At 49.8% G+C, this 230686-nt stretch carries 203 protein-coding genes, 1 tRNA gene, 1 pseudogene and 1 riboswitch (2 of these 206 cut by a window edge); of the genes and pseudogenes, 96 read left to right on the top strand and 109 right to left on the bottom strand.

What is annotated here, in order from left to right; all coding sequences use genetic code 11:
• The 14 genes from coaD to R2083_RS13890 form a co-directional block, all read left to right on the top strand.
• Window positions 1-267, top strand: partial view of a pantetheine-phosphate adenylyltransferase gene (coaD, locus tag R2083_RS13955; protein ID WP_317531836.1) — the 3' portion only. Its footprint begins 216 nt before the window's first position; the window shows 267 of its 483 coding nt (coding positions 217-483); the start codon falls outside the window, past its left edge; it ends in the stop codon at window positions 265-267.
• Window positions 268-282: 15 nt separating this feature from the next.
• Window positions 283-537, top strand: a complete 255-nt coding sequence (locus R2083_RS13950; protein WP_317531835.1) for a YfhL family 4Fe-4S dicluster ferredoxin — start codon at window positions 283-285, stop codon at window positions 535-537.
• Window positions 538-692: 155 nt separating this feature from the next.
• The gene (locus tag R2083_RS13945; RefSeq protein ID WP_317531834.1) at window positions 693-1538 is read left to right on the top strand and encodes an HDOD domain-containing protein; all 846 of its coding nucleotides are present in this window, start codon (window positions 693-695) and stop codon (window positions 1536-1538) included.
• Between the two features lie 139 nt (window positions 1539-1677).
• Window positions 1678-2919, top strand: a complete 1242-nt coding sequence (locus tag R2083_RS13940) for an EAL and HDOD domain-containing protein (protein ID WP_317538801.1) — start codon at window positions 1678-1680, stop codon at window positions 2917-2919.
• A 183-nt stretch (window positions 2920-3102) separates the two neighbouring features.
• Window positions 3103-4146: a type IV pilus twitching motility protein PilT gene (locus tag R2083_RS13935; protein WP_317538800.1), complete on the top strand. Its 1044-nt coding sequence runs from the start codon at window positions 3103-3105 to the stop codon at window positions 4144-4146.
• A gap of 38 nt (window positions 4147-4184) precedes the next feature.
• Window positions 4185-5321, top strand: coding sequence for a PilT/PilU family type 4a pilus ATPase (locus R2083_RS13930; RefSeq protein ID WP_317538799.1), 1137 nt, complete (start codon window positions 4185-4187; stop codon window positions 5319-5321).
• A 408-nt stretch (window positions 5322-5729) separates the two neighbouring features.
• On the top strand, window positions 5730-7097 hold the full coding sequence (locus R2083_RS13925) for an integrase family protein (RefSeq protein ID WP_317538798.1): 1368 nt from the start codon (window positions 5730-5732) through the stop codon (window positions 7095-7097).
• A gap of 37 nt (window positions 7098-7134) precedes the next feature.
• Window positions 7135-8112, top strand: a complete 978-nt coding sequence (locus R2083_RS13920; RefSeq protein ID WP_317538797.1) for a hypothetical protein — start codon at window positions 7135-7137, stop codon at window positions 8110-8112.
• Between the two features lie 142 nt (window positions 8113-8254).
• Window positions 8255-8500: a hypothetical protein gene (locus R2083_RS13915; protein ID WP_074722512.1), complete on the top strand. Its 246-nt coding sequence runs from the start codon at window positions 8255-8257 to the stop codon at window positions 8498-8500.
• Window positions 8500-10680 (top strand): DNA-primase RepB domain-containing protein, encoded by a 2181-nt coding sequence (locus tag R2083_RS13910; protein WP_317538796.1) that lies wholly within the window; start codon window positions 8500-8502, stop codon window positions 10678-10680. Before R2083_RS13915 ends, R2083_RS13910 begins: the two co-directional genes overlap by 1 nt.
• 276 nt (window positions 10681-10956) lie before the next feature.
• On the top strand, window positions 10957-11385 hold the full coding sequence (locus R2083_RS13905) for a DUF5681 domain-containing protein (protein WP_317538795.1): 429 nt from the start codon (window positions 10957-10959) through the stop codon (window positions 11383-11385).
• The gene (locus R2083_RS13900) at window positions 11369-11533 is read left to right on the top strand and encodes a hypothetical protein (protein ID WP_317538794.1); all 165 of its coding nucleotides are present in this window, start codon (window positions 11369-11371) and stop codon (window positions 11531-11533) included. Before R2083_RS13905 ends, R2083_RS13900 begins: the two co-directional genes overlap by 17 nt.
• A 203-nt stretch (window positions 11534-11736) precedes the next feature.
• Window positions 11737-12333: a hypothetical protein gene (locus R2083_RS13895; protein WP_317538793.1), complete on the top strand. Its 597-nt coding sequence runs from the start codon at window positions 11737-11739 to the stop codon at window positions 12331-12333.
• Window positions 12287-13162 (top strand): hypothetical protein, encoded by an 876-nt coding sequence (locus R2083_RS13890; protein WP_317538792.1) that lies wholly within the window; start codon window positions 12287-12289, stop codon window positions 13160-13162. Before R2083_RS13895 ends, R2083_RS13890 begins: the two co-directional genes overlap by 47 nt.
• 138 nt (window positions 13163-13300) lie before the next feature.
• Here R2083_RS13890 and R2083_RS13885 read toward each other — a convergent pair whose 3' ends face one another.
• From R2083_RS13885 to R2083_RS13875, 3 genes are all read right to left on the bottom strand, one after another.
• On the bottom strand, window positions 13301-13894 hold the full coding sequence (locus R2083_RS13885; RefSeq protein WP_317538791.1) for a hypothetical protein: 594 nt from the start codon (window positions 13892-13894) through the stop codon (window positions 13301-13303).
• A 179-nt stretch (window positions 13895-14073) separates the two neighbouring features.
• Window positions 14074-14688, bottom strand: coding sequence for a hypothetical protein (locus R2083_RS13880; RefSeq protein WP_317538790.1), 615 nt, complete (start codon window positions 14686-14688; stop codon window positions 14074-14076).
• A gap of 217 nt (window positions 14689-14905) precedes the next feature.
• Window positions 14906-14981 (bottom strand) — tRNA-Arg (locus tag R2083_RS13875).
• 30 nt (window positions 14982-15011) lie between these two features.
• On the opposite strand from R2083_RS13875, the gene R2083_RS13870 reads away from it, so the two are divergent.
• From R2083_RS13870 to R2083_RS13860, 3 genes are all read left to right on the top strand, one after another.
• Entirely contained in the window at window positions 15012-16247 is a 1236-nt protein-coding gene (locus R2083_RS13870; RefSeq protein ID WP_317538789.1) for an MFS transporter, read from the top strand.
• Between the two features lie 13 nt (window positions 16248-16260).
• Window positions 16261-16794, top strand: coding sequence for a peroxiredoxin (locus tag R2083_RS13865; RefSeq protein WP_317538788.1), 534 nt, complete (start codon window positions 16261-16263; stop codon window positions 16792-16794).
• A gap of 101 nt (window positions 16795-16895) precedes the next feature.
• Window positions 16896-17267 carry a TraR/DksA family transcriptional regulator gene (locus R2083_RS13860; RefSeq protein WP_317538787.1) on the top strand — a complete coding sequence of 124 codons (372 nt, stop codon included), beginning with the start codon at window positions 16896-16898 and terminating at the stop codon, window positions 17265-17267.
• Between the two features lie 18 nt (window positions 17268-17285).
• On the opposite strand, the gene R2083_RS13855 is transcribed toward R2083_RS13860, so the two are convergent.
• From R2083_RS13855 to R2083_RS13840, 4 genes are all read right to left on the bottom strand, one after another.
• Window positions 17286-17834, bottom strand: a complete 549-nt coding sequence (locus tag R2083_RS13855; RefSeq protein ID WP_317538786.1) for a Smr/MutS family protein — start codon at window positions 17832-17834, stop codon at window positions 17286-17288.
• Window positions 17835-17878: 44 nt separating this feature from the next.
• Complete coding sequence (gene trxB / locus R2083_RS13850; protein ID WP_317538785.1) at window positions 17879-18829, bottom strand: thioredoxin-disulfide reductase; 951 nt, start codon at window positions 18827-18829, stop codon at window positions 17879-17881.
• Window positions 18830-18832: 3 nt separating this feature from the next.
• Window positions 18833-19495: a protocatechuate 3,4-dioxygenase gene (locus R2083_RS13845; RefSeq protein ID WP_317538784.1), complete on the bottom strand. Its 663-nt coding sequence runs from the start codon at window positions 19493-19495 to the stop codon at window positions 18833-18835.
• A 119-nt stretch (window positions 19496-19614) separates the two neighbouring features.
• Window positions 19615-20094, bottom strand: coding sequence for a hypothetical protein (locus tag R2083_RS13840; protein WP_317538783.1), 480 nt, complete (start codon window positions 20092-20094; stop codon window positions 19615-19617).
• A gap of 109 nt (window positions 20095-20203) precedes the next feature.
• On the opposite strand from R2083_RS13840, the gene R2083_RS13835 reads away from it, so the two are divergent.
• From R2083_RS13835 to gdhA, 4 genes are all read left to right on the top strand, one after another.
• Entirely contained in the window at window positions 20204-21763 is a 1560-nt protein-coding gene (locus R2083_RS13835; RefSeq protein WP_317538782.1) for a DNA methyltransferase, read from the top strand.
• A 73-nt stretch (window positions 21764-21836) separates the two neighbouring features.
• Window positions 21837-23174, top strand: a complete 1338-nt coding sequence (locus tag R2083_RS13830; RefSeq protein WP_317538781.1) for a DNA methyltransferase — start codon at window positions 21837-21839, stop codon at window positions 23172-23174.
• A gap of 25 nt (window positions 23175-23199) precedes the next feature.
• Entirely contained in the window at window positions 23200-23367 is a 168-nt protein-coding gene (locus R2083_RS13825) for a hypothetical protein (RefSeq protein WP_317538780.1), read from the top strand.
• 211 nt (window positions 23368-23578) lie between these two features.
• Window positions 23579-24922, top strand: coding sequence for an NADP-specific glutamate dehydrogenase (gene gdhA, locus R2083_RS13820; protein ID WP_317538779.1), 1344 nt, complete (start codon window positions 23579-23581; stop codon window positions 24920-24922).
• A 205-nt stretch (window positions 24923-25127) separates the two neighbouring features.
• Here the strand turns inward: gdhA and R2083_RS13815 are convergent, their stop codons facing one another.
• The gene (locus R2083_RS13815) at window positions 25128-25499 is read right to left on the bottom strand and encodes a hypothetical protein (RefSeq protein WP_317531815.1); all 372 of its coding nucleotides are present in this window, start codon (window positions 25497-25499) and stop codon (window positions 25128-25130) included.
• 549 nt (window positions 25500-26048) lie between these two features.
• Here R2083_RS13815 and R2083_RS13810 point away from each other — a divergent pair.
• Window positions 26049-26909: a hypothetical protein gene (locus R2083_RS13810; protein WP_317538778.1), complete on the top strand. Its 861-nt coding sequence runs from the start codon at window positions 26049-26051 to the stop codon at window positions 26907-26909.
• A 119-nt stretch (window positions 26910-27028) separates the two neighbouring features.
• Here the strand turns inward: R2083_RS13810 and R2083_RS13805 are convergent, their stop codons facing one another.
• The 3 genes from R2083_RS13805 to R2083_RS13795 form a co-directional block, all read right to left on the bottom strand.
• Window positions 27029-27379 (bottom strand): YdbL family protein, encoded by a 351-nt coding sequence (locus R2083_RS13805; protein ID WP_317531813.1) that lies wholly within the window; start codon window positions 27377-27379, stop codon window positions 27029-27031.
• 24 nt (window positions 27380-27403) lie between these two features.
• Window positions 27404-27619 (bottom strand): YnbE family lipoprotein, encoded by a 216-nt coding sequence (locus tag R2083_RS13800; protein WP_317531812.1) that lies wholly within the window; start codon window positions 27617-27619, stop codon window positions 27404-27406.
• 100 nt (window positions 27620-27719) lie between these two features.
• Window positions 27720-30185, bottom strand: a complete 2466-nt coding sequence (locus R2083_RS13795; protein WP_317538777.1) for a YdbH domain-containing protein — start codon at window positions 30183-30185, stop codon at window positions 27720-27722.
• Between the two features lie 226 nt (window positions 30186-30411).
• On the opposite strand from R2083_RS13795, the gene R2083_RS13790 reads away from it, so the two are divergent.
• Window positions 30412-31422 carry a metal-dependent hydrolase gene (locus R2083_RS13790; protein WP_317538776.1) on the top strand — a complete coding sequence of 337 codons (1011 nt, stop codon included), beginning with the start codon at window positions 30412-30414 and terminating at the stop codon, window positions 31420-31422.
• A gap of 17 nt (window positions 31423-31439) precedes the next feature.
• On the opposite strand, the gene R2083_RS13785 is transcribed toward R2083_RS13790, so the two are convergent.
• Window positions 31440-32141, bottom strand: coding sequence for a type 1 glutamine amidotransferase (locus R2083_RS13785; protein ID WP_317538775.1), 702 nt, complete (start codon window positions 32139-32141; stop codon window positions 31440-31442).
• A gap of 167 nt (window positions 32142-32308) precedes the next feature.
• Here R2083_RS13785 and R2083_RS13780 point away from each other — a divergent pair, with 167 nt between their 5' ends.
• Window positions 32309-33691, top strand: coding sequence for a DUF2868 domain-containing protein (locus tag R2083_RS13780; RefSeq protein WP_317538774.1), 1383 nt, complete (start codon window positions 32309-32311; stop codon window positions 33689-33691).
• 3 nt (window positions 33692-33694) lie between these two features.
• Window positions 33695-35101, top strand: a complete 1407-nt coding sequence (locus tag R2083_RS13775; RefSeq protein WP_317538773.1) for a GTPase/DUF3482 domain-containing protein — start codon at window positions 33695-33697, stop codon at window positions 35099-35101.
• A gap of 12 nt (window positions 35102-35113) precedes the next feature.
• Here the strand turns inward: R2083_RS13775 and R2083_RS13770 are convergent, their stop codons facing one another.
• A complete protein-coding gene (locus R2083_RS13770; protein ID WP_317538772.1) occupies window positions 35114-39145 on the bottom strand; it encodes a PAS domain S-box protein in 4032 nt (1343 codons plus the stop codon).
• Window positions 39146-39297: 152 nt separating this feature from the next.
• Here R2083_RS13770 and R2083_RS13765 point away from each other — a divergent pair, with 152 nt between their 5' ends.
• Window positions 39298-39975 carry an IS1595 family transposase gene (locus tag R2083_RS13765; protein ID WP_317537134.1) on the top strand — a complete coding sequence of 226 codons (678 nt, stop codon included), beginning with the start codon at window positions 39298-39300 and terminating at the stop codon, window positions 39973-39975.
• A gap of 101 nt (window positions 39976-40076) precedes the next feature.
• Here the strand turns inward: R2083_RS13765 and mgtA are convergent, their stop codons facing one another.
• A complete protein-coding gene (gene mgtA, locus R2083_RS13760; RefSeq protein ID WP_317538771.1) occupies window positions 40077-42581 on the bottom strand; it encodes a magnesium-translocating P-type ATPase in 2505 nt (834 codons plus the stop codon).
• A 410-nt stretch (window positions 42582-42991) separates the two neighbouring features.
• On the opposite strand from mgtA, the gene R2083_RS13755 reads away from it, so the two are divergent.
• Window positions 42992-43825: a PEP-CTERM sorting domain-containing protein gene (locus tag R2083_RS13755; RefSeq protein WP_317531803.1), complete on the top strand. Its 834-nt coding sequence runs from the start codon at window positions 42992-42994 to the stop codon at window positions 43823-43825.
• Window positions 43826-43952: 127 nt separating this feature from the next.
• Window positions 43953-45326 (top strand): substrate-binding domain-containing protein, encoded by a 1374-nt coding sequence (locus R2083_RS13750; RefSeq protein WP_317531802.1) that lies wholly within the window; start codon window positions 43953-43955, stop codon window positions 45324-45326.
• A 243-nt stretch (window positions 45327-45569) separates the two neighbouring features.
• Here R2083_RS13750 and R2083_RS13745 read toward each other — a convergent pair whose 3' ends face one another.
• Window positions 45570-45860, bottom strand: coding sequence for a hypothetical protein (locus R2083_RS13745; RefSeq protein ID WP_317531801.1), 291 nt, complete (start codon window positions 45858-45860; stop codon window positions 45570-45572).
• A 163-nt stretch (window positions 45861-46023) separates the two neighbouring features.
• Here R2083_RS13745 and R2083_RS13740 point away from each other — a divergent pair, with 163 nt between their 5' ends.
• From R2083_RS13740 to R2083_RS13680, 13 genes are all read left to right on the top strand, one after another.
• Window positions 46024-46959, top strand: a complete 936-nt coding sequence (locus R2083_RS13740) for a CysB family HTH-type transcriptional regulator (RefSeq protein WP_317531800.1) — start codon at window positions 46024-46026, stop codon at window positions 46957-46959.
• Window positions 46960-47223: 264 nt separating this feature from the next.
• Complete coding sequence (locus tag R2083_RS13735) at window positions 47224-47907, top strand: zinc metallopeptidase (RefSeq protein ID WP_317531799.1); 684 nt, start codon at window positions 47224-47226, stop codon at window positions 47905-47907.
• A gap of 143 nt (window positions 47908-48050) precedes the next feature.
• Window positions 48051-48485 carry a type II secretion system major pseudopilin GspG gene (gene gspG / locus R2083_RS13730; protein WP_317531798.1) on the top strand — a complete coding sequence of 145 codons (435 nt, stop codon included), beginning with the start codon at window positions 48051-48053 and terminating at the stop codon, window positions 48483-48485.
• 9 nt (window positions 48486-48494) lie between these two features.
• Complete coding sequence (locus tag R2083_RS13725; protein ID WP_317538770.1) at window positions 48495-49679, top strand: type II secretion system F family protein; 1185 nt, start codon at window positions 48495-48497, stop codon at window positions 49677-49679.
• A 35-nt stretch (window positions 49680-49714) separates the two neighbouring features.
• Window positions 49715-51367, top strand: a complete 1653-nt coding sequence (locus R2083_RS13720; protein WP_132424334.1) for a GspE/PulE family protein — start codon at window positions 49715-49717, stop codon at window positions 51365-51367.
• Entirely contained in the window at window positions 51348-52181 is an 834-nt protein-coding gene (locus R2083_RS13715) for a hypothetical protein (protein WP_317538769.1), read from the top strand. The genes R2083_RS13720 and R2083_RS13715 overlap by 20 nt, the downstream gene beginning before the upstream one ends.
• A complete protein-coding gene (locus tag R2083_RS13710) occupies window positions 52169-52717 on the top strand; it encodes a PilN domain-containing protein (protein WP_317538768.1) in 549 nt (182 codons plus the stop codon). Before R2083_RS13715 ends, R2083_RS13710 begins: the two co-directional genes overlap by 13 nt.
• Window positions 52714-53295: a hypothetical protein gene (locus R2083_RS13705; protein WP_317538767.1), complete on the top strand. Its 582-nt coding sequence runs from the start codon at window positions 52714-52716 to the stop codon at window positions 53293-53295. The genes R2083_RS13710 and R2083_RS13705 overlap by 4 nt, the downstream gene beginning before the upstream one ends.
• A gap of 5 nt (window positions 53296-53300) precedes the next feature.
• Window positions 53301-53870 carry a hypothetical protein gene (locus R2083_RS13700; protein ID WP_317538766.1) on the top strand — a complete coding sequence of 190 codons (570 nt, stop codon included), beginning with the start codon at window positions 53301-53303 and terminating at the stop codon, window positions 53868-53870.
• Window positions 53867-56146, top strand: a complete 2280-nt coding sequence (locus R2083_RS13695) for a secretin and TonB N-terminal domain-containing protein (protein ID WP_317538765.1) — start codon at window positions 53867-53869, stop codon at window positions 56144-56146. The genes R2083_RS13700 and R2083_RS13695 overlap by 4 nt, the downstream gene beginning before the upstream one ends.
• 7 nt (window positions 56147-56153) lie before the next feature.
• Window positions 56154-56663 carry a type II secretion system protein gene (locus R2083_RS13690; RefSeq protein WP_317538764.1) on the top strand — a complete coding sequence of 170 codons (510 nt, stop codon included), beginning with the start codon at window positions 56154-56156 and terminating at the stop codon, window positions 56661-56663.
• A 2-nt stretch (window positions 56664-56665) separates the two neighbouring features.
• Window positions 56666-57055, top strand: coding sequence for a type II secretion system protein (locus R2083_RS13685; protein WP_317532099.1), 390 nt, complete (start codon window positions 56666-56668; stop codon window positions 57053-57055).
• A gap of 39 nt (window positions 57056-57094) precedes the next feature.
• Complete coding sequence (locus R2083_RS13680) at window positions 57095-57970, top strand: hypothetical protein (RefSeq protein WP_317538763.1); 876 nt, start codon at window positions 57095-57097, stop codon at window positions 57968-57970.
• A 99-nt stretch (window positions 57971-58069) separates the two neighbouring features.
• Here R2083_RS13680 and R2083_RS13675 read toward each other — a convergent pair whose 3' ends face one another.
• Window positions 58070-58459: a RidA family protein gene (locus R2083_RS13675; protein WP_317531791.1), complete on the bottom strand. Its 390-nt coding sequence runs from the start codon at window positions 58457-58459 to the stop codon at window positions 58070-58072.
• Window positions 58460-58568: 109 nt separating this feature from the next.
• Between R2083_RS13675 and sbcB the strand changes: the two genes are divergently transcribed.
• The 5 genes from sbcB to R2083_RS13650 all read left to right on the top strand — a co-directional run bounded on the left by sbcB (window position 58569) and on the right by R2083_RS13650 (window position 69471).
• Window positions 58569-59999, top strand: a complete 1431-nt coding sequence (sbcB, locus tag R2083_RS13670) for an exodeoxyribonuclease I (protein WP_317538762.1) — start codon at window positions 58569-58571, stop codon at window positions 59997-59999.
• Window positions 60000-60180: 181 nt separating this feature from the next.
• The gene (gene ilvA / locus R2083_RS13665) at window positions 60181-61692 is read left to right on the top strand and encodes a threonine ammonia-lyase, biosynthetic (RefSeq protein ID WP_317538761.1); all 1512 of its coding nucleotides are present in this window, start codon (window positions 60181-60183) and stop codon (window positions 61690-61692) included.
• Window positions 61693-62052: 360 nt separating this feature from the next.
• Complete coding sequence (locus R2083_RS13660; RefSeq protein WP_317538760.1) at window positions 62053-64158, top strand: methyl-accepting chemotaxis protein; 2106 nt, start codon at window positions 62053-62055, stop codon at window positions 64156-64158.
• Between the two features lie 40 nt (window positions 64159-64198).
• Window positions 64199-68701 carry an Hpt domain-containing protein gene (locus tag R2083_RS13655; protein ID WP_317538759.1) on the top strand — a complete coding sequence of 1501 codons (4503 nt, stop codon included), beginning with the start codon at window positions 64199-64201 and terminating at the stop codon, window positions 68699-68701.
• 65 nt (window positions 68702-68766) lie between these two features.
• Window positions 68767-69471: a TIGR02594 family protein gene (locus R2083_RS13650; protein ID WP_317538758.1), complete on the top strand. Its 705-nt coding sequence runs from the start codon at window positions 68767-68769 to the stop codon at window positions 69469-69471.
• Window positions 69472-69561: 90 nt separating this feature from the next.
• Here R2083_RS13650 and R2083_RS13645 read toward each other — a convergent pair whose 3' ends face one another.
• The 5 genes from R2083_RS13645 to R2083_RS13625 form a co-directional block, all read right to left on the bottom strand.
• Window positions 69562-70779 carry a class II fructose-bisphosphate aldolase gene (locus R2083_RS13645; protein WP_317538757.1) on the bottom strand — a complete coding sequence of 406 codons (1218 nt, stop codon included), beginning with the start codon at window positions 70777-70779 and terminating at the stop codon, window positions 69562-69564.
• A 33-nt stretch (window positions 70780-70812) separates the two neighbouring features.
• Window positions 70813-71160, bottom strand: a complete 348-nt coding sequence (locus R2083_RS13640; protein WP_132423988.1) for a hypothetical protein — start codon at window positions 71158-71160, stop codon at window positions 70813-70815.
• A 33-nt stretch (window positions 71161-71193) separates the two neighbouring features.
• Window positions 71194-72135 carry a CbbX protein gene (cbbX, locus tag R2083_RS13635; RefSeq protein ID WP_317531781.1) on the bottom strand — a complete coding sequence of 314 codons (942 nt, stop codon included), beginning with the start codon at window positions 72133-72135 and terminating at the stop codon, window positions 71194-71196.
• A gap of 138 nt (window positions 72136-72273) precedes the next feature.
• Complete coding sequence (locus R2083_RS13630; RefSeq protein WP_090316586.1) at window positions 72274-72708, bottom strand: ribulose bisphosphate carboxylase small subunit; 435 nt, start codon at window positions 72706-72708, stop codon at window positions 72274-72276.
• Window positions 72709-72728: 20 nt separating this feature from the next.
• Window positions 72729-74204 carry a ribulose-bisphosphate carboxylase large subunit gene (locus R2083_RS13625; RefSeq protein WP_090316584.1) on the bottom strand — a complete coding sequence of 492 codons (1476 nt, stop codon included), beginning with the start codon at window positions 74202-74204 and terminating at the stop codon, window positions 72729-72731.
• Window positions 74205-74366: 162 nt separating this feature from the next.
• Between R2083_RS13625 and R2083_RS13620 the strand changes: the two genes are divergently transcribed.
• The 4 genes from R2083_RS13620 to R2083_RS13605 all read left to right on the top strand — a co-directional run bounded on the left by R2083_RS13620 (window position 74367) and on the right by R2083_RS13605 (window position 80053).
• Window positions 74367-75326, top strand: coding sequence for a LysR family transcriptional regulator (locus R2083_RS13620; RefSeq protein WP_090316580.1), 960 nt, complete (start codon window positions 74367-74369; stop codon window positions 75324-75326).
• Between the two features lie 63 nt (window positions 75327-75389).
• A complete protein-coding gene (gene ppsA / locus R2083_RS13615; RefSeq protein ID WP_317538756.1) occupies window positions 75390-77765 on the top strand; it encodes a phosphoenolpyruvate synthase in 2376 nt (791 codons plus the stop codon).
• On the top strand, window positions 77762-78592 hold the full coding sequence (locus R2083_RS13610; RefSeq protein ID WP_317538755.1) for a pyruvate, water dikinase regulatory protein: 831 nt from the start codon (window positions 77762-77764) through the stop codon (window positions 78590-78592). The genes ppsA and R2083_RS13610 overlap by 4 nt, the downstream gene beginning before the upstream one ends.
• Before the next feature lie 192 nt (window positions 78593-78784).
• Complete coding sequence (locus tag R2083_RS13605; RefSeq protein ID WP_317531778.1) at window positions 78785-80053, top strand: lipase family alpha/beta hydrolase; 1269 nt, start codon at window positions 78785-78787, stop codon at window positions 80051-80053.
• Window positions 80054-80399: 346 nt separating this feature from the next.
• Here the strand turns inward: R2083_RS13605 and R2083_RS13600 are convergent, their stop codons facing one another.
• The 3 genes from R2083_RS13600 to mutL all read right to left on the bottom strand — a co-directional run bounded on the left by R2083_RS13600 (window position 80400) and on the right by mutL (window position 84089).
• Complete coding sequence (locus tag R2083_RS13600; protein ID WP_317531777.1) at window positions 80400-80792, bottom strand: surface-adhesin E family protein; 393 nt, start codon at window positions 80790-80792, stop codon at window positions 80400-80402.
• A gap of 72 nt (window positions 80793-80864) precedes the next feature.
• A complete protein-coding gene (locus R2083_RS13595; RefSeq protein WP_317538754.1) occupies window positions 80865-82184 on the bottom strand; it encodes a carboxypeptidase-like regulatory domain-containing protein in 1320 nt (439 codons plus the stop codon).
• Between the two features lie 114 nt (window positions 82185-82298).
• A complete protein-coding gene (mutL, locus tag R2083_RS13590) occupies window positions 82299-84089 on the bottom strand; it encodes a DNA mismatch repair endonuclease MutL (protein WP_317538753.1) in 1791 nt (596 codons plus the stop codon).
• A gap of 100 nt (window positions 84090-84189) precedes the next feature.
• Between mutL and R2083_RS13585 the strand changes: the two genes are divergently transcribed.
• Complete coding sequence (locus tag R2083_RS13585; protein ID WP_317538752.1) at window positions 84190-84789, top strand: glycoside hydrolase family 19 protein; 600 nt, start codon at window positions 84190-84192, stop codon at window positions 84787-84789.
• On the top strand, window positions 84786-85295 hold the full coding sequence (locus tag R2083_RS13580; RefSeq protein ID WP_317538751.1) for a hypothetical protein: 510 nt from the start codon (window positions 84786-84788) through the stop codon (window positions 85293-85295). The genes R2083_RS13585 and R2083_RS13580 overlap by 4 nt, the downstream gene beginning before the upstream one ends.
• Before the next feature lie 16 nt (window positions 85296-85311).
• On the opposite strand, the gene R2083_RS13575 is transcribed toward R2083_RS13580, so the two are convergent.
• The 5 genes from R2083_RS13575 to R2083_RS13555 all read right to left on the bottom strand — a co-directional run bounded on the left by R2083_RS13575 (window position 85312) and on the right by R2083_RS13555 (window position 90036).
• Entirely contained in the window at window positions 85312-86613 is a 1302-nt protein-coding gene (locus R2083_RS13575; RefSeq protein WP_317538750.1) for a GGDEF domain-containing phosphodiesterase, read from the bottom strand.
• 29 nt (window positions 86614-86642) lie between these two features.
• Window positions 86643-87980: an HD-GYP domain-containing protein gene (locus tag R2083_RS13570; RefSeq protein WP_317531771.1), complete on the bottom strand. Its 1338-nt coding sequence runs from the start codon at window positions 87978-87980 to the stop codon at window positions 86643-86645.
• Window positions 87981-88126: 146 nt separating this feature from the next.
• Window positions 88127-88990, bottom strand: coding sequence for a hypothetical protein (locus tag R2083_RS13565; RefSeq protein WP_317531770.1), 864 nt, complete (start codon window positions 88988-88990; stop codon window positions 88127-88129).
• Window positions 88991-89000: 10 nt separating this feature from the next.
• Complete coding sequence (locus R2083_RS13560; RefSeq protein ID WP_317531769.1) at window positions 89001-89402, bottom strand: biopolymer transporter ExbD; 402 nt, start codon at window positions 89400-89402, stop codon at window positions 89001-89003.
• Window positions 89389-90036, bottom strand: a complete 648-nt coding sequence (locus R2083_RS13555; protein WP_317531768.1) for a MotA/TolQ/ExbB proton channel family protein — start codon at window positions 90034-90036, stop codon at window positions 89389-89391. The genes R2083_RS13560 and R2083_RS13555 overlap by 14 nt, the downstream gene beginning before the upstream one ends.
• A gap of 321 nt (window positions 90037-90357) precedes the next feature.
• Here R2083_RS13555 and R2083_RS13550 point away from each other — a divergent pair, with 321 nt between their 5' ends.
• Together R2083_RS13550 and R2083_RS13545 are read left to right on the top strand one after the other, a co-directional pair.
• On the top strand, window positions 90358-90741 hold the full coding sequence (locus R2083_RS13550) for a surface-adhesin E family protein (RefSeq protein ID WP_317531767.1): 384 nt from the start codon (window positions 90358-90360) through the stop codon (window positions 90739-90741).
• Window positions 90742-90820: 79 nt separating this feature from the next.
• Entirely contained in the window at window positions 90821-91171 is a 351-nt protein-coding gene (locus R2083_RS13545) for a DUF488 domain-containing protein (RefSeq protein WP_317538749.1), read from the top strand.
• Between the two features lie 37 nt (window positions 91172-91208).
• Here the strand turns inward: R2083_RS13545 and R2083_RS13540 are convergent, their stop codons facing one another.
• The 10 genes from R2083_RS13540 to R2083_RS13495 form a co-directional block, all read right to left on the bottom strand.
• Window positions 91209-91748: a YaeQ family protein gene (locus R2083_RS13540; protein ID WP_317538748.1), complete on the bottom strand. Its 540-nt coding sequence runs from the start codon at window positions 91746-91748 to the stop codon at window positions 91209-91211.
• Window positions 91749-91785: 37 nt separating this feature from the next.
• A complete protein-coding gene (locus R2083_RS13535) occupies window positions 91786-92433 on the bottom strand; it encodes a DUF2959 domain-containing protein (RefSeq protein ID WP_132424047.1) in 648 nt (215 codons plus the stop codon).
• Window positions 92434-92475: 42 nt separating this feature from the next.
• Complete coding sequence (locus R2083_RS13530) at window positions 92476-93450, bottom strand: hypothetical protein (protein ID WP_317538747.1); 975 nt, start codon at window positions 93448-93450, stop codon at window positions 92476-92478.
• 15 nt (window positions 93451-93465) lie between these two features.
• Window positions 93466-94470: a diacylglycerol kinase family protein gene (locus R2083_RS13525; RefSeq protein WP_317538746.1), complete on the bottom strand. Its 1005-nt coding sequence runs from the start codon at window positions 94468-94470 to the stop codon at window positions 93466-93468.
• A 25-nt stretch (window positions 94471-94495) separates the two neighbouring features.
• On the bottom strand, window positions 94496-95728 hold the full coding sequence (locus tag R2083_RS13520; protein ID WP_317538745.1) for a CDP-alcohol phosphatidyltransferase family protein: 1233 nt from the start codon (window positions 95726-95728) through the stop codon (window positions 94496-94498).
• Window positions 95729-95829: 101 nt separating this feature from the next.
• Entirely contained in the window at window positions 95830-96894 is a 1065-nt protein-coding gene (gene lptG / locus R2083_RS13515; RefSeq protein ID WP_317538744.1) for an LPS export ABC transporter permease LptG, read from the bottom strand.
• Window positions 96891-97973 (bottom strand): LPS export ABC transporter permease LptF, encoded by a 1083-nt coding sequence (lptF, locus tag R2083_RS13510; protein WP_317538743.1) that lies wholly within the window; start codon window positions 97971-97973, stop codon window positions 96891-96893. The genes lptG and lptF overlap by 4 nt, the downstream gene beginning before the upstream one ends.
• Before the next feature lie 67 nt (window positions 97974-98040).
• The gene (locus R2083_RS13505) at window positions 98041-98880 is read right to left on the bottom strand and encodes a nucleotidyltransferase family protein (protein ID WP_317538742.1); all 840 of its coding nucleotides are present in this window, start codon (window positions 98878-98880) and stop codon (window positions 98041-98043) included.
• Window positions 98877-100028, bottom strand: coding sequence for an N-acetyltransferase (locus tag R2083_RS13500; protein ID WP_317538741.1), 1152 nt, complete (start codon window positions 100026-100028; stop codon window positions 98877-98879). Before R2083_RS13500 ends, R2083_RS13505 begins: the two co-directional genes overlap by 4 nt.
• A 94-nt stretch (window positions 100029-100122) precedes the next feature.
• The gene (locus R2083_RS13495) at window positions 100123-100587 is read right to left on the bottom strand and encodes a hypothetical protein (protein WP_317538740.1); all 465 of its coding nucleotides are present in this window, start codon (window positions 100585-100587) and stop codon (window positions 100123-100125) included.
• Window positions 100588-101041: 454 nt separating this feature from the next.
• Here R2083_RS13495 and R2083_RS13490 point away from each other — a divergent pair, with 454 nt between their 5' ends.
• The 5 genes from R2083_RS13490 to R2083_RS13470 all read left to right on the top strand — a co-directional run bounded on the left by R2083_RS13490 (window position 101042) and on the right by R2083_RS13470 (window position 106182).
• Window positions 101042-101296, top strand: coding sequence for an exodeoxyribonuclease VII small subunit (locus R2083_RS13490; protein WP_317538739.1), 255 nt, complete (start codon window positions 101042-101044; stop codon window positions 101294-101296).
• Complete coding sequence (locus R2083_RS13485) at window positions 101286-102179, top strand: farnesyl diphosphate synthase (protein ID WP_317538738.1); 894 nt, start codon at window positions 101286-101288, stop codon at window positions 102177-102179. The genes R2083_RS13490 and R2083_RS13485 overlap by 11 nt, the downstream gene beginning before the upstream one ends.
• 35 nt (window positions 102180-102214) lie before the next feature.
• The gene (gene dxs / locus R2083_RS13480; protein ID WP_317538737.1) at window positions 102215-104059 is read left to right on the top strand and encodes a 1-deoxy-D-xylulose-5-phosphate synthase; all 1845 of its coding nucleotides are present in this window, start codon (window positions 102215-102217) and stop codon (window positions 104057-104059) included.
• Window positions 104060-104131: 72 nt separating this feature from the next.
• On the top strand, window positions 104132-104953 hold the full coding sequence (gene folE2, locus R2083_RS13475) for a GTP cyclohydrolase FolE2 (protein ID WP_317531750.1): 822 nt from the start codon (window positions 104132-104134) through the stop codon (window positions 104951-104953).
• Window positions 104954-105087: 134 nt separating this feature from the next.
• On the top strand, window positions 105088-106182 hold the full coding sequence (locus tag R2083_RS13470; protein WP_317538736.1) for an ADP-ribosylglycohydrolase family protein: 1095 nt from the start codon (window positions 105088-105090) through the stop codon (window positions 106180-106182).
• On the opposite strand, the gene R2083_RS13465 is transcribed toward R2083_RS13470, so the two are convergent.
• Together R2083_RS13465 and R2083_RS13460 are read right to left on the bottom strand one after the other, a co-directional pair.
• On the bottom strand, window positions 106179-107213 hold the full coding sequence (locus tag R2083_RS13465) for a methyltransferase (protein WP_317538735.1): 1035 nt from the start codon (window positions 107211-107213) through the stop codon (window positions 106179-106181). The genes R2083_RS13470 and R2083_RS13465 overlap by 4 nt on opposite strands.
• Window positions 107214-107285: 72 nt before the next feature.
• Entirely contained in the window at window positions 107286-107777 is a 492-nt protein-coding gene (locus R2083_RS13460) for an SRPBCC family protein (protein ID WP_132424108.1), read from the bottom strand.
• A gap of 254 nt (window positions 107778-108031) precedes the next feature.
• Between R2083_RS13460 and R2083_RS13455 the strand changes: the two genes are divergently transcribed.
• From R2083_RS13455 to R2083_RS13440, 4 genes are all read left to right on the top strand, one after another.
• Window positions 108032-110953, top strand: a complete 2922-nt coding sequence (locus R2083_RS13455) for a chemotaxis protein CheB (RefSeq protein ID WP_317538734.1) — start codon at window positions 108032-108034, stop codon at window positions 110951-110953.
• Window positions 110950-111513, top strand: a complete 564-nt coding sequence (locus tag R2083_RS13450; protein WP_317538733.1) for a PAS domain-containing protein — start codon at window positions 110950-110952, stop codon at window positions 111511-111513. The genes R2083_RS13455 and R2083_RS13450 overlap by 4 nt, the downstream gene beginning before the upstream one ends.
• Window positions 111514-111918: 405 nt before the next feature.
• Entirely contained in the window at window positions 111919-112941 is a 1023-nt protein-coding gene (locus tag R2083_RS13445; RefSeq protein ID WP_317538732.1) for a ketopantoate reductase family protein, read from the top strand.
• Window positions 112942-112946: 5 nt separating this feature from the next.
• Window positions 112947-113924, top strand: a complete 978-nt coding sequence (locus tag R2083_RS13440) for an NAD-dependent epimerase/dehydratase family protein (RefSeq protein ID WP_317532097.1) — start codon at window positions 112947-112949, stop codon at window positions 113922-113924.
• Window positions 113925-114262: 338 nt separating this feature from the next.
• Here R2083_RS13440 and R2083_RS13435 read toward each other — a convergent pair whose 3' ends face one another.
• From R2083_RS13435 to R2083_RS13410, 6 genes are all read right to left on the bottom strand, one after another.
• The gene (locus R2083_RS13435) at window positions 114263-114430 is read right to left on the bottom strand and encodes a DUF1328 domain-containing protein (RefSeq protein ID WP_132424123.1); all 168 of its coding nucleotides are present in this window, start codon (window positions 114428-114430) and stop codon (window positions 114263-114265) included.
• A 42-nt stretch (window positions 114431-114472) separates the two neighbouring features.
• Entirely contained in the window at window positions 114473-115288 is an 816-nt protein-coding gene (locus tag R2083_RS13430; protein WP_317537428.1) for an integrase core domain-containing protein, read from the bottom strand.
• 141 nt (window positions 115289-115429) lie between these two features.
• Window positions 115430-115714: a hypothetical protein gene (locus R2083_RS13425; protein ID WP_317531744.1), complete on the bottom strand. Its 285-nt coding sequence runs from the start codon at window positions 115712-115714 to the stop codon at window positions 115430-115432.
• A 404-nt stretch (window positions 115715-116118) separates the two neighbouring features.
• Window positions 116119-116913: a Crp/Fnr family transcriptional regulator gene (locus tag R2083_RS13420; RefSeq protein WP_317531743.1), complete on the bottom strand. Its 795-nt coding sequence runs from the start codon at window positions 116911-116913 to the stop codon at window positions 116119-116121.
• 382 nt (window positions 116914-117295) lie between these two features.
• Window positions 117296-118834 (bottom strand): murein biosynthesis integral membrane protein MurJ, encoded by a 1539-nt coding sequence (murJ, locus tag R2083_RS13415; RefSeq protein WP_317538731.1) that lies wholly within the window; start codon window positions 118832-118834, stop codon window positions 117296-117298.
• 151 nt (window positions 118835-118985) lie between these two features.
• On the bottom strand, window positions 118986-119705 hold the full coding sequence (locus R2083_RS13410; protein WP_317531741.1) for a hypothetical protein: 720 nt from the start codon (window positions 119703-119705) through the stop codon (window positions 118986-118988).
• A 186-nt stretch (window positions 119706-119891) separates the two neighbouring features.
• On the opposite strand from R2083_RS13410, the gene R2083_RS13405 reads away from it, so the two are divergent.
• The 5 genes from R2083_RS13405 (at window position 119892) to R2083_RS13385 (ending at window position 124359) form a co-directional block, all read left to right on the top strand.
• Window positions 119892-120230, top strand: a complete 339-nt coding sequence (locus R2083_RS13405; RefSeq protein WP_132424138.1) for a hypothetical protein — start codon at window positions 119892-119894, stop codon at window positions 120228-120230.
• A gap of 12 nt (window positions 120231-120242) precedes the next feature.
• Complete coding sequence (locus tag R2083_RS13400) at window positions 120243-121100, top strand: DUF692 domain-containing protein (RefSeq protein WP_317538730.1); 858 nt, start codon at window positions 120243-120245, stop codon at window positions 121098-121100.
• Window positions 121078-121857, top strand: a complete 780-nt coding sequence (locus R2083_RS13395) for a DUF2063 domain-containing protein (RefSeq protein WP_317538729.1) — start codon at window positions 121078-121080, stop codon at window positions 121855-121857. Before R2083_RS13400 ends, R2083_RS13395 begins: the two co-directional genes overlap by 23 nt.
• Before the next feature lie 157 nt (window positions 121858-122014).
• The gene (locus R2083_RS13390) at window positions 122015-122680 is read left to right on the top strand and encodes a HAMP domain-containing sensor histidine kinase (RefSeq protein ID WP_317538728.1); all 666 of its coding nucleotides are present in this window, start codon (window positions 122015-122017) and stop codon (window positions 122678-122680) included.
• Window positions 122681-122706: 26 nt separating this feature from the next.
• Window positions 122707-124359, top strand: coding sequence for a tetratricopeptide repeat protein (locus R2083_RS13385; RefSeq protein WP_317538727.1), 1653 nt, complete (start codon window positions 122707-122709; stop codon window positions 124357-124359).
• Window positions 124360-124399: 40 nt separating this feature from the next.
• Here the strand turns inward: R2083_RS13385 and R2083_RS13380 are convergent, their stop codons facing one another.
• From R2083_RS13380 to R2083_RS13300, 16 genes are all read right to left on the bottom strand, one after another.
• A complete protein-coding gene (locus R2083_RS13380) occupies window positions 124400-125266 on the bottom strand; it encodes a hypothetical protein (protein ID WP_317538726.1) in 867 nt (288 codons plus the stop codon).
• A 169-nt stretch (window positions 125267-125435) separates the two neighbouring features.
• Complete coding sequence (locus tag R2083_RS13375; protein ID WP_317538725.1) at window positions 125436-125969, bottom strand: YfiR family protein; 534 nt, start codon at window positions 125967-125969, stop codon at window positions 125436-125438.
• A 383-nt stretch (window positions 125970-126352) separates the two neighbouring features.
• Window positions 126353-128116 (bottom strand): TonB-dependent receptor plug domain-containing protein, encoded by a 1764-nt coding sequence (locus tag R2083_RS13365; protein ID WP_317538723.1) that lies wholly within the window; start codon window positions 128114-128116, stop codon window positions 126353-126355.
• Between the two features lie 316 nt (window positions 128117-128432).
• Complete coding sequence (locus R2083_RS13360) at window positions 128433-128966, bottom strand: YfiR family protein (RefSeq protein ID WP_317538722.1); 534 nt, start codon at window positions 128964-128966, stop codon at window positions 128433-128435.
• A gap of 54 nt (window positions 128967-129020) precedes the next feature.
• Window positions 129021-131138, bottom strand: a complete 2118-nt coding sequence (locus tag R2083_RS13355; protein WP_317538721.1) for a TonB-dependent receptor — start codon at window positions 131136-131138, stop codon at window positions 129021-129023.
• On the bottom strand, window positions 131126-133189 hold the full coding sequence (locus tag R2083_RS13350; RefSeq protein ID WP_317539007.1) for a TonB-dependent receptor: 2064 nt from the start codon (window positions 133187-133189) through the stop codon (window positions 131126-131128). Before R2083_RS13350 ends, R2083_RS13355 begins: the two co-directional genes overlap by 13 nt.
• A 162-nt stretch (window positions 133190-133351) precedes the next feature.
• Entirely contained in the window at window positions 133352-135295 is a 1944-nt protein-coding gene (locus R2083_RS13345; protein WP_317538720.1) for a diguanylate cyclase, read from the bottom strand.
• Entirely contained in the window at window positions 135282-137402 is a 2121-nt protein-coding gene (locus R2083_RS13340) for an EAL domain-containing protein (RefSeq protein ID WP_317538719.1), read from the bottom strand. The genes R2083_RS13345 and R2083_RS13340 overlap by 14 nt, the downstream gene beginning before the upstream one ends.
• Window positions 137399-140161, bottom strand: a complete 2763-nt coding sequence (locus R2083_RS13335) for a response regulator (RefSeq protein ID WP_317538718.1) — start codon at window positions 140159-140161, stop codon at window positions 137399-137401. The genes R2083_RS13340 and R2083_RS13335 overlap by 4 nt, the downstream gene beginning before the upstream one ends.
• Complete coding sequence (locus R2083_RS13330; protein WP_317538717.1) at window positions 140161-140802, bottom strand: YfiR family protein; 642 nt, start codon at window positions 140800-140802, stop codon at window positions 140161-140163. The genes R2083_RS13335 and R2083_RS13330 overlap by 1 nt, the downstream gene beginning before the upstream one ends.
• A 12-nt stretch (window positions 140803-140814) precedes the next feature.
• Entirely contained in the window at window positions 140815-142821 is a 2007-nt protein-coding gene (locus tag R2083_RS13325; RefSeq protein ID WP_317538716.1) for a TonB-dependent receptor plug domain-containing protein, read from the bottom strand.
• Between the two features lie 12 nt (window positions 142822-142833).
• Window positions 142834-144699 carry a TonB-dependent receptor plug domain-containing protein gene (locus R2083_RS13320; RefSeq protein ID WP_317538715.1) on the bottom strand — a complete coding sequence of 622 codons (1866 nt, stop codon included), beginning with the start codon at window positions 144697-144699 and terminating at the stop codon, window positions 142834-142836.
• A 305-nt stretch (window positions 144700-145004) separates the two neighbouring features.
• Window positions 145005-145529 carry a YfiR family protein gene (locus tag R2083_RS13315; RefSeq protein WP_132424180.1) on the bottom strand — a complete coding sequence of 175 codons (525 nt, stop codon included), beginning with the start codon at window positions 145527-145529 and terminating at the stop codon, window positions 145005-145007.
• A 69-nt stretch (window positions 145530-145598) separates the two neighbouring features.
• Window positions 145599-147479, bottom strand: coding sequence for a TonB-dependent receptor plug domain-containing protein (locus R2083_RS13310; RefSeq protein WP_317538714.1), 1881 nt, complete (start codon window positions 147477-147479; stop codon window positions 145599-145601).
• 251 nt (window positions 147480-147730) lie between these two features.
• A complete protein-coding gene (locus tag R2083_RS13305; protein ID WP_317538713.1) occupies window positions 147731-149587 on the bottom strand; it encodes an ABC transporter ATP-binding protein in 1857 nt (618 codons plus the stop codon).
• 18 nt (window positions 149588-149605) lie between these two features.
• Complete coding sequence (locus R2083_RS13300; RefSeq protein WP_317538712.1) at window positions 149606-150847, bottom strand: TraB/GumN family protein; 1242 nt, start codon at window positions 150845-150847, stop codon at window positions 149606-149608.
• 357 nt (window positions 150848-151204) lie between these two features.
• Between R2083_RS13300 and R2083_RS13295 the strand changes: the two genes are divergently transcribed.
• Together R2083_RS13295 and R2083_RS13290 are read left to right on the top strand one after the other, a co-directional pair.
• Entirely contained in the window at window positions 151205-152083 is an 879-nt protein-coding gene (locus R2083_RS13295) for a PEP-CTERM sorting domain-containing protein (RefSeq protein ID WP_317538711.1), read from the top strand.
• 340 nt (window positions 152084-152423) lie between these two features.
• Complete coding sequence (locus R2083_RS13290; protein ID WP_317538710.1) at window positions 152424-152867, top strand: hypothetical protein; 444 nt, start codon at window positions 152424-152426, stop codon at window positions 152865-152867.
• Between the two features lie 8 nt (window positions 152868-152875).
• Here R2083_RS13290 and R2083_RS13285 read toward each other — a convergent pair whose 3' ends face one another.
• From R2083_RS13285 to R2083_RS13270, 4 genes are read right to left on the bottom strand one after another with little or no spacing between them, the layout of a single operon-like run.
• A complete protein-coding gene (locus tag R2083_RS13285; RefSeq protein WP_317538709.1) occupies window positions 152876-154606 on the bottom strand; it encodes a hydrogenase maturation protein in 1731 nt (576 codons plus the stop codon).
• A 10-nt stretch (window positions 154607-154616) separates the two neighbouring features.
• A complete protein-coding gene (hypE, locus tag R2083_RS13280; RefSeq protein ID WP_317538708.1) occupies window positions 154617-155672 on the bottom strand; it encodes a hydrogenase expression/formation protein HypE in 1056 nt (351 codons plus the stop codon).
• Window positions 155672-156820 carry a hydrogenase formation protein HypD gene (gene hypD / locus R2083_RS13275; protein WP_317539006.1) on the bottom strand — a complete coding sequence of 383 codons (1149 nt, stop codon included), beginning with the start codon at window positions 156818-156820 and terminating at the stop codon, window positions 155672-155674. Before hypD ends, hypE begins: the two co-directional genes overlap by 1 nt.
• Window positions 156820-157053, bottom strand: a complete 234-nt coding sequence (locus R2083_RS13270; RefSeq protein WP_317531717.1) for a HypC/HybG/HupF family hydrogenase formation chaperone — start codon at window positions 157051-157053, stop codon at window positions 156820-156822. Before R2083_RS13270 ends, hypD begins: the two co-directional genes overlap by 1 nt.
• 142 nt (window positions 157054-157195) lie before the next feature.
• Between R2083_RS13270 and R2083_RS13265 the strand changes: the two genes are divergently transcribed.
• Together R2083_RS13265 and R2083_RS13260 are read left to right on the top strand one after the other, a co-directional pair.
• The gene (locus tag R2083_RS13265) at window positions 157196-157702 is read left to right on the top strand and encodes a L,D-transpeptidase (protein ID WP_317531716.1); all 507 of its coding nucleotides are present in this window, start codon (window positions 157196-157198) and stop codon (window positions 157700-157702) included.
• Between the two features lie 272 nt (window positions 157703-157974).
• Window positions 157975-158265 carry an Lpp/OprI family alanine-zipper lipoprotein gene (locus tag R2083_RS13260; RefSeq protein ID WP_317531715.1) on the top strand — a complete coding sequence of 97 codons (291 nt, stop codon included), beginning with the start codon at window positions 157975-157977 and terminating at the stop codon, window positions 158263-158265.
• A 101-nt stretch (window positions 158266-158366) separates the two neighbouring features.
• On the opposite strand, the gene R2083_RS13255 is transcribed toward R2083_RS13260, so the two are convergent.
• Window positions 158367-159356: a L,D-transpeptidase family protein gene (locus R2083_RS13255; protein WP_317531714.1), complete on the bottom strand. Its 990-nt coding sequence runs from the start codon at window positions 159354-159356 to the stop codon at window positions 158367-158369.
• Between the two features lie 425 nt (window positions 159357-159781).
• Between R2083_RS13255 and R2083_RS13250 the strand changes: the two genes are divergently transcribed.
• The 3 genes from R2083_RS13250 (at window position 159782) to R2083_RS13240 (ending at window position 162144) form a co-directional block, all read left to right on the top strand.
• Window positions 159782-160993 carry a porin gene (locus tag R2083_RS13250; RefSeq protein WP_317531713.1) on the top strand — a complete coding sequence of 404 codons (1212 nt, stop codon included), beginning with the start codon at window positions 159782-159784 and terminating at the stop codon, window positions 160991-160993.
• A gap of 146 nt (window positions 160994-161139) precedes the next feature.
• Window positions 161140-161547 (top strand): hypothetical protein, encoded by a 408-nt coding sequence (locus R2083_RS13245; RefSeq protein ID WP_317531712.1) that lies wholly within the window; start codon window positions 161140-161142, stop codon window positions 161545-161547.
• A gap of 30 nt (window positions 161548-161577) precedes the next feature.
• Complete coding sequence (locus R2083_RS13240; protein ID WP_317531711.1) at window positions 161578-162144, top strand: hypothetical protein; 567 nt, start codon at window positions 161578-161580, stop codon at window positions 162142-162144.
• Here the strand turns inward: R2083_RS13240 and R2083_RS13235 are convergent.
• Window positions 162134-163405 carry a glycerate kinase gene (locus R2083_RS13235; protein ID WP_317538707.1) on the bottom strand — a complete coding sequence of 424 codons (1272 nt, stop codon included), beginning with the start codon at window positions 163403-163405 and terminating at the stop codon, window positions 162134-162136. The two genes, R2083_RS13240 and R2083_RS13235, sit on opposite strands and share 11 nt — an antisense overlap.
• Entirely contained in the window at window positions 163402-166221 is a 2820-nt protein-coding gene (uvrA, locus tag R2083_RS13230; RefSeq protein WP_317538706.1) for an excinuclease ABC subunit UvrA, read from the bottom strand. The genes R2083_RS13235 and uvrA overlap by 4 nt, the downstream gene beginning before the upstream one ends.
• A 66-nt stretch (window positions 166222-166287) precedes the next feature.
• Between uvrA and R2083_RS13225 the strand changes: the two genes are divergently transcribed.
• Window positions 166288-167673, top strand: coding sequence for an MFS transporter (locus R2083_RS13225; protein ID WP_317538705.1), 1386 nt, complete (start codon window positions 166288-166290; stop codon window positions 167671-167673).
• Window positions 167674-168129 (top strand): single-stranded DNA-binding protein, encoded by a 456-nt coding sequence (ssb, locus tag R2083_RS13220; protein ID WP_317538704.1) that lies wholly within the window; start codon window positions 167674-167676, stop codon window positions 168127-168129. It abuts the gene before it with no gap.
• 20 nt (window positions 168130-168149) lie between these two features.
• Here ssb and R2083_RS13215 read toward each other — a convergent pair whose 3' ends face one another.
• The 4 genes from R2083_RS13215 to hemP all read right to left on the bottom strand — a co-directional run bounded on the left by R2083_RS13215 (window position 168150) and on the right by hemP (window position 170184).
• Entirely contained in the window at window positions 168150-168356 is a 207-nt protein-coding gene (locus R2083_RS13215; RefSeq protein ID WP_108699027.1) for a hypothetical protein, read from the bottom strand.
• A gap of 217 nt (window positions 168357-168573) precedes the next feature.
• Window positions 168574-169191 (bottom strand): DUF2325 domain-containing protein, encoded by a 618-nt coding sequence (locus R2083_RS13210; protein WP_317538703.1) that lies wholly within the window; start codon window positions 169189-169191, stop codon window positions 168574-168576.
• Window positions 169192-169310: 119 nt separating this feature from the next.
• A complete protein-coding gene (bfr, locus tag R2083_RS13205; protein WP_317531704.1) occupies window positions 169311-169775 on the bottom strand; it encodes a bacterioferritin in 465 nt (154 codons plus the stop codon).
• A 223-nt stretch (window positions 169776-169998) separates the two neighbouring features.
• Window positions 169999-170184, bottom strand: a complete 186-nt coding sequence (gene hemP, locus R2083_RS13200) for a hemin uptake protein HemP (RefSeq protein ID WP_317538702.1) — start codon at window positions 170182-170184, stop codon at window positions 169999-170001.
• A 351-nt stretch (window positions 170185-170535) separates the two neighbouring features.
• Between hemP and R2083_RS13195 the strand changes: the two genes are divergently transcribed.
• A complete protein-coding gene (locus R2083_RS13195; RefSeq protein WP_317538701.1) occupies window positions 170536-171495 on the top strand; it encodes a molecular chaperone DnaJ in 960 nt (319 codons plus the stop codon).
• 45 nt (window positions 171496-171540) lie between these two features.
• Here R2083_RS13195 and R2083_RS13190 read toward each other — a convergent pair whose 3' ends face one another.
• On the bottom strand, window positions 171541-172401 hold the full coding sequence (locus R2083_RS13190) for an MBL fold metallo-hydrolase (protein WP_317538700.1): 861 nt from the start codon (window positions 172399-172401) through the stop codon (window positions 171541-171543).
• 131 nt (window positions 172402-172532) lie between these two features.
• Here R2083_RS13190 and R2083_RS13185 point away from each other — a divergent pair, with 131 nt between their 5' ends.
• The 3 genes from R2083_RS13185 to R2083_RS13175 all read left to right on the top strand — a co-directional run bounded on the left by R2083_RS13185 (window position 172533) and on the right by R2083_RS13175 (window position 173828).
• Complete coding sequence (locus R2083_RS13185; protein WP_317538699.1) at window positions 172533-172961, top strand: YeeE/YedE family protein; 429 nt, start codon at window positions 172533-172535, stop codon at window positions 172959-172961.
• 30 nt (window positions 172962-172991) lie between these two features.
• Window positions 172992-173405: a DUF6691 family protein gene (locus R2083_RS13180; RefSeq protein ID WP_317531699.1), complete on the top strand. Its 414-nt coding sequence runs from the start codon at window positions 172992-172994 to the stop codon at window positions 173403-173405.
• 96 nt (window positions 173406-173501) lie between these two features.
• Window positions 173502-173828 carry a metalloregulator ArsR/SmtB family transcription factor gene (locus tag R2083_RS13175; RefSeq protein ID WP_317531698.1) on the top strand — a complete coding sequence of 109 codons (327 nt, stop codon included), beginning with the start codon at window positions 173502-173504 and terminating at the stop codon, window positions 173826-173828.
• 250 nt (window positions 173829-174078) lie between these two features.
• On the opposite strand, the gene R2083_RS13170 is transcribed toward R2083_RS13175, so the two are convergent.
• The gene (locus tag R2083_RS13170; RefSeq protein WP_317531697.1) at window positions 174079-174594 is read right to left on the bottom strand and encodes a protein tyrosine phosphatase family protein; all 516 of its coding nucleotides are present in this window, start codon (window positions 174592-174594) and stop codon (window positions 174079-174081) included.
• A gap of 147 nt (window positions 174595-174741) precedes the next feature.
• Between R2083_RS13170 and R2083_RS13165 the strand changes: the two genes are divergently transcribed.
• Entirely contained in the window at window positions 174742-177459 is a 2718-nt protein-coding gene (locus R2083_RS13165; protein ID WP_317538698.1) for a cation-transporting P-type ATPase, read from the top strand.
• A 75-nt stretch (window positions 177460-177534) separates the two neighbouring features.
• On the opposite strand, the gene R2083_RS13160 is transcribed toward R2083_RS13165, so the two are convergent.
• Together R2083_RS13160 and R2083_RS13155 are read right to left on the bottom strand one after the other, a co-directional pair.
• On the bottom strand, window positions 177535-178980 hold the full coding sequence (locus R2083_RS13160) for a cytochrome c peroxidase (protein ID WP_317538697.1): 1446 nt from the start codon (window positions 178978-178980) through the stop codon (window positions 177535-177537).
• Between the two features lie 355 nt (window positions 178981-179335).
• Window positions 179336-180781 carry a vanadium-dependent haloperoxidase gene (locus R2083_RS13155; protein WP_317538696.1) on the bottom strand — a complete coding sequence of 482 codons (1446 nt, stop codon included), beginning with the start codon at window positions 180779-180781 and terminating at the stop codon, window positions 179336-179338.
• 470 nt (window positions 180782-181251) lie between these two features.
• Between R2083_RS13155 and R2083_RS13150 the strand changes: the two genes are divergently transcribed.
• Window positions 181252-181836 carry a hypothetical protein gene (locus R2083_RS13150; protein ID WP_317538695.1) on the top strand — a complete coding sequence of 195 codons (585 nt, stop codon included), beginning with the start codon at window positions 181252-181254 and terminating at the stop codon, window positions 181834-181836.
• A 97-nt stretch (window positions 181837-181933) separates the two neighbouring features.
• Here the strand turns inward: R2083_RS13150 and R2083_RS13145 are convergent.
• From R2083_RS13145 to R2083_RS13095, 11 genes and pseudogenes are all read right to left on the bottom strand, one after another.
• Window positions 181934-182449, bottom strand: a pseudogene (locus R2083_RS13145) (integrase core domain-containing protein); the annotation flags it as partial.
• An 82-nt stretch (window positions 182450-182531) separates the two neighbouring features.
• Window positions 182532-183761: an IS256 family transposase gene (locus R2083_RS13140; RefSeq protein ID WP_317537414.1), complete on the bottom strand. Its 1230-nt coding sequence runs from the start codon at window positions 183759-183761 to the stop codon at window positions 182532-182534.
• Window positions 183762-183819: 58 nt separating this feature from the next.
• Window positions 183820-183996 carry a hypothetical protein gene (locus R2083_RS13135; protein ID WP_411172514.1) on the bottom strand — a complete coding sequence of 59 codons (177 nt, stop codon included), beginning with the start codon at window positions 183994-183996 and terminating at the stop codon, window positions 183820-183822.
• Window positions 183956-185266 carry a D-alanine--D-alanine ligase gene (locus tag R2083_RS13130; protein WP_317538693.1) on the bottom strand — a complete coding sequence of 437 codons (1311 nt, stop codon included), beginning with the start codon at window positions 185264-185266 and terminating at the stop codon, window positions 183956-183958. Before R2083_RS13130 ends, R2083_RS13135 begins: the two co-directional genes overlap by 41 nt.
• Window positions 185263-186471 (bottom strand): hypothetical protein, encoded by a 1209-nt coding sequence (locus R2083_RS13125; protein ID WP_317538692.1) that lies wholly within the window; start codon window positions 186469-186471, stop codon window positions 185263-185265. The genes R2083_RS13130 and R2083_RS13125 overlap by 4 nt, the downstream gene beginning before the upstream one ends.
• A 70-nt stretch (window positions 186472-186541) precedes the next feature.
• Window positions 186542-187267, bottom strand: coding sequence for a glycosyltransferase (locus R2083_RS13120; protein ID WP_317531691.1), 726 nt, complete (start codon window positions 187265-187267; stop codon window positions 186542-186544).
• A gap of 71 nt (window positions 187268-187338) precedes the next feature.
• Window positions 187339-187929, bottom strand: coding sequence for a protoglobin domain-containing protein (locus R2083_RS13115; protein WP_317531690.1), 591 nt, complete (start codon window positions 187927-187929; stop codon window positions 187339-187341).
• 188 nt (window positions 187930-188117) lie between these two features.
• Window positions 188118-189527, bottom strand: coding sequence for an FGGY family carbohydrate kinase (locus tag R2083_RS13110; protein WP_317538691.1), 1410 nt, complete (start codon window positions 189525-189527; stop codon window positions 188118-188120).
• Window positions 189512-191098: a glycerol-3-phosphate dehydrogenase/oxidase gene (locus R2083_RS13105; RefSeq protein ID WP_317538690.1), complete on the bottom strand. Its 1587-nt coding sequence runs from the start codon at window positions 191096-191098 to the stop codon at window positions 189512-189514. The genes R2083_RS13110 and R2083_RS13105 overlap by 16 nt, the downstream gene beginning before the upstream one ends.
• Window positions 191095-191847, bottom strand: coding sequence for a glycerophosphodiester phosphodiesterase (locus R2083_RS13100; RefSeq protein ID WP_317531687.1), 753 nt, complete (start codon window positions 191845-191847; stop codon window positions 191095-191097). The genes R2083_RS13105 and R2083_RS13100 overlap by 4 nt, the downstream gene beginning before the upstream one ends.
• A gap of 20 nt (window positions 191848-191867) precedes the next feature.
• The gene (locus R2083_RS13095; protein WP_317538689.1) at window positions 191868-193028 is read right to left on the bottom strand and encodes an ankyrin repeat domain-containing protein; all 1161 of its coding nucleotides are present in this window, start codon (window positions 193026-193028) and stop codon (window positions 191868-191870) included.
• Between the two features lie 230 nt (window positions 193029-193258).
• Here R2083_RS13095 and pgeF point away from each other — a divergent pair, with 230 nt between their 5' ends.
• From pgeF to R2083_RS13080, 3 genes are all read left to right on the top strand, one after another.
• Window positions 193259-194005, top strand: coding sequence for a peptidoglycan editing factor PgeF (pgeF, locus tag R2083_RS13090; RefSeq protein ID WP_317538688.1), 747 nt, complete (start codon window positions 193259-193261; stop codon window positions 194003-194005).
• Between the two features lie 71 nt (window positions 194006-194076).
• A complete protein-coding gene (locus tag R2083_RS13085) occupies window positions 194077-194892 on the top strand; it encodes a ZIP family metal transporter (protein WP_317531684.1) in 816 nt (271 codons plus the stop codon).
• A gap of 40 nt (window positions 194893-194932) precedes the next feature.
• A complete protein-coding gene (locus R2083_RS13080) occupies window positions 194933-195349 on the top strand; it encodes a DUF4019 domain-containing protein (protein WP_317531683.1) in 417 nt (138 codons plus the stop codon).
• Between the two features lie 21 nt (window positions 195350-195370).
• Here the strand turns inward: R2083_RS13080 and R2083_RS13075 are convergent, their stop codons facing one another.
• From R2083_RS13075 to R2083_RS13030, 10 genes are all read right to left on the bottom strand, one after another.
• On the bottom strand, window positions 195371-197953 hold the full coding sequence (locus R2083_RS13075) for a glycosyltransferase family 39 protein (RefSeq protein ID WP_317538687.1): 2583 nt from the start codon (window positions 197951-197953) through the stop codon (window positions 195371-195373).
• 47 nt (window positions 197954-198000) lie between these two features.
• Window positions 198001-198996: an endolytic transglycosylase MltG gene (mltG, locus tag R2083_RS13070; protein WP_317538686.1), complete on the bottom strand. Its 996-nt coding sequence runs from the start codon at window positions 198994-198996 to the stop codon at window positions 198001-198003.
• Between the two features lie 17 nt (window positions 198997-199013).
• The gene (fabF, locus tag R2083_RS13065) at window positions 199014-200255 is read right to left on the bottom strand and encodes a beta-ketoacyl-ACP synthase II (protein WP_317531680.1); all 1242 of its coding nucleotides are present in this window, start codon (window positions 200253-200255) and stop codon (window positions 199014-199016) included.
• Window positions 200256-200291: 36 nt separating this feature from the next.
• Entirely contained in the window at window positions 200292-200534 is a 243-nt protein-coding gene (gene acpP, locus R2083_RS13060) for an acyl carrier protein (protein WP_090316324.1), read from the bottom strand.
• Between the two features lie 202 nt (window positions 200535-200736).
• A complete protein-coding gene (fabG, locus tag R2083_RS13055; RefSeq protein WP_132424288.1) occupies window positions 200737-201480 on the bottom strand; it encodes a 3-oxoacyl-ACP reductase FabG in 744 nt (247 codons plus the stop codon).
• A gap of 50 nt (window positions 201481-201530) precedes the next feature.
• A complete protein-coding gene (fabD, locus tag R2083_RS13050; protein WP_317538685.1) occupies window positions 201531-202472 on the bottom strand; it encodes an ACP S-malonyltransferase in 942 nt (313 codons plus the stop codon).
• Between the two features lie 3 nt (window positions 202473-202475).
• A complete protein-coding gene (locus tag R2083_RS13045; protein ID WP_317531678.1) occupies window positions 202476-203432 on the bottom strand; it encodes a beta-ketoacyl-ACP synthase III in 957 nt (318 codons plus the stop codon).
• The gene (gene plsX / locus R2083_RS13040; RefSeq protein ID WP_317538684.1) at window positions 203432-204472 is read right to left on the bottom strand and encodes a phosphate acyltransferase PlsX; all 1041 of its coding nucleotides are present in this window, start codon (window positions 204470-204472) and stop codon (window positions 203432-203434) included. Before plsX ends, R2083_RS13045 begins: the two co-directional genes overlap by 1 nt.
• Window positions 204473-204538: 66 nt before the next feature.
• Window positions 204539-204718: a 50S ribosomal protein L32 gene (rpmF, locus tag R2083_RS13035; protein ID WP_132424301.1), complete on the bottom strand. Its 180-nt coding sequence runs from the start codon at window positions 204716-204718 to the stop codon at window positions 204539-204541.
• A gap of 18 nt (window positions 204719-204736) precedes the next feature.
• Complete coding sequence (locus R2083_RS13030; RefSeq protein WP_317538683.1) at window positions 204737-205216, bottom strand: YceD family protein; 480 nt, start codon at window positions 205214-205216, stop codon at window positions 204737-204739.
• Between the two features lie 92 nt (window positions 205217-205308).
• Between R2083_RS13030 and R2083_RS13025 the strand changes: the two genes are divergently transcribed.
• From R2083_RS13025 to R2083_RS13000, 6 genes are all read left to right on the top strand, one after another.
• Complete coding sequence (locus tag R2083_RS13025; protein ID WP_317538682.1) at window positions 205309-205905, top strand: Maf family protein; 597 nt, start codon at window positions 205309-205311, stop codon at window positions 205903-205905.
• A gap of 133 nt (window positions 205906-206038) precedes the next feature.
• Window positions 206039-206380, top strand: coding sequence for a hypothetical protein (locus tag R2083_RS13020; RefSeq protein ID WP_317538681.1), 342 nt, complete (start codon window positions 206039-206041; stop codon window positions 206378-206380).
• A gap of 128 nt (window positions 206381-206508) precedes the next feature.
• Window positions 206509-207933, top strand: coding sequence for a TolC family protein (locus tag R2083_RS13015; protein WP_317538680.1), 1425 nt, complete (start codon window positions 206509-206511; stop codon window positions 207931-207933).
• Window positions 207934-207960: 27 nt separating this feature from the next.
• Window positions 207961-209460, top strand: a complete 1500-nt coding sequence (locus R2083_RS13010; protein ID WP_317538679.1) for an efflux RND transporter periplasmic adaptor subunit — start codon at window positions 207961-207963, stop codon at window positions 209458-209460.
• Between the two features lie 33 nt (window positions 209461-209493).
• A complete protein-coding gene (locus tag R2083_RS13005) occupies window positions 209494-212691 on the top strand; it encodes a CusA/CzcA family heavy metal efflux RND transporter (RefSeq protein ID WP_317538678.1) in 3198 nt (1065 codons plus the stop codon).
• 195 nt (window positions 212692-212886) lie between these two features.
• On the top strand, window positions 212887-213555 hold the full coding sequence (locus tag R2083_RS13000) for a PEP-CTERM sorting domain-containing protein (RefSeq protein ID WP_317538677.1): 669 nt from the start codon (window positions 212887-212889) through the stop codon (window positions 213553-213555).
• Window positions 213556-213683: 128 nt separating this feature from the next.
• Here R2083_RS13000 and rlmKL read toward each other — a convergent pair whose 3' ends face one another.
• From rlmKL to mgtE, 6 genes are all read right to left on the bottom strand, one after another.
• Complete coding sequence (rlmKL, locus tag R2083_RS12995) at window positions 213684-215882, bottom strand: bifunctional 23S rRNA (guanine(2069)-N(7))-methyltransferase RlmK/23S rRNA (guanine(2445)-N(2))-methyltransferase RlmL (protein WP_317538676.1); 2199 nt, start codon at window positions 215880-215882, stop codon at window positions 213684-213686.
• Window positions 215883-215961: 79 nt separating this feature from the next.
• Window positions 215962-216174: an RNA-binding S4 domain-containing protein gene (locus R2083_RS12990; protein WP_317531663.1), complete on the bottom strand. Its 213-nt coding sequence runs from the start codon at window positions 216172-216174 to the stop codon at window positions 215962-215964.
• The gene (locus tag R2083_RS12985; RefSeq protein ID WP_317538675.1) at window positions 216167-216415 is read right to left on the bottom strand and encodes a VF530 family protein; all 249 of its coding nucleotides are present in this window, start codon (window positions 216413-216415) and stop codon (window positions 216167-216169) included. Before R2083_RS12985 ends, R2083_RS12990 begins: the two co-directional genes overlap by 8 nt.
• A 137-nt stretch (window positions 216416-216552) precedes the next feature.
• Window positions 216553-217206 (bottom strand): NAD(P)H-dependent oxidoreductase, encoded by a 654-nt coding sequence (locus R2083_RS12980; RefSeq protein ID WP_317538674.1) that lies wholly within the window; start codon window positions 217204-217206, stop codon window positions 216553-216555.
• Window positions 217207-217289: 83 nt separating this feature from the next.
• Window positions 217290-218336, bottom strand: a complete 1047-nt coding sequence (locus tag R2083_RS12975; RefSeq protein WP_317538673.1) for a hypothetical protein — start codon at window positions 218334-218336, stop codon at window positions 217290-217292.
• 137 nt (window positions 218337-218473) lie between these two features.
• Window positions 218474-219916: a magnesium transporter gene (gene mgtE, locus R2083_RS12970; protein WP_317538672.1), complete on the bottom strand. Its 1443-nt coding sequence runs from the start codon at window positions 219914-219916 to the stop codon at window positions 218474-218476.
• A gap of 344 nt (window positions 219917-220260) precedes the next feature.
• Window positions 220261-220347, top strand: a riboswitch (cyclic di-GMP riboswitch).
• Window positions 220348-220457: 110 nt separating this feature from the next.
• On the opposite strand from mgtE, the gene R2083_RS12965 reads away from it, so the two are divergent.
• The gene (locus tag R2083_RS12965; RefSeq protein ID WP_317538671.1) at window positions 220458-221816 is read left to right on the top strand and encodes a hypothetical protein; all 1359 of its coding nucleotides are present in this window, start codon (window positions 220458-220460) and stop codon (window positions 221814-221816) included.
• A gap of 88 nt (window positions 221817-221904) precedes the next feature.
• On the opposite strand, the gene aroE is transcribed toward R2083_RS12965, so the two are convergent.
• From aroE to R2083_RS12945, 4 genes are all read right to left on the bottom strand, one after another.
• Window positions 221905-222723 (bottom strand): shikimate dehydrogenase, encoded by an 819-nt coding sequence (aroE, locus tag R2083_RS12960; protein WP_317538670.1) that lies wholly within the window; start codon window positions 222721-222723, stop codon window positions 221905-221907.
• Between the two features lie 38 nt (window positions 222724-222761).
• Window positions 222762-223592 carry a TonB family protein gene (locus R2083_RS12955; RefSeq protein WP_317539005.1) on the bottom strand — a complete coding sequence of 277 codons (831 nt, stop codon included), beginning with the start codon at window positions 223590-223592 and terminating at the stop codon, window positions 222762-222764.
• A gap of 194 nt (window positions 223593-223786) precedes the next feature.
• The gene (locus R2083_RS12950) at window positions 223787-225643 is read right to left on the bottom strand and encodes a ribonuclease catalytic domain-containing protein (protein ID WP_317538669.1); all 1857 of its coding nucleotides are present in this window, start codon (window positions 225641-225643) and stop codon (window positions 223787-223789) included.
• A 368-nt stretch (window positions 225644-226011) separates the two neighbouring features.
• Window positions 226012-226476, bottom strand: a complete 465-nt coding sequence (locus R2083_RS12945; protein ID WP_317531653.1) for a DUF721 domain-containing protein — start codon at window positions 226474-226476, stop codon at window positions 226012-226014.
• Window positions 226477-226509: 33 nt separating this feature from the next.
• Here R2083_RS12945 and R2083_RS12940 point away from each other — a divergent pair, with 33 nt between their 5' ends.
• From R2083_RS12940 to petA, 3 genes are all read left to right on the top strand, one after another.
• Window positions 226510-227427: a M23 family metallopeptidase gene (locus tag R2083_RS12940; RefSeq protein WP_317531652.1), complete on the top strand. Its 918-nt coding sequence runs from the start codon at window positions 226510-226512 to the stop codon at window positions 227425-227427.
• A gap of 98 nt (window positions 227428-227525) precedes the next feature.
• The gene (gene secA / locus R2083_RS12935) at window positions 227526-230258 is read left to right on the top strand and encodes a preprotein translocase subunit SecA (protein WP_317538668.1); all 2733 of its coding nucleotides are present in this window, start codon (window positions 227526-227528) and stop codon (window positions 230256-230258) included.
• Window positions 230259-230477: 219 nt separating this feature from the next.
• A protein-coding gene (gene petA / locus R2083_RS12930) for a ubiquinol-cytochrome c reductase iron-sulfur subunit (RefSeq protein WP_132429185.1) crosses the window boundary here: on the top strand, window positions 230478-230686 show its 5' end (the start). It continues 400 nt past the right edge of the window; 209 of the gene's 609 nt are visible here — the first part of the coding sequence; its start codon is at window positions 230478-230480; its stop codon lies beyond the right edge, outside the window.

Here is a 230686-nt window from a genome sequence, read left to right as displayed (position 1 = left end):
TTGATGAATTTTCTACAACAGCAGAATGCGCGTGTCATTTTGCGCGGTTTGCGCGCGGCGTCAGACTTTGAATACGAATTCCAGATGGCGGGAATGAATCGCGGCTTGTATCCCGATGTCGAGACTTTATTCATGACCCCATCCGAACAATATATGTTTATTTCCGCCACCATGGTGCGTGAAATCGCTTCGTTGGGCGGGAATGCGGATGCATTTGTACATCCCTTGGTGGCACAAAAGCTGCGCGAGAAGATTGTTAATCAATAGTTTTGTGAGAATTAAATGGCATTAATCATTACCGATGAGTGTATCAACTGCGATGTTTGTGAGCCCGAGTGCCCGAATGGCGCCATTTCCCAAGGTGAGGAAATTTACCGGATCAATCCGGCCTTGTGCACCGAGTGTGTCGGACATTATAACGAGCCGCAATGCGTGGAAGTATGTCCGGTTGATTGTATTTCACCCAATCCCGCTGTGATTGAAAGTAAGGAACAATTGCAAGCAAAATATCAGGCGCTTATTGCCGCCAAGAAATAAAGTATTTTGCAATACACTTCCCGTCCCACTAATCCTTCCCGACGAAATCCGATAGTTTTCCCCGTTTAATCGTCAGCGTAACCCTTCCGGTTTTAGTTTAATCTTAGTAAGTGTTTAACTTCCTAAGACCCTAATTTTTCTTAACAGAGACCTGAATGGATGATCCACGCACGATAGTGACTAACGTTCGCTCAATTTTTTCCTTGCCGGATGTTGTGGTTCGAGTGAATGATCTGATCGACTCCGGAGAAGCAACCAATACTGAGCTGGAGCGTGTTATTGCAAGCGACCCCGCATTGACGGCCAAGATACTGAAATTTGCCAATAGCAGCTATTTTGGTTTTTCTGGAAAAGTGGAAACCGTTTTAAAAGCGATTGCCATTATCGGGCATAAAGAACTGCGCAATCTGGTTCTTGCCACATCTGTGACCTCCACATTCAAGGACATTCCCCCCGATCTGGTGGACATGGATACCTTCTGGAATCACAGTATCACCTGCGGAGTTACTGCGCGCTTATTGGCTTCCAGTGTCGACAGCCGGGAGCGTTTTTTTATCGCCGGATTGTTGCATGGCGTGGGGCGATTAATTCTTTTCAGCCAATATCCGAAGGAATCGGCCAAAGTATTGAGCTGCATGAATCAAGGCGAAGACGCGGCAATTCAGGCGGAACGCAAGATCTTCGGTTTTACCCATGCGCAACTGGGCGCCGAACTTCTAAAGCAATGGAAACTGCCGGTCAATATCTGCAAGATGGTTGAATATCAATTCAATCCGATGCAAGAAAAGGAATTCCAGTATGACGCCAGCACATTGTGTGCGGCAGTCAATATTGCCAGTTATATTCAACCTTGTACCAACCAACCGGTAGAGCACGAAGAAACTATCTCCGATCGTGCACTTCAGGCTTGGAGTTTTCTGGGCTTATCGGCTGAAATTGTCGAGTCGGTAATGACGGTGGCGAAATTGCAAGTCATCGAAGTATTCAACGCCATACGCTAGTGATCATGGCATTATAAAGTTTCATATTAATTGAATTATTTCATCATGTTATTTCCATAAAACAAAAGCTCAAGTTGATCCTATCCGGGACGATAAACAAAAATCAGCAGGACAGCGTAAAGTTACAGGAGCAGATGGGATGGAAGTTTATCTCGGCAGATTGCCGATCCTTGATAACAAACAAAATTTGGTGGCATATGAGCTTTTATTCCGCTCCGATCAACACAATGTCGTTTCGATAACCGATAACTCCGCAGCTTCCGCAAATGTCATTATCGATACCTATGGGCAGTTAGGCATAGAGAATGTCATTGGTAAGCGGCGCGGTTTTATTAAGGTGGATGACAAGTTGCTGCTTAACGATACCATTTGCATGCTGCCCAAGAAACATGTCGTGCTGGAAATTTTAAGAAGCGTGGAAATTAACGATGAGATCATTCAACGCTGTTCCTTTCTGAAGCAAAAAGGCTATCAGCTAGCGCTTTCCAATGTGACCCACCTGGATGCGCGATTTGATCGCATCATGCCGCTCATTAATGTGGTGAAGATCAATATTACGGCACTGAGCCAGCAGGATTTGCTGAGTCTGGTGAAGCGATTAAGGTGCTGGCCGGTGCTGCTGTTAGCCGAGAAAGTTGAAAGCCAGGAAATTGCCAGAAACTGCATTGCGCTGAATTTTCAGATGTTGCAAGGATTCTATTTTGCAAAACCGGAGATTATTTCGGGAAAACGGATCGATCCATCCAAACTATCCCTGCTGAAGCTTTTATTGCTGGTGGTCAGAGACAGTGAGGTGGGTGATATTGAAAACGAACTCAAATACCAGCCCGGTTTGAGCTATAACCTGCTGCGCATGGTGAATTCAGCGGCCAACGGCTTGCCGAGCACGATTAACTCGATCAAACGGGCCATTATGATTCTGGGCCGCAAGCAGTTGCAACGCTGGGTGCAGATTCTGCTTTACGCCGCCAAGCAAAGGGATGGCGGTACTTCCGATGCCTTGATGCAAACCGCAACCGTGCGGGGCAAACTATTGGAGTCAATTGCCATCGCGGATCGCCCACATGATAAAAACCACCAGGATCGTGCGTTTATGGTCGGTGTTTTGTCATTGCTGGATACATTGCTGGGAATCGAGATGTCCGAGCTTGTGGGCACCCTGAGTATACAAAAAGACATGAGCGAAGCCTTGCTGACGCGCCGCGGATCGCTTGGATATCAACTCGCATTGATCGAAGCGTATGAGAAAGGTGAATCCGAAATAGTTTCAACGATGCTGTTGGAACTGGGATTTCTCAGCATGGAAGAATTCACCCGATTGGAACTGGAAGCTACAGCCTGGGCTCACCGGATCAGCGATGCCGTCAACCAGACGGCATAGAAATCGATGTAATGCTTATCTGCTGATCTGAAGAAGCCTGAATTTCTAAATCAGACGCATTCAATTTTTTATTGACCTCGTCCGTTAACAAGCGGGTTGATTCGGGTTCTGATCCTCACAGCCTATTAATTGTTATTCAAATGTTTCACGTTGCATTTTGTATTGTCACAAGAGGGTGTCACTATGAATATCGTAGAGTTGCTTGCATTTGTCGTTAAAAATAGCGCTTCGGACTTGCACTTATCGGCCGGAATGCCACCCATGATCCGGGTGCATGGCGAGATCCGCCGCATCAATCTACCGGAGATGGGGCATAAGGAAGTACATGCGATGGTGTACGACATTATGAACGACGGTCAGAGAAAATTTTATGAAGAACATTTGGAGTGTGATTTTTCTTTTGCGGTGCCGAATCTCGCCCGTTTTCGTGTCAATGCATTCAATACGCAACGCGGCGCCGCCGCAGTGATGCGGACGATCCCGTCAAAAGTATTGAGCCTGGAGGATCTCAAAGCGCCCAAAATATTTGCTGAAATTGCCAAACAACCGCGCGGTGTGGTTTTGGTGACAGGCCCCACCGGTTCTGGCAAGTCAACTACATTGGCGGCGATGATTAACGACATCAACGAAAATGATTATGGGCATATCCTGACTCTTGAAGATCCCATCGAGTTTGTGCATGAGAGCAAGAAGTGTCTGATTAATCAGCGTGAAGTGGGAAGAGATACCCTGAGTTTCTCGAATGCCTTGCGCTCAGCCTTGCGGGAAGATCCGGATATTATTCTGGTCGGTGAGTTACGTGACCTGGAGACCATCCGCTTGGCGATGACGGCGGCCGAGACTGGTCACTTGGTTTTCGGCACATTGCATACCAGTTCCGCCGCTAAAACGATTGATCGTATCATCGATGTTTTCCCTGCCGAAGAAAAGGAAATGATTCGTGCAATGCTGTCCGAGTCGTTACGTGCGGTAATTTCTCAAGCATTGTTGCGAACCAAGGACGGCAAAAGCCGCGTGGCGGCGCATGAGATCATGATTGGCACACCGGCAATCCGTAATCTGATACGGGAAGGAAAAGTTGCACAAATGTATTCGGCGATTCAAACTGGTCAAAATGTCGGCATGCAAACGTTGGATCAAAATCTCACCGATCTGGTGAAACGCAATGTGATTTCGATGCCCGAAGCTCGAGCAAAAGCGGCGAATAAAGATAATTTCAAGAGTTGATCGGCCAATTCGGTTGAGTTGTATTCCGGGAGTACATTATGGATAAGGAACAAGCATCAAAATTTATGTCGGATTTACTGCGCTTAATGCTCAGCAAGAAAGCCTCCGATTTGTTTATTACCGCCGGTTTTCCACCGGCAATGAAGATTGACGGAAAAATGACACCGGTATCGCAACAATCCTTGAGCATGCAACATACCGAAATGCTCGCGCGCGCGATCATGAACGACAAACAGGCGGCCGAGTTCGATGCTACCAAGGAATGCAACTTCGCGATCAGTCCCGCAGGGATCGGGCGGTTCCGGGTTAATGCTTTTGTGCAGCAACAAAGGGTTGGTTTGGTGCTGCGTACCATTACCACAAAAATCCCCGAATTTGACGATTTGGGGTTGCCGCAAGTGCTGAAAGAAGTGGTGATGAGCAAACGCGGCCTGGTCATTTTTGTCGGCGGCACCGGCTCGGGAAAATCCACATCCATGGCCGCATTGATCGGGCATCGCAATAAAAATAGCTACGGCCATATCATCACCATCGAAGACCCGGTCGAATATGTGCACGAACATATCAACTGCGTCATTACGCAGCGCGAAGTCGGCGTCGATACCGAATCGTGGGAAGCGGCACTGAAAAACACCTTGCGGCAAGCGCCGGATGCCATTCTCATCGGCGAGATCCGCGACCGTGAAACCATGGAGCATGCGATTGCCTTCGCCGAAACCGGTCATCTGTGCATGGGCACGCTGCACGCCAACAGCGCCAACCAGGCGTTGGACCGGATCATCAATTTCTTTCCGGAAGAACGCCGGGCACAGTTGCTGATGGATTTATCGCTGAATTTGCGATCCCTCGTTGCACAACGGTTGATACCGGCCAAAGACAGCAAAGGGCGAGTTGCCGCGATCGAGGTGCTGCTTAATTCGCCCCTGATCGCGGATTTGATTTTCAAGGGAAATGTTCACCAGATCAAAGACATCATGAAAAAATCCCGCGAACTCGGCATGCAAACCTTCGATATGGCGCTATTCGAACTGTATGAAGCGGGAAAAATCAGTTATGAAGACGCATTGCGTAACGCGGATTCAATGAATGAACTGCGCCTGCAAATTAAGCTGGAAGGCGCTGAAGCCAAATCGCAGGATCTCAATTCGGGCATTGCGCATCTGGCAATTACATAAGAACAGAGCGCGAAATTCGTGATTTTGAATCTGTTAGTCTACTTCTTCTTTTACCACCTGAATCCGGTATAACTGTGCGGATGCGCTAGCTGGATGGTGATTAGCACAGTTTAATCAAACATCAACCAACCGGATATAATTGATCTCATCGTTTTTAGGGCGCATGTTGATTATGTGCTGCTCATGGCGCCCTGAACACGAATCGAACGTGCGACCTACCCCTTAGGAGGGGGTGATTTACCGCATTTATAACTGTTGATTACCATTTCATAATAGCAACAAATTATTAAACTATCAATTAGTTAGTAATTTCTCTATCATTTGTTGTGTTGATAAATATTCCGCTATATACTGCAATTGTAGCTACAAATCAGCTACAAGATATCGATCAAAGATGGAGTGGTAATTGTGGCGAAAGTTAAATTGACAGCCGGGCGTATCGAAGATTTTCAATGTGCCGCAGGCAAGGCGCAGGCTTTTTTATGGTGCGCAGAAGTGCATGGTTTGGCCGTTCGTGCAACAGCTGGTTCAACTCGCAAGCGCTATATTTTTGAATCGAAAGTTAAAGGTAAAACCATGCGTTTAACTATCGGGGAAGTGAGCGTATGGAGCATTGACGCCGCGCAAATTGAAGCTCGCCGCTTACAAATCTTGATAGATCAAGGTAAAGACCCGCGTGAAGTAAGAGCTCAGGATGAAGCTGCCAAGGAAACCGAAAAACTAGCCAAGGAAAAGGAAGCTGCTGCGCTGCTGATACAGAATGTGCGTGAATCTGTGACTGTTGCTGAAGCATGGGGCGCATATATTAAAGAACGCAGTGCATCTATTAAAGACGGAAAGCTAGAATGGGGAGACAGGCATAGGGCACATCATGCCTATTTTGTACAGGCTGGTGGAGTCAAGCGTAAACGCGGACGCCGCCCAAATGAATCGGAAACGACACGTCCTGGCATGCTAGTGCCTTTTATGTCGATGCGCCTTATTGACCTTGATGTCAATGCCGTTTCAGCATGGCTAAAGAAGGAAGTTGCCCAGGCTCCTACCTCTGCTGCCAAAGCATTTCGTTTTTTGCGCGCCTTTATTACATGGTGCACAAAAAATGATGAATATAGCGCTATTGTGCATCCTGATGCGTGTCATACCGAAAGTATAAAGAGATTGGTGCCTGCCCCAAAAACAAAAAAGAACGATAGCCTGAGACGCGCGCAAATCCGCCCTTGGTTTGAAGCCGTAAAAAAAATTAATAATCCTGTTATATCAGCATACCTACAATCTTTATTATTGACCGGAGCGCGTCGTAATGAATTGGCGAGTTTGCAATGGCAAGATGTGGATTTTAAGTGGAAGAGCATGACCATTAGGGATAAGGTAGAAGGGCTGCGAGTAATTCCACTAACGCCTTATGTAGAACATTTAATAGCTGTATTGCCTCGACGCAATGAATTTGTTTTTAGTAGTCCTTCTGCTGCATCTGGCAGGTTGGAAGAGCCGCGCAACCCTCATAATAAGGCATTGACCGTCGCAGCACTTCCTGCATTATCCTTGCATGGTTTGCGCCGTTCTTTTGGCACCCTATCTGAGTGGGTAGAAGTGCCTGCGGGAATCGTTGCGCAGATTATGGGACACAAACCAAGTGCAATTGCTGAGAAGCATTACATACAACGCGAACTGGATTTGCTGCACTTGTGGCATGTCAAAATTGAGCAATGGATTTTACAAGAGGCCGGAATTGAGATTGTGCCGAAGCAAACAGGGTTGCATGTAGTGCAGCTATAAACGTAACTACATTTATGCATGACTGACATGGAATGTTATGATGTATATACCGCTACTTGATCAAATCGCCCCCCTCTTAGAATCTCAATTCTCCGCTTTACCTATTGATTTACAAAATAAGCTTAATCAAAAATGGATAGAAAAACCCAATATTGATATTTCTGCTAATGTAAGTATATGGGATAAGCTTTCTAAGCTACAGCGCGAGTATTTAGCAGCGCTATACGATTTTCATTATTCTCCGAAGCATCGAGAAAAAGCAGCGTCAGAGAAATTAATAGAAACTATAACGCCATGTCTGGAAACAAAGTTCTCAGATTTGCCGCAAGAAATAAGAATGAATATTGCTTATGTTGATATTTTCCAGAAATGGGATGAAATTTCGACAGAACAACGTAAGCAAATGGCACGTGATTTTGATGCCATGATGCAGCCAGACTATAAAGAAACAGTAAATCAATACCACGACTGGGAGTTAGAGCGACAATCTACTCCTGATCAAATTTTTAATTGGGAAAGACGTAATCCAAATGGAATTGCTAGTGAACAAATAATAATTGATGCCAAAATAAAAGAACTTGAGGCGCGAGAAGTTGAACTTGCAGGGCTTCTGGTTTACCAAAATTCAAATAAAAAACAAGAATTCAAGCAATTGAAATCTGCGATAAATAAAAGTGCAGGGAGACCGAAAAGTGTCGAAAAGAATGCGGCAATTTTAAAGGAAATTATCAAAATTCTTACTGAAGGAAAAAATATTAATCCTGATAGTTTGCCGGGTAATGCTGGAGATTTACATGATGCTTGCAAGCGAATTGCAAAAGAAAAATCGAGAAGGAATATGTTCAATACATCTTTGAGTACATTCAAAGAATGGCTTAAGGCTGCTGGGTATGGGTTTAGAAATGGCCGAACACCATCCATTGAAGCTAAATATTGGACAGATTTATGCGTGGAAAATATAGGAAAAATTGATTCTGTAATTTTCACTAAGGATTCTGGTGAAAATTTCCGATAACCAGTACAAACAGAGGATGTTCAGAAAAACGGAACCTAATTATTATCTAGGTTTCTATTTATTCCCATATTTTTATTCTTACAAAACATATATATAAACATGAACCATCTCAACAGCGCCGAAAGGCAAAGGATGGTTCAAAATGGAAACAAATTTTACCCCATCAGAAGCACTCGCTTCGCATAATCAACAAATATTCCCGCCACTTGAATCGGTAACCCGGCCAACAGTTCCAACAGACGCCGCAGCGTTTTATTTGAATCGAAGACCCCAAACCTTACGTGCCTGGGCTTGCCTTGAAAATGGAGCGCTGCGACCGGTGCGTATAAATGGCCGTCTGGCGTGGAATGTTAGCGAAATCAGAAATTTGCTATCTGGCGGTGAATAATGATCACAAATGAAAACGCCCCAAATGCTGGCAGGCACGAGGCGAGTAGTTTTGAAGCTTATTGCATAGCAAATAATATTCAAGATCAAGTAATTAGTCAAGCTGATTCTATTCCGGATGCTTTGGGTAAGATACATACCTTTCAAACCTTCGGGGATGCGGACAAAAGCGGCAGTCTGGTTAAGGTCATGCATGGCACTTTAGAGGATTGTCGAGCGGAGCTAGAAGAACTTAATCGCCAGGGCGCTGGCGTATTCTTTACCGTCAATGAAACCGACGGTAAAGGAAGAGCTGCGGGCAATGTAGTTCGGGTACGCGCAGTATTTGCAGATTTTGATACGGAAGACTTTAACCGCACTTTTTATAATCTCCCTTTAGCCCCGTCTATAGTAATTGAGTCGTCTCTCGGGAAACACCATGCCTATTGGATAATAGAAGACACGCTCCCCCTGGGTGAATTTAAACCGCACCAGAAGGCTTTGGCTACCCTACTCGGTACTGACCCAAAAATATGTGACCTGCCTCGCGTTATGCGCGTTCCTGGGTTCCTGCATCAGAAGGGACACCCATTCATGGTGCGAGAGGTGTTTAACTCAGATAAACGGTATTCCGCTAAAGAGCTGCAAGACTGGATCAATACTGTAAGAACCCCGAACAAGTCCGCGCCAATTGGATCGATGCCATGCGTACAGGATGATTTTTATGCAGTAATAGAGTTTGATAGACTTCTAATCCAACTTCAGTCAGCCTTTAAAGGAAATCGTAACGATACACTGAACAAAGTGGCATATCGTGCTTATGGATTCGTTAAGACGGGCAGATTGGATGAGTATCATGTGACAAGTAAACTGGAAGATGCAGCCAGCAGAATTGGTCTTGAGCCTTCGGAGGTTACGGCAACATTGCGCAGCGCCTGGAAGGCTGCCCCAGTAGCTAATGATCTGCCTTCGTCACCTGAATTCAATGAACAGCCGGTAGCGGAAGGGGGGTTAGTCTCTAGTCCGGAATACCCGCCCGGACTCGTTGGAGAAATTGCGGAATATATTTTCCAAAGCAGTCGCATGCCCATTAAAGCTTTCGCCATTGCTGGTGCTTTGATTGTCATATCGTATTTGAATAGTAATAAAGCTTATGCAGGAGGAAGCGATACAGCTTTGAATCTGTATATATGCTTAATTGGCGATACAGGACGCGGAAAAGAAGACCCTAGAAAAGCAATTAAACGTTTAATTGATTCAATGAGATTTGAGCTTTGGGGAGAAAGTATTCACGAGAGCATAGCAAGCGGCGCGGCACTGTTACGTTCTCTTGAAGGAAATCCGTCAACGTTAATTCTCATTGATGAGTTTGGCATTTATTTGCAAACCGCGCTATCAGAGCGTGGATCAGTCCATCAAAAAGATTTGATCAAAGACTTAATGTCTTTGTACGGACTGGGCCGCTCATTTTTTGCAGGTAAGGCCTATGCTGACAAAAAGCAAAACATCGGCCAGATTGATAAGCCTTATATCAATTTGATCGGCACCACGACACCTCTTGAGCTGCTGGATGGCATTACACCCAGGATGATTGATAACGGTTTGCTGAATAGGATTCTATTTGTTCAAGCCGATAAAGAAAATCCAATAAATCGAAAGCCAGATACTCAGATAAGTGAAGAACTCAATCAAAAAATGGCAGCAATTCGCGTTATTGACACTTCAGTCATTGATTATGAAGATGGTGCACACGACTTGCTCATTCAATTCGCCGAACAATTAAATGAAACAGGTCAATTTGCTAATTTGTGGAGCCGTGCAGAAGAACAGACGATTCGAGTAGCTGGATTACTTGCGATTGGTGACGGAGGGGTTATTAAACGAGAGCATGTTACCTGGGCATGGAGTTATGTTAACGGATCAATCAAAGCTTTCGCACAAAAGCTTGATAAGGATTTAGCAGAAAACCCGTTCCAGAAGCAGGCCGCGAGGGCATTGGATTTTATTAAGAATGCCATAAATTACTCACATGATAGACAATTTGGGGGGTATTGCCGACAGGGTTTAATGCCGCGCGGCAAATTAACAAAGTTGTTGAAAGCAAAATCCAAAGAAGTTGACGAGGTCATTATTTATTTAATAGACACTCGTCAAATTAGGTATTGTGAAGATGGGGGGACTAAATGTTTCTCTGTTCTCTAGTTCTCCTCCAGTTCTCTCACAGTAGAGAACTGGGAAAGCGTTACTGGGTAAGGGTTTTAAGTAATAATTCTCTATTCTCTCTGTTTTTCTCTACTAAGTATAAAAATACTTTTCTATGGGGGTGTAATAGAGGGCTAGAGAACTGGAGAGGTGGAAGCTTAAATCATTGTCCAGCAATGGAAATCCAGTTCTCTCAAGGGAGAGAACTATGAAGAGAATTGAGAATTCACCCACTATGACTAATGAGCTCTCGCTTGTTAAAGCAGGAGAAAAGCAATGACGGCAGCAAAAGAAGAGCGTGGACGTTGGAAGAAAGGAGAAAGCGGTAATCCACGTGGCCGAAGCCCCGGTACTGGAAAGGTTGCACGGTTAAGGGAGAACATTGCCCAGCATCTACCGGAAATTATCGGGCAGCTAGTCATTAAAGCTAAGGAAGGCGATCCGCAAGCAGCCAAGTTATTACTGGAGCGGGTTATACCACCAGTTAAATCAATGGAGCAATCCGTAAAGATCAGTTTTCCGGTAGATGCCGATTTGTCCACGCAAGGACAATCAATTATTCTGGCCGTTGCTAACGGAACACTTGCGCCAAGCCAAGGAAGCGCACTACTAACTAGCCTAGGTACATTGGCAAGGATCAAAGAAATGGATGAACTGGAGAAACGTTTAACTGCATTGGAACAAGCCAATGAACATAAAAAATAGGTTGATGAAACTAGAACAAATGATTAAACCTGAGCAAATGCCCTTGGTGATGATTAAATTTGAGGATGAATGGACTCCGGAGCAGCAGCAACAACTCAATGAAGCTGAAGTAAACGAACAAAAAATTATAGTGGTCGAATTTTCTTGATAGATTAATGGGTTAATATAAGATGGCAATGTTGAAAAACCGACTTCTGAAACTGGAATCCAAATTAGGTGTGAATGTGACAATTGAAGATATTTTGAAAGTTTTGCATGATCGAAAGAGAGGAATTGATTGTGAGATTGAATGGCGGCGCATTCAATCATCCAGAACTTGGAAGAAGCTCAGTGAGCTCTTAAGATAAAAATATGAAATTTGTTGTAAGAATAATATTTAATGTAATTTTGCTTGGAATAGTTTCTGGTTGTGTAAGCATGCAGCAAATGCAAAGTGGAATGGATGAAATTAATTCATTTTGGGGAGAGGCAAATCAGAAAATTATCTCCTCAAAAGGAACCAGAATCTATCCTAATAAGGCTATTGATTGCTGGATTGCTGCAAAAGAAAGTGCAATCCAACTTGGTTTTACAGTTATAGAGGAAAGTAATAACTCAATACTTACTGCTCAAGCGCTGACGCCAATTCCGTTCACTGTTGACGAATATAAAGCTATCAAAGCAATAGAGGAACCTATGATGCAAGCGATAGCAGCTAATCACGTTGGGAAATTTTACTCAAATTTTTATTATCTTGATGAAGGGGGGAAATTTTATGTGACCATTAAAGTGCAGATAACTCCTGAAGCAGATGACAAATCTTCAGTTCGAGTTACATTCCGAATAGACCCTACAGAGGAAATAAAAGGTTACAGTTTCATATATGGGCACAATCCTCCACCCGAATCTGTAAGAAAAGGACTTGAGAAATGGTGGCATACTTTCGAGCGCAACCTTATTCAGAAATAAAATAACGCAGATAGAACTTAAATTTATTCAATTCTTGGTAGAAGAGGTTGATATGAAAGTATGTAAGAGTATGCTATTGATAACTCTTGTTATTGTTATTCTGCAAGGGTGTGGATCAAACCATATAAGAAGCGGAATTCCTCCATCTTTTATTGAAGGGCTTGCTGCGATTGATCGGAAGGATTTTGCTGCTGCATCGTATCACTTTGCTGAACTTGCGAAGGGTGGCGATCCAGGCTCAATGAATAATCTGGGCATATCGCTTCTTATGGTTGATAGAAAGGATGAAGCAATATACTGGTTTAAAAAAGCAAGCCGTTACGGGGATTCAAATGCAAAATTAACACTAAAAGCTATGGGTGAAGCTATTCCCCCATCCGACCTTATTGGTCAACATCCAACTCAACTTCAGCAAGAAGCAGCTAATGAGTTCGTTGTTGCCACTCTCTTGGGAGTCGCCGCTGGAGTAACAACCTATTATGCTGGCCAAGGTGCTTTGAATCGCTATAATTATCCATTGAATAATGGATTCAGATCGCAAATAAATCCTTCTGGAATAACACCCGAAAGTTCGTATGTTGGCGGCAACCCACGAATGGCTCCTGATGGTTCATATGTTGGTGGTACCCCGAGAATGGCTCCTGATGGTTCATACGTTGGTGGAGTGCCACAGATGGCGCCGGATGGCTCATATGTCGGTGGAACGCCACGGATGGCACCGGATGGTTCGTATGTTGGTGGAGTGCCACAGATGGCACCGGATGGTTCATATGTTGGTGGAACCCCACGTATGGCACCCGATGGTTCATACGTTGGGGGAAAACCATAATTGTACTGCAATAGTTCAAATCAGATTTTGACTACTACAGATAGAATGCAACTGGTACAGTTCGGCTACTTTAGTCAATTTGGTAGCTGTACAGTATAATTTGGTCTAGTGCAGACCAGCCGCGCCCATAAAAAATTTTTACTCCATGTAGTATTCAACAGCTGTTCCTGGAACAGCAGTGTATGGTGTATTTACAGTAAGTGTACCCATTACTTTTCCTGATTCCACACTACCTATGGATGATACTGTGTCCATAATAGCTATATTTCTTATCAGCTTGAATGATGTGGTCTCTGGAACAAATTCAAATATCCACGTGTAGGTTTGCGGATATACAATGCTGGACATAAATAGCCCTCCCCCAAATACTTGACCGTCGCCATAGGAATTCAAAGTAGTCAGAGTGATGATTAGATGTGATCCGGTAAAATAGGCGATTGCCTGGGCATCGGTTTTCTTTACTTGCTTGCCATCACTTGCTTCTGTTGTTTCTACTCCAAACGCAGTTCCAACACATGGCCCAGCGCCACTCGAGAATAGTGGCAATCCTCCCGTAAATAAAATGCGGTACGCACCACTTCCCATTTCTTCTATAACTTCAAAACGACTTTGTTTTTTTGTTGTGCCCGGGGATGCATCCCCAATACATTCAAATCCATCATAAACAAAAGATAGTCCGTGTGATAAACCAGGGATAAGAGCTAACGCTACTAGCAGAATCAATCTTCTCATTTTGTATCTTCACCTTATTTTGATTTTACTTACAGTGCTGATGCATATCTATTTTCATTCTGTGCGATTTGTTCCATTATTAGTTAAAACAATTGCAGTTTATAGAAGGCTAATAATCTGATGGGTTTATAGGAAAAACTAGTGAGCGCAAGCTTTGTTCTGAACAAATTCACAAATAATCACGTCGTGGATTCGTTTTTGTGATGCGCCATGATCCCCAATAAGCATAAACCTGCTAATAATATCGCGTAGATTTTTGGTTCTGGAATAGGGCTGGTTGTGATGCTATTGATTATGAGCCCAATCGTATCTGGCTGACCATAATGAAACCAGCCATATGATGGAACAGGATTACTGTGATAGTTTGTAATCATAGTCAATCCCCAGACAGACCATTCTTCGTGATGGAGCGTGTCGATCGGTCGATACCATGATTGTTTTGTGCCTATCTGAGTATCGTTTGAGCTTAATGACGCAATGTAGGTCGGCAAGGAGCCTGACCAGCCTGTAATACCTGTGGAAAAAGTATCAGTCACGACGGTGTATAAATCGCCCCCGATATAAACTGGGGTAGCAACACCTAGCGAATCATCAAAAGTAAAAAATAGCTCAAATGGATCGTTGACCGCTACGACGCTGGTTGGGATAGTTGCGGGTACGCTCGCTATGTGCCCAGCAATTGTGGTTTTTACCATTGTGGCTGATACGGAACCGGAGAATAAATTAATGGTTACAAACGCAACAAAGATTTTTATCGTCCATGAGTCATTCAATAGTGACTTGATCGTCTTCATGATTTCCTCCTGTTTTTATGTATTTAGGAAAAAACGTTTCTATAAAGAAAGCTGCTATGAACGAGCATACACTATAATCGATTTATATCTGAGTCCCTCCGAAAAATAGTACCGAAGGGCAACTAGAGTATTGAGTAAATTCTGCTACAAATCAGCTACAAATAACAAGAAAGTAGTGATGAAAATAATCGTTATATAATTAACTAATTGATTTTGATGGCGCCCTGAACACGAATCGAACGTGCGACCTACCCCTTAGGAGGGGGTTGCTCTATCCACTGAGCTACCAGGGCGGACTTGATATTTTACGCTAATATCACACCATGAATAAACCTGATCAGCCGGATCCTTCCAGTCCGCAAACCTCAGAAAAACTCCCGAGGACGGTTGTTGTTCTCGGATTGGTTAGTTTTTTCAATGACTTTGCATCCGATATCGTGGTGCCATTGATCCCGATTCTGCTGGCAACTGTACTGGCTGCGGGGCCGATTGCGCTGGGATTGATCGAAGGGGTTGCGGATGCACTGGCCTGTTTTCTGAAGTTATGGGCGGGACGGCATTCCGATGTGATGAGCGGGCGGCGTAAAAAGCTGGCGTTGGCGGGCTACACGCTTTCCAATCTGGCGCGTCCGCTCCTTGGCTTGGCGGGTTCCTGGCTGACTGTATTATTGCTGCGGAGCGTGGATCGGGTTGGCAAGGGATTGCGCAGCGCGCCGCGTGATGCGATGGTCGCCGATGCGACACCGCCGCAGATACGCGGCTATGCATTCGGTTTTCATCGCGCATTGGATAATGCCGGTGCGGTTGCCGGTGCTTTGGCGGCTGCGGCTATTCTGGCGTGGTCGGATTTAAGTTTAAGTGAAGTGATTCTATGGTCGGCAGTACCCGGCTTTGCCGCGGTAGCGCTTTTGGGCGCGGGAGTGAAAGAAACCACAGCCAGCCAAATTCCATCCGCAGCAGCGCAACGTGTGCTTACGCCATTGCGCTGGTCTGGCTTGTCTGCACCGATGCAGCATTACTTGTGGGTACTGATGCTGTTCACCTTCGCACGCGCTTCTGAAACTTTTATTTTGCTATTTGGTCATGAATTAGGTATCGGTGTGGTTGAATTACTGCTGCTATGGGCGGCGCTCAATCTCGCCAAGGCGATTACTTCCACGCAGGGAGGGCAATTAGCCGATCATTTCGGCCGTGGCGCATTGATTCTGATCGGCTGGTCCGCGCTCGCAGTATCGTTTCTGGCGCTGAGTCAGACTACAACGAGCAGCGGGCTATGGATCATCAGTGTTTTTTACGGTTTGCTGATGGGTTTGAGCGAGGGCGCCGAGCGCGCGTTGATTAGCGATTATGCTTCGCCTGACGAACGCGGCACCGCTTTTGGCTGGTATCATCTGGTCAGTGGTATCGCGGCCATCCCGGCGGGGCTATTGTTCGGGGTGATATGGCATGTATACAGCGCGGCGGCGGCATTTATGTTCGCCAGTCTGCTGACGTTACTGGCTATTGTATTATTACGGCTATGGGCTTGGCCGCCGCGGCATCCGGATAACAACGAATAAGGACGACAATATCATGGAATGGTTGACTATTACCCTATCAATCCTCACGCTGGGATTCATGTTCTGGTTTTTCTCCAGGAATAGAAAGTCACTCGAGTTGGGTCAGCTTGCGCCCGATTTCAAATTGACTGATCAGCATGGAAAAACCCACACTTTGGCTGACTTTCGCGGCAAATGGCTGGCCTTATATTTTTATCCTAAGGACGATACGCCCGGTTGCACCAAACAAGCGTGCGCTTTTCGTGACGGCTTGCAGGAATTGGTGAATTTGGGCGCTGATGTGGTCGGCGTGAGTGTCGATGACACAAACAGTCATGCTGATTTCGCTAACAAGTTTCACCTGCAGTTTCCGTTGCTGGCCGATACCACAACCGAAACGGCGGCACGTTATCATTCCCTGATTAATTTGGGCATTATCAAATTTGCCCAGCGCAATACCTTCTTGATCGATCCGCAGGGAAAAATCGTACGGATGTATCTGTCAGCGAGTGCAGCCCGTAACTCTGCCGAAGTGATCGCTGATTTGAAGCATTTACAAGCGGTTTGATCCGGTAGAGCCGTGATGGGGACATGTTCATTTGACTTCGATCAAGGATTGAAAATTACATCTCAGACAATATATGGAAGCTAAAATCGAAAGGAGACTGAATGGCAAATTTCACAGAAGATCAGTTAGCACAGTTAAAAACCGCACTCCATGAGCGATATCTTGCGTTGCAGGAAGAGGTTCAAAATGAGTTGGCGCACACCAACGATATTCGTGACTCTGAGCGGACGGAATATTTGGACGATACCCCGGATGACATCGATACTGCACTGATCGACCGGCAGATCAACGAGATGCGCGAGCTGGAAATGTCGATGGAGTATCTCAACGAGCTGGAATTCGGCGATTGTATCGATTGCGGCAATGAAATCGGGTTTGAGCGTTTGCTGGTATACCCATCCGCACAACGCTGTATTCAGTGCCAGAGCAAGTACGAAAAGGCTTTTCCGCAGGAATCCAGTCCGTCGCTGTAAAGGTGAGCCACGATCAATCTATGCTTTGCTTTTAAGCAAAACCAGGATCGCACCGCCACCGCCGTCTTCCGCCCTAGCCTGGCAAAAAGCCAGTACATCCGCGTGCTGCAGCAACCAGTTTCCAATCCGGGTTTTCAGGACCGGTTCGCGATTCTTGGAGCTCAATCCTTTACCGTGAATGATGCGGACACAACGAAACTTACTTTGCAAACAAGCATCCAGGAAAATACTTAATTCCTGTCTGGCTTCGTCACGAGTAAACCCATGCAGATCGAGATTGTCCTGGATCCGCCAGTGACCGCGCCGCAATTTCCGCAATGTCAGACGCGGCATACCGGGGCGCACATAGGACCAATCATCACCTGCTTCCATTTCGATGGCGATATGATCAGAGAGTGCATCTGCTGTGACGAGCTGTTCCTGCAGATTGCTTTTCCGGGGAACCGGAGGGACGGAAGGCTTATGCTGGACGACCGTACCGGTGGCGGGTAACGGCGCTACGTCGCGCATCGCGGCGTGAAATAGCGCCATTTCATCGTCATCTTGCGTGGAATTCTTGTCCTTCATTCAATATCACTGATTACTTGCCGCAGGGTTCCCGGTGCATGCGGTTATTTCAAATGATCGAGGTATTTTTCCGCATCCAATGCCGCCATGCAGCCGCTCGCGGCGCTGGTAACTGCTTGGCGATAAATATGATCCTGCACATCGCCCGCAGCAAAAACACCGGGGATGCTGGTAGCTGTCGCATTGCCTTGACCGCCGCCGCGCGTGACGATGTAGCCGTTTTCCATGCCCAATTGTCCGGTGAAAATATCGGTATTGGGTTTATGGCCAATGGCGATGAATACGCCCTGCAAGTTGATCGTCTGTGTGGCATTGTCCTGCGTGCTTTTGATGCGCATGCCGGTCACACCGGATTGATCGCCGAGCACTTCTTCCAGCACATGATTCAATGCCAGCTTGATATTGCCGCTGCGGACTTTTTCCATCAGCTTATCGATCAGAATCTTTTCCGAGCGGAACTGATCGCGCCGGTGCACTACCGTCACGCTGCGCGCGATGTTGGCCAGATAAAGAGCCTCTTCCACTGCGGTATTACCGCCGCCGATCACGGCAACGTCCTGTCCTTTATAGAAAAAACCGTCACAGGTCGCGCAACCGGATACGCCGCGCCCCATGAATGCTTCTTCCGACGGCAGACCGAGATATTGCGCGGAAGCGCCGGTGGCGATAATGAGCGCATCGCAGGTATAAGTGCCTTGATCGCCAATCAGCGTAACCGGTTTTTCCGTCAGTTTTGCGGTATGGATATGGTCAAAAATGATTTCGGTTTGAAAGCGCTCGGCATGCTTCTGAAACCGTTCCATCAATTCCGGGCCTTGCACGCCCATCGCATCGGCTGGCCAATTGTCGACATCGGTAGTCGTCATCAATTGCCCGCCTTGCGCCAATCCGGTGATCAAGACCGGTTTCAGATTTGCACGCGCGGCATAGACTGCGGCGGTATAACCGGCAGGTCCGGAGCCCAGAATGAGCAATGTGTTGTGTTTGGTTGTCATATTTTATCGGCGAAGTAAATCAAGAACGATATTGTACTCGTAAACGGGTAAATTGCCTTGCTTGGCGACCAACCGCGCCGTCATCGCAGCTCGCTCCCGCTCGGACTTTGCATTCAACAATAAATCGCTGCGGTTAAGCTTCTCAGCAGGAAAATACATTTGCGTCGTCAGAACACGGAAGCCTGGTTTTGAGACCTTAAAATGAATGTGCGGCGGACGGATCCACGATCTGCTGGCAGGATAAGCGCCGGGCATCACCGTCTTGAAGCGGAATAAGCCATTCTCGTCGCTACGGATGACCGCCCAGCCTTGGAAATTTTCGTCTGGACGCACTGGATTAGGATCGCGCGGATGATGGTACCGCCCGTGGGCATCAGCCTGCCAAATATCCAATGTGGCCTGTACAACGGGATACCCTGCAACATCCTGAATTTGACCGCTCACCACAATGTGCTGGCCTTGCGCAACGGCGGTATGCCCCTTAATTTGCGTTAAATCGGCATCTTTGTCTTGTTGATCTTTCACCGGATAAAACGGCCCTTCAGTTTCATCGGGAGTCGGTATCAGCGCCCATGCTTTGGCAAAACTACCATTGATGCCAAGCGCACTGGCTAGACCGCTCAATACACCGAACTGGATCATTTTTCTGCGGGAAATTTTTTTCATGATTGGTGATTCGACCGCTATTTGTATAGTAAGTGCGATTGCTTTGAGTAACACAAAGACTACTCGGATCTGATTTCAACGCAGCAAAACCGGATATTCCTTGGAGTCTGTTTTAAGCCCTAAGGATGATGATGGTGCCCATGCTCCTTAGCTTGCACCGGTTGTCCGGATGCCGGTGCCTTACTGATCTGATAGACGTCATGACAGGCAACGCATTTGGCCATGGCGTCGCTCAACTGCCGCAGCGTGAGTTTGGAGTCCTTCTTGGATTCCGCATCCGCGGCAATTTGGTCGAAATCCTGATGCAAGGACATGCCGAGCTGCATGAATTCCCTGGGTAGCACACTCTTGAGGTGATCCTCGGCTTTGTGCGCCATGCCCAACCCCAAAGGACGGGCGTATCTGGAGACTGCTGCCATGTCATTCGTCGAAAGCGCCGCCAGAATGTCTCGTGTGCCCGACAACAATGCCCGCATTTCCTCCAGCACGTGACTACGCTGACCTTCCGTGAGTGTAAGGGTTTGCCGGTTATCCATATCCGCCGCGATCGCTGATGTGGAAATCAGTAAACAGGCAATGATTATTCGCGTTTCTCGCATTTGATGGTCCTTGATAGCAATAAATTTGTCGTCTGAATTTATCAGATTGGTATTTTTTCTGCGGGAATTTTTTTCATGATCAGCCGTTTGATTGCTTAACGAAGATTCCGTGAAAGCTTTTAGAGCCGCATCAAGAATAAAAATTCAGACCGGCATTTCTCTGTTCCGCAGAACCTACCCAAGCTTGACCGGCAAGCAGGAAACATTGTTTCTATTGCCGGTTGAATTGGTATATTCTCAAACATTTAAAGCAAGTCTGACAACACCTCAGCGCCCCCTCATGACACCCGAAGAATTCATCAAAATCTGGACTAAAAACGATTTAACCGAGAAAGCCGGTGCGCAGTCGTACATTGAAGATTTATGCGACGTATTGCGAATAGAAAAGCCGCGTAGCTCGGGTGATTTCTGCTACGAAAAAGGTGCAATCAAGGATGGTGGCGGGCAAGGTTGGGCGGATGTCTGGAAACTCGACTGTTTTGCCTGGGAAAACAAGAAACCCGGGCGCGATCTCAAAGCGGCACTGGCGCAATTACGCGAATATGCAGGCAATCTCGGCAATCCACCGCTGTTGATCGTGTGCGACCGCGAGCGCATCGAAATCCACACCGCGTTTCGCGGTTACCCGGATGAGCCGCGCTGCATTCTGTTGCATGAGATTGGTACTCCGGAAAATCTGCAAATTTTGCGTTGGGTGTTTACCGATCCGGATAAACTCAAACCGCTGAAAACCAATGCGGCAATTACCGCCGAAGCCGCCGGTCAGTTTGCTGAACTGGCGGAAACCATGCGCGAACGCGGTATCGAGCCGCAACAGGTGGCGCATTTCCTGACCCAGTGCATATTCTGTATGTTCGCCGAGGATGAAGGCTTGCTGCATGCCAGCCCAACGGGCGATCATGAAATTTTTACCGGCATACTCAAAGCCGCCCATGCGGATCCCAATAAAGCTGCAAGCCGGATTAAAAATCTGTTTACCGCAATGCAGAAAAAAGACGGTATCTACGGTAATGACGATATCGCCTGGTTCAACGGCGGCTTGTTCAAAACCATAGCCGTCCCGCCGCTGACTGAAACCGATCTGAACATTTTGTATCAAGCGGCTGAAGGACGGGATTGGCGGGCAATCGATTCGACCATTTTGGGTACTCTGTTCGAACGCGGCCTCGATCCCAATAGCCGGGTGCAACTGGGCGCGCACTATACCGATGTCGCCACCATCAACAAACTGATCGAACCGCTGATCACCCGGCCATTAAGCGCCGAATGGCAAGCCGTTAAAGCTGAAATTACGGCGATACAGGCAACGGCCAGCAAAGTGAAAACAGCTACAGCCAAAAAACAGCACCGCAAAACCGCAGCGGACTTGTACCACGGTTATCTGGAGCGTCTGCGCAATTTTCGCGTATTGGATGCGGCTTGCGGTTCGGGCAATTTCCTCTATTTGGCGATGCACGCGTTGAAGGACTTGGAACATATCGCTCAATTGGACGCGGAGGCGCTCGGCTTGGGCAAGCAACTCACCATCGAAACTGGCACCGGCAACGTCCTTGGATTGGAATTCAACGAATATGCCGCCGAACTGGCACGAGTGACCGTGTGGATCGGCGACATTCAGTGGAGTCAGCGCAACGGACGGGAAAATCAACAAAAACCCGATCCTCAGTAGTCTGGACGGTATTCAGCACCGCGACGCGCTGCTCAACGCCGATGGCACGGAAGCGCAATGGCCGCAAGCGGACGTGATTATCGGCAATCCGCCGTTTCTGGGCGATAAAATCATGCGCGGCGAACTTGGCGACGATTACGTGACTACTTTGCGTGATTGTTACAAAGGTCGTGTGCCCGGTGGTGCAGATTTAGTCTGCTATTGGTTCGACAAGGCGCAGCGGCAAATTGTGAACGGTCAAGCCAAAGCGGCCGGGCTGGTATCCACTAACTCGATACGTGGTGGTGCTAACCGTGTAGTGCTGGATAATATTTGCCAGAGCGCACATATTTTTGAAGCATGGTCGGATGAAAATTGGTTCGATGCCGGTACTGCGGTGCGCGTATCGCTGGTATGTTTTGGTAATTTCGATGGAGCGAAACTTGACGGCAAAGCTGTAGAAGCCATACATGCTGATTTGACCGCAGAAGCAGGACTTAACCTTACACTTGCTAAGCTCCTTAGAGAGAATGTTGATATCGGATTTCAGGGATCAATAAAAACCGGACCAATGGAAATAGATGGTGGCACAGCCAGGCTCTGGTTAAAACAACCCAATCCAAGCGGTAAGCCAAATTGTGATGTTGTACGCCCGTGGGCAAACGGCATGGATATTACGCGTCGTCCTTCAGATACTTGGATAATTGACTTTGGTGTTAGCATGCTGGAACAAGATGCTGCTATGTTTGAACAACCGTTTCAGTATGCTACCGAAAACATTAAGCCATTGCGCGTAGATAAACGAGAGGAACGAGCAAACGAAAAGTGGTGGTTACATCAGCGACCACGTCCAGAAATGCGTGCCGCACTTGCCACCTTCAAACGGTATATTCTTACCCCTCGAGTTTCCAAATATCGATTGTTTATATTCGCACACCATGCAGTTTTGCCGGACAGCGCTACGGTTGCTATCGCACGTTCCGACGACACCACCTTCGGTATCCTTCATTCTCGTTTTCATGAATTATGGTCGTTGAGCTTGGGCACTTCATTGGAAGATCGGCCACGCTACACACCCACCACTTGCTTCGAAACCTTCCCGTTTCCCGAAGGATTGACTCCAGCCGACACCAACCCCAGAAGTGACGAAGAAAAGCAAGCGCTGGGCTACAAGGACTCTGACAATCAAGCAAGAGCTGGAGAGTGCGACGCTCCCATTCCAGCAATCATTGCAAAAGAATCCCAGCGCCCCGCAGCCTTGGCGATTGCCGAGGCTGCTTTCAAATTAAACCAATTACGCAGCAACTGGCTTAACCCGCCGGAATGGGTCGATTGGGTGATCACCCCGAAAGAACTAAAAGCAGGTTTCCCAAAACGTCCGGTTGCCAAACCTGGACATGAAGACGAGTTAAAAAAAAAGAACCCTCACTAACTTATACAACGCTAAACCGGCTTGGTTGACCAACGCGCATCAAGCGCTCGATAAAGCCGTCGCCCAAGCCTACGGCTGGAAAGACTACACGCCGGACATGCCCGATGCGGAAATTTTGCAGCGCTTGTTGCAGTTGAATTTGCAGCGGACTGGCCGCCAAAGCTCAATTCAACCACATCATGAAAAACGATAGCGGTGTAGCTCCTGACTATGGGTACACTTTCGGGAGTTCGCGCGCTTCTAAAAATGAGAAGAAATGATACTCAAGGGAGGAGCAAAAATGACTCAGATTAAGCAGCATCGGTAAAAATCCATCTTTTTAATAAAAATACAGTGCAGCTTGTACATTAATTTGGCAAAATTGGGCCATTTGCTGATAACCTTTTACTTACCGGGGAAATAAAATGAAATATAAAAGTCTTCAAGAGTTCAGCGCCGATGTGGCAGGGCGCAATCCGAACCAACCAGAGTATATGCAGGCGGTCACGGAAGTGATTGAAAGTTTGTGGCCGTTCATATTGGAGCATCCTCGTTATGCCGAGCATGGTTTGCTGGATCGCTTGGTCGAGCCGGAGCGGGTGATTATATTTCGGGTGTCCTGGGTGGATGATCACGGCGAAGTCCGGGTCAATCGCGGTTATCGCATACAGCACAGTTCTTCCATCGGACCTTACAAAGGCGGCATCCGGTTTCATCCCTCGGTTAATTTGTCGATTCTTAAATTCCTGGCGTTTGAACAGACCTTCAAGAATGCCTTGACGACGCTGCCGATGGGCGGCGGTAAGGGCGGTTCCGATTTCGATCCTAAAGGTAAAAGCCCCGGTGAAGTCATGCGCTTCTGCCAGGCGTTTATCAGCGAATTATTCCGCCATATTGGTTCGGATACCGATGTTCCTGCCGGAGATATCGGTGTAGGCGGGCGGGAAGTCGGTTTCATGGCCGGTATGATGAAGAAATTATCGAATCGTGCGGATTGCGTATTCACCGGTAAGGGGTTGAGTTTTGGCGGGTCATTGATACGTCCGGAAGCAACCGGTTACGGCACGGTTTACTTTGCCCAGGAAATATTGCAACACGCAGGGCGTTCCCTCGAAGGCATGCGCGTTTCGGTTTCCGGCTCGGGAAATGTGGCGCAATTTGCCGTGGAAAAAGCTATGTCGCAGGGCGCCAAAGTGGTGACCGTATCCGATTCGAGCGGCACGATCGTCGACGAAGCGGGTTTCACTCCCGAAAAGCTGGCGATTCTGGCCGAGGTTAAAAATCACCTGTATGCCCGTCTCGATGAATATGCCAAACGGGTCAATGTCACCTATCTACCCGGTGCGAAACCCTGGCATGTGCCCGTCCAAGTGGCATTGCCTTGTGCAACACAGAATGAATTGAACGGTGACGATGCGCGGGCGCTAGTGAAGAATGGCGTGATTTGCGTGGCTGAAGGCGCCAACATGCCATCGACCGCGGAAGCTGTCGAATGTTTCCTGCACAACAAAGTGCTCTATGCGCCGGGCAAAGCCAGTAATGCAGGCGGTGTTGCAACGTCAGGCTTGGAAATGAGCCAGAATGCCATGCGGATATCGTGGACGCGCGAGGAAGTTGATGCGCGCCTGAAAGAAATCATGCAAGCGATCCATAAATCCTGTCTGAAATACGGAACCAAAGCCGATGGCAGCGTCAACTATGTCGATGGTGCCAATATCGCCGGTTTTGTCAAAGTGGCTGAAGCCATGCTGGGACAAGGCGTTATTTAGCTTTAGCAAGCCGATGGAATATGTGACTCTGGGCGAGCGGTGCTAAAAATTCCTGAATGAGCTGCCATTGTTTTCCGGCAAGCTCATCAGGTTGTTTTTTAGCGTCAGGGTTCATTGGTTCGAGCGTTACCTTTCTTTGTTGTGAAGAATGGTAACGCTCTTTGCTTTGCGGGTTTGTGAAGTTAAGCCGAACGGCTATGGTTTATTATTTTAAAAACTGCTCGTCCTTTTTTTCCGCGCTTTCTTCCGCTGCTTTTGCATCCTCGCCATCACTGGCCAATTTGCTGCCGATATAGCTTCCCACTGCGCCACCGACTAATGCGGGCATTGCGGATTGCAAAAGGGATGGGTTTTGAGCTTGTGCATTCGGTGCTGCAGCTGGTGCATTGGCGTTAGCTGCTTGCGCTGGCTGTTGAGCTGGCGCAGGTTGGTTCGTATTCGCTTGTTTTTGTTGTGCGGCCGGTTTAGAGCTCACTGGCGCTTTTGATACGCTGCCTTTACTGCCTTTGCTACCTTTCGCGTACAGGTTGTTTGTAAACACCAAGGAAATCAGAACAACAAAAAGTAATTTCTTCATATGTATTAAGCCTATAAAAATTAATCTTAAATTAAAGTAACAAATCCGTTGCGATCAACATCAATGCTTCCTGTTTTGTGGCAGATACGCACTTATTATTATAAGCGTAGCTTCACGGCATTTTATCATCCAATCCTAATGCCATGGCACACGCTTCATGCCACAGAGGTGCTTTTTGCATGCCATTAGATGTTTCGCCATCAACGTGCGCCGCGATTTTGAGAATAATTTCAGCTGGTGTCAATCAGCGGTAAGAATTTCCCAATTTAGGAATCTTGTACGGAGAATATTTTTCCATTGGATGCATGTATCTCATATAAAATGCTTGCGTTTGCATTGATTGAGATGGGATACCTTGCCAAATGACTGATTTAATAGAAATTACTATTTATTCTGTAATTGCATTGATCGCTGGATTGATTGTTGCACAGATTATCAAGGATAAGTTTCTGAAATAAAGAGCAGAGCTGATTCATCACGCTCCGGTCTGATACAGTTAAGAGTCAACATGGTGTTTATGGTACTACTGGATAGTTCGCCGACGAGGCTATGAATAACACTCAGCTTGTACTATTCGCCCTCGCCAGCGGCCGTTCGGGTACCAGCTATCTCGCCGATTTTTTCTCGAAGAATATTACGCACTGTTACAGCACGCACGAGCCTTACTTCACACCGGGTAATCCCACGTTGTTCGGCAAACCCATTGAATGGAATACGCAGAATAACGACAACGCATTAATCCCTGTGCTGGAACGCAAATGCCGTTTTATCACGGATCGCCAGCAACCGTTTTATTTTGAATCGAATCATGCTTTTGTGAAAGCGTTTAACCGCCATGCCGGAAACCTGCTGCGCAATCCCGGTTTTATTCATCTGGTACGAAATCCATTACTCGTGGCAAAAAGCGAATATGTGCGCGAACAGGCTATACGCCGGTTGCATCTGCCGTTTGCGGAATATACCAGCGATACCGGTGAACGTTTGTTCCGCTGGGCTTTAACCGGGCATGAAGCATTGTTCCGGCACTACCCGGGCACACTCAGCCGTTTTCAGTTTTATTTGTTGCAATGGCTGGAAATCGAACACCGGGCGATGCAGTTGCTCCGCGATAATCATTGGCGAGACCGCGTGTTTTTTATCGATGTCGACGCCGATCTCAAACGGGAAACAGTGTTAAAAGACATGGTTCTATTTTTTGACTTGCCGCACCAGCCATCATTCAACTTGAATTTACGCCGCAACAAAACCCCGTTTATCGGCCCGACCATCACTACGGAACAGGATAAGCAGGAATTCCGGGCGATTGCGCATAATTTACCGGATAACTACAAAGAGTTGTTGCGTGCCGAGCCTTATCGTCATTGCAGCTGGTATGCCGAAGTCAGCCGGTTGATGGGGGATAACGGATGAATCTCTTTAGTCTGGACTGCGAGCACCTGACGCCGGTAAAAATAGAACAATGATTTTTAGCGTCAGTACTCGCGAATGATGTTGGCCGGTTTTAACGGTAATGCAATTTGTACGGCCTGCTATTTCTGTTTCCACTGCCCATTTAGCTGAATCCAAGTTCCGGATGGGACTTTGCGAATGATTTCTTCAGCATAAACTTTACCGACTTGTTCGATATCGATTCCCTGAGCGGTGGCTTTTTCCTGGTAAATCGATCGGCGTTTTGCATTAATCTCATCCGCTTCTCCACGGGCGCTGGGTTGGCGCGCGACGACATAGCCATCGTAACTTTCGCCGACTGCGCCCGATGCACGCAGATTCTCGATGGAATCGGCCCAGGCGGGTAGCGCGTTAAGCAGGAATGCCAGCAGCATGGCTTGGCCGATTTTTGCGAAAGGTTTTTTAACTGTCATGTGTGCAGTACGCTGCATAGTGTTCTCCTCGTCTCGTTGATATCAGAAGATGCCAGGATTGGCCGCGATATCTTTTTTGGCTTGCTCTTCAAGCTTTACCCGGATGTCGGCATCCAGCTTGATATTGAGATTAATTGTGATCGGTTCTTGCGGTGGCTCCACTTTAACGGTCGGCGCGCATGCAGTGATCGTCAGGCAGTATAGGATCAGGATGACTTTGATTAATGTCGCGTTGGTTATTCGATCAATTTTGCGCATGATTGCACTCCTTTTCTGATGGATTCCCGCGCTCCACTCTGACTGGGAATCCGATAATTAGCATACTGTGTTCCATGGGTTCAATTTAACGCGGGCGGACTTAATGGAACCTTAATGAGCCGCGCAGAATTTCATGCGATAAGTTGTAGCCCTGATTAATCGTTTGCAGAATTTTATCGATATCCGTTTCGAGCTTGATATTCAAACGGAATGCCTGTCCGTCTTTCACCTTGGGATTATTCCCCAACAACGACAGTTTGGCTACCAGATCGTGCGTAACCGATTTGTCCAGATCCAGCGACAGTTCGGTGTAGTGAAAATCCTGCGCCGCTTGCAGTAATAAATTCATTTCCTTACCGGCGGAAGCCATCATTTTTGAGGCTTTTGCCGATTTGAAGCGCAAAATCCCCGGAGCTTGCGCTGCAAGGTGGCCATTGGTGATGGTCACTTGATTTTCTGCCAATGTCAGCGGAATCTGACCGTCCAAATGACCGCTTCCCGTCAATCCGTCAACCTTAATGACATTAAAGAGGGTTTCCAGGTCGATGTTGCTGATGCGGATCAAAGTATCGGAACGTGTCGCGGCCGGGTCGATGACGGTAGGTACCACGGCAATTGTACCCTCCAGCACGGAGAATTGTGCTTGTTCGATGGCGATGCGGGGCGGGCTGGTGCCTACGATATGATAGGAGACCAGCAAATTTTCCAGCGGAACACCGGCGTCAATCCGCCGGATTGTGACCGTCTGGTGCGGCGGGGTGCGGGGAGATAACAGATCCACCAAATTAAGACTGACATTCAGATCGCTGAGTTTTGTATTTTCACGGGTAAACGATAAGTTACGTAATTCAAATGCAGCCTGACTGTTCTGCACACCTTCCTTGGACCATTTGAATTGAACGTTGGCGCCGAGATGTCCGCTGGCATCCTCAAGCTGTGCAAGAACGGGAGAGAGTACGCTGGGTTGCAAACCCTCCGGTGAGAAACGGACAGGAATAAATTCCGCTACTAGCGTGCCATCGCCACTCGCGAGCGCATGACGGCCGCTGATTTTTAAATAGCGTAAATCCGGCACGCCGCCCGTTATGTTTAGCGCATACACGGCTGGTTCTCCAGCTGACGCTTCATTGCGGATACTGCCTGAGATGGACAACGCAGCAAATAACGGTTCGGGTGCCAGGTGTTGCAGCCGGGCAATGGCAAAATCCGCGGCAGTGCCGATCTCGGCATCATTTAGATGCACGGTGGCGGAAAAATCCTTCAATTGCAGATCGGATTGCGGCAATGTGAAGCCTGCATCGTTGATGGTAAATCGCCCTTGGTAGCCGGTGCCGGCACCGAGTTTTCCGGTCAGGGTTATTTTTCCGGGATGAATCTGCGCTTCAATAGCGGAGGATTCCGTGCGATCGACACGCACGTTCAGGTTGCCAGGAATTATTGCGATATCGTGTGCAAGTGACCAACCCTGCGAGTTTTTTGCCAATTCCAAATTCACTTGGGGAATGGAAAACTTGAGTGCATTCAGCAAATGCACAGGCGTGCCGGAATCGATCTTACCAAAAGTGATCTGCCCCGGATTGCGCAATGCAACTTGCCAATTATCCCGGTTGGACGTGATCTGCACGGGCAAAGAAACAGAGAATTGCTGAACTTTGAGCGGTTCCGCGGCATATTGACCGCCGTCGGCGTCGAGATCCAGCGATCCTGTCAATGATTGTGCTGACGCGCGGATATCGCCCTTCAGGGTCATGCGATCGATGGTTGTATCCCCTAACGCTGGCGTCACCGGATTTTTATCAGCGGAATCGGATGCGGGTTTTACGATTGCTTTTCCCGGCAGTTTGATGCCGGTTAATGTGAATTCGGTTTGGATATGCTGTAACTGCAATGCCGCGAACGAAAATGCCGCTTCGCCCGAGAAACTGGAGATGCTCGCTTCGGGCAGTCCCAGCATACCTTCAGAGATCGCGAACTTGCCTTGAATATTTCCCTTTCTATCCAGCATCGCTGTCAGCAAGCTTTTGCTGTGCGCAAGCGAACCCGAGACGATTACACTCAAGCGAATCGTTTGTGCATCCGGCTGGTTTTGCGCAATGCCGCCGGATAGCGCGATGGTCGTTTCACCTGCTGTTGAACGCAGATGAATCGCGGAGTCCTTGAGTGAAAAATTTGGCAACCAGGGAAGACTGATACTTTTCTCAGGTGCGGCAGTCATGGGGGTAGTGGAACTCAACAACGGGTGCGCCGCGTTCAGGTCGAATGCTACGTTCAAACCGCTGATCTCAACTGAGATTGGCTTACCGGCAAGCAGATCCGGCACATTCCACGCCACGAGCATGTTTTCCAAGCGCAACTCTTTATTTTTACCTGCCGACAACCCCTTCAAACGGAAAGTATTGAATGAGAGATCCAAATCGGCAATGGATTGCAGCGGTAAGCCCTGCTTATTCAACTGCTGGCCGATCAAGGTTTCCAGTAACTGATTGCGGAAAACATAAAGACCTGCCCCGGCAAAAATGGCGAGACTGATCAGGATCAGGAATCCGGTCTTTAAGAGTTTTTCCATGGTATCAATTGCATAGGATCGCAAGCATTGAATTGACTTTTAGTTCGATTAATACAGGTCTGATTAGCTTCGTTTCAACGCTTTAACACGATATCACAACTGTATTGCCTTGCAGTATTTTATGTTTTACTGTGTTTGCGCGAAAAATCGTAAAGGATCACGCGCCTCTTTTATACTACGCATCTTCTGCAGAAGAGATTTTTTTATTCACTATCGTTACGACACTATGGATTTATTGACCCAAGGACTCCTCGGCGCCACGATGGCGCAGTCGGGCGCGAAACAACAGGAAGCACGCATCGCAACCGGCATAGGCTTTGTTGCCGGTATTGCGGCGGATGTCGATATTCTGATTCAATCGGAGAACGATCCGCTGTTGAATATCGAATTTCACCGGCATTTCACGCATTCGCTTTTTTTCGTGCCGCTCGGCGCTTTGATTGTCGCGCTGCTGTTCTGGCCGTTTTTGCGCAAACGCCTGCCTTTTGCGCGGCTGTATCTGTTTACCTTTCTCGGTTATTGCTTGAGTGGCGTGCTGGATGCGTTTACCAGTTATGGCACCAATCTGCTCTGGCCGGTCAGCGATGCACGGGTGGCGTTGAATATCATTTCGGTGCTGGATCCGGCTTTCACGTTAATCTTGTTGATCGCCGGGGTGATTGCTTTCAGGAAATACAGTCATGCCGCAGCGCGGATCGGATTGTTGCTTGCAGCGATCTATTTGTCGTTCGGATGGATGCAATTGCACCGCGCTGAAACCATTGCGGAAACATTAATTGCGGAAAGAGGGCATCGTGCGGAACAATTGCTGGTCAAGCCAACGCTTGGCAATCTGGTACTGTGGCGATCCATCTACGAATTTGAGGGCAAACTGTATGTGAATGCCATCCGCGCCGGTTTGTTTTCCGAGCCGCGCATCTATCCAGGAGAATCGATTGAAAAATTTGTGCTGGAGCGCGATTTGAGCGATCTGCCGGTTTCATCAGTGCTGGCTCAGGATATCGCGCGCTTCAGTCATTTCTCCGCCGGATTCCTTGCTATCCGCCCGGAACAACCGAATGTATTGGTCGATGTGCGCTATTCCAATTTGCCGACAACAACCGCCCCGCTCTGGGGCATCGAAATCAACCCGGAGCAACCGGATCAGCATGCGAAATACAAACTTTACCGCGATTCATCCAGTGTAACGCGAGAGAAGTTTTTGAAATTGCTGCTGGGTGAGCATATGTTGGATTGATTGAAATCATCAGATAGCTATTTCAAATTCACAATCCATTTCCGGTACAGCCGCTCAGCTACTACATTTAACGCCGCTACACGTTCCGGTAAATTCTTCTCAATTTCTTCCAGCGATTGCACCGACGGTTCGTTCAGGCTGGCGAGTTCTTCCGCGCCGACACTGCACCAGTCGATGACCAGCCGTTCGGTCATTTCGACGTGGCATTGCATACCGAGGTGCATGCCGAGTGCAAATGCTTGATTTTCACAGTAGGGACTGAACAGAATGCACGTGGCGCCTTGCGGGATGGTGAACGCCTCGCCGTGCCAGTGGAATGAATTGAAAGTTGTCAGATCGCCGAACCATGCGCGGGCAACCGGATTATCCGGCACGGTAACTTCGCCCCAGCCCATTTCCTTGACCGGGTTGGCGCTGACCACGCCATCCAAGGCTTTGGCCATGAGTTGACCGCCCAGACAATGGCCCAGTACCGGAACGTCTTGAGCAATCGCTTGGCGGATTAATGTTAATTCCTGCTCGATCCACGGTAAGTCGTCATTGACGCTCATCGTTCCGCCCATGAACACCAGACCGCTGAATCCATCGATGCTGGCGGGCGGTTGTTCTCCGGCGTCGATTTTGATCAGACGCCACGGAATATGATTGTTGTCGAGAAATGTGGCAAAATAGCCAGGCCCTTCGATGGGTATATGTCTGAATATTGCAACCGGCTTCATGGAATTTCCCTGCATAATTTTTGAACGATCTGATAACGGATTTTAGCTTGTTTTGCAGCAAATTTTTTGCTGAAAATCCGGATAAATCTTTTTTTGTTACCTGTGAAACATAACGCTATCGCCCATTGTGAAATCCGAGTGGACATTCTGCCGGAATGGACTCTTTCATGTCTGTAAACAAACATACCTTCGCTGATTTGGTGCGCATTGAACAATTGCGCAAAATCGAGTCTGCCAAAGCCGGTGAGCTGTCGTACGAAGGCATTAAAAATATGCCGGGTTCTACGGCCGGTGACTTCAACTATACGGAATTTATTCATCGCCTGGCGCAGCGCGCCAAGCACCTGATCCGCGATAACGCGCTGGATGATGTATTGCAGCAACCACGTAAGCAATTTACCCGGGCGCGCTGGATCTGTCTGATTGCTGCGCTGACTTTGGGTGGATTGGCAGCCAGCCAGGCGGTCAGCGAATCTTCCACATTGAATATCTACTGGTTGCTGGCGGTGCTGCTGGGATTCAACATGATTTCGCTATTGCTGTGGTTGGCGGGCATTGTCTTGAATTTGCAAAGCTTGAGCAGCGGCATCGTGGCGCAGTTGGCCAGTTGGCTGCCTTACCGGCACAAAAAAGAGCCGGCGGTTGCATCGCTGGCATCGCATGCGTGGTGGGAAAGTTGTTTAACCGGCACGGTGGGCAAATGGCGTATCAGTGTTTTGACGCATCAATTCTGGCTGACTTATTTAACCGCCGGTCTGGTGTTGCTGATTTTGCTCATGCTGGCCAGGCAATATAACTTCATTTGGGGCACCACATTGCTGCCGGATAGCACGTTGCCGAGACTCACGGAAATCCTTGGCGCGCCATTGGAAGCGATGGGATTAAAAATTCCGGATAACCCTCAGACGATTGCCAGCCGTATCGGGACAGGCAAACAAGACGCGGAAACGCGCACCGCGTGGGCGGTTTTCTTGATTGGCGCTTTGCTGGTGTACGGTATTTTCCCGCGTCTGTTACTGCTTGGGTTTTCCTGGCTCATGCAGCAGTGGAGTGAGAGCCGCTTCAGGCTCGATCTGTACTTACCCTATTACATTGAATTGCGTCAACGTCTGATGGCGCGCGACGTGAAAGCGCAAGTCATCGATGCCGATCCGCAGGCCGGTATGAGACCGGCGGAAGTTGTCCGGCCGCCGGAGAATGTCGCTATTCCGGCCAATGCGCAAGCCTTCGGCATTGAGCTGGACGATGCCACGCACTGGCCGGAATCTGTTGTCTGCCGCTTGAATATCGTCGATCAGGAATCGCATGATGAGGCCATGACATTGATAAAGAATCTCAACGGTCCGTTGCTGCTGGGCGTGGCGGCGCACCGTTTACCCGATCGCGGCGTGCAGCGGTTGATCAAGGAGCTGGTCGACGGCAGCAATGCTAAGCCGTGGCTGATCCTGTTGAGTAAACCATCGGCGCCGGTGACCAGCGCGCGCGAATTCGCCTGGTTCCGTCTGGCGGAAGTCTGCGGTATTCCGGCAGAACATGTCATCACCCGGTAAATCATGAACATCCCTAACCCTCAGCATCCGCAAGCGGATTCATTGCTGAACATCGCCGTCGTCGGGCATACCAATACCGGCAAGACATCGCTGATCCGCACCATGCTGCGCAGCACTGAATTCGGTGTCATCGAAGATGGCGCGGGTACCACCCGGCATGTCGAGCAAGCAACGATATCCGCCGACAATGAAGCGATTCTGAAGTTGTATGACACGCCCGGTCTGGAGGATTCCCGGGCTTTGTTTGCGCATATCAAGAAGCTGCAAGCCAAAGCGAAATCGTTGTCTCCTACCCAGATTCTGGAACAGTTTATTGCGCAAGTAACGGTCAACGACCCGCTGGAACAAGAAGCGAAAGTGATCCGCCAGGTATTGCGCAGCGATATCCTGCTCTACATCATCGATGTGCGCGAGCCTTTCCTGGAAAAATACCGGCTGGAATTGGAAATCCTGACGCAGGTCAGTAAACCGATTATTCCGGTTTTTAACTTTATCGCCGAGCATGACCGGGAACTGGCGAAATGGCGTGAGCATCTGGCGGCTTTCCGCATGCACGCCACGCTGGAATTCGATACCGTCGCGTTTACGTTTGAAGCGGAGAAGCGTTTGTATCAGAAGATGCAAACGCTGGTGGAATCTCACTACGACCGGCTGCAGAAGCTGATCGATTACCGCGCCCAATTATGGAATCAGCTGTGTTTGTCGGGTGCCAAGCGGATTGCCGGATTGATTGTCACGGTCGCTTGCTACCGTGAAAGTAAGTCCGCGCAGAATAATTTGATTGCGCATTCGCTGGTTGAAGACCGGCTGCACGATTTTGTCCGTAAGGCCGAGCAGCATTGCCTGCACGATCTGTTAGCCATTTTCAATTTTTCGGAAAAAGACGTTGCCATCCAAAAAATACCGGTCAGTAACGGACAATGGCAACTGGATATTTTTGCGCCCGGCATCCTCAAAGCGTACGGATTGGATCTCGGCAGCGCCGCGGCTAAAGGCGCTGCGGCGGGCGCCGGAATTGACTTGATGGTCGGCGGCATGAGTCTGGGCGCAGCCAGCGCGTTAGGCGCAATCGCCGGTGCCGGCTGGTCGACCTTCAAACGCTATGGCGACGAGATCAAAGCGACGGTCAAAGGCACGCAATGGCAGTGTGCCGACGAAACCACGCTGCAAGTCTTGTATTTGCGTCAGAAGCATCTGCTGAAAAAACTGATGCACCGTGGTCATGCCGCGCAGGACAGGCTGCATGTGGACAAAGCCGATAGCGAGAAATTGCCCGCAAACTGGACCAAACTGACCAGCGCATTACGCCAAAACCCGGCTTGGCAGGAACCATCCGCTGCGCGTAACAGCAATACACAATATTTGGAGATAGAAGCGAAACTGGTGGAAGCGTTGCTGGATGAAAATTAAGGGACGCTGCAATCAGGTTGGCGTTTTTTGCCCGCCGGGTTGCAAAAACTGACCCAAAACTTGAATGAGCTGATTGGGATCGAAAGGTTTGGGCAGGTAAGCATTCATGCCAATTGCCAGGAACTCCTGTTGATTGTGTTCCATGATATTGGCGGTCAAAGCGACAATCGGGATGTTGGTCAGATGCAATTCCTGGCGGATACGCCGGGTTGCTTCCAACCCGTCCATTTCCGGCATTTGGATATCCATGAAAATCAGATCGAACGGAGATTCGGTTGTTTTCAGTAAATCCAGGCATTCCACGCCATTTTGTGCCAGACTCACCTTGATACCCCAGCTTGTTAACAACTCAGTGATCAGCAGTTGATTGAATTCATTATCCTCCACGATCAGGATATGGGCGCCGCTGAATTGCTGCTGGCCGGGTATGGCTTGCTGGTGCGCTTGCTGGTGTGCGGTTTCGCTAAACAAAGCGGCAACGGTATCCAGCAGATTCAGCGGTGTGAAAGGTTTAATCAGCACGTTGATGGTGCTATTGGCTTCAAACTGATTCGAGAACGCGGGATCGATATTATTGCTCATCACTATGATCTTGGGACGGCGTGACGCAGGTAATGCAGCTTCTATCGCATGGATGGTGTCGCGATAATTCGTATCGGTTAAGCGTGTCATCAACAACAGCAAATCAAACGGCACCTGACTGGGATCGGCGAACATTCTGAGCGATGCCGTGCTGTTATCCACAGCAACCGCGCTCCAGCCCATGGAGTGAACAATTTCCGCGATGACGCCGCGTGTGACCGCACGGTCGTCAATGATCATTACCTTAAGTGATTGCAAGTGAGCGGGAATGGTCACCCAAGGTTCCCGGTGCTGATTTTTGTAGTGTAACTGAACCGTGCAATGAAACCGGCTGCCCTCGCCATGTTCGCTTTCGGCCACGATATTGCCTCCCATCAACTGCGCCAGCCGGTATGAAATCGACAAACCCAGGCCGGTACCGCCGAACCGCCGCGAGATGGATGAGTCGGCTTGGGTAAATGCTTGGAACAGATGCGCCATTTGCCCGGGCGTCATGCCGATACCGCTATCGGTGATGCTGAAAACCAGTGTGGCGATATCGGCATCGTCAGCCGGAGCGATGGCGATGCGGATGATGACTTCGCCGCGATCGGTAAACTTGATCGCATTGTTGATAAGGTTCACGAAAATCTGGCTGAGCCTCAGCGGATCGCCGATAAACTGCCGGGGTACATTGGGTTCGACATAAAAAAGCACGTCGATGGTTTTGTCTTTTGCAGCGATTGAAGCAATGGCGGACAGGTTTTCCAGAATCGTGTTCAAATCGAAAGCGATATGATCCAATTCAATTTTGTTGGCTTCGATTTTGGAATAATCCAGAATGTCATTGATAACGCCCAATAAAATATTGGAGGAGCCTTCAATATTGCGCAGATACCCGCTTTGGCGCGGATCCAAGGTGGTTTTGCTTAATAAATACGCCATGCCCAGCACGGCATTCATCGGCGTGCGGATTTCATGCGACATCATCGCCAAGAAGCGGGTTTTGGCGTTACTGGCGGCCTCCGCTTGCTGGCGCGCTTCGATCAGCATGGTTTCACGCTCTTTCCGTTCGGTGATGTCCTGATGGGTGCCGAACATCATGAGCGGTTTGCCATCGGCGGTCCAGCTGGATACTTTGCCGCGATCCAGCACCCAAATCCAATGTCCTGCTTTGTGACGCATACGGGCTTCACATTCGTAAAAAGGAATTTTTCCGGCGAAGTGATCTTTGAGAAGCGTTTCGGATTGCTGCAAATCATCCGGGTGCGCATACTTCTGCCAGGTTTCAATCGATGTCGGGGCAAGTTCCTCGAGGGTATAGCCGAGTATTTCGGCCCAGCGCTGATTGAAAATGACTTCCCCGGTTTGCACGTTCCATTCCCAGGTGCCGATGTGCGTTCCTTCAATGATATTGGATAAGCGCAAGCGTTGATATTCCTGTTCTTTTTCGTGCTGCTTGCGGCCGGTAATGTCGCGTGACGAAGCGTAAATCAGTATTTTTCCCGTGACCTCCAGTCTGCTGGCGTTGATTTCAACATTCATGATCGTGCCGTCTTTACGCCGGTGCAGCGTTTCAAAAACACGCGGTGTCTTCGAGACTTCACGGACTGCCGCAATCAGTTTATCTTTGGGAATCATTGCATCCCAATCCATCACATTGAGGCGGGCGGTTTCTTCGTTGGAATAGCCCAGCATCTTGGCAAAGGCGTGGCTGAATTCCACGATATTGCCATCTTCATCGAGAATGTGAACGCCATCGCTGGCGAGTTCCAGTAAGGCTTCAAATTTCAGCGATATATTTTTTAATTCGGTGATATCGCTGGCGTAGCCATTCCAGATAATACTGCCGTCAGCTTGTTTCTCGGGTTTTGAGTGCGCGTGTATCCACCGGATCTCATTTTGTGCGGTCATGACGCGGAAATCAGCGTGCCAATCGGTCAATGTAGCGGCGGATTCCTGAATCGACCGGTTAAATGTTTCGATGTCCTCGGAATGAATGATGGAAAAAATGGCCGATGCATCCGTGGTAATGCTTTCCGGCGATACACCGAGGATCCCGGTTATTCCTTTGCTGGCATACGGCACACAATTCCGCCCGTCCGGAAAAAGCTGGAACTGGTAAATAAAGCCAGGAATACTATTGGATAAATCCTCGAGAAATTTATGGCTTTTGATGAGCTGAGTCTCAAGATTCTTGCGCAATGTGATGTCCACCAAGGTGATCAAATAACTCTTAGCGGATGTTCCGGATTCAAGCGGTGAGGCGGTTGCGATAACACTGCGCAGAGAACCGTCTTTGCAGCGGATAATGACGTCGAGCGGAGCAAAACTGGTATTGTCTCGCGATGCTTGTTCCAGATGCTGATTCCATGTGGTTTCTACCCGCTGGCGGTATGCTGGGTCCGGATAGGCCCTGGGCCACCAGTCCGCTAACGTTGGAATATCGTCCAAGGTATAGCCAAATGTCTGCACAAATGCTTTGTTCAGGAAGGTGATATTCTGCTGATCGTCGTTGATTGCCTTGGGTATGGGGGAGGTATCGATAATCGCATAAAGTCTGGCTTCGCTTTTGCGCAACTCTGCTTCCACCTGGTTACGCTCGGTGAATAGCACGCTGACAAATTGCGCCGTGAGCGAAATACCCAAAATGAAGATATTCATGTCGAAGATCTGCGGATAATCATCCACGACAAAAGGGCCGAATTTGCGCGCTGTTTCAAATAGCGCCAGTACGGTGATGACACTGCATATCAGCGATACGACGGCTAATTCACTTTTAATCGCAATCCATAACAACAAGGGAACATAAATCACCAATGCGAGGGAAATGCCGCTGAAAGTGGAATTACCGAAAACCAGCCATGTGGCGGGCAGCATCAAGATAACCGGCACGATCGCTTTGCGCATGGATTGCCAGATGCTGATGCTGCGGCCGCGCGAAGAAAACAAAATCAGCAAAAACGGCGTTACCAGCAATTGTCCCAAGCAGTTGCCAAACCACCAATATGCCCATGCCTGGAAGTAGTTCTGTGATTCCTGGATGACATTGAAGAATGACAGCGCGATCGTTCCGAAGGTGGCGCTAATTGGTTGCAGCACTAAAAAGATCATGGCAACCAGCCGGCTGAGGTCATGCACCCTAGTGAGCGTTGGATCCAGTTTCCAGCGCTTGAATAAAGCCGCCGCAATTACGGCTTCAAAGCTGTTGACTGCGGATATCGCCAGCGCGGGTGGAAACTCCAGTCCGCTGCTCAAAGCGAGTGCCAGTTGCCCAACGAAAACGCCCGGCCAGACCTTGCGTCCAAGCAAGATGGCGGCAGCCAGTGCAATACCTTCCGCGACAAAGAAAACCGGTGTGACAATGAAATGCGAAACAGAGATCAAAAAGCTGATATGGCCAAATACAAAGTACAAAACAGCGAGCGCAAGCAGCTGAAAAATATAATGACGATAGGAAACCGGCTGATTGTTACTGAACATGAAAAGGCAAGAAATCGATTGAGTGGGCAGTCAGTGCGGATTGGGCTATAAACATCGCTTGAGGTGGCATAAGGTGAAGATTATCACGTTGGAAATTAAAACAAAGGGTCTTAGGAAGTTAAGCACTTACGGAAGTGTGTTAACTTACTGAGATGAATGTTAAAAATAGATACTATTTCCGTTCTCGGATTGGAGAAGCTAAATTCAGACAACTTATTCGCTATTTTGTTTTGGATTTTACCGCTACAAGTACCGCGCAATTGACCGGTATTTCTATCCGATCCGTCAATACGATTTACCTCAAAGTGCGGCAAAAAATTGCCTACTGCTGCGAACTTGAATCGCCGCTTCAAGGTGCTGTGGAAGTTGATGAATCTTATTTTGGCGCGCAGCGTGTCAGAGGCAAAAAAGGTCGAGGCGCTTATGGTAAAACCATTGTCTTTGGCGTTCTGAAACGCCAAGGGAAGGTATATACGGAGATTGTTCCTGATTGCTCCAAAGCCACGTTACAAGCTATTATCCGTGGGCATGTAGCACCCGATACCATCATCCATTCTGATGGCTGGCGCGGATATGACGGGCTGGTCGATATTGGTTTTGATAAGCACTTCAGGGTTTGTCATGGCAACAATGAATTCGCCAGTGGCGAGCGGCATATCAACGGCATTGAATCTTTCTGGAGCTTTGCAAAAAGGCGTTTGGCAAAGTTCAATGGTGTTCCTGAACATACCTTTTATTTGCATTTGAAAGAAACCGAATTTCGTTTTAATCATCGCCGTGATAATCTCTATCATCAGATTCTCAAATTATTACGTTTAAACCCGCTTTAACTTCCTAAGACCCAAACAAAATGTGCTTTTTTAATGGCTATAAAGAATCACCGTCTTTCCAGAGAAAACGGACAACGGTTGCGGGTGTTCTATCAGCTATCCTATGGCACGGCCGGGTTGTTCCGGGATTTGTTCAGGCGCTTATAGAACCATTGTTTACAGTATTCCACTGTCAACAGATAAGTAACGATCAAAACAGCCAGCAGTCCGAAGAACATCAATGGCAGTGCTGTGAAGCCCAGGTAATGCGCCATCGGGCTGATGGGGAGCAGCATGGCGATGGCGACGATACTGAGCGAAGTGATCGTTAACCAGCGGTTGGGGTGGCTGTGCAAGGGGTTGCGCCGGGTTCTGATGATGAAAATGACCAGTACTTGCGTGGCGATCGACTCTACAAACCAGCCGGTGCGGAACAGGGTTTCGTCCGCCTCAAATACGGTGATCAGCAGATAGAACGTAACGAAATCGAATATCGAGCTGATAGGGCCGATGGTCATCATGAAATTGCGGATAAAATTCATGTCCCATTGGCTTGGTTGCGCCAGATCTTCCTCATCGACATTGTCCATCGGTAAGGTGATTTCGGAAAGATCGTACAGCAAATTGTTCAGCAGGATTTGCAACGGCAGCAGCGGCAGGAACGGCAAGAAGAGCGTCGATGCGGCCATGCTGAACATGTTACCGAAGTTCGAGCTGGTCGCCATCATGATGTATTTCATCACATTACCGAAGGTGCGACGTCCTTCCATCACACCTGCATGCAAGACTTTCAGATCGTGTTCCAGCATGATCATGGACGCAGCCTGCTTGGCCACATCGACCGCGCCGTCCACTGAAATGCCGATGTCGGCGGTATGTAGTGAAGGCGCGTCGTTGATGCCGTCGCCCAGATAACCGACAACATGTTTGCGTGCCTTGAGCGCCAGCAACACGCGATTCTTTTGCGCCGGATTGACGCGGCAAAACAGATTGACTTCTTCCACCCGGGCGAGCAACGCATCGTCTTGCATGGCGGCGATGTCATTGCCGGTCAGCACGCCGGTAACCGGCAGATTCAGCTGGTTGCAAATGTAGCGCGTTACCCGTTCATTATCCCCGGTTAAAATCTTGACTTGCACACCGCTCGCCTGTAGTGCGGTTAAAACCGGTCCGGCGCTGATTTTGGGCGGATCGAGAAAAGCCGCAAGACCGGCAAATACCAGTTCGCTTTCGTCGGTTACGACAGCATGGGGATGATCCGGCGCGACCTCGCGCCAAGCAATAGCCAAGACGCGAAAACCATCATTGCCGAATTGGTCGAGCAGTTGAGTAATCGATTGCCGTACGGTTTCATCCAGCGAAACAATGGCGCCGGTTTCATCTTCATACTGAGTGCAAAGGTTCAGGATGTCTTCGGGAGCCCCTTTGACGGCCAGTATCCGGGTTTCTTCACGCTCTACCAGTACGGATACGCGGCGGCGCTCGAAATCAAACGGTACTTCATCAATTTTGCTCCAGCCCTCAATCGCTACGTCGTGGTGCAGCAAGATGGCGTCATCGAGCGGGCTTTTCAGGCCGCTTTCAAAATAACTGTTCAAATAGGCAAGTTCCAATACCCGCTGGGAGCCTTGACCCAGTGCATTGACGTGATGTTCCAGATGGATTTTCGCTTCGGTCAGCGTGCCGGTCTTATCGGTGCAGAGGATATCCATCGCGCCCATGTCCTGAATCGCCGATGGCCGCTTGACGATCACGTTCAATGCGGCCATGCGCAATGCGCCGCGTGTGAGCGTGACCGATACCACCATGGGCAATAATTCCGGTGTGAGTCCTACTGCCAAGGCCACGGCAAACAGGAAAGACTCGAGTAAGGGGCGGTGCATCACGATATTGACCAGCAAGGTGAACAGCACCAGCAGGAAGGTAAAGCGCATGATCAACATGCCGAACTGGCGTATGCCGAGCTCGAATGAGGTGGGTGGCGGTTTCTTCTCGAGGCTGTCGGCGATTTGCCCCAGCGCTGTCGTTTGTCCCGTGCGGGTGATTCTGGCCCGGGCTGTGCCACTGATCACCGTACTGCCCATGAATACCGCAGCTTTTGCTTCCAAGTCCCAGGGATCGGCGCTGGCCGGTGCATCGGCATGTTTCTCAACCGGATAGGCCTCACCGGTGAGTTGCGATTGATTGATAAACAAATCCTTGGCGTCGAGCAATTGCCCGTCGGCCGGAACCAGATCGCCCGCCGATAAGGCAATGATATCGCCCGGCACTAACTGCGCAACCGGAATCTCGGATAATTTCCCGTCCCGCAGTACCGTGGCGGTTACAGCGACTTGTGCCGCCAGTTTTGCCGCCGCCTGACCGGCACGGTACTCCTGAATGAAATCCAACGTGACACTCATGAGAATAATGATGCCAATAATGAATGCGCTCACTTCATCGCCGTTCAGCGCTGAAATGCTCACTGCGGCGAGCAGTATCAATACCAGTGGATTGTAGAAATGGGCGAGAAACTGCACGAGGATGTTGCGCTGCTTGACAGGTTTAATCTCGTTTGCGCCGTGCTGCTTTAACAGAATGACTGCTTCTGCATTGCTTAAGCCGGTATCCATCTGATCTTTAATCATTTTCTCGCCATTCGGGCTTGTGTTCCATGATTATAGCGGCTTTATACACGTAGGGTGATGCAGTCTCCGGATACGCTTCATCTTGCTGCATTGATGACCGACGCGGATTGTTGAATGGATACCGGTTGCTGAGTTCCATGTACTTCTCATTTCATCTCGTTTGCCGCCGCTTTGGCCGTGCAGGTCTTTTATATGAATAAACTTCATAACTTAACAATTTTTTCTTCTTTGTGGAATTTTTTAATAGTTACTACACTGCAAGCACAGGAAACTGTATGAGGTAGCTGCAAGGGTTCAGGGATGGAGTCCACTCATTTTTCTAATGCGAATATCTTGTTCACATTGATGAGCTATCCCGGAGGTCATTGCAGTCTGGTTTTTTCTGTTAATCGAAATCAAGGAGAGTCTAAATGAGATATCGTAAAACTAAGTATCTAGGGGCAGTGTTAGCCCTGGCTGTATCAGGTCCTGCATTCGCGGCTTTTAATGGTGATCAAAGTGCCGGTGGAAGCAGTTCATTATTGTTCAGCGCCTATGAGTCCGTAAGCGGTTATTCTTTTACCCTGGATACAGGCAGCCGCAGAGATGACTACTCTGCATCCATTCCATTGTTTACTCCCCTCAATTTTAATCTCGCACTGGATACCAACTGGAATACTTTTCTGGCTGGCGTAGGTTCAGCTCACTTTGCTGATATCAGATGGGCTGTCACTGCCGGTGATACCAGTGTTATCGATGGCGATCTTAGAAGTTTTCTGACTACGGCAGCCAACGGTTTGGATATTGGCACCAACGGCAATGGCACAACCAATGCTCAGTTGAACCAATGGAATGTCAATTACAATTCGTTTATTAATGCAAGCAATGGCGGGGATGGAACAGTCTTCGGCTTTGGCGGCCAACCTTCCACGGTGCATTTAAAAGAAGGCCCAACCGACTTTGCGTCGTATGAAATTTCCATTGGCAGTAACTGGAGTGGTAAAGCGAAATTCGATACCACCGGAGCGCTGGGCGAAACCCTCAATTTCTATGAAGCAAACATAACGAAATCGCCGAGTGGGGGAGTGGTCAGCCTTACCAGAATAACAACGGATTTACTGGGAACCGTAACACTGACCAACGATGGATTACTCTCAATCTCACCTATTTCTCCTGTGCCGGAAGCGGATACTTGGGCCATGCTCTTGGTTGGCCTTGGTTTGATGGGCGTAACAGTCCGCCGCCGCGCAGGAATCGTGTCTTAGTTTCTCCGCAGCGCATTACTCCGTTTTATTGAAGAAACTGGTATCCGTGGATGCCGGTGTGAGGGTGATTTTGTCTGAAAAACTGCAAAATCACCCGGTGCATAACTCATTTTTAAGGAATATTAAAATGAAACTGAAATTCGGACATATTATCGCGTCTCTCAGCATGATGTTATCCACTCAGGCCTACGCCCTCAGTGTGGATGAAATCAACGCAATACCGCCTGCACACGTTCTCTATGTCGGTGGTGGCGCGGAGCAAAACGGTGTATTTGAAACCATAGCCTCCAAACTGTTCACCGCAGGTTCAGTGTCATACATTACTGATGATACCGGCGCTCCTCCCGCCAAGGGCAGATCGTTCCGCGCAGTAGCCGGTACCGTATCGGTAGGCAGTCTGGCGGGTCAGAACTGGATCGTTGCTTATCGTTCCCTGGGTGGCGTGTTCGCTAACGGAATCGCTCCGCTGGTTACACCGAATCCACCGTTGACCAATTACTATCAGATTCAAAACAATATAACCTCCACCGGTCTCGCAAACCCAACTTTCAAGATTACCAATTTATCAACTTTTGTACCGGGTCAAAGACCGGCCGTTGGTTTGGCAAATCTGGAGCTGGCGATTTTTACCGGTTCGAATCTGCCTGCTGGCGCCAGCGCGCTGACTGCTGGCCAATTAGCTCAATTAGTTCAAACGCCGCTTTATAACGTGGTGAACGGGATTGCCGCAACAAACAATCTCGCCGACGCTCTCGTGGCAGCAACGCTGGCCGGTCACCGCCCAGCCAGCTTGGATAATGGACTGAGTAAAGCCGAAATTGCCGGTATTCTCTCGGGTACCATCACGAATTGGACTCAAGTGCAGGGTCTGGAAGCGCTGGACAAGCCGGTCATACTGATTGACCGCAATGCCGGTTCTGGTGCTAAGGCAGCCGCAAATCAGTATTTCCTGAATAATCCGGGTGGATCGGCGTTTAGCGGCGCCATTTCTCCGGCAAACCAAGGGGCCGAAGCCGGTATTGGCGATATTGTTAATTTTGCCGCATATGCCGTGCGTACCGAACCCAGCGCAGGCAACGTGCCCGGTGCGCTTGACAATGTATTCAACAAAGGCGCTTATGGAATCGGTATTCTAGGCTTGGAAAACGCGCCATCCGTAACAAGCAAATGGCGATTCGTGGCCATTAACGGCGCAAGAGCTACAAATCCGGCCGGTACTGCTTTCGACAAGCAACAAGCGATTTCAGGCCAGTACGATTATTTCTTCCAGGCTTCGGTCAACTTACGTAAAAGCGTGACCGGCGACCAACTCGCGCTGGCTAACGCATTCATCAATAAAGCGAAAGACCCTGCGGTGATTACAACCGTAGCAGGCACAGTGCTTGATCCGGCCGAGTTTCCCGAAACCGGCAATGCAACACTGGATGCATTCCGTGCTCATGGAACACGTTTCGGTAATTCCACCGCGCCATTGCAACTGGTTGAACCACCTGCACCGTAATCAAGCTGAAGTTATTTCGGCAGGCGCTCTGGTAACACAGGCGCCTGCTGTTATTCAAGCGATCTTACTTTCATTTCGTAATGCCAAAATAGTTTTTATGCCACATATCCCTGATTTTTCCGATAACCCGCTCGATCTTGCCATGGGTTTAAGACCACCGTACCCGAATAAATCTCATTGGTTGTGCAAAAATAAACAAGTGCATGCTGAAGCATGCTTTTGTATTTGTATTCCGTACCCTTGTCAGAATAAATACGATGCCGTCGCATAAAGATATTCTGTGATAACTTGGTTTAAGAAGGCGGCTGCGGAATCCGGTGTTTTGTCTGGCCGGATAGCGTCGTACAATGCCCGGGATAAATCATCGATGGCCATAGCAGGCGGTATCGCCGCAGAATGCCTTATTCCGCTTTTGAGCCGTGGTAAGCGTTTGGTATCGAAGTGAGCCAATCCCTCCGGGTAGTTTTTTGTGATAGCAGCAAACGGCACGTCCTGGTTTTCCGGAGACGCTGCAATGTTTGCTAAATACCGCATGCCATACTGTGTTTGTGGAAACACTTACTGGTTGATTTTTCCGGTGCGAATTCCTGCTTTCCGGCTTGTTCGATGACTCGATGGATGATTTGCCGGAATACACGAAGCCGCTTACTGCGGAAATCGCATGCATGTTGATGATTAAATAGCTGAGAGATAGGAAATGAATTTCCAACAACTTCGAATTATTAATGAAACGGTCCGGCAGAATTATAATCTGACCGAGGTAGCCAATGCTTTGTTTACATCACAATCCGGTGTGAGTAAGCATATCAAGGATCTCGAAGACGAATTGAATATTGAACTCTTCATTCGTAAGGGGAAGCGGCTGATTGGTCTGACAGAACCCGGCAAGGAATTGGTGAAAATTGTCGAGCGCATTTTATTCGACACCAAAAATATCAAGCGTTTGGCCGAGCAATTCAGCAGCTATGATCAAGGGCAATTAATTATCGCGACTACGCATACGCAAGCACAATATGCGTTACCGCCCGTGGTGACAGAGTTCAAGAAAATATTTCCCAAAGTTCAGCTGATACTTCATGAATCCAGGCCAGGGGAGATATTATCAATGCTGATCAACGGCGAGGCCGATATCGGCATAGCGACGGAAGCGTTGGAGAATGCGGCTGATTTAGTGTCTTTTCCCTATTATACGTGGCAGCATACAGTCATCGTTCCTGCGGGGCACCCTTTGCAATCGCTACAGCCGCTTACGCTGGAAGCCATTGCTGAGTTTCCGATAATTACCTACCACCAAGGTTTAACCGGGCGGTCCCGTATCGATCAAGTATTTGCCAAGGCAGGATTAATACCGGATATCGCTATGTCCGCTTTGGATGCTGACGTGATTAAAACTTACGTAAAGTTGGGATTGGGTATCGGCATTATTGCTTCTGTGGCATTTTCTCCCAGGAGAGATGAAACATTAGTCAAGCTTGAAAGTGAATACCTGTTTGAAATGAATACCACGTTTGTTTCGGTGCGGCGTAATCATTATCTGCGTAGCTATGCGTACCGGTTTATTGAGCTTTGTATTCCAACATTGACTGAATCGATCATTCGTTCCGGCGTTAAACCATTGATTGATGCTGAATAAAATAGGGCTGGCGATAGGTTTGATCCGATTGATCAAATAAATGACGCCATTTGATTGTGCTGATCGGTAAATCGAAATAATCGATTTACCGGTAGTCTCAGTAACTCAATGCGATACTTTATTTCTGAGTTTATCTTTGAAGCAAGCGGTATAATTCAGTAGTATTCTCCTGATACTTGATTAACAAGAGATATTTCCGGGCGTATATGAAATGGCGGGCAGGTCTTGTGTGGAACCAATTATTCGTGCTGATATCTCAAGTCTATGCTTTATTTAATACTTGTTATCGTTATCGCTGCGCTCATTGTGGGCCCGTCTTACTGGGTTAAGCACACCCTGGCAAAATACAGCCATCCTGAAGATCGTTATCCGGGTACCGGCGCTGAGCTGGCGCGTATTTTGCTCGATTGGGCCAATTTGCAGACGGTGAAGGTCGAAGTGACGGAACAGGGTGATCACTATGATCCGATCGCAAAAGCAGTGCGTCTGACCGCGGATAAATTTAATGGCAAATCGCTCACGGCAATTACGGTTGCGGCGCATGAAGTTGGGCACGCCATCCAGGACCGCGATGGTTACTTGCCGCTAAAATGGCGGACCCGCCTGGTGCAAATAGCCGCTCCGGCGGAAAAGTTAGGCGCGGTGATTTTGATGATCGCACCAATTGTCGCAGTGGGCCTGCGTGCACCGGTAGCGGGTGCTCTGTTTCTTGCTGGTGGCTTGTTGACGTTGGGGAGCGCAGTAGTCGTGCATATGGTGACGCTGCCGATGGAATTGCATGCCAGTTTCGCCCGGGCGTTACCCATGCTGGAGCAAGGCAAGTATCTCATTCAAGGTGACGAGCCGCATGCACGCAGGATTCTGCGCGCCGCAGCGTGGACTTATGTATCCGCTTCGCTCATGGCGCTACTCAATATCGGCCGGTGGTGGGCGATTCTCCGGCGCTAAGGCTGCTGAATTGCCGGAATTCCGCAGTACAGGTGTGATATTCCGTCTTGACCCTGTCATACGGGCAACTTACCATACAAGATTTGAAGCTGAATTGATAGGCTAATCCATTAGAGATCAGTATTTTTTGTTAGAGGACAAATATGGTGCAATTGGTTGAGCAACAAAAGGCAAAAGCAGTACGCGGCTTCACACTGCTCGAATTACTCGTGGTCATGGTTATCATCGGTTTGCTGGCTGCCTATGTCGGGCCTAAGTACTTTTCGCAAGTCGGCAAATCGGAAATAAAAATGGCGCAAGCGCAAATCGATGCACTGGAAAAGGCGTTGCATCAATACCGTTTGGATGTGGGGAGCTATCCGGGCACGGAGCAAGGCTTGACCGCGCTGGTTACGCGCCCCAATAATGAGGCGCGCTGGCAAGGGCCTTACCTGTCCAAGCTGCCGCCAGCCGATCCCTGGGGCCGCCCGTATGTGTACAAGTATCCGGGTGAACGTTCCGAGTTTGATTTGCTCTCTTACGGCAAGGATGGACAGCCTGGCGGTGAGGGTGAGGCGGCTGATATTACCAACTGGTAAATTCCGCGCATGCGTTATGAAGTGAAAGCCGTCATGTCCGGGCAAGGCACCGTGCATCTTGAACTGGAAGCGAACAGCGAGGAAGAAGCTCGCCGCCAGGTGGTTGAACAAGGCGGTATGGTTCTAAGCATACGGCGCAGCTTCTCGGGTTTTTCGCTAAAAGCGAAGAGCCATTTTCCGCTGGTTCACTTCAGCCAGGAATTGCTGTCATTGCAGATTGCCGGTTTAAGTTTGGTCGAGAGCATCGAAACGCTGCTCGAGAAAGAGCAGGATAGTAGTAACCGTAAAATTATCCAGAATATCTTGGATCGATTGTATGAGGGTGTGACATTCTCACAAGCGCTGCAAGAATTTCCGCAAGCATTTCCGCCGCTCTATATCGCCACGGTCCGCGCCAGCGAACGGACCGGCGATCTTGCGGAAGCGCTGACCCGTTTTATCACCTATCAGACACAGATGGAGTTTGTGCGCAAAAAACTCGTTGGCGCGTCGATTTATCCGGTGCTGTTATTGGTGATCGGTTTTCTGGTGTCGATTTTTCTGATGGTTTTTGTGGTACCTAAATTTAGTGCAATTTATGATGATATGGGCAGCGATTTGCCTTGGCTTTCGTTGTTGCTGATTAAATGGGGCCAATTCGTTCATGAACGCGGCTGGGAATTGGCCATTGCTGCGCTGGCGCTGTTGATTGCGACAGGGTATACAGTTAGCCGGTCAACCTTTCGTGCCAGTGTCATGCAGCTCCTGTGGCGCATTCCGGCGATCGGCGAACGCATGCGAGTGTATCAGCTGGCGCGCTTCTACAAGACGTTGGGTATGCTGCTGCGCGGCGGTATTCCCATCACGCAAGCGCTGGACATGGTCAGCGGTTTATTGCAAGCGCATTTCCGCCCCAAAGTTGCAGCCGCGGCTAAGCATATCCGCGAAGGCAGAACGATTTCCAGCGCGATGGAATTGGAAGGACTGACGACAGCAGTGGGCAATCGTATGCTCCGCGTGGGTGAGAGAACGGGTTTAATGGGCGATATGATGGAACGGATCGGTAATTTTCACGATGAGGAAATTGCGCGTTGGGTCGAATGGACAACCAAATTGATAGAGCCATTGCTGATGGCGGTCATCGGTATTGTGATCGGCGGGATTATTATTCTCATGTATATGCCCATATTTGAATTGGCGGGAAGTATCAATTGATCGAAGCGCAGGTACAAACCGTAAACAAACCGTCGATGGAGATCAACCATCTAGCCGATGCGCAGCAAAAAGCGCTCGAACAGAATGTTTCCGTCATTCAGGTTCTGGAAGAAAAAGGCGGTTATACGCCCGATGAGCTTATGCAGCAGCTCGGCCAGTTGTTGCATATGCCGGTATTGGACATGAAAGCGATTCACGCGCTCAGTCCCGCTTTTGATGTGCTTTCGTTTTCCGAAGCCATGATGCATGAATGTGTTTTATTCCGCCGCGAACAAGACTATCTGCTGGCAGTCAGTAATCCATTCTCGACAAAATTACGGGCATGGGCGGAAGAACGTTTTGCTGTCGCTGCGGAGTGGTATTTGGTACATCCCGCTGATTTGAGCGCTTTTTTTGCTCAGCAGGAAAAGACCATGCGCGCCATGGATCAAGTGCTGCCTTCCACAGAGCTGGATAAAATACAAAGCGGTATTGAGGATTTATCGTTAAAAAGCATCAATGAAGGTACCAGCCAGGTGGTGCGCTTGGTGCATTCCACCTTGTATGACGCGCATAAGTCTCAAGCCAGCGATATTCATTTGGAAATGACGGCAGGCGCACTGTCGATCAAATACCGTATCGATGGCGTGCTAAGCTCGATCGGCGTGATACAAGGCGCGGACTTGGCCGAGCAAGTCATTTCCCGGATTAAAGTGATGTCCGAGCTGGATATTGCCGAACGCCGCGTGCCGCAGGACGGCCGTTTTAAAATTTCCATCCAGGGGCGGGAGATCGATTTCCGGGTTTCCATCATGCCGAGTATTTTCGGTGAGGATGCGGTTTTGCGGATTCTTGACCGGCAAGCATTATCCGATCAGATTGAGGGGTTGACGTTAAACCAATTGGGTTTTAATCAGACGGCGATTGCCAGTATTCGCCGTCTGAGTTCGGAACCGTATGGCATGCTGCTGGTTACCGGGCCGACCGGAAGCGGTAAAACGACATCGCTCTACGCCGCGATTTCCGAAGTGAATAAAGGCAGCGATAAAATTATTACCATCGAAGATCCGATCGAGTATCAGCTTCCGGGTGTGCTGCAAATCCCGGTGAATGAGAAAAAAGGACTGACGTTTGCGCGCGGCTTGCGTTCAATTCTGCGGCACGATCCGGATAAGATCATGGTGGGCGAAATTCGCGACTCGGAAACGGCGCAGATCGCCATCCAGGCGGCGCTGACCGGCCACTTGGTTTTTACCACTGTGCACGCCAATAACGTATTTGATGTCATCGGCCGGTTTTCGCATATGGGCGTGGATCCTTACAGTTTCGTGTCCGCGCTGAACGGAATCGCCGCGCAACGGCTGGTGCGTTTGTTATGTCCGCACTGCTCGGTCGATGAGCGCCCGGATGATAAGCTAATCGAAGAATCCGGAATTCCCATCGACGAAGCGGATCAATTCAAGTTTCGTAGCGGACGAGGTTGCGGCCAGTGCCGTGGCAGCGGTTACCGGGGAAGAAATGCAATTGCCGAGATTCTGATTCTGAACGATGAGATTCGTGAGTTGATCGTAGCGCAGGAGCCGATACGCCGCATCAAGGAAGCAGCCAGGAACAATGGCACCCGATTCCTGCGGGAGGCTGCTTTGGATATGGTCAGGCAAGGATTAACTAGTTTAGAGGAGGCCAATCGTGTCACCATTGTGGCGTGATCAAATACAGGTCTTCCTGGCGCCTGGACGAATCGACCTGGTGCGTTCAACGCGCGGTTTCAAACCGGTACAGTCAGCCAAGGTTACCGTGTGGTGCGAGCCTGCGCAAGATGCGCTGGTTTGGCAGGCCGCTGTGCAGCAGTTGGAAAAACATTTGATGGATGCGGCTGGAGCGCAATTGAGTGTTACGCTATCCAATCATTTTGTACGGTATGTTGCCCTGCTGCCGCAAGCGGAAATCGCAACACCGGAAGAAGTGAGCTCCTATGCCGCTTTCCGCATGCGTGAAGTGTATGCGGAACGGGTGAATTCGTGGGCGCTGAGCGTGAGCGAATGGACTCCGCTGAGCGGTGCGGTGTGCGCCGCAATTCCGCGCGATTTGATGGTGCAACTGGAAGAGATGGCGGCGCGGTGCCGTTGCACACTTAAAGAGATCGAGCCTTATTTTGCGTCTGTTTATGATCGCTGGCAAAAACTGCTGGATGGCAATAAAACCTATTTTGCAGTCATTGAAGCCGGACGTATTTGCTTGGCTGTGCTGATTAATGGAAGCTGGCACAGCATCCGCAATCAGCGCATTTTGCACAATGTCGCGGCTGAGTTGCTTGCGGCCTTGGATCAGGAAGCTATTTTGACCGGAAGTAAGGAAGCGATTGAGCTGGTTCATGTGTTTGCGCCGGAACAGGCGGATTTGACGCTGCCGGAACAGTGCGGATGGTGCGTTGTTCCGATGCCGGTCGGGAAAATACCGGTATTGCCGCATTATCCATCCGGGCCGGTTGATGATGACGGGGTAAATCGATGCCACGCTTGAGACTTAAGTTCCCGGATCGCGGACAATCCGTTCCGCATATCGATTTTTCCATCCTGCTGATCGGACTGCTCGTGCTTGCCGGTGTGCTGCTGCAATTCCGCCAGGTGACTGAAGAAGTGAATCACTGGACAAACCGGGTCGAGCGGCTGGAGAAACAACAGCAGCAGAAAGCTGCGCCGCGCGCACGGTCAACCCCGCGGATAAAAGAATTCAGCCAGGAAATCCGCAAGGAAATTACGCAGGCCAATGCAATACTGGATCAGATCAATTTGCCTTGGGAAACTTTATTCGATGCTATCGAACATGCGGCAACGGAAGAGATCGCCTTGTTATCCTTGCAGCCGAATGTGGCCAGCCGGACACTGCGTCTCAGCGGTGAAGCGAAGAGCATGTCCGAACTGCTCGATTTTGTCGAAGCGCTTGAACGTGAGCTGGTTTTTGAGAATGTGCATTTGCTAAACTACAAAGTTAAACAAGATAATCCGCACCGGCCCATTATTTTTCTTCTGACTGCTGCATGGATGCAAGTTTCTTGAAGACCGCGACAATCCAAACACAACTCGACCGTTTGATGCTGCAACTGCGCTGGCAGGCAGGCCGCCTCGGTACGATTGGAAAAATCGGCCTGGGTCTGATTGTTGTTGCCGGTATTTATTTCTTTTCGGCGGTTTTGCCGCAAGACTCCGATCTGCAAAAGCTGAAGGAACGCGCTGAAACGCTGCAACTGCAAGAGTTAGCGAAGCAGTCGCCGGGAGAAATGGAAGGCGGGAAAAAATTAAGTAGTGATCAGGCATTGCAAGTATTTTATGATTTCTTCCCGCGTATCGACTCATCGCCTTTCTGGATTCGTGAATTGGTGCAATTGGCTAAAAAGCATGGCGTTGATCTGAGCAGCAGCGAATATCGCTTGATGAATGAGAATGACGCGCGTTTGGCTCGTTACGAGATGATATTGCCGGTAAAAGGGCGTTATCCGCAAATTCGCGCTTTTATGGCGGAAGCGCTGGAAAAGGTTCCTGTCATGGCTATTTCCGCGGTTGCGCTTAAACGGGAAAATATAACTTCCGACAAGCTTGAAGTCCGCCTTGAAATTAACCTGTACTTGAACAAATAAGCGCAATGGATCAAGCTGAGAAAAAGCGGAAATTGATGTTAGGTGGCGCATTGCTAGCCACATTAATCGCTGTGATACTGGTTGAAGAGGAAGAGACATCGACGGATATCGTAGAAACCGTGCAACCGGTAAAGACAGCGAGCATGAGCAGAGACCGGGCAAAAAATCAAGAAAGCAGCACGGAGCTGCTGGATATCGGTAAACTTGGACAGCGGAAATTCAATCCTTTGGCGGGAGAATTGTTTGCATCCACGACATGGACGCCAAAACAACCGCCAGTCAGCTTCGAGCAGCAAGCTGCGCTGGCTGAGCAAATAAAAAAAGCCGCGCCTCCTCCCGCGCCCACAGCACCGCCGCTACAGTTCAAGTATAGCGGCAAGGCTATTACGGACGACGAAACTTGGGTTTTTCTGTCGCAGTCGGGAGAAAATTTCATTACCAAGATCGGCGGAAAAATTAACGACAAATACCGGCTGGATTCGATCAATGACAGTACAATTGCCGTCACTTATCTACCGCTCAACATAAAGCAGACGCTCACTATTAACAATAAAATCGCAGGAACGTTCCGATGAAAAGCTGGAGAATTTATATCCTCATTATTTTGCTCGCGACTACTGCAGGGTGCGCAATCAATAACCAAACATTCTTTACCCGGAACAAAGCATTTGACGAGGGGAAAAAGCTGGTAGCGCAGGGCCAATTTGAAAACGGCATGGCAAAATTGGAACAAGCGCAACGTGAGGAACCTGCGAATCAAGAAATACAGACAGTATCAATACGCCTGCGCGAAGAAGTGATAGGTAAACTTCAGTTTGAAGCCGAGAGCCTGCGCTTATCCGGTGATCTGGAGAGTGCAGAACAAGCATTTCAACGCATTTTAAATCTGTATCCATTCAATGAGCGCGCTAAGGAAGGCCTCGAATTGATTGCATTGGAACGCCGCCACATTGCCAGAGTTGATTCCGCTAAAGCTCTATTGGCACGCGGCGAGCTTGCGCAAGCTGAAACGCTCGTGCGAGCTATCTTACAAGAGAATCCGCAGCAATTACATGCGCGTCAATTGATTTCAGAAATCAATTTGCGGCTGACACGGCCTGAGGTCACTGATTTGGCATTGGAATCCGCTTTCAAGAAAGCGGTGACGATGGAATTCAAAGACACTGATTTGAAAACTGTATTTGAACTGATGTCGCGGACCGCGGGCATCAATTTTGTTTTTGATAAAGACATCAGGCAAGATACCAAAATATCCATATTTGTCCGGCAAAATACGATTGAAGATATATTGAAGTTGATCCTTGCGACCAATCAATTAGCATACAAGGTGCTCAATAGTAATTCGTTATTGATTTATCCCAATACACCGGCGAAGCTGAAAGATTATCAAGAACTAGTCGTGCGCAGCTTTCAAGTGGCGCATACCGATGTCAAACAGATGGTTGCGATGGTCAGAGGTATCGTTAAAGCCAAAGATATCTATGTCAATGAACAACTTAATCTGTTTATTATGCGCGATACACTGGAGGCCATTCGTTTAACCGAACGATTGGTGAGCCTGAATGATTATGCCGAGCCCGAAGTTATGCTCGAAGTCATGATTTTGGATGTTTCGCGCACTAATAAATTTGTATTGGGACCCAATTTTCCCCAGTCGATGCAATTTAATTATGCTGGACAAGCAGTTCTTGGTGCTCCGGCGGCTCTACTCAGTAACTTTGGCTTTTCTGGACTTAAGAGTTTCGGTATGACTAGTCAAGCAAAAATTGATTTTTTGCAGAACCTTTCGACGGGAGATATATTGGCAAATCCCAGGGTACGAGTAAATAACCGGGAGAAAGCAAAAATTCATGTGGGTACCAAGCAACCTTTTTTCTCCGCTAACGTACAGCCTGGGGTGACCGCGATCGTTACTGCAACACCAACATTTATCGATGTCGGGGTTAAGTTGGATGTTGAGCCGCGTATTGGATTAAACGACGATGTAACACTCAAGGTTACTTTGGAGGTGAGTTCAGTTCTAGAAACGATACCAGGGCCTAATGGTGCAACCGCTCCTCGGGTCGGAACGCGCAATGCTGAAACTATCCTAACAATCAAAGATGGAGAAACGCAAGTTATAGCGGGACTGATTGATAATCGGGAAACAAGAAAGATTGGTGGTCTGATGGGATTATTAAATATTCCTGGATTGGATCGCTTAACATCTAATCAAGATATTGAGAGAACAAAAAATGAAGTGGTATTACTGATTACGCCTCGTATTGTTCGCAATATCCCAAGACCGATCAATCTGGAAAACGAATATCATTTTGGCACGGCCAGCGAAGCGGGTAAATTGCCCGTTACCATCAAGAAAACAGCAGCGCAATCTCTTTCCATCGCACCGGCTGGATCGGGACGTGGCGTTGCAGCTGCGCTTCAGGATGCTTTTTCTCCGCCAGCCGAAGGCCAGGAACCACCACCGAATCCATTTGCCAGTGTTGCAGCTTCCGCGTCCGGAACGCCTACGCTTACCCTGCAATCACCGACCAATGTGGGACTGGGTAAAGAATTTTCTGTCAGTGTGCGGCTGGTTGGCGCAAAAGCGACAGTTAATTCAGACTTAGTGTTGAATTATGAAGCCAGTTCGCTGGAAGCGCTGGACGGTGGGGATAAGTCAGGCACACGCGTGATCAAATTAGGTAAGGATCAGGCTTCCGGTCTGGCGGCGCAGCTTCGCTTCAAGGTGATTGCGGCAAACCCGGGTACCACAGAAATCAATATCCAGAATGTCAACGCGGAAGATATGGAAAATGGTCAGGCGGTCGAAGTGACACCGCCGCCGCCGGTCAGTGTCAATATTAAATAATCCGCTTATGGCTGCATCCAGAATTTCCGTGAAGCACAGAGGATTCACGCTGATTGAATTAATGATCGTGGTGGCAATCATGGCTATTTTAGCGACAGCCGCATTGCCATTACGAGAGCTGATGGTGAAACGCGAGAAGGAGCAGGAGTTACGCGTTGCATTGCGCCAGATACGAACGGCCATTGATGCCTACAAGCAGGCTTCGGATGAAGGGCGTATCACCAAGAAGGCCGATGAATCGGGTTACCCACCCCGGCTGGAGGAATTATTCATGGGGGTGCCGGATGTCAAGAGTCCGGATAAGAAGATTATTTATTTCCTGCGCCGCTTGCCCGCTGACCCACTGTTTGTCGAACTGGATGTCGCCGGTGTTTCGGCGACTCCGGCTGCGGATACCTGGGGGAAGCGCAGTTATGAAAGCCCCTGGGACAGTCCCAAGGAAGGCGACGATGTTTTTGATGTGCATTCACGTTCGGAAGCCATAGGCCTGAACGGCATTCCTTACCGGGAGTGGTGATGATGAACCTGTCCGGAACCCGCAAATTCAGAGGGTTTACCTTAATCGAACTGCTGGTGGTTATGGCGATTATCGCGACGTTGTTAAGTATTGTCGCGCCGAAGTATTTTAATTCTATCGATAAAGCCAAAGAAGCCGTGTTACGGCAGGACTTGGGAATTATGCGCAATGCCATCGATCAATTCTATTCTGACTTTGGTAAATATCCCATTGACTTGGCGGAGCTGGTCGACAAACGCTATATGCGCAGCGTGCCGAAAGATCCCTTCACCGAAAGCGATAAAACCTGGATCGAGGTTCCTCCCAAGAACGAAACGGAATCAGGTGTCTATGATGTTTATAGCGGCTACTCGGGGAGAGCGCTGGATGGCTCGTACTATCAAGAATGGTAAATGACCGGGGTTTGCTCGGATTCTTGCGGTGCACATGATATGCCACGGCGGGAAAGCGGTTTTGTTTATCTTTGGGCCTTGTTCTCGGTCGTTCTAGCGGGTGTTGTCATGGCCGGAGTGGGGCAGGTATGGCAGGCAAAAGCGCAGCGCGAGAAAGAAGCCGAATTGCTTTATGTGGGCGAGCAATTCCGCAAAGCGATTATGTCCTACTACAACACCGGCACTAAGCAATTTCCCGAAACTTTGGAGGAGTTGCTGGAGGATAAGCGCACACCGGCCATCAAACGGCATTTGCGTAAAATCTATATGGACCCGATCACCAATACAGCGGAGTGGGGCATCATTGACGAGCCTCCGCCCGGCGGTAATACAGTGTCCGGTAACAGCCCGGCAGCCAGCCAGAATACAACGCCGGGGAATAATGCAGTAGCGGGTGGTAATCAAGCATCGAGCAGTAACCAGCCCTCGGGTAATAGCTTGATGCCCAATACTGGCCAGACATCCGGCAGCACAACACCCAATCAAGCATCGAACAATGCGGCGCCGAGCAGCAGTCCGGGTATAGGTTCCAATCTCACTAAGAGAATCACCGGCGTATACAGCCTATCGGAAAAGAAACCCATCAAGAAAGATAAATTTCCCGAGCAATACGCTAAATTCTCAGAAGCGTTAACTTACCGGGATTGGAAATTTATTTATAAACCCGGCGAGGGCAGTAGCGCGTCGAAGCCGGCATCCACTCAATCCAGACCGAATACGGCACCGGGAGCTTCACCGTCCAATTCCCCTTTTGCGCCGCAATCTTCCTCGGGTGCAGCTTCACCTTCCTCGCGGTCGTCGTCAGCGGGTAATGCTTCACCGTTTGCACCGCAATCCGGCGCGCCAGCAAGCTCATCTGGATTTGGAATGGATTGATAGTCAAAGTACGGTGGTACTAATATAAGTCGCAAAAAAGAGCGCTCGTCCATTCGAGCGCTCCTTTTTATTTTCCCCGATCAGGAAATACAAATGTCATTAAGCTCCGGTACTGCGATACGCCGTCACCTGAATCTCGATTTTCATGCGCGGATCGGATAGCCCAGCAGTCAGCATCATGGCAGATGGTCTCACATCGCCCAGGTACTTGCGCATCACCGGCCAGCATTTCTCAAAATCCTCTGCCTTGGGGAATACATACGTAACGCGCACCACCTCTTTCATGCTTGACCCTGCTTGCCGCAACGCTGCTTCGATATTTTTGAAGCATTGCTCCGCTTGCTCCAGCAAATCATCGGAAATGGTCATTTTGCTGTAATCGAAACCGGTTGTGCCGGATACCAGTACCCAGTTATCTGCGACCACAGCGCGCGAATAACCGATTTCCTTCTCAAATGTAGAGCCTGAACTGATGAGTTTTGTTGCCATGTTGTGTCATCCTTGTGATTGGGTTTGAAAATTTTTGCGTAAGATACCACTATAATTGCGCAACAAACCAGTTTTTTACCGGCACCTTCATCTAAATCCACCCACACCCATGGCTATCACATTTTACTGGCATGACTATGAAACTTTCGGCGCCGATCCCAGGCGCGACCGGCCCGCGCAGTTTGCCGGCGTGCGCACCGATGAAGCGCTGAACGAGATCGGTGAGCCATTGGTAATTTATTGCAAACCGGCGCGCGATTACCTGCCGCATCCGGAAGCTTGCCTGCTCACCGGAATTACACCGCAGCTTGCCGATGAACGTGGATTGCTGGAACCCGAGTTCATTGCGCGCATTCATGCCGAGTTTGCGCAACCGAATACCTGCGGTGTTGGGTACAACTCGCTGCGGTTCGACGATGAAGTCACGCGCTTCACGCTGTATCGCAATTTTTACGATCCTTACGCGCGTGAATGGCAGCAAGGCAATTCGCGCTGGGACATCATTGATCTGGTGCGCATGACGTACGCGCTGCGCCCGAATGGAATCGCCTGGCCGCAGCATGAAGACGGGCAACCGAGTTTCAAGCTGGAGCATTTGGTGGCCGCCAACGGCATCGCGCACGAATCCGCGCACGATGCTTTGTCCGACGTGCGCGCCACCATTGCCTTGGCACGTCTGCTGCGCACGCAGCAACCGCGCCTGTACGACTGGCTGCTGCAACTGCGCGATAAACGCAAGGCGGCAGCGCAACTTGATCTGATCACACACAACCCGGTGTTGCATACCACGCGCATGTATCCGGCTAAGACCGGCTGCACGTCGCTGGTTATGCCGCTCATCACCGAACCGGGAAACAACAACAGCATACTGGTGTATGACTTGCGTCACGATCCAGAAATGTTTTTATCGCTTGATGCAGACGAACTGAGTCAATTGCTGTTTACCCGCAACGATGATTTGCCGGAAGGCATGCAGCGGCTGCCGGTCAAGTCGGTGAAAATCAACAAATGCCCGGCGCTGGCGCCACGTAATACGCTGGATCATGAAGCCGCCGAACGCATCGCGCTCGATCTGGACGCCTGCTACCGGTACTGGCAAACCCTGAGTGCAGCTCCTGATTTCTTCCAGCGTGTCGCAACCGCGTACACCAGCCATACATTTGAGCCGTCCGGCGATGTCGATGTGGCCTTGTATGACGGCTTTCTGGACAGTGCCGATGCCGCATCATTAGCCCAGATCCGGCGTGCTTCACCAAAACAATTGGCCAAAATGCGCTTTGATTTTCATGACAAACGTTTACCCGAGCTGCTGTTCCGCTACCGCGCCCGCAACTGGCCGGAAACCTTGACGCCGAATGAAATGGAACGATGGGAGCAAATGCGTGTGCAGCGTCTGACGCAAGGTAGTGGCGGGAGTCTTACTTTTGCTGAATTTTCCGCGCAGATTGCGCTATTGCGAGAGGCACACAAGGCAGATATAAGTACAAGACAGATATTGGATGAGCTGGAGGTGTGGGGAAGAATTTTAATGAATTCATAAAGCTTTTCTAACCAGATAATCATTCTATTGATTGCCATTGTTTTCGTTGAGTGCGTTCTTTGTTTTCTAAAAATTAGACTACATTTTGTAGCCGTAACAAAACTTATCCTATCCCTGATCATGTTAAAATCCGGTCGCGTTTCCTAACTTAAAATCCGCCTGGATTTACTTACTTCCCATCATGAAAAACAATTACCTTGAAAGAATACTGACCGCGCAGGTTTACGATGTGGCGATCGAGAGTCCGTTGGAGCTTGCTGCCAATTTATCCGGGCGTATTCACAATCAGGTGTTGTTGAAGCGGGAGGATTTGCAGCAGGTTTTTTCGTTCAAGTTGCGAGGTGCGTATAACAAAATGATCAAGTTAACACCTGCGGTGCGCAATCGCGGGGTGATTGCCGCTTCCGCCGGTAATCATGCGCAAGGCGTAGCACTGGCTGCGAAAAGGCTCAATTGTTCCGCCACCATCGTGATGCCGGTGACGACGCCGCAAATCAAGGTGAATGCCGTCATGGGGCATGGTGCCACGGTGGCTTTGCATGGCGATTCATATAACGATGCATATGAGCACGCGATACAATTGGCTAAGGAAGAACAAGCTACATTTGTGCATCCGTACGACGATCCGGATGTGATCGCCGGGCAGGGGACGGTCGGCATGGAAATTCTGCGCCAGCATACCGGTCCGATTCACGCCATTTTTGTGCCAATCGGCGGCGGTGGTCTGATCTCCGGCATTGCGGCGTATGCGAAACGGCTGTATCCGAAAATCAAAATCATCGGAGTCGAGCCGGTCGACGCCGATGCGATGTACCGCTCGCTGCAAAGCGGCCGCCGGGTCAAGTTGGCGCAAGTGGGGCTGTTTGCCGATGGCGTGGCGGTGCGGCATGTCGGCAAGGAAACCTTCCGCTTATGCCGTGAACTGGTCGACGAAGTGATTCTGGTCGATACCGACGCCATTTGCGCGGCAGTCAAGGATGTGTTCGAAGATACGCGTACGATTCTGGAACCTTCTGGCGCGTTGTCGATTGCCGGTATCAAAGCGTATGTCGCGCGCGAGAAAATCCTGCATAAAACGCTGGTCGCGATCGCGTCCGGTGCCAATATGAATTTCGATCGCTTGCGTCACATTTCCGAACGCGCGGAAATCGGCGAGCAGCGCGAGGCGGTGATGTCGGTGGCGATTCCCGAGCACCCCGGCAGTTTCAAGAAATTCTGCAATTTACTCGGCACTAAGAGCATTACCGAATTCAATTACCGCTATGCCGATCCTAAGGTGGCGCATGTGTTTGTCGGTGTATCGGTGCGCAATCAGGAAGAAACGCAGCAATTGATCAAGGAGTTAAAACAAAGCGGACTGGCCACGGAAGACATGAGTAACAACGAAATGGCCAAGTTGCATGTGCGCCATCTGGTCGGTGGACGGGCGCAGGCGGTTAAGGATGAAATCATCTACCGCTTTGAATTTCCCGATCGTCCCGGCGCGTTGATGAACTTCCTCAACAACCTCAGCCACAATTGGAATATCAGCTTGTTTCACTACCGCAATCACGGCGCCGATTATGGCCGCGTGCTGATCGGCATCCAGGTGCCGCCGGAAGAGAAATCCAGCTTCAGGGCTTTTCTTGACCAGCTGGGTTACCACTATTGGGATGAAACTAAGAATCCCGCGTATAAATTGTTTCTTGGGTGACGAAGACTGGACGCGCTGATTACGCAGCGCTTTAGAAGGTGATTGTTGTGTCTGGAATTCTACGATTGGGCTATATTCTTTATACCTGAATCACCGCAAGTTCGTCCGTTCTTATTTCAAACGCCGCGAGCAGGTTGTTCTCGCACTGCCCGGCAATCACTTGAATGATGTGGTTTGTTCTTGAATTTGTTGATATTAAGTTCGATAGATTCATAAAAAACATTGTTTTCCAGGTCTTATCCTGTCTTTGATTACGCGCTCCAGCAGTTAAGCTGTCGTCCGGTATTTCCCCTGTCTGATGCCGTTTGTTTTTAAAAAGAACGGACATTCAGAAAGTCTGACTTCAAGCTGGAGAGCACAATGGAAGACAATTTTTCTAAATTCGGATTGCCAACCGGTTTGGTTGCGTTAGGTAAGAAGTTGCCGTTGCTTGCGGCGCCCGCAAAGAAAAATATTCCTAAAAATACATCTCTTGTGAACAACAGCTGGGTGCTGGGTGGCGTCGTGATGTTTTTCACCGTGCTGTTGTTGATGACGCTAACCATCAGTGTGCGTCAAGCCAGACAGAATGCAATTCAGCCGGAGCTGGCCGCGCAGTTGCAAATTCAGCATGCGCATATCGCCAATGCCTTACAACAGGCACTGCTCGGCGAAGCAGAAGCTTTTGCCCGGTTGCGCGATAGTCGGCAGCAATTCAATCGTGACATTACACTGTTATTGCAAGGCGGCTCGTATCGCGGCACAACCGTGGCGGTTGCGGATGATTCACTAGCGCCGGGCTTGCATACTTATTTCAGAGACTGGCAACTGGAAGACCAAAGGATCGATTTGATTCTGAATCAGCAGGAACCTCTCATACGGCTCAACAACAGCATCAAAGCGATCAATAATGCACACAGCCAGTTGGCGAGACGAATGGATGAACTGATCAATCGCATGACGGAAGCCGGAAATCTATCCCAAGAAATACGTACCGTGGAAACGATCAAAATACACGCCCGCACCGTGGCCAAAAATGTGAAGACCCTGCTGCCGCTCGAAGCGCCGCTGGTGGAAATCACTGCGCAACTGGCGCAGGATCATGCGCAAGTCGCCGCGATGATCCAAACCCTGAGTCAAGGCAATCATGGTCTTGGCGCGATTTCCAGCAAGCACGAAGTGATCCAGGATCTGTTATCGCATGCGTATGCGCAGTTGAGAAAATTTGACGAGCATTTACATATCATCCGTAAGGAAATTCCTGTCGCGCTGACGATTGAATCCGCAATCGACGAGATTGTGAACAGCCATGCTGGGATGCAGGAACAAGCCGCAACGCTCGACGATGAAATACAACAGCAAAACAATCATGCCGCGCTGCTGCTGAATACGCTGGCGATGATCCTGGCTACGTGCGCCGTGTTGGTATTGATCTTGCTAATCCGGTCGGTACGGCGCAATGCCTATCACCAGAATCTGGCCAACCGCAACGAAGTCGAGAAAGCGCAAAAAGCGATTGTGACACTGCTGGACGACATGAAAAAAATCGCCGACGGCGATCTGACGGTGCGCACCGACATCACCAACCATATGACCGGTGCGATTGCCGACGCCATCAACAGTACCATCGAGGAATTGCACACACTGGTGGAGCAGGTCAATCAGGCGGGCGCATTGGTGGTGAAAGCATCCCATCAAGCGCAGCAAGTTTCGTCCGGTTTGTTAACCGCAGCACAGCAACAAACGGATAGAATCGAACAAACCACTTTGGCGGTGGTCGGCATGACGGAATCGATCAGTGAGATATCGGATATGGCGACGGAATCGGCCAAAGTCGCGAAACAATCATTGGCCGCGGCGGAGAAAGGCACGCTGGCGGTGCGTGAGTCGATCGCCGGAATGAACGAAATCCGCACGCACATTCAAGATACCTCGAAACGGATTAAGCGCCTTGGCGAAAGCTCGCAGGAGATCGGCGAGATTGTCGCCTTGATCACCGGCATCACCGACCAAACCAATGTGCTGGCTTTGAACGCGGCGCTGCAAGCGACCGCTGCCGGTGAAGCGGGGCACGGATTTACCGTGATCGCACAAGAAGTGCAGCGGCTGGCGGAACGGTCGGCGGAAGCCAGCAAGCAAATCAGCGAATTGATCGTCACCATTCAGGGCGATACGCAGGACGCCATCGCGGCGATGGAGCGCAGCACGCTCGGCGTGGCAAAAGGCGCGAAACGCTCCGATGCGGCGGGCCGGGCGCTGGAAGAAATCGAACAAGTATCCAAGCAACTGGCGCAGCTGGTGACGCATATTTTTGACGTGACCAATACGCAGACACGCGCGGCGCATAAGGTAGTTGCCAATATGGAAGAAATTCTTCATATTACCCGGCAGACGACACAAGGAACGCTGAAAACCACAGGATCGATCAAACAGATCGCAGGATTCGCGTCCGAGCTGAAAGCATCGGTATCGAACTTCAAGGTGTGATGCCCGTGCCGGTTTCTCTATCGATTGATGGTACAAAAATATGAGCGCGCAAGCCAAACTGAATATTGCTTCGATTATCGGGATCAAGGACGGGATTGACCAAGTCTTCGCACTGATCGATCAAAACCTGGAGGTATACAGTCGGCATCCCGATAAAGCCGATCTGATCAAAGATTGCCGCAAGTATATTCATCAATTGGACGGTTTACTGGAGATGCTGGGATTAACCAGCATCTCCATCGTGACTGGGAAAATGCAGCAATTGGTCGAAGCGCTGATCAGTAAGAAAATTGAACCCAGTGCGCCGGTATTCGATGCGCTGAAGCAATCCACCAAGGCGTTGCTGTTCTACTTGAACGAATTGATCGATGGTGCGGAAGAAAATCCGCTGCGGCTGTTCCCGGCGTATCGCGGTTTGATGCAGGTGTACGGTTTTGAGAACGCGCCCGAAAGTGACTTGTTTTTCCCCCGTTTGGCGGCTGCACCGGCATTAAAAGCCGAAGCCGCGCATATCGATGCGGCTGCCACCAAGATCCTGGCCAAACAATTGGGCGCCGAGTATCAAGCTGGTTTGCTGAAGTGGTTGCGCGATCCATCGAATCAGGACGGCTTGCGGCAAATGGCCGCCGTGACGGATAAAATCGAGGCGTTTCCCGGAACTACCGATGCGCGTGCATTCTGGTGGGTGACGGCCGGTTTTCTGGAAGATTTGCTGCAACTGGACAGCAGCCAAATCGATTTACCGGTTCGCCGCCTGTGCGGAAAGATTGAGCAAACCATCCGCCATTTGGCGGCGGGTACGACCGGCAACACGTCCATGTTAATGCGCGAATTGCTCTGCCACATCGCGCACAGCGAATCGGACAGCGCGCGCATTAACGCGATCAAACACAGTTACACTTGGCCCGGCCAAACCAAGAACCAAGATACGCCGACGTTTGAAGAAGCGGAAACGCTGCGTCCGATACTGGATAGGTTGCGCGATACGCTGATGCAGGCGAACGATATCTGGCGCGAGTTCTGTGCCGGGCATCAGGAAAGCCTGGTTTCGCTATTGGAATACGTGGACTGGCTCAGCCACCAAGCACGGCAAACGGAATGTGCGCCGCTGGTGAAATTGATCGATGCCATTGGCGATACGGTAACGTACTTGCACGATCATCCGCAGGAAACGAGTGAAGAGCTGGCGATGGAAATGGCCACGGCACTACTGCTGGTTGAAAGCATTATTGACGATTTTTATAAGCTGCCGGACGATCTGCCCTCCCAGATCGATGTGATTGATTCCCGTCTGCACGGCATCACGACGGGCGATATCCAGATCGGCGAATTGCCGCCCGCGCCGACATTCAAAGTGCTGGATGGCAAAACACAGGAAAAAGAATTATTGGCGCAGGTGGCGCAGGAGATTCTGACCAACCTGGCGCACATCGAAAGCATTCTGGATAAATTCTTTTTTGAACCCGCCCAACGTTCGGAATTGCCGCTGTTGCCGGATTTATTCAAGCAAGTCTCCGGTACGCTAGTCATGCTGGATCTGGAGCGTGCACACACGCTGCTGCATCTTTGCTACGGTTTGGTTGAGAAACTGTCAAAGTCAGGCTACGAGATTGTCCAAACCGAGCAAGTTCTGCTCGTCGACGGATTGAGCAGCCTGGGTTTCTACATCGAAGCATTGCGCAGCGGGCAACCCGATAGCCAGCAGATTGTCGAGGAAGCCATCAAGCTGTTCCAGATCGCAGCCAATCCGGCCAATGCAACCTCGCCGGTGCCAATGGCTACGCCACCTGCTGCCGCGCTAAGCGCAGACACCGCATCCGCTGCGGCGGTGAGTGCCGCTATCGATCCCGAGTTGCTCGGTATCTTCCTGGAAGAAGCGGGTGAAGTGCTGGCCGGTATCGCCAGCGATGTACGCAAATGCCGCATCAATCCGACCGATCAAGCAGCGCTGGCGAGTGCGCGGCGCGGATTTCACACCTTGAAAGGCAGCGGCCGCATGGTCAAGCTTGATGATTTGAGTGAAGTGGCTTGGAATCTGGAGCAAGTGCTGAATCTTTGGTTAAGTGAAAACAGATCCGCTTCCGATCCGCTGCTCGACTTGGTTGACCGGGCTTGCCAGGCGTATGGCGGATGGTGTGACGATTTGCGCGAACATGGCGTTGCCGAGGTTGATGCGGACGCATTACTGCGAGTGGCGCAAGAACTGCTGACGCGCGTCAAAACCGTCGAAGCACCTGCGGTTCCGGCCGAACCGGCTCAGCCGGAACAGCTACCGCCCGCTGTCGCACCGGCTGACCGGATCAACCCGGAATTGCTTGCGGTATTTCTGGAAGAAACACACGACATCATTCCGCGCATGGGCGCAAAACTGCGTGCGTGGCGCATGTTGCCGCAAGACGAGGATATCCATCATGCATTGCTGCGTTTACTGCATACCCTGAAAGGCAGTGCGCGCATGGCGGGCGCCATGCAATTGGGTGAATTGATTCATGCGATGGAAAGCCATGTGGAAACGGCTTTCCGCGAGCGCAATATCTCCGATGCCGCGCTGGATCAGCTGGAAAGTGAATTTGATGCGATCAGTGGCGAGATCGAACAGCTTCAGCGCGATGAAGGTGCTGCGGTTCCGTCAAACGATGCGCTGACTGCCGCGGCCGTGGCGATCGCCGAACTGGCGCAACCGCCCGCCGAAACAACCGGGCTGCTGCAATCCAAAACGTTGCTGCGCATCAATTCCGAGCTGATTGACCGCCTCGTCAACGATGCTGGAGAAGCCAGCATTCTGCGCTCAAAAATCGAGGCACAGCTGAATAATTTCAAACAATCCTTGCAGGATTTGACGGAAAGCACACATCGCTTGCACGATCAGATGCGTGAAGTGGAAATCCAAGCGGAAACGCAAATGCAATCGCATCTTGCCCATCAACAGGAAAGCGAACCGGCGTTTGATCCGCTCGAGTTTGACCGCTTTTCACGTTTCCAGGAATTGACCCGGCTGATGGCGGAAAGCGTCGATGACATCATCAGCGTGCAAAAAAGCTTGCGGACTACGCAGATTGCCGCTGAAGAAGCGGTTGCGCAGCAAGCGGTGATGAACCGGCAGTTGCAGCAATCGTTGCTGCAAATCCGTACCATCCCGTTCAGCAACTATGCCGAACGCTATTACCGTATCGCCCGGCAAGTGGCCGAGGATTTGGGCAAAAAAGCCAGTCTCGAGATTCATGGCGCTGACGTTGAGATTGACCGCAATGTGCTGGAGAAAATCAATCCGCCGCTGGAACACCTGCTGCGCAACGCCATCGCCCACGGTATCGAAGAACCGGAGGAAAGACAGCGGCTGGCCAAATCCGAGGCCGGACAAGTCGAAATCCGGTTGCGTCAGGAAGGTAACGAAGTGACCATCACGTTGAGCGACGATGGCCGCGGTCTGAATTTGCCGCGCATCCGCGAGGAAGCGCAGCGGCTAGGTTTGGTTCGCAACGATGCAGTGCTCGACGATGACAAGACGATGCCGCTGATTTTCATGCCCGGCTTGTCGACCACCGATTCGGTGACGGGAATAGCGGGGCGCGGCATTGGTCTGGATATCGTCAAGAATGAGATTACGATGCTGGGCGGGCGCATCAGCGTGGAATCCACTCCCAATCAGGGAACGGTTTTCACGATTAACCTGCCGCTGACTTTATCGGTCGCGCAAACGTTGATGGTTCGCACCGGCAAGCAAACCTACGCGATTCCCGCTTTTATTGTCGAGCAGCAATGTGAATTCGATGCGGAAAAGTTGCAGAAAATTTACCAGGATCACTGTGTTACCCACAATGGAAAAACCTATCCATTTGCACATCTGTCGCATTTGCTGGGCGAATCCGGCGTTGTGCCGGAAACCGCCAAACACAGTCAGGTCTTGTTCCTGCATAGCGGTACCCAGCATCTGGCGGTCCATGTCGACGAATTGCTCGGCAGCAACGAAGTGGTGGCGAAGAATATCGGCGCGCAACTGGCGCAAGCGCCGGGCGTGGAAGGCGCCACCATTACCGGTGACGGTGAAGTGATTCTGATCCTGAATCCGGTAAAACTGATGCAGCGCAGTGATGTGCAGAAAGTGCTCAGTACGCCGGTTACCGCGCTGACTCCAGCGAAGAAAAAGAAAACAGCCACGCCGCCCGCTGTCATGGTGGTGGACGATTCGCTGACCGTGCGCAAAGTCACCTGCCGCCTGCTGGAGCGCGAAGGTTGCGACGTGCTGATCGCAAAGAATGGCGCGGAAGCGGTCGACATTCTTCAGGAAACCATTCCGGATGTCATGCTGATCGATTTGGAAATGCCGAAAATGAACGGTTTTGAATTGATCAGGAAAGTGCGTGACAATCCCGCAACGGCGCATATGCCGGTGATCATCATCTCGTCCCGCACCGCGGAAAAACACCGGAAAATCGCCAAGGATCTGGGCGTTGACGTATTTCTTGGCAAACCTTACAAAGAAGATGAACTGCTCGATCATCTGTCCGATCTGATCGGGAAACGTAAGAAGTGGAAGCTATAGAAAGAAATACTGCATAATTCCACCCTGGGCTATGTATTCAATTCATAGAAATTCCGGGAGGGATGATGGCAAGCAGTGCAGTCAAACAAATTCAACAAGCGCTGAAGAATAAAGGTTTTGATCCGGGCGAGATCGACGGCATCTGGGGACGCAATACCATCGCCGCAGTGATGCAATTTCAGCAGCACCAGGGGCTTGAAGTGGATGGTATCGTGGGCCCGAAAACTTCCGCAGCACTTTTTTCCGGTACGCCGTCGGCTATTCCGGTGAACGCCCCATTACTCCCTTGGTTTGAAGAAGCGCGGCACTTAATGGGCACGAAGGAAGTGCTCGGCAACAAGAACAATCCTGACATCATGGATTGGGCCAAGAATCTCGATATCAGTTATGCCGGTGACGATGTGCCGTGGTGCGGGTTATTCGTGGCGCACTGTGTCGGAACCACCCTGCAGCAGGAAGTATTGCCGGGAAATCCACTGGGTGCGCGGCAATGGGAAAAATTCGGCGTCCCTACCAATCCTCGTCTGGGCGCTATCATGGTGTTCTGGCGCGAATCGCTGGCGAGCGGAAAAGGTCATGTAGGTTTCTATGCCGGTGAGGATGACGATGCCTATCAAATTCTTGGCGGCAATCAATCCGACGCCGTGTGTCTGATGTGGTTGAGCAAGGACAGATTGCGCGGCGCGCGCTGGCCTAAAACCGCTAGTTCTCTGAATACCAGCGTTGTTCTGAAAGACAGGAATGAAGGGTTGTCGGTGAATGAAGCTTGATTTTTATGCTTCACAAGTCAGCACTTGGCGTATGGGATGTAACCCGGTTTTGACCAGGATAGGATTTTAACAGCCAGGTGCAAGCATAGGTTATGCATCTACTAATTCCTTAAACCTAAATTCCGTATTAGATAAAGTCGGAGCAAAAGTAATACTGATTTTTTCAGGATCAATCGATCGGGATAATTGATTGAAAAAATAGATATACTCCGGATGGGATTGTAGGTTGTTAATGGCATCGGAATGGGATAGCTGAATACGCCAGCATAAGCGATACTGGTTCAATTCAGAAGGCGCCCAGCCGGAGAAAACTTGACGTACACCCGGAATAGCCGTCAAAGTTTTGCGGCTTTGTTCGATCAGGGCATCCAATTGCCGTAAGCGATGGCTTTCAACGTAGCAAAGGATAATCTGTTCTGCGGGCTGCCAAGGACGGCACTGAATCAATACTTCCGCTGCACGGCCTGCAGAACCCCAAAGATGCATCCACTGCTTGATTTGTTCAAATAGGTTCTCTGTTACTCCGTGGAGAACCTCGATATAGCCTTTTCTGGCGCGCGTTTTAATATTGGAATGAATGGTTGCTGCCGCAATATCGGAAAGCTCTGTATAGCAATTGATTTTGGCGACGCCATTTAAGATTAGCTTATGATACTGATCTTCAATCAAGCCGCTGCCGCCATGCAACACCAGTGGAATTCCAATTGCATCATTAATTCGTTTCAGACGTTTGAAATCGAGTTTTATCCGGTTGTGCTGGCGGATATGCAGAGTGTCAATGGATACGGCGAGAAAGTCTATGCCGGTACGGTTGACATATGCTTTTGCTTCTTCGGCTGAAGTATAAATAGCTTCGCCCAGGTGATTGATCGTGTTTTCCCCTTCCGTGCCACCTGCAAAACCAAGCATACCCTCAATTGCAGCGCCACATGCGTGCGCTAATTCTGCGGCACGGCTGGTTTGAGCGATATTGCCGGTAAACGATTCTGAGGAAACATCCAGCATGACACTATTGCATCCCAAGTTAATAGCCTCGGCAATGGATTCACGCTTTTTTGCATAGTCAAAGTGAATAGCTACCGGTACTTTAGCCTGATGTGCGGCGCGTTCAACTGCTGGAATGATTAATCTGAAATCGTTCGTTGTGAAGAGCGGCTCGGAAATATTAAGAATGGCGGGTGAACGGCAGGATTCGGCTGCTTTGATAATAGCTTCCAGGAAATCCAGGCTTACTAATCCAAAACCACCGATTGCGTAGTTGTTTTGATAAGCATGATTCAACATATCGCGCATATCTACAAGTGGCATTTTTATCCTCAGAAATTTAGGGGGGTGAGAAAATTATTTCAATGCATAATTTTCAAGTACCTGATCCAAATCATCCAGCGCTGAGCCCATGATGAGACCTGCACAGCTATGGTATAGCCACAATTCACAAGAAATCGGCAGATGTAAGTTACGTCGTCCGTGAATCTGAAACTCGCGCCATGCCAGAATAGGCTGGTCATCTTTATTGCTATCAACACATAGCCACATAGTCTTGTCTAAGATGACTTCTAATCCACGATGTTTCAGTAATGTAACTCGCAGTGGATAGCCTAATCGCAGCAGCGCAAGCCGCCCGCGGTTATAACATGCTGCTTCGATCGTTTTTGGGAAGATGCGCCAGGGTAGTGTCAGCGTTTCCATCGCTATCGAAAATATGTCTTGAGTCTTTATTTTTTATTTTTTATTTTTTGTATTCGGTTCACTATCCAACGTACTTTCAAGAAAAACACGACTCGCTAGAATATCTTCCGCTTCTAATGTGATGAGATCAGTTTTGGATAATGATTTCTTTGTTCCGGAAAATAATCGATTTGCTTGGCGGAGGCGAGCACGATCAAGCGCGTTACGAACCGAGCGCGCATTGGCGAAATGCTCCGACTTCATGCGCAGACGTATATATTTTCCAAATGCTTCTTCCCCGGCTGAACTGAAACAGTAATTTTGGCTTTCTAACATCAATTTAGCGATCGCAACTAACTCATCCGGACCGTAATCCGGAAAGTCGATATGGTGCGCTATGCGCGAGCGCATGCCGGGATTGCTATGGAAGAATTTATCCATACGATCTTTGTAACCCGCCAAAATAACGACTAAGTCTTCGCGATTATTTTCCATCGTTTGCAACAGAATTTCTATTGATTCTGCGCCATAATCACGTTCGTTTTCTGGTTTGTAAAGGTAATAAGCTTCATCGATGAAAAGAACGCCCCCCATCGCTTTTTTTATCACTTCTTTTGTTTTGGGGGCGGTATGTCCAATATATTGACCGACCAAGTCGTCCCGGGTCACTGAAACCAGGTGTCCTTCACGCACATAGCCGAGGCGGTGTAAGATTTCTGCCATGCGCAGAGCTACAGTCGTTTTCCCGGTACCAGGATTGCCAGTAAAGCACATGTGTAGACTGGGCGCACCTGCAGATAGTCCCAGTTTTTTGCGAACACGATCGACCAGTAACAACGCGGCGGTTTCGCGAATGCGAGTCTTCACAGGGATTAAACCTATCAGTTCACGATCCAGTTTATCCAGTACTTCCTGGATATTCGATTCGCGGAATTCTGCATCTAAATCAATTAATGTACCTTCGGATGAAGTTAAGTTTTTAGATTGCTTAGGCATGTTTAATCACTCTTTGAGGCCTCATGAGATGGAGATTGTGAAATGCATTAATTATATTAATGCCTTTATTCTGGTAACTGTTTGTATTATTAGTATCTCTCTCCCCATGAGGGAGAGAGATACCTTGTTTTTATTATGCTAGTAGCGCTCAGTTTCCGGCTTGTCAGTTGCATAGGAATGAATGGTGTAACTAACGCTTCGTCCAGCACCTTCCTGGCGTACTAAACTAAACCCTGGTTCTTTCTTGGGCCGGTTAACAATGTACGACATGGTTGGACTTTCCACCCCGCGTGTCGAATTAAATGCAGTCACGCGGATATAGTGGTTTGGAAAAGTTTTGCGGCAACTATTGATTTCCAGCAAGATTCCTGCCGGATCTTTCAAATCAAACATTGGGTTGCCAAACATTTCCCAATAGGTATTGCGTGGATGAGGGTCGTCAGTGTATTCAATGCCGATTGCCCAACCATTTTTCAACGCATATTTGAGCTGTGCTGAAATTTGCTTGTCGGTCAACGGAGGCAGAAAAGAGAATTGGCCCTGTGTGAGTAAATTCCCGTGATTGGTCATCATGATTGTTTCTCCTGAAAAGATTAAGCGTTTGCAGTTGTGGATGGCACAAAGTCAGCGGTATCCGTGGAATCGTAGTTAAAGGTGATGTCTTTCCACGTATCCAATGCTTGTTTAAGCGGCGTGCACCATTTCGCAGCATCTGCAAGAATTTGCGGGCCTTCTTTTACGTAATCCCGGCCTTCATTGCGCGCCATAATCATAGCTTCAAGTGCTACACGGTTTGCTACTGCGCCAGCCTGAATGCCTTGAGGGTGGCCAATGGTACCGCCACCGAATTGCAGTATCACATCTTCGCCGAGGTAATCGATCAACTGATGCATCTGACCGGCATGAATACCGCCGGAAGCAACCGGCATACATTTATTCAATGATGCCCAGTCTTGATCAAAGAACAATCCATGTTCCAGGCTTTTTTCAGTACGTGTTTCGCGTAAAGTATCGTAAAAACCTTTGATCATCAGTGGATCACCTTCCAGCTTACCGACAACCGTGCCTGCGTGGATATGATCGACACCTGCCATACGCATCCATTTACAGATTACGCGGAAATTCATGCCGTGATTTTTTTGGCGAGAATAAGTTGAATTACCCGCGCGGTGCAAATGCAATATCATGTCGTTCCTGCGCGCCCATTTTGCCATTGACTGAATCGCGGTATAGCCGATCACCAAATCAATCATAACGATGACTGACCCCAGAGATTTTGCAAACTCGGCTCTTTCGTACATGTCTTCCATGGTGCCGGCCGTAACATTCAAATAATGCCCTTTGACTTCACCCGTAGCGGCAGATGCCTTGTTGACTGCTTCCATGCAATACAGGAAACGATCGCGCCAATGCATAAAGGGTTGTGAGTTGATATTCTCATCATCTTTCATGAAATCCAGGCCACCTTTAAGTCCCTCATAAACCACGCGGCCATAGTTCCGGCCCGAGAGACCTAATTTAGGTTTGGTGGTAGCGCCAAGTAATGGGCGGCCAAATTTATCCAAGCGCTCACGTTCAACCACGATACCGGTTGCAGGGCCTTGGAAGGTTTTGAGGTAAGCTACGGGAATGCGCATATCTTCGAGACGCAACGCCTTGACAGCTTTGAAGCCAAACACATTACCAATAATGGAAGCGGTTAAGTTTGCGATCGAACCTTCTTCGAACAAATCTATATCATAGGCGATATAGGCGAAGTATTGCGCCTCGTTGTTAGTACCCGGACCAGTGTTTGGTACCAGCTCAGACTTATATGCTTTAGCACGATAGAGCTCACAAGCAGTTAGTCGATCAGTCCATACCACGGTCCATGTCGCTGTAGATGATTCGCCCGCGACTGCCGCCGCTGCTTCTTCATGATCTACTCCTGGCTGAGGGGTAATGCGAAACAGCGCAATGACGTCCGTATCTTTGGGGACATAGCTGGGCTCCCAATAGCCCATTTTTTTGTAAGGGATAACACCGGATTTGTAACGCTCTTTACCTTCTTTCATAGTTTCAGAAGCCATAATTTTCTCCAAGTTATTGAAAGCACACGCTATAAACTTTGGTCATGAAGTAGCTATCAGCGAGTGAAAATTATAGTAGAATCATTCAATCATAAATAACAATCAATTGTTACAATGGTATTGATAGATTTTGTCTATGATTAAAATGGAAAGGAGAGTCTCGTGCGCCATAGCACCATACGACAATTGGAGGTATTCGAAGCGATCGCGCGATTGAAGAGCTTCACGCGTGCGGCCGAAGAATTGTTTCTGACACAACCGACAGTATCGATGCAAATCAAAAAACTGACGGATGAAATTGGCTTGCCATTGTTTGAACAAATTGGTAAAAAAATCTATCTGACGGATGCAGGAAAAGAGCTATATAAAACTTGTCTGGGTATTTTTGAACATTTCTCCCGTTTTGAAATGATCGCATCGGATATGAAAGGTCTGAAATCCGGCAAGCTCCGGCTCGCAGTGGTGACTACTGCGAAATATTTTACGCCGCGTTTGCTGGGTATGTTTTGTCAGAAATATCCAAATATAGATGTTGCGCTAAAAGTGACAAACCGTGAGCGTGTTTTGGAGCGATTAACCAACAATCAAGACGATCTCTACATTCTGGGCCAAGTTCCGGATGCGGTTGATGCCGTAGCGGAAGTGTTTTTAGACAATCCGCTGGTTGTTATGGCATCGGCCGATCATCCCTTGTCTTGCGAAAAAAATATCAGCATTGAGCGTATTTGCGATGAACTCTTCATTATGCGCGAACCGGGTTCTGGAACGAGAATGGCGACAGAACGTTTTTTTTCAGAGCAAAATAAAAAATTGAAAGTCCGCATGGAGTTGGGAAGCAATGAAGCGATTAAGCAAGCTATTGTCGGTAGACTGGGTATCGCTGTCTTATCCAGACATACTTTGACACTCGATGCGCCGATGGGGCAGCTGGCGATACTCGATGTTGATGGATTTCCAATTGAACGTGACTGGTACTTTGCTTATCCATCCGGTAAACAGTTATCGATTGTAGCGCAGACGTTCTTGGAGTATTTGCGTCAGGCATCGGATTACCTAGATGATTTATCATGCCGTCATGCAATTTCCGGGCATTGCCCATTATTAAAAGACAGCCAGCATTAAGTTTGCTGCGTAACCGTCTACTGGAAAGTTACTTGTTAATTATTCGCCGATAGGAGTTTCCCAATGACACACTATATCGCCTGGTTTGATCAATTGACGATGCACGATGTCGCCCTGGTGGGTGGAAAAAATGCTTCGCTGGGGGAGATGATCAGTCATCTGGCGCAAGCCGGTGTTAATGTACCGGCGGGTTTTGCTACCACCACCGAGGCATACCGGGAATTTTTGAATGTCAATGGACTGACGGATCGCATCAATCAGTTGTTGAACGGCTTGGATGTCGACGACACGCAAGCGCTATCCGCTGCCGGTAAGGCGATACGCGGCTGGGTGCTGAATGCCGCGCTGCCGGATGCATTGCTGCAAGCGGTATCGCAAGCTTATGAAAAATTGGCCGCCAATAGCGGCGAAAATGTGTCGTTTGCGGTGCGCTCGTCGGCGACTGCCGAGGATCTGGCCGACGCATCGTTTGCCGGGCAGCAGGAAACGTTGCTGAATGTGCATGGCTTGGATCAAATCATCGCAGCCATCAAGGTGGTGTTTGCTTCGTTGTATAACGACCGGGCAATTGCATACCGCGTGCACCAGCGATTCCCGCACGACAAAGTGTATCTGTCCGCCGGAATTCAGAAAATGGTGCGTAGCGACCTCGGCGCCAGCGGTGTGATGTTTACGCTGGATACCGAATCCGGTTTTCGCGAGGCGGTTTTCATCACGGTGGCGTATGGATTGGGTGAAACCATTGTGCAGGGCATCGTCAATCCGGATGAATTCTATGTCTACAAGCCCGGACTGGCCGCCGGGAAGCCTGCCATTTTGTCGCGGCGGCTGGGCACTAAAGCCATTGAGATGGTGTACGCGGATAAAAACAGTGACGGCGCTGCATTGACGTTGACGCGCGATGTTGAAACCGCGCGGCGCATGCGTTTTTCGCTTTCGAATGAGCAAGTCGAAGCGCTGGCGCGGCAAGCGGTGATCATCGAACAGCATTATGGCCGTCCGATGGATATCGAATGGGCTTTGGACGGGCAGGATGGGCAACTGTACATTGTGCAGGCGCGGCCGGAAACGGTGGAAAGCCGTTCTTCATTGGTGCTGGAGCGCTTTAAGCTGACGGGCAAAGGGGCCGTGCTGGCCGAAGGACGTGCGATTGGCAGCAAGATCGGTCAGGGAACGGCGCGACTGATCACGAAGATTGATCAGATGCATCAAATCCAGCCCGGCGATGTCTTGGTGACGGACATGACCGACCCGGATTGGGAACCGATTATGAAACGCGCCTCGGCGATCGTCACCAATCGTGGCGGACGGACTTGCCACGCGGCGATTATCGCGCGCGAAATGGGCATTCCCGCCGTGGTCGGCTGCGGCGATGCCACGGCGCAGATCAAGGAAGGCGCGGCAGTCACGGTTTCCTGTGCGGAAGGCGATAGCGGTTATGTGTATGACGGTTTACTGGCATTTGAACATACCACTGCGGATGCCGGAAAATTGCCGGACTTGCCGCTGAAAATCATGATGAATGTCGGCAATCCGTCGCACGCTTTCTCTTTCTCGCGCATGCCGAATCAAGGTGTGGGGCTGGCCCGGCTGGAATTCATCATCAACAACATGATCGGCATCCATCCCAAGGCGTTGCTGGAATTCGATCAACTGTCCGATGATTTGAAACGGGAAATCGCTAGCCGCATCGCTGGTTATCAGAACCCCATCAGTTTTTATGTGGACAAATTGACCGAGGGCATCGCCACCCTGGCGGCGGCGTTTTATCCGCACCCGGTGATAGTACGCACCTCCGATTTCAAATCCAACGAGTACGCCAATTTGCTCGCGGGCGACCGCTACGAGCCGCACGAAGAAAATCCGATGATCGGCTTTCGCGGCGCATCGCGCTATCTCGCGCCCGCGTTCCGCGATTGTTTTGCGCTGGAATGCCGTGCGCTGCGCCAAGTGCGCGACGATATGGGGTTGACCAACGTCGAGATCATGATTCCGTTTTGCCGCACCTTGGAAGAAGCGGAACAGGTGGTTGCGTTGCTCGCTTCGCATGGGCTGGAGCGTGGTAAAAACGGCTTACGCGTGATCATGATGTGCGAGATTCCGTCGAATGCCCTGCTGGCGGAAGCATTTTTGCAGCATTTCGATGGTTTCTCGATCGGTTCCAACGACATGACGCAGCTCACGCTCGGCGTTGATCGTGACTCCAGTCTGGTCGCGCATGTGTTCGACGAGCGTAATCCGGCTGTGAAGAAATTGCTGGCAATGGCCATCGACGCATGCCGCAAGCAAGACAAATACATCGGTATTTGCGGGCAAGGACCGTCGGATTATCCGGATTTCGCCGCTTGGTTATATGAGCAAGGCATTGGCAGCCTATCGTTGAATCCCGATTCGGTGATGCAGACCTGGCTGGATTTGGCTAAGTTGAGCAAGCGATGACGAAGCAAAAACGCACGGTTTTCTACTTATCAGACCGTACCGGCATCACTGCGGAAACGCTCGGACATAGTTTGCTGACGCAATTTGACGGTATCGAGTGGGAGACCATCAACGTGCCGTTTCTGGACGATCTTGAGAAAGCCAAAGCGGTGTTGATGCAGATTAACCAAGCCGCCGGGCGCGATGGCTACCGTCCGTTGGTATTCAGCACTTTGTTGAAGCCGGAAATTCTCTCAGTCATAAAACAGGCAAACTGCCGCGTCTACGATTTTTTTGAAACCTTCACCCATCCGGTCGAGGAAGAATTGCATCAATCGTCGGTGCGAAAAGCCGGACGTTCGCATGGCGTCGAGCATCATCCGTCGTATTTCAAGCGCATCGCCGCGATCAATTACGTGCTGGCGCACGACGACGGCGTCAATCCGAAACATCTCGCCGAAGCCGACATCGTCCTGACCGGTGTTTCGCGCTCCGGCAAAACACCAACCTGCCTGTATCTGGGCTTGCAATACGGTATCGCCGCAGCGAATTATCCGCTGACGCCGGATGACATGCCCGTCATGCGGTTACCGGACGTGCTGGAAAACGTAAAAAGTAAATTGTTTGGCTTGACGCTGATTCCCGAACAACTGCACTTCATCCGCCAGGAACGCCGCCCGGACAGTCAATACGCCTCACTGGCGCAATGCCAGCGGGAAATTCAATGGCAGGAATCGTTGTTTCGCCAGTGCAATATTCCGTATCTGGATACCACGCGCATTTCCATCGAGGAAATCAGCGCGATCATACTGAATCGTTGCGGGTTGAAGCGGCGGTTGTATGGGTAACCGCTAAGCCTTTGCTAACCGGCTGGTAACGCGGTATGATCCAAAAAAGTTGCGAGAAATCGGTGAATAAAATCTGCGGTACTTCAAACAAAGCCGATTATCCAGTCAACTGATACGGTGTTTGTCTGGAGCAATGCAATCCGGTCTCGGTGAATCTTTACGCTACAGCCCACCAACCATGAGGAGCAAGTTGTGTCACAAAATCCCGTGATCGTGATTCCCGGTATTACCGGCACTTCGCTGGCTGATTATTATCCGATTTCAGTGGAGGAGGTATGGACGGCGGTGTTGCGCAAGGAGTACGAACGCATCACCTTGCATCCCGATGACCTACGCTATGAAGCCAGAGAGCCCGCCAGAGTATTGGCGACAAATCCATTCCCGCTGGCTTACGGCGATTTGGTAGAGGCTTTGCGTTATGATCTTACCAAAACACCTGAAAAACCAACTCCTGTTTTTGCTTTTGGTTACGATTGGCGCAAGGATAATTTTCAGACCGCTGAACAGTTAGGTTTGTTTATCGACGAAGTCCTGGCTAGAACCAATTTGCTGCCGCACTACAAAAAAGATTCAGCAAATCAGGTCGATTTGGTGGCGCATTCGATGGGTGGTTTGGTACTAACGATCTATTTGCATCAATGCCAAACGCAAAAAATACCCACTAAGGTTGGCAAGGTGGTGACTGTCGCCACGCCATTCAGAGGCTCAATCGATGCCATTCGCAAGGTTACCACCGGCATGGGTGAACTCACCGGTCCGTTACCCCGCGACCGCGAACGAGAAACCGCCAGGATGATGCCATCCCTTTATCAGTTGTTGCCTAACTTTGAAAATGCAGTCACCGGCAAAAATGACGAAAGCATTGACTTGTTCGAAGCCGATAATTGGCAACAATCGATTCTTGATACGATGGGTTCATTCATTCGACGCATTGGTGCTGATATTGAAGCCAAAGACCTGTTAAAGAATTTTCTAACCAATGCGAAAGAACTGGCGCAAACGGCTAATGGGTTGGACTTGAATAATAGTGAACTTATCAGTGGCGGGCGGAGTGGCTGGCTGGCGATTGTCGGTTTGGGTGCCAAAACCTCGCTCAATGCCAAAATTGAATTCAAAAAAAATCAACCGGTTTTTGTCTTACCTGATCCTAATGATCAGGGCGCGAACAGTGAGGATACCGGCGATGGCATAGTACCTTTTCTGGGCGCCTGCCCCGGCTTTTTGCCTCGTGAACAATTGGTGGGTGTGACGCCGGATGATTTAAGCATATGGGAAATTCAAGACAAAACTATGCTGGCGACTGCCGGTTTTCATGCCACTTTGCCGAACGTTAATCTGGTGCAACGATTGATCATCCGGCATCTATCCAATACCTTCCGCGGCGAGACCTGGGGACGACCAGTACCGGGTGTCACTGAGACTGATTGGCCTAACTGGCTGCAGAAAAAAAACACTCCTTGACGAAAGTGCATCACTGGAAACACTATGTGCTTTGCCAATCTTGTTCGGGCGGTTGATGATCTTGACCACCAACTTGCTGTCGGCTGGGTACGCGATGTTTTCTTCATTCACTGTTGTATTCACATGGATGGCATCTTTCAGCGTCAAAGCCTCCATGTAAACCAGCGCTCATTTGAAAATTCAATCTGCGCATTCCGTATTCGCTTGTGAAAAGGTACCAGTTCCGGGCAATTTCTGCTGGAAAGAATCTTGATCTTTCCATTAATTCCGTTTTTCTCTGTTGCATAGAAAACGATCCGACCCGGTGCCAGCGGCTGATTGACGGGAATTTTCCGGTGTCGCGAGTTTACTCACTACACGCCACCTTCCACTCCATTTCCTCTGTGCTGCCCTGCTTTACCATTTCCCATTTCTGCGGCTGGTTGTACGAGCGCACTAGGTCGCCGTGTTCCATGTTCAAGCTGAAAAGTGAGTAGGCGAGGGTGCGGATTTGTTTTTCCTGGCAGTTGTATTCGCGCCGGATTTTTTCCGATAGAAACTCCGCCCCAGCGGCTTTTTGCAGCGTTGGGTAATCGAATAGAACCGCCATTTTAGCCCGGCCCGCTGCTTTGCGGAGCGAGGCCGGGTCGTTATACAGAACTGAACCGCCTTTGCGGTCGCTTTCGCTGATGCGGTTCCATTCGGCCATTGTGCCGGTACTGACGAACATCAGGGTTAAACCAAAGAATATTTTTCTCATAAAGCCTTATTGTTGTTTTTTGTTATCCGGGCGGAATTGCTCCGGGTGAAAATAACGGAACGTAATATTCCGTTATTTTTGTCCTCCATCATCGACGGCAATTGTCAGATTCTTTTTCACGATGGCTTGCGCGCGTTCGATTTTTACCGTGTCTTTTTTCAGAATCGCTTCATTGTCGGTCGATTTGACGCTGATGCTATGCTCGCCGACAGGTACGTTACTCAACACATAAAATCCTTGCTCGTCGGTAATCGAGTGAATTTGCGGTAATTCGGTCAGAAATACTTCCGCTTTCTTCGCGGCAGCGTCTTGAATCGTGACGACACCGGCAATCGCGCCATATTGTAGTGCTTCGCCGCTTCCCGGGGTGATTTTGTTGGCGATCGACCGCACCATGAGCAGGATCGTTTCCGATGCGAATCCGGCGGTGAAGGCCAGCACGACCGAATTGGTAATATTGCCCGGTTCGATCAGATAATACGCCAGGATTGCCAGAAACGGCGCCGAGATATACTGCACCATCTGAAAGATCAGGTGCTCGCGGAATTCGTATTGCGTTAGTTTGGGTTGCTGTTCTGTGGCGATGTGCTCCGAGCCCGCTTGCTTTTGCAGTTCCGGCAGCCGCCGGGTGAGACTGATACTGCCGCCCATCAACGCCATAATGATGAAATAGAGCGGGATGAGCAGGCCGTCTTTTACTTGGCAGGTGACCGACTTGCCGAAATTTGGGTCGTCGTCTTTAGTGCACTGGTCGATATGTCCGCCGATGTTGATGACCCATGCTTTGCCAGCAGTTCCGCCTCCCGGATTTTGCGCTTTTTGAGCATCGCCTTCCGGTTCGGCATCAGATTTGGAGCAAAGCAAGGTTTTTGCTTTTGGATCCAAGGAGCAGCCGACAAATACAGCGATCGGCCGTTCACGCAATGTTTTGAGGTATCGTCCTGCATCGGGTTTTGTCTTTTCTTGTTCAGTGGATTCCTGCTGAACGGTTCCGCCGGATTGACCGGATGTTTTTTCCACAAAACTGAACAGCGGGTTGATGAAAGGATAAAAAGTCAGCAACAGTGATATCAACATGAAACTATACGCAAAGATCATCCATTTATTGCGCTGCCGGGATCTGATGTCTTCGATTCTTTTTCTTTCGTCTTGCGTCGATCCTTCCGCCGGTAACGCTTCAATCGGATAAGTGAAGATATGCACAAAGACGATGCACATGGAAATGACGATTGGGAGAATGGGAATGCCGCTTTCGCCATCCAGTATTTTAAAGATATAGATGGCTATGCCAAATAATAAGTTGATCACATGAGCGGCGATCCATAGCACGTTAACTTTTGCCCATTCTTTCATCTCCGCAAAGAAATCTCCGCGACTTGCGCTCACACTCATGTTATTTCCCCTTTTTCAATGTCCGGTATCAAGAAAAAGAACTTCTCCCAGCACACTGATGTTAGCGTAATGTGAGTGATTTGTATCGTAAAGATATGAATCGGCGGCATCGCTTCATTTCCCCCGCATAAACAACTTATCCAAATCAGCCAGACTGGTTTCAAACCACGTCGGCCTGCCGTGATTGCATTGACCGGCACGTTCGGTTTGTTCCATATCGCGCAGCAAGGCGTTCATTTCCTCGAGGGTCAATCTGCGGTTGGCGCGGATGGCGCCGTGGCAAGCCATGGTGGCGAGAATTTCATTGCGTTTCGCGGTAAGAATCTGGCTGGCGCCGTATTCGCGGATTTCGCGCAGAATGTCACGGGCGAGCTGGGCGATATCGGCATCTTTCAGCGTGGTCGGAACTGCGCGCACGGTCAGCGTGGCGGGTGACAGGATCGCGATATCAAACCCCAGTTGTTCCAGCGTGCTGTGATTTTCTTCAACAACGGCAACCTCCAGGCTGCCGGCGTGAAAAACGACCGGGATCAACAGCGGCTGCATCAGTATTTCATGCTGATCGAGTGCCTGCTTGAGTTGTTCGTACATAATCCGTTCGTGTGCCGCATGCATGTCGACAACCACCAAGCCGCGCGCATTCTGCGCCAGGATATAGACGCCGTGCAGTTGTCCCAGCGCGAAACCGAGCGGGTGGCTGTCCTGTTTTTCTTCCGTTGCAACCGGTTGCCCGGATTTTTCCGCTGTTGTGACTAAGACGTTGACGGGTGGGGCCGGGTATGCGCGCGGTTCCACGCCAAACAAGGTGCCGTAAAAACTGCCTGGTTGCGACACCGGTGCGGATTGTGCCTGACCGGTCTTAGGATAGGCAGGGAATGACCGGGCTGGTTGTTCCGGTTCAGCGGTATTGATGGTTCTGTTGGGCGTGGCGAGCGCTTTGTTGATCGCGTGAAAAATGAATTGATGCAATGCACGCGCTTCGCGGAAGCGGACTTCGGTTTTGGTGGGATGCACATTGACATCGACGCTTTCCGGGTCGATTTCCAGAAACAGCGCAAAGGCCGGGTGCTTGTCCAGGTGCAATACATCGCGGTAGGCCTCGCGCAATGCGTGCGAAATCAATTTATCGCTGACGAAGCGGTTGTTGACAAAAAAATACTGCGCGTCGCGTGAAGACCGCGCATAAGCCGGTAATGCCACCAGACCGTGCAAGCGCATGTCAGCGGATTGTTCATCTACCGGGGCCGCTGTCTGCCCGAATTCTTCGCCCAGAACCGCCGCGATCCGTTGCGCGGAACTGGTGGCGCGTAACAGGCGGCGCACTTTGCCGTTATGTTGCAGCACGAATTCAATCCCGGCTTGCGATAGCGCCAGGCGTTTGAAGGTTTCGTCGCAATGCGCGAACTCGGTGGCTTCGGATTTCAGGAATTTGCGCCGGGCGGGGATATTGAAGTACATATCATTGACATCCAGCATTGTTCCGCTGGTCAGCGAGGCGGGCTCGGGTTGCGAGACCGCTTTGCCTTCAATGCCGATCTGCCACGCATGGCTTTGCCCGGCTTGGCGGCTGGTCAAGGTCAACCGGGAAACGGCCGCGATACTGGCGAGTGCTTCGCCACGAAAACCCAAGCTGGTGATCCGGTGTAAATCCTCGAGTGTGCTGATTTTGCTGGTGCTGTGGCGCGTTAGCGCCAGCAATAATTCGTCTTTGGCGATGCCGCTGCCGTCATCCGTGACGCGAATTTGCTTCACCCCGCCTTGCTGCAATTGCACGGTGATTTTTTTGGCGCCGGCGTCAATACTGTTTTCCAGCATTTCCTTGAGCGCCGACGCAGGGCGTTCGACCACTTCGCCAGCGGCAATTTGGTTAATCAATAATTCGGGGAGCGGTTTAATCGTCGGCATAACAAGCTGCGGTTATAAAATTGTGATTATAATGCGGAAGCAACCAAATTCATTGTATGCCGACCAGTCATTTCACTATTAAACATTTGGGAGAGCGAAGATGTTACCCCTGGATAATCTGAAAACCCATGTTCCCGATACCGTGCTGGTCCAAATCCCGGATTGCGCCGCCAAGTTTGGTATCGATTCACCCTTGCGTCTGGCGCATTTTCTCGCACAATGCGCCCACGAGAGTGCAGAGTTCAAAGCTTTGGAAGAAAACCTGAATTATTCCGCCGATGGATTGAAAAAAGTATTTTCAAAATACTTTCCCGGCGATCTGGCGGATAGCTATGCCCGCCAACCGGAGAAAATCGCTTCGCGCGTTTATGCCAATCGCATGGGAAACGGGGACGAGGCCAGCAAAGAAGGCTATAAATACCGTGGCCGAGGCTATATTCAACTAACCGGTAAAGATAATTACAGCGCACTTGCCAAGGCGATCGGCGACGATGTAGCCGCCAATCCGGATTGGGTCAAAACCAAATATCCGCTGTTATCCGCGGCGTGGTTCTGGAGTACCAGAGCGCTCAATGATCTGGCCGATCAAGGCGCGAGCGATGACGTGGTAACCAGGATCACCAAGAAAGTGAATGGCGGAACGCTGGGGCTGGATGACCGGATTAACCATTTCAAACAATATTACGCGTTATTGGCTTGAAAACGGTTACGTTAATCGGCGGATTGCTCGGCTTGATTGCCGTGCCCGTTTGGGCCGGGGAATCGCATTGCAGCGCGCAGGAGCAAATCGTCTTTTCTTGCTCGCTCGGCAAGAAAATGGTTTCGGTATGCGCATCGAACGATTTTTCCGCCAATAGCGGTTATCTGCAATACCGTTTCGGATTAAAAGGCGCACCTGAGCTGGTGTTTCCCGGTTTGACGAAAGCCGCCCCGGCTGCGTCGTACGTGCAAGCGCGAACACTGATGTTCGCAGGCGGTGGCGGCGGTTATCTGCGTTTTATCAACGGGCAGCATCACTACATTGTCTATACCGCGATCGGCAAGGGATGGGGCGCGAAGGACGGTGTTGCGGTGGAGAAGAACGGGCAACGGATTGCCAATCTGGAATGCCGGGATGTGCCGGTGTCGAAATTAAGCGAAGAATTTTTCAGCCATGCAAACTTGTCTGCTGACCGGGATGAATTCCAGATTCCGGGATTTGATTAATCCGGCAGAACGCAATTCAGCTTTCAGTTGCCGTGTGCGGCGAGGTTCGCAAAAAATCGAAGGATTGATTATTGACCGCTTTGATGAGCTCCGGCAACGGCATGGCTTTGCCAATGAGGTAGCCTTGAATGACGTCACATCCTAATGTTCGTAGACGCTGATAAGTCGCAAGATCTTCCACGCCTTCGGCAACCACCGACAGATTCAGGCGGTGCGCGAGAGTGATCATGGAATCGACGATACGGTCATGCTTATGGCGGGTTGCCATATGCCGGACAAACACCATATCGATTTTTACTTCATCCAAAGGCAAATCCAACATGCGCGCCATTGATGAATATCCCGTTCCAAAATCGTCCATGGCGAGTTTTATGCCCATGTTTTTAAGCTGATGCAAAGTGTCCAGTGTGCCAGCATGACTGGCCATTACCGCTGTTTCGGTCAGCTCGATGGTGATATCGCCAGCCGGGACATTCCACAAGGCTAAGCCTTGCGCAACCAGTTCCGTGAGTTCCGGATCGCGCAGATCGTCGGCGGAAAAGTTAATCGAAATACCGGCATGTAATCCGGCCTTGCGATATTCAGCACATTCTCTCAACGCGGTGTGGAAAACCCATAAAGTGAGTTTGGGCATGAGCGCGGTTCCTTCCGCGATCTGGATTAATTTATCCGTTCGAATCGGTCCATGATTGGGGTGATTCCAACGCAGCAACGCCTCGGTTGCTTTGATCTTGCCGCTGGGTATATCGATTTGCGGTTGATAACCCAAATGCAATCCGCCTGTTTCGATGGCGTTTCCCAGATCGGACCAAAGATCGATATGAAAAAGCAAGGGGTCTTGCAATTCGGCCACAAAAAGCTTGATCGGCTCTTGCTCCAGTTTTGCCTGACGTACCGCCGAACTGGCGCTGCTCATCAGTTGATCGAGCGTATGGTTGCTTTCATCGGGTAAAGCCACGCCAATGCGCGGAGCAAGGATGATGTTTCTTCTGCCAAATGCAAAAGGCTGTGCCAAAATCCGGATAATTTTATGCGCAGCCAGCATGGCATGCGCATCGGTGAGCAAATCGGCCAGTAAACAGCACAATTGATAGCGTCCGGTTATACCGACCAGATCTCGCGGATTTAAAGCGTTTCTGAGCTGACCGGCGATTTGTTGCAGAATGTCGTCGACGACGGTAAAGCCAAGCACGCCGTCCAATTCCGCCAGCCGCTCAAAGTTGACGATCAGCACCGCGCTGCGTAGACCGCTGGGGTGGGCACTGCCCAATTGGCGGGAAGCGTGTTGCAAGAAATCCTGATAAACAAGTACAGTCATAAATTCACGGCGCCGGTAAGTGCAACAGCTTATAAGTAATATTTTTGGGGATCGATTCCATAAGCACCCTGGGGTAAATCATTGACTATGGCATACTGGATACCGCTCGGGCTTGCTCCAGCGGTTCTTAAGTCCAGGGTCAACGGGGTGCTGTAGGGTTTTTTTCCGGCATCGCAAATGATCATGATGCAAGGAAGAAAGCGTTGTGTGCGATTATGCGTGAGCACGATGGCAATCTCGCCTGTATTGAGCTCAACCAGGCTGCCTACCGGGAACATGCCGACACACTGGGCAAATTGTTCCACCAAAGTATAATTGAGGCCGTTTTGCGCATTTTCCTTGAGCTCCTTCAAGGCTTGGAATGGTTTCATGCCCGGCATGCTGGGCTCTCCCCAGATGATCTCTTCATAGCAATCGACGATAGCCGCCATGCGCGAATAAGCATGTAGTTGATTGGCGTACAAACCGAAAGGGTAGCCATTGCCGTTCTCGCGCTCATGGTGCTGAAGAATAATTTTAATGACTTCTTCCGGTGCATCACTCAGCTGAGAAGCTATCTCTTCTCCATAGGCGATGTGGCGTTTCATCAGCTTGCGCTCATCCGGCGTGAGCGACATGTTTCTTTTGGCTTGAATCGCTTTGGGTAAGCGTAATTTGCCGATATCCATCAGCAATCCGCCCAAACCCAGTATTGCCAGTTCTTTACGCGGCAGACCAAGATGCCGCCCGAACGCCAACAGATGGACCGAGGTCTTGATCGCGCTATCGTAAAGCGCTTTGCCAGTGGTTTTAAGCTGCGCCAGTAAAAGTGCTGCATCGGGGTTACGGATAACGCTTTCACACAATGTGTCGACGACCTCATGAGCCTTCTGCATATCAATCTTGATTTCGTGCTCAAGGTTGAAACTGATATCGTTGAATAAAGTGGAGGCAATGTCATGTGCCTTTACTGCTGCCGGGATTTCTTGTTCAGCCGTGCAAATATCCGCATAGGTTTTAACGCGCCGCAGCACATCCAGCGGTTCGGCTTCTTGCGTTCCTGTTGGCGGCTGGTGCCAGCTTGTAGCGCTGGATGAAGTGCGAGAATCGGCGTGAGGCATGGGTCGCCCTGGAGATTGCTGAAGCAAAGAATCCGGCGCAGTGGTGGCATGCGGCGCGCGTTGTTGCGCAATGAATGGCTCGCTTCTATCCATGTCCACGTAAACATGCGCGCAATAGCGTTTAAGCTCGTCAATGTCATTCTGCGACTGGATCAGAATGCCTTGAATCAGATAAGGTGTTTCAAGCCAGGGGCGATCAAGATCACTGACAAACATTCCCAGTTGTAAGTCACTAACGGAAACTTCGATTGTGCTATTGCTTATCATTCTATGAAGGCTGGCGGGTAGGTAGATAATATTTATCTATCAGAGTTTAATGTTTAATTCCAGGTAAATAAAAATAGAGATCGCGGAAGCTTTCTCATATTTTATTGTTACGACGTATTGGGAGTGTTTCTTAAGTCCGGCAGACTTTACCGTACAGGATTAATAAAGAACTCGCGCATCAGAAATTCTTCCAGCCCCGCGGTATCTTTCTCGCGTGCAGATAACACCACGACACGATGCAGGCGGTGCGATTCCCAGTTGAAATCTTCTTTGTAATGTTCGCGGATCAATTGAATCATGCGGCGGATAATGGCCAGTTCGACATTGCCATCCGGCCCGGCTTCGACGTGAACCGTTTGCAGGCGCGGATTGCTTTGCCCCGTGGTCCAGGCGCGAAATGAGAAATCGGCGGTGCGCGGGCCGATACGGAGAATCTGAAATATGCCGCTGGTGCCGGGGTTTTGCAGATTGCGCCGGATATTGGCCATGCGGATTTCATCCGCGGACAGTTGCTTGGCCGTGGCGGCGGGAGCGGAATCCGGCGTATCGAAAAGCCCTTCCGCGCGGCGGCGTGCTTTGGATTGATTGATGTATTCGGAAAGATCCGACGGCGCATCGGCGGGCGGTTGCGGCGGCGCTTTGGTTTTTGCGACTTCTTTCGCAGGAATGGGCGCTTTCGGTTTTATGGGTTTATCGGCTGCCTTGGGCTTGGTTTGCGGCTTTGCCTGAGCAGGCAGCGGCGGTGATTTGGGCGCGGGCTTGGGTTCTTCGATTTTGGGTTTTTCCGGTTGTGGCGGGGGCGGGCTGGGCGCGGATGCGGGCATCGAACTGGTGGCGTTTTCGTCTTCGCTCAGATCGATAAAACTGGCGGCGATGGGCGGCGGTGTGTCAATTTCCACCTCCGGCATGGACAGAAAAAATCCCAAACCCCAGATAATCAGTACCCAGACGAGCGCAGCCAGCGGCAACGGCCACCATAGGCGAATTTCTCTCGATCGGGAGCTGGCCATGCTTTGTACGTTATTTGTGTTTCACTGCAATCAGAAAATGCTGGGCACCGGCGGCGCGGGCTCGCAGCATGGCTTGCACGACGATACCCTGGGGCGCTTCGTTATCCGCCGACACAATCAATTTTTGCTTGGAGTCTGCCAGCAGCGGTTTGAGCGTGTTGGCCAGTGTATCCAGTGTAACCGCAGTCTGATTGATATAGATTTTGCCGTCTTTGGTCAGTGTCAATGTAGCCGGTTTTTCCGCGCTGAGCTTTTCCGCCTGGCCTTCGGGCAGGTCGACCTGCAATGAATCCAGATTTTGCATCGATAACGAAGCCAGCATGAATGTCGCCAGCAAGAAAAACATCACGTCGATCATCGGGATGATCTCGATTCTGCCTTTCTGAACCGTGCGCGATTTACGGAGCTTCATTGCTAGTGCTCTGTTGATCCAGACGGATGTTGTCGATCAGCCGCGTACCCAGGCGTTCCATTTCATCCATCGTCAGCGATTGCAAGCGGGAAAAGTAATTGAAACCGAACAACGCTACCAGCGCAATCGCCAACCCAACCACGGTCGCAATCAGCGCTTCCGCCACACCGCCGGTAACCGCTGTGGGATTCACCACGCCTTCGCTGCCGATCACCTGGAAGGCGCGCATCATACCGACCACGGTACCGACCAGCCCCAGCAGCGGCGCGGCGGTGACGATGGTTTCCAAAGCCCAGAGACGGCGCGCCAGCGCTTCCTCGATAATCTGCGCTTCATCGGCGGCACGCGATTCCGTCCACCAGGCCGGTTGATGCCGGTTGGAAATCACGACCTCGAAAAAACGCTTGTAATAGTGGCGGCTGTCCAATCCGGAAAGTATTTTTTCCAGATCATTCCATTTGAACCCATAGGTTTCCACCAGGTTTAGCAAATCGCTGGATAACCGTGCGTAGCGCCAGTAGATAAACGCTTTCTCGAACATGATTGCCAGCGCGACAATCGCCAGTAAAGCCAGCGGAACGATAATGATCCCGCCAAGCTTCAACATGACCCAGGCTTGATTCAACTCTTCCATTATATTTAACTCCAGATTAATGCTATTCATAACGCGGTAGACTTCCAGTACCCGGCGGATTTAATGCACACAAGCAATTCTTGCAGTCAGTCAAACGATGCAAAATGTCCGCACAAAATAAATTCTCATTGCTGCCATGACGAGGCTGACTGGATGCTAAGAATAGTTGAAAACACCCACAGTGGAAACTATTTAGTGGCAAAATGACCGGCATTTATTGCTTTCTGCAACAAAGAAGAAGCCCCGGTGGGAATGACCTGCGGCGTGGGGATTCTGGGGGAGAAGAAAATAAAATTGCACAATCAATTATAGCGATTAATCATGAAAAAATGTGTATTGGTACTTGTTTTACTGCTAGCTGCGCTACCCGTGCAGGCCAAATGGGTGAGCGTGGATATTGCCGGGAAATCCGGTGAAACGCACTATTTTGATCCCGGAACTCTGCGGAAAGACGGTCAATTCAGGAAGATCTGGGTGTTGTCCAGTTACGCTGAGAAGCAAAAAGGCGGGCATCATGCGGTGAAAACTTTGTACGAATTCGACTGCACCCGCCACAAAGCCCGTTCAATCACGATGTTGCTGTACCCGGATAAAGAAGCCACCGGCATGGTGATCGGCGCACACCACGAAGAATCCCTGGATTGGTTTAGCTTTTCAGCGAATTCGATGTTCCGGCATATTGAGGAAACGGTTTGCATAGATTGAATCCACCGGCTGATATTTCGCGGTGTGGGGGAATTTGAAACAAATGTTAATTCAGTGATTATTCATGGAGTAACCGCCGATGGTCATTTTGCTGAAACGTGCGTATGAACCGCCCGGGCCGGATGATGGATTCCGGGTTTTGGTAGACCGGCTTTGGCCGCGGGGAGTCTCCAAGGATTCGGCGCGCATTGATTTGTGGCTCAAGGATATCGCCCCCAGTACATCCCTACGGAAGTGGTTTGATCACGATCCAGCAAAATGGAGCGAATTTAGCGATCGTTACTTTTCAGAGCTGCGCCATAATGCTGAAGCAGTGGAACAACTCGCGGAGCATGTGCGTCGTGGACCGGTTACACTCGTGTACGGTGCGAAGGACAAGGAGCATAGCCATGCGCTGGTACTCAAAGCGCATCTCGAGGGCTTAACGTAACGTCGCTAAGCAATTCCATTAGCTTGTTGAAGCCGGGTTAATCGATGGTTAGCAAAGCCACCCATCCCACCTCGCATTCCCCTGCTTCCGCCGCCACATAAGCCGATTGTTCGCTGATGGTGACGGAGATATCCATCGTGCGTTGCACCAACTTGGCCAATGCTTGAATATCCGGTGATTGAAGTTGGTAAATGGACGCAGTCAGTTCGTTGAATTTTGCTTGTTCCTGCATCCACCAGATGTTCGATTTGGAATTAAAGCTATACACCTTGACGGTTTGCGCGATCCGGGTGGCTTTTTTGATGCGCTCGGGGGCGGGTTCGCCGACGTCGATCCAGAGCGCAATCCGGCCATCCGGAGTGTGCGCCCAGAGATCGGGTTCTTCGGCGCTGCTCAGTCCTTTGGTGAAAGTCAGCCATTCCTGCGCATTAAGGCAGTATGCGAGCATGCGCGCCATCATCCGTTCCAGCGTTTCGGACGGATGCTGCGCGATGGTCAGGTTGAGTGTGTCGTAATACTGGCGGTTGAGGTCGGTCAGCGCGATTTTGAATTTATAAATGGTCGGTTTCAGTGCCACAGATACCCCATTGGACTCTTTAAGCGAGTGGCCGGTGTCATTTATTTTCCATCGTGCTGATGAACGCATTCGCTTCATTGATGGATTTTTCCATCGAAGCGATCAAAACCGAAACATCCGATTTGATGTTGCCCAATTCGCCTTTGAGCGAAGCGATCGCGCGTGCATTGAGGTTGTGCTTGAGGTACATGACCTGATCGTGAAACACCGTGAGGATGGGTTCGATTTTGGCTTCTGCCTGTTTCATCGATGCGATCAGCTGGCGGTAGTGCACTTGGGTGGCGTCGAGTTTTTTCTGGCTGTTTTGCCGCAGCGATGCATTACTGTATTGCGTGATCTCTTGCTTCCATTCGGTAAACAGCGCCTCCGAGACGCTTTCGATATCGGCGATGCGGCTTCTGACTTCTTCCGCCTTACCGGCGCTGGCTTCATAAGCATCGTTCAGTTTTTTGTAGGTGGCTTCCAGATCGCCGCCTTGGAAATTCGTCGCGGCGGTGAATTGTTCCAGGGCGGACTTGAACTGTTCCTTGGTTTCTTGCTGCGTGTCGCGCGCTTTCTCAACGCGGTAGACCATCACGTCGCGTTTGGGAATGCCGACTTTTTCCAGGCCTTCGAGATACATCGTGGTGCAAGCGCTCAGCATCAACAATACCGGCAGGCTAAATAAGCGAATGACAGGATTCATGCGTGTCTCCAATGAAAGTTTATGTTAATCAGATGATGTTCGTCAGCGCAATACGCCGCGCCGTAATAATTGCCGGGCTACTTTCAAGCCCCATAAAATAGGGTGGCGGCGCAGCAGCGGTGTTACTTCCACGCGCACACCGGTGTGCCGCTCGATTTTCCAGGCGGCGTAGTCGACGCTATTGCTGAAGGTCAGCGTAGCTTTGGCCAAGCGCAGGATCGACAGGACTCTGCCCTGCCAGCGGCGCAGCCGCCAGCGCAACAATGCTTGCCGTTGACTGACCGGACGGGTCAGGCAGCGGTACTGCCCGTTTCCCTGTTTTTCCAGGATTTCTGTCAATAGCGGACTGGCGGCGGCTGTCAGGCGGGTAAATGCATCCCGGTTGGCTTGTGCCAGATGACGCGCGCGCGATTCATTTTCGGCGCGCAATTCAGCGGCGTAGGTGAGGATCAGGCAACGAGTCCAGATTTCCTCGACATCCAGGGTGTCGGCTTCCAGCGCGGGCACGCCGGATTTTAAAAAGGTAATGACGGAATGCGCCAATGCGGCATAAATACGCTGCCGCACCGCATCATTGCGCGTATACAGCAGCCGTGACGGTTGCGCAAAGCGCGCCCAGATGTAGGAATGAAACCAGAACTGCGCGCCGCGCGCAAAATCGGCGGTGGAAATGACGGCGTATTTTGCGCGCAATGTTTTTTCCTGATGCGGCACTTCCAGATAAAATACATTCGGCGCCAGCCAGGCATTGAGGGTGGCCAAATAGCGCTCCGGATACGCTTTGTGATAGCTGTCGACGACGACATACAGATCGACGATGCCTTCTTCTAAGCTCACGGCGGAGTGCAGGCAGGAGCCATAGAGAATTACGGCATCGAGCGACTCGCCAAAGCGCATGATAAGCGCATCCACCAAAGGGGCGAAATCGGCGGAAACCGCTTTTTTGCTTTCCGCCGCAACTTCATCGATCAATTCGGCGGGCAGTTGCGCAGTGGCTGAGAGTAAAGGGTTGGTCATGGCGATATCCTATAGCTATAGCACGAGAAATGTCACGGGATCGGTAGCGGTAATGTTGATTGGCGCTTGCGGATTAACCGACCGGTACAATTCACCGTCGACAATATATTCGTCGTCCATGTGCACCGATAAGGAGCCGGTATTGTGGCTGTAGTAGCCGTCTTTTTCCTGTAGCACCGCGCCGCCACCCGATAATATCGGCCATACCGAGCGCCACAGACGCTTATGTTGCTGATCGACCAATGTCACATGCAACGGCGCCGGTTCTGTTCCCCAGTACGGGCGGATATTCAATAACAGGCAATCCAGCGCGCTGACCAATGCAAACAGATAAGTGCCCTGGTGAATCCGTCTGCTGGCTTCCGTCAGGGTCATGTTGACCGGCGCCCATTCGCTTTGCTGACGGCCCAGAATCATGTTGGCGAGCATGCCGATCAACGATCGCAGCATGATCATCGCGGTGAAAATGCCGCCGGTGATACCGATTTGCTTGACCGGGCTGCGTGAAAATTTTACGCCGCGCGCGACCAATCCGACAGCGAAGAACATGCCATAAATCGGACTCATGCCAGCCTGTTCGATCCGCAATACCGGGCGTTGCACCAGTTTTGGTGCGGATGGTCTGCGCAAATAGGTGTGCAAGCGGCGGATGATTTGTTCGGGTTTGCCGCGCACGCCCAGGTCCAGCGGCGTCATATTCGTGGTACCGCCCGGTATGATCGTGATGAGCGGCCAGTCAGCGGGGGCTCGTGCTGCGAATAAATGGCTGAAGATGGCGTGCGTGGTGCCGTCACCGGCTACGATCACCAGTAAGTCGATATCCGCCTGAAGCAATTGATCAATCGCGCTCTTGAAAGTAATCGCATCACTGGCTTCGCACACCAGCATGCCGGGTATGTCGTCCAACGCTTGCCGGATCGCCGGTTTGCGCTTACGTACCTGACCGCCCATGGGGTTGAGCAAACAACCGGTTCTGGCTGTTCCGCTTTTCAGACGGTCAATCCGCGCTTGTAACGTCATCAGGTATTGTTATGAAATGTAGCTGTTACGAAAGCGGAAACGGTTTTCTAAGATCGATCGGGGCGCGCGTGAAAATTTTCACTGCCCATTGTTCGCGATCACGCGCCGGATCGATATCCTGCAACCAGGAACGCAACGAGCCTTCCTTTTGTTTGGTTTGCCAGCCATCGGCCAAGCGCCAGAGCAGAATGCCGGTTGAAGCCAGGTGCCACAGCACCACTAAGAGCAATCCGATGTCCGGGCGGCCGCTTAACCAGCCATACGTGAGCAAAATCAGGTTCGGATTGCGCCGGGCCGTGATCAAGCGGTTGAAAGAATCCATTTTGCGCCAGATGAACATGTCGAAGTGCGCCAGCCAGAACTGGAATGCGCCTTCGCACAACCGTCCGCCGACATATCCCAAAAACATCAGTCCCATTAGAATTCCCAAAGGAGCCAGCGGCGTCGCTGTGCCTTCCAGACCCAATCCCCAAGCCAGATACCACAGCGGTGGGTGAATGATATCCAAGCCGTGGTCCAAGACATCACCGAAGCGGCTGGATGTCACCGTGACGCGTGCCAGTTTTCCATCCACCGTATCGAGAAAGGTCATGAACCAGCCCATCAGTAATCCGATACCGAAGAATCCCCCCCAGAACGCCAATCCCGCCAGCACGGCAAACACCACGCTGAGATAGGTCACGTGATTGGGTGACCAGCCGTGGCGCACGCAAAAATGCGTGGTCCAAAATGCCGGTACTGGCCAGACCCATTTGGTGACCAGATCGGTGACGCCTTTATACGATCCGGAAAACAGCTCTTGTTCCAGTAACGGACGGTTGGCTTCGCTGACCGGCAGAATGTACGGCGGATCTTTCTTTTTTAGATTCTGCTGGTAATCGATATGCAGATCTTTTAATCCAACGCGCGGGATCGTCAGCAGCGCGAATTTATAGTTCTGATCCTTGTTGTTATTGAGATTGCGCAACAATTGCGGCGCATAATTGCCGTCGGTGCGGATCGCCGCGGGGCAGCCTTCGTCGCTATACAAGGCGATTTTCTTATCCATGCCGAGCAATGCGCTAAGCACCCGGGCATCGAATAGAAAATTGGAATTCAGGAATAGGGCGGTAGCGGTAACGGGAATTTTTTCAACGTCATCGGTCAGTATGATGTCCTTATGCGTTTGCAGCATGCGCCGCAAGCGCTCGCGTCCGGTCAATCCCCAGATGGTTATTTCACTTTCACCGAAAAAATAGATATAAGTTGCAGTCGACATGTGTGATGGAGAATTAGGATTATTCAAGTGCAACACGTTACGCCAAACTATGAGATTTTAGATGTTTTGCGGTAACAATAACAGCAGTTAATACACGGCTGTTAAGAAGTCCGGCGTAACCAGAGCATGGCCAGACTGATCAACGCCAATCCCGGCGCCAGAGCGACGAGCGCGGGGTTCAAGCGCAGGATCAGACCGGCATTGGCGATAATTTGATCGAGCAAGTAAACCGCAAGGCCGATCAGCGCGGCGAGAATGAGCTTATTGCTCAGCCCGGAACGGATCGATCCGAACACCAGCGGAACCGATAGTAGCAGCATGGCCACCGTCATTATCGCGCCGCCCGCCTTGCGCCACAGCGCCAGGGCGTAGGAATCGGCTTCCTGGCCGGTGCTGCGTAGAAATTCCACATGCCGTACCAATTCCAGCGGCGACAAGCTTTCCGGCGGCTTGGTCAATGTTGCAATATCTTCCGGATTGACGAAGGAAGGCCATCGGATCGAACTGGCATGATTCACCGAGATCCGGCCGTCGTCGTGGAATGTTCTGATTACTGCATTGCTGAGTTCCCAGACTTGATCTTCCACAATGTCGGCATATTCAGCAACGGTATGCGAGAGCAGGCGATCTTCCGCGTTCAGATGCAGAATCTCGATATCGGCCGCGCGTTTGTTGTGCACGATCATGCCGATGCGCAGAATGTTATGCTCGTTGCGCGTCCAGATCCCCAGGTTCTTGCCTAGTTCCGCGCTTTGTTCCAGCGCGATGGCGCGATTGGTGATGGCTTTTTGTTGCAGTTGCGGCGCGACAAATTGTTCCAGGATGGCGACAAGCAACAGTAGCGCAATACCAACGCTCAACGGCGCGAAGCTGATCTGCAACGGGGAAACGCCGGCAATCCGCATGGCGATCAATTCCGAATTGACCGCTAGTTTTCCCAACGCAACCACCGTGCCGAGAGATGCGATAAAAGGTGCGATCTGAATAAACCGGCGCGGCAATATCATGGCTGTGTAGAGGAACGCGTCTTGGGCGCGGTAAGTTCCTCTACCCACGTCATCCAGTTGATCCAATAGGTCGAAGAAACTGAATAATGGCAGCAGGACGGCGGTGGACATCACGAAGCCGATCAGGACCTGGTAGGCAATGTAGCGATAAATAATCATTGCGGGCGCGCGAAGAGCTGTTTTTTGTTTGATAACAATGCGTACATACCGAGTCCTGTCAGCATTAGCAGATCCAGCCACCAGACACCCGGTATGCTGCCGACCACACTTTGTTCAACCCAGGATCTGGCCAATCCGCTGAGATTGTAATAGGCGGCGAAAACCAGGGCGGCGGCGATGTAGGTTCGCTCGGTTTTATCCTGGCGCGGCGAGATACGAATGAATGTCACCGCGATCAAAGCCATTAGAATCGCCGAGAGCGGGCGGGAAAGCCGCCATTGCAGTTCCGCGATGTCACGCGGCTGCGTGGATTCCCATAAGGTGCGAGTGGCGGCTGCCTTGCGCCGGTAATTCAGCACATAGTCGTTGTCGATGAAATAAGTCATCTTCTCGAACTGTATGACATCGTCGATATTGGCTGTTTTACTCAACTCGTACACTACGCCGTCGGATAACAGAATGTGCGGTCTTTCTTCCTTAGTTGCCGGTTGAATCTGACGGGCCTGCTTGGCAATGACAATTTCGCTGCCTTCTTTTTTCTTGATGTAGTGAAAAATATTCTGCATTTCCTTGTCAGCGTCGTTTTTGCTGCGCACATACACAACCCGGCCGGTTTTTTCACTGCCATAAAAACGCCCGGCTTGGAAACGATTGGTGTTGAGTTCCGCTTCCGCTTGCGCATCGAGCATATAGCTTTCGGCATAGGCCCACGGGCGCACATACGATGACAGCATGCCGCTGATAAGGCCAACCGGTATTGCTACCGTCAATACCGTGAGTACAATGCGCGTGCCGCTGACCCCCATCGTGCGGATGATGTTGAGTTCCTGATCTTTGCTGAGCCTGCCGAGGCCGATGATGACCGAAATATAGAGGGCAATGGGGATTAATACTTCCAGCGCGATCAGCGTTTTTAAGAATACCAGCTTGAGCAGCGCGGAAACGCCCAAGGTTTCCGTTACGGCGCCTGCTAACAGCCGGGCGCTGATGAAACTGGCGAATAGACCGACCAAAACAAGGATAACTACCGTGAAAGGCAGTGATATTTCGCGCGCGATATACCGTTCAATTAATTTCATACATCGGTTTGATCAGTTATTGACTGACAATAAGGCGAATATCATCGGGAATACAGGTGAATATTGTTCAAGATGGATCAGTGCTGCCTTCGGAACCGGTTTTCCGGCCGAGGATTGCTTCCGCCAGCATTAAATCTTCAACCTTGTCGACATCGATACCGGCGCGAGGATCGTCCAGCATAACCAGCTGGATGTTGACCCCGGATTTTTCCGATACCGCAGCTAAAGCGCGTTGCGATGTGAGCAGTCCAAAGACATATAACAATACTGCGTTGAATCCCAACACCTGTCCGATCAACCGCCACGGACGTTTGCGCAAATCTTCGGCTTGCTGCCAGAATCCGACCAGTGCGCGCCCTTGCGGGTTGAATGCATACAGATTGCAGCCGCGGAATCCGCCATCGCGCAAACGGATAATGGTGCGCTTGCAACCGGGGAATGCATCGGCGATGGCTTGCCCGCTGACGGCGCCTACCGCGGCATCGCACTGCATGGTCAGGGCATTCTGTAAAAAACTGCGCACGATGCCGGGAGTGAGTAAGGCATGATCGGCCGTGGTTAATAATACCGGTGTGTCGAGCGGTATGTGGCTGAGGCCGCGATCAGCGCTGCGGCTGGGAGAATCCAGATTCGGCAGCCAGGTCACCTGCCCGGAAGCGATACGCTGCTTTAATTCCGGGCAGCGATCGTGCAGCGATTCGGGAGGCCCGCACAAGATGACGCTGGAGATCAGATCGCAAGCCTTCAATGTATCCAAAACGCGAATAATCATCGGTACCCCGCCCACCGGTGCGAAAGCCTTGCAGGCCGAGCCGGTATGCAACGTAATGGGATCTTTGCCGGTGCGGTCGGCAGCTAGAACCACCGCGGCGAACCGCTGCGCTGCCGGATGGGATTCAGCGCTCATAGTGTTTTTCCATAAATACGGTAGCGCTTGTATTGTTCGCTGCCAATGCTGTCGAGGATGCCGCGCATCGCCATGTTATCTTCCAATATCCAGGACATCTCAACTTCCTTGACACCCCGCTTCATGCCTACTTGACGGGGCGCATCGATGACCAGGCAGGCCAGCGCCAAACCGACCGGAGTATTATGATATTTTTTTCGCACTCCCATCAGCGGAATGCGCCCAGTGTGGATTTGGTGGTTGCGGACTTTATTGATTAGTTTCAGCCAGCCGAACGGAAACAGACTGCCGTTGAGTTCGATCAACACTTCGTTGAGGTTGGGCAGTGCGACCATAAATGCCGCCGGTTCGCCGTTGACCTCGGCGATTTGAATATAGTCGTCGGGCAATAACAGCCGTAGGCTGCTGCCCAGTTCAGCAAATTCTTCACGCGTAAATGGGATAAAACCCCAATTTTCCGACCAGGCATCGTTAAAGATGTCGCGCAGCGTCTCCATTTCCTGATCGAATCGATCGCGTTGTAATGTGCGTAATTTGATTTTCGGCGAGAACCGGTTAATTACTGCTTGCATGACACGCGGTATTTCAAAATCGACTTTGACTTTGTAAGCCAATAAATCCTTTTGCGGAAGATAGCCTTGTGCTTCGAGTAAACGGCTATACCAGCGCGGCGAATGCGGCATCATGACCACTGGCGGCGTATCGAATCCTTCGACCAGAATGCCGCATTCCTGGTTGATCGACAGGTTAAACGGGCCGCTGACCCGGCGGATTTCCCGTGAAGCGAGCCAGGCTTCCGCGTGCAGCAGTAACGCAGCGAAAACTTCCGCATCGTCGATACATTCCAGCAGGCCGAAGTGGCCGCTGTCGGCGCCATAGCGTTCCTGATGCAGCGAATCGATTTGCGCGCTGATGCGCCCAACCGGCTGACCGTTTTGAAAGGCGACCCAGGCTTGCCATTCGCCATGCTTAAAATAGGGATTGAAGCGGGAAAAATGAAAACGCCGCTCCAGACGTAGCGGCGGCACCCACATCGGGTCGTTCGCATAGACATGCCACGGCACCTCGATAAACTTACCCATATCGCGGTAAGACATGACCGGGCGCACCGTTACTCTGGGATTGACCGGCTTATCGTGTTGAGTCATGGCAGGTGAACGGTGTCGTTTTAATGATAGTGCCGCGAAAAAGAATTATAAGTTTATGCCGATTTGCTGTTTTGTCCGGCGGCACCGGGAATTCCTACTTTTCAGTATGCTTCAGTAAATTTGCTATCAGTTGATGAAAAACGGCTTTGGGATCGGGTTCGTTGCTGGCGGATTGGCCGGTAGCGTTCTGTTCCGCTGCGGCAATTTTTTCATCGGTAAGTGTGCGGCAGAAATCACGAAAATTGTTCCAATCCGTGTTGTATTTGAGTAAATGATCCTGCCGGATGAAAACACGCAGCACTTCAAAATTTTGATACATCTCCGGCAACCGGGATGTCAGGTAATGGTTAATGTTGGGCGGCCAGCGTTTATGTTGCGGATACATATCGGCCAATTCAATTTCGATGGTATAGCGGAAATTTTCGATGGCCATGGCGCGGCGCTTGCGGTTAACGATATCGACCATAATAGCCACTACCCCAAGCAAGCCGAATAAGACAAAGGGCCATAGCGGCACGGTTTCAAAATATGAGGCGATTTGATCAAGGATTTCGTTCACGATATTCTCAATTAATGTGCGTTAGAAAAAATAGAATAGGTTCTTATACTGCGAACCGCTACCAAGAATATTGCTGAAATAAGCGGGTGTGGCGATCAAAATAGGCAAGCGGCCATTTTTATTTCATCACATATGCTTACCGGTTTCGATGATGCCATCCAAGGCCCGTATCTTGCCATAGTAATATGCATGGATCAATATGATTACCAGTGCGCGGCTGACAGTGCAAACAAGTCATCGGGAAATCGCAGTCAATTTTCCTGCGATAATTGCAATCACAGGTAACCGGTGATCTGTGCGGCTTCTTGAGTGCTTGTCCCCGGCTTCAAGAAGGTATGATGATGGCCATTTCTAAATTTGAATTGACCTGATACTGCTAATTGCGTTATTTTTGTCTGTTTTTTTGTAATTGAACCACTTATTATTCTGCATATGAGTTTCTTGCTGGCGTCTTATGACCAAATCATCTAAACAGGCTGCGCCATCGCAACCGGAGAGCTTTGAGGCGGCGTCGGCTGAATTGGAGAAAATCGTGACGGCCATGGAAGCGGGGCAGATGTCATTGGAAGCTTCTCTGGCAGCCTATCAGCGGGGAGCGGAGTTGTTGCAATATTGTCAAAATAAACTGCAAGGCGCGCAACAGCAGGTGCGTGTGCTGGAAGCCGGTATGTTAAAAAACTTCACTAGATCCGATAGCGATGAGCGTTGATTTTCAGAGTTGGGCAAGCGGTTGTCAGGCACGGATTGAAACGTTTCTGGATACGAGACTGCCCGCGAGCGATTGCGTTCCGGTACGATTGCATAAAGCCATACGTTATTCCGTGCTGGGTGGCGGCAAACGAGTCCGTCCGCTGTTGTCATTTGCGGCAGGTGAGCTTGCGGCAGCGGATGTAGAGCGCGTAACGGTCGCCGCGGCAGCAGTGGAATTAATCCATGCCTATTCGTTGGTGCATGACGACCTGCCGTGTATGGATGATGATGTGTTGCGGCGCGGTAAACCGACTTGTCACATAGAATTTGACGAAGCAACCGCACTGTTGACGGGCGATAGTTTGCAAACGCTGGCTTTTGAGCTGCTGGCGGAAAAGCGTTTGGCGGATACACCGGAAGCACAACTGGAAATGATTGCGCAATTGGCGCTGGCTTCGGGTTCGCGTGGCATGGCGGGAGGGCAGGCATTTGATCTGGATAGCGTCGGTAAAATGCTAAGCCTGCCGGAGTTGGAATTCATGCATATCCATAAGACCGGTGCATTGATTCGCGCGGCGGTGATGCTGGGCGCGCGGTGCAGCGGCCGTTTGGTTGACGAACAGTTAAACAAGCTGGATCATTTTGCCAAGTGTGTCGGTCTGGCATTTCAGGTGGTCGACGACTTGCTGGATGCCGAAGCGACGACCGCTACATTGGGCAAAACAGCCGGTAAGGACGCGGAAAACAATAAGCCCACCTATGTCAGTATTCTGGGTATCAGTCAGGCGCGTGAGCTGGCGGAAAAATTGCAACGCGATGCGGATCAAGCACTGGATGGTTTCGGTGAAGCCGCGGCAAGATTGCGCCAGGTAACCGATTTTATAATTAAACGTAAATTCTAAGTTTTTCTTCTTTCTTTTTTATTTTCAGGTCTTGAATGTATCCACTGTTAGATACCATTAACTCGCCATCCCAGTTACGTGAACTGGAGCAAAAGAAATTGCCGCAGTTTGCCAATGAGCTCCGTGACTTTCTTGTCGAATCGGTAGCAAAAACCGGCGGGCATTTGTCCTCCAATCTGGGTACGGTCGAATTAACCGTTGCGTTGCACTATGTCTTTAATACGCCGCACGACCAGTTGGTTTGGGATGTGGGGCATCAGACTTACGCGCACAAGATTCTGACGGGACGGCGCGAAGGCATGAGCAAGCTGCGCATGCACGGCGGGATTGCCGGGTTTCCGCGCCGTGACGAAAGTGAATTCGATGCCTTCGGTACCGCGCATTCCAGCACCTCGATCAGTGCCGCGCTGGGCATGGCGGTTGCCGCGCGTCTGAATCATACCGGCCGGCGCGCGATTGCGATCATCGGCGATGGCGCCATGAGCGCCGGGATGGCGTTTGAAGCATTGAACAACGCCGGTGTGATGGACGCCAATTTGCTGGTTATTTTGAATGACAACGATATGTCGATATCGCGGCCGGTCGGTGCATTGAACAATTATCTGGCCAAGCTGATGTCGGGACGTTTCTACGCCACGGCACGGCGCGCCGGTGAGAAAGTGCTGGGAGTCGTTCCACCGGTGCTGGAACTGGCTAAACGCGCCGAAGAACATGTCAAAGGCATGGTGACACCGGGTACTTTGTTTGAAGAATTCGGATTTAATTATATCGGCCCGATCGACGGCCACGATCTGGATGTCTTGATTACCACGCTGAACAACATCAAACAACTGGACGGCCCGCAATTTCTGCACGTGGTGACTCGCAAGGGCGCCGGTTACAAAGTGGCCGAAGAAGATCCGATTCTGTACCACGGTGTTGGAAAATTCGATCCGGAAAAAGGCATTGTCGCCAAGCCGGTTGGAAAACCAGCCTATACGCAAATATTTGGTGATTGGTTGTGCGATATGGCAGCGCAGGATTCCCGCTTGATCGGCGTTACTCCGGCGATGCGCGAAGGCTCGGGATTGGTGCGTTTTTCACAGGAATATCCCGAACGTTATTTTGATGTCGGTATTGCCGAGCAACACGCCGTCACCTTCGCCGCAGGCGCGGCCTGCGACGGCTTGAAGCCTGTGGTGGCGATTTATTCGACCTTTTTGCAGCGTGCTTACGATCAGCTGATTCACGATGTCGCCATCCAGAACTTGCCGGTGGTGTTTGCCATTGACCGGGCCGGTCTGGTGGGCGCGGATGGGCCGACGCATGCGGGTAGCTTTGATTTGTCGTACCTGCGTTGTATTCCGAATATGACCGTCATGGCGCCGGCGGATGAAAATGAATGCCGGCAGATGTTGTATACTGCTTTTAAACTGGATACACCGTCGGCGGTGCGCTATCCGCGGGGAACCGGGCCGGGTGTGAAGGTTCAAAAGGACATGCAGGCGTTGCCCATAGGCCGGGGGGAAATCCGCCGCCAGGGGGGGAAGATTGCATTGCTGGCGTTTGGCAGCATGCTGACACCGTGTCTGAGCGCAGCGGAAGAATTGAACGCGACGGTCGCTAATATGCGTTTTATCAAGCCTTTAGATGATGATTTGGTGGCCTCTCTGGCAGCCAGTCACGATGTGCTGGTGACGGTGGAAGAGAATACGGTTCTGGGTGGCGCTGGAAGTGCTGTAACAGAGTCACTCAACAGTCAACGGATCAATGTCAAGGTGCTGCAACTGGGTTTGCCGGATGTTTTTATCGACCAGGGCGATCATGCGCAAATGCTGGCGGATTGCGGGCTGGATAAAGACGGTATTATTAAATCAGTGCGAGCAATTTTGCCTGCGTAACGTTTCTGGGATCGGCTGAATATTTGATTCGATGTTGCCGGGAATGAATTCCTCATCGCACAGGAGAGAGACATGAATAAACAGATAGATTTGCCGATTGCCGATGTGCAAAGCTCGCCCGATACCCGGCGTATTGCGATCGACCGGGTAGGGATTAAAGCTATACGCCATCCCGTGGTTGTGGCGGATAAAAGCGATGGTGTGCAACATACCATCGCGGTATTTAACATGTACGTGAATTTGCCGCATAACTTCAAAGGCACGCACATGTCCCGCTTTGTCGAGATCCTCAACAGCCATGAACGAGAAATTTCCGTTGAGTCGTTCCAGGTCATCTTGCGGGAAATGATTCAGAAGCTGGAAACGGACTCGGGTCATATCGAAATGTCCTTTCCGTATTTCATCAATAAATCCGCTCCGGTTTCTCAGGTCAGAAGTTTGTTGGATTACGAAGTGACCTTTATTGGTGAAATTAAAGATGGTGAGTACCTGTTCACCATGAAAGTCATCATTCCGGTCACCAGCCTTTGTCCGTGCTCGAAGAAAATATCCGATTACGGCGCGCATAACCAGCGCTCGCATGTGACGATTTCCGTACGCACCAACAGTTTTGTATGGATTGAGGATGTTATCCGGATTGCCGAGACGAATGCGTCGTGCGAACTCTATGGCTTGCTGAAACGGCCGGACGAAAAATACGTGACTGAAAAAGCGTACGACAATCCCAAATTTGTCGAAGACATCGTCAGGGATATCGCCGAAGTGTTGAACCGCGATGAACGAATCGATGCCTATGTGGTTGAGTCGGAGAATTTTGAATCGATTCATAATCATTCAGCGTATGCACTGATTAAGAATGACAAAACCCAATCCTCGGGGATAGCGCTGGAATAAATCGCCGCTTTGAAGCTTTTTTGCGGCTAGTACAGCTAGGAATGCACCTGAAACCGGAGGCGCCGCAGCTGTCAATGGTTTCAGCAGCATAAGAAGTGCTGCCGCAGCACTTGTGACCGGTCAAGGAGGCTTTCATGTCGCACACGACTAACCAGGAACGCGCCGCCGGTGCCATTATGGGCGCTTTCATCGGCGATGCTTTGGCGCTTGGTCCTCATTGGTATTACAATCTCGCCGAATTGCGGCGTGATTACGGGGAATGGATCACCACTTATACCGATCCCAAACCGGGCCGCTACCATAGCGGACGCAAGGCCGGTCAGCTCTCCCAATCAGGCATCATCCTCACGCACATGTTGCATTCCCTCGTTGAAAATGGCCGATACGACGAAGCCGATTTTTGCCGCAGGTTGGACGAACAACTGTTTCCATTTCTCGACGGCACGCCCATGAGCGGGCCGGGCGGTTACACCAGCCAATCGATTCGTGATGCCTGGCGCTGCCGGGTGGAGCAAAAATTGCCGTGGGGGAAAACAGGCGGACATGCGGATACCACCGAAGCGATTGAGCGCACGTTGGCGCTTGCTGTCCGCTATGCTTTCCAGCCTGCCGAGCTGGCCGCTACAGTAGTAAGCAATACTCACCTGACCCAGATCGACGATACGGTAATTTCAATGACGGTTGCTTATGCGGCCGTGCTGAGCATGCTGATGCAAGGGCATGCTTTGGATGCGGCGTTGTCCGGAAAATTGATGCAACTGGTGAAAACCGGGAAACTGCCCTTTCATGCCGTAACCTTCACCGATTTGCAACCGCCGCGCCCAGGCGATCCTGATCCGCCACGCGCCGGGCGTTTTGCATCGCCGGATGCATTGCTGACGCCGTCTTATATGGCCCAAGCGGCGGCGGATGAGGATATTCGCATCGAACCGGCGTGGAAAGTGTCGATCGTCTATGGCATGCCGTGCGCCATTTATCACCAACTGCCCGCCGTGTATTATCTTGCTGCTCGTTTTGGGGATGATTTTGAGTCCGCTGTGTTGCATGCCGTCAATGGCGGAGGCCAGAATCAAGCGCGTGCGATTCTTACCGGTGCGCTAGTGGGTGCCCAGGTGGGGTTGGCTGGTATCCCTCAGCGCTTTCTCGATGGACTCGAGGACTCGGAATCACTTATAAATCTAGCGAAAAGCCTCGCTGCGCAGACGGATAGCGCAATCACTGGAAATTAAGGCTTTCGCCCGGTTACGATACTGTAATAGCCGGAAGCCTTATGGATTTGGATGTCCTCAAAGCCGATTTCTTTCAGCATGGTTGAGAGTTCCAAACCGGAGTATTGCTTCCCTTCCGTCCAGCCCATCATCATCATGCCGAAAGCGGCCGGTGCGAACGGGCCGGTCTTATCGTCGTTGCACAGCATTTCATGAATCACGATACGCCCGCCGGATTCCAAGTACCTGAAACTTTTTGCGGTCAGAAAATGGCATTTTTCCGGCGGCCAGTCATGATACATGTTGGAAAAGAAATGCAGATCGGCGGATGGCCAATGATCGTTCCAGATATTGACGCCGCAGGTTTTAATGCGCTCTTGCAGGTTGTATTCCACAATGTATCCTTCGGCCACTTCGCATACCTGTGGAAAATCCAGGACAATCGCTTGCAGATTAGGCAAACGCAGAGCCGCGCCGATCGAATGCGCGCCGGAGCTGCCGCCGATATCCAGCATCATCCGGTGCTGGGAGAAATCCAGAATGCCCGGCCAAATCAGCGCGGAAGCCATGCTCATGCTGTGCATGCCGCTGGTAAAGCGATGCAGCAATTCGAGCTGTTCTTCGTGCGATTGATAAATGTCGCCGCCGCCGTAAATCTGCGGTGAATCGGTCAGAATGGATTTTTCCAGGCTTGTGAAGGAGCATACCTGATAATTGTCGATCATCAGATCCCAGAGAAAACCGAAGTAATTGGGACTTTTCAGCAGTAAGTATTCTTCCGCCACCGCAGTGAGAGCATAACGCTCCTGCTGTAGCGACAAAAAACCCAGTGCGGTAGCGACGGTCAGAATCGCTTCTGCCGGACGCGGCTTGAGATTGAGCGCATCGCAAATCTCTGTCAACGTGCGCGGATTATCCTCCAGCAAGGCAAACACTTTGAGCCGGTGCGCCAGCAATAAAGCAGGATAACCATAAACCGCGAACACCACATCCCATACCGGACGATCATCGACACGCGGTATTTGAATGTTGGAAGAGGTAGGTTGTGTCATTAGTTCTCCTTGAACATTAAGCGATTGCGGTGAAGATCATCAGCCAAAGCGGTTGCGGACAAACGGGAATTTTCATGATGGCTTCGCTTCAACCAAGCGCTTGATGTTTTGTACGGTCCTGCCCGCGCCGTCTTTGATGGCAACCCGTACCAATCCTTCAAAAGGCCGCATAATCGCCAGAATTTCCAGCAGCTCAAAAGAAAATGTCAATTTAGTGGATTGCGCCGGACTGATTTCCTGTAATTCATAAGTGCAGCGGAAAGGGTCGGATACGCCAACCAATGTGATGCGCTGACCTGGCTCAAAGGCGGAAATTTTGAACTTCGATTCCGAACGCCGCCCCTGATCAACGCGTACCTGCCGCCCTTCCGTTCCAAGCTGGACAGGGCCGGGCGTGATTTGCTCCAGCTCTTTCACTTCCGGAGACCATTTCGGATAGTTATCGAATAGACCCACGCCAATATACTGGAAAAGCTCCGCGGCCGAGCAGGACACGATGGTGTGCGCCCGTCCGATGACCGGCTCGGTAGAGCCCAGATTGAGCATGGAACCTAAGTTGAACATAGCGTTGCGCCCTTGCCGTCGAGTTCAGCAGGTTAATCGATTGCCAACCGAGACGTTAAACCAATCAAGAGAGGATTACAAGTACTTTGGTTGCTTGCCGGGTGAGAGTGAAAAGATGAGAGCGGGTATGCAAATCAAGAACATGAAGGATATAATGAAGAAAGCCTCGGGAAACCCTGTAAAAGAACTTTTTTGAAAGCAAACCAACCATCCGAGATCAGCTATCTGCCACCTACTAGTTCAGTGTTGCTTTCATGACCTCTGAAAACACAGCAGTTACTTTTCCTATTGTGGGCATTGGGGCTTCAGCCGGTGGTTTGGAAGCCTTGGAACAATTCTTCCGCTATGTTCCCGCCAGCAGTGGTATGGCTTTTGTGCTGGTGCAGCATCTTGATCCCAGCCATACCAGTCTGCTTACTGAAATTCTCCAGCGTGTTACGGCCATGCCGGTGACCGAAGCTTCAGATGAAATATTAGTTGAACCCAATCACGTTTATGTCATTCCGCCTAATCGCGATATGACGATCTTTCACAGAAAATTGCAATTGAGCTTGCCTGATGAGCCGCGCGGACAGCGTCTGCCCATCGATGCTTTTCTGCAATCCTTGGCTGAAGATCAGCGTGAAAATGCTATCGGGATCATTCTATCCGGCACCGGATCTGACGGCACGCGGGGGTTACGCGCCATTCTCGGTGCAGGCGGCGTGACGCTGGTGCAGGAACCAACTACCGCCAAATATAACGGTATGCCATCCAGCGCCATTCAGGCAGGTTGTGCCACGCATGTGCTACCGGTCGACAAAATGCCGGAAGCGCTGCAATTGGGTGTCCGTCCGTTGAATGAGCATGATCAAACGTTCCATGACCCTAAAAGGGCCGGTGGAATGAGTCATATCCTGATGCAATTGCGCGCCAAAACCGGTCACGATTTCTCACTCTACAAAAAAAGCACCATCACCCGTAGAATTGAACGGCGTATGTTGCATCATGCGATTGCGGATACGGATGTGTATGCCCGGTTTCTCAGAGAAAATCCCGCGGAAGTAACCGCCTTATTCAAAGAGTTGCTGATCAATGTCACCAGCTTTTTTCGCGCTGCGGATGCGTTTGGCGTGCTGCGGGAAGAGATCCTGTCGAAGTTATGCAAAGACAAATCGGAGCAATCCACATTCCGCGCCTGGGTTGCAGGCTGCGCTACCGGCGAGGAAGCTTACTCTATCGCGATATTGCTCAAAGAATGGATGGAGGAAAATCATCGCGAATTTAAAGTGCAAATCTACAGCACCGATCTGGACGATGAGGCCATCGCTATCGCTCGTGCCGGTATCTATCCATCCAATATCACTCAGGAGATTACCCCGGAACGATTGCGCCGCTTCTTTACCAAAGATGATACTGGCTATCGGATAAAGAAGGAAATCCGCGAAATGGTGGTATTCGCCATTCAGAATGTACTGAAAGATCCTCCTTTCACCAAACTCGATCTGCTCAGTTGCCGCAATCTGCTGATTTATCTCGGATCGGAATTACAGAACCAATTAATTCCAACCTTCCATTACGCGCTCAGGCCCGGCGGCGTTCTGTTTCTTTCACCCTCGGAAAGCATTGGCAATCATACCGAGCTGTTTTTTCCCATCAATCGCAAATGGAAATTCTACCGGGCTATCCATTCGATCGCTTCTTCTCGCGCCGTGATGACGAACGTTTTAACCTGGACTACAGGAGTGGCTGGAAAAGCACCTGAGGAAATCATGATGAAACCGAAGGAAACCAATTTTGCTGAACTCACCCGCCGCGTGCTGCTGCAATGTTTTTCACCGGCTTCGGTAGTGACCGACCTCAATGGTGATATCCTTTATGTACATGGCGAGACCGGCAAATATTTGCGTCCGGCGCCAGGGCAGGCCAGCCTGAATGTCATTGAGATGGCTCGTGAGGGATTGGAACTGGAGCTGCGTGCGGCCATTCGCGCAGCAGCCAATGAAGGCACGCCAACCCTGAACAAGGCCGTGCAGATCAAAACGAATGATGGTGTCACAACGGTTGAGCTGAGTGTCCGATCGCTTGCGAGCTATGATAGCCATCAGAGCCTTCTGTTGGTGAGCTTCCAAGAGACCGCTAGTCCAAAAAACGTGAAGCCGCGATCCAAACGGGGTGCTAAGCCGGCAGAGCTGGGGCGCATCGAAGAATTAGAGCGTGATCTTGCCTACCTGAAAGAAAACTACCAAGCCACCTTGGAGGAACAGCAGGCCTCTAACGAAGAACTCAAGTCGACCAATGAGGAAATGCAATCGACCAATGAGGAATTGCAGTCAACCAATGAAGAACTGGAAACTTCCAAAGAGGAGCTGCAATCGGTCAATGAAGAGCTGATCACTGTCAATTCTGAACTGCAAGCCAAAATTGAGCAGCTGGCTGGCATGCAGAATGACATGAAGAATTTGCTTGATAATACGCATATTGGCACGGTATTCCTTGACGAAAAGTTGATTATTCGACGATTTACGCGTGATGCGACCATGATTTACCGGCTGGTACCTACCGACGTGGGGCGGCCTTTGAGCGATATAAAATCCAATATCGCCGGTGAAGCACTACTGACGCAAGCGCATACCGTGCTGGAAACGCTGATACCGTTCGAACAGGAAGTGCAAACCGATAACGGGATCTGGTATCTCGTGCGTATTCAACCCTATCGTACCTTGGATAATGTGATAGATGGCGTTGTGCTGACGTTCACCGATATCAGCAAGCGCGTCCAAGCAGAGACGGATATGCGATTGACGCGTGATCTGGCGGAGAGCGTCGTCGATACTATCGATAAGCCGCTATTAGTCATGGATGGGGGGTTAAAGGTTATTTCGGCCAATCGTGTTTTTTTTCAGTATTTCCAAGTAACCGCTGCTGATACAATTGAGCGGAAGATTTACGATTTGGGTAACGGTCAATGGAATATCCCAGCCTTGCGGGAACTGCTGGAGATTATTTTGCCGCGTGATCAGGCCTTTGAGGGATTTATAGTAGAACATGATTTTCCTGTGATCGGGCACCAAAAGATACGCTTGAATGCCCGCCGCATTGTCGGAAAATCCAGTGAATTATCGTTGATTCTATTGATGATTGAAAGTGCCGGCGATCAACCGCCTTTCAGTGAAATAAAGGAAACTAGCGCATGAAAAAAAAGTGGGATGGTATTGAACGGCGCGAACTGTTGAGAGCAGAGGCCGAGGCTATGGTGGAAAGTTTCTCGGGAAGTGCTAATGCAGCCAATCCTACCGAAATACTGGTGCACGAGCTTTTGGTGCATAAAGTTGAGCTGGAAACGCAAAATGAAGAGTTGCGAAGAGCGCATGCCGCAATGGAAGAAGCGCGCGATCGCTATGTGGATTTCTATGAGTTTGCTCCGATCAGCTACATCACCATCAACCGGAACGGCTTGATTAACACAATTAATCTGACGGGCTCTGTGTTGTTGGCTGCCGAGCGCGCAAAACTGATCAATCATCGTTTCTCGGCATTTGTCGCCGACAGCGATAGAGATCATTGGCATCGTCAGTTCATGAATATGATGGAGCATGAGTATTCTGAGCCACAAAAATTTCGTCTGGAGATGGTGCGTACCAATGGATCGAAGTTTGATGGCCATCTCGACTGCCTGCGCAAAGTGACAGTAGATGAACCCCCGGTGCTGCGAGTTGCTCTGACCGATATCACGCAACAAAAAAAACCGGATTGAGCAGGTAATCGCTGTATTTCCAGCGCACTGTGTGCTTATCCAATCCCTGACGATGGATTGAATTGCCGTAGCTGCAAGACAGCTTGATTTCATCTGTAATCACAATGAATCGCTTCATTGAATATGCATGAAGCGCATGCCGCTTTGCCTCCTGCTTGCTGTTATTGATAGTCCACCCTGAGTAGCGCATGGGTGTGGCACCCGCCTATCTTGCAATCAAATATACCGTATGTACGTCACCGCACATACGCTGTTCATGGGGGTTTATACAATGCACCCTTGGCCTAAGTAATTAACATCATTAGCTGTAGTGAGTGCTTGAATCCGCCTATGTTTTTGGGTGTGGATTCATTCCGGTGCGTCCGCATAGGCTGCTTAGCGCGATCAATTTTACGGGTCTCTATCATGCCTCAATTTCTCAACAAACCGATTCATATCTTAGGCATAGGCGGTATTGGCACAGCACTTGGATGGGCTCTGGCTCGTGACGGATATTCCGTGATCCTGATTGACAATCATCCCGGTAAAGTCGCAGAAGGTAGAAAGAAGGGTATATCGGTGGTTGGACTGAAAACCCGTTGGATACCCATCGTGGATTTTGCTGACTGGGTGCCGCCGGATGAAGGTTTTATTCTGCTGTGCACGAAAACGTATGATAATCCCGCGATACTTTCCCGTTTGCCGGATGATGCCTTCCTAGTGCCGATTCAGAATGGCTTTGATCCGGAATTGGAGCGGCGCGGCCATGCGTGCGAAGGCATTGCTTCTTTTGTATCGGAATGCGAACGCGATCGCCCCATCACCCGAATCACGCGACCCGGAAAACTGCATATCGGAGCGCGCCGGTCGACCACTGCCGGTGAGCAGGTTGAAATAACGTCACTGGCAATGGCGCTGGGCAAAAACATATTATTTCCCGTCGAACTTGTTCCGGATATCCGGCCTTATAAAGCAACCAAGCTGATGTACAACGCTGCCATCTCGCCGCTGGCGGCGATGGCTGGCGTGGATAACGGGGAATTATTGACCGACGCGCTGGCAAAGAAGCTTTTCTTTGCCTTGCTGCTTGAAAATTACGCCATTCTGCAACAGGCAAAAATTCCTCTGGCGCGTATCGGACCGTTTCATCCCGATACGGTGTCAATGATCCTGCGCACGCCTTGGTTACCGGCACTCATGGCGATGTTTTTCCGTCCATCGTTACGCGGGACGTATTGCTCAATGGCTCCGGATATTCACGCCGAAAATGCGCGCACAGAAATCGACGCCTACACCGGTCATCTTATCCGGCTTGCCGGAGAGTTTCCTTGTGCTTTGAATCGCGCGACGTTTGCGCGCATGGAAAAGATAACCTCTGAAGGTCTGAAGCCTCAATATCAGCATTTGCGGGATTTGGCTGCGCAGTTGCCAGCGGGAGTTCTATCTTGATTTTGGTGACAGGCGGCGCTGGCTTCCTGGGTTCGCATCTGGTGACACAATTACTGGATGCGAATGAGTCCGTTCGCGTATTGGAGCGTCCGGGAGCCTCCGTCAGTCATCTGCCGCTGGATCGAATTGAGCTGGTCAGTGCTGACATTCGTGATGAGCCCTCCATCCGTAAGGCCACGCGTAATTGCGATTATGTTTATCATCTCGCTGCCGATCCTAATCTTTGGTGCCGTGACCGCAGGGAATTTGACAAGATAAACCATCTCGGCACTGTCCATGTCATGCGCGCCGCGCTTGACAGCGGGGCTAAACGAATCCTGTATACCAGTACGGAGAGCATCCTGTCGTCGCATAATGTGGAGGAGCGCTTCGTTGAGAAACTTCGCCTCAAGGCCAGTGATATGGTGGGTCCTTATTGCCTTAGCAAGTTTCACGCAGAGAAAGAGGTTTTTCGTCTGGTCAGGGAAGAAGGCGCTCCCATTATCGTCGTCAGTCCTACGTTGCCCATAGGCCCGGGAGACCGCTTACAGACACCGCCCACTCGCTTATCGCTGGCTTTTTGCCGAGGTGAACTGCCGGGTTACTTGGAATGCAATTTCAATCTGATCGATGCGAGAGATGTGGCGACAGGCATGATCCTGGCCATGAAGAAAGGGAGACCAGGGATTCGCTATCTACTGGGCGCGGAAAATATCCGGCTTTCGGACTGGTTAAGTATTTTGAGCGAAGAAACGAAACAACCTCTGCCGCGCTGGAAAGTTCCTTATGCACTGGCCTTGCTGGTGGCATGGTTCAGTGAAAAGTGGGCGGATCATGTCAGTGGAACAATTCCGATGGCCACCCTAACCGGGGTGCGCCTGACCCGCCGTCATATGTTTTTTGATTCTACCGCCAGCGCAAAGGAACTTGGATTGCATCCTCGTCCGATACGTGAGGCTGCGCGAGATGCCATCGCCTGGTATCGATTGCAGGGCTGGCTCTAATATTTGTATGCAATTTGCCAATTAGATACATTAGAACTCAGCAGCGCAGCGCGGCGTAATGTCACTTGCCGGTACGCCGGATTGCCAGGGTGAGTGCAATGCATAATGACCATTGGGACTGAAATTGCATTTAAAACAGTTATGATGATTGGATGACCCTAAAACTTCCCGGGTAAAATGGGAAGTCAGGCTCTGGTATTGGCTTTGTTAAGAAATCTGCATAACACGGGAGAAAGTCAAGGGGGGGATCTGACATTGATCAAGGTTCATGTTGCAGATATTCATGCATCGCAAAGCCAACCCATAGCCTCACACGAAACGCTAACTGAATGCCTGCTTCAGGATGGAGGCGATCCTCTTCCCGTTAAAAAGAAAAAGATGGCCATAATAATGCCGACCACAAATGCAATCCAGGCTATTTGGGTTGCCGTACCCGCAATACCTGAAAAACCCAGAACACCTGCAATAATCGCAATGATGAGGAATGTAACTGCCCAGCTAATCATGTGTTTTCTCCTTATGCTTTAATATTTAGTCTGTAAGAAATCTCAGGGTTGTTTACAGAGAGGTTGATTGAAATAAGCGTGAAGTATTTCATAAGGGGTAGCATTATTCAAACTCTTATGAGGTTTGACGGTATTGTAGAAGTTAATGAAACGGGAAAGCAGAATGCGCCGATCGGCGCAGTCTTTAAAGGAAATCTGGCTGTGCCACATATCCATCAGGGTGCGGATGACTCGTTCGGCTTTGCCATTGGTTTGCGGACGATTGATGCGGGTAAACTTCTGTCCGATACCGTGTTGTGTGCAAGCTTTGCCGAAAGCATGGCCGTCAGTTCCTTTAAATTCCTTGCCGTTATCGGAATAAGCGCAGTCGATCTGATACGGACATTGGGCAATGACAGTGTCTATGAGAAAGCGAGCTGCGCTGTGTTGAGTTTTATCGGGAAAAATATCGGCATACAGCTCCCTGGAAAAATCATCGATGGCCACAAACAGGTACTCGCGAGGTTCATTGGCGGATTGCCCTTTCAACAAGGAAAGCCGCTTGGTATCAAAGTGAACAAGCTCACCTGGGTAAGACTTGTTATAGCGTTTGGCTTCACGCTTGAGCCGTTCCTGGATGGCTTGTTCGACCTTAGCCAGGCGCTTAAGACCGTATTGCAACGTCTTGAACCGCTGATTGGTGCTGTCACGCGGCGTAAATTCCTGCAGTCTCGCGCGTTTCAGTACATCATAAATCGTTGGCCGGCTGACATGAAAGCGTTCCGCCAAATGCGCCACCTTCCACAGCCGGGTTTGATAAAGCCGCCAGATTTCCTGACGATCTAATAAAGTTAATCGGGTGCGTTTGTGTATGTTCATCTACAGTATTCTCCCAAATACTGTAAACAACGCTAGTAATTCTTACATTTAGTCCAATAAACTTCCGAATCAATTATCCGGAGGTTTATCTTCGTGAAGTTGTGCCCAAAACCGGCTCGGTTATTGGGAATCACCTCAAAATTAGTAATTTCCTTTTTTTTCTGTTCCCGCAGGGATTTTTTTGTCCACTTCGGCAGGTTTGCTGGTTTTACTGTCAGTTTTTTTATCGGAAGCACTTTTTCCGCTTTTGTCTTCATCGCTTTTCTTTTTAGAATCCGCGTTGGATTGTGATTGCTTGCCTGAATCCTGCTTGTCATCAATTTTATTCTGTGTCTGAGTGTATTCGGCAAGGGCGGCGGTACTGGTTAACAAAAAAGCGGCGCTGATAACCAAAGTGATTATTGAGGTTTTTTTAACTTGAATCATGATAAGACTCCTTGTGATTAAATTGGATGCTAAGCTCTGGCATTTCCCAAGATTGGACTTAGCATCACAATAATCCTCCTTATGCGCGTGCTGTTCTGTACGTGACCGCACATTGGGCGTAATTGAGTGAATATCGACGGTCGGTTGGGATAAATCGTATGAAGATATGTAATCTTCAATAGGAAAATAGGCTCATGCTGTAGCGCATGAAGAACTGCACAGCGCTTATGCAGTAATAAATAAATGGAGCGTACTGGCGATTTTAATGCGATTGCTCAGATGGGCTGCTTCACCATCAACCGAGACAGCATGATGAATACAATCAACTACATGGGCAATGAATCGTATCGATGGATCGCAGTGTGATGACCAGCCTGACTGTCTGCTGAGCGTTCCTCAATTTTCTAAGAAACAGAATGTCTGTTTGCTGCGCGAATTTCAAGGTGACGCGCCAAGGAAATACCAGCTAACGGTGCTCCCTGCCGTTTGGTTGCTGGCAATAGGCGCTCGAATTCCTTTTTAACCACTTGGTAACATTCGCAGACCCGCTCCTCCAGTCCTTGCCGGTCTAGCACGGTGATATGGCCTCGACTGTATTGAATCAATCCTGCCTGTTGCAATTTTCCAGCAGCTTCTGTGACGCCCTCGCGGCGCACGCCCAGCATATTGGCGATCAATTCCTGAGTCATGACCAGCTCATTGGTAGACAGACGATCCAGGCTGAGCAACAACCAGCGGCAAAGCTGTTGATCGACCGAATGATGGCGGTTGCAAACGGCCGTTTGTGCCATTTGAGTGATGATCGCCTGCGTATATTTCAGCATGATATGAAGCATCGCACCATGCCGGTCAAATTCCTGCATAAAATGATTGGGCCGTATCCGGTAGGAATACCCTGCACTTTGCACCACCGCACGATTAGGCATGGTTTTTCCGCCCATGAAGTGAGCGATGCCGATGGCCCCTTCAAAGCCGACCACAGCAATCTCTGCTGATGAGCCATTCTCCATCACATACAGCAGCGATATGATGCAGTCAATTGGGAAATAGACATAATGCAGTTTCTCGCCGGATTCATAAAGCACATTGCCCAATGGCATTTCAACTAATTCCAGATAAGGAGAAATACGCTCGTATTCCTCTGGTGTTAGTGAATTGAGGAGATGGTTATATTGGGGACTGCAATGGTTTCGAAGCATGATTCATCCTCCCATCAGGATCTGCACATATATTTAAGGTATCAATATGTTAGTGCTGATTGTGTATTGAAGAGTAATGCCGGCTGCTCAATTAAACTTGGTGTAATGAACTTCTATGATGAGCTTAGTTGGGTACTACCGGCATTAAAACATCAATATTTCCGGTTAACAATCACTAATGGGGTAAGAAAATTCCGATTTTTATGTAACCGATTATGATCATCCAAGTATCAGACCTAACTGATAAGCAAGGATCGGATAGCATATTTCTTGTATGAACAGGCAAATTCTCGTATTGAGCTAAGTGATCCTATCAGTAAGAATTGCTCAATCGTCTAGAGCTTGGCATTCCCTATTTCGCTGGCTATATCCGCTGGACGAATTACAACGTCTGCCGCTGGGTGAAGTCTTTCAGGCGGAATCCGAGCAGCCAGAGTGCGGCAAAATAGCTGCTTGCACCGGCTGCGACTACCCAGCTTAACCGCCCGGCACGTGTCAGTGTCGAGTCGGTCAGCCACGAGGCATCGCTTCCTGCTGCAAACCATAACACAACGCCCATTGCCGCCAATGCCAGCAAAATTTTTACACAGAAGATGAGCCAGCCGGGTTGCGGTTGGAAGATTTCCTGCTTGCGCAATTGGTAAAACAGCAATCCGGCATTGAGGCATGCGCCCAAGCCGATGGCCAGCGCCAGTCCGGCATGCTGGAGTGTGCCGATGAAGGCGAGGTTCATCAGTTGCGTTGCAGTTAACGTGATGATGGCGATTTTTACCGGCGTTTTGATGTTCTGGCGCGCGTAGAATGCCGGTGCGAGCACTTTCACCAGGATTAATCCGAGCAATCCTACGCTGTAGGCGATCAACGCCTCGCGTGTCATCCAGACATCATGATCCGTGAATGCGCCATGATGAAAAAGCGTGGTGATCAAGGGGGTGGCCAGCAATGCAAACGCCAGCGCTGCCGGTAAGGTCAGCAAGATGGTCATGCGTAATCCCCAATCCAGCAAGCGGGAGTATTCTTCGCGGCTGTTGCTGGTGTAATGCCGTGCCAGCGATGGCAGCAGGATGGTGCCCAGCGCGACGCCGAGCAGGCCTGCGGGAAACTCCATGAGCCTGTCGGCATAATAAAGCCACGATACGCTGCCGGTTACCAGCAATGAAGCAAAAATGGTGTTGATCAGCAGACTGATTTGACTCACCGATACACCGAAAATAGCGGGCCCCATCAATTTGAGCACGCGCCAGGCGCCGGTGTCCGGATTTTTAAAACGGATCCGCGGCATTAATTTGAGCCGTAAGAGGAAAGGAATCTGGAAAGCCAGTTGCAATATGCCACCGATAAAAACCGCCCAAGCCAGTGCCAGAATGGGCGGATCAATCAAGGGGGTAAGCCATAGCGCGCAAGCAATAAAGGACAGATTCAATAATGCGGGGGTCAGCGCGGGAATGTTAAATTTCCCGAATGTGTTGAGTATGCTTCCCGCCAAAGCGACCAACGCTATAAATAATATGTAGGGAAATGTGATTTGCAGCAGCGTCACGGTCAAATTGAATTTGTCCTGATCGGTGGAGAATCCCGGTGCGCTGACGTAGATTATCAGCGGCGCAGCGATAATACCGATAACAGTGACCACGAACAGCGTGATGCCCAGGATCATCGTGATGTGATCGATGAAATCGTGCGTTTCTTTAGCTGTGCGATTGTTCTTGTACTCGGCGAGAATGGGAACGAATGCTTGCGAAAAGGCCCCCTCTCCGAAAATCCGCCGCAGCAGGTTTGGAATGCGGAATGCGACAAAGAAAGCATCCGTTTCCATGCCCGCGCCAAAAATCCGTGCGATGATGATATCGCGCACAAAACCGAGAATGCGCGAGATGAAAGTCATGCTGCTGACCGCAGCGAGTGCTTTAAGAAGATTCAATGGTTTGCGATGTTTGAGCTATCAAGGCGGCGGTGAGAAGCCGGGCAAACCGGATTTTTCAATCCAGTCGCCCGGTTGGGAAATTTAGGCAATCGTTCTGCTGATTCAATCCTGTTGCTGTAAATGGGCAGGATGACAGTTTGATGGCCGCTTAGAACATGCAGCTTACTTTTTTGATCAAGCCTTCTTCTTCCCAATTCCATTGCAGGCAGTATTCCACTCCCCGTTTTGGGTTTTTGATATCCGCTTCAATGGTTTGTCCGATGATGACGGGTGGTAGCAGCGCTTCTTCTTTGCCGTCATGGATGCTGAAAAAACGGGCGGTCGAGATGGCGCGCCCTCCCGGTAATTCAACGACCATGCGTAATCGCTGCGTGTCATCGTCAACGACATGGGAGAGTATGCCTTCGTTCTGCGTGAACGCACCTTCGCATTGATACGTGAGGGTTAAGTCGGAACCGTTAATGACTTTCAATTCTGGCGGGAATTTTATACAGACTTGGTAGCTTCCGTTTTCATGCTTTTGCTCGGCTGGACTGTTGCCGTTAACCCGGAAATTACTGATGCTGCCGGCCGAGCGGATATTTTTAAACCAGTATTCTGAATTATCGGTATGACAAGCGGTGGTCATTTGTGTCTGTGTCAAGGTCGCTTTTTTTCCGCAAGTATCGTGCACGGTCAATACTTTTCTTAAATCCGCGATGGAAAATGCGAATTTGTTTTGCCGGATTTGCTCGTAAATTAGCAACGCGGCGCAGACTGCAACGATCAGTGCAATCACGATGAATTTCGTCAGCAGTGCAACCAATACACCAAAGACAAAGATCGCGGCATTGATGTAAAAAACAAGCTGGTTGGGTTTGTCAAACATTCGGAGCTCCTTAGTTAACTGGCATATTTTTATAATATTTTTCGAAGCGCTGAGTTTATCAGAGAGGCGCAGGCAACAAAAGTAAGATAGGTCAGGTTGAGCGTACAGAAACGGGCGACTTCGCGCCGGTTTGGCGTTATCATTGGCGTTTGCAGTTACGATCAATTTTTATGGAGAAAATAATCAATGTCGAAAAAATCGATGAAACCCGTTTCACTGGCAATAGGTACTGCATTAGTCACCAGTCTGGCGGCCAGCAATCTCTCGGCTGACACCGTTGCCAACCCATTTGCGATGAATGAGTTATCCGGCGGCTACATGCAACTGGCCGATGCCAGCGGCGCGAATAAACCGGCGCAAGACGGCGGCAAGGAAACCAAGCAGAATATGGAAGGTAAGTGTGGCGAGGGCAAGTGTGGCGCTAAAAAAGAAGAAATGAAACAGAACATGGAAGGTAAATGCGGCGGTAAGAAAGCCGAGCAAGAGGGTAAATGCGGTGAAGGTAAATGCGGTTCTAAGAAGTAATCCGCAACACCCATGAGCAGCCAGCATTATCCTGTTCATGGCGCCGGTTTGGGTCTGCGGCGCGCGATGCTCAGTTCGCTGGCAGATCAAACCGCCCAGCCGGTCGATTTCTGGGAGGTGGCTCCGGAAAATTGGATCAATGTCGGAGGGCGTTACGGCAAAACGTTTCGCGAGCTAACTGAAAAGTTTCCATTCATTTGTCATGGACTGTCGCTCTCAATCGGCGGACCGGCGCCACTGGACGAAGCTTTTCTGCAACGACTGAAACGTTTTCTGCGCGAGCACCGCATCCGCTCTTACAGTGAGCATCTGAGTTATTGCAGTGACGACGGACATTTATACGATCTGTTGCCAATTCCGTTTACCGGAGAAGCCGTACGCTATGTGACGGATCGCATCCGGCGGGTACAGGATATTCTGGAACAACGCATCGCCATCGAGAACGTTTCGTACTATGCCGCGCCGGGAAAAGCGATGGAAGAGATTGATTTTCTCACTGCGGTATTGCAGGAAGCGGATTGCGATTTGCTGCTGGACGTGAATAATATTTATGTGAACAGCATCAATCATCGCTATGATGCCGAGACATTCCTGCAACAACTGCCCGCAGCACGCATTCGCTATGTACACGTTGCTGGACACTACCGGGAAGCCGAGGATCTGATCGTGGATACGCATGGCGCGGATGTGATCGATCCGGTCTGGCAATTACTCGAAAAAACATATCAGCATTTTGGCGTTATTCCGACCTTGCTGGAGCGTGATTTCAATCTTCCACCACTGGCGGAGCTGCTGCAAGAAGTGGAAATCATTCACGCGCTGCAATCCAAATGGCAGGATCAAACTGGTGAGCACGCACAACACGGCTGATCGTCCCGGTTTTGTGCGGCAACAGTATGCTTTTGCGGCGCATATCCGCGATCCGCAGAGGAATCCTTGCCCGGAGGGGATCGAAGACCGGCGCATGAAAATCTACCGCGAATTGTTTTATAACAACGTGGAGGATTTTATCGCCAACACGTTTCCGGTGTTGCGCCGGGTGTTGCCGGATGACCGCTGGCACGCCATGATCCGCGACTATTTCGCCCATCACGTATCGCATACGCCGCTATTTCCGGAAATGCCGCGCGAGTTTTTGCAGTATCTGGAACATGAACGCGAGCCGAAACCGGATGATCCGCCTTTTATGCTGGAGCTGGCGCATTATGAGTGGGTTGAATTAGCGCTTTCGCTGCTGGATGAAAAAATCGACGCGACGGAAATTGATGTGCACGGCGATCTGCTCGATGGTGTTCCGGTGATTTCGCCGTTAGCCTGGACATTGAGCTACTGCTTTCCCGTGCACAAAATCGGTCCGGCTTTTCAACCCAGGGCGGCCGATGGCAAGCCAACCCATCTGATTGTCTATCGCGACACTGAGTTTGACGTGCGCTTTATCGAAATCAATCCGGTAACTGCGCGGCTGCTGCAATTGCTTTCCGGCGATGATCCTGTGCCGGGACGGACGGCGCTGCAACAAGTTGCCGCAGAGCTGAATCATCCTCAACCCGATGCCGTGATTCAGGGAGGCATCGAAATATTGCAAAACTTAAGAAAATGCCATGTGATTCTTGGAACCTATCCCTAACTTGCTGATTGCGCTTCAACACTACAGGTTTAAAGTGATTTGCCGTTAGACTCCCCATTGATAACGAATCGAAAGCGCATGCTATGCGGGGAATCACATGGTAGGGATATCGAATAAAAAGCAGACGAATACAACCAATATCCCGGTTGTATTCAATATGGCAAACTTTCTGGTTTCTTCCGTGCACGACATGAAAAACTCAGTCAGCATGCTCATTTGCGGTCTGGATAAGGTGCTGACATCGGTTGAAGCGGCCGAACTTTCCACGCATGCCGAACTGGTGCAGATGAATCATGAAGCGAAACGCATCAATAACCGCCTGATTCAATTGCTGACACTCTATAAGCTGGGTCAGAAAATATATCCCTTTGATCCGCAATCCGTTTGCCTGGACGACTTTCTGCGTACGACCGTTGCGCAATATGCGCAGTTGCTCAAATTTCGCCAAATCCACCTGGAAGTCCGGGTAGATCCCGGGCTGTACTGGTATTTTGACGAAGATCTCATCAGCGGTGTCATCGGTAATGCTCTAAATAATGCCATGCGCCATACGCATGATCATATCTTGATCAGTGCCGAAGCGCATGAGGGTGGATTAGTGCTGCGGGTTGAAGATGATGGCGATGGCTATCCGCCTGAGTTATTGCAAGGGGACGGTAATGTCATGCAGAGCGTCGATTTCCATGGCGGCAGTACAGGTCTGGGACTTTATTTTTCCGCCATGGTGGCACGAATGCATCGTAATCAAGGCGTTCAAGGCGATCTTTGCCTGGAAAACGGCGGCTCACTGCAAGGCGCCTGCTTCGTACTCCATCTGCCGTAACAGCCATTCATTCTAATTTTTGAATCATGCATATTAATCCGCTAGACATCTCATCGCCTGCCACTGAATTAAATTTTTCCGGGAAAAATGTATTGATCGTCGATGATTACATGGAGATGCGCAGTATTTTGCGCGATATGCTCAGTAGTTGCGGCGCTGAAATGAAGAAGATACATATGGCAACCAATGGCAATGAAGCGATCGCCTGGTTGAAAAAGGTGCCATTTGACATTGTGCTCTGCGATCTTATTCTGGGTTCCGGAAAGAATGGCCAGCAAGTGCTTGAAGAAGCAAAATATCAATCGCTTGTCGGGCCTTCTTGTCTTTGGCTCATGATCACTGCGGAAAAAACCATGGAAGCAGTCACAGGGACTGCGGAATATCAGCCGGATGCCTATTTGTTGAAACCGGTCACGGAAGCGAGCTTGCGTTCACGGTTAGCCAAAATTTGGACAAAAAAAGAGGCATTTGCGGAAATATACAAAGCCATGAAACAGCAGGATTATTCAAAAGCCATGTTTTTGTGCGATCAGCGCTTGGCTTCGGATAAGGCTCATACAGCTGACTTGCTTCGCACCAAGTGTGATTTGTTGCTGGTTAGCGGCGAATATGACCGTGCCAAACAAGTATTGGAAGATATTCTGGCTGTACGAGATCTTCCCTGGGCCAAAGCGGCGCTGGCCAAAATATTACTGAAGAAAAATGATTTGGATGCGGCCAAGCATTTGCTGGAAGAAACCACGGAAGCCAATCCGGCTTATCTTGAAGCGCAAGATCTGCTGGCGCATACGCTGCAAGTGATGGGTGACTTGGAAGAAGCCGGAAATGTTCTTGAACGTACAGTAAAGCTGTCGCCGAATTCTGTTACACGGCAGAAAAACCTCGGTCAGGTTGCGATGAAACTCGGTAAGCTGGAAGATGCCGAGCGCGCATTCCGCAAGAGTGTGTCGCTCGGAGAAAATTCCGTGTTGCGCACAGCGGATGCCTATTTGGGTCTTGCCAAGGCATGCAGCGCCAATAAAAACGCCGAACAAGCATTGAAAGTGCTGGGGCAGCTCAATAAGAATTTTGCGGCAGACGAGGTGCGCACGAAAGCATTGGCGGTCGAAGGGCTGATTCATCATCAAAGTGGAAATACCGAAAAGGCGAAACAGATCGCCGAGGAGCTGGGTCAGTCGATCAGCAATGACAGCATACATCCGGATTCTGACGGAGCTTTGGAAATTGCCCGTCTGCTCTTGACGACCGGCGATAAAGAGAAAGCCATTCAGTTACTGCAAAGTGAAATCAAGAATAATCCTGAAAGCGCTACTCTACTGCGCGATGTGGCAGAAATATTTGATCAGGCCGGCATGGGCGAAGAAGGCAGCCGGTTGATTGAAACTTCGCGCCAAGAAGCCATGCTGATTATGAATCGTGGGGTATTGCTGATCAGTAAAGGGCAGTATGAAGAAGCTGTGAGCGCGATGCGCGACGCCTATAGCGCGATGCCCGCCAACATACGCGTGCTACTCAATCTGGCGTATGTGATCATTACTTATATGCAGAAAAAAGGTCCAACCCCGGAGCTGGTTGAAGAAGCACGCCATAGTCTCCAAGCGGCCAATGAATTGTCGCCTGGAGAACCTCGTTTTGTCCGTTTGTCGGCTGCACTCAACGAGCTCACAACTTTGAGATGATTCGCGCGGATGGTTTCGCGCCAGCCTTAATCCCCACCTGTTATTGAATCTTGACGAAACTGCCGCTTTGTTTCACCCAAACTTCTCCTGTAAATGCGTCGCTGATGGTAGTGGCGTCGGTAGCAAAGCAATCGCTGACAGTTTGGCTGGTATAGGTTCCTTTTGTGTAATATTTTACTGGCGGAGAAACTACGATGCCTGTGATTGGCAGACCCGCCAGGGTTTCGCTGATGGGCGCTGTAATATCGAGACACAGATCGGAATTCACAACCAGATTGGCAGTAGCAGCAGGTGCATTCATCGTGCAGTGTTTAACATTGGCCGCGGCATCGACAATGGCTTGGAACGGATTGGGTAATCCCGGAATGCTGGTAGACAGACCTTCGATTCTGGATTCGGTTACGGTATTGCTGCCGAGCAAGGAAACACCGCTCGCCGCTGTTTGCTGAGGCACTTGGCAGAGATTGGTTTTAGAGATATCCGGGGCGGTGACGCATTGACCGTTGGTTGTCACTGTTACGACATTGCCGCTTTGACTGTACGATACGCCGGAAAGCGCATCAGTCGTATCACAACCCGCGATGCCGCCGTTACCGCCGGAACTGTCGATCTGGGTGATCAGGTTAGCGAGTGTATCGATTACTGCCGGAGTGTTTCCCCAAGGTCCGCCAAGCACATAAACAGCATTGTCACTTTTATTGACACCGGCATAAACGCCAGTCTCCGGATAATAGCGGAATAACCAGGGTTCGATGTTTTGTGTGGCTTGAGGGCTGGGGAAGAATTGCGGGAAGGTCTTTTCAGCCCAGTTGAGCAATTTTTCCGTGTCGCTGGATAGGGTGGCGAAAGCAAGCTGAATGTGAGCGATCAGAATAAATGCGCAAGCCGATAGGATGAGCCGTTTCATAGTTAAATCTCCAATTAATTGGGTGGTATGGATAAGTATCCGTGATGGACTTTCTTCTTGATCATCAATGGAAAGGATAAAAAATATTGTACATTTCGAGTATTCGATCTAAAGAAGGATTTGACCGGGAAAAAGCGGACATTTCTGAGCATTGCAAGTAAGATAGTGCTTACTGGTGCACTTTGGTTGCCAGCTGAAGCAGTTTTGAGCTGATATCCAGTCCCGATTGGCGGACAATTCCTAAATTAATCTCGAATATGATTTTTTCATTGACCAGATTCATATTGATCATTATCCCGTGGGATATGGCATTGGGGCTGTCGGCCAAGGTCAGGATAGGTTGACCGGGTAAATTGATCAATAAGCTCGACAGGCTGCCGCTCACCGATTTGGAGAAGAAAATGACCTGGCAATCGGCCAATTTTTCCGGGGCGGAGGTGCGCATGATCTTGATATGCCGCTTATCTACGGGTTTGCTTTGCAATTTGTCGATTTCACTGCCAAAGTAATCCTCGCCATAGACACACAGATTAATCACTGAACCGGTAGTGTCAGGCCATTGCGTGAATGCAATGAAGTTATAAATGAAAGCGGCTTTAACTTGATATTCCAGGATGTTATCGGCTCTGGCTATGGAATGTGAAATAAACAGACCAAAGGCTAGGCATAAGGCTAAAAGACAACGGCAGATACTTCGTTTCATGAAGTGATCTGGTAATCTGAGCAGCCGGTTAAATATGCGCATATTCACTTATCCCCGCTAGAAGCGCCACTGCGCCCCTGCATAAACCCCACGCGGAATCAACACGGGTGCTGAGGGAATAAAGTCTGGGATTGACTCTTGGTGGTTCTGACTAAACAAGTTTTGACCGGCAACGAATAATTCCGTATTTTTTGTTGGCCGGTATGCCAGCTTTGCATCCATCGTGACAAAGCCGGGAATATGGTAATAAGAAATATTACTGGTATAACGGAGCCAAAGATTGACTGCCAATTTGTCCGATAAATCATAGTTTGAGCGTACGGAAAATTGGTGCTGAGGAGTTACCTTATCTGCGCCGCTAGTGGTTGGATCGAAATTTCTCGTTAATTGATTGAGATTTGCATATTGATGAAGCTGTAGTTGCCTTGCAAACGCCAGTTGTGCCGGGGTTTCCAATCAGCTGAGACTTCGAATCCATAGGTCAATGCAGAGGCTTGATTGTTGGCCATCGTGGACAATAAGAATTGCTTTGGCAATCCGGTGCTAAGTGCTAATGCACCAAAACTGAAATCGCGTAATTGACTATAATCATTAATAAATCCAGCAATATCAACTGATGCTTGCGAAGAGAATTGGTGGCGGTAACCCAGTTCATACGCAATCATTTTCTCAGAATTGAAGTTATGCGCCCCTTGGAATACCGCTAAAATGGGTAAAGGCAAGGTAGGAAATCCGGCAATACTATCCAATTGCATAGATTTGATTTTGATGTCGTTTTCAGCTCGAGATGGAGTTCGCACCGCACGGGAAACGGCCATCCAGATCGAATTCTCCGGATTGGGTGTCCACATAAAGCGTGCATTCGGTTGAATTTCTAGTCCGGTGAAATCATTGTGATCGAGACGTGTGCCGATACTGAAATATAATCGTTCCGGGATAAGCGTAATCTCATCCCGGATAAAACCACTGTACATGTGATTTGTTTGAGTTCTCGGGCTGAACGAGATAATGTCAGTATCTAAGAATTTATTATGATACAGGCGATAATTGCCACCCCAAGTCAAGTCATGCCGATTGAATAAAGGAAAACGGTGCTGAAAGTCTATATCGAAACTTTCGGCATCGAAGTTTGCAATCGGCAACAGTTTGTAGCGGACGCGATCATAATACGTTTGTAACATGATGGAAGATTGGTCAGATAGCGTTCGATCCCAACGAAAGCGAATATTCCCACTCTCAGTTTGTCCACGATGACCATTAGCAGAGAATGAAGGTAAATCAAGCACAGATTTGTTTAAGGTGTCGCCTATAGCATTAGCAAAGATATCGCCTTGCAATGTAAATTGATCTATTCCCTGGCTATGGTCGATACGAAATCCGCCTCTGGCCGAATGCCACTGGTCGTGATTACTGTTCCCGGACAGGGATGATGTATTGTCCCTGCTGAAGCCTTTAGCATAGACGCGGAAAGGAGTTTCCTCATTTATTTTGCCGCCATAACGTGCGCCAACAAAACCATGTTCAAAACTTCCACCGCCTGCGCTAAGCAATGTACCCTGGGTATCAATGGCTTTTTTGGTGATGATATTGATGACACCATTCACCGAGTTGACACCCCAAACCGTGGCAGCGGGGCCACGGATCACTTCGATACGCTCGATATCTTCCATCAACGTATCTTGTTGTTCCCACAAAGTTCCTGAAAATAGTGGCGAGTAGACACTGCGGCCATCCATGAGGACTTGCAGCTTATTGGAGAAGCGGCCATTGAAGCCCCGTATGCTTACTGCCCACTTATCGGTGCCAATACGTTCCACTTGTACCCCAGGTGCCATTCTCAATGCATCGGGAATACTCGTTGCACCGGAGCGGCGGATGTCGTCCTGGGTAATGACAAAAACTGCCGATGCCACTTGGGTAAGCCGTTGCGGATTTCTCGAGACCGTGGTTACCTTGACGTTCATCAATTCTTCAATGCTCAGGTTCAGAAACTGATTATTGACCGGTTTGTTCTCTGCCATCGCCGGATTCGCAAGACATCCAAGCAGAAACAAGCTTGCAAGCCGCAGCGTCAGGGTTTTTCCATGCTGCTGCTTTGGCTGCCGATGAATGGGATGCAATTGAGTAAATGGACAAAATATCTTCATAGGGACGTTTTCATTTACAACGGTCTCTTTGCGCTGATGTGGATACTGCAAACCGGTTTCCAGGGTTGAGCTGAACAAGTTTCAGCACACTCCCGAGCGGTGCTGGTTAGATCGGATGTGGCAGCGCAATTGCTTGAGATGACTGCGACGGCTTCACCGGCTAATTTTCGGATGAAATTTTCGCATTTTACGGGTTAGCGCTAAGGCAGGAATTGGCTGATAAAAAAGGACTATTTCTTGCAGAAAGCAGGAGCTTTCGTGAAGGGATAATCACCGTGGCCGTTCGGGGATGACCCCGGCAATCGGGTGGCGGGGGTTATTGATACACTTTGACAGCTAGTTGCAGTAATTTTGAACTGATATCCAATCCGGACTTGCGTGCAATTTCCAGATTAATTTCAAATACAATTTTTTCATTGACCAGATTCATGTTGATGATTACCCCTTGTGCTATGGCATTGGGACTATCGGCCAAAGTCAGGATAGGTTGTGCCGGTAAGTTGCTCAATAAGCTTGATAGCGAGCTGCCGGCCGATTTGGAGAAAAATACCACCTGGCAATCCGCCAATTTCTCCGGATTATCGATGCGCATGATCTTGATATTGCGCTTGTCCACCGGCTTGCTCTGTAGTTTATCGATTTCACTGCCAAAATAATCTTCACCATAGACACAAAGATGGATGGTTGGTCCGGTAGTGTCCGGCCATTGCGTGAATGCGACAAAGTTATAGATAAAAGCCGCCTTGACCTGATATTCGGTGATACCGGCCGCTTGGGCAATCGAGTGCGTACCCGAAAGACCATAACCTAACCCTAGGGCCAGAATGAAGCCGAGGACACATCGTTTCACGATGGCGCCTGAGCATCTGATAAGCTGGTTAAGTGTTGGCATATTCATTTCTGCTTAGAAGCGCCACTGCGCTCCGCCATAGATTCCTCGCGGAATAAAGGCTGGTGATGAGGGCAGGAAATCAGCCACGAACTCCCGGTGATTCTGACTGAACAGGTTTTGCCCGACAACGAACAGCTCAAGGTTTTTGACCGGTTTATACGTCATTCTGGCATCCATCGTGACATAGCCGGGGATGCTGTAGTACGAGATATCGCTGATGTAGCGCAACCAGAAATTGGCTTCCAATTTATCCGATAAATCGTGGTTGGAACGGAGCGACAATTGATGTTGCGGATTGACTTTATCAGCGCCGCTGGTAATGGGATCAAACCTTTTTGTCAATGAACTCGCGGAGATATCCATGTGCAAGAAACTGTAATTGCCTTGCATGCGCCATTTGTCCGTCGGCTTCCAATCAGCGGAAATCTCAAATCCGTAAGTTAATGCGGATGCTTTATTATTGCCCATGACCGGCAATAACAGTTGAATGGGCATCCCTGTGCTGAGCGACAATGCGCCGAAGCTGGCATCGCGCAGCTGACTGTAATCGTTAACAAATCCGGCAATATCGACGGACGCGCGCGGAGAGAATTGATGACGATAGCCTAATTCATAAGCGATGAGTTTTTCCGAATTAAAACCGTGTGAGCCCTGAATTACCGCCAATAGCGGGAAAGGTAAGATCGATAATCCCGGAAAATCACGGATTTGCGCCGCATTGATACGAATATCGTTTTCAGCCCGGGAAGGGGTGCGAACTGCGCGTGAAACCGCCATCCAGACCGAGTTCTCAGCATTGGGCGTCCACATCAGGCGTGCATTGGGCTGTACTTCCAATCCGCTAAAATCATTGTGATCCAAACGAGTGCCGATTAAGAGCCGCAAGTAATCGGGTATGAGCGCGATTTCGTCGCGGATAAAACCGCTGAAGAGCTGATTGGTCCGAGTGCGCGGACTAAAATTAATGATGTCGGTATCGAAGAACGTATTATGGTAAAGCCGGTAATTCGCGCCCCAGGTTAAGTCATGCCGGTCGAGCAAGGAAAAACGATGCTGGAAATCAAGATCGAAGCTTTCAGCATCATAATCTACAACCGGTAATATTTTTTGGCGGATACGGTCATAGTACGTTTGAAACATGATGGAAGAACGATCAGAGATTGTCCGGTCCCAACGGAAACGGATATTTCCCCCTTCCTCATAGCCACGGTAGCCGTTCACCGGAATGGTCGGTAAATCGAGTACCGTTCTATTAATCCTATCGCCATTGGAATTGAAGAAAACATCGCCTTGCAGAGTGAATTGATCAATCCCGCGGCTATGGTCTACCCGGAATCCTCCCCTGGACGAATGCCATTGGTCGCGATTATTTTCTCCGGATAACGATGCGGTGTTGTCCCGGGTGAAGCCTTTGGCATAGACGCGGAAAGGCGTGTCTTCATTAATTTTCCCGCCATAACGCGCACCGGCGAAGGCGTGTTCAAAACTTCCACCACCCGCGCTGAGCAGTGTCCCCTGAGTATCGGCGGCTTTTTTGGTGATGATGTTAATCACACCATTCACTGCATTCGCTCCCCATACCGCAGCAGCAGGTCCACGGATCACTTCGATACGTTCAATATCTTCCATCAACGTATCCTGGTGTTCCCACAACGTACCTGAGAATAAGGGTGAGTACACGCTGCGTCCATCCATCAGGACTTGCAATTTATTGGCAAAGCGGCCGTTGAAACCGCGCACACTGACCGCCCATTTATTGGTGTCAATACGTTCCACTTGCACCCCTGGCGCCATGCGTAACGCGTCCGGAATACTCGTCGCGCCGGAACGGCGGATATCGTCCTGGGTGATCACAAACACAGCCGATGCGACTTCAGTCAGTTTTTGCGGGCGTCGTGATACCGTGGTCACTTTGACGTTCATCAGTTCTTCGATGCTTAAATTCAGAAACTGATCTTCGGCAAGCTTGCCGTTTGCCGGTGCAAGTGTTACAAAACATCCCAGGAGGCAGAGAATGGTCAGTTGCACCAGCCATTTACGCATTAGAGCCTGCTTCCGGATCGCCGGTTCGGCTTGCATTCCAATGCGCTGATGGGTTGTTTGTCCGGTATTCATCGCTAAAACCGCCATTCCGCTCCGGCATAAACGCCACGCGGTATATAAACCGGAATTGAAGGGAGAAAATCGGCAGAGAATTCTCTGTGATTCTGGCTGAACAGGTTTTGCCCGACCACAAATAATTCGACATTTTTGAGCGGCCGATGCACCAGTTTGGCGTCCATGGTGACGTAGCCGGGAATGCGGTAGAAATCCACGCTACTGACATAACGCAACCAAAGATTGAGCTGCAATTTTTCCGATAAATCGTAATTCGAGCGGACGGATACCTGATGTTGCGGACTGACTTTGTCGGCACTGCCGGTCGTCGGGTCGATTCGCCGTAGTGGCGAATCGGAGTGAATATGCATATTCAGGTAACTGTAGCTGCTTTGCAGACGCCATTTGTCAGTCGGCTTCCATTCAATCGAAGTTTCCACACCATGTGTATGTCCCGAAGCTTTGTTGGTCAGTCCGACCGGCAGTATCAAATGGGGCGGGAAGCTTGCGTGAAACAGTGGCAATCCGACGGATAGATCGCGTAACTGGCTATAATCGTTATAAAAAGCCGAAACATCGATGGAGGCCTGGGGTGAAAACTGATGCCGGTAGCCTATTTCGTAAGCGATCAGTTTTTCCGCATTGAAGTTTGACGCGCCATTGAGTTGCGCCAAAACCGGGAACGGAAGCAACGCCGATAAGCCGGGAATTCCACCGAGTGTCCGGGTGTTGAGCTGGATATCATTTTCCGCACGGGAAGGTGTCCGTACTGCGCGGGAAACAGCCATCCAGATCGAATTTTGGATATCCGGTGTCCACATTAAACGTGCATTGGGCTGGATTTCCATACCGGTAAAATCATTGTGATCAAAGCGCGAGCCCAGATTGAGCCGCAAGCGTTCGGGCAGCAGCGTGATCTCATCGCGGATGTAAGCGCTGGCGAGATGATTGGTTTGCTCACGCGGACTGAAGGAAATCAGCTCGGTGTCGGATACTTTGTTGTGATAAAGACGGTAGTTCGCTCCCCACGTCACATCGTGCCTGTCAAAAAGCGGGAAACGATGTTGCAAATCAATGTCAAAACTTTCGGCGCTGAAAATGGAGCTGGTTAATAAGCGGTAATCGACACGATCGTAATACGTTTGCAGCATGATGGCTGACTTTTCCGAGAACTTCCGGTCCCAGCGCAGGCGGATGTTGCCGCCTTCGTTATGCCCTCTGGCCGTTTCTGCCTGGATGAGCGGCGCGCTCAATTGCGATTTGTCCAGCCGGTCGCCAAAGGCGTTGTAAAAAATGTCACCTTGCACGGTAAACAGATCGATGCCGCGCGCATGATCCAGCCGGAAGCCTCCTCTGGCTTGATGCCAGGCATCGTTGGCATTCTCCCCGGTGACTGTTTTCATGTGGTCGCGGGTGAATCCCTTGACATAAAAACGGTAGTGCGTGTCATCGTTGATTTTTCCGCCGTAGCGCGCGCCCGCAAAGCCGCGCTCAAAACTGCCGCCGCCGCCGGAGAATAATGCCCCTTGCGTATCCGCTGCTTTCTTGGTGATGATATTGATCACCCCGTTGACCGCATTGGCGCCCCACACGGCTGCATTGGGGCCGCGTATGACTTCGATACGCTCGATATCTTCCATCAGCGTATCCTGTTGCTCCCATTGCACCCCGGCGAACAGCGGATTGTAGACGCTGCGGCCATCCATCATGACTTGCAGCTTGTCGGCAAAACGTCCGTTGAAGCCGCGTATGCTAACGGCCCATTTGTCCGTGCCGATGCGGGCTACCTCGACTCCAGGCGCCATGCGCAAGGCTTCCGGGATGCTGGTTGCGCCCGAGCGGCGGATGTCGTCTTGAGTGATGACAAAAATAGCGGAAGGGACTTCGGATAGTTTTTGCGAATGCCGCGATGCAGAGGTAACCTCGACTTTCATCAATTCTTCGATGCTCAGATCGAGGAAAGGATTGCTCACCGGCTGCTTTCCGCTGATCGATTTGCTTTCAGCCGATGCGGCATTTACCAGCCAGCAGAGAGCAAGGGCGATGAAGAGCTTTGGATGGAATGGTTTTGCCGGATTAAGCATCGAAACCAAAAGTCATCAATTTCCGGTGAGTGAGATCGTACGGCATTTGTTTTTGTTAAAAACGATACTTGTCAGAATTTGCCATGATACTGCGTCAGAGAATTCTTCAAAGCCTTAATTACAGCAAATTCAGGCTTGTTTTTCAAAAAATGATTTTACGGACTAAGTTTTGATGGGTGGTTTTTCGATGACGGACGGTGCTGGCAGAAGTCTGTTTTTTAATGTCAGGAACACCCGGTTTCTCCCTGCGTTTTTGGCGGCATAAAGCGCTTTATCGGCTGCGTTGACCAAATGGTCTTCACTTTTCATGCCGGGTTCTTTTAATGCAACTCCGATGCTGATGGTGATTTGGATATGGACTTCACCGATATTGATTTGTTGCTGACTGATTTGCTGGCGTAACCTTTCGGCGAACAGAATGACCGACTTAGCGTCCGAATTGCCAAGCTGGCACACGACCAAGAACTCCTCACCGCCCATGCGGCAGAAAGTATCGCCTTTTCGGGCGGTTTTGCGGATGATCGCGGATATTTCTTTCAATACTTTATCGCCCACCGCATGGCCGTAGTTGTCGTTGATTGCTTTGAAATGATCGATGTCGAGGAGCATCACAGCCATCAATTGCCCAGACCGGTTGGCGACACTCCAGGTTTCCGCCAGTGCTTCCATGCCGGAGCGCCGGTTCGGTAGCTCCGTGAGCATGTCGGTTAAGGCAAAGTACTCCAATTTGCGGTTGGTAACCGCCAGTTCAGCGGCAAATCGCTTGAGTTGTTCGCGGTCCCGTTCCCAGGATTCCTGCAGTTGGCGGTAGTGCCAGGCTGCCCGCAGTCTGGCCCGGAAGGCACGGATGTTAATCGGCTTGGTGATGTAATCATCCACGCCGGCGTCGAATGCCTTAATGACTTCTTCTTCATCTTCGATGCTGGTCAGCATGATGACGTATAAATTTTGCCCCCACTCGGTTGCGCGCAGAGATCGAGTCAATTCAAGCCCGTTCATAACCGGCATCATCCAGTCGGTGATAACGATATGCGGTAAAACTTCCATTGCCAGCGCCAACGCTTGCTGACCGTCACCGGTGGTGAACACGGTGTGGCCTAGTACATTGGCGAGCAATTCTTTAGTGAGGATAAGACTGGTGGGATCATCTTCGACCAATAAAATACGCAACGCAGCGGCATTCGTGGCATTTTCCGGACGTGGCGCCGAGGCGTTCATCATCTTGTGGAATGGCAGAGGAAAATCCATGACCGGGATCTTCAGTATCGCGCCCCATGCGTGCCATTCTTGTATGATTTGGTCGATAAAAGCGCCGAATTTTTCGGTATCCAGGCCAATTTTTCCGCCCAGCAATATCAGTGGGGATATATGCTGATTCCGTGTGGATTCTTCGGTGAGTGCGAAATCCGCGATTTGTTTGGCCAAATACAGCAGATGCACAATCTGGTAAGGGCGGGAGCCTTCGGAGAAACCCGATTCATCGGGGGTTTCATGATAGTAAATGGATTCGACAAAAATGGTGGGAAAGCCGAAATTGATCAACATGGCTGCGGTCAATTCGTTATGATCGGTTTGCAGATGCTGTTGTTCCAGTTGACTCAGTGTGATGCCGGGTGATTGTTGCAGCAATATTTCAGAATACTTGTCCGGATAAATTGAAGCCAATGCCAAGCAACCGATACGCATCATCAAACCGCAGGCAAATAATTCATCAGGGGCTGTTACCCGGGTTACTTTGCCCAATTCTTGCATGGCAATCGCCATCAACAACGAATGTGACCAGAATTCCTGATAGTCGAATCCTTGACTGGAGCCTTTCTGATATTGGTCGATCAATGAGAAACCCATGGCCAATTGCTTGACCGCGGTCAAACCGACGCGCGACACCGCGTCCGAGATCGATGAGACGGCGCGCGCGGTTTGCTTGGTGGCATTGGCGCGCTGAATCAAGCGGCCCGAGAGCGCCGGATCGGTCTGGATCAGTTTGGTGATTTCACTGATGGTGACATCCTCTTGCCGGCAGGCTTCCAGCAGGGCAAGCGCGACGCCTTTTGGGCTGGGCAATGAAGTGCTGATATTTAATTGATTGATGTCAGCTACTTTCATGATTGACTCCATTCGGTCTGAGCGGCTCAATGCACCACTGCTTATCGTTCAGCGCGAGCATTTCCTGCATCGTGACCGGCTCGCTGAAGTAGTAGCCTTGCAAAGTTTCACAGCCGAAATATTTCAAGACCTGCGCCTGATTCAGCGATTCGATACCTTCGGCGGTAACGGAAAAGCCAAGATTCTTCGATAACGAAATAATCGCCCGGACAATTGCGATATTTTCTTTTTTATCCAGTAAGCCGCGTACAAAGCTCTGATCCACCTTGATATTATTAATGGGCAAGCGCTTTAAATAATTTATCGACGAATAACCAGTGCCGAAATCATCCAAGGCGATTTGGATATGATGTTCACGCAACGCAAGCAGTGTCGCCAAGATATTCTCGCTATGCTCCATCAAGGCGCCCTCGGTAATTTCCAATACCAGCTTGTCGGGCGGAAAACCGGTTTCCGCCAGGATGCCGAGAACATTTTTAACAAAATCGGGATTCTTAATTTGCAGTGGCGAGAGATTGACAGCGATCTGTAACGAGCGTCCGCGCTGATGCCATTGTGCCGCTTCGGTACAGGCGGTTCGCAGCACCCAATCACCGATCGGAATGATCAAGCCGTTTTCTTCCGCCAGCGGAATGAAGTCGAGCGGCGAAATAAGTCCTTGTTTGGGATGTTGCCAGCGGATCAGCGCTTCCACCGATTGGAAGTTTTCCTCCGCTACATCCAGTTGCGGCTGGTAGACAAGATAAAATTCATTCTGTTGTAATGCATTGCGTAAATCATTTTCCAGATGCATGCGCTTCTCGGCTTGGAAGGTCAAGTCGACGTTGTAGAACTGACAGTTATCCCTGCCTTCATTCTTGGCGTGATACATGGCTGTATCCGCATGCTTGAGCAAAGTTTCCGCGTCTGCGCCATCGTCCGGATATAAAGCAATTCCGATGCTTGCGGTTAACACGACATCGCGGCTTTCAAGCTGAAAAGGGCGGCGCATGGCTTCGCGGATGCGGTGCGCCAGAATCAAGGCATCTTCGGTGCGCGGGAGATTAGGAATGACAACGGTAAATTCGTCACCGCCGAGGCGGGCGAGTTTCACTTCCGGCTGCTCGGTATTGTTGCGGGAAACAAAGTCGGAAGGGCGCGTGCTGCTCTGTAGCCGTTCGGCTGCCCACTGCAGAATGGTATCACCGGTATTGTGCCCCATGGTGTCGTTGATACTTTTGAATCCATCCAAATCGAGAAACAGTACCGCTAATTTATTGCCCGTAAATTTGGCGCGTTTGATTTCCCCTTCCAGGCGTTCCATGAACGATTGCCGATTGGGCAATCCGGTCAGATTATCGAAATAAGCGAGGTGAAATATTTTATTTTCGGAGTCTTTGCGTTCCGTAATATCGCGCACCAAGCACAGTGTTTCCTTGGGATCGATAACCACGATGCGGTTTTCATAGTATTTGGTTTTGCCATCGGCCAGTTTGAGCGGGTACTCGAAAAGTTCCACCGTGCCGTGGCTGCGTGCACGGTCGGCCGCGCCTAGATAAAGGTTGACAATTTGTTCCGGCAGGCTTTGGCTCAATGTGCTTTTCACACCGGAAGTCAACCAGGGTGTGTTATCCGGATGGCTACAGATATCGATGATCTTGCCTTTATCGTTCAAGATGAACATGGTATCGGGAATGGCGCTGAAAATGGCTGTGCTGCGCGCATTGGCGACTTTGAGCGCGAGCATGTTCAGATAGCCGCGCCGCAAATATAAAATGCGATAGGCGATCAGATTCCAGTTGATGGGCTTAGCGATAAAATCGGTCGCGCCGGCTTCAAAGGAACGGTTGATCGATTGCATATCATCCATTCCGGTGACCATCATGATGGGTAATTCGTCGCCTACTTTCTCCCGTAAATACGAACAAACCGCATAACCGTCCATACCCGGCATTTCAACATCCAGCATGACCATATCCGCAGGCCCTGCTTCAAACAAGCGAACCGCTTCCACGCCGTCGCATGCCACGGTGACATTGAAGCCTGCTTTTTCTAAAGCGGCCTGCATGAGTAATCTGACCGTTGCATCATCATCGGCCAGTAGGATTCTGAAAGATTCTGTTGTCACGATGGATTGAGTATTTTTTTAATCTCGGTAATTACGCTTTGGTATTGTTGCTGCATGTGTTGTTGTAGCGTTTGCGCATGAGCGAGTTCTCCCGATCGGCCATCTGCTTCCAATTGTTTGAAGATGGCAGATAAGTCTTCGGCGCCAATATTGCCCGAACTGGATTTTAACGCATGGGCCGTTTGGCGCAGACTATCGGCATCACAATTCAAAATGGCCTGCTCAAGCTGACGGATATTACTTTCAGCGGATTCGAGAAAGGCTTGCAGAATTTTGTTCAATAAGCTATCTCCGCCCGATGAATCAAGTTCCCGGATTTGATTCAGCCGCGTTGGATTGAGTGCAGGCATAATGTTAGCATCATGTTTCATATCAATAGCTTCTAATTTTACAGCATTCAATGAGCTACTTTTTTCTTTAGATAACCAATCGGTAATTTTTTGCTGTAATTGATCGATTGAGTAGGGCTTGGAAAGAAAGTCGTTCATTCCGGCGTTTAAGCAATGCGTGCGATCATCTTCAGTTGCATTTGCCGTCAGTGCAATGATGGGGATGTTGTTGAATTGCTTGCGGATTTCCGAGGTTGCTGCAAAGCCATCCATCACCGGCATTTGACAATCCATGAGGATAATATCGTACGGATTGCTGTAAACCAGTTCTACCGCTTGTTTTCCATCGTTCGCAATGGTTGTCTCCATGCCAAGTCTGTTCAGCATCGCTTTAGCCACTTCCTGATTGACCGGATTGTCTTCGGCGACCAGAATCCTGCCTTTTATTCCAGACGTAAGCTGAGCTGGCGGAGCTTGCTCAATAACGTCTTCCGTAGCCGATTTAGCGAGATCGCGGCCCATTACGTCACGGATAATTTCAAATAACTCCTTCTGGCGGATTGGCTTATTGACGCACCGCAGAATCCCGATGCTTTGTCTTTCCAGCTGGCTTGCATCACTATGGGTTGAAGTGAGCATCATCATGCGTGTTTTGCGCATGCCGGGGTGCGCATAAATTTTATCGGCCAATTGCAAGCCGTTCATATTGGGCATATGCATGTCCAATATGGCTAAATGAAAGGGGTCGTTGTTTTCCAGCGCCTTATTCATAAACATGAGCGCTTGCTCGGCCCCATTGGCGCATACAACGTTAATTTGCCAGTTCTGCAACTGTATTTTAAGAATCTCCCGGTTGGTCTGATTGTCATCGACAACCAATGCCCTGATGCCAATTAAATCGGCCATATTGGAGGAATGGTTGTATTCCAGCTGCGATTTTTCCAGCGGCACATGTAGCCAGAATTTGGAACCTTGACCCGGCAAGCTTTCGACATGGATGCTTCCACCCATCAGTTCCAATAATCGTTTACAAATCGTTAATCCGAGTCCCGTTCCGCCATATTGGCGCGTTGTAGAACCATCGGCTTGGGAGAAATGCTGGAAGATCTTGTCATGATACTCCGCAGGAATACCGATCCCGGTATCTTCCACGCATATACTGATATTTGATCGTGTCCCCGATTCATTGGTAAGCGTGGTGCGGACGACTACTTCGCCTTCTGAGGTGAATTTGATGGCATTGTTAAGCAGATTCGCGATGATCTGACGTAAGCGGAACGAGTCTCCGCGCACCATGAAGGCGATATTGGGCGGGGTAAACTGTGCCGCCAGCTCCAGGCCTTTTTTATCAGCGGGTTGCGCGAACATAGCCAGTGTGTCTTCAATCATCTTGACCAAATCAAAATCAATGATTTCCAATTCCATGTGATCCGACTCGATTTTGGAGAAATCAAGAATATCGTTAATGATGCCCAATAGATGCTGTCCCGAGCTCTGGACGGTATCTGCAAAACGGCGCTGATCCTTGTCCAGTTGTGTATCCAGTAACAGCTCGGTCATACCCAGAATGCCGTTCATCGGCGTGCGGATCTCGTGGCTCATCGTGGCCAGAAATTCACTTTTGGCTTTACTCGCGGCTTCAGCGGATTCTTTCGCCAGCACCAGTTCGGCGGTTCTTTTCGTGACTTCGTCTTCGAGGTGATCGAGATGGTTTGCCAGCTTTGCATCGCGTTCTTGGATCATCTCGAGCATGTTATTGAATCCCTTCGATAGCGTATTCAATTCGGTAATCGCGCCCGGTTCTAGCCGTTTGGTGTAATCCGCCTTGGTGGTGACATGCACCATTACGGAAGAAAGCTCGTTGAGCGGGTCGAGCACGGAGCGGTTAAATCGCTGCAACATCAGGTTGGCGACGAATAAAGCAATGAAAGCTGCGGCGAGGGTAATGACAACATACCAAAGAATTTGCCAGTAAAGCGGGGATAAAGTTATTTCCAGATAAAGGCCGCCCAAAAGCTGATCGTTGAAGTAAATGGGCTGCGTAATGGTTAATAAGTGTGTATCCGATGCATAGCTTTCATTTAAAGAGGGTAACGTTTCCGGGAGTGATTTATTTTCAATCGAGTACTGCGCGAATGGCTTCTTTTCTTCATTATAGATCGCTGCAGCCTGGACTTCCGGGGTATTGTTGAGCGAATGTAACAGCGTTTTGGCAGTGGTCGTGTCCTGGAACATCAAGGTTGCTACCGCGTTTTCGGCCAGTAATTTTGCCGTCGATTGACTGGTTTGCAGTAACGAGAAGAAACTGATGAAGAAGCTGCTCAAGATAACCAGTGTTGCAACCAACAGCATTGCTGTGCCCTGGGTGGCAAAGCTGATTTGTTGCAATTTGGCGCGTAATGTTACAGCGGTTGACGATGGATTCTTCATTATTGATACACCTCACTGGCGAAACGTAGTAATTGAGAGCTGAGTTTTAAGCCACTTCTTTTTGCGCTGGCAATATTGGCTTCAAAGGTTACTTTACCTTCTTTGATAGACATGTTGATTACAACACCTTGCAGGCTGGCATTAGGGCTATCACTGATGGTTAATATCGGCTTCCCGTTCAATTGATTGAGGATGGCATTAAGGTCGTGCATGGCGGATCTGGAGATAAAAACTATCCGGCACATGGAAAGATCCTCAATGTTCTGTGTATGTCGAATCAATATTTCCTGCTCATTGGTTTTTTTGCCCCGTAAATGCTGTAAATGCTCACCAAATGGATCTTCACCATAGATACAAAAATTTAAATTGAGATTTTGCTGATCCGGCCACTCAGTATAAGCAATAAAATTGTATAGGAAAGCTACTTTTAAGCGATATTCCGGCGGTTGTTCTGCATGTGTCCATGAGGAATAGGTCATTAATAAGCAGCATAGCGCAACAATTGGTAAATGTAGCAAGCAGGATTGATTCCTGTTGTGGCGATGATTGGCAACCTGTTTAGCCGGCATACCGAACAGCATAGCCCGAACTTTGGCTATGCATTCGATTAACTGACGGAATTTTGCGAGCAGGAAGGTCATATCGGCGCGTACTTAAAAACGGTAATCCAATCTGAAACGAACTGTCCGGCCAGGCTGCCAGAAAGTGTTTTGCCAATTGGAATCTGCTGCCGGATGCAGATAGTTTTCGTTAAATAGGTTATAGATACTGAACGAAGCTTCCAGCCCTTTCACCCGGGGAACATGGGTGACTAGATTGAGATTGGCAAGGACATAGCTATCGGTATTGCTGCCGTCGAGCGTTTTACGCTTGCCGTAATACTGCAATTCATAGCCTGCGTATGAACCGGCAATGAGCGGTATCGGGATGGATACGTTAATTTTCCCCAAGTGATATGGTGAATTAACCAAATGGGAGTTGTGTTGTTCGGCATCCTGGATACCATAGCTGGCGCGCAGCCGGGCTCCAAAATCCCATGTTTTATCGAGCGATAGCTCGGTGCCTCTGGCTAGAACTCTTTTTCCGGTTTGTTGATATTGCGACAGCCCGCTGACCGGATCGGCACCCAGTGCGATGATATTGTGCATATCCCATTGATAAACCGTTGCGCGCAGATTCATGCTGGGCAATGGCAGGTAATCCGCCACAAACTCAGCGGTATCAGCCATTTCGCTATGTAATCCCGGATTGGCCACTTGGTAGGCGCCATCGCTGTAATTGCGCTCGAACGAATTGGGTGCGCGATGCGAGCGGCCGTACAGCGCCTTAAATGTGGTTTTCGGAGTTGCTTGCCAGATAACTGCCCCACGCGGGCTAAACACGCTATCTATCCACTTGTTGTGGTCATAACGCAGTCCCGCGGTTACCGACAAAGTGTCGTTGATGCGCCACTCGTCTTGAATGTAGACGCCCATCCGCAGCAAGGAATTGTGAATCGCGATATTCTGACCGGGATTGTCGAAATTCTGAAAAGTTTGTTTGATGCCGGTGTTGTTCTGATACTCAACACCGAACATTAACTTATGATTAGCGATTGCAGTTGAAAGCAGACGTAATTCGGCGCCGTGCCAATCGCTGGGGCCGGTGGATAAAGTTCTCTCGCCACCATAGACCATCGGGTTATCGTAGCGGTATTGACCGAGAAACAGCCGGCCAAGCACGTTCAACGTATCGTTGGCGAAATGATCGTTATATTGAATTTGCGCATTAAGACGGCGATCGCGCTGAAACTGACCGGTAACTAGCGGATCCGATAAATAAGCGCCCGTTGGATCTTCTTTTTTCCGGTCTCCGTAGATGAAGTCAAATGAAAGCGGGCCGTACGAAGCGCGGGCAAACATCTGTTTGACGTTTTCTCCATCCATGTGCCGCGCCACCCCGGATAGGCCGGAATCACCAAATTCAAAAAACCGGTTTGCTCCCCTGGACTGAAGGCCCGAAAAGGAAATTAATGCATCCGCACCATTATCGAATTGCTTGCCCAAGGTGACGCGTTCTTGCGGCATCAATTCCGCCGTCTGATATGACGCGGAGAGTTCAGTGCCTTTCACGTCGGCGCCCTTGCGGGTAATAATGTTGACCACGCCGAGCATGGCATTCAAACCGTAGATGGTGCTGCCAGACCAAGGAATGAATTCAATCCGCTCAATCAAGTCGATATCGAGCGGGAAATCCCGCCCCGTGGGGCCTTGATCGTAGGTTGCGTCATTGATGCGATTGCCATTGATCGTAATCAGCACGCGAGAATTGAAATCTCCGGGCTGACTAAAGCCTCGGGTGCCCAGGTATTCATATTGATAATCGTATGTAGTGTGAATGCCGGGTAAGCTGGCCAATGCTTGATTCAGCGTGCGCCAGCCATAGGTGCGGATATCCTTGCGCGTAATCACACTGACGGAGGCAGCGGCTTGTTGTTGCTTCTGCTCATATTTTGAAGCGCCCACGACACGGATATTCATTAATTCTTCTATGCTCATCTGCTCTAAATCCTTGGCGGCATAGCCAGGTATCGCTTGGGTGAGAAGCAGGGATAGCAGCAATGCTGTATAGCAATGCATTGTTGTGGGTGTTTTTTGCTTGTAACGCTGCGGGAGCATCATGATGGTGCGCACTTAGAAGCGATAATCCAATCTGAAACGAACCGTCCGGCCAGGCTGCAAGAGGGTATTCTGCCAATTGGTATCCGCGGCTGGGTGCAGATAATTTTCGTTAAACAAGTTATAAATACTGAGTGAGGCTTCCAATCCTTTTACTTGCGGAACATTAGTGACTAAGTTGAGATTGGCAAGCACGTTGCTATCGGTATTGGAGCCATCGAGCGTTTTGCGTTTGCCGTAGTATTGAAATTCAGAGCCGGCCCGCAATCCGGTAATCAGTGGGATGGGCAGGGAAAAATTGATTTTGCCGAGATAATAGGGGGAATTGGGCAGATGGGAATTTTGCTGCTCGGCATTTTGGATGCCGAAGCTGCCGCGTAAGCGCGCGCCCCAATCCCAGGTTTTATCCAGCGACAGTTCTGCGCCCCGGGCTAATACTTTTTTCGATGTTTGTTGATACTGGGACAGTCCGCTGAGCGGATCGACACCAAGCGCAATGAGGTTGTACATATCCCAGGCATAGACGTTCGCACGCAGGTTCAGGGTAGGCTGAGCGAGATAATCCGCGACCAATTCGGCGGTATCGACTGATTCGCTGTGCAATCCGGGGTTCGCGACCTGTGAAATATTGTCGCCATAATCACGTTCGTATGAATTGGGCGAACGGTGCGCGCGGCCATAGAGCGCTTTGAATGTGGCTTTGGGCGTGGCCTGCCAGATTAATGCACCGCGCGGACTCAGGCGGCTGCCGATCCAGTGGTTGTGGTCGTAACGTAAGCCAACGGTGGCGGACAACGTGCCGGTGATACGCCATTCATCCTGCAGGTAAACGCCCAGGCGCATCACGGAGCTTTTAATACGGAAATTTTCATCCGGATTATCGAAGTTTTGGAATGTTTGCGTGATGCTGGTGTTGTTTTGGTATTCGAATCCCGCCATCAGCTTGTGATCGTTAAAGGCGGTCGATAGCAAGCGCAACTCCACGCCGTGCCAATCGCTCGGACCGGTACTCAAGGTTTTCTCGCCGTTGTAGAAGCCTGGCTGTTCATAACTGTATCGGCCGAGAAATGCACGGCCTAGCACATTGAGGGTGTCATTGAGAAAATTATCGTTATACTGAATTTGTGTGTTGAGGCGGCGATCTATTACTGAGGCGCCTTTGGTCAGCGGATCGGTCAAGAACATACCGATTGGATCGTCTTTGTGCCGGTTGCCGTAGATAAAATCAAACGATAATGGGCCATGCGAGGCACGGGCGAACATCTGCTTGACGTTCTCTCCGTCCAAGCGGTGCGCGATACCGGAAATGCCGGTATCGCCGAATTCAAAGAAGCGGTCTGCGCCGCGCGCTTGTAAACCGGAAAAGGAAATGAGCGCATCGGCGCCATTATCGAATTGCTTACCCAATGTGACACGCTCTTGCGGCATGACTTCCGCGGTTTGGTAAGAGGCGGACAGCTCGGCGCCTTTGATGTCGGCGCCTTTACGGGTCACGATATTGACTACGCCGAGCATGGCGTTCTGACCGTACACGGCACTGCCGGGACCGGGAATGAATTCGATGCGTTCAATCAGATCGATATCGAGGGGAAAATCGCGTCCTGTCGGTCCTTGGTCGTAGGTAGCGTCGTTGATGCGATTGCCATTGATGGTGATCAGCACGCGCGTATTGAAATCTCCCGGCAAGCCAAAACCGCGCGTACCCAGGTATTCATATTGATAATCGTGGGTGGGATGAATACCCGGCAGACTTGCCAAAGCTTGATTCAGCGTGCGCCAGCCATACGTTCTGATATCCTTGCGCGTGATGATACTGACAGCGGCTGCGGCTTGCTGTTGCTTTTGCTCATATTTGGCGGCACCGACAACGCTGATGTTCATCAATTGTTCCAGGCTCATCTGTTCCAGATTCGATGATGCGAAAACTGGAAATACCGGTACAAAGACCAAATAAAGAAGTAAGTATCTTCTTACGTCAGAATTTTTTCTGGAAAAAAGGAGTTTTGGCAGAGCAAACACAATCGGCAGATTTAATTCTCAAATCATGGAATTTAAACATGGGGAGTTGAGTATCAAAATGAAGAGAAGTAGGATTATTCTTATCTTAATCCAAATATTCAATAAAAATCTGTATAGAGAATATGGATTTATGCTGAATGGAAGCGGTGGATGAATTAGGCTTGCTATTACTGATGTACCTCGGTGGCAAGGCGCAGCAATTGGGAGCTTAAGTTTAAGCCGGCTTTCCTCGCCCGGTTTAAGTTTGCTTCAAATGTGATTTTGTCATCTTTAACATTCATGTTAAGTACAACACCTTGTTCACTTACCCCAGGACTATCCGCCACGGTTAGAACCGGTTTGTCTTTGATGCTATTGATCACGCCCGCCAAATCGCCAATCGCGGAGCGGGAGATGAAAACAAGCTGGCATTGATCGAGACGATCGGTCGTATTCATTCTATGGATGATTACTTTGCGCTCATTGACATTCTTTTTCTGCATCAATGAATCGAAATCCCGGTTGAAAGGATCTTTTCCATAAATGCATAGATTAAAGTTATCCATGCTGCGCTCGGGCCACGATGTGAAAATCGCGAAGTTATACAAGAAAGCCGCTTTCAACATGTACTCGCCCGATTCATCCGCGTGCGCGTTCGATGCCAAAGCAATGCTGGCACTGCATAGCAGCAAGCCGAGTTTTGCATAAGCCATTCTGCGTGCGAACAGCCTGCATAACCGGTGGATGAGTAGCTTGAGCGTTGCCGTCATCGTGCGATATTGTTAGAAACGCAACGTGAACCGGCCAAAAACGCCGCGCTGAATTTGTACTGGCATCGTCGGGATCAACTCCGGTGCGAACTCCTGATGGTGTGACTGTAACAAATTCTGCCCGATTACTGATAGTTCCATATTTGCTTTAGGCTTCCAAGCTAAGCGCAGGTCCAGCGCTTGGTAGCTGGCCACCTTCAGTCCCGGTAATTTATCGATATGGCGGAAAAAGGCATCCAGTTCAACGTTCCTGACCAGATCCAGTTGAGTGCGTAGGGTGAATTGATGTTTGGGATCTTCGCCCGATTCGGCTTCTTGATCCAGCGGTACCCGGTTCCTTACTTGTAGATGGCTATAACTGGGCATGAAGCGCAAGCGATCAAAGGCATTCCACTGTCCATAAATTTCAAAGCCAAAAATGTGGGTGTGGCGCTGATCGGTGATTTGAATAGTATCCGCAGTTACAGTTTTTTCACTGGTCGAATTTGTGTAGTCATTGAAGAAACCGGCGATATCCACTGACAAATCCGAAGTTATTTGACGCCGGTACCCGGTTTCAAATCCCCATAACGTTTCGGCGAGAAGGTGAGGATTGCTGATGAGCCGGATAAATTCCGCGCCATCCCGGATCAATTGGTTGCCGTCGCGTTCAAAGCGGGATGGCAAGCGGATGGAACGGGTAGCGGAAGCCCAGATTGACTGTTTGGCATCGGGAGTCCACAACAGCCGCGCATTCGGTAAGAAATTTCCGTGCGAATAGGTGTTGTCGAGAAATTTAATCCCAGTGGTCAGTTTTAACCGGTCTTCCACCAGAGGAATATCCGTTTGCGCGAAAACATTGCCGGTTTGTAAGTGGCGTCTTGCGGGATCAAAAGAAATCGGCAAGCCTACACCCAAGTGATCCGTTGTCCAGCGATAACCGCCACCCCAGACGATATCCTGCTGAATAGGAACGAAAGGAATTTGTAGCGGAAAACGATGTTGGAAATCCACATCGACGGTTTGGCGGGTTTCCTGGAAAGATAATTCGTTGCGATGCGTGCGATCATAATAGACTTGCAATGCGGTATTGGAACGCTCGCCGGTGGTGCGCTGCCAGCGAGCCAGTGCATGCCCGCCGGCTAGATTGGCGTCTTCCGCGCGAATAGTGGCGGATTCTGGATCAGCGGGGTTGGCGAAAGCCGTATTCTGACCGGCTTTACCACCGTAGTACTGACCTTGAAAAGTCACGGCATTGCTGTCGTTGACATCCCAATCCGCGCGGAAACCTACCGTTCCCATGCGCCAGCTATCGTTGGCCCCGTTCGGACTGAAGCTGTTGTCGCGAGTAAACCCCTTGGTAAAGAAGCGGTAGAAAAAACTGTCGCCGATTTTTCCGCCGTGGCGCAGCGTGGTGAATCCTCGCTCCTCGCTTCCACCGCCCGAGGTGATTAAATTACCTTGTGTGGTTCTGGCATGCTTGGTGATGATGTGGATGGCGCCATTGGCGGCATTGGCGCCCCAGATGGTGCCGCCCGGCCCGCGGATGACTTCGATGCGTTCGATATCTTCCAGCGGAAGATCCAGTGTTTCCCAGAATGTTCCGGCAAACAACGGAGAATAGACCGTACGGCCATCGATCATGACCAGCAAATCATCGGCAAAGCGGCCGCTGTATCCGCGTGAGGTTACCGACCATTTGTTTGAGTCGATGCGCGCCACGGATAAGCCGGGCGCCATGCGCAGCAGTTCAGGAATGCTATTGGCGCTGGCGCGGCGGATATCTTCCTGGGAAATGACAAAAACTGCCGCAGGTGTGTCGCTCAAGGTTTGCGGCTTGCGTGAAACGGTTGATATTTTCGTGCTCATCAGTTCGGCCAGCGAGGCGTCGGAAATATCTTGCTTCAATGGCATATTTTGCGCCGTGATTGCAGTGCTCGTAACTGAAAATAAGAGAGAAAACAGCAGACGAAGCCAAGCTAAGCGCGTTGTTTGCTTATTGGAAGTCGCGATCATGAATGAATGTGCTGGGTGTTTTTGTAAGAAATTTCTTGCGCGCAAAATCATGAGAGTCAGGATTGTAGTCCTGAAACTTCTTCTTAACAACTTGGAATAAACGGGAAAACGTGCGTTAGTTTGGCGCTATAAGAGTGGCTGTGCCGGTATTATGTGCGTTCGTTTTCCAGCAACCCCAGGAATCCTCCCGATTGATGATTCCATAATTGCGCGTAGAGCTGATTGTTGGCGATGAGTTTGGCGTGGCTGCCTTGCTCGACAATCTGACCCTTGTCGAAAACGATGAGCCGATCCATTGCCGCGATGGTCGACAGGCGGTGCGCGATCGCGATGACGGTTTTACCTTCCATCAATTGATACAGACTTTGCTGAATACCGGCTTCCACTTCGGAATCGAGCGCCGATGTGGCTTCGTCCAGTACCAGGATGGGTGCGTTCTTGAGCAATACGCGGGCGATGGCGATGCGTTGCCGCTGCCCGCCGGAGAGCGTTACGCCGCGTTCGCCGACGTGCGCATCATAGCCGGTGCGGCCTTTGATGTCGCGCAATCCCAGAATGAATTCATGCGCTTGCGCTTGTTTGGCGGCTGCGATCATTTGCGCATCGCTGGCATCGGGCTTGCCGAATAGAATGTTGTCGCGCACCGAGCGATGCAGCAACGAAGTATCCTGCGTCACCATGGCGATATTGGCGCGCAAACTATCTTGCGTGACAGTGCGGATATCCTGCCCGTCGATGGTGATGCTGCCTTGCTGGGTATCATAAAAACGCAGTAACAAATTGACGAAAGTCGATTTGCCCGCACCCGAACGGCCGACGATGCCGACTTTCTCGCCCGCGGCGATATGCACACTGAGACCGGAGAAAATACGCAGCGATTCGGATTGTTCCGGGTGATACGAAAAAACGACACGGTTAAAATCAATCGCGCCTTGCGCTACGATGAGTTCCTTGGCATCTGGCGCATCCGTGACCCGCTGCGGTTTGGAAATGGTGTTGATACCGTCTTGCACGGTGCCCATGTTCTCAAACAACGCATTGACTTCCCACATGATCCAATGCGACATGCCGGTCATGCGGATCGCTAAGCTCATGACAATTGCAATCGCACCAGGACCGATACCGCCTTGCAGCCAGATTGCGAGCCCCAGCGCGCCGGTGGCGAATACCATCAGCATATTGATGGTCCAGACGCTGAAATTCAGACCAGTCGCCAAACGCATTTGCGGATAGACCGTGGCCATGAATTCTTCCATTCCGGCTTGCGCGTAGGCCGATTCCCGCTGGCTTTGGGAAAACAATTTAAGCGTCAGAATATTGGTGTAACTGTCGGCGATGCGTCCGGTCATCAACGCGCGCGCATCCGCTTGTAAAGTGGAAACGCGTTTTAAGCGCGGCACAAAATATAGCAGTATGCCGATGTACAAAATCAACCAGGCTACGATCGGCAAACACAGATACGGATCGGCGTTGACTACTAACAATAGAGTTGTGGCCAGATAAATGATGACGAACAAAATGACATCGAGCAGTTTTAGCACAGTTTCGCGCACCGACAAGGCGGTTTGCATGACTTTGGCGGCAATCCGTCCGCTGAATTCGTGTTGAAAAAATGCGTAGCTTTGGTTGAGCAGGTAACGATGCGATAACCAACGCACGCGCATCGGGAAATTGCCCATTAGCAACTGGTTGATCACTAAAGCGTGCGACAGCACCAATAAAGGAATCCATACCAGAATGAAGATCGACATGGCCAGCAGCGTCGGCCATTCGCTCTCAAAGAAGTGTTCAGTTTTATGCGCCGCGAGCCAATCGACCATTTGCCCGACCAGACTGTACAGCATTGCTTCACTGACTGCTAACAGAGTAGTCAGTAGCGCCAGCAGTACCAAATAACGCTCGATGCCGCGAATGTAGTGGCGGCAAAATTGATACAGCCCCTGCGGCGGTTCGGCGGGGTGCTCCGGCGGGTACGGGTCGATCAGACGCTCGAAGAAGCCGAACATGGTTGCGATACTCTTAATTTAACTGCCGCTTAGTTGTTCGAAAATCCGGAATCCGGCGACATAAGTGCCTATCGCGGCGCCCAGTGAGGAGAAAATGAAAATCAATAAAATTCGTGTGACTTGATTATTCCACCAGCCTTTCAAGCTGGTTGTGTCGGTTCTTAGCCGGTTAAAATCACTGACCTTGGGCTTGCGCAAATAAGCCTCGACGGCAGCCACGACCATCCCGGCTCCAATAGCGGGATGCAGCGTAGTGAACGGAGCTGCCAGGAAAGCGCTGAGGATGGACAGCGGATGCGCAAAAGCAATGGCTGTCCCCACCGCGGACAATCCGCCGGTTATCAGCACCCAGTCCATGACCATGCTGATGCCGATATCCGGGCTTTGCATAAAGCCAAAAACGAAACCGGCCAAAACGAATACCACGATCAGCCAAGGGATGAGCTTGAGCCACGGCGATGGTGGCGGGATGTTGTCCAGTTGTGCAATGCGCTCGTCCGGATTATCCATGGGGTGCTCAGCAAGCTGCCGTGACATGCCATTCAGATGACCGGCGCCGACCACGGCTAAAATATGCCGGTAATTGTTTTCCCGGCATTCTTTGACGAGCCGCGCGGCCATGTATTCATCCCGTTCGCTGATGAGTGGGCGGAATAAATCTTTTTCATCTTCCGCGAATTGCGAGAAAGAACTTTCCAGTACATCGCCTTCCTTCAGTTTTTCGATTTCCGCTGCGCTGAATTTTTCCTGGCTGATAACGCTGGCGATCAAACCGGCAAAAATATTGATGCGCTTCCACCAAGGCACGCTGTGGTAAATCCGCTTCATGGTCGTGCCGATTTCGCGGTCAATCAGCAACACCGGTAATTGCGCCGCTTGCGCATCCTTGATGGCGACACGCATCTCCGCTCCCGGTTCTATTCCGAATTGCTCCGCCATGCGCTGCTGAAAAGCGCCTAATGCGAGACTGGCCGCGACCATGCTCGCTTGACCGTTTTTGATGACTTGGAATAAATCCATTTTAGCCATCGCGTCGGGATTTACGATGGCTTTATGCCGGCTTGGGCATAACTCAACCGCCACTGCATCGTATTGTCCGGTGGCGATCAGCTCTTGAACCTTGTCTGCGCTGGCTTTTGAAACATGTGCGGTGCCCAGTAATGTAATGCTGCCGTTGCCGGTTTTGACAATCTTGATCGGTTCGTCTTGCGTGTCACTTTTACCGGTTGACGCGGTAGTTTGTTCTTCTAGTGTGGTCATTGGCGGTGATAGTTATAAATCATCGGAAGTGGATTATTGTCGCTTTGCATAACGAAGATTATCACGGCGTTAACTAAAACAGAATTTAGTTCTGTACAAATTCAAAACGGCGCGAAATAGTGAACATTCCGATGTGACAATTGCAGTACACATGTACTAACAAAAAGGGAATGATGTTCTATGTACTTAAAAAAATTCAAACCTATAATGGAACACGCTGTAATCGTTAAATAAATTTTGCATTGAAATATACAAAGTTTAATTGATTAATGGGTGGTTTGAAATTTAAGTTGGTTGTGAAGAGCTAAGATTCTAACAACTATTTTATGTTGCACCGATAAATTTAGGGAGTTAATTATGAAATTCGAATTGAGAAAAAATTGTCTGGCACAAGTTGTAGCAATCGCTTTATGCGGTTCGTTTGTTTCTGCAGTACAAGCTGCTCCAACCGTAATCAGCGGTTTCGGCACTACTTCCGCAACGATTGACGATGCAGGTTATTTCTCACCTGCTGGCGCACTCGGCTTAAGCTTCAACGGCAGAGAATTTGTTAATCTGGGCACATTCGCATCCAATTGGTCGCTCAACGCCAACGGCGGATCTGTTGCCGTTGCTGATTCAGTGGCCGGTAACAATCCATTAGCAACGACTGCTTTTGGCGCAGGTGGCAGCATTTCCGTTGTTACCAATCTTGGCGGCGGTGGTGGCGGCTGGAGTCTGGTTGAGACAGTCAGTGTTCCAGCAAGTGGTCACGTAGCTGTTCAAATTCAATTGACCAACAACACCGGTGTCAATGCAACCGGCGTGCAATGGGGCGTTGGTATCGATGCTGACCAAGGTATTCCAGCCGGTCTCGGATTTGGCACAACAAACGAAATTCTGGGATTAGGAAATGCAGCTGCTGTAAGAGCTACCAGCCTGGATGGATGGTCGTTAACACTGGCTAACACAACCAGTGCATCGGCATTTAACATTGCTGGTTATATCGATCCATTCAGCTGCTGCAGCCCGGTTAATCCTGCTGCCATGTTAGGTGCTGCTCAAGCAGTTGGTAATTATGGTTTTGCAGACAGTTCAATTAACCTGGCATATGATTTGGGCGCCATTGCTAATGGTCAATCAGCATCTTTCGGTTATGAATACATTATGGCCGTTCCAGAACCAGAAACCTATGCAATGTTACTGGCAGGTCTTGGTTTGATCGGTTTCTCAGCACGCCGCCGTAGCGCAGTGTAATTAGAAACAAGTTTTAGAAGCCACAGAGATAAGATTTTCTCTGTGGCTTTTTTGTCTTCTGCATTTAAGGTAATTTAATACATGCGCTACCAGCAATGATTGCGAAGCACGCTTCCGGTAATCAATTCCTTGCTCTCGACATATCAAAGAAATAGATTGCTCTTGAATCTGTTTGGACTGATTGGTTTAGTCCATCTTGTCTATAAAATCGATAACACATTCGTTGGCGCACTCAATTCCATAATGCGAGCTTACGAGAGTAAATATCGGTGTACAATTCACGGAATTGGATGCGTATCAGTCAGATTTAATGTGATAACTTGCGAGGGAAGTGGTTGTTATGAAGAGATTAATTGCTGCTGTTTTTTTTATTGTTGCGATTACACTATCCGGCTGCGTGGCTTCATCGGGGAATCATCAGGCGCCTTATATCTCGCCAGCGCAATTTCAAACTTATAATTGCAACGAATTACTGGCAGAAATTGAGCGAATTCAAACCAGAGTCAGTCAATTGACGGGTAAGCCGGATGATAAAACACCGGCCAAGGATAAATGGATACTGGGCGCCGATTTATCGCTTTCCTGGGCAGCGTTGTTTGCACTCGGCGGAACTAAAGAACAAGAAGCCGAATATGCACAATTAAAGAATGAATATGATGCGATACAACAATGGGCGGTCATCAAACAATGCCCTGGCGTGATCCCACCTGCGGAAAAACCGCCGGAATTTGACCCCAACCTGGTCGATTCACATAAGCCGGATACCAAGACAAGTCAGCGTTAAGAAATAAATCATGTTTTAATTTTTGAACCGGATTGCACGGAGAGGCGGCGATGTCGTGCAAGATAACGCGGTGTCCAGCCATGCGGGATTTTGTGCACGAAATGATAACGTGCCACATGATAACTAGGATCAAAGCCGTAAAAATTCAGTTGCATGCGCCGGAGTTCTTCGGTGCGGTAGTTTTGTAACAGTTTTAGTTGCTCATCCAATTGTCGCTGCTGCGTTTTGTGCTGCAAGAGCGAAGAGAAATCCGGATTTGCAGCAAGCGTTCCGGCAATACGAACTACTTCCTTCTTAAAGTCTTCCAGGTTTAAAGCAAAGCAATCATCGATCAATCCGATATCCCGGGCTTTCTGTGCACTGACCGGCAAACGATTCTGTGTCAATGCGTGTACACACGATGCGCCGACCCGGCGCGGCAGCAAATAAGTCCAATATTCCGAGCCGTAAAGATTTCCCATGCTTTTATAATGCGGATTGAGTAAAACACTGGCACGCGCAAAAATGTAATCGGCAGCTAGCGATAGAAACACGCCACCGGCACCGGCATTACCTTGCAGCGCTGCGATCGTGAGTTGCCGGTTGGTCGTAATGATTGCCTGTACCAGATCATTCATGGCATTAATGTTGCGCCAAGACTCATCGGCGGGACTATTTGCATTTTCGATGTGATTGAGATGGATGCCATTGCTCCAGAAATCGGGTCCACCCATCAACACGATCACACGAACATCGCTTGCCGTGGCTTGCAAGTAAGCTTGACGCAAACGCTCACACTGCCCGGTATCCATGGCGCCGTTATAAAAATCAAAATGCAGGTAGCCGACGTCTTTCTTTCGTTCAAACCAGATATCCCGGTAAGTGCTGCCAGACTTCGCGGTGAAAGAATCAAAAGATATTTCCGGCACGGCGTCGAGATAATCTTTTAAAGCAATCGTGGAGGCCAGTTTGAGAGTGAGTTCAGTGTCATTTTTATGTTTTAAATGACCGATCCAGACCGCGCCATCCACGGTAGCCCGGCAGATGGCGTTGTGACGCTTGGCGATAATTGCTCCGGGTATGCCGGTCAGATTCTCTTCGCCGCATGCATCATATAAATAATAGGATTTACCCAACAGCGTATCCAGAACACCGGGAAATCCATCGGCGGCATGGATTTTTCTAACAATAGTGCGCGTGTTGTCTCGTTGCCAATCGATGCGGCGGTCAGCTTGCCGGATGGGTGAATGCAAACGGCCATAGACATCAGCGCGTGAATAATCCAGCGGAACCGGTTGATAAGCACCGGACTGAAAACGCGCTACCGCTGTGAGCACAGCACGGGTTGCCGCTTCGACGACTTCGTGGCGGTACAAGCTGCTTTTGCGGGCCAGCCGCATCGGAAAAACTTCCGCAGCCCAGATATCGCCCGCATCCATTTCTGCATTGGCTTGCAATACGGTTACGCCCCATTCTTGCCGATCCAGCATGATCGCCCAATCGAGCGCCGCAGGGCCGCGGTCTCCGATGATTCCCGGGTGAACGATAAAACAGGTATGTTTGCGCCAGATGGTTTCCGGGATGGGGCGTTTTAGATAAGGCGCGATAATCAGATCCGGCTGGAATAGCGCGACAGCTTCACAGCTCGTCGCGTCGTTGATATCAAACTCGATGGATATATCATGTCCGCAATGCGTCAATTCGACAAACAGACGTTGCGACAGGCAATTGAAGCTGTGCGTGAGAAACAGAATTTTCAATTGACGGGAATCAACAGATCCGGGGAAGTTGCTCGCCGCTTAACCAATCAACGACGCGTTTGCCGCCAAACCGGGTTTGCATTTGCACAAAGCAGTGTGAGTCTTCGATGACTTCGCCGATGATGCGGGCATGCTTGCCCAGTGGGTGGGCATGCATCGCATGCAATAGCTTTTCGGCATCTTGCGCGGCGCAGATTGCAATCAGCTTGCCTTCATTGGCAATGTACAGCGGGTCCAGGCCGATGAATTCACAAGCGGCTTGGACTTGCTCCTGGATCGGCAGTTCGTTCTCATAGATCATCATCCCGATCGACGATTGCTGCGCAATTTCGTTCAAGGCAGTGGCTAAGCCGCCGCGCGTAGGGTCACGCAATACATGGATGCCGGGTGTGGCTGCGATCATGGCGGCGACCAGATCATGCAAGGCTGTGCTGTCCGATTCGATACTGGTTTGGAAAGACAAGTTTTCACGCAGCGCCATGATGGCAATGCCATGATCTCCGAGTGTGCCGGATACCAATATCTTATCGCCAGGCCGGGCGTTGTTACCGGAAATATGAATCCCTTCCGGCACCATGCCAATGCCGGTCGTGGTGATGAATACACCGTCGCCGCTGCCTTTTTCCACCACTTTGGTGTCACCGGTGACAATTGGTACTTGCGCAGCTTGCGCTGCCTTGGCCATGGAATCCACGATGCGTTTCAGATCGGATAGCGGGAAACCTTCTTCCAGAATAAAACTGGCAGCCAGGTAGCAAGGCTTGGCGCCAGACATGGCAATGTCATTGATGGTGCCGTGCACTGCCAAACTGCCGATATCCCCGCCAGGAAAAAATAAAGGGGTAACGACATGGCTGTCGGTAGATATCACCATGCGGCCATTAACGCTCGGGAAGCTAGCCTGGTCATTCATTTGCCGCAAGAATTCGTTATCAAATGCGGTAATGAACAATTGCTGGATCAATTGCGCCATCGCCCGTCCGCCGCTGCCATGACTCATTTCGATGCAGCCATGCTTCAGGTCAAGTGCGCGGGTATAACCCGGTTTAACTTTACCTGCGGACATTAATTTTCCTGCGCTGCAACATGATTATTTTCACGGAAACGGCCATAGCTGTAATGAGCGGCGCAAGCACCTTCAGAAGAAACCATACAGGAGCCGACCGGGTTTTCGGGCGTGCAGACGGTGCCAAAAATTTTGCAATCCTGCGGCCGTTTAACGCCGCGCAGAATAGCACCACACTCGCAGGCTTTGTTATCGGCAATGGATGTTGTGGAAATGCGAAAACGCTGTTCGGCGTCAAAATCAGCATAGCTGGATTTGATTTTCAGCGCGCTGTAAGGCACCCACCCCAAGCCGCGCCACTCAAATGTACGGCGTAATTCGAACACTTCGGCGACAAGCGATTGTGCTTTGCGATTGCCTTCCCGAGAAACCGCGCGGGTAAATTCATTTTCTACCTTGGCGTAACCCGCATTGATTTGGCGTATCAGCATTAAGATGGCCTGCATGACATCGAGCGGCTCAAAACCTGCTATCACCACGGGTTTTTGAAATTCCTCGGCGAAATATTCGTACGGCTGGCTGCCGATGACGACGGAAACATGCGCCGGTCCGATAAAACCATCTAGCGGAACCAATCCAAACTCACGGACTTCCGGGGATTGCAAAATATGTGAGATGGCGGAAGGTGTCAGGACGTGATTGCAGAATACTGTGAAGTTATTCAAGCGCAGTGCTTGCGCTTGTTGGATTGCAACAGCCGTGGGCGGTGTCGTGGTTTCGAAGCCGATGGCAAAGAAAACGACTTGCCGTTGCGGATTTTCCTGGGCGATTTTTATGGCATCCGCGCTGCTGTAAACCATGCGGATATCCGCACCCTGTGCCTTTGCTTTCAACAAACTCATCCCATTGGCAGTCGGTATGCGCAGCATATCCCCGTAACTGCAGAGTATCAATCCCGGCATTTGTGCCAAGTGAATCGCATTTTCCACGCGGCCGATAGGTAAAACGCAGACCGGACAACCCGGGCCATGAATCATATGCACATTGCCGGGGAGCAGATCGACGATACCGAAACGCGAAATGGCATGGGTATGGCCACCGCAAAATTCCATGAAATGGTAATCGCGTCCGGGGCTGGCTTCTGATGCGATTTTTGCAGCAATTTGTTGTGCCAGAGCGCCTGCGCGAAATTCATCGATATATTTCATCATAAAAGATTGTTATCGAGCGCCGATATTTCGGCGAACATCGCCAAGGTGCGCTCCGCTTCCAGCGGATCCAGCTTTTGTAGCGCAAAACCAACATGTACGATGACGTAATCTCCGGGAACAATATCTTCAACCAATGCCAGTGAAATTTCTTTGCGCACGCCGCTGAGATTTACGATGGCATGATTTTGCGCAGTCAATTGTTCGACACAAGCAGGAATAGCAAGGCACATGGGCGCTTAATGGGAATTTCCGGAGAGTGAAATTATGACATAATTAATCATCCTCATTATTGATAGTCAGAAAGTGATCAAGCGAAATTTTTTTATTCAATATTCGATAATTGTGTTGATTGGATTAGCTGGCTTGTGCGTCATGCACAATTCAGCGCGTGCGGATAATAGCGTGTGGATCGACGTGGATACCATTGAACACACTTTGTCTGTGATGCAGGGAAATACTGTTCAAGCGGTATTTAAAAATGTAGCGATTGGGCGTTTCGGTACGACATGGTCAAAAATGACAAAAGACGATAAAACGCCGCTGGGTAGATTCAAGATTGGCTGGGTCAATGAGAAAAGCCGTTATTATCGGTTTTTTGGCCTTAATTATCCGAATCTTGATACTGCAAAACGCGCACTGGAGGAAAATAGGATCGATGAAGATACTTGGTTATCAATCTTGGCGGCAAAAAGTATGGGTAAGACACCACCTCAGAATACACCGCTGGGCGGCCATATCGGCATACATGGGATTGGCAGGGGTGATCGAGAGATTCATCATCAGTATAATTGGACGAACGGCTGCATTGCGTTGACGAATGAGCAAATCGATCAGCTCGGCAAATGGATCAGACCCGGTGTATGGGTGAATATTCGTTAGTGCTGGAATGACTATTTATGCAGGTCTTCGTTCTTTGTTGTTAATTAATTGAATTGCATAATATAGGAAAATAGTCATTTCTATTAATTACTTATGATTGTGTTTATGGTTTTGTTGATGCGGCGCGTGGTAAATTTGTCATGAAATGCATTTATTTTGCGGGAAAAATCGGATAAGATTCCGATGCGTTAATGATATCAAAATATCATTAACTAGTAGAAATAGTGGATGTTTTTGCGTATTGAATAGAATAAACAACTGAGGAGATCGGAATGAAAGGAAAAATCCAGCATCCAGTTCGCATGTTAACACTGGCAGCAATTGCAGGCGCTATTATTGGGTTGACAGGATGTGCGACGACAGGTCAATTAGAAGAACTGCAAAATAAAGTGAATGCTGATATTGCGGCTGTAAAAGCTGACGCAGCTGCAGCAAAAGCAGCGGCAGATGCAGCTAACGCTAAAGCAAATGATGCGCTGCGTATTGCGGACGAAGCAAACAGACGTTCAATAGATACAGAATCCAAAATCGATCGCATGTTCAAAAAAGCAATGCATAAGTAATACCAAAGTAAAATTTGGATTTGCATTCATAAAAAACCCCTCATTCGAGGGGTTTTTTATGTGTGTCTTTATACGTTTACGCAACTTTCATTTCGATGGGATTAATGGCTGTTTTGCGTGTGTAATTGGGCTTGTGCAGTAGAGCGAGAGATCAGCACAGGCATGCCACTTTTTTCCATGATCGCTTGCTTTAGTGCTTCTTGGTCGATTTCAAAATCTACGGGTATGGTTCTTTTGCTGCTTTTTAATGCGAGAAAATCATTGATGGCGGTAACTATCATGTGCTTATAGTTGGCGTATTTCCCTTCGTCTTCTTCTAATGGCGGGTGAAGTTCAATGAAAAGCGAGTCCAGTAACCAGCCAAGCTTAATGGGTTGATTCACTATTTGCACTGCTGTTCCCACCGGGACTTTATCAAAGAGTGCTTCTATGTCTTCCGGATACATGCGAACACATCCTGCGGAAACGCGCATACCGACACCAAATGGTTTGATTGTTCCGTGTATCAGATAACTGCCACTACTGATACCTAAGCGCATGGCGTGCCGTCCTAAGGGATTCGTGGGGCCTGGCGGAACTATACTGGGATAGGGTTGTTCCCCATTGGCAATTCTGTCCATTTGGAGAGATTTCGGCGGTATCCAGGTGGGGTCTTTCTTTTTATCAACTATTTTTGTTGTTCCCAAGGGGGTTATCCAGTCCATTCTGCCGATGCCGACCGGGTGTGTAATAATCATTGGTTTTTCACCTTTTTTAGGTTCCGGGAAATAATAAATTCTCATTTCAGGCAAGTTAAGCAATAATCCCTTGCGGTCGCCGTGAGGAATGATATAGCGGCTAGGTAGAATAACCTCTGCGCCATCCTGGGGTAACCATCGATCTACATTGGGATTGGCCAGTAGAATTTCAATTTGACCAATATCGTATTGGCGTGCGATATCGAGTAGTGTTTCCGCACTGCTTGCATGTGTTGTTCGTATTTGGCCAAAAACATCAATATCAGAGGGTGGGAGTACCCATGTTTCAGCTTTAATTGGAAAAGCGGCGATCAAATTCAGTATTGCAAAGAGAAGCAAAGAAGATTTACGCATAAGTCGTACCTTACAAAGGTGTTGTCCTGCTTAAGTTATGAGGTCATGAATGTAGCGGATGATAGCTGAAATTCCCTGATTTAAAACATGAAAAACAGTATAAATATGTCTTCTCGAGTGAGGAGGCAATTAATTTATATTGCTTCAATATCAGTAAGTTTAAGAAATTCTGAACGAATTTCCCAGTGATGTAAAATAAAATTTATCATCAGAAAAACAACAAATATGTTGTATGAGAACAACATATTTGTTGCTTAATGTGCAAGATTTGTTTGTTTTTCTTGCAGTATGTTTCTGTATTGGGGCACAATCAAATCAAACCTCCCGATTGGGGAGGTCCGAACAAGCGGGGTGCATTCCACCGGAATGTAGTGAGACAAAATAAGACGGCCCCAGTCGTTTTAACATTAAAGGAGAACTTCGGTATGAAGAAGAAACTTATTTCGTTGGCAGTAGCCGGTGCACTTGCAGCTCCGATGGTTGCATCAGCACAAGGAACAAACGTAACACTGTTTGGTAGTGTACAAGCTGAATATGCAACAGTGAACAAAGAAGGTCAAAGTAGCCAGGCTCATATCGGTGACGATACAGGTCGTTCCAGATGGGGTATGCACGTTACCGAAAATTTGGGTGCCGGCTTGAAAGCAAAAGCGCATGTTGAGTATGGTTTTAGTACAGGCAGCGGCGCTCTGGGTATTGCGCGTGAGCGTTGGGTTGGATTGGCCAATGACAATTGGGGTGAAGTAAAATTTGGCCGTGTTCAATCACCATTTAAAGATTTCGCTGGTGGTATGACCATTGATCCATTCGCATATACAACTCTCCAAGCATCAGGTAGTGGCGGTACTATGTCAGCATCAGCAAATGGTCTGGGATCAGGAGCAAATGGCTTCGTAAATAGCGCAGCTCGCTATGACTCACCTAAAGTCGAAGGTTTTAGCTTCTCAGGTATATTAATGCCAGGTGACTCTAACAGATTAGATCCTGCAAATGTTATCGTTCCATCGGGTAGCTTTGCTGGAAGTCAGTCAAATTCAGGTGGTGAAGATGGTGAATGGGACTTCCAAGTTGCAGGTAAATACGAAGCTCAATTCCAAGGTCATAATTTAGCCGTATTTGGTGGTTATTCTCGTGATAATCTCAGCACCCGTCAAAGAACAGGCAACGCAGGTTATCCAGCTTTAGTTAACAACGAGCATATCTGGCGTGGTGGTGCATCATGGAGCTTCCAAAACTTCAAGTTGAATGGCCAGTATGAAAATATTAACAATGCCGTAGGTGCAGCTACTTGTACCAATGCTGGTATGTTAGGTAACCCAGCAACGGGCTCACCTGATTCACGTGGACAATGCAACTCAGCGATGAACTGGGGCGGTGACGGTAACATCTGGTTTGCGGGCGGTCAATATGACTGGGGTAATACCAGCTTTATCGCTCAAGGCGGTATGACAAATGCACATGGGTTAGCAGGTGGTGCATCACGCCGCGAAGTGAGCAGCTTTACCGTTGGTGCTATACATCATCTCAGCAAACGTTCTAGCCTCTTTGGCGGTTATCAGCGCGCAATGGTTGATGATAGAAACGCTGTATTCAGAGATAGCAACACCTATAGCATAGGTATGCGTCACAACTTCTAAGAAAGTTTTAGTCTCATAAAAAAGGCACCGATTGGTGCCTTTTTTATTGTCAGAAAGAAATATAATAAATCCTTACTAGTCTTTTTCTGGTTACGAATTTGTAATCAAGAAAATATTGAAGGATTTTTAAAGGAGAGTTTGCAATTATGAGTATGAAGAAATGGACTGACGAAGAACTGATTACTACGCGCAACAATCTGGATGCTTGGGATAAAAGAAGGAAGAGTTCGGGCGCGGGCTCAAAAATGTGGTTATTGACAGCACTTTTGGGTGCGTTTGCCATTTCCACCGGAGTCGCATTTATCTTTCTTGATGGTATCGATGTGATGAGTGTGATATTGATCGTTATGGGCGCAGTGACATGTTTTTCCTGGTACAGAAGTGACAAGCAACTTAAAGACAATATTGGATTTCTGGCCGAGATCAACAAAGAGATTAAAGCGCGAAAATTGAAAGATACTTCAAAATCCACCAATAAAATGGATGAGCAAATCAAAGAGGGTGACAAGCAAGAGCCATCTGTAACGGAATCTCAGGTTACTGATAAGAAATAAAGAAAGAGAAATCAGAACGCCAACTTCGGTATGAAAATGGGTAATTTATGGACAACATTTGTTCAATTTGTTGTTTCCAAAGTAGCGCATTCAGAAAAAAATCATTTGCAAGATGATTTGTGTGAATCATCGGATTTAAGTGCGGAAGATAGCTTGATTTTTAAGGCACTTTGTCAATTTGTATGGATTCAGGGTGATTTGCTGCCACTTATTTTTGATGTGGAAAATGAGATTTATGCGACGCAAGGAATTACCCGATCGACACTTGAGCGCCTTGAAGAAATCGGTCTGATTGTGTTTGAGAACAATGGTTTTATTAAGAAAGGCTACGGTAAACATACGCGGTTGTTTTATGACGGTAAGCCAACGAAGATAGGATTCCAACAGGATGCCGGTAATTACCTGGACTTGGGGCATGTGCTGCTGACCGAGCGCGGTAAGAAATTAGCGCTGAATTATAAGGCGCCGGGAAACCGGAAATTTTATGAATATGTCATCGCCAGATGGTTTCAGCAAGGACTGATATTGTCATCAATACAAGTGGACCGCAATCGAGAAAAGAGTTCTTTGAATTACACATGCTCAATCAAAGAATGAGAATGGCGTGGTAATCATTCACATTGGTGAAGGTTGGGCCTGTAATCACTAAATCGTTTAGTTGCTGAAAAAATGTGTAGGCATCGTTATTGGCTAGATACGCAGTAGCATTCAAGCCAAGTTTTTCCGCACGGTGGAGTGAATCCGGTGTAATGACTGCACCGGCATTGTTTTCACTGCCATCCAATCCATCCGTATCGCAGGCAAGGGCGTAAATTGCTTCTGTGCCTGCAAGCTCTATCAATAGCGATAGCAAAAACTCGGCATTGCGGCCGCCGCGGCCATTACCTTTGACTGTGACTGTGGTTTCGCCACCCGATAACAGAGCCACGGGCGCTCTTAACCATTGTGGGTGGTGACGGATCTCTTTGGCGAATGCAGCGTAGCTTTTGGCGATTTCGCGTGATTCACCGCTAACGGTATCACCCAGAATCAAAGGTGTAATCCCGGTACCCCGGAAATATTCGGCGCCTGCAACCAGTGATTGATGGGCATTGGCGATGATCCGGTTTTCCACGCGGGCAAAAATAACGGAACCGGGCTTAGGCGTTTCATGCGCAGCACCGGCTTTCCCTGTCAGTAATACTTCTTTAACTGCTGGCGGCACATTGAGAGCATAGCGATCCAATACTGCAAGCGCATCGGTGAAGGTTGTCGGATCGGGTGCGCAGGGGCCGGAAGCAATATGCGTTGCGGCATCGCCGGTAACATCGGAAATGATCAAGGCCAGTACCGGCGCCTTGCAAACAGCCGCGAGCCTGCCGCCTTGAATGGCCGATAAATGTTTGCGCACCGTGTTGATTTCTTGAATGCTTGCACCGCAACGTAATAATTGCTGCGTGACCTCTTTCAGGTCTGGCAATGAAATGCCCGCTATGGGCAGGGAAAGCAAGCTGGAACCGCCGCCACTGAACAAGCATAATAACAAATCATCTGCACTTAATGCCTGAGCCATCGAGAGAATTTCTTGCGCTGCTTGCGCGCCATGATCATCAGGGATGGGATGCCCGGCTTCAACGACTCTGATTTTATGCGTGGGTAGCGTGTGTCCATAGCGCGTGACTACCAGACCGTCGATCTGTGCACCCGCAGGCCAGGCATTTTCAACCGCCTGCGCCATGGCAGCCGCCGCTTTCCCGGCGCCGACAACCAGTGTGCGGCCTGTGGGAGGATTGGGGAGATGCTGCGGCACGATATGTGCGGGATCGGCAGCTTTCACAGCCACTGAGAAACTTTCCAGCAAATAGCCGCGCGGATTCATTTTTTCAGCATGGGTTGCAGGTAATGGCCGGTAAAACTGTTTGTATTGGCGGCAATGTCTTCCGGTGTGCCTTCCGCGATAATGCATCCGCCCCCGTCACCGCCCTCCGGGCCCAGATCAATAATCCAGTCGGCGGTTTTAATGACATCGAGATTGTGTTCGATGACCACCACGGTATTCCCGTGATCGCGCAGCCGGTGTAACACTTTCAGCAGTAAATCGATATCCTGAAAATGCAGACCGGTGGTGGGTTCATCCAAAATATACAACGTGCGCCCAGTATCGCGTTTGGATAGTTCGAGCGATAATTTCACCCGCTGCGCTTCTCCGCCAGATAGCGTGGTAGCGGATTGTCCCAGGGTAATATAGCCGAGACCGACTTCCAGCAACGTTTGCAGTTTGCGGGCAACCACCGGTACCGGCGTGAAAAATTCATGCGCATTTTCCACCGTCATCTGCAGCACTTCGTTAATATTTTTGCCTTTGTATTGAATCTCCAATGTTTCGCGGTTATAGCGACGGCCATGGCAGACATCGCAAGTGACATAAATGTCCGGTAGAAAATGCATTTCTACTTTGATGACGCCATCGCCCTGGCAAGATTCGCAGCGTCCGCCTTTGACATTGAATGAGAAACGGCCGGGTGCATAACCGCGTTCGCGCGCTTGCGGCACACCAGCGAACAATTCCCGGATCGGTGTGAACAAACCGGTATACGTGGCCGGATTGGAGCGCGGTGTGCGTCCGATCGGGCTTTGATCCATGTTGATCACTTTGTCGAAAAAAGCCAGTCCGTCAATATTTAGATAGGGTGCGGGCTCGGCGTTGCTGGCGTACAGGTGCCGGGCGACCGCGCGATGTAGTGTTTCATTGATCAGCGTGGATTTTCCCGATCCTGAAACGCCGGTGACACAGATAAAGAGTCCAACCGGCAGGTTCAGCGTAACATTCTTGAGATTATTCCCAGAAGCGCCTTCAATCCGCAGTATCCGGTCGTGATCCGGTGCGTGGCGTTTTTCCGGGATATGGATCGATAATTTTCCGGATAAGTATTTGCCGGTCAGAGAATGATTGTCCTCCTGAATGGCTTGCGGACTGCCTTGAGCTACCACGAAACCACCGTGCTCACCGGCACCGGGCCCCATGTCGACGACATAATCCGCGATTTGAATGGCATCCTGGTCATGTTCGACGACGATCACGCTATTGCCAAGGTCACGCAGGTTCTTCAGTGTATCCAGCAAGCGGCCATTATCGCGCTGATGCAGACCGATGGAAGGCTCGTCCAGAACATACATGACACCCGTCAGGCCCGAGCCGATCTGGCTGGCCAGACGGATACGCTGCGATTCGCCGCCGGACAATGTGTCGGCTGAGCGATCCAACGATAGGTAATCCAACCCGACATTGTTGAGAAATTGCAGGCGGCTGGAGATTTCCTTGACGATGCGCTCGGCGATCGATTGTTTGTGACCCGTTAATGCAATTTGATCAAAGAATTGCTTGGCTTTTTTGAGCGGGAAAGCGCTGATTTCATAAATCGCCTGTCCGGCAACATGCACATGCCGCGCGGCTTGACATAAGCGCGTACCTTGGCATTCCGGACAGATTTGCGCATTGAGATATTTTGCCAGTTCTTCGCGCACGGTTTGCGATTCGGTTTCCTTATAGCGCCGCGTCAGATTCGGAATAATCCCCTCAAAAGGATGCGTTTCTTGCTGCTTGCGTCCGTTTTCGGTTAAATAGGAAAAATGGATTTTTTCCTTACCGGAACCTTGCAGGATAATGTTGCGGATGGATTCATCCAAATTCTCAAAGGGAGTTTCCAAATCGAATTGATAATGTGCCGCCAGGCTGGTTAATAGCTGAAAGTAAAATTGGTTGCGCCGGTCCCAGTTTTTGACCGCACCGGCCGCCAGTGAAAGGTGCGGAAAAGCGACCACACGTAACGGATCAAAGAATGTGATTTGCCCCAGGCCATCGCACTTGGTGCAAGCGCCCAGCGGGTTATTGAATGAAAATAATCTCGGTTCCAGTTCGGAGAGCGAATAGCTGCATACCGGGCAACTGAATTTGGCGGAAAACAAATGTTCATGGCCACTATCCATCTCAACCGCCAGCGCGCGTCCTTCGGAATGACGTAATGCCACTTCAAATGATTCCGCGAGCCGCTGTTTGGCATCCGGAGAAACTTTCAGGCGATCAATCACAACTTCAATCGTGTGTTTTTTGGTTTTTTGCAGCTTGGGCAATGCGTCGATTTCATGCACTTCGCCGTCGATCCGTAAGCGCACGAAACCTTGTGCGCGCAATTCATCGAATAAGTCAGTGTTTTCACCTTTGCGCTCCACGATCAATGGGGAGAGGATCATCAGGCGGGTATCGGGCGGCAGCTGCAATATATGATCGACCATTTGCGACACGCTTTGCGCGGTCAGCGTGATATTGTGCTCGGGACAGTAAGGATCGCCGACGCGGGCGAACAACAAACGCAGATAATCATGAATTTCCGTGACCGTGCCGACCGTCGAACGCGGGTTGTGCGAGGTCGCTTTTTGCTCGATAGCGATGGCCGGAGAAAGTCCTTCGATCAAGTCGACATCGGGCTTTTCCATCAGCTGCAAAAATTGTCTAGCGTAAGCTGAAAGCGATTCCACATAACGACGCTGGCCTTCCGCGTAGAGCGTATCGAATGCGAGCGAAGATTTTCCAGATCCCGATAAACCGGTAATGACCACGAGTTTGTTACGTGGCAGATCGAGATGAATGTTTTTCAGATTGTGCGTACGCGCACCCCGTATTTTTATGGATTCCATGAACTATCTATGTAAGAGTCAACCTGCTAATATACCCAACTTTTTAGGAATATCACAACCTGATTCATGTCTGCTTCCTCTTCAACTGAAAAAATGTCCCCGGCGGAGTTGCGTGCGACCATCGGTTTAGCCGGTGTATATGGCTTGCGCATGCTGGGCTTGTTTATCATTTTGCCGGTGTTTGCTTTTTACGCTGAGGACTTGCCGGGCGGGGACAACTACACCTTGGTCGGCATCGCACTGGGAGCATATGGTCTGACGCAGGCTGTGCTGCAAATCCCTTTCGGCTGGTTATCCGATCGTATCGGACGCAAACCCGTCATTTATCTGGGATTGATTCTGTTTGCTGTGGGCAGCTTGATCGCAGCGATGGCCACCGATATTTATTGGGTGATAGCGGGGCGGATCATTCAAGGCGCCGGTGCTATCTCCGCGGCTGTGATGGCACTGGCAGCGGATCTTACGCGCGAAGAGCATCGTACTAAAGCGATGGCAACCATCGGTATGACGATCGGCACAGTGTTCGCCATTTCCTTGATTGCCGCGCCGGTTCTAAATCAATGGATCGGTGTGCCGGGAATTTTTGCCATGACCGGTATATTGGCGCTGCTGGCGATGATTGTAGTGAAGAAAGTCATTCCCGATCCGGTGATAAGCCGCTTTCATTCCGATACGGAAGCATCGCCGGCGAGTTTTGCCAGCGTATTGCGCAATACGCAGTTGCTGCGTTTGAATTACGGCATTTTTGCGTTGCATGCCGCGTTGATGGCGCTGTGGCTGGTGGTGCCGCTGACCTTACGCAAAGCGGGCATGGCTGCGGACGATCACTGGCAGATATATTTGCCGGTTCTGATTCTGTCGATCATTCTGATCGTTCCAGCCATTATTTATGCCGAGAAAAAGGCCAAATTAAAACCGGTATTTATCGCGGCCGTTGCGACATTGCTGACAGGCCAACTATTACTGGCGATTACTTTGGATTCAATCTGGGGCACGGCTGCTGCATTATTGGTTTTTTTCACGGCATTCAATTTGCTGGAGGCCAGTTTGCCATCCTTAATCTCGAAAATCGCACCAGTCGGAGCGAAAGGAACGGCAATCGGCATTTACAGCAGTACGCAGTTTCTGGGGGCGTTTGCCGGGGCCGCAGTAGGCGGTCACTTGGTTGCCACTTATGGAAGCGATGCGTTATATGCATTCTGCGGGGCGTTATTGCTGGTATGGTTGATACTGGCTGCTACGATGCAGGCGCCGGCAGCAGTTCGCTCTAAAATGTATCATGTGAACGAGATGGATACTATTCAATCAGAAGCGCTTTCACGTCAGCTTGCCGCGATACCCGGTGTATATGAAGCCTTGGTGCTGGTCAATGAGAGAGTGGCGTATCTGAAAGTTGATATGAAGGGCTTCGATGAAGAGAAAGTGATTAAATTGCTTGGGGAGGAAACATAAATGGCATCGCTCAATAAAGTCATACTCATCGGTAATTTGGGTAAAGATCCGGAAACGCGTTACATGTCAAATGGTGATGCGGTGACCAATATTACAGTGGCAACGACGGATACATGGAAAGATAAAAGTGGCGAAAAGCAAGAGAAAACGGAGTGGCATCGTGTCACTTTTTACCGTAAACTTGCTGAAATCGCAGGGGAATATTTAAAGAAAGGTCGTTCGGTTTATGTCGAAGGCAGGCTTGAAACCCGTAAATGGACGGACAAGAACGGCGTGGAACGGTATACGACGGATATTATTGCCAGTGATATGAAAATGCTGGGAAATCGATCAGGAAGCGGCAGTTTTGAGTCGGCACCTGACCATGAAGAGGATAGCTCAATTTCTAACCGGTCTTCTTCGTCAGGCAAGGCACCGAGTGGATTTGATGATATGGATGATGATATTCCATTCTGACCGGCCAGAATGCGATTGTGTCAACGTTTTTCAGGTAAGCGGACTATTCCCAACCGACGTTCTGCGATAGAGATGTTTGATTGCCGGCGGGGTGGTAATGAAAATTCAATGCTTTCGATACTGCCGCCAATATCTTTGGCCATATTTCTGAACTCGAGCGCTAGCATGCATTTGGGGACAATAAAGGTTTGCTTGAATCCAGACTTGAAATGAACAAGAATTTTCATAACTTTTTTCCAGGTAAGTTTTATTTATTAATGGCTTAGTCAATAAATTAACAGCAATGAAGCTGTTTCAACGACCTAAAAAAAATAAACTTTAGTGGATATTGGTTATGGTTTCTTATCGCAGTGGCATTGTACGTCGTGGGTATCAACCCTGATGAACTCTTCATTCAATGGATTTCACAATCCTGCTGGTAGTATTTCCTGAGCAAGATGGCGGTTATCCTGATGTAGCCATTGCAACCAGAACTCCAATCCCCGCTTCAAAAGTATTAACTTCGGAATGCGCAAGCAGCACGCACGGTTTGCCGGAATACTTGCAGTAATGTTTTACAGTGAAAAAAGCTTCATGATTCACGCAGTCAACCGGGCAAATGATCATATCTGCTTGTTTCAAGAGTTGCGGCAAGTCCTCCAAATAATCGTGCGAGCCGCCATGGAATCCCATGAAACAACCGTCACAATTTTTTACCAATCGGTTGTATTCCGGATAAAGCTTAATCCGGCCCCCAACACATAAAACAGATCGTCCAGCTAACCGGCAACCGGAATTATTTTGATGGCTCGTTTGGTTGTACTTTTTGTTGGCCTCAGTTGAATACCTCGCTTTGACCAGCGGTGCCCAATTAGCGACAGGGGTGCTCTTATCCGATCTCCTGCGGGAACTGGTAATCTTTGAGCTGGCGTGATCGAGACTTTGCTTCCACGCGCGTGACAGTTGTGTGAGACTGCGTAAGCAGCAGGATAAAAAAGTATCCGTGGGTTTTGAAACCGTGAAATGATTATGAGGAATCGTGCCGGTGGTATTGGCCAATGCCAGTTTCTTTAGAAATTTCATTGTGATATCTCCTAAAAAATCATCAGCGAATAAAAAATTGGCTGGCTGACCTGGAGACAGGCTGGCTGGCTGAATGTGCCGCTGAAGAAGGAAGAGGTAAACTTCAGCGGCAGAAAAAACTACATCTGACTTTGTAGCCAGTTATGAATACCGGTTTTTTGCATGACACTGAGTTGAGTTTCCAACCAATCAATGTGTTCCTCGGTATCTTCCAAAATTCGTTCAAAAACTTCGCGTGATACATAATCCTGCACTGATTCGCAAGCCGCTATTGCGGCGAGCAGTGTGCCTCGCGAAGCTAACTCAAGTTTTAAATCGCATGCGACGCATTCTTCAGCGGTCTCTCCGATCATCAACTTACCGAGATCCTGCAAATTGGGTAATCCTTCCAGTAGCAGGATCCGTTCAATTAATGCATCGGCATGTTTCATCTCTTCGCACGATTCTTCAAACTCGTGTTTTCCCAAACTGTTGAATCCCCAGTTTTTGTACATGCGTGCATGAAGAAAATATTGGTTAATGGCAGTTAGTTCATGTTGCAATTGCTGATTCAACCAGCGAATAATATCTGCGTTACCTTTCATTTTTAGCTCCTAAGATGAATCTCTCTTGATGTATCCGGGTGGTGAGAAGATATTGCTCTGTATGGTATTTATCACTTGCTGGATCCAGCATTCTTGCAGAGGAAACCCCGGCATTACCCCAGATTAGGCATCCACTCAGCCTTACGGTTCATGATGATTTACGGCTAGCGAGAGTGCTAACAGATTGCACGCATTAATATACATGATATGTGTCTTTTATCCACTATTTGTTCAGAATTAACTTGCCATTCCGGGTGCGGCGCAGCGAATATTGCTCGCCTTTATGCAGTATCAGCACAACATCGCCATTCTTGAATAGCACATCGCTATTGATCAATGTACTTAAATTCAATAAATCAGGTTTGGGTGAATTTCTTACGATTACTTGAGATGGGTTTGTAGTATTCATGGTTAATTAGAATTACATATAATGAGAATGATTCTCATTATATGTAATTCATGATGAAATGCAAGACCTCGCTAGAAATTTTGTTTGAGCGGCTTTTTGATACTGGAATAGCGAAAAGTAGATGAGTCCGAATAGCCATCAAAATTTGCAGGGGTTTTATTGGTGAAGTCAATAGATAAGTGTATACTGCAAATTTGCTGTTTAGGTGATTGCAAGCTATTGAGATGTATAGTTAAAGTTTTTGTAAACAATTGAGCTGCTCATCATGAATGAGTAAGGCGATTTGATTCTACAGTGATGATCGAACGGCGTAATTTTTATCGAATTCTACATGTTCAGCCCGATGCTCCGATGGCGGTGATAACGGAGAGCTATCGGGTGTTGATGCAAAAGCTGAACATTCGTGCTGATCTGAATAGTCCGGATTGGAATGCCAGTTTACTCAATATAGCTTATAGCACCTTGCGGGATCCTATTAAGCGTGCTGCTTATGATCGTGAGTTGCTGAAACGTTATCATATTAGAGTGCTGAGCCAGGGTGCGCTGGGTTCTAAAACGGAAATTGAAGTAGAAAGCGCCAGAAGTGAACAGTTATCCGGATTGAATCAACGCAATTATTACCGGATACTGCAAATCCAGCCCGATGCGCCGATTGCCACAATCAAGGCTAGTTATCTGGCGCTAAAAAAGAGTACTGCCGGAGATACCGCGTTACTTGATGAAGCCTATCGAATTTTGTCCGATCCCAGGATGCGTCAACAATATGATGATATATTCGCGGGAGGATTGTTTCGTGCAGCGAGAAAAATCACGCAACAAAATAATAGCTTGTCTGGATTGACGGTTCGGGAAAGCAATGCATCACAATTTGCTGTTGAGCAGTATCGGCCAGTTATCACGCGTTATTGCTCGTTTTGCAAAACGCCCAATGTGCCGCAACCCGGCGTGTATCAAAGTGAAAATTGTCTCGAATGCGGGAGCCCATTGCTTTTATTGCATCATGAGAATCTGGAGTCATCGCAGCGCGCCATGCGGCGGATCAATATCAGTGGAAGGTTTGAGTTTTACTTATTCTGGCCGGGGCAGCCATGCCTGGGCACATGCCAGGATCTTTCACCGATGGGAATACGCTTCATGACTACTGAGATGCTCGATTCCAATGACGTCATTAAAATTGATGCGCCCAGTTTTCAGGCCGTGGCTGAAGTAACGCATAAGCGGCATGAGAAAAAAGGGCTTTCGGTTGGAACTCGTTTTATTGCCATTAAATTTGATCAGCGCTATGGGAATTTTGTCACAGTGCAGGTATAAACCGATGATAAAGTCGTCGTCTTAAGTCATTCACAGTAGGTTACATCAAATCAAATTGACCGGTATCTTAAAGTAGGCAACACCATTTGTCTCGACCGGCGGCAGTTTCCCCGCTCTGATATTCACCTGTATCGAAGGCAGCAATAAATTGGGCATCTCCAGGGTTGCATCACGGCGATTACGCATGCTGACAAAGGTGTTTTCGTCAATACCGTCATGAACATGAATATTGTGCGCGCGTTGTAGTGCCACGGTGCTTTCCCATGCGGCCGCGCGCGTGGCGGGAGGGTAGTCATGACACATAAAGAGCCGTGTTGTTGGCGACAGAGCCAGTATTTTCCGGATGGAATGAAATAGCTGATGCGCATCCCCTCCCGGGAAATCCGCACGTGCCGTACCTATGTCCGGCATGAAGAGTGTATCGCCCACAAACACGGCATCATCGAATTGATATGCTAAATCAGCGGGGGTGTGGCCGGATACGGAGATGGCTTTGCCCGTTAGATTCCCAACTGAGAATAACTCGCCATCAGCAAACAGGTGATCGAAATGATGGCCGTTAGGGACAAATTCATCGCCGAGATTGAAAATTTTCGTGAAGGTCTTCTGTACGGCGGGAATATGATCACCAATGCCGGTTTTTCCACCTACTTGATGTTTGAGGTAATCGGCGGATGACAAATGATCCGCGTGCGCATGCGTTTCCAGTATCCACTCTACCGATAACCGCCGTTCACGGATGAATGCAATCAACTTGTCAGCAGAATACGTGCTGGTTCTGCCCGATTTGGGATCGTAATCCAGAACTGGATCAATAATGGCGCAATTTCCGCCCGATTCGTCAAAAACAACATAACTGACGGTCCAGGTTGCCGGATCGTAGAATGCTTGAATAGTAGGCTTCATTGCGTTCTCCTGTTATATTATTAGGAAAAATCTTACATATTATATTGCATTTATCTATAATTATACAATATTACATATTGTAATTAATTTATGCATTGTGATCGAAATGCAATAGAAGGAGGAAATCAACCATGTCCATCACTTTTGATTTAGTACCATGGCATGCGCTGACCGGTGGTTTTGTCATAGGAATTGCGGTGACTTTGCTATTATTTTTTGACGGCCGCATTGCAGGCATATCCGGGATTGTGGGTGGATTATACCGGGTAAAAAAAGGCGACATCAGTTGGCGTGTTGCGTTTATTTTTGGACTTATAGTGTCGGCGGTCATCTGGAAGCTTTTTTTTGACATGCCGCCAATACAAATAGAAACCAGCCATGCGATGCTCGCGCTTGCTGGTCTGCTGGTGGGCTATGGTACCCGTCTGGGTTCGGGGTGTACCAGCGGTCATGGCGTGTGCGGTCTATCGCGCGGGTCGCCGCGCTCCATTGCAGCGACGGTGGTATTCATGCTGACTGGTTTCGCAGCGGTTTATTTATTGCGGCATGTTTTAGTTTAGCCTGGATAAATGGATTATTGGAGAATCAAAATGGTGAGTTTTATCGCGTTAATCGCTGGGATTATTTTCGGTTTCGGAATCATCGGCTCAGGCATGGTTAATCCGGCATTGGTTTTGGCATTTCTTGATGTGACAGGCGATTGGGATGCTACGTTGCTATGGGTGATGGGCGGTGCAGTGACTGTTGGTACTGTTGCTTTTATGCTGGCAAGAAAGCGTGAGCAATCCTATCTCGGTTTACCGATGCAGATACCTGGTGTGGCTAAAGTAGATAGCCGCTTGCTTTTAGGGAGTCTCTTGTTCGGAATTGGCTGGGGAATTGCAGGCATTTGTCCCGGGCCGGCCTTGGTATTAATGGGAACGGGCAACGGTGATGCTCTGGTGTTTCTGGTTGCGATGCTACTGGGGATGGGGATCTACCAAATAATGCAAGATCGTGGCTGATTTGATGTAAATGAATTAGAATCTTGAATGTCAGATAAATATTATTTTATTATCCTAGTCTTATTAACATAAGTTAACGTAAAGAATTAATTAATCATGAAAACAGATTCAGCCTTAAACAATATCGCAGCGCTGCATTCATCCGCATCGGAGGCCTGCGCTTTACTGAAAATATTGGCTAACGAAGACCGGCTGCTCATTTTATGCGAATTGACCAAAGGAACCCGTAATGTGGGGGAGCTGGAAGAATTGCTGGGAATTCATCAACCCACCTTGTCGCAGCAATTGACGGTGTTGCGTGAAGAGAATTTGGTTGCGACGGAGCGTAAAGGGAAATACATTTACTACAGTTTGGCAAGCCAGGACGCCGTCAAAATCATGGAAACTTTATTCAGTCTGTATTGTAAAAATCATCCCGATTGAAGGAAGGGCGCGATCATACTGATACCGGCTTGAGCAGTTCGTTTTGACGGCAGTTTTTCGTGATACCGTTTTTAGCAGATTTTTTCGATTGTCTTATTCTATCAGTGGGTTATAAGGAGTATGTTTGATGACCTGCTGATTACCAACAGCAAAGCAGGAACTACAGCAGAGGCCGCTGTAGTTCCTGCAAGTGTTTCGTTCATGGATGTTGTTAAATTGCGTTGAGCCGGTTGGCAAGTGAAGCTAACGTTCAGTTCAGCATGATTTCACGTAGTTTTTCTTCCAGTGGAGGGCGCAATCCGGTTTTCCGGGCATCTGCAATGGCGACTTCCGGATCGATGCCTTGGGTGATGCGATAGCTGGCCCACATGGCACTGGCCCGGTTACCCGATCCGCAATGAATCAGTACTGGCGTTTGCACCGATTGGAACACTTTGGCGAATTGGGCCACTTGCTCCTTAGTGATACCGGCCACTGTCGTTGGGATGTTGAAATAGGCGATACCAACCGAGTCGACCAATCCTTTTTCTTCGGCAGTTCCTTCGTTTTTGGTACGCAAATCAATAACCGTTTTGAAGCCGGTAGCTGATAGTGCTTGCACGCCGCCATCGCTGATCATTCCTGATATGGCGACTTGTTCCGTAGCGCGGCTGTAATTTTGTACGGGAATTACCTGGTGCGCGAATGGCACGCGGCCACCCGATGCTTGTGTAAGGCCGGTAAACAACATGCCCGCCAGCGTAATCAGAATGATAGAGTATTTCATAGAAAGCCCCATTTGCTGTGTTAAGTGAAAAAAGATTGTTTTCATTGTAGCCGGACTGAATAATGAAATACAAATTATTCCTGCCGGTTCCGGTCTATTGAATGGACGCAATGCAATCCGACAAATTTCATCAAAGGAAAAACGCTCATGCCGCATGAACACGCATCGGAAGCCAACGGTACACCCGCATGGCATACCTATCCACCGCAGCACACGCTGGATGCGCTGAATACCGGAAGCGACGGACTATCGCAAACGGAAGTGCAGCAGCGGCTTGAGCGCTATGGCGCAAACCGTTTGAAGACTCCGCAGGCGAAGAGTGCCGTGATGCGGTTTCTATTGCAGTTTCATAATGTGCTGATTTATATCTTGCTGGTTGCATCCGTGCTGACGGCGGTTCTCGGGCATTGGGTGGATAGCGGTGTCATTCTGGGTGTGGTGGTCATTAATGCCATCATCGGTTTCGTGCAAGAAGGCAAAGCGGAAAAAGCGCTCAATGCAATCCGGCACATGCTGTCGCTTTCTGCGATTGTGATACACGCGGGTCAACGGGAACAGATTCCGACAGAGCAACTGGTGCCCGGTGATATTGTCCTGCTGCAATCGGGCGATAAGGTACCGGCCGATTTGCGCTTGCTCCATTGTAAAAACCTGCGTATCGAGGAAGCTGCATTGACCGGAGAATCGCAAGCGGTGGAGAAATCCATCAGTGCGGTTGAGGCCGTGACAGCTATCGGAGACCGGTTCTGCATGGCGTACTCCGGTACGCTGGTGGTTTATGGACAAGGAACGGGTATCGTGGTTGCCACCGGCCAGCAGACCGAGATCGGCCGTATCAGTCAGATGATCGCGCAAGTCGATAAGCTGACCTCGCCGCTCCTGCGGCAAATGGCGATTTTTGCCCGTTGGCTGACGCTGGTGGTTTTATTGCTGGCCGCTGGTATTTTTGTGTATGGATTGTTGTGGCAAGACTATCCGCTCAGTGAAATTTTTATGGCGGCAGTCAGTATGGCGATCGCGGCTATCCCGGAAGAGTTACCGGCCATCATGACGATCACGCTGGCATTGGGAGTGCAGAATATGGCGCGGCGCAGCGCCATTGTGCGCAGACTCCCGGCGGTTGAAACGCTGGGGGCCGTAACGGTCATTTGCACCGACAAGACCGGAACGCTGACGCGCAATGAGATGACCGTGCAACGCGTAATCACTGCCGGCGATCAATTGCAGGTCAGTGGCGCGGGTTATGCGCCAAAGGGCGGTTTTAGCCGGGATGGCGCGGAAATTTCCAGCGCCGGTCATGCCGATCTGCGGGAGCTGTGCCGCGCCGGTTTGTTGTGTAATGACGCATTACTGCGGCAGGGCGATGATACTTGGGAGATACAAGGCGATCCGACAGAAGGTGCGCTGATTACCTTGGCGACGAAGGCCGCGCTGGATCCCGCGCGGGAACATGAGCAGCTGCCGCGCATTGATGTGATTCCGTTTGAGCCGGAGCACCGCTTTATGGCGACACTGCATCATGATCACACCGGGCAAAGCCTGGTTTATGTCAAAGGCGCGCCGGAAAGAGTGCTGGTTATGTGCAGTCATCAGCGTAGCCAAGGGGAAGACCGCCCGCTTCAGTCCGATTTCTGGCAGGCCAGAATACGCGAAGCAAGCGAGAACGGACAGCGTATCCTCGCCATTGCCAGCCGTGTGATGCCGGTAAAGCAGCACACATTGGCGATGTCCGATGTGGAAACCGGATTCACTTTGCTCGGCTTGGTTGGCATTATGGATCCGCCGCGCGAGGAAGCGATTGCCGCTGTGCAGCAATGTCATGCCGCGGGCATACGCGTCAAAATGATTACCGGCGATCACCGCATCACCGCTGCTGCGATTGGTGCAAGCCTGGGCATTGGGGATGGTCAGCAGACCGTGACGGGAATTGAGCTGGATGGAATGGACGATGCGCAATTGCGCCGGGCGGCTGCGGATGTGGATATTTTTGCCCGCGCCGATCCGGGGCACAAGCTGCGTCTGGTGAACGCTTTACAGAATAACGGTGAAATTGTTGCCATGACCGGCGACGGTGTGAACGATGCGCCAGCCTTAAAGCGCGCCGATATCGGTGTAGCCATGGGACGGAAAGGTACCGAGGTGGCTAAGGAAGCGGCTGAAATGGTACTGACGGACGATAATTTTGCGTCAATTGCGCATGCCGTAGAAGAAGGCCGCACAGTTTACGATAATATCCGCAAAACAATGGTGTATGTGCTGCCGACCAATGGCGGTGAAGCCGGATTGGTGCTGCTGGCCATCATGTTTGGTATGGCGTTACCAATTACGCCGCTGCAAATTTTATGGATCAATATGGTCACGACGGTGACTTTGGCGATTTCTCTTTCGTTTGAACGGCCCGAAATGAATGTGATGTCGCGCCCGCCGCATGATCCCCGTGCGCCGGTTTTGTCGGGCTTCCTGGTGTGGCGTATCGTTTTTGTCACGCTTTTGATGATTGGTGGCAGCTTTGCCTTATATTTCTGGGAGCTGGCGCAAGGTTCGAGTGTTGAGCTTGGCCGTACCGTGGTGGTGAATGTGCTGGTGCTATGTGAAATTGTCTACTTATTCAATTGCCGCTATTTGATCGCTTCCGTGTGTTCGCGTCAGGGCATGCTGGGTAATCGCTATGTGGTGTTGGCGGCGGGTTCGTTACTGATATTGCAGTTGCTGCTTACTTATTTACCCGTCATGCAACAATTATTTGGTACCGTTGCACTGGATGCTGCGGCTTGGGGACGTATTGCCGCAGTGAGTTTGATTTTGTTTATAGCGATTGAATGTGAAAAATACTGGTTGCGGCGCAGGGGATTGAAGAATTTATGAAGGGCCAATTTATCCAGTTAAGTATAAATTGGCCCGTTTTCATCCCCTAACCGGCGGATGCAGTTTTCAACATTATTACAGTGCTGCGAGGAAAGCCACGAGATCGGCTTTTTCTCTTTCGGTCAGACCGATACTGAAGCGGGTGTTGTAAAACTCAACCACGGATTGCAGATCCGGTGCAGAGCCATCGTGGAAGTAAGGTGGGCGTGAAGCAACCGAACGCAGGATCGGTCCTTTGAAACGGCCAATATCCTTCCATTTGCCGGTCAGCAACGCACGGCCTGGATCGGTCGTTTTGACGATTTCACCCGTCGTTTTGTTTTTCAGGGTGTACAGCGGCATATCCGGTGTGCGGCGCGATTCATCGGCAATACCGATATCCAGAGGCATTGGTGTGGAGTGATTGCCTGAATTCGGGGTGTTATGGCATGTTGTGCAAGTGCCTGGCAGTACGCTAACGGCCAAGTCATCATTAATGCCTTTTACCCCTTTGATCAAGATCGGTTTGCTGTTGAATAACGCTTGTCCGCGTGCAATGGCAGCGCGTGCGCTTTTGGTGCCATGAGTGGATTTGGTTGCTTTAAAGCGATTCCAGCTGTCATAGAGTGACATTGCGTTGGGATTAAAAGGTTCGCGTGTTTGGTAGTCACCCGCTAATGTATCGTTAATGCCAAAGTGATAATTTTGCTTTTTCAGTGCTTTAGGTCCGCCGAGTGCATCTTCTGCGGTAAGTTTGCCGGCGTCATTATCTTCAATTTGCGCAGTAAATAATCCCGATTCAAATGCCACGATCGCGTCGCGCTCTTCTTCGGTCAGATCGCGCAGCGCTTCGGCATGGCCTCGTGTGGCGTGATTGGCTTGGGTGCTCAAGTCAAACGATACCGGAGAGAAACAAGTCGATGTGCCGAAAATACAATCGCTGGAGCCTGGTTTCAGAGTTGTTTCGCGGCCATCCCACATGACGGTGCTGAGGAACTTCAGGTTGGTGGTTGGCATCGGGCGGCGGAATAGAGACAATTCGGTTTCGCTGGCGAAGCCATAAGGATCATCGGCTTCGATCAATTCAAATTCCGCGCCGCTGGGAATACCGATTCCCACGCGAATATTGGCTTTTTCCAGCAGCATGCTGTAAGCCGCGCGGCGTTTTGTAACCGTAGTTACATCCGCGAGGGGGGAGTTGGCGCCATCCACCAGACGGAAAAGCGGATCCAGACCTTTTGTTTTATTGAACAGTTTCTTTACTTCTTGCGGGGTGATGGTCCATCCTTGATCCGGTGCATGGCAAGAAGCGCAGCTGCGGCCATTGGTTCCGATACTTTTGAAAAATGGGTTATTAAGATCAATAAAACCTGCTGTGCTATAGGTCGCATCTTTCCCATGGCTATTTTCCGCGCTGAACATATTCGGCAGGCGGTTTGGATGATCATCATGCTCGAGATCATGGCTGTCTTTGGCAAACGCGGGTGCTGCCAGCATGATAAGTAATGCTGATATTGCTTGCAGCTTAATATTGTTCTTCACTTACTTTCTCCTATTTGTGAATAAAATGGCTAAATTTTTCTCAAAATTTAGCGCAACAAAGTTTCAGCTAAATGCTGAAAATTGCGGCGTAGTCTAGTCGAATAAATAAAGACCGGATATAGTCTTGTTGAACTAGTGGTTATAGTCTAATTAACCTAGAGCAAACTGGCTGTGAGAAAAGTCACATCTGCTGAATTAAGTTGAAATTACGTGTAGAAAAAGTTCCGAAGGGGGTAGGTTTCGCGGAGGATAACTGCTGAATAGAAGACTACCAAACGCGGATTGGTAGTCTTCTTGCTGCTATAGTACTGATTTTAATTAGAATTAGTTTGATCAGTAAATCAAATAAAAGCTTTTATTCTCGTTCATTCTTATCGGATTTGTCCTGGTTACCGCTATGCTCACCGAAATGTTTCAATGATTTTTTCCACGCGCTTTGTCCTATGATACGTCCAAATTTGCGCGCTACTAAATCGCCGTCAATGAAATGGATACCGCCGTAGCGTCTGGAAACACCTGCTTCATCAGCAGCATCGGAGAAAGTAGCCCAGTAGAGGACAATATCTTTAGCCGGTACGGTACCAGGTTCGACTCTTGATGATCCGGCTGGTATGACTACGCTATGTCCGAAGTTGTCGCTTTTGGTAAACAGCTTCAGCGTTTCCGCACCTGCGGCACTGAAGATGCTGTGTCCCGAGAAATATTCCGGAAATGGAGGCGTAACTACGCTGGCGGCTTGATAAGGTTTCCAATCGGCACCGTCGATTAACCCTTGCCATGAGGGAATATGTTGACCAGCGAAGAGAAAGTGTATGGCAGTAACGGGTCTGACATAGTCAAAATACCGTTTGATATCCCACGACACAATACTGGCGTCCAGAATAGCATTGGATAAAGCGAAAAACATTTTGATATCTTGATCGATATTGTGCGCGTCACGATCCGATACGAATGTGGCAAACAATGTCCAATGTCCGGGTGGCAGTTCGGATAACGGACCATCCGCCCAGTACTCAGCGATGACTTTTTTCTCGTCGGTTAAATGAGCGCCGTAGTCGACAACTTGTTGCGCTTGAATACGATAGCGCTCCGGCTCGGTGTTATAGTTGGCGGGTGCAGGAATATCTTTCCGGAATTGCGAGCCGGATTTCAGAGCATAAGGTTTCACGTTTCCCCAATGCGGCGCAATGTAAACCTGATCGTGCCCGCCGACTGATAATGGCTGCCAGTGATTCGGATCGTTAATGGATGAAGACGTGTTGACTGGTGTATATCCGGTGTAATCACTGTAGGGAGCTCCGCCGCCATTCAGATCGCCTAATTGATTGGAGCCGTCATGATGGCGGAATTCAATGACCGCCGCCGCTGCAACATTGCCAACACCTGCTGGAGTGGAAGTATCGGTCGAATTGTCCAAAGGATAACCTAATGTACCCATCAAGCTATTGAAACTGATAACTTGTGTGGGAAACAGATCGGATAAGCATTTATGAGCAGCATAGCTCATGGCTTTTGCTTTATTCGCATGGGTATGTTCATTGACAGGGCGGCGCAGATGATCTTCTAGTTGCGTGCCTTTTGCTTTTTTGTCATAGGCTGCCCACGCATCAAACATGCAAGTATGTGTGATTGCCAGCGATCTAGCCACAATTGGCGGGCCTGGGTGTGTGGTGCGAATGGCTTCCAGCGCAGCATTATTCCATTTCGTTACGATAGTTTCTGCAATGGTTAGTTGGCTGCAAAAATACATTGCGGTGCCCAAAGTTGCAAATGCGACTCTTCTGATATTTTGGTGTTTCATTTATTTCCTCCTTCTCCGTGGATAAAAAGAGCTGAATTTTTAAAACTTAACGCAACGTAATATTCAGTAGCTACTGAAAATAGCTATTATTTCATTTAAATCAATGCTAATTCGCTATGGTTATGTTGAGTTAATAGTTGTAGTCTAGATAAACTAGGTTAAGTTGGCTGTGAGAAAAGTCACACAAGAAAACATGACTTAATGAGATAGTTATTCGCGGTTAAAAATAGAAAAACCGATGCGATTAACTGAGTGCAAATCTTGAAGATCGCATTGGGTTTCAGGAAGTCCGGTATTTAAGGAAGTTCTGAGAAAGATAGTAAACGATGGCGAAGCAAGATGAAGTCAGGTGAAAATGTGTGACCTGGGAATGAATAGCGAGCATTCTGAATCTGATCATGTCGCAGCATAGCCAAAAGAGCAGTAGTTCTCAGAACTTCCTTAAGTAAATTTTTTTAAAGGAGAGTAATGTGAATCTGAAAAAAGTAATTGTTCCAGTATTTATTTGTATTTTAATTCCATTGGCAGTTCATGCTAAAGATCGTAATGACAGTAAAGATCATGATGATAATGCAGGTAAACACATGGTCCTCAATTTGACAGGATCTGGAGATATGTATGAAAGTAAAGTTCCGGATATCGATGGAGATGGTGTAGAAGATAATGCAATGTGTTTTGATGTTCATGTAGTTAATGCGAAAAATAATCAGATCGTAGGACGTGGAACCGATTGTTTGTCAAAAGTTACTCCAACAGGAACTGGGGTTGCTTTGGTCGGTACAACATACTTTCATTTACCCGCTGGTACTTTGGTTACCAGAGGCAAGACCAGTGTACAGCCAGTCCTTCAGCCGACTACAACCCCTAGGGGACTCACGGTTACTCATATTACGGGTGCTGCCAGTGATCAAAATTCCGTTATCGGTGGGACCGGACGCTTCGCAGATGCTTCAGGAAAAGTACGCTTATCCGGGATGGTGAGTATGGCTAATTTTGCAGGTAATGTTGGTGATCCAATGGTATTTGATTGTTTATTCGTAATAGATTTGGATTAATGCCATAGCTCTAGACTTGCAGATACAATTTGTAAGTCTAGAGCTGCCTAATTTGCTGGTTTAAAATTATATTTAATTGGTTAAGATGTAAGAAATCTCAGGGTTGTTTACAGAGAGGTTGATTGAAATAAGCGTGAAGTATTTCATAAGGGGTAGCATTATTCAAACTCTTATGAGGTTTGACGGTATTGTAGAAGTTAATGAAACGGGAAAGCAGAATGCGCCGATCGGCGCAGTCTTTAAAGGAAATCTGGCTGTGCCACATATCCATCAGGGTGCGGATGACTCGTTCGGCTTTGCCGTTGGTTTGCGGACGATTGATGCGGGTAAACTTCTGTCCGATACCGTGTTGTGTGCAAGCTTTGCCGAAAGCATGGCCGTCAGTTCCTTTAAATTCCTTGCCGTTATCGGAATAAGCGCAGTCGATCTGATACGGACATTGGGCAATGACAGTGTCTATGAGAAAGCGAGCTGCGCTGTGTTGAGTTTTATCGGGAAAAATATCGGCATACAGCTCCCTGGAAAAATCATCGATGGCCACAAACAGGTATTCGCGAGGTTCATTGGCGGATTGCCCTTTCAACAAGGAAAGCCGCTTGGTATCAAAGTGAACAAGCTCGCCTGGGTAAGACTTGTTATAGCGTTTGGCTTCACGCTTGAGCCGGGGGGTGTCCTAGATTTTGTGTAAACGGTGGTTAATAATGCCGAGGCATTCTTTCGTTAAATTGAATAGTAAACCTGTTTAGTGCCGGTTTCCAATCTCTTAGTGGCATAGACCATTTTTTGGCGATATTGCTGAGAGCCAAATAGAACAATTTGATCACAGCTTCATCGTTGGGAAACGATCCACGGTTTTTGCTGACTTTGCGTAGGCTCATATTGACTGACTCAATCGCATTGGTGGTGTAAATAATGCGCCGTATCTCAGGCGGGTAGTCGAAGAATGGAATGATGCGTTGCCAGTTATTGCGCCAAGATCGGGCGATCGGTGGATAAGCATAGTTCCATTTATCTTCAAAGTCGGCTAACGCGTGTTCAGCCTCATCAATCGTGGCGGCGCTGTAGACCAAACGTAAATCAGCAGCTACTTCCTTGCGTTTATTCCAGCCGACGTAGTTGAGACTATTACGAACCATGTGCACGATACAGAGTTGTACAATGGCATGTGGATAGATGGTTTCAATCGCTTCGGGAAAGCCCTTTAAGCCATCGACACAGGCGATAAAGATATCTTGCACGCCACGATTTTTGAGTTCAGTGACAACGCTGAGCCAGAACTTGGCACCCTCGGTCTGAGCAATCCATAAGCCCAGTATTTCTTTATGGCCCTCCATGTTAATGCCGATCGCCAGGTAAATCGCTTTGGTACGAACGCTACCAGCGTCACGAACTTTGGCATGGATACAATCGAGATAGATCACAGGATACACCGCATCGAGAGGCCGGGATTGCCACTGCTTCACTTCATCCATTACGCCATCAGTGACCGTAGAAATGAGCGTAGGCGATACTTCTGTGCCATACATTTCAGTGAGGTGCTGTTGGATTTCACGCACTGTCATGCCACGGGCATACAGCGAGAGGATCTTGTCATCAAAGCCCGCCCAGCGGGTCTGATGCTTGGAAATGATCAGAGGCTCGAAGCTGCCCTCACGGTCACGGGGGATCTCGATGGGTAACTCACCGAATTCACCTTTCAGGGTCTTACGGCTTTTACCATTTCTGGTATTGCCAGTGGCATTGACTACCGTTTCGTGCTTATCGTGACCAAGATGATCGGCCATTTCTGCTTGCAAGGCACGTTCAACCAACGCTTTGGTGAGTTGCTTGAGAAGACCATGCTCACCGATTAAATCTTCTGGCTTTTTGTAATCGGCCAGCAGGCTATCAATTAAGCCGGCTGGCAGGGGTTTGGGTGTGGTCATTTTTGCTCCAAAAATATATAAACAGTTTCCTGCAATATGACCATTTACACAAAATTATTTACACCTCCTTGAGCCGTTCCTGGATGGCTTGTTCGACCTTAGCCAGGCGCTTAAGACCGTATTGCAACGTCTTGAACCGCTGATTGGTGCTGTCACGCGGCGTAAATTCCTGCAGTCTCGCGCGTTTCAGTACATCATAAATCGTTGGCCGGCTGACATGAAAGCGTTCCGCCAAATGCGCCACCTTCCACAGCCGGGTTTGATAAAGCCGCCAGATTTCCTGACGATCTAATAAAGTTAATCGGGTGCGTTTGTGTATGTTCATCTACAGTATTCTCCCAAATACTGTAAACAACGCTAGTAATTCTTACAGTTAAGACAATATTGTCTGCACGTTTTCTATCAGAAACGAGATTGCGATTCAGAGCTTCTTGAACAATCAGATCCATCAGACCGGGAGCATTGACTCCGATGTGGCGCCAGGCCATGACAAAAGGAGCCCAAGCGGACAGACCCGGCATGGTGTTGACTTCATTCAGGATTGGGCCGTGCGGGCCTAGGAAACAATCAATACGAGCCAATCCACACATATCCAAGGCTTGCCACGCTTTGAGCGCAAAATCCTGAAGCCGGGCGGTGGTGTCAGCATCCAGCCGGGCGGGCACAATATCGTCCAAGGCATCAGCGCTATACTTTGCCTCGTAATCGTAGCTATCGGAATGGAGGGTGGATTCCGCTACTGCTGACATCATTGGCTGGGCTTGGTTGCCGACGATGCCGATGCCGTATTCAATGCCCTGAACTTGGGCTTCAATTAGAATGCGGCTATCCCAGTTCAAGCCCGCTTGGATGGCTGGAGCCAGATCTTCGAATCGTGTGATCCGGCTGAGGCCGATGGAAGAACCGAGCCGGGCGGGCTTGATAAAGAGCGGCAACCCCAAAGGGCGGCAGCGTTCCAGGCAAGCTGCCGGATCTCTGGCCCAGGCGGCGCTGTCGATGGCGGCCCACGGCGCCACAGCCAACCCTACGGCTTCACAGCACTGCTTGGTCAGGATCTTGTCGATACCCAACGCCGAGCCTTCCAGATTACAGCCGCCGTAGGCTAGGCCTAAGAATTCCAACAGGCCCTGTATGCTGCCATCTTCGCCGCCTTGACCGTGAAAGACGGGCAGAAAAAGCCCCCAATCTCCCAATCCCCCATCCCGGAGACAGCTGGCGCCGGATGGATGAGCGCGATCCTGAAGCCAAGAGCAAATATCATCAGCTGGAGCATGTTCACCGGGACCGAAAAAACTGACTTCATTACGAGCAAAGAAAGTGGCAATGGCTTCCTTGCAGGTGGCTGAGGAAGTTGGCTGGCCGGTTTGATCAAAATAAACACCGCGAACCAGGTAGCGTGCTGGATTCAGGTGGAGCAGAGCGAATAATCCGGATTTAACGCTGACCCAATGCTCGGGGCTTTTCCCACCGAAGAGAACAGTAATAGGCTGACGAGTGTCGCTCATAGCCGGTCCTTAAAGCTAATGTTAAATTGATTCCGGCGCCGGTGGCGTTCCAGGCCGGCAGCCATGATTTGATCCAGCAGATCGGATGGAGGTAAACCAGCCTTGGCGAAAGCCTGCGCGTAAACGCTGTGTGCTCCGAAGCCGGGCATGGTATTGACCTCGTTGATCGCGAGCTGGCCATTTTCCCAGAAACAATCGACACGCGCGCAGCCTTCCAAGCCCAAAGCTTGCCAGGCAGACTTGGCCAAATCCTGGAGTTCCCGCGTCTGAGCGGGATCGAGACGGGCAGGGATGGCATCCTCTTGAGCCTCAGCACCGAACTTGGCTTCATAATCGTAGAAATCGGGATTGAGCGTGTAACCAACAACCCATGAAACTTGAGGTTCATCCAGACCACAGAGCCCAATACCGTATTCCGGCCAGTTGCATTGAGGTTCCACCAAGGCGCGGCGATCCAGAATCAGAGCTTGTGCCAGGGCAGCGGCTAAAGACCGGCGATCTCCGGCTTTCGCAACACCCAGGGAAGATCCCAGGCTGGCGGGTTTGACAAAGACCGGATAATTGAAGCGAGTTTCGGATTCTTGCACCCGCTCGGCAAGGAGAGGGTGGATAGCTTTGAGAGTCCCCAGATCGGGCGTAGTTGTGCCGGGTAGAAGGTCTATGTGTTCTTTGATTGCTGCGATGGTATCAACGGAGCCTAGTTCCCAATCCTCGATGATCACTTGGGGAAGCACAGGCAGGCCGGATACCTGGAGAATGGCTTTCGTCTTGATCTTGTCGATGCCAATAACCGAAGCGGCAATACCGCAACCCGCATAGGGAACGCCAAGGAACTCGCAGAATCCCTGGAAACTGCCATCTTCGCCGCCTCGGCCATGAAAGGCTGGCCAAATCAGATCCCAGCTACCGCTGGTAAGAGCGGTCCAGGCTGGTCCAGTCCAATGGGTGGCCTGCCGGAAAACAGCGCGGCAGTGTTCGGCACCGGCCGGATCGATCCAAGCTTTGATGTAAGGATGAACTGCCCAGGTTTCAAATAAAGCGGGCAACTCGGCTGCTTCCGCCAGACGCCCATCCGGATATTGATAAAAGAATCCTGGCTGGTGATCCGGCCGGAACTGACTCAAGAGCCAGAGAGCGCTTTCGATGCTGCCAATATGTTCGGCGCCGGTGCCGCCACAGATCAGCGCAAGCTTAAGGGATGGCAAGTGAGTTGTATTCGGAGGTATGGGAGTTGGAATAGAGAGCTGCATGAAAAGTCAGGTATTACAATTTACATTAGCGCCGCCCATCGTACCAAATTGGTAGTTTCTTTTTATCCTGCAACGTCTTACGTGGACTGAACATGACGCTGAAGATTTGCCCGGCGATTTCCCGGCCGGTATAGAGTTTTACCTTGCGCGGTGAAGTCACCAGCGGGTGGCGGGTCAGGATGGTGAATTTCAAGCCGCGCTTGCGGCCCCATTGCTTAAGCAATTGACTGAGATCGATTTCATCGGCGGCGAATAATTCCTGATTAAAACCGCCCACGTCGCGAAACGCATCGGTACGGCAAACCACCAGTGCGCCCGATGCCCAATGGAAAGTGACTGAGCACACGGTCCATAGCCGCATCGCGGCATTACCCCACCACGGCAACCCGGGCATATGCATGACACTGCCGCAGCCGACGTATTTACCCGATTCAATCATGTGAAGAATGTCGGTGATCATGCCGGGATTCAGCAAGCTGTCGGCATCGACAAACAGCAGCCAGTCACCAGTGGCGGCTGCCGCGCCGGTGTTGCGTGCGCGGCCGATCTGGTTGATTGGCTCGAACACGACTTTTGCGCCTGCTTGCGTGGCCAGTTCCGCGGTTTTGTCGCTGGAATTGTTGTCCACGACAATGACTTCATGGGTAAAACCGGGTTTTGCGTTGGCGCCGACTGATACTTTGATGGAATCCAAACAGTCGAGGATCAGCTGTTCTTCGTTAAAAGCGGGGATGACGATCGACAGATGCATGGCCAGCTTGGAATTGAAAGTGAATGTGCGGATTCAGGATGGAGAGCGGGGGACCGCTCTCCAGTGCGAAATTAGAACTCGCCTTGTTTGATGTAAGGTTGTGACCACAGAATTACTTGCATCAGCACGGATTTGCGCCATGCGTCTTGCATGCGATCCACATCATCGCGGGAATGACCGCCTTTTTCCAGGAACGGACGCAGAGTGGTGGTGATCGGGATCAATAAGGCAAAAATGTAATGCACATGAATGATCGGCACCGCTTTGACGTTGTCCGTGGTGTTTTTCTTGGTGGTGTGGTGACGCAGACCGATTTCGTGTTGATAGTTTAACCAGTCTTGATTGTATTCCGCATTGGCGGTATCCAGAATCCACTGGCCAAAACGTTTGCGCACGCCACCGAGGTAGTCCATGTTGGGTTGACCGTCGGCTGCGTTGGTAAAGTAATGCAGCAGGAAAGGGGTTGAGCCGACAAAGCCGTACCACACGTCGAGAATTTGCTCGACTTGATCTTTCAATATGTCGTGCGACATTTTCAGATAACGCACATCGTCATCACCGAACAGCGATGCTTGTTTCAGTTTGGCGAAATCATCCAGGGATACGGGAGATTTTCCAACAGCAGCGGTACCGTAGGTATAGCCAGGTATATTTGTTGCCATAAAATTTCCTTTTTAAATGTTTACGAGGTTAATCACCATAACTAACAGCGATTGTCGTTAGCTATGCATTGTATATCATGCTGTTATGCAATGAATTCTTGTTAAATGCTAGAGAAAAGTAAACCGGTTAAATATTTGCAACGCGGATTCTACAGGATTGATAATTTGTGCGGGTAACCTTTTTAAGGTTAATGATTAGGTGTTTTCAATAACGCATCGAACCAGACTTTCCAGCGCTGGTATTTTTTGACTAAAGCGTTGTTGTCATTGAAAGCCATGATGTCCTCGGCGTGCCGATGGTATTTTATTTTATGTTCGCTCGCGAGTAATGCCGCGCCCAGCAGACTTGCTTCTTTTTGCTGCAAATGCGAAACCGGGCAAGGAGCGCACTGCGCGATGCCCTGTTGCAGACAAGGTAGTTCGGATAGTCCGCCTGATAGATAGACTCTGGTTAATGGCGAGTGCCGGTGAAAATCTTCCACAATGCGTGACACCCGGAAAATAATGGCTTCGAGCAATAACGCGGCGATTTGCCGTGCGGTCAGCGCGGATGTCGATTCGGAAAAGTGTATGCCCCAGTCATTGCGAAAATACGGCGCGCCTAAACCGCTGGGTTCCGCCAGGCAGAAAATATCATTTTGCGCTAAATCTGCGGTGTTGCAATCTTTGACCGGATAAGGCGCGAGCGCAGCGGCGATGGAATTGAGCGTGCCTTCGATAGCAAACTTTGTTTCCCGCTGGTTATCCTGATAAACCAATGTGTGCAGGTAACCGCCAAACGCGGATGTATCGGCGGCAAGGGAGCGGATCACGAAACCGCCGGTGCCGAGATTCACCAAAGCTTCGGAAGAACGATCGGTCAAACTGGCAATGAGCGCGGCGGATTGATCACCCACGCTGGCTTGTAAAGTTACACCGGTATTCAGCGATAAATTCAATCCGGTGGATGGCTTGAGGTGCGGCAAAATCGAGCGGGGAATATCAAACAGATGGCATAACGTATCCGACCACTGTTGCCGGTGGATATCCATCAATAGCGTGCGCGCGGCCATCGAAGCGTCGGTGACAAAATGCGCACCGTTGGTCCAGTGCCAGATCAGGAAAGTATCCAGTGTGCCTGCAAGCCATTCGCCTTGAACCAGCTTCTCACGCCATGACGGATTTTCCTGTAATAAAACACTGAGCTTGGGGGCGAAGTAATAGGGCGTCAAACGCAAGCCGGTCAGCGAGTGCAAGGTCTCCTCCGACGCATGCAAGCGCTCGCAACAGCTTTTTCCCCGGTCATCCTGCCACGAAATCAGAGGTGTTACCGGCTTTCCGCTGGCTTTATCCCAGATCAGAAAGGACGAGCGCTGGCTGCACAATCCCAGCGGCGGTTTGTTGTCTGCTTGTGCGATGCAGTCTTGCAGCACTTGCGCGGCGATCCGGGCATAATCCGACGCGCTGCTTTCGTACCGCCCATCGCGGCTATCGATCGCGGGTGCAGGTTGAGTGACGATATGCTGGAGGTTTCCCTGCCGGTCGAGTAAAGCGGCTTTGATCGAGGTTGAGCCCAAATCGAGCGCAACGGAAGCAGCTGAAATCAGTGCGCGATCCACGGCGCGCAGCGCTCAATTTCGTGATGCAAACGAGCATCAGACCACTGCAAGGGCACCGCCACGCGTAAGGCGATCTGCCGCAACTGATCCTGCGTCAGTTGGGTGAGAATCAATAACGGCAAGCGGCGGCGTAATAGATCGTCGAGGTGGGCGATCATTTCGTTCGTTGCACAGTACAGCAGATCGGCAACAATGAACGGTAGCGACGGGACAATACGTTGTGCCAGGCTGGTGTCCGCTTCGATGCGGCGAAAAATTTCAGTCACTTGTGTGCCGTGACGGCGTAGCAGCCATGTTGCGCTTTCCGCGTCAATGTTTAGCTGTATCGCGCGGTTCTGCATCGTGCTGAACCATGCTGGAAAAGCTTCTTGCGGCGCCCAAGGAAAGCGGGTTGTGTGCGTGATGCAAGGCTGTACGATGCCCAATTGCGTGCATACTGTGTCGACGATGCAAGCGGCATCCTGGCGCGATGAGGTTATTTTTCCGCCGATGGCATAGTGCACACCGTTAGCGGCGGTTTTTAGCTCCCAATCGCGGCTGACTGCGGAAGGTGAACTGGCAGAAGTGGTTTTTATGGGTTGTTTAAAAACCCGCACACCGGCAAAGCAACCGATGATATCGGCTTTAGTCCACGGTGTTTTCAGATAGCCATTGGCGGCGGCGAGCAGATAATCGATATCGCTGTCATTGGCACGGATTGCTTCCACATCGCCTGTGAAATCGGTGTCGGTGGTGCCGAGCAGCGTTAAACCGTACCAGGGAATCATAAAAAACACCCGTCCATCGGACTGGGCTGTCAGCAATAAAGCTTCATCGTGCAGCACGGCGGGCATGAGCAGATGCACACCTTTGGCCAAACGGCACCAGTCGCGGCTGGGTGATCCGGTTGCCAGCCACTGGCCGGTGGTGAAAACGATCTGCTTGGCACGGATTGCCTGTTCGGCTTGCGTGAGCTGATCGCGGATAATCGCGCCGTCTGCTTTGCCATCAGTTTCCAATAATCGCACCAGCTGGCAATAATTGATGCAGTGCGCACCAGCTTGTTGCGCACCGGCGATGAGTTCCAGCACTAAGCGGGCATCATCGGTTTGCGCATCGGCGTACGTGAAGCCGCCTTTCAGTGCAACGTTGGTGAGTGCCGGAAAATGCGCAGTGAATTGTTCCGGATTGAAATACTGGTGCCGCATGCGCGGTTCTGGGTCTTGCGCCAGAAAATCGTACAGCGTTAACCCCAGTTTCAATTGCAGACGGTTAAAACGCTGCTGCGCGTACACGGGCACGCCAAAGCGCAGCGGCCAAATGCGGTGCGGCGCGTTATGCAGCAGCAGAGTGCGTTCTTTCAGAGACTTGCTGACCAGTTTGAAATCGTAGGTTTCCAGGTAGCGCAAACCGCCGTGAATCAATTTGCTCGATGCGGACGATGTGGCGCTGGCCCAGTCGTTTTGCTCGACGAGGGCGACTTTCAGGCCGCGCAATGCGGCGTCATAAGCTGTCCACGCGCCATAGATGCCGCCGCCGCAAACAAAGAGATCGAAGGGTTGATGGTGTAATGCGGCGAAGTCCCGTTTCATCGATCGCGCAGCGTCAGCGCTTGTTGCGGCACATCGCTGATCAGAATATCCACGCCCAATTGCAGAGCTGCTGTGATCTCCGCGTCGCTGTTGCAGGTATAAACCGCGACACATTTACCCTGTTCACGTAACAGATCGACCATCTCGCGATCCAGATTTTGAATGGGCACACAAAGCCCGTGAAGGAATGCATGCGTGCTTAAAAGTGCACGCGCATCCGCGACAGTTTGATCGTCTTCGAAATTGTATACCAGCGGAAATGCCGGGTTGTATTGATGCGCGTACGCTAGGCTGGGCAGATTGAACGAGGAAACGATAATGCGTTGCTCCGTGTTTTGCCCGATCATATCGAGCGTCTGGCGGATTTTCAATTGATGACGGGAAACCGCTTCCCAGTCGCGATTCTTGATCTCAATGAGTAAGCGGCAGCGGGTACGGTAAGCGGCCAGAAAATCCTGCAAGGTCATGATGCCCTCGCCGTCCGATTCCGGATGAATCAATGCCTTGAGTTCGCGGTAATCGAAATCGTCGATGCGTTTGCCGTCCAAACCGATTTTATTCAGAAAGCGGTCGTGCCAGAGCACCGCAATCTCATCCCGGCTCAACTGCACATCGGTCTCGATGCCATCGATGGCATACCCTAACGCTTTATCGAAAGCGCTACGGGTGTTTTCCAGCGCTTCCCGGTTAGCGCCGCGATGCGCGAACACCAGGGACTTTTTGCGCGGCTGGTTGTTGAGTCCGGACATCGCGTCGATGGATAGTTTGATTACTTCACAGCAGCCTGCAGCAGCTCAATGATGGCAGGATCCTTGGCTATTTCAGCTGCGGTTTTTTCGGTTTTGCTTTTGATTTTTGGGTCGGCGCCTTTAGCCAGCAGTACCTTCACAGCGTCCGCATGATCGTGTAATGCAGCCCACATTAAGGCGGTTATGCCGTCGTCGTTTTGCAGATCGATTTTTGCGCCATTTTCCAGCAATATCTCAATGACAGGGGTATGCCCGTTTTGCGCTGCCAGGATCAGCGGTGTGAATCCGTTGGTGGCTTGATGATCGACTTTGGCGCCCTGTTTGATCAAGGCTTTGACCACGTCGGCGTGCCCGATCAATGCTGCCAGCGTGAGCGGTGTTGCGCCGTTTTTATCCTGTACGTCGGTTTTGGCGCCTTTTGCCAGTAACGCATCGACAATTTCACCATGTCCATTCTGCGCGGCGATGTAGAGTGGCGTAGTATCGTTGATCGCCACGATATCGACTGGCGCATTCTTCGCCAGCAACGTTTTGACAATCGCGGTATGGCCGTTTCTGGCCGCCATATACAGCGCGGTGGTATTGTCGGCGGCTTGCGCATCGATTTTCGCGCCTTTTTCCAGCAGTGTGTCGACGATATTGGCTCTGCCGTCCATGGCGGCAATGATCAGAGCGGTGAGTTTGTCCTGGGTTTGTAAATGGATATCCGCGCCCTTTTCCAGCAGTGTATTGGCGATGGCTTCATGACCTTTCTGAATCGCCAGCATCAAGGCGGTGATGCCATCCGTTGTCTGTGCATTGATTTGCGCGCCTTTTGCCAGTAATGCGTTGACTACATCCGCATGCCCGTTTTTGGCGGCAATGATCAGTGCGGTCGCACCACCGGCGTTTTTCAGATTGACATCGGCGTTCTTGTCCAGTAACAAGTTGACGTTGTCGGCGTGCCCGTATTGCGAAGCCACGATCAGCGCGCTGAATCCCTTGTCATTCTGGTAATTGACGTTGACTCCCTTATCCAGTAACTGCTTGAGGTTTTGCGGTTGTCCGGAGAATGCCGCTTTAAGAAATTCGGCTTCATCATCGGAAGAAGCGTTGGCGGCAGAAACGGTCAATAGCGCTGCGATGACCGGAAAAATAACGAATGCGCGCGTAAAATTTACAAAGTTTTTTATATAATTCATCTATGACACCTATATCGGGCTTGTATTGTAGTGATCGACTTTCAGGATTTAATTTCGGGATAAACTGATCAATGCTTTTTGCACTGATGTTGGATCGTTGATTTTCATGGCCGGTATTCTAACCTAGAAATATCTTTTCTTCGTTCTAATTGACTGGTTAAGATAAGCTTTATTTTATCAGTAAAAATAGTATGAATTCACTTGCGGTAGTTAATGACGGGTAGATCTCTATGAACGATTGGATAATCCCGGATTGGCCGGCGCCAGCCAATGTGAAAGCGTTGTTCACAACCCGTAATGGCGGTGTCAGCCGTGGCGAGAATGACGTCTACGCTTCGCTGAATTTAGGGGCGCATGTCAATGATGATGTCACGCATGTGACGCACAATCGCGCTTTACTGCGCCGCCATTTGCCGAGTGAGCCGAAATGGTTGAAACAAGTACACGGTACCTCACCGGTCTGGATCGATCATGCAGCAGCGGCAACGCCGGAGGGCGATGCCGTTCTCAGCCGCAAGTCAGGCACTGTGTGCGCTGTCATGGTGGCGGATTGCTTGCCGGTGTTTCTTTGCGACACGGCAGGAACCACGGTGGGTATTGTGCATGCCGGATGGCGTGGTCTGGCGGGCGGAATCATCGAGCAATCCATTGCCGCAATGCAGGTGGATCACGGCAAACTGATGGCTTGGCTGGGTCCGGCAATCGGACCGGATCATTTTGAGGTCGGCAAGGATGTTTATGACACTTTTGTGCGGCATGACGCGCAAGCGGGGCAAGCCTTTGGGCCCAAAGACAGTCAGCATGAAAAAAAATGGCTGGCGGATATTTTTCTGTTGGCGCGGCAGCGGCTGATTAGTGCGGGTGTCACGGAAATTTATGGCGGTGATGTTTGCACTTATAGCGACCCCGCGCGTTTTTTTTCTTACCGCCGCGATGGTGATACCGGCCGCATGGCGGCCTTGATCTGGCTGGCGTAAAAATTCTTTAACTTGTTAATTTGTTGGATTGTAACAGCGTATAATCCGGCCTTTCTTTTGTCATTGGTTTTATGTCGACGCTGACCTGGATCATTACCGCCAGCTTGCTGGGCGGGATATTGAGTTTACTATTTGCCGCAATATTGGCACTCAATGCCCGGATATCGTGGCTTTCCATGCTGGTATCGTATGCCATCGGTGCCTTACTGGGCGCTGCTTTTCTGAATACTTTGCCCGAAGCGCTTGAACATTCGGACGATCCAAAGCAAATAACGCTCATCGTATTGCTCGGTATTTTGGTGTTTTTTATCCTGGAAAAGCTGGTGCTATGGCGTCATTGCCATTTGGAAGATTGCGAGGCGCATGACCTGTCACACGCGCCGGTAGCTGCGGTTTCATCCGCTGCCGGTCACCACGGACACGATCATGATCATGGACGCAGCGGTATGATGGTGATTGTCGGGGATACTTTCCATAATTTTGTCGATGGCATCTTGATCGCCGCTGCCTTCATGGTGGATGTGCAGTTGGGAATCGTGACATCGATTGCGATTATCGCCCATGAAATCCCGCAGGAAGCGGGTGATTTTATTATTCTGTTGAATTCAGGCTATACGCGCCGCATGGCATTTCTAATGAACCTGCTATCCAGTTTTGCCACGCTCGTGGGCGGTGTGCTGGCTTATTTCATGTTGCATAATATGAATTTTCTGGTGCAACCGTTACTGGCGATCGCTTCGGCGAGCATGATTTATGTGGCGATGTCGGATCTGATTCCCGGTTTGCATAAACGCCCGGAGATTCATGCGACCATCCAACAGGTGACATTGATTTTACTGGGCATCGCTTCGATCTGGATCATGGGAGGATTTTTTCCGCATGATTGACGCGATGCTCAAAGAGACTTTACTGACGAGGTATTCCACAATGAAACGATTCATAATGCTGTTATTGCTGCTTTTTTGTACCAATACGGGGTATGCGCAAGAGGACAAAAATATTCTCGAAAAAACTGAAAGCAGCGCACGCGCATGGTTAAAGCTAGTGGACAGCGGTGATTATAAAGATAGCTGGGAGAACACATCGCCGCTATTCAAGGGGAAAACTTCCGAAGGCGCATGGATTAAATCGATCACTGCGATCAGAGCGCCGCGTGGCGCAATAACCGCGCGTTATATTGCAACTGCGGGTGCGACCAAGTCGCTATCGGGATTTCCCGACGGAGAGTATGTTGTGCTGCAGTTTTACACTACTTTCGGGGAGAATGGTCTGGCATTAGAGACCATTACGCTGGCAAAAGCAAAAGATGATACCTGGCAAATTGCCGACTATGAGGCCAAATAAAGGATTTCGCTGTATCCCGGATCAGCTGACTCCCTTGAATCCCTGGGAAATCCGGTAATAAACACGCCGCACCGGTGTGCCGTAGCGTTCGATGACCCGGTACTCGATAGGGCCTGGGTGATTCAGCATGTGGTTAATGTCATTTTTTTTCCGGGTTTTCTCCAAATGGCGGCGTTTCATACCCACCTGAATGATAGGGCGGTCAGCTGCTTCCTGCGAAGGCAGCCAGTATTCGTACATGGCGCCGCTGTCGCCAAACATATTGCGTGATCGGATATCCAATGGATCGTCGCCGTGCGTATAAAAATATAACGCGCTGGCAACGGACCATTTGCTCATGCCGACAATAATCGGTTCCTGACCGGTCTGGTGCCTCACTTCCGCGGCAATCTGCTTGATTTCACCCGCCGTCTCCCGCCAGAAATAATGTTCCGTGAACATATGATAAGGTACACCTGGTATTCCCAGCACCACGTAGTGCAATACGAAAGCATAGACAAAAATGCAGCTGATGATGGTCAATCGCCAGCTGGCTTGAATCCGTCTGGCGAAGGCGCTGACTTGATCTGTTTGGCCGATCATCCAAGCGATGGCGGGTAAAACCGCGAGCCAAATCGGTCCGGTCCAATGAACACGCGGTGTTTCAAAAGTGCTGATGGCGAAAAAAATACAAAGCGGAACGCCGGTGAAGATCTGTACAAATAACTGACGTCTGCGTTCGAATGGCCGATCCCCGGAGGGTTTATTCGAAAACAAGGCGAGCAGCGCCGCAGCAAAGCCGATCGGGGTAAGTAACACCAAAATGTGAAAAATTAAAAAATGCACGGCGAATTCATGGTCATCCGCCAGCAGCTGGTTCGATTGAAAGGCAAACGATGCCCAGTCATTCTCATAATTCCAGATAATGACCGGTGAAAAAAGTAATAACGCCAGCAATGCCGCCAGATAAGGATGGGAACGTTTCATCCAGCGCCGCGCTGTTGGATCCAGGATGAAAAACACCAGCGCCGCGATACCCAGTAATCCGATCGTATATTTGGATAATAATCCGGCGCCGAAAGCGATTCCCATGCCCAGCCAAGCCGTGCGTTGACCAGCAACCAGCGTGCGTTCCATGTAGTACAGCGTGGCAGCCCAGGCGGCGACCAACGGTGCGTCAGGTGTCATGAGCAGACCGGAACCAAATCCCAGCGGCAGAATGGCCAGCAATAATAATGTGCGCATCGCGGTGGATTTGTCGTACAGATTCTGTGCCAGCGCGTACAAATATCCCAAGGTGATCGAACCGCACAGCAGTGCGCCGATGCGTACACCAAATTCATTATGACCAACGATAGCGGTGCCGAACCAGATTAACCACGCCACCATGGGCGGGTGGTCATAGAAGCTTAGGTCCATGTGGTGCGCATACTGCCAGTAATACGTTTCATCCGGTATGAGCTGTGCCAGGCCGAAATAAACCAGGCGCAACAATATGGCAAACAGTACGATGCCGATCGCCGCGGTGCGCCAGCGTATATCCAGCGAGGGCAAATCTTTTTCGCTGGGGAATACATAAAAGGCCGAGCCCAGATAATTGACCGCCGCAGTGGCCACGATAGCGGGAAATATGGCCAGTAAAGGCGGTATATGCCACACATAAACCAGCAGGGCCAGGACACCGCCGCGTAGTAATAATGCAAGCGCGCCGACGGTCAGAAAACGGCCGAATTGATGCCATTTGAGATAACCCGCATGATGTTCGCGAAATGACCACTTTGAATTGAACGTATAGTTGGTGACCGCAGCGACGAAGAAACTGATGAAGTGAGCCAGCGCGAGTCCGGCGTCACGGCTGATCATCCACTGAAAAACGACGGCATCGATCAGTGCGCCGAATAATCCAACCGCGGCGAAACGTCCGGCGGTATTCAGTGTAGCTGTGCCGCCCGCCAAAGTGATCAGACGTTGAACATAGGCTTGCTGGTGCGACAATGATAATTTGAAAGAGCCCTGCGCGCGGTCGCGAAAACAAATCGGCACCTCCATGACGCGCAATTTCCCTTGATTGACCATGAGCAATTCGAGCAGGATTTTGTAACCGCGCGTATGGTTGGAAATGCTGGCAGCCAATTCACGGCGGAAGGCAAAGAAACCCGAGGTGGCATCGTTCACATCGCACAGCGGGCGGGCTATCCAGCTGCCAGCACGAGATAATAATTGCCGATACAGCGGCCAGTTTTCCGTGCTACCGCCTGCCACGTAGCGGCTGCCGATCACGACATCGCAGTTTCCGTTCAGAACCGGCGTAACAATTGCCGGTAACTGTTCCGGCGGGTGGCTCAGATTGGCATCCATGACGACAATGACATCACTTTTGGCTGCGGCTATGCCGGTGAGAATCGCGGCAGTCAGATCGGGTTTCTCGCGCCGTTCAATGAGATGAACGTTAGACTGATTTCTCCACGCGCGCACTTTGTCCGGTGTGCCATCGGTAGAACCGTCGTCAACGAAAATTACTTCAAAGCTATCCGGGGCAAAGTTAAGTGCGGATAAACGAGTTAGCAGTAAATCAATATTCCCGGCTTCATTCAATGTGGGCACTACAATCGAAAATTGAGTCATGTAGTTCCACAGATTAACGTTGAGGCGTGGCGATTGGCGGCATGATTTTATTTTTGTGGCTTCTGGTATTTATTTACCGCTTTATTATGGTCTGCCAGGTTAGTGGAGAATTGAGATTCCCCATTACCTTTGGCCACGAAATACAGCGCATCCGTTTCAGCCGGATTCACTGCCGCACGAATGGAAGCGAGGCTGGGCAGGGCAATCGGGGTGGGCGGCAAACCTGCGCGAGTATATGTGTTGTATTCCTGATCCGCAAGCAGATCTTGTTTGCGCAAATTACCGTTAAACTGTTCGCCCATGCCATAGATGATGGTGGGATCTGTCTGTAACCGCATTCCTTTGCGTAGCCGGTTGATAAATACACCGGCTATTTCAGCGCGATCACTCTCCAGACCGGTTTCTTTTTCAATAATCGAAGCAAGAATGAGCGCTTCGTAAGGTGAGGCTAGCGGCAAAGATCCGGCGCGTGATTCCCAGCTGGTTTGCAGGTGATTCTGCATGGTGCGGTAGGCGCGCTGCAAGATGTCGATATCGCTGCTGTCGCGCACAAAAAAATAGGTATCGGGGAAGAATAATCCTTCGGCAGCACTTTCAGCCGCTCCGATCAAGCGTAAAATTTCCGGGTCGCTGAGTCCGGCTGTATGATTTTGTATGGCCGGATTTTCATTTAAGGTTTTTCGCAGCTGCGCAAACGTCGAACCTTCAAGAATTCTGATTTCATGCTGCTTGGCATCGCCCTTGGTCAGATAGTTTAACAGCGCGATCTGGGTGATATTCTCGGTCAGCAGATAGTCTCCGGCCTTGATGGCGGATTCCAGGTTCAGGTAACGCGCCAATAGAATTAGTGACCATTTGGTGTGGATGACACCGGCATCGGCCAACTGCTGGGCGGTTTGTTTCAGGTTGCTGCCATGCCGGATAGAAAATTCATACGGCTTGACCGGTAGCGTGATACTGGAATGAACATGAAGATAAAACCATCCGATAAGCAGGAGGGTTGCGAAAAACGCGTAGAACAGGAGGCGTTTTAGCGTGTGCATGCGCCACAGATGATGATTTATACGCTACGGAAAACGAGTGTTCCGTTAGTCCCTCCAAACCCGAAGGAATTGGATAGCGCAACCTTGATATTCATGTCTCGCGCGGTATTGGGAATGAAATCCAGATCACACTGCGGATCCTGATTGACCAGATTGATGGTTGGCGGTGCAATGTGCTGATGGAGCGCAAGTACGGAGAAAACCGCTTCCACGCCACCGGCCGCGCCGAGCAAGTGCCCGGTCATTGATTTCGTTGAGCTAACCGCCAGTTTCTTGCTATGTTCACCGAAGCAGCGTTTGACTGCAATGGTTTCGGCGATATCACCCAATGGAGTGGATGTGCCGTGTGCATTGATGTAATCGACTTCCGTAGTATTAATGCCCGCATTCTTGAGCGCATTGGTCATACAGCGTGCCGCACCCTCGCCATCGTCGCAAGGAGCGGTCATATGGAATGCGTCCGCGCTCATGCCAAAACCGGCCAATTCCGCATAAATTTTTGCGCCGCGCCGTTTGGCGTGCTCCAGTTCTTCCAGTACCAGAACCCCCGCGCCTTCGCCCAGAACAAAGCCATCGCGGTCGACATCCCAAGGACGGCTGGCAGTTTCCGGATTGTCATTGTTTCCAGATAATGCTTTTGCCGCTGCAAATCCGCCGATGGCCAGCGGCGTTACACAGGATTCCGCGCCGCCGCACACCATGACATCGGCATCGCCGTACTCAATCATGCGGGCTGAATAGCCGATGCTATGTGTGGCCGTGGTACAAGCGGTTACGATTGCGATGTTGGGTCCTTTATAGCCATACATGATGGATAAATTACCCGCGATCATATTGATAATGGTGCTGGGAATAAAGAATGGAGAGATTTTACGCGGTCCACCTGCATGATACGCTGTATCGGTATTTTCGATCATCGGCAAGCCGCCGATACCGGAACCGATATTGACGCCGATTTTTTCCGCATCAAGATGGGAAATATCATCGATACCCGCGTCTTTGACGGCTTGAATTGCGGCTGCCATGCCGTAATGGATGAAAACGTCCATGCGGCGCGCTTCTTTTACAGAAAGATATTGGTGAATATCGAAATCTTTCACTTCGCCTGCAATTTGTGAAGCAAAACTCGATGCATCAAAACGGGTTATCCGGGTGATACCGGATTTTCCTGAGATGATGCCCTCCCATGCGCTGGATACTGTGCTGCCTACAGGCGACACAATACCCAATCCGGTAACGACTACCCTGCGTTTGGACAAAATAACTCCGCTTACTTATTCTTGAAAAACAAAATACTAACTGGCGCTGGTATTGGCGGTGACGTAATCAATCGCTTCCTGGACGGTATTTATTTTTTCAGCTTGCTCATCTGGGATTTCACATTCGAATTCTTCTTCCAATGCCATAACCAGTTCAACCGTATCGAGCGAATCTGCTCCCAGGTCGTTGACGAAAGATGATTCATTTTTGACTTCTGCTTCATTAACACCAAGTTGTTCAGCTACAATTTTTTTAATACGCTGCTCAATATTTTCCATCTAGGTATTTCCTTCTCAGGTAAGAAAAATGCGTGCCATTCTAACAAATTTTAAATGCCAGCAAAACCAAAACATGACTGCGGTCACATAACTTCCTATTTAAGTTTTTAATTAGGTGGCGCATTATAAAGAACTTTTTGTGATTGTTTTGTGATTAATCTGATTTTACGATCCGATTGAATCAATCTATTCCGTTTCTGTGTTAATCCATATACATGCCGCCGTTCACGTGCAGTGTCGTGCCTGTGATATAGCCTGCGGCGGACGATGCCAGAAAAGCAACGGCTGAAGCAACTTCTTCCGGACGGCCTAATCGCCCCAGTGGAACGTGTTGAATCAAGCTCTGCTGGAATTCATCAGCCAGCGCGCGGGTCATGTCGGTATCGATGAAACCGGGAGCAACGCAATTGACAGTAATGTTGCGGCTGCCCACTTCACGCGCCAATGATTTACTGAATCCGAACATCCCCGCTTTTGCGGCGGCATAATTGGCTTGCCCCAAATTGCCCATCGCGCCGACAACAGAGGAAATGTTGATAATGCGGCCGTAACGGGCTTTCATCATGGCGCGGAGAACTGCGCGGCTTAACCGGAATACTGATTTCAAATCGGTTTCCAATATATCGTCCCATTCCTCGTCTTTCATGCGCACCAATAAATTGTCCCGTGTGATGCCGGCGTTATTGACCAGTATTTCCACTTCACCGAATTTTTCCCGTATGGTTTGGAGGGCGTGATTGATTTGCTCGGCATCGTTGACGTTTAAAGCAATCCCCATTCCTTTGATACCGGATTTTTCCAAATATTGATTAATCGCGCTGACACCGTTTTCCGTGGTTGCGGTTCCGATCACGACAGCGCCCGATTGCCCCAATTTGATTGCGATGGCTTGCCCGATACCCCGGCTGGCGCCCGTGATCAACGTTATCTTATTTTCCAAAACCATACCTCCTTAAATCGAGCCATGATAATGTGTTACGAATGTTCATTGTAATGCTATGTCCTTAAATGGTTAATCGCTTGTTTGACGGCTTCACCATCTGTCAGCGATAGCTGCTGCAGGTTTGGGTCAATGCGTTTGTTGAGTCCGGCCAATACTTTTCCCGGGCCGCATTCAACAACATGCGTAACGCCGTTGGCGGCAAACGCTTTGACGGTATCCACCCAGCGTACAGGGCTGGTGAGCTGGCGAATCAGAATTTCTTTGATATCCGCGGTATCGCTATGCGTTTTTACATCGGCATTATGTAGAACCGGGATGCGCGGCGGTTGCATGGTCACATGGTCTAGCTGCTGCCGCATGCTGTCAGCCGCCGGTTTCATCAACGAGCAGTGCGACGGGATGCTCATGGGCAGCATGATGGCGCGTTTCGCTCCCTTGGATTTGGCCAGTTCGATTCCCTGCACAATGGCATTCTTATGCCCGGCGATGACGATTTGTCCCGGTGAATTGAAGTTGGCCGGTTCAAGCGATTCTTCACTGTTTTGACTGGTGATATCACGGCAGATGGTTTCGATGATTTCATCGTCCAGTCCCAAAATCGCCGCCATGCCGCCAACACCTTCCGGCACGGCTTGTTGCATGGCTTGTGCGCGAAAACGCACCAATGCCAAGGCATCGGCAAAACTCAATGCTTCCGAGGCGACCAGCGCGGTATATTCACCCAAGCTATGCCCGGCCATCAATGCCGGTGGCTCGCCGCCCAGACTTCCCCAGGCGCGGTACACTGCGATCCCTGCGGTCAGCATGAGCGGTTGGGTATTGATCGTCAGATTGAGATCATCCGCCGGGCCGTTAACGACCATGGACCAAAGATCCTGCTTAAGGATATCGGACGCTTCTTGAAAGGCTTCCTGAATGACGGGTAAATCGCTGTACCCATTCATCATGCCGACGGATTGCGATCCTTGGCCCGGAAATACAAATGCAAATTTCATAAATCACCAACGCAGTAAGACTGCTCCCCATGTAAAACCACCGCCGACACCTTCCAGTAAAACCAATTGATCGCGCTGAATACGTCCGTCACGCACAGCCATGTCCAGTGCGAGCGGGATGGAAGCGGCGGAGGTGTTGCCGTGCTTGTCCACGGCTACAACCACTTTGTCCATCGGCAATCCAAGTTTTCTGGCGGTTGATTGAATAATCCGGATATTCGCCTGATGCGGAATCAGCCAATCGATATCGGTGGATTGCAAATTGTTTTTTGCCACCGCTTCCTGTACGACTTCTTCCAGCACTTTGACGGCGAATTTGAATACAGCATTGCCTTCCATGTTGATATAAGGCGTGCCTTGTACTTTTCCCCCGCTGATGCTTCCCGGTGCGGAAAGAATGTTGCTATGGCTGCCGCTGGCGTGCAGATGCGTCGATAATATGCCGGGCTGATCGCTTTGCGAAAGCACCACGGCACCCGCACCGTCACCGAATAAAACACAGGTGCTGCGGTCATTCCAATCCATTATTTTTGAGTAGATTTCACTGCCGACCACGAGTGCATTGCGGCATTTGCCGGAACTGACAAACATATCGGCTGTGGCGAGCGCATAAACAAAGCCGCTACAAACGGCCTGCACATCAAAAGCCGGGCAATTTTCGATGCCCAGCTTGTTTTGCAAAATACAGGCGGTACTCGGGAAAATCATGTCCGGTGTGGTTGTGGCGACGATAATGAGATCGATGTCCTGACCGGTTACACCGGCAGCCTGCATGGCATTCTGACACGCATACAGCGCCAGATCGCTGGCCACTTGACCTTCTCCGGCAATATGCCGCTGCGTGATGCCGGTGCGCGTGCGGATCCACTCATCGCTGGTATCCACCATGCGTTCCAGATCAAGATTAGTGAGAATTTTCTCCGGTAAATAACTGCCTGTTCCAGTGATTCTTGAATACATTATCGTATTATTTCTTTAGAGGAAGTTTGAGAATGACGGGAGAACTCGGCTACCCGTTCACTAATGCGCCGCAGCATGCCGCCGCGCACCTCGTCGGCGGCGCGCTTGATGGCAAAACCAAAAGCATATTTGTCCGCCGAGCCATGGCTTTTAATCACGATGCCGCGTAAACCCAGGAAACTGGCACCGTTATAACGCCGGTGATCAACGCGGCGCTTAAAGGAGTTGATGACCGGCATCGCAATGACACCGGCGAGTTTTGTCAGCAGATTGCGTTTGAATTCCTCACGCAGATAGGCTGCCAGCATTTGTGCTAAGCCTTCGGAAGTTTTTAGCGTGATGTTGCCGACAAAGCCATCGCATACCACGACATCCGTGGTTCCTTTGTAAATATCGTTGCCTTCCACGTTGCCATAAAAATTGAGACCGCTATTGCGCAGTAATTCAGCCGCCTGCTTGACTATTTCATTGCCTTTGATTTCTTCCTCGCCGATGTTGAGCAATCCGACGCTTGGGAAGGCTTTATTTTCTACCGAGGATACCAGGGATGCGCCCATGATGCCAAATTGGAACAAGTGTTCCGCCGTGCAATCGACGTTAGCGCCCAAGTCCAGCACGTAAGTGTGGCCGGTACTGGTCGGCAATATTACCGCCAGCGCCGGGCGGTCAACGCCTGGGATCGTTTTTAAGACAAAGCGGGAAGTAGCCAGCAACGCACCAGTGTTGCCAGCGCTGATACAAGCCTGCGCTTCACCGGTTTTGACGAGATTTATGGCGACACGCATGGAGGAGTCTTTTTTGCCGCGCAAGGCTGTGGCCGGTGATTCATCCATGCCGACAACTTCACTTGCCGGATGTAAGCGGATTCTTGGGCCAAAATCGGATTTAGCGGCGCGCAGTTCTGCCTCGATGGCATCGGGAATGCCGACTAAAATAATATTGGCTTCAGGGTCCTGGCGCAAATATTCGAGCGCGGATGGAACGGTCACGTGGGGGCCATGATCGCCCCCCATACAGTCTATTGCTACAGTGATATCCAATTTCGGTGCTCTTGCGGCTGGAAGAAGCTATAGTTGATGCGATCTGTAGCAATAAGAATTGTGTTTTTAATCGTTTTTGGTTTTAACCACTTTTTTGCCGCGATAATAGCCGTTAGGGCTGATATGATGGCGTAAATGCATTTCTCCCGTGCTTGACTCTACCGCTAATGGCGGATTGGTCAAAAAATCATGTGAACGGTGCATGCCGCGTTTTGATGGGGATTTTTTATTTTGCTGGACTGCCATGTGAATAACTCCTTGAACTCAATTTGTCTTTTTTAATGCTGCCAATGCTGCAAAAGGGTGTGCCGGTTGTGTTTTATCAGCTAAGCCGTTACCGTTTGATTTCAGTTTAAACATGCTGCATTCGTTATCCGCGTGACGCAATGCGATCGATAAGCTGAGAATCACTTCATCTTCAATTAAATTAAAAACATCCAGATCAGGGGCTGCTATAATCGCATCAATCGTATCGTCATCATCGGCCAGTTCCAGCTCTGTTTCGTTTTTAGCCAGTATCAGAAACGTCTTCAAATCAATATGATGCACTAGTTTACCAAGACAGCGTTGACAATGAAGATGGATTTTTCCAGTTATTTCAACGTATATCCCCGGCCTTTCATTCTTGTCGAATTGGCCGCTGATTTGATAGATTAGCTCCCCTTCCTGATCAAATAACAGATCATGTAAGCGCACAAGCTCAACCAACGGGATTTTACCATGACGACTGCCCGCATTACGCACAAAATCCAGAGAGTCTATGACTAACCTATCAGACATAAGGCGCGCATGTTATATTTTTTAAACCTAAGTGTCAAAAATTACAGAAGGAAATTTTGAAAACACAAAACATTACCCCGCAAATTATACTGGGATCCAGTTCGATTTATCGTAAGGAATTACTGCAACGGTTGCAGCTTCCCTTTGAAACGGAACATCCGGATATTAATGAGACACCGCTGCCCAATGAATCGCCCGAAGAAACAGCAGTGCGTTTGGCTGAGGCAAAAGCGCGTGCCGTGGCGAAGACTTATCCGCATGCATTAATTATCGGTTCCGATCAAGTCGCGGCATTGGGGAATATTCCACTCGGCAAGCCGTTGAATCATCAGAATGCGATAAAACAATTGCAATTGGTTCAAGGTAAAGAAGTTGTTTTTTATACCGCTTTATGCCTGCTGAATAGCGCAGCGGATCGCTTGCAGTCGCGTGTCATTCCCTATCACGTGAAATTCCGGCCGCTGAGCGACCGGCAAATTGAAAATTATTTATGCAAGGAGCAGCCGTATCACTGCGCCGGTAGTGCAAAATCGGAGGGACTGGGGATTGCGCTCATTGAACGCATGACCGGGGATGATCCGAATGGCCTGATCGGATTGCCGCTCATTGCGCTGGTGGATATGCTGATGGCTGAGGACGTTGGAATTTTATAAAGTTTGATTTTTTTCATAAACTTCTAAATTGCAAATAGCATCATTCTGTGGAATGATTGCGCTTAAATGAAATTTTCATTTTTTATAGATTAAATACTTTATGCGGAAATATTCGGCTTATCCAATCATCTTTATGCTTATTGTCAGCATATTGACGAATGGATTGAGCTTATCGTTCAGAGGTGAAGTATTTGCCCATGAACTGGATCATGTCCGTCAATCCTTGTCCGCCGATCCTGCGACTCATTTGGAATTGCATCGCAATAATGTGTCGTGGGAAGGTGTCGATCTCGACGCGACAACGCACTTGTGCCTGCATTCGGCAGGACAATACCAGCCGTTTTTCTTTCATTCTTTCCCCTTGATTCCCGATGTAGTTGTGACGGAAGTCATGGCGGTGTTCATTTCTTCCTTGATTCCCGAGACAATCCCGGATTTGCCCCTGCGTCCTCCGCGCGCCCTTCGTTTGCTATAAACCAGATTTTAAAAAGTATTTTTTGTGGATGGATGGTAATAATCCATAGTTATGCAAAAAACAGATCAGTTCTGATTTTTCGATGATCCGTTTCACATTTGCATAGCATAGGTTTATGCGGAGGATTTATGACATTGAGCGGCTTATCGATCGCGCCGTGCTATTGGGCGGTATCCGGATTGCGGCGTATCTTGCCGGGGTTCTTTTTTTTACTGGGTTTTTCGTTCCAGGTCGATGTCAGCGCCGATGCTTTCGGCGTTGCGCCTGACGGTATCAAAAGTCAAACAGCAGACTCGTCCGCGCATGAGACGGGTGATCTCACGTTGCGTGACGCCGTCAATCTGGCTTTGCTTCGTAATCCCGAATTGGCGTCGTTTACCAAGGAAATGCGCGCGCTGGAAGGGGCTACCCTGCAAGCGGGGTTACTGAGAAACCCGGAATTGTCGGTGAATGTTGAGAATCCCGGGAATATACAAAAGCTGAGCGGCGACATCAATTCGCAGGATTCGGTATCGCAGGAGGTGGTGCAGCAGTTGACCACCATCCGTATCGGGCAATTGATCGAACTGGGCGGCAAACGCGCCGCCCGGGTTGGCGCCGCCCGGTTGAATGAGGAACTGGCTGCGCGGGACTATGAGTCCAGGCGCGTGGAAATCATAGCCCGGGTGGCTAATGTGTTTACCGAAGTGCTGGCCGGCCAGGAACGGCTCAAGCTCGCGGAGGAAACCAGGCAGCTGGCGCAAAATGTGGTGGATACCGTGGTTTTGCGGGTGCAGGCAGGCAAGGTGCCTCCTATTGAAGAAACCAGAGCCAAAGTCGGACTGTCTACGGCGCGCATCGAATTCGAGCAGGCGCAACGGGATCTGATTTCCGCCCGGAAACGGCTTGCCTTGCTATGGGATAGCGCCGTGCCGCAGTTTGCTAAAGCCTTGGGGACTCTGGAAACATCGATTGCACCGCCCGATTTTCAAACGCTGCAAGACCGTGTGCTAGAAAATCCGATGGCGCTGCGTGCCATGAAAAACATTGAACATCGCAAAGCGCTGGTCGAAGTCGAGCAAACCCGCCGCATCCCCAATCTGACCCTGAGTGCCGGTGCTGTGCATCATGCGCAATTGGGCGGCACCACGGCGGTCGCGGGCGTGATGATTCCATTGCCGCTCTTCGATCGCAATCAAGGCAATCTCAAGGAGGCTTATCAGCGCGTGGATAAAGCCGTCGATGAACAAGTGGCGACCGACATACGGCTTAGAACCGAGCTGGCGCAATCGTATGAAACGATGTCGGCGGTGTGGAATGAAATCAATATTCTGCGCGATGAAATCTTGCCCGGCGCCCGGAGCGCCTTCAATGTGATGCGTAGAGGTTATGAGCTGGGAAAATTCGGTTTGCTGGAGCTGCTCGATGCGCAGCGCGTGCTGTTTCAGAATCAACTGCTCTATGTGCGTGCGTTGGCAAACTATCAACGTCTGATGAACGACATAGAACGCCTGATCGCAGCGCCTATCGATAGCATCAAACCCAAGCATGAAATCAACGGACGTTTGCCTTAACAGCGGAAAAAGTAAAAAGGATACATGATGAATAAAACGCGATTGATGCCAATCCTGATCGTCATTGCCATAGGCGTTGTACTGGCGGGATTGATTTTGTTGCTGGATAAACCGTCGGCAGACACAGCGGAGACGGCGGCTGGCGATGCCAGCGGGATAGCGGGTGAGAATCAGCCGGATACCGGTCCAAGAGGCGGCAAGTTGTTTACTGACAATGGTTTCGGGCTGGAATTGACGATCTTTGAAAAAGGCGTGCCGCCGCAGTTCCGGATTTATCTGTACGAAAACGGCAAGCCGCTTCCACCGGCTGCCGCCAAGGTGTCTATCGCATTGACACGGCTTGGGGCGCCGGTGCAGCTGATTAAGTTTGCACCGGAAGCCGATTATCTGCTCGGCGATCAAGTGGTGGAGGAACCGCATTCATTTGATCTGGCGATTGCCGCCGAGCGCAACGGACAGACATTCCGCTGGGGCTCCAGCCAAGTTGAGGCGCGCTTGGAAATGACGGATGAGATGCTCAAAACGATGGGTGTCGAGATACAAACGGCCGGTCCGGCCATGATCAAGTCAACACTCAAGCTGCCGGGCGAAATTGTGTTTAATCCCGATAGGATCGTGCAAGTGGTGCCGCGTTTGCCCGGCGTGGTGGCGGAGGTGAATTTCGAGCCGGGACAGATGGTGAAAAAAGGCGACGTGCTGGCGGTTATCGAAAGCCAAATGCTGGCGGATTTGCATAGTCAGTACATGGCCGCTCAGAAACGGCTGTCGCTGGCGCGAACCGTTTATCAGCGGGAAAAGCAATTGTGGGAAGAGAAAATATCGGCCAAACAGGATTATCTGGCGGCGGAATTGGTATTGAACGAAGCCCAGATCGCGGTCGATCTGGCTGCGGAAAAGCTGAAAGCGCTGGGTGTCCGGCCTGAGCCGGGATTGCCGGCAAAAGAACTGACCCGCTACGAAGTGCGCGCGCCGATTTCCGGGCTCATCATTACCCGGACGGTGGCTCTGGGCGCGGCGTTGAAAGAGGATATCACCATTTTCACCGTGGCTGATATGTCGACGGTGTGGACCGCCGTGACGGTGTACCCGAAAGATCTGAGTATCGTCAGAGTCGGGCAGAAAGCCTTGGTCAAAGCGACTGCATTCGACGTCGAAGGCGAAGGCGCTGTCACGTATATCACCACGTTGATCGGCGGGCAGACGCGCACGGCCACTGCGCGGGTCATTCTGGATAACAAGGACGGCCGCTGGCATCCTGGCATGTTCGTCAACATCGAGCTGGTATCCGACGAAATAGAGGTACCGGTTGCGGTTTCGGCGCAGGCGATACAAACGTTCCGCGACTGGACGGTAGTGTTTGGCCGTTACGGCGGTTATCTCGAAGCGCGTCCGCTGGAGCTGGGCCGCAGCGACGGCAAAATGGTGGAGGTATTGAAAGGATTCGCTGCCGGGGAGCGGTATGCTTCGGGCAACAGCTTCGCCATCAAGGCCGATATCGATAAAGCCGGTGCATCGCATGACCATTAGCCAACTCTAAAACAAGCTACCCAAGGAAAGATCATGTTTGAACGGATTTTGAAAATATCGATATACCAGCGCGGGCTTGTTTTGTTGGCAGTGCTGGCAATGGCCGCATTCGGCATGTACAACTACCTGAAGCTGCCGATCGACGCGGTGCCGGACATCACCAATGTGCAGGTGCAAATCAATACCACGGCGCCTGGTTATTCGCCCCTAGAAGCCGAACAGCGCATTACCTTTCCGATCGAGATGGCGATGGCCGGACTGCCCGGTTTGGAATATACCCGCTCCCTGTCGCGCTACGGCTTATCGCAAGTCACGGTGATTTTTAAGGATGGCACCGATATCTACCTGGTGCGGCAACTGGTCAGTCAGCGCATTCAAGAAGTCAGAAGCCGGTTGCCAGTCGCGATTGTCCCGACCATAGGGCCGATTTCGACGGGTCTGGGTGAAATTTTCATGTGGACTGTCGATGCCGATCCCGAAGCGCGCAAACCGGATGGCACGCCGTATACGTCGATGGATTTGCGCGAGTTGCAAGACTGGATCGTCAAACCCCGCATGCGCATGGTGAAAGGGGTGACGGAGGTCAACTCGGTCGGCGGTTATGTCAAGCAATTTCATGTCACGCCTTATCCGGAGAAACTGATTTCGTTTGGTTTGACGCTGCAAGACTTGGTGCTGGCGCTGGAGCGTAACAATCTCAACATCGGTGCGGGTTACATCGAGAAAAGCGGCGAACAGTATCTGGTCAGGGTGCCGGGACAAGTGGCCGATCTGGTCGAAATCGGCGAGATCATTCTGGGCAGTAATCAGGGTGTTCCAATACGCGTCAAGAATGTCGCCGATGTGCTGATCGGCAAGGAGCTGCGTACTGGTGCCGCGACGCAGAACGGCCACGAAGTGGTGCTGGGCACGGCGTTTATGCTGATCGGGGAAAATAGCCGCACCGTTTCGCAGGCGGCGGCGGAAAAACTGGCCGAAATCAACCGCGGTCTGCCTGCCGGTATCACTGCAACACCGGTTTATAACCGTACTACGCTGGTCGACAAAACCATCAGCACGGTTTCAAACAACTTGATGGAAGGCGCCGCGCTGGTCATCGTGGTCTTGTTCATATCGCTCGGCAACCTGCGCGCTGCGCTGATCACCGCGCTGATTATTCCGCTGGCGATGTTGTTCACCATCAGCGGCATGGTGGCCAGTAATGTCAGCGCCAACCTGCTGAGTCTGGGTGCGCTTGATTTCGGTATCATTGTCGACGGCGCTGTCATCATCGTGGAGAACTGTATTCGCCGTCTTTCGCTGGAACAAGGGCGAATGGGGCGGGAATTGACGCCTGACGAACGCTTCGAGATCGTTTTCGATGCTTCCAAAGAAGTAAGGGAAGCCCTGCTGTTCGGGCAGATTATCATCATGGTGGTTTATCTGCCGGTGTTTGCGCTGTCCGGTGTGGAAGGCAAGATGTTTCATCCGATGGCATACACGGTATTGCTGGCATTGCTGGGCGCGGTATTTCTGTCGGTGACGTTTGTGCCGGCGGCGGTGGCCATGTTTCTCTCCGGCAAAATGATGGAAAAAGAAGGTGCCGCAGTGCTATGGGCGAAGAAAATCTACGCGCCTGCATTGGATGCCGCGATGGATAACAAGGGGTTAACGGTGACTATCGCTGCTGTTATCGTGATTTTGTCGCTGCTGCTGACCACGCGCATGGGCAGTGAGTTTATTCCCAGCTTGGACGAAGAGGATATTGCGCTGCACGCCATCCGTATTCCCGGTACTAGCCTCAGTACAGCCGTTGAGATGCAGAATGAGCTGGAAGAAACGATCAAGAAGTTTTCCGAAGTCAGCCGGGTGTTTTCCAAAATCGGTACAGCGGAAATCGCGACCGATCCGATGCCGCCGAGTGTTGCGGATATCTTCATCATTATCAAGCCGCAATCCGAATGGTCCGGTAAGTATCGCAGCAAGCAGGAATTGATCGCGGCGATGGAGGAGGCGGTGCGCAAAGTGCCGGGTAACAATTACGAGTTCACGCAGCCGATACAAATGCGCTTCAACGAACTGCTATCCGGCGTGCGCGCGGATGTCGCGGTGAAAGTATTCGGCGACGATCTCGATGTCATGCTCAATCTTGCCGAACGGATTGAAAAAATCATCAAGGCGGTGCCCGGCGCGGCAGATGTGCGGGTAGAACAAATTACCGGCTTACCAGTGCTATCGATTCAGATGGATCGTACCAAAATGGCGCGTTACGGCCTTAATGGCAGCGATGTGCAAGACGCGATCAATATCGCTATCGGCGGCAGAACGACCGGTTTGATTTTTGAAGGCGACCGCCGTTTCGAGTTGCAAGTGCGGCTGCCGGAACAGATTCGCGGTGATATCGAAATGCTCAAACGCCTGCCAGTCAAGCTGCCGGTACCGGTCGCGCCGGGAGCGCAGAATATGGCAGTGAATCCGTTGTTAGCAGGCGGCGGCCAAAATGCTCCAGCCGCGCCATTGCCGGTGTATGTGGCGCTTGGCGAGGTCGCTGATCTGCACATTGCCAAAGGCCCCAATCAAATCAGCCGGGAAAACGGCAAGCGCCGCGTGGTGATCACCGCCAACGTGCGTGGCCGCGACATCGGGTCGTTTGTCATGGAGGCGCAAGAACATATTGCCAAGCAAGTCAAAATGCCCGCCGGTTATTGGTTGTCGTGGGGCGGACAATTCGAGCAGTTGATCATGGCGGCGGAACGCTTGCAGATTGTTATTCCGCTGGCGCTTGGATTGGTATTTTTCCTGTTGTACACCATGCTTGGCAGTATGCGCGATAGCTTGTTGGTGTTCAGCGCGGTGCCATTGGCGATTACCGGCGGCATCGTTGCGCTGTGGTTGCGCGATATCCCGCTATCGATTTCCGCTGGGGTCGGATTCATCGCCATGTCCGGCGTGGCGGTGCTGGATGGTCTGGTGCTGCTGTCGTTCATTCGCGATTTGCGTGCGCAGGGGCTAAAGCTCGAAGAAGCCATCAGGACCGGGGCGCTATTGCGGCTGCGCCCGGTCCTGATCACCACTTGGGTCGAATCGCTAGGTTTCTTGCCGATGGCGCTGAGCACCACCACCGGCGCGGAAGTGCAACGCACCCTGGCGACCGTGATGATCGGCAGCACATTGTCGCAATCTTTGCTGTCATTGCTGGTGGTGCCGGTGTTGTATCAATTGGTGCACCGGCGGAATGCAACGGCTAGTTGAGGTTTTGATTCAGGTTTGGTGAGCTCAATGTTGAGGCACATAAAACACTGATATAAAGTGTAAGCGCCGATCCTGCGTATTTCTACTGATATCGGCTGCGATGTTTTTGAGTGATTATTGGATAGGTGTACTGAATGCCCTGCCGTTTGCGGCGAGGGGTTTTAGTATCAAGATTTTTTAACAAGGGAGATCATCATGAAATACTCGAATTATTTGGGTGCATTGATTGCGGTGTTTGCGTCTTTTTCCGTGCAAGCGAGCACTGCGCTTTTTAGTGAAGATTTTGAATCCGGTCTGGGTCAATGGAATCCCGTTGGAACCGGTGTTGTCGTTGCCGATCCAACGAATCCGCTGAGTGGCAATGACGTGCTGTCATTTACTGGACTCGGCTCCGGCGGTGATATTTTTACCGCCAACTCCTTCTTTGCGCCGTCACAAATTTATACCGTTAGTTTCGATTATTTGAGTGTCGAGACACCCGGTGCTCCCACCAACGATATGGGTGGATTCGTGGGTATCAGTGACGGTAAACCGGGATCGCACACTTGGATCGCGGGCACTCAGGCCGGTTATCCGGGACTCAACGTGGTGTTGACCCACAATGGAGCATGGACAAATTATTCGATCACGATCGATGCCAATACCGCTCTATTTGTTTATGGCGGCACCCCCATGAATGGTATGCCGCTGCATCTTATGCTGGAAGATTTTGTCGGATCTGACGCAATTGCGGGCAACGTATACTTTGATAATATCGTTGTGACGGCCGTCCCTGAACCCGGAACGTATGCCATGCTACTGGCCGGATTAGGGCTGCTGGGGTTTGCCGCACGCCACCGCCGCAATAACTGCGAGCCAACCTGAATCCGGCGGCGTATTGCTACACAAATCGCAGTCAACCGGTAAGAAAAATTAAGACCAATCCTGAGTATCCCTGGATTGGTCTTCTCGAATTGTAACGATGCGTTCGTTAAAGCGGAATTTAGCCACGCTCATTTATCGTAAATCTTCCAGCAATAATGAATCTTGGCATCGCGGGCGAAATCTTCGGGGATCATCTTTGCACTGATGTCTTCGATGGTCCAATCGCTGAGTGCCTCCATGTCCATTTTGAAACGGCGGAAGTTGGTTGAGAAATACAAGATTCCACCCGGCGCCAGCAAAGCAGCAGCATTGTGGATCAGTTGCACGTGGTCTTTCTGGATGTCGAAAGCTTCGTCCATTTTCTTGGAATTCGAGAAAGTAGGCGGATCGAGAAAGATCAGGTCGAATTGCGGTTTTTGTTTGGTGCTGGCTTGTTCGGCCAGCCATTGCGAGCAATCGGCGCGCACCAGCCGGTGATCGCCGTCAATGCCGTTGAGGACGAAATTCCGTCTGGCCCAATCCAGATACGTGTTCGACATATCCACTGTGACACTCGACACCGCTCCGCCGATCGCCGCATGCACCGTGGCGCTGCCGGTGTAGGCGAATAAATTCAGGAAGCGCTTGCCCTTGGCTTGCTGCTGAATCAGTAAACGCATGGGCCGATGATCGAGAAACAGGCCCGTGTCGAGATAATCCTCGAAATTCACCCAAAACTTGCAGCCACCTTCTTCCACCACATGAAAGTGACGCGAGTCGCTCAGTTTCTCGTATTGATCGGTGCTTTTCTGTTTGCGGCGGATTTTTAGAAAAACCTGATCGGCAGGAATTTCCAGCACTTTGGGGATTTCCGCCATCACACCGGCCAGCCGCTGATTCGCTTTGGCGGGATCGACCGTTTTCGGCGATTCGTATTCCTGCACGTTGACCCAGGTCTGCTCGCCTTGATACACATCCACAGCCACCGCGTATTCGGGCAGGTCGGCGTCGTATAGCCGGTAGCAATGGATCTGATTTTGTTTGGCCCACTTGGCCAGTTTCTTCAAATTCTTGCGCAAGCGGTTGGCGAACATTTCCGCTTGGCTGTCGACTTGCCCGGACTGGGCGCGGCGGCTGATGTGTTCAATGCGTTCCTGCTGCGATTTGGCTTTCGGTTCAAAAAAGGCTTTTTCCTCGATGGTGAAGCGCAATAACTTGCACTCCAGCGCACCATTGAACAGCGTAATCGGCTTGTGCGAGCGGATGCCCAAGCGGAAACCCAGCTCCGGGTTACCGATGATCATCGCCGCTTGCCAACCGGCGAAGCGTTGCTTTAACACCTCGCCGAACTGGCGGTAGAGCAAGGCGGCTTGTTCTTCATCGCCGAGCCGTTCGCCATACGGCGGGTTGCAGACGATCAGCCCTTTTGCCCAGCTTTCTGCTGCGGAGGCATCGGCGATATCGCGCTTTTCAATGTGGATTTTTCCCGCCAGCCCGGCGTTTTCGACATGCTGCAACGCGGCGGCGACGGTGCGGCGATCCTGGTCAAAACCGGCGATTACCGGCAACTTGCTCAAACCCATCTCGCGGCGCTGCTGCGCAGCGTTCCAGATGTCGCGCCACAGTGCGGGGTCGTGCTGTTTCCAGCCGAGAAAACCGAAATAATCGCGTTGTAACCCCGGTGCAATGTCCCCGGCGATCAGTGCGCCTTCCACCAGCAGCGTGCCGGAGCCGCACATCGGATCAATCAATGAGCCGCCTTGCGCGGCAATGTCCGACCAACCGGCGCGCAGCAAAATCGCCGCGGCCAGGTTTTCCTTGATCGGCGCGGCGATGCTGACTTCGCGGTAACCGCGTTTATGCGAACTCTCGCCGGATAAATCCAGACTCAACTGCGCGGTGTCGTTGTGCAGATAAACATTGACGCGGATGCTTGGGTACTCGGTGTCGACATTGGGGCGGCTGCCGAATTTGGCGCGCAGTTGATCGACGATAGCATCTTTTACTTTGAGCGCGCCGAAATGCGTGTTGTTGATCGCCGGATTATTCTTGCTGTTAAATGATACCGCCAAGCTGTCGTCGGTGTTCAGATGCCCGGACCAGTCGATGCGTTGCACGCCATCGTAGAGATCCTGCTGCGATTTCACTTCGAAACTGCCGAGCAGCAATAGCACGCGACTGGCGGTGCGCAGCCATAAACAGGCGCGGTACGCCATCGCCAGGTCGCCTTGGAATGCCACCCCGGCGAGTTTCTGCTGCACGTTTTGTCCGCCGAGCGCCTGGATTTCGTTGGCGAGTATGCCTTCCATCGCTTTGGGCGTGGTGGCGAAGAGTTGGTATTGCGTCATGGTTTACGGTCTGGGCTGAATAACCGCGTAGGATACTCGAATGTGCTGCCAGCGCGCTGGCTTTTTTGAACCGGGTGGTTCAGCCTGTTACGGTGACTTGCTCCCGGGCGTATTCCACCACTTGGCCGTTGCGGATCTTGCAGGTTTTGCGCAGCTCGACCTGACCATCCACCTTGACCTTACCCTTGGCGATCACGGCCTTGGCTTCGCCACCGCTCCCGCACAGGCCGGTGATCTTCAGCAGATCGTTCAATGCAATCGTGTCGTGCCCTTTAAGACTGAATTCACTCATGGCTGCCTTGTTTCAATTGGATATAGAGGGCCTCGACTTTCTCTCTGGCCCACGGCGTCTTGCGCAAAAATTTCAAACTGGATTTGATGCTGGGATCTTGCTTGAAGCAATTGATATCGATCCTTTTGGCCAGCCCCTCCCAGCCAACCTGCGCATGCAGCTCGGTCAGCAGCGCTTCCAGGGTAACGCCTTGCAAAGGGTTTTTGGTTTGAGGGTGCTGGTTGCTTTCAGGGGCGGGCATGGTGACAGGGTAAATTGTTAACTGGGCTGTATTATACGTGGTGCATCCGCCCGGGCCTAAAGCATTTGAACACTCGTTAGATATTTTTCATACCCAGCGTGCAACCTGCGGGTTAAGCAATTTAACAATTCATGCGCTTAGGGAGCATTTCTTTGCGAGGGATTTTTTTTAAAAGCGGGTACCAGTTTGTGCGGGTCGATAGCATCCCGCTGATTTTTGGCGGCGGATGCCCACCAAGTGAGCTGCGCGAAGGATCTGACAAAATAGTTCGTCCATCTTTCCGCGTCGACAGACGCGAGAAAGCTTCCATCCTCGGCGAGCACTTCATGTGCCTTCGGGACATGAATCATCGCTGAAACCGGCAAGCAACCCAGTTCCGACAGAAAAGACCGCATCCCCACCGCCGCCCTGACACCGCCCCATTGCCCCGCCGAATACGTGACAATCACGCTGGGTTTGTATGAAAACAGCGAACTGCCGAAGTGATTAAGCAAATGCGCCAAAGCTGGACTCAGCGAATGATTGTATTCCGGACTCACCATGACATAACCATCCGCGGCTGCGATCTTGTCCGCCAAGGCTTGGAGTTGAGCGGGCGCTTTGCCTCGCGCATAAGAAAAGTGCGGTTTGAATAAGATACCTAGATCAAAATCCAGCGGATCGATCAGTTCCACTGAAATGTCGCCTTGGTGAAGCTGTGCCACGCAAGCTGTTGCGACTCGCAGGCCAAGCCGGGGTGGGTTGGGTGGGGAGCTGTCGCGAACTGTGCCAAGGAAAACTAGGAATTTCATTAGTATTCTAAGTCCATATTATTATGAGAACATGGTGACGAGCTAAATGGCATAACTTATTGCATTTTTGCTTAAGAATCTTGTTAGCCTTTGAAGTCTGGGTTGGGTTTTATTATGAATTGCCATAGAGGTAACTTCCTCCCTTTGAAATCATTGGGTATCTCAATCGAAAACACGCTAGGTTCAAGTTTTGTATCCAAGGCAATGACACTTTTTTCATAAATGGTTTCTTCATTGTAAGCACTGCTTATCATTGAACTTAATTCACCAATCATTGAAAAGATTTGATCCTCGGGTGGGAAATCTGGTGAAAAGGTAAATCTTACTCCCTTAAAGGTTTTGCCATCAAAGAGTGCTTCATTGCCTTGCTCTCTCCAATTTCCAAATCGCATTAAGTAGAATGCAATAGATTTCTCTGTATCATCAGACAGTTCTCTGCCAGCGCAATATAGCTTCACATCACCAATGATAAAATTTACTTGCCCTACTTCATCAATTGATGCTGCTTTATTATCATCAGCAATCAACTCAATTACCAAGTTAGGTTCTGTCGCAATTGTGCGATCGCCAAGTAAAGACATTTCGTTCTTGGCCATAGCATTAACAAAGTCTGTCACATAACGCGTTTTCTGTTCCAAGAGAGAAGACTTTGACAAAAGAAACCATTTGTTTGATCGGGAATAATAAATTGCAAACATTAGGGGAATTGAATGAATATTTGCGTAGTTCTCGAGCTTTTCTAAGTATTTCTTATTGAATGGGTATGGAGATTTAATATTTGGGAAATGACAATTTTTAACCTCAATGAAAATTTGTTGCCCATTATTAAGTATTACTCTGTAATCTGGGGCTAATATATTTTGCTCCGATGAAAATGTTTCTCCACTATCTTCTTGCTTTATGAATTGACACTGACCTAAGGCGCCGGCAACATGTGCGAACAGTGATTCTACGCGTTTACCATAAATGAGAATCGGATTGTCTTGAGAGGATTTCAATGAGCTACTAATGTGTTTGATAAAGTGATCTACATCTTCTTGCACAGACAGTTTGTAATTGTGCTTAAGCCCCATTGCAGTGAAGAGATCTATCACTTCAAATTTTTCAGGGTCTCTTTTTACACGTTTCAAATAAGCCTCCAATCAAAGTCATACTTGCGAGTAATTCTTAAGCCTGTGTATATCTACTATGCTTAAGAATATGTAACAGCTAGGTAGTGATTAGTTTGAATACAGCTGCATAGTGATGTAGATCTGATCTAACCTGCTTATAACAAGAAAATCGTTGCCAACCCTAGAAAAATAAAGAATCCGCCACTATCCGTCACAGCCGTGATCATCACGCTGGAGCCGATGGCCGGGTCGCGGCCGAATTTGCGTAGGGTTAGCGGGATTAGCACGCCGAGAAGCGCGGCGAGTAGCAGGTTCAGCACCAGCGCCAAGGTCATGACCAGGCCGAGTTCGGCGTTCTGGTAGATGGCGAAGGTGAACAGGCCGACGATGGTTCCCCACAGCAGGCCGTTGACGATACTGACGCCGACTTCCTTGGTGATCAATTTCCAGGCGCTGCTGGTGTTGATTTGATCGAGCGCCAGCGCGCGCACGATCATGGTGATGGTTTGATTGCCTGAGTTGCCGCCGATGCCGGCGATGATCGGCATCAGCGCGGCCAGCGCGACCAGTTTTTCGATGGAATCTTCAAACAGGCCGATGACGCGGGAGGCGATGAACGCGGTGACCAGATTGACGGCCAGCCACACCCAGCGGTTTTGCACGCTTTTTAACACCGGCGCGAAAAGATCCTCTTCTTCGCTCAAACCGGCCAGATTCAGCGCTTCGTTCTCGGCTTTGTCGCGGATGAAATCGATGACGGTGTTGACGGTGACGCGGCCCAGCAGTTTGTCGTTTTCATCCACCACGGAAGCGGAAACCAGGTCGTAGCGCTCGAACGCATTGGCCGCTTGCTGAGCGACATCGTCCGGTTGCAGTTTGATGATTTCGTTGGTCATGACATCGGCAACCAAGGTGTCCGGATCGCTGACGAGCAGGCGGTTGATCAGCAACACGCCTTTCAATTGTTCATTCCGGTCGACCACGAAGAGCTGGTCGGTATGATCGGGCATTTCGTCCAGCATGCGCAGGTAGCGCAACACCACCTCCATGCGGACATCTTCGCGGATCGTGATGACATCGAAATCCATCAAGGCGCCGACGGAATCTTCCGGGTACGACATGGCGGCGCGTAGTTGTTCGCGTTCTTCCACGGGGAGCGAGCGGAAAACGTCGTCCATGACTTCCTGCGGCAAATCGGGCGCAAGGTCGGCGATTTCGTCGGCATCGAGATATTCCGTCGCCGCGACCAGTTCCTGATTGTGCATGTCGGTAATCAGCGAGGCACGGACGGCATCGGAGGTTTCCAGCAGCACTTCCCCGTCCCGGTCGGTTTTGACCATGCTCCAGATCAGCAACCGGTCTTCCAGCGGCAGCGCTTCGAGGATCAGCGCGATGTCGGCGGGATGGAGCTGATCCAGGAAAGCTTGCAGCTCGGACAGATTTTGTTTCTGCACCGTCGATTCAGCCAGCGATTCATCCGGCGCATCCTGCAGATTCACCAGACCTTCGACCAGCTTGTATTTGCGTAACAGAAACGTGACCTGCTGCAGCGGCGTCGGTGAATTGTCCTGATCGTTGTTGTTGTCCGTTTCTGTCATAACAGGTTTGCGCTAGTGAGGCAGCTTTCTCGTTGGGAATAAATTCAGCCTGCTTATACGCTGAATAGTTTGCAATTTGATGACCGGGAAGTATAACCGTCCGTGCTATGTCAGCACCAACAAAATATTGGACGGCTAACCGGGGTCGTTCCACTTTTTTGTATTTTTACTATGCGGCGCTGACCGTTCTTGTCGCCAGCTGACAAGAAACGTCACCTACTCTTTGCTTGATTCCTGCGTGCCCATGATAAGAATACATTTAATGTATTTGTTAATTGTATTTTCATTAATTGTCGACCGGCAAATTCTTGATTGGCACAGTTCCTGCTTATAGATGGTTCGTAGTATGAAAAAGGCAAACCCTGCGAAAGCAGGGGACGCAAAGTCACTGATCTAACGGGCCAATGCCCCAGGATGGCAGGACTGCCAGATAGCTCTTGTCTTGATCACCGCAATGATTCGACAAGTATCGAACGAAGTAATGTTGATACAAGCATATCCACGCAGTTCCGTCCTTTTAACGTTAAGGAGGAACCCTAATATGAATTTCAATCATCAGAAACGACAAACTGCCAATCCGCTGGCAACGGATGACGCAACAGAGTTAATGAGAAACGCCGGAACAAGTTACATGACCAAGCTGAGTGCTGGTGTAGTGCTCATGATGCTGGTATTGGCGGCTGCTCCCGTCACCCATGCGGCCGGTCTGCTGTTTAAATCTAACTTTGGCGCGGGTATATCGCTTGGAGCACCCTATGGCTTTGCTACTAAAGGGGCTTATCAGGATATTATAGGTACAGATAAAGAAACTGGTTATAGCTGGCCGGTCTCTGCTCTAGGTGCAAATTTCTCGGGTGTGCAACTGATTACTGTCGATCCTATTACTTCTACGACGATCGGAGATTACATCAGTGGTGAAATCAGATCAGTAGCTGGGCCAAAAGGGGAAGCGGTTAATGAGCTTTTTCAACAAGTGAAAATAACCGGCGAGTTGGGACGAGCTGGTTCACAGGCGCCACTGCTGATTAGAAGACCATGGACGATAGGTGATGTGAATGATTTGTACATTACTTACTGGTTTAAGTATCAGGCTAATTTGGAAACGCAGCTGGATAATACGGTTTCGTCCGCGAATTGGCGGTCACAATTCACACTCAAAACTGGGGGATACAATAACACTGGAGAAGGTGATTATCGAATGAGTGTGACTGTGATGAAAGGAACTGATGACAAACTCTATTGGTTAACAAAGGGTGATAATTTGGGTGGCGTATTCCCCACCAGGGTCGACTACTGGAGTGAAGAAAATCATGTTGTGCCAGTGCCGATAGATAAATGGTTTAAATTTGAAGTTTACTGGCACCGGTCAAGTGGCACTGATGGACGCTTCTGGGCAGCGGTCGATGGCGAAGTGATAGCGGATTACCACGGGCCAAATATGGGTGATTACAATCTTCCTATAACCCGGATTTTTGTGAGCAATCCGTATAGTGGCGGTCATGTGTCAGTGGATAATCACATCACCGGATTGGAGATATGGAATGACTTCCCTTGTGGCGATGGAGTGTCTTGCTTCAGCGCGGATTCTGTTGCTCCGACTGTGCCCTCTTCACTTCTGGCGGCATTAAAATCGACTACAACCACGACGAAGGTAAAAGGTAAGACAAGAACTATTTCCTCTGCATCGGTTTCGCTATCCTGGAATGCATCCTCCGATAATATCGCTGTTGCGGGGTATTACATCTACAGGAATGGAACAAAAATTGCAGTTAGTACTTCAACGAGTTATTCAGATTCACTTGGAAATGCTACTGGGTCTATTTATAGTTACACAGTGAAGGCTTTCGATGCGATGGGTAATATATCGACAGCCAGCAATGTAGCTTCGATTGTTTATTAGAGATTTTGCATGGTGATTACGTTTGCCGATCAGGTGCGTAATCACCGTATTTCTTGGATTATTAGGTCTGCATGCTTGGTGAACTGAATCAAATTAATAATTTCAACTGTGCAATGACGGGTTTTGTCTGAGGCCTGATCCCGCGCCATATAAAGAAAGACTCGGCCGCTTGTTCAACCAACATACCAATTCCATCGGTTATCTGTTGCGCGCCATGTTGCAGGGCGAATTTGAGAAAAGGAGTTGGTTCATGCTGATACATCATGTCGTAGGCGAAAGTCGCCTTTGCAAATACATTAGCGGGTAATTCAGGCAGTGCATTGTGCAGGCTGGCGGAAGTAGCATTGATGATGATGTCAAAATGCTCATCGGCGAAAAACATAAAATCGCCTGCGGCAATGTTGCCATAAGTGTTGAACTGTTTCCGTAGCGCTGCTGCTTTTTCAGGGGTACGGTTAGCGATTGCCAGCAGCGAGGGCATATGCTGCAGCAACGGTAGGATGACGCCCTGTGCGGCACCACCCGCGCCCAGGAGCAGTATGCGTTTTCTCGCGATGGGAATTCCCAGATTGGATTCGATGTCGCGCACTAGCCCGATGCCATCGGTGTTGTCACCGAGAATTTCGCCGTTTTCAAATTTAAGTGTATTGACGGCCTGTGCGATGCTTGCTCGTTCGGTTAAACGGGTCGCCAGTTGATAGGCTTCCAGCTTAAATGGCACGGTGACATTCAATCCCTTTCCGCCTCGTTGGTGGAAGTCTTGCACGGTTGCCTGAAAACCATCCAGCGGTGCTAGCAAGGCCACATACTGCATGGCCTGGTTCGTTTGTTGTGCAAAGGCGGTATGGATCAACGGTGACTTGCTATGTGAGACAGGGTTGCCGATTACGGCATAAGAATCAAGCATGGCTGGTATCTCTGATTAAATTTCCTAAGACTCAACAATTATTGACTCAGTAACATATCGGAAGCTGCGAATACCCAGGTACGGGTGATGTGCAAAATATCCGTGTCCTGGCTTATATCCGGTGGAAAGGGCGCGAATCCATTTTGCCCGGCGAGTTTAACGATATTGACAGCCGCTTCGTCGAGGATTTTTTCTCCGGATGAGCGATTGATTTCAATCGATTCCAGACTGCCATCGGCGCGGATACCGACGGTCAGTTGCAGGTTGCCATAGAGCTTTTCTTTTCTGGCGGCTTCCGGGTAATTCAAATTACCGATACGTTCGACTTTAATACGCCAGTCCTCAACGTAGCGGGCGAATCGGTACTCTTTGGTACGCGCGCCGACAAATTTGCGTTTGGGGCGTTTCTGATAACTGTCATGGTCTTGATCGATCTGTGCTCTCAGGCGGGCGATATCCAGGCTGCGCAACAGTAAGTCGGTCGAGTCGATTGCGACCGATTTGCTTTCCGATTCGTTCTTGTGTTCCTTGGGCAGCTCGATCTGGGGCGTTTCGCTGGCAGCGGCCATCAGCTTCTTGGCTTCTTGCTCCAGTTGTTTAACTTTTTGCTGCGCAATACTCTCAGCGATAACCGGTTTGTTTCTTGGTAGTACCGGGAACGGCGTTTTTGCCCGGCGATCCTCTTCCGTGTTGCCTCCGCCATCCAGATTATCTTGCGCCAGTAATTGGGATTCTTTCGGTTTTGTCTGTGTCTTGTTGTTAACCAGCACGACTTCCAAGGATGAGGCAATCTTGTCGGATTTCAGTTGCGGAAACTGAAAAGTCACACCGAAGAATACAAGGGCATGTAACAACAGAGAAGCCATCATCGCGGCAACTAGACGATGGCTCTGTAAGTACTGATAACCAGCCAGCGCTAAAGGTGAAGTTGCGAGAGTTTGAGTGATCACAGCCTAAGGGTTAAACCTTGAGTTAAGTCTATACGCTACAGATGATTGCATTATTTTAGGCAACAACAATGGGCTTGTCACATGATTCATGCAGATTTATGGAAGATAGGTCTTTATGCATCCAGTTTTTGCAAAAATTCCGCATGCAAGGTGCGTTCCAACAAGTCGATCCCAGATAATTTAAGTTTGACATAAGCACCCGGCGCCATCTCAGGCAACGAAGGAACTCGCGCGACGAAGGGGATATGATCGAGTTTTACTAAATTTTCCTTGATAACCTGAGCGTTCACGGTTTGAATCTTTTCCTGCAATAACCAGCGCAGGCACCAGTAACGTTCCATGGCACGCTGGAATTCGCCATAAATCCCGTAGGCTGTTTCAAAGTCGCGCATGGCGATTAAAAGGCTGTTGCTGTCCTTGTGGTAGGGTGGTGCTTCATTGCGTAGCATGGCGATGAGTTGCCTTTGATTGATCAGATCGACATACCGCCGCATCGGAGAACTGCTCCAGGCGTATTGGGAAACGCCCAATCCTTGGTGAGGTGCGGGAGAGATGCCCATTTTCACTTTGCCATTGGTTTGGCTGCGAAAAATACCGATGATACCGGCATCGGTGAGTTGTTTGCCCCACTCCGTATTCACATAAATCATCAATTCGGATACGACCTTATCGATCGGCGAACCGCGTCTGCGCTCGCTGATCGTGACATGATCGCCATTGATTTCAAAGCTGTAATCGACTTTATCGCTATTACTGTCATTGGTTTTGCCACGCTGAATTTCCATTTTGCAAGCAAATTTCCATAAGAGACTCAATTCTTTGCTGAAGGTATGCGTGAAATCGCCTTTGTTTAAAGCGGTTTCGTTGAAATGCTGCTCCAGCGCATTGTTGCGCAGGTTTGCGACAATGTTGATTTTTTCAAGCCGGCTTTCAGTAGCCGTGACGGTGAAATCATCCGATACATCCAGATACAAGGACAGGACCGGGCACAATTTGCTTTCAGCCAACGTAAAGTGATTGATCACCGCATCTGGCAGCATGGTGATTTTTTTTCCGGGCAAGTACACCGTGGAAAGTCTGGATGAAGCGGTTTTGTCGAGTGTTGATTCAGGGATAATTCCCAATGCCGGTGCTGCAATATGAATGCCGATGCGGAAACTTCCCAAAGGCAATGGGGTTACGGAAAATGCGTCGTCAATTTCTGTCGTTGAGGCATCATCAATACTGAATGCCGCAACATTGGCTACCGCTAAATCAAGCGGAACATCATCAACCGACTGTGATTCCAGTTCACCGAAACCAATGCCTTCAGGAAAATATTCCCAGATGAATTGATTGAAATGGTAATCGTGAGAAGACGGAATAGCGCCGCATTTTTCCAGTAATCTTACGGCAGTGAGTTTTTTATCCGTACAGACGGCCTCGAGGGCTTTCCATTCCAGCGAGTTCTTATCCGGTTTATAGAGTAAACCGGAGATGCACGATTGGAATTCCTCGGGCAGGATGAATTGATTTAGCTGTTCAACATAGCGTGCTTGTTGCGCAGCTTGCAGGCGCTTTTTTTCCTGACCGGCGAGCGCGGCCTTCAGTGCATCCGGCGGCGCGGCTTTGTAGCGGCCGTGTCCTTTTTTATAGAAATACATCGGCGCATTTTGCAGCAGCAGCAAGGTCGCGGCCGATTCAACCGGGCTCGGGGAATGGCCAAAGTAATCTGCAGCCAGCGTATCGCTGGTAAATTCGGTTTCTTGCGCGCAGCATTCCCAAAGAAAATCAGGATCCAATTCATCGGTTATTTTTTGTACATGCCCCATGAATTCGGTTAAAGGCGGTTTATCGAACCTGAACAACACGGACGAGGCCTTGATTTTCGATCGTTTGCCATGCACAGCCTCTATTTGCAGCGACGTTGTATTGTCAGCCAGAATAGTGCCTATCTTAAAGGTTCCAGCTTCTTCATAAAAAACATTCATGAGATTGTTTTTGCAGGGTCGATTGAATAATCGGGGTTCAGTTATTGTGTCGGGAGGAAATGCATTATCATCATAAAATTAAAGGCTTAAACAATACTATAAGACTTTTTTTGTGATGTGAAAAACTGCTCAGCGGTTTGCATTATATACGAGACATCGGTTGAATAAAAAAACAGTAGACCATGATTGCCGGGAATGGTGCCGGTATTTCTCAGGATACTGATTGATGTCCGGGATGTTACTGATGCTTGATCAAGCAATTCTCTGGCGCCGGTATGAGGAAGATCGGAGCTGAATTAAAAAGCTTCCGGTAAGGTGTGGCGCGCGTGCTGTCAATGAACTGCATATTGTTGAAGTGAAAAAGAGATTTAATCGTTCTGGTGCTTTTTAACGAACGACTGAATGGTGTTTTTCAATTCGGAATCCGGCAGTGTTGCGGCTAATTGATTTAAGCATGTTTTTCCGCTTGAACTTAATTTTAATTTTTTCTTGTTGTATCCATGTCTTGCTGATGGTTTTGCGTTTTTGGCAGCGTAATCCGCTTGCACCAAAATTTGAATTGCAGTAACTTGCCACTCTAATTTCTGCAGCTTAAGCAACAATGATGGAGAGATTTGCTTTAGTTTTGCGGCGATTGCGCCATTCTCGGCCACTATAGTCAGTCTGCCGTCCGTGATCCGGCCAAGGTTACAATGCTGTGCCAATTGGGTTGGGATCAGCTTGGAAAATGTGGATTGATCTTCATGCAGTTTTTGAGCCGCTGTGAACAGGCTCGCGTATTCAGGTGTTTTGCCAAGCAGGTTAAAGTAAGCGTTAACTTTATGAGAGGCCATGGGTATTTAATCGATATCCAGTGAAAACAAAGTATGAATATTATTTTTATTTCAAATAATTCGGAACGAGCGCGTAAGCTGGCGTTAACCAAAGTCCATATTGTATTATTAATGAGCGCTTTATTACTGGTCATTGTGACGGTGGCGCTGAGCTTGAATTTTGTTTCATTGCGCTACGCCGATCGGATCGATGCGCCTCTTCTGAGAGCCGTATTGGTTAATCCGCAAGAAGAACGGCATCAGAAGATTCAAACGCATCTGCAAGATAATTTAAATATCATGGCGAGTAAATTAGGCCAAATGCAGGCGCAGTTACTCCGCTTGGATGCTTTGGGTGAGCGTCTGGCGGAATCTTCAGGAATCAAATCGGGGGATTTCTCATTTAATCAAATGCCGGGACAGGGCGGTGCGCGGAATGATCTGTCCGCTGAAGCGCTGTCATTTTCTGAGTTCAGCCTCAAGTTGCAGGAATTATCCAATATGCTGGATGAAAGAACGGATAAGCTGGGGGCATTAGATTCCTTGTTGCGGCATGACCGGATCACAAAGTTTGTGTTGCCCTCCGAGATGCCGGTTGAGACCGATTGGTTTTCTTCCGGTTACGGATACCGGATCGATCCGTTTACTGGAAAGCGAGCGTTTCATGAAGGTGTGGATTTTACTGCGGAAGTGGGCGCACCCATCAAAGCCGCTGCGGGCGGTGTGGTGATCTATTCTGATAGGCATCCTGAGTATGGTAATATGGTTGAAATTGATCATGGTGATGATTTGGTTACGCGGTATGCACATGCATCGAAGCGTCTGGTGAATCTCGGAGAGGTTGTATTGCAGGGGCAGAAAATAGCTGAAGTTGGCAATACCGGCCGTTCCACGGGGCCGCATTTGCATTTTGAAATCCGGCATAAAGACAAACCGCAGAATCCAGCCAAATTTTTGAAAAAGCCGGGTTAAATGGGAGCACTGATTTCTTCAGGATTTTTGCAGGGTGAGAAATATGCTCACCCTTTGTTTTTTTAGACAATGTATTCATACGGAATATTTAGAGACTTATGCTAGGCAATCTACTTAAGAAAATTTTTGGCAGCCGCAATGACCGGATGATCAAACAGTATACCCAGGCTGTGCGATCTATCAATGAACTGGAACCGGCTATTGCAGAGTTGCCGGATACCGACTTACGTGGCAAGACGGATGAATTCAAGCAGCGTATTCAAAATGGCGAAACACTGGATGCATTGCTGCCCGAAGCATTTGCTGTGGTTCGTGAGACTGGCAAGCGGGTTCTCGGGATGCGTCATTTTGATGCGCAGCTTATCGGCGGCATGGTTTTGCACGGCGGTAAAATTGCCGAGATGCGTACCGGCGAGGGAAAAACGCTCATGGCAACATTGCCGGCCTACTTGAATGCATTGTCGGGCAAGGGCGTGCACGTTGTCACCGTGAATGATTACCTGGCAAAGCGCGATGCTGAGTGGATGGGTAAGATCTACCGGTTTCTTGGAATGAGTGTCGGAGTTATTTATGCGCAGATGCCGCATGACGAAAAACAAGCTGCTTATGCGGCTGATATCACTTACGGCACCAATAACGAGTATGGCTTTGATTATTTGCGCGACAATATGGTAGCGCATGCGAATGAACGTGCGCAGCGCGTGCTTAATTTCGCAATCGTGGACGAAGTGGATTCGATTTTAATTGATGAGGCGCGCACGCCGCTCATCATTTCGGGCCAGGCGGAAGGTGATACCGAGATCTATGTGCGCATTAACGCACTGGTGCCAAAACTTATCCGGCAGGAAACGGAGGAAAGTCAAGGTGACTATAGTGTGGATGAAAAGTCTCATCAGGTCACGCTGAGCGAAGCCGGTTTTGAACATGCGGAGAAGTTGCTGGAATCGGCTGGACTGCTCAAAACAGGATCTAGCCTTTATGATCCGGCCAATATCAATTTAGTGCATCACCTTATTGCAGGTCTGCGCGCTCATAATTTGTATTTGCTTGATCAGCACTATGTCGTGCAAAACGATGAAGTAGTGATCGTGGATGAATTCACCGGGCGCTTGATGTCCGGCCGCCGTTGGTCCGATGGTTTGCATCAAGCGGTGGAGGCGAAAGAAGGTGTCGCTATTCAGAAAGAAAATCAGACACTTGCTTCCATTACTTTCCAAAATTACTTCCGTATGTACCAAAAATTGTCGGGTATGACCGGTACTGCCGATACGGAAGCAGCTGAATTTCAACAGATTTATGGATTGGAAACCATCATTATTCCAACACATAGACCGATGATTCGGGAGGATCGTATGGATCAGATATTCCGTACGATGAAAGAGAAAAATGAAGCGATTGTTCGTGAAATCAGAGAATGTTATGAAAGTGGCCAGCCGGTATTGGTTGGTACGACTTCTATTGAAAATAACGAGTTATTGTCCAGGTTGCTGGATCGCGACAAACTTCCGCATCAAGTTTTGAATGCTAAACAGCATGCCAGCGAAGCGAGTATTGTCGCACAAGCAGGCCGGCCTAAAATGATTACGATAGCGACTAATATGGCGGGTCGCGGAACGGACATTGTGCTGGGCGGGAACCCGGAACCTGAGATAGAACAGATACGACATGATGAAAAATTAAGTGATGAAGTAAAAAAGAAACGCATTCAAGAAGTGCAAGAAAAATGGAAATTGACGCATGAGGAAGTGCTGAAGAAAGGCGGTTTGCATATCATCGGTACAGAGCGGCACGAATCCCGGCGGGTGGATAATCAATTGCGCGGACGTTCCGGCAGGCAGGGAGATCCGGGTTCCAGCCGTTTTTTCCTCTCGCTTGAAGATCCTTTGTTACGTATTTTTGCCTCGGATCGTGTAGCCAGTATCATGACGCGCCTTAAGATGCCGGAAGGTGAAGCTATTGAGCATCCGTGGGTTACCCGTGCCATTGAGAACGCGCAGCGCAAGGTGGAAGCAAGAAACTTCGATATGCGTAAGCAGTTGCTGGAATACGATGATGTTGCGAATGATCAGCGGCAGGTCATTTATCAGCAGCGCAATGAGTTGTTGGAAGCGGAGCAGGATATCTCGGAAACGATAACCGCGATACGTGAGAATGTTTTGGGAGACTTGTTCAATCTGTATATTCCTCCGCAAAGTGTTGAAGAGCAGTGGGATGTGGCAGGGCTGGAGAAGGCATTGGCAGCGGAGTATCAATTGCATTTCCCGGTGCGCGAGTGGCTTGAAGAAGAATCCGGCCTGCATGAAGAGAATTTACTCCAACGCATTATTGATCTGGCGAGCGACCATTATCAGATTAAGGTTGCACAAGTCGGCGCGGATATCATGCATCACTACGAGCGTGTGGTGATGTTGCAAATCCTCGATTCACATTGGCGGGAGCATTTGGCGGGATTGGATCATTTGCGCCAAGGCATTCACCTGCGCGGCTATGCGCAGAAAAACCCCAAACAGGAATATAAGCGCGAGGCGTTTGAACTTTTTACGATTATGCTCGAAGAAGTCAAGCGAGAAGTTACCAAAATACTGTTGACGGTACAAATCAAGAATGAGCAGCAGGTAGAAGCTGTGACAGACACTTTGCGGTCACCGGAAAATATACAACTTCATCATGAAGCTTATGAAGAAGCATCAGCGGAAGACAGTGGATATATAAAAACTGAGGATGATAAAACCCCGCCCTTTGTGCGTCAGAATGAGAAAGTAGGCCGCAATCAACCCTGCCCTTGCGGTTCAGGTAAGAAATATAAGCAATGTCATGGAAAAATAAAATAGATCATAAAGAACAATATCTTGCTGTGGTTGAGCTAAGTGATCTTATGGTAAATAGAAATACTTCCAGGATTGCTATAATCCTTAAAACGATTGTGGTATACTGCGCGCTTTTGTAGTTTGGGTAACGTAATTTAACAAATAAATCTAATAGGGATTGGAAGAAGTTTTTTCCTTTGTTGTATATAACTTACGATATTATTACTGATGGAATGATTGAACATGGCGGATAGTTTCAGCATTAATGAAGAGATGAGCGGCAGGAGAAAGTTCCTTGTGGCTGCAACCTCGGTAGCAGGTGGAATTGCTGGCGCTGCGATTGCAACGCCTTTTTTATTGAGCATGATGCCTAGCGAACGGGCGAAAGCAGCTGGAGCCCCTGTAGAAGTTGACATATCCAAGCTTGAACCTGGAATGCTGTTAATGGTTGA

The sequence above is a fragment of the Nitrosomonas sp. Is35 genome (assembly GCF_033063295.1).
GTDB lineage: Bacteria > Pseudomonadota > Gammaproteobacteria > Burkholderiales > Nitrosomonadaceae > Nitrosomonas.
This window is presented reverse-complemented; position numbering and strand designations above follow the sequence as displayed.

Bases quoted from the DNA above. Each gene is read 5' to 3' on its own strand.
- R2083_RS13950 (WP_317531835.1), top strand. From the start codon at position 283: ATGGCATTAATCATTACCGATGAGTGTATCAACTGCGATGTTTGTGAG.
- R2083_RS13945 (WP_317531834.1), top strand. From the start codon at position 693: ATGGATGATCCACGCACGATAGTGACTAACGTTCGCTCAATTTTTTCC.
- R2083_RS13940 (WP_317538801.1), top strand. From the start codon at position 1,678: ATGGAAGTTTATCTCGGCAGATTGCCGATCCTTGATAACAAACAAAAT.
- R2083_RS13935 (WP_317538800.1), top strand. From the start codon at position 3,103: ATGAATATCGTAGAGTTGCTTGCATTTGTCGTTAAAAATAGCGCTTCG.
- R2083_RS13930 (WP_317538799.1), top strand. From the start codon at position 4,185: ATGGATAAGGAACAAGCATCAAAATTTATGTCGGATTTACTGCGCTTA.
- R2083_RS13920 (WP_317538797.1), top strand. From the start codon at position 7,135: ATGATGTATATACCGCTACTTGATCAAATCGCCCCCCTCTTAGAATCT.
- R2083_RS13915 (WP_074722512.1), top strand. From the start codon at position 8,255: ATGGAAACAAATTTTACCCCATCAGAAGCACTCGCTTCGCATAATCAA.
- R2083_RS13910 (WP_317538796.1), top strand. From the start codon at position 8,500: ATGATCACAAATGAAAACGCCCCAAATGCTGGCAGGCACGAGGCGAGT.
- R2083_RS13905 (WP_317538795.1), top strand. From the start codon at position 10,957: ATGACGGCAGCAAAAGAAGAGCGTGGACGTTGGAAGAAAGGAGAAAGC.
- R2083_RS13900 (WP_317538794.1), top strand. From the start codon at position 11,369: ATGAACATAAAAAATAGGTTGATGAAACTAGAACAAATGATTAAACCT.
- R2083_RS13895 (WP_317538793.1), top strand. From the start codon at position 11,737: ATGAAATTTGTTGTAAGAATAATATTTAATGTAATTTTGCTTGGAATA.
- R2083_RS13885 (WP_317538791.1), bottom strand. From the start codon at position 13,894: ATGAGAAGATTGATTCTGCTAGTAGCGTTAGCTCTTATCCCTGGTTTA.
- R2083_RS13880 (WP_317538790.1), bottom strand. From the start codon at position 14,688: ATGAAGACGATCAAGTCACTATTGAATGACTCATGGACGATAAAAATC.
- R2083_RS13870 (WP_317538789.1), top strand. From the start codon at position 15,012: ATGAATAAACCTGATCAGCCGGATCCTTCCAGTCCGCAAACCTCAGAA.
- R2083_RS13865 (WP_317538788.1), top strand. From the start codon at position 16,261: ATGGAATGGTTGACTATTACCCTATCAATCCTCACGCTGGGATTCATG.
- R2083_RS13860 (WP_317538787.1), top strand. From the start codon at position 16,896: ATGGCAAATTTCACAGAAGATCAGTTAGCACAGTTAAAAACCGCACTC.
- R2083_RS13855 (WP_317538786.1), bottom strand. From the start codon at position 17,834: ATGAAGGACAAGAATTCCACGCAAGATGACGATGAAATGGCGCTATTT.
- trxB (WP_317538785.1), bottom strand. From the start codon at position 18,829: ATGACAACCAAACACAACACATTGCTCATTCTGGGCTCCGGACCTGCC.
- R2083_RS13845 (WP_317538784.1), bottom strand. From the start codon at position 19,495: ATGAAAAAAATTTCCCGCAGAAAAATGATCCAGTTCGGTGTATTGAGC.
- R2083_RS13840 (WP_317538783.1), bottom strand. From the start codon at position 20,094: ATGCGAGAAACGCGAATAATCATTGCCTGTTTACTGATTTCCACATCA.
- gdhA (WP_317538779.1), top strand. From the start codon at position 23,579: ATGAAATATAAAAGTCTTCAAGAGTTCAGCGCCGATGTGGCAGGGCGC.
- R2083_RS13815 (WP_317531815.1), bottom strand. From the start codon at position 25,499: ATGAAGAAATTACTTTTTGTTGTTCTGATTTCCTTGGTGTTTACAAAC.
- R2083_RS13810 (WP_317538778.1), top strand. From the start codon at position 26,049: ATGAATAACACTCAGCTTGTACTATTCGCCCTCGCCAGCGGCCGTTCG.
- R2083_RS13805 (WP_317531813.1), bottom strand. From the start codon at position 27,379: ATGCAGCGTACTGCACACATGACAGTTAAAAAACCTTTCGCAAAAATC.
- R2083_RS13800 (WP_317531812.1), bottom strand. From the start codon at position 27,619: ATGCGCAAAATTGATCGAATAACCAACGCGACATTAATCAAAGTCATC.
- R2083_RS13795 (WP_317538777.1), bottom strand. From the start codon at position 30,185: ATGGAAAAACTCTTAAAGACCGGATTCCTGATCCTGATCAGTCTCGCC.
- R2083_RS13790 (WP_317538776.1), top strand. From the start codon at position 30,412: ATGGATTTATTGACCCAAGGACTCCTCGGCGCCACGATGGCGCAGTCG.
- R2083_RS13785 (WP_317538775.1), bottom strand. From the start codon at position 32,141: ATGAAGCCGGTTGCAATATTCAGACATATACCCATCGAAGGGCCTGGC.
- R2083_RS13780 (WP_317538774.1), top strand. From the start codon at position 32,309: ATGTCTGTAAACAAACATACCTTCGCTGATTTGGTGCGCATTGAACAA.
- R2083_RS13775 (WP_317538773.1), top strand. From the start codon at position 33,695: ATGAACATCCCTAACCCTCAGCATCCGCAAGCGGATTCATTGCTGAAC.
- R2083_RS13770 (WP_317538772.1), bottom strand. From the start codon at position 39,145: ATGTTCAGTAACAATCAGCCGGTTTCCTATCGTCATTATATTTTTCAG.
- R2083_RS13765 (WP_317537134.1), top strand. From the start codon at position 39,298: ATGAATGTTAAAAATAGATACTATTTCCGTTCTCGGATTGGAGAAGCT.
- mgtA (WP_317538771.1), bottom strand. From the start codon at position 42,581: ATGATTAAAGATCAGATGGATACCGGCTTAAGCAATGCAGAAGCAGTC.
- R2083_RS13755 (WP_317531803.1), top strand. From the start codon at position 42,992: ATGAGATATCGTAAAACTAAGTATCTAGGGGCAGTGTTAGCCCTGGCT.
- R2083_RS13750 (WP_317531802.1), top strand. From the start codon at position 43,953: ATGAAACTGAAATTCGGACATATTATCGCGTCTCTCAGCATGATGTTA.
- R2083_RS13745 (WP_317531801.1), bottom strand. From the start codon at position 45,860: ATGCGGTATTTAGCAAACATTGCAGCGTCTCCGGAAAACCAGGACGTG.
- R2083_RS13740 (WP_317531800.1), top strand. From the start codon at position 46,024: ATGAATTTCCAACAACTTCGAATTATTAATGAAACGGTCCGGCAGAAT.
- R2083_RS13735 (WP_317531799.1), top strand. From the start codon at position 47,224: ATGCTTTATTTAATACTTGTTATCGTTATCGCTGCGCTCATTGTGGGC.
- gspG (WP_317531798.1), top strand. From the start codon at position 48,051: ATGGTGCAATTGGTTGAGCAACAAAAGGCAAAAGCAGTACGCGGCTTC.
- R2083_RS13725 (WP_317538770.1), top strand. From the start codon at position 48,495: ATGCGTTATGAAGTGAAAGCCGTCATGTCCGGGCAAGGCACCGTGCAT.
- R2083_RS13720 (WP_132424334.1), top strand. From the start codon at position 49,715: ATGGAGATCAACCATCTAGCCGATGCGCAGCAAAAAGCGCTCGAACAG.
- R2083_RS13710 (WP_317538768.1), top strand. From the start codon at position 52,169: ATGCCACGCTTGAGACTTAAGTTCCCGGATCGCGGACAATCCGTTCCG.
- R2083_RS13700 (WP_317538766.1), top strand. From the start codon at position 53,301: ATGGATCAAGCTGAGAAAAAGCGGAAATTGATGTTAGGTGGCGCATTG.
- R2083_RS13695 (WP_317538765.1), top strand. From the start codon at position 53,867: ATGAAAAGCTGGAGAATTTATATCCTCATTATTTTGCTCGCGACTACT.
- R2083_RS13690 (WP_317538764.1), top strand. From the start codon at position 56,154: ATGGCTGCATCCAGAATTTCCGTGAAGCACAGAGGATTCACGCTGATT.
- R2083_RS13685 (WP_317532099.1), top strand. From the start codon at position 56,666: ATGAACCTGTCCGGAACCCGCAAATTCAGAGGGTTTACCTTAATCGAA.
- R2083_RS13680 (WP_317538763.1), top strand. From the start codon at position 57,095: ATGCCACGGCGGGAAAGCGGTTTTGTTTATCTTTGGGCCTTGTTCTCG.
- R2083_RS13675 (WP_317531791.1), bottom strand. From the start codon at position 58,459: ATGGCAACAAAACTCATCAGTTCAGGCTCTACATTTGAGAAGGAAATC.
- sbcB (WP_317538762.1), top strand. From the start codon at position 58,569: ATGGCTATCACATTTTACTGGCATGACTATGAAACTTTCGGCGCCGAT.
- ilvA (WP_317538761.1), top strand. From the start codon at position 60,181: ATGAAAAACAATTACCTTGAAAGAATACTGACCGCGCAGGTTTACGAT.
- R2083_RS13660 (WP_317538760.1), top strand. From the start codon at position 62,053: ATGGAAGACAATTTTTCTAAATTCGGATTGCCAACCGGTTTGGTTGCG.
- R2083_RS13655 (WP_317538759.1), top strand. From the start codon at position 64,199: ATGAGCGCGCAAGCCAAACTGAATATTGCTTCGATTATCGGGATCAAG.
- R2083_RS13650 (WP_317538758.1), top strand. From the start codon at position 68,767: ATGGCAAGCAGTGCAGTCAAACAAATTCAACAAGCGCTGAAGAATAAA.
- R2083_RS13645 (WP_317538757.1), bottom strand. From the start codon at position 70,779: ATGCCACTTGTAGATATGCGCGATATGTTGAATCATGCTTATCAAAAC.
- R2083_RS13640 (WP_132423988.1), bottom strand. From the start codon at position 71,160: ATGGAAACGCTGACACTACCCTGGCGCATCTTCCCAAAAACGATCGAA.
- cbbX (WP_317531781.1), bottom strand. From the start codon at position 72,135: ATGCCTAAGCAATCTAAAAACTTAACTTCATCCGAAGGTACATTAATT.
- R2083_RS13630 (WP_090316586.1), bottom strand. From the start codon at position 72,708: ATGATGACCAATCACGGGAATTTACTCACACAGGGCCAATTCTCTTTT.
- R2083_RS13625 (WP_090316584.1), bottom strand. From the start codon at position 74,204: ATGGCTTCTGAAACTATGAAAGAAGGTAAAGAGCGTTACAAATCCGGT.
- ppsA (WP_317538756.1), top strand. From the start codon at position 75,390: ATGACACACTATATCGCCTGGTTTGATCAATTGACGATGCACGATGTC.
- R2083_RS13610 (WP_317538755.1), top strand. From the start codon at position 77,762: ATGACGAAGCAAAAACGCACGGTTTTCTACTTATCAGACCGTACCGGC.
- R2083_RS13600 (WP_317531777.1), bottom strand. From the start codon at position 80,792: ATGAGAAAAATATTCTTTGGTTTAACCCTGATGTTCGTCAGTACCGGC.
- R2083_RS13595 (WP_317538754.1), bottom strand. From the start codon at position 82,184: ATGAGTGTGAGCGCAAGTCGCGGAGATTTCTTTGCGGAGATGAAAGAA.
- mutL (WP_317538753.1), bottom strand. From the start codon at position 84,089: ATGCCGACGATTAAACCGCTCCCCGAATTATTGATTAACCAAATTGCC.
- R2083_RS13585 (WP_317538752.1), top strand. From the start codon at position 84,190: ATGTTACCCCTGGATAATCTGAAAACCCATGTTCCCGATACCGTGCTG.
- R2083_RS13575 (WP_317538750.1), bottom strand. From the start codon at position 86,613: ATGACTGTACTTGTTTATCAGGATTTCTTGCAACACGCTTCCCGCCAA.
- R2083_RS13570 (WP_317531771.1), bottom strand. From the start codon at position 87,980: ATGATAAGCAATAGCACAATCGAAGTTTCCGTTAGTGACTTACAACTG.
- R2083_RS13565 (WP_317531770.1), bottom strand. From the start codon at position 88,990: ATGGCCAGCTCCCGATCGAGAGAAATTCGCCTATGGTGGCCGTTGCCG.
- R2083_RS13560 (WP_317531769.1), bottom strand. From the start codon at position 89,402: ATGAAGCTCCGTAAATCGCGCACGGTTCAGAAAGGCAGAATCGAGATC.
- R2083_RS13555 (WP_317531768.1), bottom strand. From the start codon at position 90,036: ATGGAAGAGTTGAATCAAGCCTGGGTCATGTTGAAGCTTGGCGGGATC.
- R2083_RS13550 (WP_317531767.1), top strand. From the start codon at position 90,358: ATGAAAAAATGTGTATTGGTACTTGTTTTACTGCTAGCTGCGCTACCC.
- R2083_RS13545 (WP_317538749.1), top strand. From the start codon at position 90,821: ATGGTCATTTTGCTGAAACGTGCGTATGAACCGCCCGGGCCGGATGAT.
- R2083_RS13535 (WP_132424047.1), bottom strand. From the start codon at position 92,433: ATGAATCCTGTCATTCGCTTATTTAGCCTGCCGGTATTGTTGATGCTG.
- R2083_RS13530 (WP_317538747.1), bottom strand. From the start codon at position 93,450: ATGACCAACCCTTTACTCTCAGCCACTGCGCAACTGCCCGCCGAATTG.
- R2083_RS13525 (WP_317538746.1), bottom strand. From the start codon at position 94,470: ATGACGTTACAAGCGCGGATTGACCGTCTGAAAAGCGGAACAGCCAGA.
- R2083_RS13520 (WP_317538745.1), bottom strand. From the start codon at position 95,728: ATGTCGACTGCAACTTATATCTATTTTTTCGGTGAAAGTGAAATAACC.
- lptG (WP_317538744.1), bottom strand. From the start codon at position 96,894: ATGATTATTTATCGCTACATTGCCTACCAGGTCCTGATCGGCTTCGTG.
- lptF (WP_317538743.1), bottom strand. From the start codon at position 97,973: ATGAAATTAATTGAACGGTATATCGCGCGCGAAATATCACTGCCTTTC.
- R2083_RS13505 (WP_317538742.1), bottom strand. From the start codon at position 98,880: ATGAGCGCTGAATCCCATCCGGCAGCGCAGCGGTTCGCCGCGGTGGTT.
- R2083_RS13500 (WP_317538741.1), bottom strand. From the start codon at position 100,028: ATGACTCAACACGATAAGCCGGTCAATCCCAGAGTAACGGTGCGCCCG.
- R2083_RS13490 (WP_317538739.1), top strand. From the start codon at position 101,042: ATGACCAAATCATCTAAACAGGCTGCGCCATCGCAACCGGAGAGCTTT.
- R2083_RS13485 (WP_317538738.1), top strand. From the start codon at position 101,286: ATGAGCGTTGATTTTCAGAGTTGGGCAAGCGGTTGTCAGGCACGGATT.
- dxs (WP_317538737.1), top strand. From the start codon at position 102,215: ATGTATCCACTGTTAGATACCATTAACTCGCCATCCCAGTTACGTGAA.
- folE2 (WP_317531750.1), top strand. From the start codon at position 104,132: ATGAATAAACAGATAGATTTGCCGATTGCCGATGTGCAAAGCTCGCCC.
- R2083_RS13470 (WP_317538736.1), top strand. From the start codon at position 105,088: ATGTCGCACACGACTAACCAGGAACGCGCCGCCGGTGCCATTATGGGC.
- R2083_RS13465 (WP_317538735.1), bottom strand. From the start codon at position 107,213: ATGACACAACCTACCTCTTCCAACATTCAAATACCGCGTGTCGATGAT.
- R2083_RS13460 (WP_132424108.1), bottom strand. From the start codon at position 107,777: ATGTTCAACTTAGGTTCCATGCTCAATCTGGGCTCTACCGAGCCGGTC.
- R2083_RS13455 (WP_317538734.1), top strand. From the start codon at position 108,032: ATGACCTCTGAAAACACAGCAGTTACTTTTCCTATTGTGGGCATTGGG.
- R2083_RS13450 (WP_317538733.1), top strand. From the start codon at position 110,950: ATGAAAAAAAAGTGGGATGGTATTGAACGGCGCGAACTGTTGAGAGCA.
- R2083_RS13445 (WP_317538732.1), top strand. From the start codon at position 111,919: ATGCCTCAATTTCTCAACAAACCGATTCATATCTTAGGCATAGGCGGT.
- R2083_RS13435 (WP_132424123.1), bottom strand. From the start codon at position 114,430: ATGATTAGCTGGGCAGTTACATTCCTCATCATTGCGATTATTGCAGGT.
- R2083_RS13430 (WP_317537428.1), bottom strand. From the start codon at position 115,288: ATGAACATACACAAACGCACCCGATTAACTTTATTAGATCGTCAGGAA.
- R2083_RS13425 (WP_317531744.1), bottom strand. From the start codon at position 115,714: ATGATTCAAGTTAAAAAAACCTCAATAATCACTTTGGTTATCAGCGCC.
- R2083_RS13420 (WP_317531743.1), bottom strand. From the start codon at position 116,913: ATGCTTCGAAACCATTGCAGTCCCCAATATAACCATCTCCTCAATTCA.
- R2083_RS13410 (WP_317531741.1), bottom strand. From the start codon at position 119,705: ATGTTTGACAAACCCAACCAGCTTGTTTTTTACATCAATGCCGCGATC.
- R2083_RS13405 (WP_132424138.1), top strand. From the start codon at position 119,892: ATGTCGAAAAAATCGATGAAACCCGTTTCACTGGCAATAGGTACTGCA.
- R2083_RS13400 (WP_317538730.1), top strand. From the start codon at position 120,243: ATGAGCAGCCAGCATTATCCTGTTCATGGCGCCGGTTTGGGTCTGCGG.
- R2083_RS13390 (WP_317538728.1), top strand. From the start codon at position 122,015: ATGGCAAACTTTCTGGTTTCTTCCGTGCACGACATGAAAAACTCAGTC.
- R2083_RS13385 (WP_317538727.1), top strand. From the start codon at position 122,707: ATGCATATTAATCCGCTAGACATCTCATCGCCTGCCACTGAATTAAAT.
- R2083_RS13380 (WP_317538726.1), bottom strand. From the start codon at position 125,266: ATGAAACGGCTCATCCTATCGGCTTGCGCATTTATTCTGATCGCTCAC.
- R2083_RS13375 (WP_317538725.1), bottom strand. From the start codon at position 125,969: ATGAAACGAAGTATCTGCCGTTGTCTTTTAGCCTTATGCCTAGCCTTT.
- R2083_RS13365 (WP_317538723.1), bottom strand. From the start codon at position 128,116: ATGAAGATATTTTGTCCATTTACTCAATTGCATCCCATTCATCGGCAG.
- R2083_RS13355 (WP_317538721.1), bottom strand. From the start codon at position 131,138: ATGGCGGTTTTAGCGATGAATACCGGACAAACAACCCATCAGCGCATT.
- R2083_RS13350 (WP_317539007.1), bottom strand. From the start codon at position 133,189: ATGCTTAATCCGGCAAAACCATTCCATCCAAAGCTCTTCATCGCCCTT.
- R2083_RS13345 (WP_317538720.1), bottom strand. From the start codon at position 135,295: ATGAAAGTAGCTGACATCAATCAATTAAATATCAGCACTTCATTGCCC.
- R2083_RS13335 (WP_317538718.1), bottom strand. From the start codon at position 140,161: ATGAAGAATCCATCGTCAACCGCTGTAACATTACGCGCCAAATTGCAA.
- R2083_RS13330 (WP_317538717.1), bottom strand. From the start codon at position 140,802: ATGACCTTCCTGCTCGCAAAATTCCGTCAGTTAATCGAATGCATAGCC.
- R2083_RS13325 (WP_317538716.1), bottom strand. From the start codon at position 142,821: ATGATGCTCCCGCAGCGTTACAAGCAAAAAACACCCACAACAATGCAT.
- R2083_RS13320 (WP_317538715.1), bottom strand. From the start codon at position 144,699: ATGAACATCAGCGTTGTCGGTGCCGCCAAATATGAGCAAAAGCAACAG.
- R2083_RS13315 (WP_132424180.1), bottom strand. From the start codon at position 145,529: ATGGCTTATGCAAAACTCGGCTTGCTGCTATGCAGTGCCAGCATTGCT.
- R2083_RS13310 (WP_317538714.1), bottom strand. From the start codon at position 147,479: ATGCCATTGAAGCAAGATATTTCCGACGCCTCGCTGGCCGAACTGATG.
- R2083_RS13305 (WP_317538713.1), bottom strand. From the start codon at position 149,587: ATGTTCGGCTTCTTCGAGCGTCTGATCGACCCGTACCCGCCGGAGCAC.
- R2083_RS13300 (WP_317538712.1), bottom strand. From the start codon at position 150,847: ATGACCACACTAGAAGAACAAACTACCGCGTCAACCGGTAAAAGTGAC.
- R2083_RS13295 (WP_317538711.1), top strand. From the start codon at position 151,205: ATGAAATTCGAATTGAGAAAAAATTGTCTGGCACAAGTTGTAGCAATC.
- R2083_RS13290 (WP_317538710.1), top strand. From the start codon at position 152,424: ATGAAGAGATTAATTGCTGCTGTTTTTTTTATTGTTGCGATTACACTA.
- hypE (WP_317538708.1), bottom strand. From the start codon at position 155,672: ATGTCCGCAGGTAAAGTTAAACCGGGTTATACCCGCGCACTTGACCTG.
- hypD (WP_317539006.1), bottom strand. From the start codon at position 156,820: ATGAAATATATCGATGAATTTCGCGCAGGCGCTCTGGCACAACAAATT.
- R2083_RS13270 (WP_317531717.1), bottom strand. From the start codon at position 157,053: ATGTGCCTTGCTATTCCTGCTTGTGTCGAACAATTGACTGCGCAAAAT.
- R2083_RS13265 (WP_317531716.1), top strand. From the start codon at position 157,196: ATGCACAATTCAGCGCGTGCGGATAATAGCGTGTGGATCGACGTGGAT.
- R2083_RS13260 (WP_317531715.1), top strand. From the start codon at position 157,975: ATGAAAGGAAAAATCCAGCATCCAGTTCGCATGTTAACACTGGCAGCA.
- R2083_RS13255 (WP_317531714.1), bottom strand. From the start codon at position 159,356: ATGCGTAAATCTTCTTTGCTTCTCTTTGCAATACTGAATTTGATCGCC.
- R2083_RS13250 (WP_317531713.1), top strand. From the start codon at position 159,782: ATGAAGAAGAAACTTATTTCGTTGGCAGTAGCCGGTGCACTTGCAGCT.
- R2083_RS13245 (WP_317531712.1), top strand. From the start codon at position 161,140: ATGAGTATGAAGAAATGGACTGACGAAGAACTGATTACTACGCGCAAC.
- R2083_RS13240 (WP_317531711.1), top strand. From the start codon at position 161,578: ATGAAAATGGGTAATTTATGGACAACATTTGTTCAATTTGTTGTTTCC.
- R2083_RS13235 (WP_317538707.1), bottom strand. From the start codon at position 163,405: ATGAATCCGCGCGGCTATTTGCTGGAAAGTTTCTCAGTGGCTGTGAAA.
- uvrA (WP_317538706.1), bottom strand. From the start codon at position 166,221: ATGGAATCCATAAAAATACGGGGTGCGCGTACGCACAATCTGAAAAAC.
- R2083_RS13225 (WP_317538705.1), top strand. From the start codon at position 166,288: ATGTCTGCTTCCTCTTCAACTGAAAAAATGTCCCCGGCGGAGTTGCGT.
- ssb (WP_317538704.1), top strand. From the start codon at position 167,674: ATGGCATCGCTCAATAAAGTCATACTCATCGGTAATTTGGGTAAAGAT.
- R2083_RS13215 (WP_108699027.1), bottom strand. From the start codon at position 168,356: ATGAAAATTCTTGTTCATTTCAAGTCTGGATTCAAGCAAACCTTTATT.
- R2083_RS13210 (WP_317538703.1), bottom strand. From the start codon at position 169,191: ATGAAATTTCTAAAGAAACTGGCATTGGCCAATACCACCGGCACGATT.
- bfr (WP_317531704.1), bottom strand. From the start codon at position 169,775: ATGAAAGGTAACGCAGATATTATTCGCTGGTTGAATCAGCAATTGCAA.
- hemP (WP_317538702.1), bottom strand. From the start codon at position 170,184: ATGAATACTACAAACCCATCTCAAGTAATCGTAAGAAATTCACCCAAA.
- R2083_RS13195 (WP_317538701.1), top strand. From the start codon at position 170,536: ATGGCGGTGATAACGGAGAGCTATCGGGTGTTGATGCAAAAGCTGAAC.
- R2083_RS13190 (WP_317538700.1), bottom strand. From the start codon at position 172,401: ATGAAGCCTACTATTCAAGCATTCTACGATCCGGCAACCTGGACCGTC.
- R2083_RS13185 (WP_317538699.1), top strand. From the start codon at position 172,533: ATGTCCATCACTTTTGATTTAGTACCATGGCATGCGCTGACCGGTGGT.
- R2083_RS13180 (WP_317531699.1), top strand. From the start codon at position 172,992: ATGGTGAGTTTTATCGCGTTAATCGCTGGGATTATTTTCGGTTTCGGA.
- R2083_RS13175 (WP_317531698.1), top strand. From the start codon at position 173,502: ATGAAAACAGATTCAGCCTTAAACAATATCGCAGCGCTGCATTCATCC.
- R2083_RS13170 (WP_317531697.1), bottom strand. From the start codon at position 174,594: ATGAAATACTCTATCATTCTGATTACGCTGGCGGGCATGTTGTTTACC.
- R2083_RS13165 (WP_317538698.1), top strand. From the start codon at position 174,742: ATGCCGCATGAACACGCATCGGAAGCCAACGGTACACCCGCATGGCAT.
- R2083_RS13155 (WP_317538696.1), bottom strand. From the start codon at position 180,781: ATGAAACACCAAAATATCAGAAGAGTCGCATTTGCAACTTTGGGCACC.
- R2083_RS13140 (WP_317537414.1), bottom strand. From the start codon at position 183,761: ATGACCACACCCAAACCCCTGCCAGCCGGCTTAATTGATAGCCTGCTG.
- R2083_RS13130 (WP_317538693.1), bottom strand. From the start codon at position 185,266: ATGAGCGACACTCGTCAGCCTATTACTGTTCTCTTCGGTGGGAAAAGC.
- R2083_RS13120 (WP_317531691.1), bottom strand. From the start codon at position 187,267: ATGCATCTGTCGATCGTCATCCCCGCTTTTAACGAAGAACAGCTGATC.
- R2083_RS13115 (WP_317531690.1), bottom strand. From the start codon at position 187,929: ATGGCAACAAATATACCTGGCTATACCTACGGTACCGCTGCTGTTGGA.
- R2083_RS13105 (WP_317538690.1), bottom strand. From the start codon at position 191,098: ATGAAACGGGACTTCGCCGCATTACACCATCAACCCTTCGATCTCTTT.
- R2083_RS13100 (WP_317531687.1), bottom strand. From the start codon at position 191,847: ATGTCCGGACTCAACAACCAGCCGCGCAAAAAGTCCCTGGTGTTCGCG.
- R2083_RS13095 (WP_317538689.1), bottom strand. From the start codon at position 193,028: ATGAATTATATAAAAAACTTTGTAAATTTTACGCGCGCATTCGTTATT.
- pgeF (WP_317538688.1), top strand. From the start codon at position 193,259: ATGAACGATTGGATAATCCCGGATTGGCCGGCGCCAGCCAATGTGAAA.
- R2083_RS13085 (WP_317531684.1), top strand. From the start codon at position 194,077: ATGTCGACGCTGACCTGGATCATTACCGCCAGCTTGCTGGGCGGGATA.
- R2083_RS13080 (WP_317531683.1), top strand. From the start codon at position 194,933: ATGAAACGATTCATAATGCTGTTATTGCTGCTTTTTTGTACCAATACG.
- R2083_RS13075 (WP_317538687.1), bottom strand. From the start codon at position 197,953: ATGACTCAATTTTCGATTGTAGTGCCCACATTGAATGAAGCCGGGAAT.
- mltG (WP_317538686.1), bottom strand. From the start codon at position 198,996: ATGCACACGCTAAAACGCCTCCTGTTCTACGCGTTTTTCGCAACCCTC.
- acpP (WP_090316324.1), bottom strand. From the start codon at position 200,534: ATGGAAAATATTGAGCAGCGTATTAAAAAAATTGTAGCTGAACAACTT.
- fabG (WP_132424288.1), bottom strand. From the start codon at position 201,480: ATGGTTTTGGAAAATAAGATAACGTTGATCACGGGCGCCAGCCGGGGT.
- fabD (WP_317538685.1), bottom strand. From the start codon at position 202,472: ATGAAATTTGCATTTGTATTTCCGGGCCAAGGATCGCAATCCGTCGGC.
- R2083_RS13045 (WP_317531678.1), bottom strand. From the start codon at position 203,432: ATGTATTCAAGAATCACTGGAACAGGCAGTTATTTACCGGAGAAAATT.
- rpmF (WP_132424301.1), bottom strand. From the start codon at position 204,718: ATGGCAGTCCAGCAAAATAAAAAATCCCCATCAAAACGCGGCATGCAC.
- R2083_RS13020 (WP_317538681.1), top strand. From the start codon at position 206,039: ATGCTTATTGTCAGCATATTGACGAATGGATTGAGCTTATCGTTCAGA.
- R2083_RS13015 (WP_317538680.1), top strand. From the start codon at position 206,509: ATGACATTGAGCGGCTTATCGATCGCGCCGTGCTATTGGGCGGTATCC.
- R2083_RS13010 (WP_317538679.1), top strand. From the start codon at position 207,961: ATGAATAAAACGCGATTGATGCCAATCCTGATCGTCATTGCCATAGGC.
- R2083_RS13005 (WP_317538678.1), top strand. From the start codon at position 209,494: ATGTTTGAACGGATTTTGAAAATATCGATATACCAGCGCGGGCTTGTT.
- R2083_RS13000 (WP_317538677.1), top strand. From the start codon at position 212,887: ATGAAATACTCGAATTATTTGGGTGCATTGATTGCGGTGTTTGCGTCT.
- rlmKL (WP_317538676.1), bottom strand. From the start codon at position 215,882: ATGACGCAATACCAACTCTTCGCCACCACGCCCAAAGCGATGGAAGGC.
- R2083_RS12990 (WP_317531663.1), bottom strand. From the start codon at position 216,174: ATGAGTGAATTCAGTCTTAAAGGGCACGACACGATTGCATTGAACGAT.
- R2083_RS12985 (WP_317538675.1), bottom strand. From the start codon at position 216,415: ATGCCCGCCCCTGAAAGCAACCAGCACCCTCAAACCAAAAACCCTTTG.
- R2083_RS12980 (WP_317538674.1), bottom strand. From the start codon at position 217,206: ATGAAATTCCTAGTTTTCCTTGGCACAGTTCGCGACAGCTCCCCACCC.
- mgtE (WP_317538672.1), bottom strand. From the start codon at position 219,916: ATGACAGAAACGGACAACAACAACGATCAGGACAATTCACCGACGCCG.
- R2083_RS12965 (WP_317538671.1), top strand. From the start codon at position 220,458: ATGAATTTCAATCATCAGAAACGACAAACTGCCAATCCGCTGGCAACG.
- aroE (WP_317538670.1), bottom strand. From the start codon at position 222,723: ATGCTTGATTCTTATGCCGTAATCGGCAACCCTGTCTCACATAGCAAG.
- R2083_RS12955 (WP_317539005.1), bottom strand. From the start codon at position 223,592: ATGATGGCTTCTCTGTTGTTACATGCCCTTGTATTCTTCGGTGTGACT.
- R2083_RS12950 (WP_317538669.1), bottom strand. From the start codon at position 225,643: ATGAATGTTTTTTATGAAGAAGCTGGAACCTTTAAGATAGGCACTATT.
- R2083_RS12945 (WP_317531653.1), bottom strand. From the start codon at position 226,476: ATGGCCTCTCATAAAGTTAACGCTTACTTTAACCTGCTTGGCAAAACA.
- R2083_RS12940 (WP_317531652.1), top strand. From the start codon at position 226,510: ATGAATATTATTTTTATTTCAAATAATTCGGAACGAGCGCGTAAGCTG.
- secA (WP_317538668.1), top strand. From the start codon at position 227,526: ATGCTAGGCAATCTACTTAAGAAAATTTTTGGCAGCCGCAATGACCGG.